Genomic DNA, 230,686 nt, shown 5'->3' on the forward strand with positions numbered 1-230,686 from the left:
TATTTTTGTTCAGATATTGAAACAGGCTGTCATCCACTATGACAGCGGGCAATCCCCCGCTTGTAAACGGAAAGGAGAGAAGAAATTCTTTCCTTAACCCTTTGTATTGTAGAGATGTCGTCTTATGCTTGCTTTTCACTTTCATGCTGCCTGAATCTTTTAATACCATGATTTTTTGCAGAAGATCGTTATATCCGGATAAAAAGGCTTCCCCTTCTGGCACATCGACCTGTTCCACCTCTTTGTCACTCACAACCGCAAGCTGCATGTTATGGGGATCACCCTGCATTTCCTTCGGGTCTCCATCCATAATATTTGCAATGTCCACATTCGCTTGCAGGAAAGGGGTTTCTTTCTTCACATATGAAATGTTGCGTTCATTCAAACTGCTTTCAAATGTTTTGGCATCTTTCTCATTCATGAATGAAAAATCAGCGGCCACATTTTGTTCAGCGGTCTTTTCAGCTGAGTAATACGAAATATAAGCAAGTGAGAGCAGCCCAATGGCAAGCGCTGAAACGGTCGTAATAATGGTCAATAGCAGCGCGTTTGATTTCATTCTGAACATGATCGATGACAGTGACAGAACTTCAGAGATACGTAAGTAGCCGCCCTTGCTTTTTCGGATGATATTCGAGATAAAGGTCACCGAGCCTTTATAGAAGAGAAACGTTCCGACAATGACGGCCCCCAGAATAAAGCTCATCGCGCCGAACAGTTCATTCATGGTCTTAAATTTACCGCCAAACAGCTCAGAAGACACATAGTATCCCGTCAAAATCAGCACGATGCCTAAAGCGCCGATCAGCATCTGGAAAAATGATATTCTCTTCACTTGATCTTCAGTCGAAGAGGTCACTTTAAACAAAGATAAAATACTTTGTTTTTTGATAAACGTATAATTCATGATCATAATCAAAAGATAAATGCCGCAGAACACAATGATCGTTTGGATCAAGGCTTGCCCGGAAAAATGGAGTTTCGCATCAGCTTTGACATCGACAATTTTAAACAGAATCATCAGGACTAGCTTTGATATCGAAAATCCGGCCAATACCCCGATCGCTAAGGAACCGAAATACAGCATGATATTTTCCGCACTTAAGAGACGAAAGATTTTATGTTTGGTCATTCCAATTAATTGAAACAGCCCGATTTCTTTACTCCGTCTCTTAATAAAAATCGTATTGGCATATAAAATGAAAATCGCCACCACGAACACAAGCAAAATCGAAGCGGTTTTAATGGCCGCGGCTCCCTTGATGGAAGCCTTTACTTCATTAATCGCAGGGTCATACTGGAGTGTGACAAAGGCGAAATAAAGCGCCACGCTAAAGATCAGCGCAAACACATACAAATAGTAATTACGGAGATTCTTTTTCAAATTTCTTAGGATGAGCTGATTAATGTTCATGCTGCACCCCGCCTAACACGCCTTGCGTTTTCATGATGTCCTGGAAAAACGCTTGTCTGTCTTGGCCTCCTTTATTTAACTGTGTATACATTTGCCCGTCCTTCATAAAAATCACTCTTCCGCAGTAGCTGGCGGCGACAGGATCATGGGTGACCATGATAATCGTAGCGTTGCGTTTCTGATTGAGCTGGCTTAGCTTATTTAATAGATCAGAGGCTGATTTTGAATCAAGCGCGCCCGTCGGCTCATCTGCGAAAATAATGCTCGGTTCATGAATAAACGCTCTCGCGGCAGATGTGCGCTGCTTCTGGCCGCCGGAAATTTCATTTGGGTACTTATCACGGAGTTCATAAATACCCAGCTCTTTCGCCACCTCTTCGAACTTGCGAACGGCTTCGCTTTTTGGCATTTTTGTAATCGACAATGGCAGGAGGATATTCTCTTTTACTGTCAACGTATCCAGCAGATTGTAATCTTGAAAGATAAAGCCTAAATGCTGTTTTCTGAATTCAGCCAGCTGCTTTTCCTTCATTGACGTCATCTCATTTCCGTTAATATCAATGGTCCCGTCACTGACCTGATCAATGGAGGACAGAACATTGAGCAAGGTGGTTTTCCCAGAACCTGACGCCCCCATAATACTGACAAATTCACCTTTTTGGATATGAATATCAATGCCTTTGAGCACTTCTTGTTTATTCAGCTTGTTTCCATAGCTTTTTCGAATTTTATTCGCTTGTAAGATCATCATTCCTATAATCTCCTTTATATTGGATACTCTCATTATAAAAAGGATTGCCGGGCATTTCCTTCGATACGGCGAACAAAAAAGAAAAGCATGTGACATTTTCGTCACACGCCTATGACTCGTTCAAATTGATTCCGTTTGGGGAAAGTTAATGTAAAAACCGTTCCCGCACCGGACTCCGAACGCACATCAATATGGATCATTAACGGGGCCGCGGCTTTTTTCGCCAAGTACAGCCCCATGCCAGTGGACCCTTGATCATGGTGGTCCGTTGTGGATGTAAATCCTTTATCAAAAATGCGGGGCACATCTTTGAGATCAATGCCCCTGCCAAAGTCCTTCACTTCAAGCTGCGTCCGTTCCCCTTTTTGAACGCTTTTGATTTCAATGTCGGAGGCTTCGCTGTATTTCACTGCGTTTGTCAGCAGCTGCCTAATGATAAACGCCAGCCATTTTGCGTCGCTCAGCACTTCCTCAGCCTCCAGCTGAATGTCAAAGCCGACCCCTTTTTGGATACACCACGACTGTAAATCTTTGATTTCCTTAAAAATGATGGGCTGAAGCTGAATGCATTCTACAGACAGATCATTTTCAATAAATGACATGCGCTTTTGATGAAGCTGCTGGTCAAGAAGCAGGTGAATACGCAGCCATTCATATGACAGCTGGGATTTCAAATCATGGTCTTCCATTCTATCGATGAGTAAATGCATCGCTGTCAATGGAGTTTTGACCTCGTGAATCCATGCCATCAACTCATCTTTTTCATTTTCTAATGCCAAGCGATGCCGGGCAGCGGTTTGTTTCAAATGCTCCGTTTGTCCGGTAATGCTTCGTTCAACCACTGATTCAAACGGCGTTTCTGGTTCATTTATCGCCGTCACATCAAGATTGTTCTCCCACGTCTTCAAGCTTTTATAAAACGCCGTCTCTTTCCGATAGCGGAACCAAAGGAAGATGATAAAAAACAAGACACACAAATATACTATATAAAGAACATTTTGAAATGAAATGGAGGAATCCACAAAAGCAACGAACAATATCAAAACCTGCTGGAATAAAAACGCGGCAATCCAGCTTCGCCTTTCAGTGAGGAATGCTTTAATCATAGAAATGATCCTCTTCTTTCGCCAGGTAGCCTTGGCCGACTTTCGTCTCGATATATGTGCCAAGCTGCAGGGCGTCCAGTTTTTTTCGCAGGCGATTGACATTGACGGTCAGCGTATTATCACTGACAAAACGCTCATCGTTCCACAAGCTTCTGATCAGCTCTTCCCGGCTGACAATCTTGTTTTTTTGTTCTATTAATTGTTTCAGAATGAACATTTCGTTTTTCGTCAGTTCAACAGAGCCTTTGTCATTGCTGACGAGGTTCTGCTCTGCGTCTACGGCAGCTCCGCACCATGTTTTGACCGCGCTTGGCTCCGTATTATAATGATACACGCGCCGAAAAATCGCTTGGATTTTCGCAATCAGCACGTCAAAATGAAACGGCTTTTGAATAAAGTCATCGGCTCCGAGCGACATCGACATCACCATATCAGCAGGATGGTCACGAGAGGATAGAAAGAGAATCGGAACATTTGACCGGGAGCGGATCAGCCGGCACCAATGAAACCCGTCAAATTTAGGCAGCTGGACGTCAATAATGACACAATCAGGCTTAACCGCCGCAAATTCCTGAAGGACTTGACCGAAATCCTGAACGCCGTATACATCATAGGACCATCCCGTTAAACGATCCTTCATTTCATGAAACAGCGATTCATCATCTTCAATCAGCAAAAGTTTAAACAATCGACTCACCGCACTTTTCCTTTTTTATCAAGTGTATAGCAAAACACCGGCATACGCTATAGAGAAAGCCGGCTGTCTCAGCCGGCTCACATCTTATAATTCTCTTCTTAACGCTGTCAGCACGTTGGTTTTGGTCGCTTTTCTCGCCGGGTTCATCCCGGAAATCACCGCTACCCCTCCGCAAATCACAACTGCGATGATCACAAGGCTGGCCGGGATGTAGGAAAAGGTGTAATTCAAATCGCCCGCATCGCTTCCGCTTGTCGCCGCGAGAATCATTGGAACAGCCAGATTGACAAGGAAGCTTACGCCGTAAGAAATGATAATCCCAATCACACAGCCTAAAATTCCGATATACGCGCTTTCCATCAAGAACATTCGGCGAATGATGGACGGACTTGCCCCAATCGCTTTCATAATCCCGATCTCCTGCGTTCTTTCAGTAACTGCCATCGTCATCGTGTTAAAAATACCGATCGCTGAGATGATTACCGCAATACACCCGACAAAGATCAGGCCGATTTTGAAGACCATGAAGAAGGTGTTGGCTCCCTCAAGCTCGGTAGTCACTGAGGTTACATAGTATCCGTCATCTGTCAGATCATTGGTCAGTTGTTCCACGTTCTCAAATTTATCAGCAAAAACGCCAATGTTTGTTTCAACATTTCCGCCTTTGAAGTCTAAGAATTCCGAAAAATCTTTCTTGAATTGATCACTAATAAAAATGTTTGAGTCCTCCATCCAATCTTGAGATGGCTTTTTTGTAATACCGACAATTTTAAAGTCATATGTTTTTGTTTTTTCGACATCCCCTGTTTTAGGATCTGTTTTTGATACACTTAATTCAATCGTTTTGTTCAGAATATCTTTCGTATAGCCCTCTGGTTCTTTTATATCTTCCGGGTTTCCTTTTGCTTCCTCGATTTTTTTGTTATACTCTTCCGATTCTTTTTTCGTCAATAATCTCTTTGCAAAGTCGTATCCTACTACGATTTCATTTTCCGACTTTGCGACTCTTCCTTTTTCCAACTCCATATTGGCCTTTAATTCATCGTTCATATTGGTAAAGATGAGATTAGAGCTTTCATTTGTACGATTGCCTAAAGTTGCTTTGTTTGGTTCATACACTTGCGTTCTTTCTACAACTGACCTTACGTGGTCATAATTCTCTAAATCAGCTTTTTTAATAGGCTTATCCCCTTCCTTGCCCATTACACTGACTTTCGTTACAATCTGCTGGCTCATTGTCATATCAGTAATTGTCTTTTGAATCCCAAATCCAACCGACGACAGCACAACCAAAAACGCACACGCCATTGTTGTCGCAAGGATGGTCATAAAGACACGCAATCTGTTTTTCTTCATATTTCTTCTGATAAAATGAACCTGATCCTTAAACCTCAACAGTAATTCCCCCTTTTAACACACCGTCATGAAGCTGAAATTTTGAATGTCCGATAGAAGCAACTTCATCATCATGGGTGATGATCACAAATGTAATGCCCCGCTCGCGGTTCAGCTGCTGAATCAAATCCAATACTTCCTGCTCCGTTTCTGAATCGAGGCTTCCCGTCGGCTCATCGGCTAAAATGATAGATGGATTTAAAATCAATGCCCGTGCAATACTGACACGCTGCTGCTGGCCGCCTGAAAGTTCGTTTGGATAATGAAGAGCGTGGTTATCCAAGCCGACGCGTTTCAGCATGTCCTGCACCTTTTGCTTGCGCTCAGACGGTTTGATCCCTTTTAACGCCAGAGGCATTTCAACATTCTCATACGTCGTTAGCCCCGGAATAAGCTGAAAGCTTTGAAAAATGAACCCAAAATGTTCAAGGCGGAACTGAGCCCATTCCTTTTCATTAAAGCCCGTCACATCAGTGCCATTAATGACAATCCGCCCTTTTGTCGGCGATATGTAGCCGGAAATCAAATTCAAAAGCGTTGATTTTCCTGAACCGCTTCGCCCGACAATACAGGCGATTTCACCTTTGGCCACGCTTAATGACACATCCTTTAATACTGGAACTTCATTCTCACGGCCCTTTTTCCCGATCGTGAAAGAATGGTCGATATGCTGAACATCAATCATATTTTCTCTCTCCCTTACACATGTTTTGTTTTTTTATAAATCGCAAAATAACTGATGAAGAAACCGATCACAGCACCTGCAGCCATGCCAAATAGGTAGCCGGCAAAGCTTTCGCTTACTGCATATCCAAAACAGCCGAAGCCTAAAATGCCAATGATAATGACGATCACTTGCACCGGGCGATCCAATGCTTTCCACAAAAAGAAATATCCGTTACGCTCGTTAGACAGTTTGACGAAGCTGATGTACCCGATGATGTAGAGAATTATGCTCATAACAGCCGGAATCACTAAATAATATGGTGAATCATCAACCCAGTTTGGAACAACATACGTAATGGGAAATATATACTTTATCCATTCTGGTATAGGGAAGTCTAAAAATGCCGCATTCCTGCAAAAAAGGATATCGATATTCATCGCAGGCAAAGTAATGAATAAAAAAGGTAAAATAGTGGCGGTAAATGAAACCAAAAGCTGTGCAAAAACATGGCCTGTCAGCGCTCCGCCAGCCATAACCAAAGAATAAGCCAACATGCTGACAATGACCATTCCCAAGCTGTAGTGATGAAAATAAACAGCCTGTTCAGGCTTCAAAAGCACCAGCAGCAAAACAGATAAAAGATAACCTACGAGCTGCGGCATCACAATCACCATTCCGCCGGTGAGAAACTTCGCGTTAAATATCTGCCCGCGTGTATAGGGAAGGCTTAATGTAAAATCAAACAAGCTCTTGCTTCGTTCAATCCCAAGCTGGCTGACCGCCAAAACGACACCCCAAATCCAAAACAATGAGATAAATGTGCCGTTTAAATAGTTAATCGTAAATACACAGGATCCGCCCCAATCGTTCTGATGAGCAACGCAGCCTTGATATGAAATGTACGTCTCTAAAATAGTAAAAGGATTGCTAAGCATAAATACCAAAAAAATCATGAGTAGCAGCGCTTTATTTTGCTTCCACTCTTTATAAAACAACCCGGAATCCGGCACATCACTTCCCTCCAAACCGAAAGTATTTCTTAATGTTTTGTTTTCTTATAAATAGAGAAGTAGCTTACAAAGAATCCAACTACAGCTCCAATGATCATTCCAAAAATATAACCAATAATGGAATGTCCGGTAGAATATCCAAATAAACCAAATCCAAGGATGCCGAAAGCCATCACCAGAATTTGTACAGGACGGTCTAATCTGTTCCAAAGGAAAAAGTGTCCGTTTCGCTCACTTGGATGCTTTTTGAAGCTTATAAAACCAACCAAGTAAAACAGAATGCTCATGGCAGCCGGAATCAATAAAATATATCTGTTATCGGAAAGCCAGTCATTCCCAACAAAAACCATAGGCAATAGATACATAAGTTTGTTTTCCATCTCATAATATCCTTCTACGGAAGAGAAAAATTCGTATATATGGAAATTAAAAACGATCTCTAAATTGGCGAGGGGCAATGCAACAATTAAATACGGCAAGATAGCTGCAGAAAACGCTGTTAACATTTGGGCAAAAGCATTTCCAGTTATCGCTCCGGCGGCCATCACTAATGAGTAGGCCATAAAGCTAATCACGATCACTCCAACGCTGCTGTGCTCGAAAAAGTAGGCATGCTCAGGTTGATAAACTAGAATCAGCAGCCATGCCAGCAAAAAGCCAATCAATTGCGATAATACAATCACTAAACCGCCTAACCAAAATTTCGTCTGAAAAATTTGGCTTCTGTTATACGGAAGGCTTAGTAAAAAATCCATGGTGCCTTTCGAACGTTCCATTCCCAGAAAACAGACCGCCAAGATGACACCCGGCAACCAGTTGATATCTATCAGATTGCTTATTTCGTAATTGACAATAAAATCACAATATTGCGGGTCTTGATGCGCAAGACACCCTTGGTAAGACAAATACGTATTCACAATAGAGAGCGGATTTACCAGCACTAAAAACACAATACTTAGCAAAATCACCACTTGATTCTGTTTCCACTCTCGATAGAGGAGACCTCGGTCTACCATCTCCGCTTCCCTCCAAACTTTGCAATGAACACTTCTTCTAAGTTGACAGGAAGCTCATTCCATACTTTTGGCTTCAGCTCTCTCAAAAAGCTCTTTTTCTCCTCGTCGCTTTTCGGAATCAGCACCGTATAGAACACGCCGGCCTGATCGAGCAACGGAATGTTTTGTTCTCTGATCTCCAAGTTGACATCTGTATCAAACGCCATTTGAATTTTGATGTATTCTTCTTTTAGCTCATCAAGATCCATCACATTCGTCAGCCTGTTATCTTCGAGAAAACCAATTCGGTTGCACATCCGTTCTATGTCTTCAAGGCGGTGGGAAGTGATCAGGATGCTCGTATCACGCTCCGCCACTTCATCGACCATCAGCTGAAGTACATCATGTCTTGTCACCGCGTCTATTCCGTCCGTTGGTTCATCAAGGAGAATCAATGCCGGTCTCGCCGCAAACGACAGAACAAGCGACAGCTGTTTTTTCAAACCCGTCGACAGCTCGCGGTATTTTTTCGATTCCGGAATTTCGTATCGATTCATGAGCTCATTCGCATACGTAACATCAAATTTCGGATATATTCTTCTCAGGATGTCGACAAGCTGCTTATATGTATACTTGTCGTAAAAAGGATTTTGAACAGGCATGTAGATGATATTCTGTTTGACCTTCGGATGCTTTTTGATTTCTACGCCGTCAAAAAAAACTGTCCCGCTGTCTGCGAAAATGATTTGCTGGATTAAGCGAAGCATCGTCGTTTTGCCTGAACCATTGCGGCCGAGCAGCCCGAAAATTTCTCCTTTTTCAATCGTTAACGAAACATCTTTTAATACTTGATTGCCGTCAATCGTTTTTGACAACTTCCGTAATTCAATCATCCTCTCGGCCTCCTTTCACATCAGCGCTGATTTCCTTCATCCATTCCTGCAGTTTTTCCAGCTCAACCCCTGCATAATGGGCATCGATGATGAGCTGTTTCAGTTGCTCTTTAATCATCGTCATCTTCCCTTCAACCAAAGTCGTTTTTGCTTGCTCCGAAATATAGGTCCCTCTGCCACGCAGCGTTTCGATAATCCCCTCACGTTCAAGCTCTTTATACGCTTTGCTGACAGTGTTCGGATTCGCAATAATGATCGTCGCCAATTCTCTGACAGAAGGAAGCTTATCACCAGACTTCATGATCCCTTTCAAACAAAGCTCTTTCATTTGCTGAATGATTTGTTCGTAAATGGGTGTTGAGCTTCTTGGATCGATTTGAATCATTTACTTCCCTACTTTCTATACGATCTGAACCTTTATAGATAAAACGGATCGATTATGCTTTTTTGCCATTCAAAACCGATCATCACAAGGACTAGAAAAACAGAACAAGCGATCACAGATGCCGCGATCAGCATTGGCACGTCACGTTTGTTTCGTTTTTTATGCTTCATAACTGCCTCCCTTTATTTCCATATATAAATGACTTTTTCATCAGTGTTTGCAGTGTATTACTTCAATTAGTACACTTAATACAATAAGCACTTTGACATACAAAGTCAATCCTTTTTTACAAAAAAAACGGACCCTTATCAAAAGGGTCCGTTTCCTACACATCAAGAGGGTGCTGCAGGATCATATGATTTTGTAAAGCTTGAAGCTGAAGCCTCATTCTGTACAGCTGTTCTCTCTGCTGGTCATTTGACGACAGCCACAGCTTATTTAAGGCGTTTACCGCATTTTCAAGCTGCATTTGCGCCTCACTATATTCTTGATCGTTATAATGCTCTTGTTTAGAAGCGATTTTTATCTGTTCCTCAGCATAATCATACACCTGCATACATTGCTGGAGATGTTCATCTACTGATTGCCTTGTTGCCACAGTAATCCCTCCTCTTGGTAATGGAAATAATCCATCATTCATATTGTAGCCCCATCTCACTTCGTTCAATAAAGTAATTTATGGTCGATGATTCATTTGTTCTCTTGTGAAATGCGTGCTACAATTTTAGGATGCAATCGTACGCAAGGAGGCACATGAATTGTGATGCAGAACAATCCTTTCCCTTATTCAAATACGGAAAAACGCTATCATACATTGAATTATCATCTTAGAGAACATTTCGGCCATAAGGTATTTAAAGTTGCGCTAGACGGCGGCTTTGACTGTCCGAATCGGGACGGCACCGTTGCCCACGGCGGCTGTACATTTTGCAGTGCAGCAGGCTCAGGCGATTTTGCCGGAAACCGGGCCGATGATTTAATTACGCAATTTCACGACATCAAAAACCGCATGCACGAAAAATGGAAGGACGGCAAGTACATTGCTTATTTCCAGGCTTTCACAAACACGCACGCCCCGGTTGAGGTGCTTCGTGAGAAATTTGAATCCGTCCTCGCGCTTGATGATGTGGTCGGCATTTCGATCGCCACACGTCCAGACTGTCTGCCAGACGATGTCGTTGACTATTTGGCGGAACTGAACGAACGCACATATTTGTGGGTCGAACTCGGGCTTCAAACGGTTCATGAACGGACTGCTCTTCTCATCAACCGCGCACATGATTTTAACTGCTATGTGGAAGGCGTCAATAAGTTAAGAAAACATGGCATACGTGTTTGCTCGCATATTATTAACGGACTGCCGTTGGAAGATCGGGACATGATGATGGAAACCGCTAAGGCCGTCGCAGATTTGGACGTCCAAGGCATTAAAATCCATCTGCTGCACCTATTGAAAGGCACGCCGATGGTCAAGCAATATGAAAAGGGAAAACTCGAATTCCTTTCTCAAGATGAATATGTCCAGCTCGTCTGCGATCAGCTTGAAATCATTCCCCCGGAAATGATCGTGCACCGCATTACAGGTGACGGGCCGATTGAATTGATGGTCGGGCCAATGTGGAGCGTCAACAAATGGGAAGTGCTCGGCGCCATTCATAAAGAGCTTGAAAACCGCGGCAGCTATCAAGGAAAGTTGTTTCAACGAGTTGAGGAGGAATCAGCTTTATGATATTGAAAAAAATCCTTCCTTACAGCAAAGAACTACTGAAAATGGCTGCCGGAGAAGGAGATATCGTCGTAGATGCCACGATGGGCAACGGACATGATACGCAGTTCTTAGCGGAGCTCGTCGGCGAAAACGGCCATGTGTACGCATTCGACATCCAAGAATCAGCTGTGGCCCATACGAAGGAACGGCTTGGCGAGACTTATCAAGCGAGAACAACGTTATTTCACAAAAGCCATGACAAAATCGCTGAATCCCTCCCGCCGAAAACACACGGCAAAGTGGCGGCCGCTGTGTTTAACCTCGGCTATCTCCCGGGCGGTGACAAATCAGTTACGACGAACGGCCAGTCAACCATTAAAGCGATCGAACAGCTTCTCAGCGTGATGAAAGATGAGGGCTTGATGGTTCTGGTCGTCTATCATGGCCACCCTGAAGGCAAAGCTGAAAAAAACGATGTACTCGACTTTTGCCGAAGCTTGGATCAGCAAGCAGCCCGTGTGCTGACATATGGATTTATCAATCAGCAAAATGACCCGCCATTTATTATCGCCATCGAAAAAAAAGCTCAAATCAGCAAATGATTTGAGCTTTTTTCTTTGAGTTTTTCACCCAGGCCATTTTTTGAAATTTTCGGTAGGCTCTGCCGTTGATATAAAAGAAAAAGGAAGTTTTTCCGCTTGCTTTGATCAGCTTCTTCGCGAGCCGCCCCATTTCCTTTTGGCCCGCCACTTTATCATCTGACAAATAAACGCCCAAAAGGCCGCGATTGATTAAACGGTGGAAGTTTTCATGCGGAATGCCGTGCAAATGTTCATCGGCTTTTTGGATAAAGTGTTCAAGCCGCTTCATCATTTCTTCATGCGACTCATAATACGAGCAGAAATTCAAGTCCCCTTCCAGCAAGTCCTCCTCCTGATCAATCAAATAATCGAGCAGAATGTGAAGGCCTTGTATGTAAGGAAAATAACTATTGCGGATTTTTTTAGCGGTGTTTTCTGTAAAATCAGGCTGGAACGAATACGCAACAAGACAGAAAATGCCTAATGTAGAGCCTGCACAAGCCGAAAATTCATACCATTCCATCTCAGGCAGCCCTGATTCATATTGAGTAAACCACTTCTCAAGCCTCGGAACACGCTCGTGCTCAATGACGTGCTTATGCACCTGCAAATCGCAATAATAGCCGCACAGTTCAAGCAGATACGGTTTAATCATGTCATAGTGCTCAATGGAACCAAGAACACGCTGACACGTTTTGACCAGTTCATGTAAATATCCGCTGTCGTCCTGTTCTTCTCTGAATTGATAATAATTTTGCGGCTCCGCTCCCACTGTCAGCGCATCCTGCATTGAGGCGTGGAGCATCCGAAAATCCCTCGGATCAAGCGATGTGCTGCGGTCACACAGATTGTCCAGATAATCACTGATCGTTTGATACGCGATAATAAACTCGACACATTTCTGTTTTTGATTGCCTGACAGTAACGCCAGTATGCCGCCGCCTTCACAGTGAAACGTTTTGTCTCGAATACTTGCGGTTGCCTGTGCTTTTAATTCACTGTTATGAATTGATTCTGATTTTTGCTTCCATATGTCCAGCTCTTGATGAACGAGCGGAAAAATATCTCGATATACTTTTGCCATCAGTCCAAAAGGATGTTCCGGTACTGTCAACACATGCACCCCCAATTTATTCAAATATATTGATCAGTAAACGCTCTTGCTGCTTGAAAGACATCTTCTCTTTCGGGTTCATTAAATATTTCATGATAAAGCCCTTCCCACTCCCTATACGCTTTATTATGGGAAGCTACACCATTAAACCACTTGATGACCATCGTTTTGTCAACAAGCTTATCGTCACCGGCCTGCATCACAAGAAGCGGCACTCTCAAAAACGCTTCTGTCGGCACCATTGCTGCCTCAATCGTTTTTAAAAGCTCTCTGTACCATCTGACAGAAACTTTCCTGACATATAACGAGTCATTTTGATCGGCCTCGATGACATCCTCATTGCGCGTCGCCATATCAAGTGATAAACCTGCATCAACCCTAAGCGACGGGGCGATGACATTTAAACCTCTTGATGCAAAATCAAGCGCTTTATTGACTTTCATTTGCAGTCCGAGACACGGTGATGATAAAATAATTCCCGTAATGCGGGGATTTCTTTGCTGTTTAAACCATTCAATCGCAATCAGGCCGCCCATGCTGTGGCCGAGAAGAAAAACCGGCAGATCAAAGGTTCGTGCTTTATCTATCCAAGTATCTACTTCATCAATGTATTCTTGAAATGAGCGAATATGACCTCTGGCCCTTGTGGTTGTCCCCTGGCCCGGCAAGTCGCCCATGACAACGTGATAACCCGAAGATCTCCACATTTCAATCAGCCACTTATATCGTCCGTGATATTCACTTGCTCCGTGGATCATCACAATCACGGCAACAGGTCTGTCTGCTTTCCAGGTCCACATGCTCTTCACCTCATACGAAATTTAAATAGAGAAAGAAGGATGAATACTATGATCTACCCTTATAAGGAACACACGCCAGATATCCACCCAACAGCCTTTATAGCTGATAATGCAGCAATTACCGGTGATGTCATTATCGGAGAACAGTCCAGCATTTGGTTTTCTGTTGTCATAAGGGGAGATGTCGCGCCTACCAGAATCGGAAACAGAGTCAATATCCAAGATCTAAGCTGTCTCCATCAAAGCCCGAATCGGACGCTTCTCATTGAAGATGACGCCACTATAGGACATCAGGTTACACTTCATAGCGCTGTTATCCGCAAGAACGCCTTAATCGGCATGGGCTCAATCATATTAGACGGAGCCGAAATTGGCGAAGGCGCATTTATTGGTGCCGGCAGTCTTGTCCCGCCGGGAAAAACCATTCCGCCAGGCCATCTCGCCTTTGGCCGTCCTGCAAAAGTCATCCGCCCTTTGACGGAAGAAGACCGGCAAGATATGCAAAGAATACGGTCGGAATATGTAGCGAAGGGCCAATATTATAAATCACTTCAACAAACATAAGACCTGCTTCGTCTTACTTTACCATTTTTCAAATTATGTTTGAAAGCAATAACCATCGATTACCCGGATGTAATGAGAGTTCGGGTATTGATTTTTCCATAAAACATTCACATATGGGATCAAACGTATGACTTTTATCTTATCATAAAACAAGATTCGCAACTTTAGCCAACCTGTTAAAAACATATGCCTATTCTTTCCTGTTCTAGATTTTCTATGAACACACAAAAAAAGAGCTCATTGGGAGCTCTTTTGGTCAACTGATATTTCGCTCGCTGGCAGCAGCCGCATTTTTCTTGTGGAAACCTTTAGCATAATAAACGGCAAGTAAAATGAGAAACCAAATCGGTCCGACAATGACGGCTACACTCGTATCGGGACTATAAGCCATCAGAATAACGACAAATGCCAAACATGCCCCCACATTAAGGCAGTTTCTAAAGACATTAAAGGAATGTGCCTTTCTTCGAGTCAGCGGTGCAGCTTTGTTTTTGTCTGCTACCTTTCCCACTAGAAAAAAATGTCAATAAATTATTTTTCTGAATTCTTTGTGTGGATTGGGTAATCAATAATAATGAAAATACAGGAATAATAACAAGGCTTTCGACGAATCGAAAGCCTTGTCTGTTTATACAAAGATGACTTCTTTAGGCTGATGGTTCAGCTCTTCAGGCATATAGCGTTTTTCGATATTGATGCTGTGCCAGATCATAAAGATCAGTACAGTCCAAATTTTACGGCTGTTATCAGCCTTGTCCGCACAGTGGTCTTCAAGAAGCTGAAGGACATAATCCTTGTGGATATAAGCATCCGTTTGGCTTTCCTGAATGATGTTCCGCACCCATTCGTTCATTTCGTTTTTCAGCCAATGACGGATCGGTACAGGGAAACCAAGCTTTTTGCGGTTTAATACGTGTTCAGGCACAATTCCTTCAGCGGCTTTGCGAAGAAGATATTTCGTCGTGCCGTTCTTCGTTTTCAGCTCATCAGGAATTTTCGAAGCCACATCAAATACAACCTTATCCAAGAATGGCACACGGAGTTCCAAGGAATTTGCCATCGTCATTTTATCGGCTTTTAACAAAATGTCCCCACGCATCCATGTGTGGATATCGACATACTGCATTTTATTGATATCGCTGTATGAGCTGCTCTCTGTAAAATAAGTCTTCGTCACATCGCGATATGAAAGGTTCGGATTGTAATGCTTCAGCAGCTGTTTTTTGACAGACTCTTCAAAGATCTTCGCGTTACCGATATAACGATCTTGGAGCGGCGTGCAGCCGCGTTCAAGCAGGCTCTTTCCTCTCATACCCTCAGGCATCACAGCCGCAACGTGCAGAAGCATCTTTTTCAGGCCTGACGGAATGCGTTCAAACGGTTTAAGGGATAGCGGTTCACGGTAAATGTTATATCCGCCGAAGAGCTCGTCCGCACCTTCTCCTGATAAGGCAACCGTTACATGTTTTTTCGCTTCTTTTGCAACAAAATACAATGGAATCGCTGCCGGATCAGCAAGCGGATCATCAAAGTGCCATACGATCTTCGGAAGCTCGTTCATATATTCCTCAGGGGAAATGACTTTGCTGATATTTTCAATGCCTAATGCCGCGGCAGTTTCTTTCGCTACATCAACTTCACTGAAGCCCTGCTGCTCAAACCCGACAGAGAATGTTTTTAAGCTCGGATGCAATTCCTTCGCAACGGATACAATAAAGGAAGAATCAATTCCGCCAGACAGGAATGAACCGACAGGAACATCACTTCTCATATGAACTTTTACAGAGTCATAGATCGCGTCTCTGACTTCTTGCACTAGCTTGTCTTCTTCTGTCTGAACAGGCTTGAAGTTCGCTTTGAAATACGTTTTGAATGTGATATCGCCATCCGGGTGGATTGTAAACTGTGAACCTGGCTCTACTTTTTTCACATTGGCATCAAGCGTGCTTGGTTCAGGAACAAATTGGAAAGACATGTACTGCTGCAATGCCTCTTTGTCTATTTCAATCTCATTCTGAGCAACCATTAAACTTTTTCTCTCTGAGGCAAAATAAACCTGATCATTAATCGTTGTGTAGTACAACGGCTTAATGCCGAACGGATCTCTGGCTCCATATAGCACATGATCGTTTTTATTCCAAATCAGAAAGGCAAACATCCCGCGGAGTTTGGACGCCGCTTCTTCTTTGTAGTGGCGATACGTCGCAAGAAGAACTTCTGTGTCCGAATCTGTATTGAATGTATACCCCTTTGCTTCTAGTTCTTCTCTTAGTTCAATATAGTTATAGATTTCTCCGTTAAAGATAATCCAATATGTTTCATCTTCATATGATAAAGGCTGTCCGCCATTTTCTACGTCAATAATGCTGAGCCGTCTGAATCCGAATCCAACGTGCTCATCATGGAAATATCCATCACTGTCAGGACCGCGGTGAACGATCATTTGGTTCATTTGTTTGATTAGTTCTTCTTGATCAGCGGTTTGAGCTAACGGATGCTTGTTAAAAACCCCGACAAATCCACACATAGTATTGCCTCCATAATTAAAATTGTCATCATTGAACCCCTATTTATAGACGCTGTGAATAGTATTTGGTTTCACAGTTATGTAAAAAATAAATATGAATACAACAACAAAAAAGGAAAGCCGCTTAACCAGTAAGCGGCTATAAAATTATTCTCCTAAAGCTTCTTTGCGCAGCTGCTCCGCTTTGTCTGTACGCTCCCACGGAAGATCAACATCGTGACGTCCAAAGTGGCCATACGCAGCAGTTTGTTTGTAGATCGGACGGCGCAAATCAAGCATTTTGATAATGCCGGCAGGTCGTAAATCAAAGTTATTGCGAACAACTTCAATCAGTTTTTCTTCAGAAGCTTTTCCGGAACCGAATGTGTTGATTGAGATTGACACAGGCTGTGCAACACCGATCGCGTAAGCAAGCTGTACTTCGCAAGAATCAGCAAGCTCAGCCGCAACGATGTTTTTCGCAACGTATCTCGCTGCATAAGCAGCAGAACGGTCTACCTTCGTCGCATCCTTGCCTGAGAACGCGCCTCCGCCGTGGCGAGCATAGCCGCCGTACGTATCAACGATGATTTTGCGTCCTGTAAGTCCCGCATCCCCTTGAGGGCCTCCGATAACGAAACGTCCTGTAGGGTTGATGAAATATTTTGTTTCTTCATCAATCAGCTCTTCAGGAACAACCGGATTGATGACATGTTCTTTAATGTTGCGCTGGATTTGCTCAAGCGTAATTTCAGGGTGATGCTGAGTTGAAATAACAATCGCGTCAATACGGACAGGTTTGTTATTTTCATCGTACTCAACCGTTACCTGTGTTTTGCCGTCAGGGCGAAGGTACGGAAGAATATCTTCTTTACGGACTTCACTTAGGCGGCGGGCCAATTTATGGGCAAGTGAAATCGGAAGAGGCATAAGCTCTTTCGTTTCGTTGCACGCATAACCGAACATTAAACCTTGGTCACCGGCACCGATCGCTTCGATTTCTTCATCGCTCATTGTGCCTTCACGGGCTTCAAGCGCTTGGTCTACACCCATCGCGATATCTGCAGACTGTTCGTCAATTGATGTTAAAACCGCACAAGTTTCCGCATCAAATCCGTATTTCGCACGTGTGTATCCGATTTCTTTAATGGTTTGGCGAACCGTTTTTGGAATGTCAACATACGTAGATGTTGTGATCTCCCCACTGACAAGAACCAACCCGGTAGTCACTGACGTTTCACAAGCAACACGCGCGTTAGGGTCTTTCTTTAAAATTTCATCTAAGATGCTGTCAGAAATCTGGTCACAGATTTTATCCGGATGTCCCTCCGTAACAGATTCTGATGTAAATAAACGACGATTTTTACTCATGTTTTGCTTCCTCCTGCACAAGGCCTCCCGAAAGACCTTGTCTATATGATACGGAACTCGCTCCCTCTTATACAATGTAACGTTATATTAGAGAATGTTAATTGGCATATTTATGAAATAAAAAAACCTTTTCCATCGAGGAAAGGGTTTGGTCTTTGTGCCTTTCACTCTTATCGCTCAAGGAATCATACAACCTTGCAACAGGTTAGCACCTTGGTTGTCTCACATGGGTGAACATAATAATAACAGAGAAACCGGTTGCTGGGCTTCATAGGGCCTGTCCCTCCGCCAGCTCGGGATAAGAGTATCCGCTCAATGAAATATCTTATCGTAAAAGGGTTTGCAATGTCAATATGATTCAGAAGAAATAGGCACCTATATCAAGGGAAAACAATGGAAACGCACACACAAAAAACGATAAATAGTATAGACTGTTTGAAAATATATGTTATACTAATTCACAATTAGCAAAACACAAATAAACGATAAAGGAAGGTTTCATATGAACTCAGTTGATTTAACCGCTGATTTACAAGCTTTATTAACAAGTTCAAATGTGTGTCATAATTTATCAGCAGCACAGCTTACAGAAAAAGTACTGTCCCGAAACGAAGGCATTTTAACATCCACAGGTGCCGTTCGGGCGACAACAGGCGCTTACACAGGACGTTCACCGAAAGACAAATTCATCGTGGAGGAAGAAAACACGAAACATAAGATCGATTGGGGTACGGTGAATCAGCCGATTTCAGAAGAAGCGTTTGAGCGGCTGTACACGAAAGTTGTCAGCTATTTGAAACAGCGGGATGAGCTGTTTGTTTTTGAAGGATTCGCCGGAGCAGATGAAACATACAGACTGCCGATCACCGTCGTCAATGAGTTCGCATGGCATAATTTATTCGCCAGACAGCTGTTTATCCGCCCGGAAGGCAATGACAAGAAAACAGTTGAACAGCCGTTTACCATTCTTTCTGCCCCGCATTTCAAAGCGGACCCAAAAACAGACGGCACACATTCCGAAACGTTTATTATTGTCTCTTTCGAAAAGCGTATGATTTTAATCGGCGGAACAGAATATGCGGGAGAAATGAAAAAATCCATTTTCTCCATTATGAATTTCCTGCTTCCTGAAAGAGATATTCTATCCATGCACTGCTCCGCCAATGTCGGTGAAAAAGGCAATGTCGCCCTTTTCTTCGGATTGTCTGGAACAGGCAAGACCACCCTGTCGGCCGATGCTGACCGCAAACTGATCGGCGATGATGAACACGGCTGGTCTGACACAGGCGTCTTTAACATCGAAGGCGGATGCTACGCCAAATGCATTCATTTAAGCGCAGAAAAAGAGCCTCAAATCTTTAACGCAATCCGCTTCGGGTCTGTTCTTGAAAATGTTGTAGTGGATGAAGAGACACGTGAAGCCAATTATGATGATTCCTTCTATACCGAAAACACGCGGGCGGCTTACCCGATTCATATGATTGACAATATCGTCACACCAAGCATAGCGGGCCATCCTTCAGCCATTGTATTTTTGACGGCTGATGCATTCGGAGTCCTGCCGCCCATCAGCAAACTGACGAAGGAGCAGGCGATGTACCATTTCTTGAGCGGTTATACGAGCAAGCTTGCCGGAACCGAACGCGGTGTGACGTCTCCTGAAACGACGTTCTCCACATGCTTCGGCTCACCATTCCTGCCGCTTCCTGCTCATGTCTATGCTGAAATGCTCGGCAACAAAATCGATGAACATGGCGCAGACGTTTTCTTGGTCAATACCGGCTGGACCGGCGGCGGCTACGGGACAGGCGAACGTATGAAGCTTTCTTATACGAGATCGATGGTCAAGGCGGCGATTGAAGGCAAATTGGAGGATGCAGAAATGACGACTGACGATATTTTCGGCCTGCACATTCCGGTTCACGTTCCCGGCGTTCCTGATCATATCCTTCAGCCTGAAAACACTTGGAACAACAAGAAAGAATTCAGAGAAAAAGCGGTCAGCCTCGCACATGAATTCAAAGAGAACTTTAAAAAGTTCGGACATACAGATGCCATTGCACAGGCGGGCGGCCCTCTCGTTTAAAAAGCAAAAGCCAAGAGCAATTACGCTCTTGGCTTGTTTTAATTGACGGAATACAGAGACGTCAGCTTGTACGTAATGATAGTCCGGCCGTCTTCCCATTGAAGCTTCTGCACTTCTGCCGTGCCTGACTTTTCGCCGAACTTTGTTTTACGCACATCGATCGGAATCTCCATCGGATACACACGGTATCCGTCTTTCTCTAACGTGAATATATTTTCATCTATGCGAACTTCTTTTCCTTTTGTCACAATCAGTGTATTAAATTCAACAGGCATTCCCAAATTGAAATCCCCTTTCGTTCTCTTTTTTCTTCATCATACCATATTTCATCGTCAGCGGTTTTTCATCCATTGTGTCAGCTGCCGCACGATACGCCGGTTTTCTTTTGGCGGAAAATAATGTGTGAATGTACTGTAGTACCACGTCTCCACCGGCTTATGCAGCTGTTTGAGCTTCTCTTCAAATAAATAGGAATGCTGAATTGAAACATTTTGGTCTTTTTCTCCATGGATTAACAGCACGGGCGCTTGGATTTTGTTTATCTGGCCAAACGGCGTTCTCCATTTATATTCCTCAGGCACCTTTTTCGGTGTTCCCCCGATGACTCTTTTCATCATTCGCCGTAAATCTTTCCGCTCCTCATATGTAAGGATCATATCGCTGACGCCTCCCCAGGAAACAAATGAAGCTGCATGCCGCCCCATTTCAATTGCAGTGAGCATTCCCATAATGCCGCCGCGGGAAAAACCGAAAATATGGATTCTGTCCTTCTTGACATTCGGATGCTGCTGAAGCAGGTGAAAAGCAGAAAAAGCATCCTCTCTGTCTTCTCCGGCAAAATCTTCATTCCCCTCGCCTCCTTGATTTCCTCTGTAAAAAGGAGCAAACACAACGAACCCTTGGGACGCAAACTGGATGATCCGGCCCGGCCGAACCATGCCCACGTTTTTAATTCCGCCGCGCAAATATAAAAATCCGTCATATTGTCCCGGTGCTACCGGCTCAGCCAGAAGCCCCTTTACCCGTAAGCCATTCGAAAGATAGCAGATCGTATACAGACGCACATGCTGGCTTGGCGACGGAAATCTTCTTTTCTCAACAATCAAAGCAGCCGCCTCCTTTTTTCTATATGCTTTCCTTACTCCATATTTACATCCAGAGAACCTGATTAGGCATTCACACATTTTTATACCCATCATACGATATGTAAAGCAAAAAAGGCCATGAACTTGATGCTAAATAAGGAGGTTGTCTATGTGAATAAATGGTTAAGGCTGGGCTGCGCCTGTGTCGGCAGCATCTTTCTGATGATTGCTCTGGCAGCTTGCAAGCAGGAGGAAACACTCACCAAAGTCAAAGTAGCTGAAGTGACCCATTCAATTTTTTACGCGCCTCTGTATGTTGCAGAGTCAAAAGGATTTTTTAAGGAAGAAGGGCTTGATGTCAATGTCAGCACGACATGGGGCGGCGACAAAACGATGACATCGCTTCTATCAAACGGCTCCGACATCGCCCTTGTCGGATCAGAAACATCTATTTATGTCGAGGCGCAAGGAGCCAAAGACCCCGTCATTAATTTCGCCCAGCTGACTCAGACAGACGGAACGTTTCTTGTCGCGAAAGAAGATGCTGAACACTTCGACTGGGATCAGCTGAAAGGAAAAACGTTTCTCGGCCAGAGAAAAGGCGGCATGCCGCAAATGGTCGGCGAGTATGTACTGAACAAACATAAGATTGACCCTCATAAGGATATTGATCTCATCCAGAACATAGATTTCGCCAATATCGCCAATGCATTTGCTTCTGGAACAGGCGAGTATGTACAGCTCTTTGAACCGCAAGCTTCTCTCTTTGAAAAAAAAGGCATCGGCCATATTGTGGCTTCATTCGGAGAGGAATCAGGCCAGGTTCCGTATACGACTTTTATGGCGAAACAAAGCTACCTGAAGAAACATGAAGACACAGCCGTCAAGTTTACAAAAGCCATTTATAAGGCGCAGCAGTGGGTGGAAAATCACTCTGCGAAGGACATCACGGAAGCCATTAAGGATGAATTTGATGACACCGATCCAGAAGTCATCGAAACATCAATTGAACGCTATAAAAAGCAGGATTCGTATTCGCCGGACCCCCTGCTCAACGAAAAGGAATGGGAGCTGCTCCAAACCATTATGGATGAATCGGGAGAACTCCCGAAGCGCATTCCATACCATCAACTTGTAAATAAAAAAATTGCCGAAAAAGTCACCTCGGAAGAAAAATAGGAGGCCCATCTATGTCTTTCTTACATGTCGACCATGTAACCCATACTTATTTTTCTATTAAAGAAAAAACGACGGCCGTGCGTGATATTCATTTCGATGCCGAAAAAGGTGATTTTATCTCATTTCTCGGCCCAAGCGGCTGCGGAAAAACAACACTGCTTTCCATTATCGCCGGCTTGATAGAGCCATCGGAAGGCAGAGTTCTGATTGAAGGCCGGGAGCCAAATCAAAAAGAACATAACATCGGCTATATGCTTCAGCAGGATTACTTATTTCCCTGGAAATCCATCGAGGAAAATGTGCTTCTCGGTTTAAAAGTCGCCGACGCGTTGACAGAAGAAAGCAAGGCCGCTGCACTCGGTCTATTGTCTAAGTTCGGTCTCACAGATGTGGAGAAAAAATATCCGAAAGAGCTGTCGGGCGGGATGCGCCAGCGGGCCGCGCTTGCAAGGACTCTTGCCCCAAATCCAAGTCTGCTTTTGCTGGATGAGCCATTTTCCGCGCTTGATTTTCAGACAAAGCTGTCACTTGAAAACCTGGTTTTCCGCACATTAAAGGATTATCAAAAAACAGCAGTGCTTGTCACTCATGATATTGGAGAAGCGATAGCGATGAGCGATACGATCTTTTTATTTTCAAATCAGCCGGGCACCATCCATCAGATTTTTAACATTCCTAAAGAATTGGCCGCGATGATGCCCTTTGACGCCCGTCAAGAGCCATCTTTCCAAACGCTGTTTCAAACGATATGGAAGGAGCTGAATTCTCTTGAGAAACAGCAAAGAAACCATTGATCTCCTTCACGAGCAATATCAATTCAAGCAGAAAAAGGAAAAATGGAATGTCCATTCCTTTCAGCTTGCCATATTCATTCTCTTTTTCTCGGGGTGGGAAATCTCCAGCAGGCTCGGCTGGATCGATCCGCTGATCTTCAGCGCCCCGTCTTCTGTATGGAACTTATTGCTGGAGAAGCTCGGTGACGGGTCTTTATTGTCTCATATCGGTGTCACTTTATTTGAAACGGTGCTTGGCTTTTTGCTTGGAACGTTTATGGGCACGTGCCTTGCGGCTTTGTTATGGTGGTCCAACCGGCTTGCCAGGATTTTAGATCCGTATCTTGTTATTTTGAATGCAATGCCGAAAGTGGCGCTGGGCCCGATTCTGATTGTCGCACTCGGCCCCAGTTTGATCAGCATTATTGCGATGGGGGCCATCATCAGCGTGATTATCACAACCATCGTTGTATACACCGCCTTCCAGGAGATTGACGAAAACTATATAAAAGTCATGAAAACATTTGGCGCAAAGAAATGGACCATTTTTAAAGAAGTGATTCTGCCCGCATCCTCCCCTGCCATTATTTCAACACTGAAAGTAAACGTCGGTTTATCATGGGTTGGCGTCATCGTAGGGGAATTCCTTGTTTCCAAGATCGGATTAGGATATATGATTATTTACGGTTTTCAAGTGTTCAATTTTACGCTCGTCTTCTTAAGCCTGCTGATCATCGCCGTATTCGCCACTTTGATGTATCAGGGCGTAGAGCTGCTGGAAAAGAAATGGACGAAGGGCAGGACATAAAAAACCCGGCACAAGTGCCGGGTTTTCAGCGTGTCGACAAACCCTCGCATTCGTTGTCAGTACTGCGCGTTGGTGCTCACGAATTACTACATTCGCTGCGCTCCAATGCTCGTTCTTCCTAGACTTCAAAGGTTTTCAATCACGCTGAAAAGATGACAAAGTCATAAAACGAAAACCGTTTTATGACTTTGTCAACAATCTGAAACCCGGCACAAGTGCCGGGTTTTATTCAATCCATCCAGTTTCTTTCAGTTTTTTCAAACTGATCGGAAGAACGGAATCCTTCATGATAAAGCTGAATTTTTTATTGCGGGAAAGGTTTTCCGGAAGCTCATGAAACAAAACCGGGCCTTTCGTTTCAAAGTAATCAGCTTGCTTTTCAAGCTTTTCTATATCTGCAAAATATATATTTTTCACAATCACTTTTTCTTTACCGAGAACTTTATACTGTCCGAGGTACTTGAGGCTTTTCACTCTCGCACCCGTCTCTTCCTTCACTTCCCGGAGCGCCGCCTCTTCTGCGCACTCCATCGGCTCTACTTTCCCGCCTGGAAACTCATAGCCTCTGTCCTCATGTTCTGTTAAAAGCCATTTGCCGCCAAAACGGCAAATCACCCAGACGTGCTTCGGGCTGTCCGAGAAAGGCTGATCGTCAAAGGAAAGCTGAACAGTATTCTGATAATAATCTTTAAACTCGTACATGTTTATCCCTCAAATCCGTTCCTAGCTATCTTCCATACATCATACCACAGTTATGTTTCTTCGGAAGCCCTTTATCAAAAAATAAGGAAGCCCAGCACGCCATCAGGGTCTAAAAAACAGATAGACTAGCTCGTACAGGTTTTTGCCGTGTCTTTTGCCAGAATGTGCGACTGACGCTCTGGGCTTTATTATGGCCTGTGAATAGTTAAAAGTTACGGTTTGCGCTTGAATTTATTTTTTAACGTGTCTAAAAGATCGACAAGCATCTGAGGAACAGGTATGCCGAGAGAGCTGGCTGTCACTACAATTTGCACAGATTCATAAAGAATATAAAACATGATTGCCAAGTCACGTATTGACCCCTGTGCATTCAGCAGCTGATCAAAAAAGTGGCAAACAGAGATCAGAGCCAGCGTGACTAGTTTTTTGACAAGCCGGGCAAATACCTTTTTAAACACCAACTTGTGAATAATCGATTCCTTCAAGGTCGTACTGATAAATTCAATTGCCATAAGAGAGAGCAAAATCAGAAATGAATACTGAAAACCGCCAAAGAAAAAACCCGCTGCTGAAACGCTGACTGTTAAAAACGAAAAGATGCCAAAGTCTCTATCCATTTATACCAACATCCTTTCACAGAAACGGCCTTACCATATTCTATGGAAAACAAGCCGAACGGATTGGATTTTTCAGAAAAATGGACTGGTTGTCGCCTATTTTTTTCAGATACAATATCAAAAGCCGGACGTCTATATATAAGACATCCGGCCTTTCTTTATTGCATTTATCCCAGATAAGCTTTCAGCATCCAGTTGTGTTTTTCAATATTTTGATGGATCGCAAGCAGCATATCCCCTGTTGTTTCGTCACCGACTTCATCAGCTAAATCCATGCCGCTTTTCAGCTCTTCCGCGATGACAGTGAAATCATCATATACGCTCTGAACCATTTGTTCAGCTGTTTCATTTCCTTCCGCTTCTTTTACAGAAGCCGTTTCCAAGGATTCCTTCATCGTCGCAATCGGTTTTCCGTTCAGCGCCAAAAGACGCTCTGCCAAATCATCGATATAAGTGGCTGTTTCATTATACAACTCTTCAAACTTTTCATGAAGAGTGAAGAAATCTTTCCCTTTCACATACCAATGATAATTATGTAGTTTCACATACATGACGGTCCAGTTGGCGACTTGTTTGTTCACTGCTTGAATCAATTGTTCTGACATGATTATCTTCCTCCTTGTTTATATGAATATGTATACCCTCTATATCGTACGCTAAAACCTCTTTTTTACCCTTATCTGTCACGATTTGCTTTCCTATGCTACAATTGTTAAAAAACGGGAGGTGGAATGTCATGGCGCTTCTCATTACGGTAAGTATATTGATTGTGCTGGCTGTTTTGCTTGTAACCATTTGGACCACAGTAAAAGCCTACAATGTAAAGCACACCATCGATCCTCCGCAAGAACCAAACTCTGATTCAAACAGTCAATGATCGTGTGAATGCTCGTCTTCAGACTGATTGCCGGCAGCATCGGCGTCCCCGACTTGGACTTTTATGGTCGGCATGCTATGCTGTTTTTTTGCTGTGACATGGGATTGAACAGTGTATATCCCATCTTCCTTAAACGTTGTTTCCAATCGGTACACGCCTTTTTCTTGCTTTGCTTTAAACATGTGGCTGGCGTCTTTTTCTCCTTCTTTCCACACTTCAAACTCCACTTCATCGGCGTCCGTCACCGTTTCGTCACCATATGATACCGCTGCTTCATATGCGGCACTTTCTCCGGGATTTACTTTTTCAGGGCCGGTCAGCTTGACATCCAACACCTCAGGCGTCTCAGCTGCAGTGTTTGCTTTGGTTTCACCAGATCCGCAGCCACTAAGCAAAAAAGCAGAAAAAAGCAGAACAACTAACCTCTTTTTCATGCCATCACCCTTCTTTCATCGTTTACTTAAATAGTAGCAAACGCTTACAGTAAATGGTACATAAAAAATGATACGTCACAAAAAAGACCTTTTTGCATAAGCGCAAAAAGGTCTTTTTATCTTTATCCAAATACTTTCAGCAATTCTTCTTTATCCTGTGACAGCCAGAAACGCATGAAACGTTTAGCGCCTTCCAGATCATGAAGCTTCGCTTGGCCGCACTGCTTTTCATTCGCAGCCGGAATTTCGGTAATCTCTACCGCTTCCTTCATTGTGTCTTCAAGAAGATCAACAATTTCCTCTGGTGAAGGTTCTCCGCTCACAACAAGATAATAGCCGGTTTGGCAGCCCATTGGAGAAATATCAATGATATCAAAATGATCGTATTTCTCAGCGTGAGAACGAATCGTGAACGCGAGCAAATGCTCAAGTGTATGAATAGTGTCAGGCTTCATCGCCTGTTTATTCGGCTGGCAAAAACGAATATCAAATTTATTTACAACGCCGTCTGTTCCTACTTTATGCACGCCGCAATGTCTTACGTATGGAGCAACAACAGCATTATGATCTAGCTCAAAACTTTCTACTGAAGGCATAATGGCACTCTCCTCTTTTTAAAAATGTAATTTCATTATAACATAGCGTTCCGATAAGAATGATCGAATAACTTTTCAATTTGCGTTTTTTTTCTTATACTGGCATCAGAAAGGTTGCTGAAGACATATGAAAACCCTATTTATCACTCTGATTAGAGGATATCAAAAATTCATCTCGCCGCTAACACCGCCAACATGCCGCTTCTATCCGACTTGTTCCCAGTATGGAATTGAAGCATTGAAAACGCACGGCGCTTTAAAAGGCGGATGGCTGACCATCAAACGGATTATGAAATGCCACCCGCTCCATCCGGGAGGAGTCGATCCCGTTCCTGAAAAGAAACGAAAACATTAATCGTTATAGCCGTTTACAATAAGATCCAATTTCCCTGTTTCAGGATCAATAACTAGGCCATGGACTGGAACATTTTCTGGAAACAGCGGATGATGTTTAATAACGTGTACACTGTCTTTCACACTTGCTTCTACTGAATCAAAGCTTTTAAACCATTGATCAAAGTCAACACCGGAGTACTTTAATGTATTGATGCGTTCTTCGGAAATTCCTCTTTCTTTGATTCTTTTCAGCATGCTCTCACTGCTGATTTTGCTCATTCCGCAATCGTGATGCCCAATCACACATACCTCATCGGCGTTCAGCTCATACACTGCGACGAGCAAACTTCTCATAATGCTTCCGAATGGATGTGTCACAAGCGCACCGGCACTTTTAATGATTTTCACATCGCCGTTTTTCATATTCATTGAATGCGGAAGCAATTCGACCAAACGAGTATCCATGCAAGAAAGAATCGCCATTTTTTTATCTGGAAATTTTGAAGTTTGATATTTTTCATAATTTCTTTGTTCAGTAAATGTCTTGTTAAATTCGAGAATATCATTTAGTAGGCTCATCGCTTGTTGATCCTTTCTGGTCTTTTTACTCTTCAATATATCACAGGATTTGGCTTTTCGTCATCTTATCGAAATCAACCCGCGCATGAAAAAAGGCAAACCCTCAGGTCTGCCTCATTTCCCCATGTTATAGCGTTTTTTGAACTGCTCCACTCTTCCGCCTTTTTCATTAAATTTCTGACGGCCTGTATAAAACGGATGCGTGTCAGAGCTGACCTCTACTTTAATGACCGGATATGTGTTTCCGTCTTCCCACTCTGCCGTTTCATTAGAGGTTTTAGTAGAGGTGCTGAGAAAACGGTAGCCGCTGTTGACATCCTGAAAAATGACCTTGTGGTTCTTTGGATGAATTCCTTCTTTCATATCTATCTCCTTCTTTCAAATCGTAATAATTACGTTTTATTCTATATCTTCGCAAACATTTTGTCAATCTTCTTACATTCTTCCCTGTGTTTACATATCGTAAACCCCCTGGCATTGAAGAATAGGAAGAATAATCTAAACGAGGAAGCAAATAATAAACCCAAAATACATACAGAACGTCTTTTGAGAAAGGTGGTTTACGATTGTGGATGATTTAGTATTGGCCAGAAGCCTCTTTGGCACGACAATGGGCTTTCATATCATTTTTGCAACGCTAGGGGTCGGTCTGCCGCTCATGATATTAGTGGCTGAATTGGTCTATCAAAAAACGAAAGATGACCATTATGCGATCATGGCGAAAAGGTGGACAAAAGCACAAGCCGTTTTGCTTGGGGTCGCCATACCGACCGGGACCATTGCGGGCACCCAGCTCGCGCTGCTATGGCCGGGATTTATGGAAGTCATCGGCCGAGTCATGTCCCTGCCGTTTCAGATTGAGATTTATGCTTTTTTTGTGGAAGCCCTATTCATGTCGATCTATGTATACGCCGCAGACCGCTTGTCGCCGGCTATGAGGATTGTTGCCGTTTTCTTTGTGTTAGTCGGAGCCGCAGCGTCAGCTGTTCTCATCACGAATGTTCACGCCTTTGAAGGCACGCCTGCTGGTTTCAAAATGGAAAATGGAAACATTACTGATGTTGATCCGTGGGCCGCGTTTTTCAACCCGAGTTTTTTTGTCACCGCCGGCCATGTCGTCGTGTCCGCGTTTATGACGGGGGCCTTTATCGTCGCTTCTGTCGCCGCATACAAAATGATCCGGTCGCGAAAAAAGGAAAACATCTATCGCTTTCACCGGAAAGCGCTTTTGCTTTCATTGACAATTGGCGGTATTTTTTCATTGGTGACAGCATTGAACGGCCACGAATCAGCTCAGATGCTGCACGAATACCAGCCCGAAAAATTAGCCGCGGCCGAAGGTTTGTTTGAAACAACGTCTCACGCCCCGCTTGCGATCGGCGGTTTTACCGATCCGAATGAAGAAAAAGTAAAATGGGCCATCGAAATTCCATGGGCGTTAAGCTTTTTGGCAGCCGACCGTTTTGACACTGTTGTAAAAGGATTAAATGCGTTTCCAAAAGACGAATGGCCGCCGCTGTTCGTTCACACGCTGTTTAATGCGATGGTCGGGGTTGGTATGCTGCTTATTCTCTATTCCATTATCGGTATCGTATGGAAAAAGGTGCTCAAGAAAGACCGTTTCCCAACGTGGCTTTTGGTCATTTTTATGACGGCAGGCCCTTTTAGCATCATCGGCATTGAATTCGGCTGGATTTTCGCCTGTACGGGAAGGCAGCCATGGGTCATCTATCACCTCCAGAAAACATCGGATGTCGTGACGACGACCGGCTCGATCGGAATTCTTTTCTTATTTTTCACATTCGTTTACGCCGTGTTGGGCGCTGCAGTCGTTTATGTGCTGCTGTACTATTTCCGCAAACACCCGGTCGACGAAGATTTAAATGCAACGGAGTCGTAACGATTCCGGACACAGGAAACCAAATGGAAGGAAGATCAACAAATGGACATTACAACTGACGCTCTGATCGCCATTTCAATTATCTGGGGCTTTGTGTTTATCTACGCCGTTATGGCGACAATGGATTTCGGAGCGGGATTTTGGTCTATGATCTATTTAAACAAGGAGCACATGAAGGCGACCGATATTGCGAACCGATTTCTGTCTCCTACTTGGGAAGTCACAAACGTTTTTATTGTGGCCATCGTTGTGGCGCTTTTCAGCTTTTTTCCCGGCGCGACATTTGTGCTCGGAACCGTTTTATTAATTCCCGGCAGCATGATTTTACTGCTTTTAGCGATCCGAAGCGGCTTTCTCGTTTTTTCAAACACAGCGAAAGAACGAAAAACACTGCGATATATTTCCGGTATCTCGGGTTTTCTCATACCAGCTATTTTAATTTTGGTCCTTCCTGTGACACACGGAGGGTTTATAGAAAAAACGGACGGAATTTACAACTTGAATATGTCTAAAATCTTTTCAAGCCCGAACGCCTATTCATTCATCGGGTTTGCGATTTTAACCACTCTGTTCTTGTCCTCGCTGCTGCTTGCTGATTTTTCAAATGTGGCGGAGGAACAGGATGCGTACCGCGCTTACAGAAAAAGCGCCTTAATTACCGGCCCGATTTCACTCCTGTTTGCAATATGCATTATGCTGACATTGCGAAATGAAGCAAACTGGCTGTATAGCGGAATGATGAATGATCTCACTTGGATTATCGCCTCCTTTATTACATTTGTCATTGCGGGAGTCGCTCTTTTTCTGCCTAATAAAAGCTTTAGCCAAAACATCGGAAAGCCGCGGCTTGCACTTATCGCGATTGCGGTACAGTATTTTCTCGCCAGCTATGCGTACGGGCGGGCGCATCTTCCGTACATGATTTACCCTGATGTGACAATCATGTCGGGATTTACAGAGCCGGCAACGTTCAGAGCGCTATTTGCGACATATATCGTTGCATTTATCATCCTCTTTCCCGGTTTCTTTTTCTTCTGGAAAATGTTTATGAAGGATAAGCGTTATATCCGCCAAGAGGAATAGAGGACAAGTACGCCGGTCATACTAAGCCAGAACCTTTAATAAGGAGGGGATGGCATGGAGCAGAAAATTCTGTGCGAAGTCAACAACTGTACTTATTGGGGCAAAGGAAACAAATGCACTGCTGATGCCATTTATGTGGTCAGCCATACGGGTGAAACGGCTGATAACAGCCGGGAAACGGACTGCAAAACGTTTAAACCGCATGATTTGTAATCACAAGAAAGAGCTGCGTCAGCCAGCTCTTTCTTTTCGCATGTTCAGTGTTCTTATCTTTTTTGTCATGACCCCGTTTGCAGGTGAGAACAATAAGGCGCCTGCATACCATACACCTGTCATGGCTGCCATCGCTCCGGAAATCGAAACATTCAGCCATGTTGCAAAGAAGTAGCCCATAACTGCCGACAGCCCTCCAATCACGGCGCTGAGGATCAGCATATATAGAAGCCGGTCTGTCAGCAAATGAGCCGCAGCTGGCGGGACAATCAGCATGGCCACAACCAATACAGCCCCCACTGAATCAAAGGAAGCCACGGTCGTGAGGGAGAGCATGCCCATTTGCACATAATGAATCAGCAACACAGGTATACCGAGCGCTAAAGCCATTTGCGGATCAAACGAAGCGATTTTGAACTCCTTATAGCACACACTGATCAACACTACATTTATCACCAAAACAGATGCCAGCATCCAAAACGCTTTCGGCCCGATGTCAGCTCCGAATACCGTGATTGTATTCCACGGCACAAAAGCGATTTCCCCCATTAACGAGTGCTCAATATCGAGATGGACATTCGCTCCATACATAGAAAGCAAAATCACGCCCACCGCAAATAAAGATGTAAAAACAACGCCTATAGCGGCATCAGATTGAACCCCCTTGCTGTGGAGTAGCTGAACCAAAAATGCCGTTAACAGTCCAGATACGGCCGCGCCAATTAACATGGGTATCCCGTCAAGACTTCCTGTCACAAGAAAAGCACCGACAATGCCCAGCAACACTGTATGGCTGATCGCGTCGGCCAGCATCGCCATTCTTCTCAACACGAGAAAGGTGCCGATCAGCGCGCAGCTTACACCGACTAATATACCAGTAGCTATAATCCACGCTTCAAAACTCATTTGCGATCTGTCCCTTCTCTGATTCAGGAGACGCCTTTTGAAGCTCAGGCATCCGTCCATACAGCTTTAAAAGTGAAAAAAGCCGCTCTCTCGTTTCCTCAGGCAAACGATCCGGATCAAAATGCTCCTCATCAATTTCTATATTCGCAAGCTCCATTTCATGCATGAGGTACACCTCATACATTCGATGCTTTAAAGCGATGTGATAGCCTTTTTCTATTCCGGCCCGTGTCATTTGCCAAAGTCCCTTTTCAATACGCACAATGCATCGCTCTTTTTCCAAGTCATTCAATACCTTATGGCATATTGAAGGGGATAGCCGTCTTTTCTTTCTTACACCTTCAGCCGTTACATCAAGACCGTTCTGTTCATACTGCTCATAAATTGTCAGCAGCACCTGATCCCGGCATGTTTTGCGCCGCAGCCTGATCAGCCTTATTGTTTTTGCTGCCAATCCCCGCTTCGGTGCGCAAATCATTGAAAATAGAAAAATCGCTGTTGCTGATATGATCATTAATGGCCCTGTCGCCATACCCTTCATCGTCGTGCTAAGCAAGGTTCCGGCTGCGCCGCTTACACCGCCTATGACACCGGCAATGACTATCATTCCTGTTAATCGCTCGGTCCAATATCTTGCGGCTATGGCAGGCGTAATCAGCATAGCCGCCATTAATATCACGCCGACGGTCTGAAGCCCGATAACAACAGCACAGACGATCAGGCAAGCCAGAAGCCCGTTTAAAAAACGCACCGGCATTCCTAATCCCTTTGCAAACGCAAGATCAAAAGTAATGAATGTAAACTCCTTAAAGAAAACAATACAAAGGAGCAACAAAACTGCCGATACCCCCGCAATCAGCATGATATCCTGCCTGACCAATGAAGCCGCCTGGCCGAATAAAAAAGAATCAAGCCCGCTTTGGCTCCCCGCTCCCTGCTGCTGAATATATGTCAGCAATATGATTCCGACGCCAAAAAACACAGAGAGAACGATCCCGATCGCCGAGTCCTCTTTTGTTTTTGAAAGCCGCGGAATCAGCTGAATGCACCACATTCCAAGGAGCCCGGCAAGTGCTGCCCCAAGCAAAAAGAACGGCAATGATTTTTGCCCGGTAAACAGAAAAGCGAGACACACTCCCGGCAGAGCTGAATGGGCCATCGCATCGCCAATTAAACTTTGCTTTCTCAACAGCACAAAGCTGCCTAAAACCCCGCTTGCCGCCCCGAGTAAAAGCGTACCCGCCAGCACCCACTGTGTATTCGGATGCTGGAGCTGCAGCCACAAACTTTCAAACAATACGCTCACCCCTTCTGCTCTTCTGCCAGCACTTTATCTTTTAAAAACGCCAGCTTTCCTCCATACGTTTTTTGCAGGTTTTCGATCGTAAATACGTTTTCCGCCGGTCCGAAAGCGATCTTTCTTAGATGAAGCAGGAGGATCCAATCGAAATAATCCTCGGCAGTCTGCAGATCATGGTGGACGACAAGCACTGTTTTTCCTTTTTCTTTAAGTTCTGCCAAAAGCGTCATAATTGCCCGCTCCGTCGCTGCATCAACGCCGGCAAACGGTTCATCCATAAAATAAATGTCAGCGTCCTGGCATAGCGCCCGGGCAAGAAACACCCGCTGCTGCTGGCCTCCTGAGAGCTGGCTGATCTGCCTTTTCGCATAATCAAGCATCCCAACTTTTTCTAAAGCGGCTTGTGCTAATTCAACATCGGCTTTTTTTGGCCTTTTCAATAAACCAATCCGCCCGTATCGTCCCATCAGTACGACATCAAGCGCGTTTGTGGGAAAATCCCAGTCAACCGATCCGCGCTGCGGAACATATCCGATTCTTGTCCGCTGATTCTGATAAGCTTTGCCGTAAATAGAGATGTCTCCTGAAGCCCGGGGCACAAGACCAAGAATGGTTTTAATCAAGGTTGATTTTCCCGCGCCGTTTGGACCGATAATGCCAATTAGCTTTCCTTCAGGCACTTGCAGTGAAATGTCCTGCAGAACCGGCTTTTTATGATATGCGACCGTTACATTCTCGAGCTCAACAGGGAACATATTCTTCACCTCTTTTCTTTATTTAAGCGCTTTGGTAATGGTATTGATATTGTGGCGGAACATCCCTTCATATGTGCCTTCTTTTGTCCCCTTTTCACCCATGGCATCCGAGTAGAGCTGGCCGCCGATCGTGACTGTATGGCCTTTTTCTTTAGCGCCTTCCACCACTGCATTTATTGATTTTTCAGATACGCTGCTTTCGATAAAAACCGCTTTTATATGTTTTTCTGTCAGGAGATCGACCAGCTCCTGCACGTCCTTCAATCCGTAATCAGAATCTGTGCTTAGCCCCTGGAGGCCTTTCACTTGAAATCCATACTCTTTCCCAAAGTACGCAAAAGCATCGTGAGCGGTGACCAGCACACGGCTTTTCTCCGGAATGTTTGCAATCTCCTGACGTGACCACTTATCTAAATATTCCAAATCCTTTTTGTACTCTTTTGCATTTTTCTTAAAATCTTCCGTGTGCTCAGGCATCGCTTTGCTGAATTGCGCTTCGATTTCATCCACCGCATAGATCCATAACGGAATGCTGAACCAAACGTGCGGATCAAACGTTTTGCCTTCTCCCGCAGAAATAAGCTTGTTTTTCGGTATTGCCTCAGTAACTGCTGCTGCTTGTTTTTGTTCGCCGATCTTTTTGAGAATGTCCTCCATTTTTCCTTCCAAATGCAATCCGCTGTACAAGACAACATCGGCTGACATTAATTTTTTCGTGTCACCTTGTGACGCTTTATAAAGATGCGGATCGACTCCCGGTCCCATTAAAGCATTAACTTTCACATGTTTTCCTCCGATGTTTTCGGCTGCATCGGCAATTTGGGATGTTGTTGCCGTCACCTGCAGGCGCTGGTCGGCGCTTTTTCCCGCTGAATCAACCCCGCATCCCGTTAAAGCAAAGCAGGCCAAAAGCACTGCTGCCATCAGTCCCTGTTTCATATTTTCCCTCCTCTTTGCCATCAATGTCCGGTGGTATTATTTTATGTTTTGATTTCTTAGACATGTGACATTAAATTAGACAAAAGCATATTTTATTTAGATAGGACAAAAAGTTTCCTCAGTGCAAAATTATCGCGTTTGTCCATTTTTGTCAAGTGCAATTTTGCATATAAAAAAAACCGGCTGGGTTAGCAGCCGGTCCAAACGAGAAGGGATGTATTCAACGAACGCTTTTACTATAACAGCACATTGACATTCTCTCAAAATGCCAAAATGCTTTTTTTCTCATCCATGCTGCGTGAAAACATCCATTTTGGTCACATATTTCCGCATGATTTCCTGGTTCACCTCAACCCCTAAACCCGGCTGTTTGGACACAGAAATAAATCCATTATCAATACGGATATCAGGGGTTACAATATCCTCATCCCAATAGCGCGATGACGATGAAATATCACCAGGTATTGTGAATTGCGGCAGTGAAGCAAGCGCCACGTTCTGGGCTCTGGAAATGCCTGTTTCCAGCATTCCGCCGCACCAAACCTGCATATGATGATCTCTGCATAAATCATGAATTTTTAAGGCTTCTGTTAAGCCGCCGACACGGGAAGGCTTAATATTAATGATTTTGCAGCTTCCGAGCTCAATCGCCCGTCTCGCATCATCAGCTGAACAAATGCTTTCATCAAGGCAAATGGCTGTTTTCAAATGTTTCTGCAAGTGGCGGTGGTCAACGATGTCATCAGCTTGAAGCGGCTGCTCAATCATCATTAAATGATAGTCATCAAGCTCCTTTAAGCGGCTGATATCCTTCAGCTCATAGGAGGAATTGGCATCGGCCATAAGCGGGATGTTTGGGAACCTGGTCCGGATTGCCTTGACCAATTCCACATCCTGTCCCGGCTGAATTTTGATTTTTATTCGTTGATAACCCTCTTTTTGATAGCTCTCAATTTCCTTCAGCATATCATCAAGAGGCGCCAAGCCGACAACCACCCCGGCAGGGACTTTTTCTCTCGTCCCGCCCAATGCCTCGGCGAGAGATATGCCCTTCTTTTTCGTATAGATATCCCACACAGCCGACTCAAGTCCCGCTTTTGCCATCCGGTTGCCTTTATAGCGCGCCAGGCTGTCCGGCACGTCGGAAGGGTGATTGAATTCACGCCCGACAACATTGGGAATAAAAAAATCCTTCAGCATGTGCAAACATGTTCCAATGGTTTCCTCGGTGTACCAAGGCGAAGAGAATGCAGACACTTCTCCCCAGCCTGTGACACCGGATATATCAATGGCTTCCACGATCAGAAATTTACGCTCTTGAAGCGTTTCAATACTGTTTTTAAACGGTTTTTTTAATTTCATGCTCAAATGGTAAAGCGTAATTTTCTCTATTTCGATCATAGCAGTTCTCCTTTACGCGCATCCTTCAGCTGATTTCGCAAAAGCTTATTAGACGCATTGCGCGGCAGGCGATCAAGTCGGAAAAATTTCACAGGAATTTTATACTTCGCCAAACGTTCTTTGCAGTAGGCGGTCAAGTCTTCTGCGCTTACAGGCTTGTGCAGGACTAAAAAGGCGTGAGGCACTTTCCCCCATTTTTTGTCCTCAGCCCCAGAAACACCAGCTTCGGCCACAGCGGGGTGTGAGAGCAGCACAGATTCCACTTCAGCCGGATAAATATTTTCTCCGCCTGATATGATCAGATCTGAACGCCTGTCTAATACATATAGAAAGCCTTCACTGTCCAAATACCCCAGATCACCTGTTTTCAGCCAGCCATTTTGAAAGGATGATTCATTAGCGCTCTCCCGGTTAAAATAGCTTTTCATAACGTTCGGGCCTTTGACCATGATTTCACCGTGTTCAAACGGTTTACATGCCTGTCCGTCCCGCTCTATTTTAATTTCGCATGAAAACAGCGGTTTACCCGCAGATCCGAGCTTTTGCATACTAAATTCCGGTGACAGGGTCACAATTTGTGAACATGTCTCTGTCATCCCATATGATTGAAAGACAGGGAATCCTTTCTCACGGCATTCCTCAAGCAATGGCAGCGGCGCAGGGCCTCCGCCGAGCAGAATGCATCTGATGGATTCAGGGCAGCGGCTTGTTTCGGCCAAAAGACTGGCCAGCATCGTCTGCACGGCAGATAACATGGTCACTTGATGCCTGTTGATAGAATCCAGCACATCGCTTACTGAAAAACGCTGGTGAAGCACGACAGTCATTCCGTAGATCACAGATTTAAATAACGCGGACAATCCGCTAATGTGAAAGAGCGGCAATGCGATAAGCCAGCGGTCTTGTTCTGTTATACCCAAATTAAGCGCGGATGACACCGCACTGAAATAATGGTTTCCGAAAGTCTGCTGAACCCCCTTGGGCTTGCCGGTCGTACCCGACGTATACATCAGGGTTGCTGTTTGATCCAATTGCATATAAGCTTGGATCTCAATTTCCACTGCGGCCCCTTTCATCAATTCATCCACATCAATGGTTTGAACGATGTGCCCATAATGATGCTTGTCAAAGCTTGAATCTGTCACTAAAACGCGAGCCCTGGAATCCTCCAGCTGAAACAGCCTTTCATGTGTTGAAAGCTTCGTGTTCAAAAGTACCGCCTTCACACCAAGCAAAAAACAAGCGTGAATGGCGTATACCATCTCGGCACGGTTTTGGAGCAAAATGGCCGCGGTGTCTCCTTTCCGAACCGAATGAGCAGCAAACTGCGCCGCCATCCGCTTAGACGCCGCAAACAATTCTGCAAATGTTACGGTTTGGTTTCCATAGATGAGAGCGATTCTCTCAGGTGTCAGCTGTGCCCGCTGCATGAGCCAGTTGGGCTGTTCTGTCAGCATGTCATCATCTCCGAGGTAAAATGTCTGTATTGAAAAGAAAACAGCTTGGACCGCAAAGTCTCAAGCTGTTTGTTGACTCCGTATTGCTGATCACGGGAAACGAGGGAACTGTCCGAAATCAGGTTTGCGTTTTTCCTTAAAGGAATCACGGCCTTCTTTTGCTTCATCAGTTGTGTAGTAAAGAAGGGTCGCATCCCCTGCAAACTGCTGAATTCCAGCAAGTCCGTCTGTATCCGCATTAAATGCAGCTTTAAGAAAGCGCAGTGCGGTCGGGCTTTTCTCAAGCATTTCTTCACACCATTTAATCGTTTCTTCTTCAAGCTGTTCCAAAGGAACAACTGTGTTGACAAGACCCATGTCCAGCGCTTCCTGTGCGTTGTACTGACGGCACAGATACCAAATTTCACGGGCTTTTTTATGGCCTACGATTCGAGCTAGGTAGCCAGAACCATAACCAGCGTCAAAGCTTCCCACTTTAGGGCCTGTTTGTCCGAAAATCGCGTTATCGGCAGCGATTGTCAAGTCACATACGATGTGGAGCACATGGCCTCCGCCGATCGCATATCCGGACACCATCGCGACAACCGGTTTCGGAATGACACGGATTAAACGCTGAAGATCCAGTACGTTTAAACGCGGAATTTGGTCGTCTCCTACATAACCGCCGTGACCGCGCACTTTCTGGTCTCCGCCAGAACAAAAGGCTTTGTCTCCGGCACCGGCAAGCACGATAACGCCGACATTTTGATCGTCTCTCGCGCGAGCAAACGCATCAATCATTTCAGCAACCGTTTTAGGGGTAAACGCGTTATGTACCTCAGGGCGGTTGATTGTTATTTTTGCAATACCATTATACGTTTCATACAATATTTCATCGTATGTCCGTTCAGTTTTCCATTCTACAGCCATGATATGACCTCCTCTATTTTTCCATATGAACGAGTTAGAAACTTGTCAAAAACCCACTCACTATTTTACCAAACAAACGCGGCTGTTCCACATGTACCGTATGGCCGGCGTTTGGAACAATCTCTATTTTACTAGATGGAAGCTTCTTATGCACCTCTTGATTGATTGCGCAAAACTTTTCGTCCCACTCCCCGCAGATTAGAAGCACAGGCATGGTTAGGTCTTCTACACGGCTCCACCAGGAAGGCTGGGAACCTGTGCCCATACCGATTAAACTGTTTGCAAGTCCAATCTCATTGTTTCGCAAACGGCCAGCCCGTATCCTGTGCCGAACATCTTCGGCCAGCCGCCGCTGGGATGAAAACAAAGGGATGCCCTCCCAATACTGCACGAATGCCTTAATCCCGTCACGCAAAATAAAATCAGCTAGTTTCCGGTCCCGCATGATCCTGTCCCGCCGTTCCTCAAGCGTTTTGAGCCCCGGCGTTGTGCTTTCAAGCACAAGTACCGATACCCGTTCGGGATACGTCATCGCAAAAGAATAAGCGAGCCTTCCTCCCATAGAATACCCAATCAATTTCACTTTGTGAAGTTTCAATTCATCAAATATCTCGGCAAGGTCAGAAACCTGCCGGCTTGTGCTGTATCTTTTCCCATTCAGCGGAGCATCTGTGTCACCATGCCCTAAACAATCCATCTTGATCAAACGGGATTCAGGCAGCAACCCATCAAGAAAAGTCCATGATTGTTTGCTGCCGGTAAACCCGTGCAGACAGACGACGGCTTCGGAAGCATTGGGCCGCTCGTCTGTCACAGCATATCGGACACCGTCTGAAACGGTTATGTTTACAGTTCCCATTGTTTTTTCACTTCCCGCACAGCCTCATTCAGCATATCGCGATGGAGCTGAACTCTCGATTGGCGATCCGTTTTGATTTCTATCAAATGGAGTCCGGTTTTGTCTGCCTGCGGCGTGTAAGCTGCTTTGAATTCATCCCATGAGGCCGGACATGAATATGTTCCGCCGTATAATGCAGCCGCATGCTTGAAATCAAGCCCTGTCGGCGTACCGAACAAATCTTCAAAATGTGCTTTCTCAGAAGCCTGTGGCAGAAATGAGAAAATCCCTCCGCCATTATTATTCACGAGAATCACAGTAAGAGGAATGCCCAGCTTTTTGGCCGCCAGCAGTCCGTTCAAATCGTGATAAAAAGATAAATCACCAATCACGAGTGTAACAGGCGCTTTTGTTCCTTCACATACCCCCATGGCAGAGGAGACAACACCGTCTATTCCATTTGCGCCCCGGTTTGATAGAATCCGGAAAGAGCGTTCCTGCTTTTCAAAAAACGTATCAACATCTCTGATCGGCATGCTGTTTCCGACAAACAGCGAGCTGTTTTCAGGGACGAGATGCTGCAGGATTCGATAGAGATTGCCTTCAAACGAAACCTCTTCACTGCTGATTGTTTGCAGATGCTCACGGAACCGCCCATTGACAAACTGCCATTTCTCCAGCCATTCTGATGATCTGGCGGTGTCGGCATAAGCCATGATTGCTTCGGAAAAAACAGACGCATTGCAGTGAATCATATGCGCGCTAGCCTGGGTTGGGTCTCTCCACCCTCCATCCTCATCAATCACAATCTGCTCGATCGCCGAATCCTCCTTCAGCCATATGAAAACCGGTTTTGAAACAGGCATCGGTCCAAAACGGATGACAACATCAGGACGCAATTTCGATTTCAGTTCATCATCTTTTAAAAATGAATCATACGCATCAATGACAGTGCTTTTATCATGAGCACCGTTCCGCAGATTAGACAGCGGGTCGGCTAAAATCGGATACTGAAGCGCCTTTGACAGTGCAATAATAGTGTCTTTATCCGTATCACTGTGGAGCTCACCGCAGACGATTATTCCTTTTTCAGCCCCAGCCAGCATCGCAGCCACATCAGACAGAGATTCGCGGTCAACAGATTGTATACCCGTTTTCACAGACACGTGACGGTCTGTTTTCATTCTTCCAAACGGCTCATCCGAAAGATCGGGCATAAGCGGTTCGCGCAACGGCACATTCACATGCACAGGCCCCATCGGGCGCTTTTGTGATTCTCCGGCGGCGCGGCCGGCCAGCGTTCGAATATATCTCAGCATATGCGGAGACGCTTCTGGAAGAGCTGAGTCTGTGAAAAACTTAACAAAGTTACCGAATAAGAAGTGCTGATTTATAGCCTGCGGCGCGCCTACTTCACGCAGCTCGTGAGGCCGATCAGCAGTTAACACAATAATAGGCACTCTTGAATAATGGGCTTCAATCACAGCCGGATAAAAGTTGGCCGCGGCTGTTCCTGATGTGCAAATCAAAAGCACAGGGCGCTGCTTTGCTTTTGCCAGCCCAAGAGCAAAAAACCCGGCAGATCTTTCATCTATTTGGACATGGACGCTGATATCGGGATGCGCGGCTGCAAGAATAGCCAGCGGTGTGGATCTTGAGCCCGGGCAAACGACGGCGTCTGTAATTCCGGAAAGGGCGAATTCATCAATAAAACTTCCAATGTAATGAGTTATCGGGTTGGCTGTCAACGCCTCTCACCTCCTAATGCAGAGATCATCGGCTTCAGTTTAATCTGCGTTTCTTCATATTCAGACTGCGGTTCCGAGTCTTCCACAATACCGCAGCCGGCAAACAGCCTTGCTCTTCTGCCCTCGATCAGCCCTGAACGTATAGCCACTGCGAATTCTCCGTTATCCTGGCTGTCAATCCAGCCGATAGGAGCCGCATACCATCCTCGGGATAACGGTTCGATCTCTCTGATCACTTCAACAGCTTTCTTCTGAGGCGCTCCCCCAAGAGCCGGTGTCGGATGCAGTTTCTCAATAAGGTCAAAGAGCGAAGCCGACTCACGAAGCTGTCCAACAATCGGCGTAAATAAGTGCTGAACGCTTTTCGTTTTGTACAATACAGGTCCGTCAGGCTTTTCGATCTCGGAGCAGCTTGATTCAAAAGCGTTTTGGATCATGCCTACCACAATATCATGCTCCAGCAGATTTTTTTCATCGTTTAATAATGTAAGGCCTATCCGGCGGTCTTCTTCTTCATCCGTGCCGCGTTTAATGGAACCGGCCAGACAAGAAGACATGACAGTGCCGCCGTCTCGTTTGATCAGTCTTTCCGGAGACGCGCCGACAAAGGTTTTCCCTTCCTGTTCGATTGCAAAAACATAGCTTGTCTGCTGATCGTTCAGAAGGGTTTTAAGCACCGGTTCAATTTGGACCGTGCCGTCAAACGTGAGTAACAGCTCTCGGGCTAGAACCACCTTATCATATTGTTTTTCTTTAATTTGGCTTGTTGCCGTTTCGATTGCTTTCAGCCAATCGTCCTTATCCAGCTCTTCTGATGCTGCTATCACAGCCTGATCTTCTACGTTTGAATCAGGAACCATAAATTCGCCGGAAAAAGCTTGTAAGCCTTCCAAAACTGCCTCTGCGTTTTCCTTTCCGCTTACCCATCTGTTGACTGTTAAGAACGAGCCTTCGGCAGTCATCGTCAGCATAAGCGCCGGCACAAAGAAATCCCCTTCCGAGAAATGGTCCCATTGTGTACCTCGTTCTTCGCAAGGGTCAAAAGAAAATCCTCCGAATAACACAGGTCCCACTGCAGAATGCTGCAGCTTTTCTTCTTCACAAATATGAAAAGCCGTCTTTTTAAAGCGCTCCCATTGTTCAAAAACCTCGCGATACCGCTTGCTGTTTTTTTGATTTGTCTGGAAAACCGCTTCTTTGCCAAGACCGACTATTGTCAATTCACTTTCAGGATCTGACCAAAAAAATCGATTGCCTGTATATTTTTTTGCTCCGTAGTTGAAAAATGATAGAGGGTCAAGAGACTCGATTTGTCTCGAATAGCTTATTAAGACAGCATGGTTGACTTCTTTGGCTTTATGTAATGCATGTAGAACTTCCTTTCGGAACGTACGCTGCACCGTTGTCACCATGAGACATTCCTCCATAATCCTTAAAATGCTTTTAATACCATACACCTGTGTCTCCTTTGTGTCAAACACAGATCATGCAGTCCAAATGGCCTGCCTTACCTATTATAAACCTAATTAGAGAAATGAAAAAGAAACAAACCTTAAATTTCTTTCTCCGCCGCTAGCAAAGGTTGTATCCGCTTACCATATAAGGGGAATTTCCTATATTCCTCCATCCGTCATTTATGAAAGTTCTCAGGCGATCTGTTCATACTAAAGGTATGCATCACAGAGAAACGAGGCGATTACAATGCTTACAAAAGACCAGCTTCAGCATTTGAAACATGAACTGGAACAAACAAAAGAAAATATCTTAAACCGCTTTAAAGACAATGACCATTTTCAGCTCAATTCAGCCTTTCCGTATGATTCAATGGGTGAACTTTCAGCTTATGACAACCACCCAGGAGATCATGCAACAGAACTTTATGAACGTGAAAAGGACATCGCTCTCGACTTGCATGAGCGAGAGCACCTCCGGGACATTGAGCATTCATTGAAGGCGATAGAAAACGGTACGTACGGTATTTGTGAAGTCAGCGGAAAGGAAATCCCATACGAACGTCTTGAAGCGCTTCCGACCGCCACGACGCTCGCAGAGTATTCGTCACAGGATGTCATTTCCAGAGATAGGCCGATCGAAGAAGAAACACCTTTCGGGCAATTTGAATTTGACGATGATGAAGAAATCAGGGCGCCATATGACAGTGAAGATTCCTACCAGGACGTCGAAAAATACGGAAACTCACAAACACCGCAGGATATGGAAAACCCGCCTCTCAGCTACGATGATATGACGATGAATGCCGAAGAAAATATCGGCAATACGGAATCATACGAAAATTTTATCGCGACAGATATCACAGGCAAAGAAATTACCGTCTATCAAAGCAGAGCCCATGAGCGTTATGAGGAAGAACTCGACGAAGAGGGAATCATGACAACATTCGGCGATCTTCACGCTGATTGAACCCCCTGTCATTGGGGGTTCTTTAACGTCTTCAGAAGAAACGATCCCGTTTATTGGTTGAAGGATCATTTTAGTATTATGATCTACGCACATACGAATTAAGAGCCCCATTCACTGCCGAACAAAGACAAGTATATGGACAAAATTTAAGCAGCTAATTTATTTCCCCCGTACATCGGGGGTTTGATCCTTATAAAATGATGGGTACGTATAAATGTAAAATAAATACATACGGAGGTTGCAAACATGAAGAAAATAATCGGCGCCATAGCGGTTTTTGTGATTACTTACGCGCTGTTTTCAGCCGCAGACTACCTGTTTCCGATTGACCAAGAATGGTACAATTCACTGAAAAAACCGGACTGGACGCCACCCGGGTCTGCGATCGGCATCATTTGGGCGATCCTGTTTGCCCTGATCTCCCTTTCAGCTGCCATTGTGTACGCCGCATTTTCATTTCTAGATGCGAAGCGCTTTTGGCTTATGCTTTTGATTAATTATGTGTTTAATCAGGCATTCAGCTATTTTCAATTTACCCAAAAGAATTTGCTGGCTGCGTCGATTGACAGCCTGCTCGTCGCGCTAACAGCATTCATATTAATGATTATAGTAAAAAAATACAGCAGAGCCGCAAGCTATCTTCTTTTGCCCTATGTTTTATGGAGTGCGTTTGCGACATTCTTATCCTTTACAATCTATTCGATGAATCTGTAAACCAAAAAAGCCGCTCCTACAGCGGCTTTTTCACATCATCGGGCGGATTCTCCAAATGTCTTTCGCATATTCGCGGATCGTGCGGTCGCTTGAGAAATATCCAGAATGGGCAATGTTTACAATCGAACGCCCAGACCATGTCCTCCGATCGCGATAATCAGCTTGAATACGCTCCTGCGCATCTGCATATGAGCTGAAATCCTTCAGCACAAAATACTCATCATTATGCGGAAGCAGCGAGTCATAAATCGATTCAAATTCATCTGCTTCCCCTTCAAAAAAACCGTTGATCAGCTGATCCGCCACCTGTCTGATTCTGCGGTCATGCTGATAATATTCCCTCGATCTATAGCCGCCGTTTTCCTGGTACGATAGAACGTCATCCGCCTTTAAACCGAATGTGTAAATACAATCAGGCCCCACCCGCTCAAGAATCTCAATATTTGCGCCGTCATGAGTGCCGATTGTCAAAGCCCCGTTCATCATAAACTTCATATTTCCTGTGCCTGACGCTTCCTTGCTCGCCGTTGAAATTTGTTCACTTATATCTGAAGCCGGAAAAATCCGCTCAGCCATAGACACTCTGTAATTTTCCAAAAAAACAATCTTGATCAGCTGTTTGACTTCCGGGTCATAGTTGACCTTTTCAGCGACAGAATGGATGAGCTTAATGATTTTCTTGGCATAATAATAGCTTGGTGAAGCCTTTGCTCCAAAAATAAAGGTTTGCGGGTAAATGGAAAATCCCGAGTCCTCTTTGAGCCGATTATACAAATACATAATATGAAGAACATTCAGCAGCTGCCGTTTATATGCATGAAGCCGTTTTACCTGAACGTCAAATATGCTGTCAGGGTCCACAACCACCCCCGCCGTACAAAAAATCAAATCAGCAAGCTCTTGTTTTTTCCTGCTTTTGTTGTTTTGAAACTGTTCAATAAAAGCTGGATCAAAAGCATACGGTTCTAATTGAAGCAGTGATTCCGGATCTTTGATCCATTGATTGCCGATCGCCTCCGTGATGATCGCAGACAAGCCGGGATTTGCTTTTAGCAGCCAGCGCCTGTGGGCAATTCCATTCGTCTTATTGTTAAAACGATTTGGAAACAGCAAATGAAAGTTGTGCATCTCCCTTTTCTTTAAAATATCGGAATGAATTTTGGCAACGCCGTTTACACTGTAGCTGCCCACTATGGCCAGGTGGGCCATTTTGACAACACCATGCGCCGTAATCGCCATGTCCTCTATTCTTTTCCAGTCCCCGGGATACTTTTCCCAGACCGCATGGCAAAACCTTTCATTGATCTCTTCGATAATCAGATACATTCGCGGAAGCAGCGGCTTAAACAAATGAATCGGCCATTTCTCCAGCGCTTCTGACAATGTCGTATGATTTGTATATGAAATCGTATGTACGGTGATATGCCAGGCCTCATCCCAGCTCATGTTCTCTTCATCGAGCAGAATCCGCATCAGCTCAGGCACTGCCAGCGCAGGATGCGTGTCATTAATATGAATGCTGATTTTTTTATGCAGCCCGGATAAAGATTTATTTGTTTTTCGGTAATTATTCACAATGCTTTTTAAGCTTGCGCAAACTAAAAAATACTGCTGCTTCAGCCGTAAAATTTTCCCCTCGTCATGAGTGTCGTCAGGATATAAAAATTCAGAAACAGCTTCTGTTTCCCGCTTATAAGACAAGATATTGCCGCCATGATAATGCGCATAGGGCTCGGCATTCCATAACCTCAACGTATTGACTGTCCCCGTTTCATAGCCAATAATCGGTATATCGTAAGGAACAGCGGTGACGATTGTAGCTTGCTCGTGACGAAAATGCAGACGCCCGTTTTGTTGTGTCACATGCACCTCGCCCCAAAATGGCACGTCAACAGCCTGATCCGCATTTCTCACTTCCCATACATTCCCATTTTTCAGCCATTGCTCAGGCAGCTCCACTTGATGGCCGTCAACAATTTTTTGCTCAAACAAGCCGTGCTTATAACGAATACCCATTCCATGTCCAGGCAGATTTAATGAAGCGAGAGAATCTAAAAAGCAAGCAGCCAAGCGCCCAAGCCCGCCATTGCCAAGACCTGCATCGCTCTCTATCTGAAGGATCTCCTCTAATTCGATGCCAATATCCTTTAAGCCTGCTTCCACAACATCACGAACGCCAAGATTCATTACATTTTGTTCAAGGAGCTGACCGAGCAGAAATTCGATTGACAAATAATATGTCTGTTTCCCGGAGTTGGACCTGCTTTTTTCATTCGTCTGGATCCAATTAGCGCTGATATACTCTCTGACCATATTGCCTAACGTTTTGTATTGATCCAGCTTGGCAGAGTCTTTAAAGCTTTTTCCACACGTCATTTCCAGACGCTTTAAAAATAAGGCTGCAAAACGTTCTTTACTCGAGAACATCCCGTCCACTCCTTGTCACATACTCGAAAATACGCTGATACTCTTTTGCTGAATGCTTCCAGCTGTAATCTGCATTCATTCCGGTCTTCATGATGCTCTTCCATACATCTTTTTGCGGATAAAACGACAGTGCCCTCTTGATTGTGAATTTGAGATCATGCGCATTGAAAGCGGAAAACGTAAAGCCATTGCCCGTTCTCTCTTCCTCCTGATAGGCACGGACTGTATCGTAAAGACCGCCCGTCTCCCTGACGATCGGAATGGCGCCATATTGGAGAGCAATGAGCTGCCCCAAGCCGCACGGCTCAAATTTCGACGGCATTAAAAATAAATCAGAGCCCGCGTAAATTTGATGGGCAAGCGCCTCATCAAATCCAATATACGCTCTGCACTTCTCATGAAAAGCAAATTCTGCATACCGGAAATAATCTTCAAATTCAAGCTCCCCCGTGCCCAGCACAATCAGCTGTATGTCATGTTCTTCAAGAAGTTCGTGCATAATCCTGCGGACAAGATCAAGTCCCTTTTGTTTCGTGAGCCTTGTCACCATGCTGATCAGCGGAATATCATTTCGCTCAGGTAGCCCCATCCGCCGCTGCAGCTGCGTTTTATTTTCTTCCTTGCATGTTAGGTGGTCTGCATCATAGTGCGCCTCTATATAGGGATCGTTTTTAGGATGATAAAACGTATCATCAATGCCGTTTAATATGCCGGTTATGTCATTTTCCCTATATTGCAAAACCCGCTCCAGCTGTTCACCGTAATACGGCGTCAATATTTCATTTCTGTAAGTGGGGCTTACAGTTGTCACATGATCAGCTGCAATGATGCCTGCCTTCATAAAATTAACGAATCCGTTGCATTCTAACCTTTCAAAATGAAAATGATCCATATCAAGCCCCAGCAAGTCATGTGTGACATCAGGTGGAAATATGCCTTGAAACTGGAGGTTGTGGATCGTGAGCACGCTTTTCATCTGTTCATAAAAAGGATGCGCTCTGTATTCCTCTTTTAGCAAATAATTGACCATCGCTGTATGCCAATCATGAGTATGAACAATATCGGCCTGAACATTCACGGCTTCAGCAGCTTCCAGCACAGCTCTTGAAAAAAAAGCAAACCGTTCACCATCATCATAATGCCCGTACAGCGAATCCCTCTTAAAATAATATTCATTGTCGATGAAGTAATAATTCACATCATCATCGGCCATATGTTCAATTCCGCAATATTGCTGGCGCCAGCCGACGGCCACTGTACATTCAGCTATTTTTCTCATGCGCTTCTTCCATCGTTCAGGTATTTGGCTGTATTTCGGCAGCATCACAGTTACTTCATTGCCTAATCGCGCAAGTGCCTTTGGCAGAGCACCTGCTACATCGGCAAGGCCTCCTGATTTAACAAACGGCGTACATTCTGATACAGCAAACAATATCTTCAAGAATTCATCAGCTCTCCTTGGACAAACCCTTTTCTTAATACCAGCGGCTGTTCGGCTGTTCCCGCAGCCTCAGTCGAATTGCCAATTTTAACGTCCTTATCAGAAATCACCTGCTCTAACAGACAATCCTCGCCAATCTGTGTTTTTTGCATAATAATGCAGTTTTTCAGCTTCGTTCCCTTTCCGACATGAATCCCCCTGAACAAAATGCAGTTTTCAACCTCTCCTTCAAGCACACAGCCGTTTGCCACCAAGGAATGTTTGACACTGCTGTGCTTTCCGTATTTCGTCGGCGGCTCATCCTTTACTTTTGTATAAATCGGCTGCTGCGGCAAAAACACCTGCTGCCAAAACCGAGGCTGAATGAGCTCCATACTGTGGGTATAATACTTTTCTACCGAATCAATGACAGCGGAATAACCTGAATATTCATACGGGCAAATGCTCAATGAGGAGGATTCTTTTTCGACAGCTTCATGAATGGTTTTATAGCCTTTTTCACTATGTCCGTAAATCAGATCCTGTAAAAGCGTTGTAGACATGATATAGATTTGCAGCGATTGGCCGTCCTGAAATACCTCGGTGACGTCGCAGCCAATCTCCATATGGCGTTTCAGCACATATTGAAATTGAATGTTGCATACGGTATGACTGTTGGAGATGACAGCATACTGTTGTGTGCTTCTGCGGAAGTAATCAAGATGGTCGGAAAACTGTCGAAAGGAACCGAATTCATCATATTCTTGGTGAAGGTGGGGCGACGGGAAAAAAAAGAGGCCATCCTTTTTCCGATGCAAATCCCATTCCTTGCCTGCTCCAAGATGATCCATAAGCGAACGATAGCGATACTTCGGAAAAATTGCGACACTCCTAATATCCGCATTCACCATGTTGGATAGCATAAAATCGATCAGGCGGTACCTTCCGGCAAAAGGAATCGCCCCCAGCGACCGCTGTGCCGTTAAATCCTGAAGAGAATGCTTATATGTGGTTTCATCTATAACACCTAACATTTGGTTATTGAACAATGGCTCTGCCTCCTCTTCAGTATTAGATCAATTCTTTTTCTACAAATTCCTCTGAAACGAGCAGCACCTCCTGAATGTCTTTTTCGGACCGAATCACTGCGCCATCTGGAAGCACCATGCCATTAGGAACAATGGCATTTTCAATCACTACATGCTCGCCGATCGTCACATCCGGCATAATAACCGACGATGCGACAGTCGCATGCTTACCGACAGTAACACCTTGAAAAAGAACGGAATGAGACACATTTCCATACACAACACAGCCTTCGTTCACAAGCGAATCATGAACCTGCGCGTCAGATGAAATAAATTGCGGAGGCTGATTCGGATTAACGGAGTAAATTTTCCATTTCCGTTCAAACAGCTTTAACTCCGAGTCTTCTTTTAACAGATCCATATTGGCTTCCCACAAACTCTGCACTGTTCCGACATCCTTCCAATATCCTTTGAACGGATAAGCAGATAGCTTCTTTTTCTCCTCTAAAAGCAAAGGAATAATGTCTTTGCCGAAGTCGTGGCTTGAATACGGGTTCCGGTCATCCATCTCGAGGTACTGTTTCAAAAGCGGCCAATTGAATATATAAATTCCCATTGAGGCGAGATTGCTCTTTGGGAATTGGGGCTTTTCATCGAAATGTGTAATCGTCCCATCTGCATTGGTCTTCATAATGCCGAACCGGCTTGCTTCCTCCCAGCTCACTTCAATAACAGAAATCGTTACATCCGCATTCTTTTCAATATGAAAATCAAGCATTTTGCCGTAGTCCATTTTGTAGATGTGATCTCCAGATAAAATCAGCACATACTCAGGATCATACTGTTTTAAATAATTGAGATTCTCATAAATGGCGCTTGCCGTCCCTTTATACCATTTGACCTCAGATGACTTGGCATAGGGAGGTAAAACCGTCACGCCGCCATTATATCTGTCAAGGTCCCATGCGCTGCCGATGCCAATATAGGAATTCAACTCGAGCGGCTGATATTGTGTTAAAATTCCCACTGTGTCAATACCAGAATTGGAACAGTTGCTGAGCGTAAAATCAATAATCCTGTATTTCCCCCCAAAAGATACAGCCGGTTTCGCCATATGTTTTGTTAAACCGTTGAGACGGCTGCCCTTCCCGCCGGCAAGGAGCATGGCCACACATTGTTTTTTCATGATTTCATCTCTCCTCTTTTTTAACCGCCCGTAAAATCGAAATGCCGTAAGGGGGGATGGTCATTGTGATATAACCCGGTTTATGATGTAAAGCTCCCTTTTTGGCCGCTAACGGCTTTTTGTTGATTTGCCCTGAGCCTCCATATGCTTCTCTGTCGCTGTTCAGGACCTCGATATATTGGGTAAGAAAAGGAACACCAACATCATATTGCTGATAGACCGCGGGTGTAAAATTACAAATGATGACAAGCGCCTCACCGTGCTTTTTGCCATAACGAATAAAAGAAAAGATCGATTGTTTGTCATTATGGACATCAATCCATTCAAACGACTGTGCACGATGGTCATGTTCATAAAGGATTTTGCTTTTTTGATAAAAGCGGAGAAGATCTTGCGTAAAAACGCTGGCTTTCCGATGCATGGGGAAGGAGTCCAAAAACCAATCAAGCTGCTCTGTGTCTTTCCATTCATCAAATTGTGCAAATTCTGAACCCATAAAAATCAATTTCTTACCGGGGTGAGCCGTCATATAACCGAGCAAAAGCCGATACTGGGCAAATTTCTGCCAATAGTCGCCAGGCATTTTATTAAGAATTGATTTTTTGCCGTAAACGACTTCATCATGTGAAAACGGCAATACAAAATGTTCACTAAACGCATACAATAATGAAAAAGAAATAAGCTGATGACAATACCGCCTTTCTTCTGGGGGCGTTTCCATGTATGTCAGAACGTCATTCATCCAGCCCATATTCCATTTAAAATGAAAACCGAGCCCTCCTTCCTCAGCGGCACTTGTCACGTGAGGCCATTCCGTCGAATCTTCCGCAATCATCATGACATGCGGATATGCCTCTCTCATTGTTTGATTAAGTTTTTGTAGAAATTCAACAGCATATGGATTCGGATGGCGTTCATCCTGATTTGGCCAATACAGGATGTTAGCCACTGCATCAACCCTAAGTCCATCTATATGATAGAGTTCCGCCCAGTACAACGCATTAGAAATTAAAAAACTATGAACTTCCGGTTTTCCCAGATCAAAGTTAGCTGTGCCCCATAGCCCGTTCTCCCGATCACGTTCATCTTGATATTCATAAAGAGGCTCTCCATCAAACATATAAAGGCCATGTGCATCTTTACAAAAATGTCCCGGAACCCAATCCAGAATGACTCCGATGTTCTCTTGATGGCATTCATCCACAAACTTCATCAGATCATGCGGCGTGCCAAACCTGCTTGTCGGGCTGTAATAACCCGTTCCTTGATATCCCCATGAACGATCATAAGGATGCTCATACACCGGAAGCAGTTCGATATGGGTAAACCCATGCTTTTTGATATAAGGAATAAGCGACTGGCTTAAATCTTTATAGGTATAATGCCTGCCATCAGAATGTTTCTTCCAAGACCCAAGATGCAGTTCATAAATAAAAATAGGTTTCTCATACAGCGTCATATCCTGTTGTTTCTTTTGCCATTTTTGGTCTTTCCATTTATATCCCGTCAGATTGTACGTAAGTGATGCTGTGTGAGGCCGGACTTCTGAATAAAAGGCGTATGGATCTGCTTTCAGCCTAATCTCACCGCTATGAGTCACGATTTCATATTTATATCGTTCCTGTTGCTCTAGACCTGGAATAAATAACGTCCAAATGCCGTTATCATTCACTCTATGCATCACATGCTGTTCTCCTGACCAGCTGTTAAAATCCCCAGCCACTCGAACTACTGACGCATGAGGCGCCCACACACAGAATTCATATCCGCTTTGGCTATTCAGCTCGCGATAATGCGAGCCAAATAGTTGATAGCTTCTATACAGACTGCCTTCGTGAAAAAGATAAACATCATGTGCTGACGGGCTGGCGGCGGCCATGTAATCATCCTTTCTGACATCATAGTTTTCATTTATAATATTTATTCGCAGAAATAAAAAAAAGCCCTTTCATGAAAGCGCTTATACTTATTGACATTTAACTTCTTTTTCCGAAGAAAAACAAAAGATATGGAGATTTTTGTTGGCTGTTTATAGAATAAGAACGAAATCTAAGGCATAACATGATGATAAAATAAAAAACCTTGCAGGATATGCAAGGTTTTTGGGATGACCCGTACGGGATTCGAACCCGTGTTACCGCCGTGAAAGGGCGGTGTCTTAACCGCTTGACCAACGGGCCGATGAGTGAAGACTTCCATTTTTCATTATATGGCGGAGAAGGAGGGATTTGAACCCTCGCGCCGCTTACACGACCTACACCCTTAGCAGGGGCGCCTCTTCAGCCACTTGAGTACTTCTCCATTTGGCTCCACAGGCAGGATTCGAACCTGCGACCGATCGGTTAACAGCCGATAGCTCTACCACTGAGCTACTGTGGAATATAAAAGTCATGGTGGGCCTGAATGGACTCGAACCATCGACCTCACGCTTATCAGGCGTGCGCTCTAACCAGCTGAGCTACAGGCCCATGACAATATAGAAATGGAGCGGGTGATGGGAATCGAACCCACGACATCAGCTTGGAAGGCTGAGGTTTTACCACTAAACTACACCCGCAATTTTTATTTGGGGCGATTGATGGGAATCGAACCCACGAATGCCAGAGCCACAATCTGGTGCGTTAACCACTTCGCCACAACCGCCAAAATATATATTGATAAATGGTGGCTCGGGACGGAATCGAACCGCCGACACACGGATTTTCAGTCCGTTGCTCTACCAACTGAGCTACCGAGCCTAAGTATTATTTAAATGGCGGTCCGGACGGGACTCGAACCCGCGACCTCCTGCGTGACAGGCAGGCATTCTAACCAACTGAACTACCGGACCATTTTAATAGTATGTGAATCTTTTTTATTGAGCCCTTCGGGCACTTTATTTTTCATTCGCATATTTTGGTTGCGGGGGCAGGATTTGAACCTGCGACCTTCGGGTTATGAGCCCGACGAGCTACCGAACTGCTCCACCCCGCGATGATTAAGAATAGATATGGCGGAGGAAGAGGGATTCGAACCCCCGCGGGCTTTGACACCCCTGTCGGTTTTCAAGACCGATCCCTTCAGCCAGACTTGGGTATTCCTCCGTATAGTGGTGGACCTTGTAGGACTCGAACCTACGACCGGACGGTTATGAGCCGTCTGCTCTAACCAACTGAGCTAAAGGTCCATTGGTAGCGGCGGAGGGGATCGAACCCCCGACCTCACGGGTATGAACCGTACGCTCTAGCCAGCTGAGCTACACCGCCAAATATTTATTGAAACCAAGTGGAGCCTAGCGGGATCGAACCGCTGACCTCCTGCGTGCAAAGCAGGCGCTCTCCCAGCTGAGCTAAGGCCCCAAGAATGGTCGGGAAGACAGGATTCGAACCTGCGACCCCATGGTCCCAAACCATGTGCTCTACCAAGCTGAGCTACTTCCCGATTTCATGTAGATCATGGCGCGCCCGAGAGGAGTCGAACCCCTAACCTTTTGATCCGTAGTCAAACGCTCTATCCAATTGAGCTACGGGCGCAAAACTTAATGCCGAGGGCCGGACTTGAACCGGCACGGTAGTCACCTACCGCAGGATTTTAAGTCCTGTGTGTCTGCCAATTCCACCACCCCGGCGTGGATGGTATAGTTGGAGCGGAAGACGGGATTCGAACCCGCGACCCCCACCTTGGCAAGGTGGTGTTCTACCACTGAACTACTTCCGCAGAAATGGTGCGGATGAAGGGACTTGAACCCCCACGTCTGTAAAGACACTAGAGCCTGATTCTAGCGCGTCTGCCAATTCCGCCACATCCGCAACATGTAAATGGTGAGCCATGAAGGACTCGAACCTTCGACCCTCTGATTAAAAGTCAGATGCTCTACCAACTGAGCTAATGGCTCTTCTTACAAGAGACTTGAATATTATATCATATAAAAGTGGTGCCGGCAAGAGGACTTGAACCCCCAACCTACTGATTACAAGTCAGTTGCTCTACCAATTGAGCTACACCGGCGTATATGTAAAACCGATATGTACAATAAAGAATGGTGGAGGATGACGGGCTCGAACCGCCGACCCTCTGCTTGTAAGGCAGATGCTCTCCCAGCTGAGCTAATCCTCCATTATTGCACTAGCGTGCAACTGCTTGGCGGCGTCCTACTCTCACAGGGGGAAACCCCCGACTACCATCGGCGCTGAAGAGCTTAACTTCCGTGTTCGGCATGGGAACGGGTGTGACCTCTTCGCTATCGCCACCAAACAAATGCCTTCATGATGAAGGTACTGGGCGTTTCTCACAGGATGTGAGAGCCCTTAGCGGAGTTTCTTTCCGCCTTTTAGAGAGTGTTCTCTCAAAACTAGATAACAGATGTGACATCAATCAAAATGTGGTTAAGTCCTCGATCGATTAGTATCTGTCAGCTCCATGTGTCGCCACACTTCCACCTCAGACCTATCAACCTGATCATCTTTCAGGGATCTTACTTCCTTGCGGAATGGGAAATCTCATCTTGAGGGGGGCTTCATGCTTAGATGCTTTCAGCACTTATCCCGTCCGCACATAGCTACCCAGCGATGCCCTTGGCAGAACAACTGGTACACCAGCGGTGCGTCCATCCCGGTCCTCTCGTACTAAGGACAGCTCCTCTCAAATTTCCTGCGCCCGCGACGGATAGGGACCGAACTGTCTCACGACGTTCTGAACCCAGCTCGCGTACCGCTTTAATGGGCGAACAGCCCAACCCTTGGGACCGACTACAGCCCCAGGATGCGATGAGCCGACATCGAGGTGCCAAACCTCCCCGTCGATGTGGACTCTTGGGGGAGATAAGCCTGTTATCCCCGGGGTAGCTTTTATCCGTTGAGCGATGGCCCTTCCATGCGGAACCACCGGATCACTAAGCCCGACTTTCGTCCCTGCTCGACTTGTAGGTCTCGCAGTCAAGCTCCCTTGTGCCTTTACACTCTGCGAATGATTTCCAACCATTCTGAGGGAACCTTTGGGCGCCTCCGTTACCTTTTAGGAGGCGACCGCCCCAGTCAAACTGCCCACCTGACACTGTCTCCCCGCCCGATAAGGGCGGCGGGTTAGAAGGTCAATACAGCCAGGGTAGTATCCCACCGATGCCTCCACCGAAGCTGGCGCTCCGGTTTCCAAGGCTCCTACCTATCCTGTACAAGCTGTACCAACATTCAATATCAGGCTGCAGTAAAGCTCCACGGGGTCTTTCCGTCCTGTCGCGGGTAACCTGCATCTTCACAGGTACTATAATTTCACCGAGTCTCTCGTTGAGACAGTGCCCAGATCGTTGCGCCTTTCGTGCGGGTCGGAACTTACCCGACAAGGAATTTCGCTACCTTAGGACCGTTATAGTTACGGCCGCCGTTTACTGGGGCTTCAATTCGCACCTTCGCTTACGCTAAGCGCTCCTCTTAACCTTCCAGCACCGGGCAGGCGTCAGCCCCTATACTTCGCCTTACGGCTTCGCAGAGACCTGTGTTTTTGCTAAACAGTCGCCTGGGCCTATTCACTGCGGCTCTCTCGGGCTTGCACCCTAACAGAGCACCCCTTCTCCCGAAGTTACGGGGTCATTTTGCCGAGTTCCTTAACGAGAGTTCTCTCGATCACCTTAGGATTCTCTCCTCGCCTACCTGTGTCGGTTTGCGGTACGGGCACCTCTCACCTCGCTAGAGGCTTTTCTTGGCAGTGTGGAATCAGGAACTTCGCTACTATATTTCGCTCGCCATCACAGCTCAGCCTTATGGGAAACGGATTTGCCTATTTCCCAGCCTAACTGCTTGGACGCGGATATCCAATACCGCGCTTACCCTATCCTCCTGCGTCCCCCCATTGCTCAAATGGTGAGGAGGTGGTACAGGAATATCAACCTGTTGTCCATCGCCTACGCCTTTCGGCCTCGGCTTAGGTCCCGACTAACCCTGAGCGGACGAGCCTTCCTCAGGAAACCTTAGGCATTCGGTGGAGGGGATTCTCACCCCTCTTTCGCTACTCATACCGGCATTCTCACTTCTAAGCGCTCCACCAGTCCTTCCGGTCTGGCTTCACAGCCCTTAGAACGCTCTCCTACCACTGTTCGAAGAACAGTCCGCAGCTTCGGTGATACGTTTAGCCCCGGTACATTTTCGGCGCAGAGTCACTCGACCAGTGAGCTATTACGCACTCTTTAAATGGTGGCTGCTTCTAAGCCAACATCCTGGTTGTCTAAGCAACTCCACATCCTTTTCCACTTAACGTATACTTTGGGACCTTAGCTGGCGGTCTGGGCTGTTTCCCTTTCGACTACGGATCTTATCACTCGCAGTCTGACTCCCAAGGATAAGTCATTGGCATTCGGAGTTTGACTGAATTCGGTAACCCGGTAGGGGCCCCTAGTCCAATCAGTGCTCTACCTCCAAGACTCTTACCTTGAGGCTAGCCCTAAAGCTATTTCGGAGAGAACCAGCTATCTCCAGGTTCGATTGGCATTTCACCCCTACCCACACCTCATCCCCGCACTTTTCAACGTGCGTGGGTTCGGGCCTCCATTCAGTGTTACCTGAACTTCACCCTGGACATGGGTAGATCACCTGGTTTCGGGTCTACGACCACGTACTCATGCGCCCTATTCAGACTCGCTTTCGCTGCGGCTCCGCATCTTCTGCTTAACCTTGCACGGGATCGTAACTCGCCGGTTCATTCTACAAAAGGCACGCCATCACCCGTTAACGGGCTCTGACTACTTGTAGGCACACGGTTTCAGGATCTCTTTCACTCCCCTTCCGGGGTGCTTTTCACCTTTCCCTCACGGTACTGGTTCACTATCGGTCACTAGGGAGTATTTAGCCTTGGGAGATGGTCCTCCCGGATTCCGACGGAATTTCACGTGTTCCGCCGTACTCAGGATCCACTCAGGAGAGAACGAAGTTTTGACTACAGGGCTGTTACCTCCTATGGCGGGCCTTTCCAGACCTCTTCATCTACCTCGTTCCTTTGTAACTCCGTACAGAGTGTCCTACAACCCCAAGAGGCAAGCCTCTTGGTTTGGGCTAATCCCGTTTCGCTCGCCGCTACTCAGGGAATCGCATTTGCTTTCTCTTCCTCCGGGTACTTAGATGTTTCAGTTCCCCGGGTCTGCCTTCTCATATCCTATGAATTCAGATATGGATACCACTCCATTACGAGTGGTGGGTTTCCCCATTCGGAAATCTCCGGATCAAAGCTTGCTTACAGCTCCCCGAAGCATATCGGTGTTCGTCCCGTCCTTCATCGGCTCCTAGTGCCAAGGCATCCACCGTGCGCCCTTTCTAACTTAACCGTTAAAAAGAATCACCATGTGATATCTTGTCTTACTAATTGAATGTGATGTCTACTGTTATCTAGTTTTCAAAGAACAACGCATAGGACATGCTAACACATGCGTTGCCACACGATGTGGCGCATTTAGCAGGTGCCCCTATGTCTGAAGGAATGATCCTTCAAAACTAAACAAGACAGGGAACGTTCTGTTTATAAGACCCAAGGTCTTATATTCCGTAATATATCCTTAGAAAGGAGGTGATCCAGCCGCACCTTCCGATACGGCTACCTTGTTACGACTTCACCCCAATCATCTGTCCCACCTTCGGCGGCTGGCTCCTAAAAGGTTACCTCACCGACTTCGGGTGTTACAAACTCTCGTGGTGTGACGGGCGGTGTGTACAAGGCCCGGGAACGTATTCACCGCGGCATGCTGATCCGCGATTACTAGCGATTCCAGCTTCACGCAGTCGAGTTGCAGACTGCGATCCGAACTGAGAACAGATTTGTGGGATTGGCTTAACCTCGCGGTTTCGCTGCCCTTTGTTCTGTCCATTGTAGCACGTGTGTAGCCCAGGTCATAAGGGGCATGATGATTTGACGTCATCCCCACCTTCCTCCGGTTTGTCACCGGCAGTCACCTTAGAGTGCCCAACTGAATGCTGGCAACTAAGATCAAGGGTTGCGCTCGTTGCGGGACTTAACCCAACATCTCACGACACGAGCTGACGACAACCATGCACCACCTGTCACTCTGCCCCCGAAGGGGACGTCCTATCTCTAGGATTGTCAGAGGATGTCAAGACCTGGTAAGGTTCTTCGCGTTGCTTCGAATTAAACCACATGCTCCACCGCTTGTGCGGGCCCCCGTCAATTCCTTTGAGTTTCAGTCTTGCGACCGTACTCCCCAGGCGGAGTGCTTAATGCGTTAGCTGCAGCACTAAGGGGCGGAAACCCCCTAACACTTAGCACTCATCGTTTACGGCGTGGACTACCAGGGTATCTAATCCTGTTCGCTCCCCACGCTTTCGCTCCTCAGCGTCAGTTACAGACCAGAGAGTCGCCTTCGCCACTGGTGTTCCTCCACATCTCTACGCATTTCACCGCTACACGTGGAATTCCACTCTCCTCTTCTGCACTCAAGTTCCCCAGTTTCCAATGACCCTCCCCGGTTGAGCCGGGGGCTTTCACATCAGACTTAAGAAACCGCCTGCGAGCCCTTTACGCCCAATAATTCCGGACAACGCTTGCCACCTACGTATTACCGCGGCTGCTGGCACGTAGTTAGCCGTGGCTTTCTGGTTAGGTACCGTCAAGGTGCCGCCCTATTTGAACGGCACTTGTTCTTCCCTAACAACAGAGCTTTACGATCCGAAAACCTTCATCACTCACGCGGCGTTGCTCCGTCAGACTTTCGTCCATTGCGGAAGATTCCCTACTGCTGCCTCCCGTAGGAGTCTGGGCCGTGTCTCAGTCCCAGTGTGGCCGATCACCCTCTCAGGTCGGCTACGCATCGTTGCCTTGGTGAGCCATTACCTCACCAACTAGCTAATGCGCCGCGGGTCCATCTGTAAGTGGTAGCCGAAGCCACCTTTTATGTTTGAACCATGCGGTTCAAACAAGCATCCGGTATTAGCCCCGGTTTCCCGGAGTTATCCCAGTCTTACAGGCAGGTTACCCACGTGTTACTCACCCGTCCGCCGCTAACATCAGGGAGCAAGCTCCCATCTGTCCGCTCGACTTGCATGTATTAGGCACGCCGCCAGCGTTCGTCCTGAGCCAGGATCAAACTCTCCATAAAGTAATGGAGCGCAGATTAAGCTCGTCACATCCTGTGACAACATCTGCATGACCTGCATCGCGCAGGCCCCTGACTACGCACATCGCTGTGCGATTTATAAAAATGAATTAACAGGTACGTTTTGTCTTGTTTAGTTTTCAAAGATCATTTCGTTGCCTCTTAATGAAGCAGCTTTACTAATATAACATTTCGCTTCCATTTCGTCAACAACTTTTTTCAAATTGTTTTGAAGCTTCTTGTTTTGTCCGCTGTGCATCAGCGACGTTTAATAATATAACACCTGCATTTATTTATTGCAATAGTTTTTCTAAAAAAATCTATAAAATAAATAAACTATAATCCTCGGCATATCGTCCCTTCATGTCTTTAGCATATAACTATGTTAAAAGAACATATACATTCAGTAGTGTGACCTTGTTGTTTTTTTCTCTTTTTAGTATAGTAGAAACGAATTAAATATTGATAACCACAAGGGGAGCATTAAAGCTGAGAGTGAGCGGTTACGTTCTGACCCTTTGAACCTGTTAGTTAACGCTGGCGTAGGGATGTGGCAAAGTCAAATGAATTGCAGATTGTAAAGCAGTGCGTGGAACTTTTCTCATCCTTCCGCGTGCTGCTTTTTTGTTGTCCTTTTGGATTGTCTATCAATGGAAGGGGATTTTTATGAATCAATCTAAGCAACTGGTTCGCCTTATTGAAATTGCAATTATGACTGCGGCTGCTGTTATTTTAGACATCGTCTCAGGAATGTTTCTCCGAATGCCTCAAGGAGGCTCGGTCTCCATCATGATGATTCCGATCTTTTTGATTTCGTTTCGGTGGGGTGTAAAAGCAGGCCTTACTACCGGCCTGCTGACAGGACTAGTTCAAATAGCAATCGGAAACTTATTCGCACAGCATCCTGTACAGCTATTTCTGGATTATATGATCGCATTCACAGCAATTGGGATAAGCGGCTATTTCGCTTACACTGTCCGCAAAGCAGCGGCAGCAAAAAATAAAGGGAAACTGATTGTTTCAGTGGTCAGCGCAGTTTTTATCGGCAGTTTCCTGCGTTATGCGGCACACGTCATTTCAGGAGCTGTGTTTTTCGGCAGCTATGCTCCAAAGGGAACGCCGGTATGGATTTATTCATTAACTTATAATGCTACTTATATGGTTCCTTCATTCATCATCTGTGCAATTGTCCTTTGTTTATTATTTATGACAGCACCGCGTTTGCTTAAAATAGACAAAGCCTAACGTGACAACCCCCAGCGCAATCCGCTGGGGGTTGTTTTTTTGTTATCTGTTAAGAGATGTTTTCAAAGCAGAAAGATCCGGCCAGCCAAACCCTATTTCTTTCAGCCTTTCTCCTGCAATTTCAAAGCTGTCCTCCGCTTTTCTTTCAGGAGAATAGGCTTGATAAAATGAAATCGAGGGGTTTTGCTCAATTACCCAAACAAACATGCTTGAAAAGCCATGATGAAGCAAAAACTCTGCTCCTTTTGCTAAGAGCGCTCTGCCTGCACCTTGCCGCTGATGCTCCTCTAAAAGGTAAATCGCGTATAGCTCGCTGTCATAGCCTTCTTGTTCAGACCGAATAGGGCCAAATGAAGCAAAGCCGAATATTGAATCTTTTTCATCTTGAGCGACAAATACACCCTTTAACGAGCGGCTTTTCCATTTGTCTTCAAATTCCTTGTAGTCCAGACCATTTAAGTAGTCAGCCGGGATGATGCCGCGATATGTTGTTCTCCAGCTGTCGACATGCACTTTTGCAATGTCTTTTATATCCTCTAACTTTGCCTCTCTCACAGTTGCCATTTGGTTCTATCCTTTCATTAGTCATTCTTCTCTTGTTTGGACCCGTTTGCTTCTTTTATTTCATTTGTTAATTCGTGAAGGCTTTGTTTTACGTTTCCTTTTCCTGAAAAGTTCTCAATCATTTCTTTTACATCAATTCCCGATGAGGCTTTTAAGCTTTCTTGAAGGCTTGACATTAAGTTTGTCGCATAGCTGGTTACTTTGTTGGCGCCGCTTGAATCACCGCTTCCCCCTGTATCAACAACAGTGATTTTATCAATATTTGAAAGAGGTGATGCCACTTGTTTTGCGTATTCCGGAAGCATTTTTACGATCATATCGAAAATCGCAGCCTGTCCGTACTGTTCAAAAGCAGCGGCGATTTTCTCTTTTGCTTCCGCTTCCGCCAAACCTTTTAGACGAATAACCTCAGCTTCTGTTTCCCCTTTCGCTTTTTCAGCTTCTGCTTTTGCAAGTCCGTCAATTCTGACTTTCTCGGCCTCTGCCTTCGCCATTGCTTCTATACTGTACTTCTTGGCATCAGCTTCCGCGAGCTGTTTGGCTTTCTCAGCTGCGGCGGACTGCTCGACTGAATAACGGTCTGCATCGGCTTTTTTCTTTACCTCTGAGTCGTATTGGCGCTCCCGGCGAAGAATTTCTTTTTCTTCTAGTTCTATTTGTTTTTGGCGTTCAATAATTTTAACCTGCATTTCCTGTTCGGTGACTTGCTGGCGGGCTCTGGCAGTCTCTAAATCATATGCCTGGTCGGCATTCGCTTTTGCCGTATCTTGTTCTCTGCGGTATTCGGCTATTTTGAGCTGATTGGTTTTTTCAGCTTCAGCGATTTCCGTCGCCCGTTCAAGTTCTGATTTTTTTGCATCTTTATCGGCTTCTGCCCGCTTAATCCGGGTTTCTTTATCAGCCTCTGCTGTTGCGATATCAGCATCGCGTTTTACTTGAGCGATTCTCGGTTTCCCTAATGATTCAAGATAACCGTTTTTATCACGTACATCCTTAATGGTAAAGGAAACAATCACAAGCCCCATTTTTGCGAGATCCTGTGAGGCCACACGCTGCACCTCTTGAGAAAATTTTTCTCTGTTTTTATAGATTTCTTCAACCGTCATCGAGCCGAGAATGGAACGAAGATGGCCTTCTAAAACCTCACGCGCTTCCTGCTCACGGTCATCTTTTGATTTTCCTAAAAATTGTTCAGCCGCTGTAGCGATTTCTCCTATAGAACCACCGATTTTAATAATCGCAGTTCCATCAGCCATTACTGGAACTCCTTGTTCGGTATAGACTTCAGGTGTCGAAACGTCGAGTTTGCTTGATAATAGGCTTAGCGGCTCTGCCTGCTGGAAGACGGGAAGGACAAAGGTTCCTCCGCCGCGGACGATTTTAAGACGGTTGCCGCCTTCATCGACATGAACATTTTTATTTCCTAGATAGCTCCCCGTTACGATTAACGCTTCATCTGGTCCTGCCGTACGATACTTTGTGATAAAAACGGCTACCAGTGCAATGAATAAAAAGAATACAACTCCGATGACAATTATAATCGGCATTGTCATTTTACATTCCTCCTTGTTTTAAATAGGTTCATGCGGAGTAACTAAAAGAACTCCGTTGTTGATATCTACGACCAAAACCGTTGTCCCGTAACTGATCTGCTGATTCTCAAAGCTGACCGCTGATTTCGAGATGGTGCCGCCTATTCCTTCAATGACCACTTCACCAAACCCGTCTATAGGAACAGCGGTAATCACTTTGCCGACCCTTCCTCTTAGATCATCTTCTTTATAAACCAGTGATTCTTCTGCGGATGATAATGGGACCAGAACAAAAAAGTGAAGCAATATCACAAGGATAATCGAAAGGATGCAAGAGAAAAGCGCGATCAACAGGTGGGATAGGGGCAATATGTGTTCGCCTATATATCCGCCTGCTGAAAAACATGTAAAAAATGCGAGCGCCAAAGTCGGATTAAGAAAGGGAATGCCTTCTGACAGCCCTGCAAACACATCTCCGAAAAATAGAAATAATAGCGTAAGACTGCCCGCAATCATAAGCGTATAAAGATAAATCGTTTGTATAGGGACGCCAAACAACTCCAAATTCCTCATCCTTTCTGCATCAATGCATTGATGAACGGCTGCCGTTACCATTTATACGAGACATAACGAAAAAGGTTTCGAAATTTTTAGATAAAGTGTGCCATTTTGAAGTGCTTTATAAATGATAATTGCTTATATATATGGTAATGTCACTTTAGGAGGAGATATGATGAGTATCTTTAATGAAGCCAGATTAGAAACGTGGAACGAAGTCAAAGGGCTTTCTGACGAAAAGCTGAATCAAAAGCCTTCTGCTGAAGAATGGAGTATACGGGAAGTTCTTGATCATTTGAAAAAAATCGATATGGCCGCACAAATCATGCTGAAGGAGCGTGTAAAGGAAGCTCCTGTTAAAAAAGTTGAAGCGAAACCGCTTGAAGCTGCACAAGACAGAAACAATAAGCGAAAAGCCCCGAGTCACCTTGAGCCTGAGCATGGATTTATGTCAGGCAGCCAAATGAAACGCGAGCTTGATGTGGTGAGAGAACAGCTGACGGCGGCAATTGCCTCTCTAAAAGAAGAAGATTTTGAGAGAGTGCTTCCGCATCCTGTGTTTCAAGAGTTGACTATCCGCCAGTGGATCGATTTTATCGGCCACCATGAAAAGCGGCATCTTAGCCAGATTAAAGAAATTAAAGAAAAGGTGGAAAGGGCCTGATTATTCAGACCCTTTCTGCTTTTCGTTTGGCTTTCCTATGATAGGAATGGACCTCTATTTCATCTCCAGCATAAACAGCGCCTGGCCTCTCAACAATACAGACAATCCCTCTTATGCCCAGTGCGTGGCGGACGAAAGCAGGCGCCAGCTTCGGCTTGTCCGGATAATAAGACTGAATGACTTCTCCCGGCTGGATACACGGATCATTTTCTCCCTCACACAGCAAAGCGGCGCCGCTCGGAAAAATGAGGCGGCTCCCTTCTTTTAATGAGGTAAAATCGTGGATTCCACTGACTGCGATATTCGCTCCGAGCCATTCCGGCAAAATACTCGGAACTTCCATTTTTAAAGCCAGCTCGTCACATTCCTCTATCGAAACAATTGAAATTTGTCTGCGATTAAAAATTTCAGTTCCCCTTGAAAACATTGGTTCTCTGGCTCCCGCTTTTTTGGTCAGTCCAAAATGCAAGTCACCGGGGATGCCGCCATAATCAATATCGAACTTGTCCTTCCGCTTGGTTACGAAGCTTTCTGTATCTGCAATATACAAGCCTTCTGTTTTTGCAGCCATACGCTTCCACATCATTCGGCACCTACCTTCTTCCTTAGCATTTCCATTTATGTTTCATTATCCAAAAAAATCCCGCTCTGTAAAGGAGCGGGACATCGTGTTATACCGTTTTAGGCGTAAGGTTAAAGCAGCGCTTGTAGATCCAATTGTATGCTTTTTCATTTAAGTCTCTAGGGTTTCCAAAGGTTTGCGGATCTTTCATCGCTTCTTTAGACAAGCGTTCGATCATATCAGGTGATACTCCCTGCTCTTCTAAAGTCGGCACTTCTAAATCTTCGACCAGATCATACATCCAGTTGACAGATGCTCTCGCTGCTTCTTCTGTTGTCATATTGCTAGTGTCAATACCGAACGCTTTCGCAATACGTGCAAATTTCTCAGGGTAGCCCTTCCAGTTGTATTCCATGACAGGTCCCATCATCGTGGCGACACATTGACCGTGAGCGACCGGGATAATACCGCCAAGCGTCTGGCTCATCGCATGAGCCGCTCCCGCTGATTCACTGCCGTAAGAAAGTCCCGCTAGCATCGCAGCCTGCGCCATTCCGTATCTTGCTTCCAAATCCTCTCCGTCAGCAAATGCTCTTTTAATGTAATGAGCGGCATATTCAATTGCCATTAAAGCAACTGCATCCGTGATTGGCTGTGCAAATTTCATTGTATAGCACTCAATGGCATGTGCAAGCGCATCAATTCCTGTCATGGCTGTTACATGCGGAGGCATTGAAACATGGAGCTCAGGATCAATGATGGTCAGGTGCGCTGCGATCAGCGGACCGCCTGTATTAAATTTGAATTCTCTTTCTTCATCTGTGATAACCGCCCATTGGGTTACTTCTGATCCTGTGCCAGCTGTTGTCGGAATTGTCGTCAGCGGAGGAATACGGTTTTCCAGCGGTTTTTTTCCATCTGCCGCTTCATAATCAAGCACGCTTCCTTCGTGAGTAGCTTCTACTCCGATTGCTTTTGCAGTATCCATGGAGCTTCCGCCTCCGACTGCCACCAATCCATTACAGTTCTCTTTTTTGTAAAGCTCAGATCCTTCATTCACCAGACGGACAGGCGGATTTGGCTCTACTTTATGAAAGAGCACCACTTCAATGCCCGCTTCTTTAAGTGATTCGATAACAGGATCAACGACGCCGGCTTTATAAATCCCAGGGTCTGTGACAAGGAGTGCTTTCGAAACGCCCAGCGCAGCTATTTCTTCACCCGTTTGCTTGACGGCTCCGATTCCGTGCTTAATCACAGTCGGAATTTCAAATGTGTGGAATTTGTGCATGCTTTCTACTTTCATATTTAATGTCATTATTCATCTCTCCCTCTTATGAATTGAACCAATTAACCGCTGCCGGTTTTGTATTGCGATATACATGTTTGACTTCTGTGTATTCTTCGAGGCCTATTTTTCCAAGCTCGCGTCCGAATCCGGACTGCTTATAGCCGCCCCATGGCGCCTGCGCAAAGTATGGATGGAAATCGTTAATCCAAACGGTTCCCATTCTCAAGCGGGCTGCAACGCGTTCGCACTTTTCAATATCTTTTGACCATACCGCTCCGGCCAAACCATAGATCGTATCATTCGCAAGCGCAATGACCTCTTCTTCCGAGCTGAAGGTTTCGACTGTCAATACAGGACCGAAAACCTCTTCCTGAACAATTCTCATATCAGATTCACAGTTTGAGAAAATAGTAGGCTCATAGAAAAAGCCGTTTTGAAGCGCAGGGTCTTCCGGCCGTTTGCCTCCTGTCTCGAGCTTCGCGCCTTCTTTTATTCCAACCTCTACATATTTTTCTACCTTCGCCCTATGCTCTGCCGAAATAAGCGGACCGCTTTCTGTGTCTGCGTCAAAACCATTTCCGAGTTTTATGCGTTTTGTCCGTTTGACGAGCTCTGCTAAAAATTGATCGTGAATGGCATCTTCAACAAGCAACCGGGAACCGGCGGAGCATACTTGGCCGGCATGGAAAAATACAGCGTTTAATGCCTGATCGACAGCAACTTCTAAATCTGCGTCTTTGAAAACGATATTGGGATTTTTCCCACCCAGTTCAAGTGCGATTTTTTTGACGTTACCGCTGGCTGCCCGCATGATTTTTTTGCCTGTTTCGATTCCCCCTGTAAATGAAACCAAATCGACGTCTTTATTTGCTGCGAGCTCGTCACCCACTGTGGCTCCAGGTCCAAGGACAAGATTTGCGACACCTTTTGGAACGCCCGCTTCTTCCATTAGCTTGAACACTTTGATTGTTGTTAGCGGCGTGATCTCACTCGGCTTCATGACGATCGTATTGCCCGCAGCCAGTGCAGGCGCGATTTTCCAGCTCGCTTGCAGAAGCGGATAATTCCAGGGCGTAATCTGGCCGCAAACCCCGATTGGCTCTCTAATGATTTTGCTTTCTGAATCAGGGATCGGAGATGAAATGATCTCTCCGCCATCTTTGTCTGCCAATCCGGCATAATATTGAAAAACATTGGCGATATCGTCCATATCAGCCTTACTTTCTTCGAGTGTTTTTCCCGTATCAAGGGATTCAAGCTCAGCCAGCTCATCAAGGTCACGCCTGATTAATTCCGCAATTTTCAGAACAATCTTTCCGCGTTCAAGCCCGGATAGAGATGACCATTCTCCTTTGTCAAAAGCTCTTCGCGCGGCTGCGATTGCCTTGATGGCGTCCTCTCGCTCTCCCTCGCTTACGGTTGCAATTTCTTCTTGATTAAATGGATTGATAATGTTGCGGATCTGCTCTTTTTCAGCACTGATCCATTCACCGTCAATGTATAATGTTTGACTCATATAAGCCTCCTTGACGAAAATAAAGTTTGTTAAATAAAAATTTAACGTTTTTAACAACATTAATCTAACATATGGTTTTTAAACTGTCAAAGCCTCATTTTGATTTTTCTTTTTGACTTTTCTTTATGTTTCGTTAAGATAAAGATCATAAAGAAGTAACTTAACGAATTTAACTTTCTAAAGGAAAAGAGGGTCAGTATGGATGAAAATCCAGAATTTGCAGCTATAGAACAGGCTCGGGATCTTGTTATCGACTCCATTGCTGAAACGATGGATCTTTACGGAATTACCCGCAGTGTCGGCATTTTATATGGGACGATGTATATGCGTGATGAGATGACGCTTGACGAAATGCGTGAAGAGTTGCAAATGAGCAAACCAAGCATGAGCACAGGTGTCAAAAAGCTTCAGGATTTAAATGTGGTGAAAAAAACATTTCACCGGGGCATCCGCAAGCATACATTTGTGGCTGAAAAAGATTTCTTCAAGTTTTTTACAAATTTCTTCCCGCCTAAATGGGAACGGGAAGTTGAGGTAAATGTAGCGGCAATTGAAGAAGCTCAGGCTGATTTACAAGAGGTTTTAAACAAGGAAGGCCTCAATGAGGACATCAAAAATGAAGCCCTGCAGTTACACGAGCAGCTGGAAAGCTCCAGAGCCTACTATGATTGGCTGAAACGGCTTGCTGAATCGGTGCAGAGCGGAGAAATTTTTAAGTTTATACCAATCGAAGAAAAGTAAAGAAGAAAACGCCCGGTTGCTCGGGCGTTTTTCTGTTCATTTACATGTAATTACTACAAATTTGAAAAATACGGGAAAAACACCCCATTTACTTCCAAAAAGTTTGATGGTAATTTTATGTAGGTAAAATTTGTATTTGGCCGTTCAGAGGAGGTGAACAGCGAGCTGGCCTGTATATTTCATAACTTTTTAGGGGGAATTTTATTATGAAACGCAAATTATTATCTTCTTTGGCCATTAGCGCATTAAGTCTCGGTTTACTCGTTTCTGCACCTACAGCTTCTTTCGCGGCTGAATCTAAATCAACTTCCGCTCATACTGAGTCTACTATGAAAACACAGTCAACAGCTTCATTGTTTGCAACAATCACAGGAACCAGCAAAACGGAATGGTCTTTCTCAGATATTGAATTGACGTACCGCCCAAATACGCTTCTCAGCCTTGGCGTTATGGAATTTACTTTGCCAAGCGGTTTTACTGCAAATACAAAAGACACAATGAACGGGCGTGCGTTGCGTGAAACACAGATCCTTAATAACGGAAAAACAGTAAGAATCCCTCTGGCGCTTGATTTGTTAGGAGCTGGCGAATTCAAATTAAAACTGAATAACAAAACTCTTCCTGCCGCTGGTACATATACTTTCCGTGCGGAGAATAAATCATTGAGCATCGGAAATAAATTTTATGCAGAAGCCAGCATTGACGTTGCTAAACGCAGCACTCCTCCAACTCAGCCATGCGGCTGCAACTAAACATTGAAGACCGGTTAACGCCGGTCTTTTTTTGCGTTTTGCCCTCCCCTTTCCCCTCTATTTCCAATTATCTTTTTTCTTAATAAAAATTTAAATTGACAAACTCTAGAAACAGGAGTAAATTCTTGAGTGTTCAATTTCATATTAGTCTCTTTTACCGCTTAATCAAACACGAACGGGGGAACCAACGATTGGCTGTTTTATTCACAGCCTAGGGGTGAATCTTACTTAGTAAGAGGGGGTACTCTGAATCCCTAATCCGACAGCTAACCTCGTAGGCGTATCCAGAGAGGAGGTCTATTAACGGCCATTCTTCGAGATGGTCTTTTTTGCTTCAAAAACGTTACTTTTACTAAGGGAGTTATGAACATTGGGAAAAATAAAAAATAAGCAATTTGCCGTGATCGGGCTCGGCCGATTTGGCGGAAGCATTTGCAAAGAGCTGCACAGAATGGGGCATGAGGTCCTTGCAATTGATATCAGCGAAGAAAAGGTAAATGCTTACACTTCTTACGCAACTCATGCGGTGATTGCCAACGCTACCGAAGAAAACGAATTGCTATCATTAGGAATACGCAATTTTGAATATGTGATTGTTGCGATCGGAGCGAATATTCAAGCAAGTACCCTGACGACTTTATTATTAAAGGAATTTGACATCCCGAATATTTGGGTAAAGGCTCAAAACCATTATCACCATAAGGTGCTTGAAAAAATCGGCGCTGACCGTATTATTCACCCTGAAAAGGACATGGGCGTCAAGATCGCACAAAGCCTTTCTGATGAGAATGTATTGAATTACCTTGATTTATCTGATGAGTACAGTATTGTCGAGCTCCAGGCAACAAACAAGCTTGACTCAAAATCAATTTTCGATCTGAATGTAAGAGCCAAGTACGGCTGTACCATTCTGGCCATAAAACATCATGGAGATATCCGTCTATCTCCCGCATCTGAAGATATCATTCACGAACAGGATTGCCTGGTGATCATGGGGCACAAAAAAGATATTAGACGTTTTGAAAACGAAGGGATGTAGACATAGGTGACACTTCAAAAGGATAAAGTGATCAAATGGGTTCGTTTTACACCGCCTCAAGTGCTTGCAATTGGGTTTCTTCTGACCATTATCATCGGGGCTGGATTGTTAATGCTTCCGATTTCTGCAGTGAAGCCATTGTCATGCATAGATGCCCTTTTTACCGCAGCTTCCGCTACCACTGTAACAGGGCTTGCAGTTGTCGATACCGGTACAGAATTTACGGTTTTCGGGCAAACTGTCATCATGGCTCTGATTCAGATCGGCGGGCTTGGATTTATGACTTTTGCTGTTTTGATTGTCATGATATTAGGGAAGAAAATCGGATTAAAAGAACGAATGCTCGTTCGTGAAGCCTTAAACCAGCCGACAATCGGCGGCGTCGTAGGTCTAGTCAAAGTCCTGTTTCTGTTTTCCATCAGTATTGAGTTAATAGCGGCACTCATCTTATCCATTCGGCTTGTGCCCCAGTACGGCTGGGCATCCGGCTTGTTTGCCAGCCTGTTTCACGCAATTTCGGCTTTTAACAATGCCGGGTTTTCATTATGGCCGGATAATTTGATGAGCTTCGTTGGTGATCCTACAATTAATATCGTGATTACGTTTTTATTTATCACAGGAGGTATCGGATTTACAGTTCTGTTTGACATCATGAAGAATCGGCGATTTAAAGCCTTTTCTCTTCATACGAAAATCATGCTTACAGGCACCTTGATTCTGAATGCGGCTGCTATGTTTGTGATCTTTATTTTGGAGTATAGCAACCCCGGCACGCTCGGTCACCTGCATATAGGAGATAAACTGTGGGCTTCCTATTTTCAAGCTGTGACGCCGAGAACCGCCGGCTTCAATTCTCTTGATATCGGAAGCATGAGAGAAGGAACGATTGTATTTACGTTATTATTGATGTTTGTCGGAGCAGGCAGCGCTTCAACGGCGAGCGGCATTAAGCTGACTACGTTCATCGTGATTTTGATGTCTGTGATCGCTTATTTGCGAGGAAAAAAAGAAACGGTTATTTTCCGCCGCTCCATTAAATACCCGATTATCATTAAAGCTCTAGCTGTGAGTGTCACCAGCTTGTTCATTGTGTTTTTAGGGATTTTCGCCCTGACGATCACAGAGCAAGCGCCATTTATCCAAATTGTGTTTGAAACCTTTTCTGCTTTCGGAACTGTCGGTCTATCAATGGGATTGACTCCCGAACTTACAGAAGCGGGAAAATGTATCATTATTCTCATCATGTTTATCGGAAGAATCGGCCCTCTGACGTTCGTATTTTCATTCGCGAAAACAGAGAAATCAAATATTCGTTACCCTGACGGCGAGGTGTTTACAGGGTGATAGCAAAAAATCCGGCGTTCAGGCGCCGGATTTTTTATGATTCGATATGAGATTGAGTTTGTCTTTTTTCCTGCTCCGCGATGATTTCATTATCTTCTGCGTTATCACGGGTCACTTTTTGTGTAAGAATCGCACCGACCGCTACAAGTATCATAACGGCAATATAATAGCCTTTTTCATTGAGTTCCAGATTATCAGCATTATAGAGCCCGACACTAAACAAAAATACTCCCGCAAAAAAAGTGAAATAAGCTAATACTGTAAAAGCAACCGTGTTTCTCCGTCTATATTTCTGCATCTTTGTTCCCTCCTGAAAACATAGTCAATAAGTGATAACTTCCGTGGAATATTATACCTCAAATTCCCCTGAATGGAACATAGAAATAAAAATACCAGTATAAACAGCTTAGGTTGCTTCCTTTATTTCAACAGCTGAATCGTCAATCCAGCCGATGAGTTTATCATCGATTTGAAATTGGTACCATACGGACTGGCCTTTCTGCTTTTTAGATACAACCTTTATGTCCTTTCCGATGTAAGATTGGGCAGAGGTAAGTCTTATGGACCGCTCATCAGTAGAAGGCTTGGACCATACGTCTTGAACGGCGCTGTCTTTTATGGAGCCGATTAAATCCACAGATTTCAAGGATGGATTGACCTCATCGTAGGCATCTAAATCATATTTTTCCACAATAGTGCTGAGTTTGTCAGCGTAATCAGGATCAGTCGCATATCCTGCTGTTTGCAAGGCGGTTGCCGCTTCCTTATAATCCCCAGCATCAAGTACCGGTTTATATTTCTTTTTATTCCATGATGTGCCGCGGACAAACAATTGGGCATGGTCATCCATAGATTCAAAAAACGTGCTGTATTTGCGAAACTTTGCGCGAATGGTTTTCCTTTCTCCTTTTTCAAATTCATCCGTTTCCATCGTGACGTGATGGCCTTTATAATTTCCTTTTACGCCAAAAAGGTTGTTGGCCTGAGCAGCAAGCTCGCTGTTCCCCCAGTCAGATTCGAGAATGGCCTGAGCGATCGTGATGCTGGGGAGAACATGATATTTCTCATACAGAATTTGTGCATGCCCGGACAGGCTGTCAATAAATACTTGCTGTTCATCAATCTCTTCGGGTTCTTTGGCTGTTTCAATCGGCTTTGATAAAGTTGTGGCTAAAACAAAAAAGGCTAACGGAATCGATACAATGAAAAATAGTGTAATCAAGAGTCTGCGTTTTTTCAGTTTTTTACGGGCCATGAATACCTTCCTTCGAGTTAAAAGATTACGAATGTAAAAGAATCTACCTTTTAGAATTTTACTTTGACTTCTAATATTTTTCAATTCTTTAGGGAGAAAGTTGGGAAAAGAATGCAAACAAAAAACCTTTTCACTAGAAAAGGTTCTATTTTTGTAAATTTTTAAGTATAGCTCGATATTCTGTATCATGTATCACTTTATGTGATTTAGCAGCAACATTTGACACTCGATGATCTGAAACGGCCGGTTTTTCCGGAGCCGTCTTCGCGTTATCATGCGGTTTATGAGCCAGCTTGTGGCCCATACCTGTGGCGTTCATACAGAATGACAGGCAAACGAGCAGCACGCTCAGGACAAAAGAAATGAAAAAGAGATCATGATAAGCAGTCATCATAGAATCCTGCATTGAACCGCTTTGTCTGGCAGCATCTTTTTTCGTAAAAGAGCCGATGAGGATTGGAACTCCCATATAAACAAACAATCTTAAAAACTGAACAGCTGTCATTCTCTTGACCAAATCAGGCAGCGGACCGCCCATCGCAGCTCCCATCAGCCCTGCAGCGACCGTCAGCCCCGTTCCGGCGGCAAGCATGATAAACAGAACAGCATACATATAGAGAGACGATTGACCTTGCATATGCAGCCATTGAAAATTCACCAACACGAGAAGGAGAGCGCCTATAATACCGAGCATCCCAGGTCCGACTTTATCATAAAACAGAGTGCTTAAAATGGCGGCGATCGCCACTCCGATTAAAAGAGTCAAGTTTAAAAGAATGAGTTGCCCCTGAGAAATATCATACATTTGACGGAGCAAGCCTTGAAAAGCAGAAAGGCTTACAGCTACCGTTATCGTCCCTGCAGCTATGATCAATAAGCCGAGCACCGGTTTTGGCAGCAGCATCAGTTTAATAGAAATGAAGGGGTTTTTCACTTTATATTCCACAATCAATAGAACAAGGAGCAAGCATAGCGCAACTCCAAAACCAATCCATACATAACCTGATGAAAGCCCCCATTTTTGCAGAAATATAAATGTAATCGCTGAGGCAGCGGCAAGACCCACAGATAAAATGATCCCTGCACCATCGATCGGCTGTTCTTGTTCTGCCGATCCATGATGTTCATCGTGAAGAAAGAAATAGCTCACCGCGACACCGATCAGTGACAGCGCGCCAAAGATGTAAAACAGCCATCTCCAGTGTTCGAAACTTGTTGCAATCGTTCCCAGGATCGTGCCGGTAATAACAGAGCCATAAAATCCCCCGATCAAAACCAGCAGTGCATAGTTTCTGCGGTCGATCGGAAATGATAGAACAAGCATTGGAATCATAATCATCAGCATGACACCTGTAGCCGCTCCTTGTAAAAAGCGCCCTGCCGCCATCCATGCAATATCGCTTGAAAGCGCGAAGAGCAAAGAGCCAAGTATAAAAACGGGTAATGAAGCGAGATAGATCGGACGGGCGCCGAATTTTTTCCTCAGCAGCGGACCCGCCGGCACAAATAATGCAAAGGCCATATTGCCGATCAATATTGGATTCACCGCTGTGAAATCACTTGTCCCGACCGTCTTCTGAACAAGGGCTTGAACTGACGACAATGCCGTGTTAGACATTAAACCCGGGCCGACCGCTAAAACAGCGAGCAAAGAAATCACCCAATATCGTTTTGTCTTCATGTTGTCATTCCTTCCTATCAATCCATATGTAACATTTTATTTTAAAAACAAAAGAAGCTAATAGATGTTCAAGGCCATTAGCTTCCTATCAGAGGAAATGATATTCCGTTCTTATGTGAATAAATGAGCATATAATCAAACATTATTCCAAAACAACTATGTTTTGTCAATGGCGCAATTTTAGTATAAAACAAAAGACTGAACAGCTTTTGACTGATATCATGATTTATAGTCAAGAGAGCTTGACTTTCACTTATGAGTATCCGCTTCCTTTCTCAAGCGAATTAAACACCACTTTACAAGCTGCTCAGAAAATACTTTCTTGACATGTTCTACAAAAGTTCAGCGAACGAACCTTTTCCTGGCAAACAAAAAAACCCCTTATAGAATAAGGGTGTAAAGGTATGGAGCCAAGGGGGCTCGAACCCCTGACCTCTACGCTGCCAGCGTAGCGCTCTCCCAGCTGAGCTATGGCCCCGTATGTAACGTCATGTTTATTATAGATGATTTTTTTTTGAAAAACAAGCGGTTTCTCTTGAATTGACAGAAAAAATAAGGCTCCGGAAAGAGCCTTATTTTTGGAGTTACATCATGATTAATAGTAAAATCACACCGAGGATGATTCGGTAGATTGCAAATGGAACGAGTTTGACTTTATTAATCAGTTTTAAGAAGAAACGGACGACGAATAGCGCGACAACAAAGGCGAAGATGAAGCCAACGATGAAAAACGGCATCAAATCAGAGCTTAAGCTGTCCCAATGCTTCACAAGGCTTAAAAAGCTTGCGCCCATCATGATTGGCATTGCCATAATAAACGTAAAGTCGGCTGCCGCTCGGTGATTCAATCCAAGAATAACACCTCCGGAAATGGTCGAGCCGGAACGCGAGAAACCCGGCCAAAGGGCAAGACATTGGAATAAGCCGACTCCTATCGCCTGCTTATAGGAAATGCGGTCAAGGGTGTCTGTCGCTGTTTTCCGTTTATTTACCCAATCAGCAAAAAGCATGAGGACTGCCCCAGCGATTAAACCGATGGCAACGGTTTTAACGGAAAATAAATATTCATCAATGTAATCCTCAAACAAAAAGCCGAGAACAGCTGCAGGCACAAGTCCGACAGCAATTTGCGCAATGCTTAATTTATGCCCCTGCTTCTGGTCGCTGGTAATATTCTTTTTCAATCCGAGCAAATTCAAAATCCGGTCTTTAAACACGATCACCACTGCTAAAATAGAGCCAAGCTGAATCACCACTTTGAATGAGTTGGCAGCTTCTTCTGACATCAGATTGCTTGATTTAAGCCAGATATCGTCTACTATGATCATATGTCCTGTCGAAGAAACCGGCGCGTACTCTGTTAATCCTTCTACGATCCCTAAAATGGCAGCTACAAACAATTCCCATAGAGTCATGATTTTGATTCTCCCCATTAGACATTTATTTTTTACATAACGGGAGCTTTCCATAAATGGAAAGCCCGTCTTATATAACTATAAACGAAAATCACACTTTATGACCTGACGAATTTTCATTTTTCTCTTCGTCGTATAAATGTGACCGCATTTTAAACCAGTCAAATAAATGTGTCGTAATGACTTTTGCAACTGCATAGCCCGGAATGGCAAGAATGATTCCAACCACACCAAACAGCTTGCCGGCTGTTAACAGCAGAAAAATAATCGTAATCGGGTGGATGTGGAGGTTTTTCCCCATAATTTGCGGAGAGATCAGCTTCCCTTCGATCAGCTGAACAATGGTCCATACGATCACCAGCTTAAGCAGCATGAGCGGCGATGTCACTATGGCGATGATAATCGCTGGCGTAATGGCAATCGTCGGCCCTAAATATGGAACGATGCTCGTACAAGCCGCAATGATGGCAAGCAGCGAAGCATAATCCAGCCCGATAATCAAATATCCGATAAACAGCAAAAAACCGATACAGAAGCTGACAATGATCTGGCCTCTGATATAAGAGCTTAACCGATGGTTCATTTCGCTTAAGACTGTGTATGTCTGTTCTTTTAATCGTGTCGGCACAAACTTCAGTATATAGACCGGCAATTTCTTTCCATCTTTTAATAAATAGAAAAGAATAAACGGAACCGTAATGATCGAAATAATAACCTCAGTCAGAGCACCGATAAAATTCCCAACGCCGGTGAAAGTACTGTTTACAATCGTAGCTGCCTGGTCTGAAATCTTTGTTGCAAGATCAGATATATTGATGTTCATCGTTTGCTGGGCCTGATTGACGAAGTTGCTGCCGATCAGCTGTTTCGTCTGACTTTCAACGACATCCACATACCTCGGGATGTTATCAATCAAACTCATAATTTGTTCTTTTAAAAAGGGGATAATGGATACAATTGTGATCGTGATCAGTCCGATAATCAATAGGTATAACAGGAAAATCGTATAGATTCTTCTTACTCTTCTTCTCTCAAGGAAATCGACGACTGGGTTTAACAGATAAAAAACGATGCCTGTTAAAATAATCGGAAGTGAAATTGTCTTGAGAAGAACAATAATCGGGGTAAAAATAAATGATGTTTTTGTAAAAACGAGAATATTTAAACCAATTAACAACAGCACAAGCAAAAATAAAACAAACTTATTGTCCAAGAAGAATTGCTTGAATCTGCCGCTCCATGTTTGCAACGTCTCCACTATCGTTCCTCCGTCATACATAGTTTAATTAAATTGTACACTATCGTCCCTATAATGAAAAATAAAAACCGTTCGTTGCTGGAAAAACCTTCTTGTTTACAACTGTAGTCAGTTCTATCATGTGCTTTTCTCCATTTTGAGCTATAATTTATCTATATGATACAAAAGGAGCGATAAGAGTGATACGTTTTGGAATAATAGGAACCAACTGGATTACAGACCGCTTTCTTGAGTCGGCAGCGGAAATAAAGGATGTTCAGCTGACAGCTGTTTATTCAAGGTCGGCTGAACGAGCTGCCGAGTTTGCCGCTAAACACGGTGCTGAGCACACCTTCTCAAACCTTCAGGAAATGGCGGCAAGCGATTGCTTTGACGCTGTATACATAGCCAGTCCCAATGCTCTTCACAAGGAGCAGGCCGTTCTCTTTATGAACCATGGCAAGCATGTGCTTTGCGAAAAGCCGTTTGCTTCCAATACAAAAGAAACGGAAGAGATGATTTCAGCGGCTCAGAAAAACGGTGTTGTCCTTATGGAAGCAATGAAGACCACTTTCCTGCCAAACTTCAAAGAGCTGAAAAACCACTTGCATAAAATCGGCACCGTCCGCAGATTTACCGCAAGCTACTGCCAGTATTCCTCACGGTATGACGCATTCAGAAACGGAACCGTCTTGAACGCATTTCAGCCTGAGCTTTCCAACGGGTCCTTAATGGATATCGGCATTTATTGTATTTATCCTGCTGTCGTGCTGTTTGGCGAGCCGCAGGATGTGAAGGCGAACGGATATGCTTTATCTACCGGAGTGGATGGAGAAGGAACGGTCATTCTGTCTTACGACGGGTTCGAAGCCGTTCTAATGCATTCTAAAATATCCACTTCCTATGCCCCGGCGGAAATCCAGGGTGAAGACGGGACGATTGTGATCGATACGATTCACCGGCCAGAACGGGTAGAAATCCGCTATCGCGACGGCCGCCTGGAAAACATTTCGATTCACGATCCTAAACCGGCGATGTTCTACGAAGCGGAAGAATTTGTCACGCTCATAAAAGAGAACAAGCAGGAATCTGAAGAAAATACATTTGAACGGTCCATGATCACTGCGAAAATCATGGAAGAAGCAAGAAAGCAAATGGGAATTGTGTACCCTGCTGATCAAGCCTAAAAAAATCCGCCCGCGTGCCAATGCCGCGGCGGATTTTTTTATTAGACAATCGGAGATGATGCCTTCCTTTTTAAAAGCACTTGTTGTTCATAATCTTTTATATCCTCGAGCCATTCCTCTTTTACCGGTACGCCCATTTGTTCACAGTAGGAATCCCAGACGGCACCGAAAGGATAGGTTTTAAATTCCTCCATCAGCGCCAGCCTTTCTGTAAAGCGGCCCTCTTCCTGCAATTGCTTTAAATAATCGTTCGGGAGAAGCAATGCATACAATAGAGCTTTGAGCATATTTCTCGTTCCGATGGTCCAGGCGGCAACACGGTTAATGCTGGCATCGAAAAAGTCCAAGCCGATAGCGACCTTCTCGAGAGCCTGATTACGTACAATTTCAAGCGCGATTTCCCTCAATTCATCATCTAAAATCACAACATGGTCGCTATCCCAACGAACGGGCCGGGACACGTGCAAGGCTAGTTTGTCTGTGTAAAGCAGCATGGACGAAATCTTGTTTGATACTGTTTCAGTCGGGTGATAATGGCCTGTATCCAGCAAACAAAGCTTTTGATTCGTTAAAGCGTAGGCCATATAAAATTCATGAGAGCCGACAACATATGACTCGGAACCAAGACCGAACAGTTTGCTTTCGACTGAATCAAGATTGTGTTGTTCACTGACCTCCACTGCAAAGATCCGATCCAATGATTCTTTTAACCTTATACGCGGTGTCAGCCTGTCACTCGGGATATCCTTATAGCCGTCGGGAATCCAAATATTCGTCAAGCAAGGTGTGCCTAGTTCTTTCCCGAAGTATTCCCCAATGCGCCGGCATGCAATGCAGTGCCTGATCCAAAATTCCCTGACATTCGGATCGGGGTGTGAAAGGGTGAGTCCGTCAGCCGCTTTCTCATGCGAAAACAAGGTCGGATTAAAATCTAAACCGAGACCGAGATCTTTCGCCCATTTCACCCAGTTTTCAAAATGATGCGGCTTCAATTCGTCCCGTTCTATCGCTTCTCCATTTGTTTCTGCGTATATCGCATGCAGGTTTACGCGGTGCTTCCCAGGAATGAGAGAAAGCGCCTTCTCCATATCTCTTCTTAATTCTTCAGGGGTTTGCGCTTTTCCGGGATAATTGCCGGTCACGTCAATCCCGCCTGAAAGCTCGCCCTTATTTATTTCAAAGCCCTCTATGTCATCCCCCTGCCAGCAGTGGATTGAAATGGACACGTGCTCTAATTGCCGAAGCGCCTCTTCAACATCAATTCCCCATTTTTCATATGCCTGTTTTGCACTATCATAATTGGCTTTTATGGTCATGCGGCTCTCTCCCTTTTTCCGTTTTTAATCCAAATAAAAAACTTCCTTAAGATCTATCGAAACAGGACTGAAATCTGGATTTGTTTTCATGAACGGCAACATCGATTTCCACCATCTCCGGCAAACTTCTGTGTCCGCCATCTTTCTCCATTTCTCTTCATCTTCGATTTCTAGATAAGCAAATAACCGGCCTGTTTCCTCGTCTAAAAAAATGGAATAATGGTGCGCTCCGTGGGCTTTGAGTGCTTCTGCCATTTCCGGCCAAATGTCATCATGCCGCTGTTTGTATTCCTCGTACTTGTCTTTGTGGACAAACATGATACTGGCTTTTCTTTTCAAATCTGATCACCTCTTCACCTTTCAGATAGCGCTTTCATTACATTTTTGCGAAATGACTGAATGATTGTGCCTCTGTCAATGTCGTTAGGTGTAAATACTTTGATCGGATAGGAATGTCTGACGGCTTGCCGGGCCTCTTTTATGTCTTTGACTTCTTTGGCAGCAATCATTTGCATCAGCAGGTTTCCGATGGCGGTTGCCTCTATAGGCCCTGCGTATACCGCTTTTCCGCTCATGTCTGCTGTTAATTGATTTAAGAAATCGTTTCGGGCTCCGCCGCCGATGATATGAAGCTGCTCAATCGGTTTTTCTGTGACCGTTTCCAGCTCTTTGATGGCTATCGCATAGATGATGGCTAAATTGCTGTAGATGCAGCAGGCAAGTTCGCCTGCAGTGCGGGGAATCTTTTGGCGGGTTTCTCTGCAATAATGTTCTATTTCCTCTATCATGCTGTCTGGATTCAAAAAACGTTCATCATTTAAGTTGACAAACTGCTGAAATGGTTCTGTTTTTCGGGCTTCTTCTGCAAGCTGCTGAAAAGAATAATCTGCTTGTAATTGCTGTCTGACTTGTTGTATCACCCACATGCCGATAATGTTTTTGAGAAAGCGAATGGTGCTGTTTGCCCCGCGTTCATTTGTATAGTTGTATTTTAAAGCCAGATCGGTTAATATCGGCGTTTGGTTTTCAACCCCAATTAGCGACCATGTTCCGCTGCTGATATACGCCCAGCTATCGTTTATGCCCGGCGCCGCGATGACCGCCGAGGCCGTATCATGCGTTGCGACTGTCATCACCTTGCAAACCGGCAGGTCATAATCCGGGAACCAATCATTTCTCAGCATTCCGAGCTCACACCCCGGTTCAGTCAGCGGCGCAAATTGCTGTTCGTGAACAGACACAGCTTCAAGCAACTCAGGGTCAAACTTTCCGGTTGAGACGTTTAAAAGCTGTGTTGTCGACGCATTTGTGATTTCTGTTACAGCTTTTCCGGTTAAACAATAGCCTAAATAATCTGGAACCATCATGATTTTATCTGTTGCTTTCAACAGCTCACGGTCTTCCTCATACAACTGATACATCGTGTTAAACGCCTGAAATTGTATTCCTGTTTTTTGATAGATGATGTCTCTTGATAGGGTTCGTTCCAGTTTGCCTATTGTGTGATCTGTTCTTCCATCCCGGTAGGATATCACTTCCCGCAAACGATTTCCTTTTTCGTCCAACAAGACATAATCGACAGCCCATGTATCAATGCCGACGGTGCATCGTTCATGCCCAAGCGCTTTCACTTTTTGCAGCCCTTGCAGAATTTGTTTTAGCAAATGATCTATATCCCAAAAACAATGTCCTTCTCTTTGAATGAAACCGTTAGCGAATCTGTGAACCTCTTGTATGTCAAGCTTCCCTTCCTTCAGCTCTCCTACCATGACTCTCCCGCTTGACGCGCCTACATCAATGGCAGTATAAATCATTCTTTCACCCTCTCTTCGGAAGGGGAACAGCTGTCACTATCACCTTTTTTTCCTCTAGCGCTTTTACCGATAATGGATCAAGTCCGGCATCAGTAATTAGGCGGCTGATATCCTCGAGCGAGGCGATATGTGAAAACTCGCGGTTCCCCCATTTGCTTGAATCGGCCATTAAAATGGTTTGGTCAGACCTTTCGATCATCCGTTTTTTTAGCAATGCCTGCCACTCATTTGAGTCACTCATTCCGTTATTTATGTCAAACCCTTTACATGAGAGAAAGGTTTTGTTGACATGATAGGTCTCAAGCGAACGCTCTGCTAACGGTCCTGCAAACGATAATGATTTTGCCAGCAAAATGCCGCCTGTTGAAATAACTGAGATGTTTTCTTTATTGCTAAGTTCAATAGCAGCCTTCATTGAGTTTGTAATAACGGTGAGCTCAATATCAGGAAGTATTTTCGCCATGTGCCAGGCGGTGGTGCTTGCATCAAGAATGATTCGGTCTCCGCTCTTTACGTATTTGGCGGCTTCGTGAGCGATGGCTTTTTTTTCTGTGACATTTGTGATTTCCCGTTCAGAAAAATGAATTTCTGATTCTTGCTGCTGAATACTGACCGCTCCTCCGTGGCTCCGGCTCAGTTTATGTTCTTTCTCAAGCTTCTCAAGGTCGCGCCGAATGGTTTCTTCTGTGACAGAAAACATGTCACTTAATTCGGATACGCGGATGCTTGAACGCATATTGACTATTTCCACTATTTTTTGCTGCCGTTCTGCTACTAGCATCGATAACGCCCTTCCTCATATCGTAATCCGCCTTATTGTTTTTCTATCATAGCATACGTCTAACGTGTGAAAGCAGCAGGAACACCGCCGTCTACCGTGATCATGCAGCCCGTGGTTTTTTCGGTTTTAGAAGAAGCGAAGAATGCGATGGCTTCGGCAATATCCCGCGGGTAAATATTGACGAGCAGAGCGGTGCGTTTCCGATAATGTTCCTCAAGCTCTTCTGGTTCAATTCCGTACGCCGCGGCCCGTTCCTCCCGCCAGCTTGATCCCCAGATTGCCGAACCTTGAAGAACCGCATCAGGCAAAACAGAATTCACCCGAATGCCATATTCTCCGCCTTCTGCTGCGATACATCTCGCCAAATGGGTTTCAAGCGCTTTTACCGAGCTGTAGGCAGCGGCGTTTTTCCCCGCATAAACCGAATTTTTCGATCCGACAAATACCATGCTTCCGCCTCTGTTTTGCTGTTTCATTTGTTTAAACGCTTCACGCGCCACAAGAAAATAGCCTGTTCCTAATACATTCATATTAAGATTCCATTCTTTTAGACTTGTTTCGTCAAACGGGCTTGAAGTGGCCAGTCCGGCATTATTGACGACAATATCAATCCCGCCGTAAGCAAGTGCCGCTTGTTCAAAAGCTGACTTTACTTCCTCTTCCTTTGTCACGTCCATTTTGACAGCCATTGCCCTTCCTTCTCCGTATGCCTCGTTTATTTCCCCGGCAATTTTCTTCGCACCTTCTATATTAAGGTCAGCGGCAATCACGTGTCCTCCTTCAGCTGCAAAGCGCCGGCACGCTGCACTTCCGATGCCGCCGGCTCCTCCTGTTACCAACGCTACTTTACGGGAAAATTCCGCTTCCGGCGGAGCGAGCGTGAGCTTATATAATTCGAGCGGCCAATATTCGACATGATAAGATTCATTTTCATTTAAAGAAACAAATTGCCCCAGAGCTGTTGATCCTTTCATAACAGCGATAGCCCTTCGGTATAAAGCGCCGCTCACTTTCGACATGGCGTAACTTTTCCCCGTGTTCACCATTCCGATGCCGGGAATCAAGATCACCCGCGGAGCTGATTCGAAGATTTGATCTCCTTCCTGCTGATTGCGGGTAAAGTAAGCATAATAATCTGATGAAAAACGCTCGACCCCTGACTTGATCAGATCCGCCAGCTTATGCACATCGTGGGTTTCGGGATTCCACTCAATGTACAGCGGAACCCGCTTTGTATGAACAAGGTGATCCGGGCATGCCGCACCGATTTGCGAGAGTGCCGATGCTTGAACACTATTTACAAATTCCAAGACATTGTCATGATCATTATAGGAAAGGATCATTTTCTTCTCTTCACTTACAGCGCCTCTGATTACAGGCATGATGTCTGCCAAGATTTGTTTTCTTTGATCTTCCGGCAACGGCTGATACCTTTTGCCTCCAAATATCTCATTTGGATTGATACGGTCGTTAATATACTGCTCGGCTTCTTGAATGATAGATATCGTTTTTTCATAACATGCTTCAGACGTCTCTCCCCAGGTGACTAAGCCGTGTTTCTCCATTAACACAAGCTCGGCGTTGGGATTGTTCGCTACGCCTTCAGCGATCATTTTAGATAATGTAAATCCGGGGCGTACGTATGGCACCCATACAAACCGGTTACCGTATATGTCTTTGGCGATTTGTTTTCCATTATCAGCGCAGCATATGCTGATAATCGCATCGGGATGGGTATGGTCAACATGATTGAATGGCAGAAAAGCGTGTAACAGCGTTTCAATTGAAGGGCGGGGATGTTTGCTGTCTATCATACAATGAGACAAGTAGTCTACCATTTCTTCATCTGACATTTGTTCCCTTTCAATCAGCGGGCGGATGTCATCTAATGATAAACCGGTAAAGTTATGCGCTTTCATTATTGCCAAATCCGAACCGCTTCCTTTCACCCACATGACTTCTGTTTCATGGCCTCTGAAATCCTTTTCCGTTGTTTTCATAGATGTATTCCCTCCGCCCCAGTTGCAGACAGTCCGATCTGACCCGATCAGATTGGATCTGTACACTAATTCCTCTACACCTTTTGGCAGCTGTGCAGCATGCTTTGAATCCCATACATGTTTCACCATCTTGATATTCCTCCATCCCCTTTTATTTGAATCCGCTTTCATTATATATGATATTGGTTTGTTTTTGAATTGTTTTGTTTATTTTTGTTTTAACAAAAAAAGAAAGCAGCAGATATGCCGCTTTCTTTTCCTATTAGGATTCAATTTTAAATTTCTTTGTAATGTCCTGCAGTTCTTCCGCCATGTTTGCCAACGTTTCAGCTGATGAGCTGATTTCTTCCATGGACGCAAGCTGTTCTTCCGCCGAAGCTGCAATGTCTTGAATGCCTGCCGAGCTTTCTTTCGACACTGCAGAAATGTCTTCAACCGCACTTGACACTTCCTGTGATCCAGCTGACAGCTGTTCAACCGTCGCGTTTAGGTTTTGCAATTCGCCAGAAATTTGGGTTGTCATCTCGTAAATTTGTTTAAAGCTTTCCGCTGTTTGGTCAGTTATCTGCAAACCTTCCTTCACTTCATGATTCACAGATTGGAACATTGAAAGTGAAGTGCTGATTTCTCTGACAATCTCTTGAATTAATCCTTCAATTTCCTTAGCAGAGTCTGCTGATTGCACGGCAAGTTTTCTGACCTCTTCCGCTACTACTGAGAAGCCTCTTCCGTACTCCCCTGCTCTTGCCGCTTCAATCGCAGCATTTAGCGCCAGCAGATTTGTTTGATCAGCAATGCCGTTAATCACATTCAAGATGCTTGTGATGTCCTTCGATTTTGTTTCAAGACCCTTCACAACCGATTCCGCTTTTTGAACGGATTGGTCGATTGTTTTCATTTGGCCGACTGTATGCTCGACCAGTTTTTCTCCGCTGCCAGCCGCCTCAGAGGACTGTATCGAAGACTTCGTGATAGTTGAAGAGGCTTGAGCCACTTTTGAAATCCCGTGGTTCATTTGAGAAAGATGGTCTGAGCTTGTTTCCAGCTTCTCGCTTTGCGCCTCGTTGCCATCTGAGAACTGTTCGATGGCAAGTGTAATATGTTCAGTTGCTTTGCTCGTTTGGGCCGCGCTTGCCGTCAGCTCTTCAGAAGAGGATGCCACGTTTTCTACAGACGTTTGAATGACACCAATCACAGAACGCAGTGAGGCAGACATTTCGTTAAAGCTTTCACCAAGCTGGCCAAACTCGTTTTTCGAGTGAATGTCAATGACTTCTGTCAGATCTCCGCTGCTGATTTTCGCAGATGTAGAAACCAATTTTCTTAATGGCTTGGTGATGGCGCTGATAATAAAGAGAATCAGTATACCGCCGATCACAAGTGATACGCATAGGACGATGATCGCTGTGTTCAGAACCGGGCTTGAAGCATCTTCCAATTCACTGATAAAATATGTGCCCGCGATTTTCCAGCCTGTCAGCTTATTTGTCGTAAAGGCCATTTTCTTTTCTTTGCCTTCGAAGGTATATTCAAACGAGCCTTCTTCTTTCGAGAAAACTTGATTTGTCCAATCGCCTGATCCGGTTGTCCCAGGTTTAATCGTCGGATGAGCGATATATTTTTTGTTGCCTGTTGTAATAAATGCGAAGCCATTTGTCCCAATTTTGATTCTCTTTGAAGCGGATAACACTTCATCCAGATTTAAATCAAGCGCGATGACTCCTGAACCATCTTTTGTTTGCTTTGAGATGGTAATAACGGTATCCCCTGTCGCTTCGTCAGTGTACGGCTCAGAGAAAACAGCCTGTCCTTTTTTCGCAACAGCTTGTTTGTACCAGTCACGTTCTGTCGGATCAAAGCCCTTTGGCACACCGCCTTCAGGATATTTGTAGAGCTTTTTATTTTCTGAAGCCGCGTAGATGGCCCCTACATCCGCATTCAATGTTGTATACTGCTTAAATTTTTCATTCAGTGAGGCTTTGTTTTTGTCTTGTAATAAATCTTTATTGATCGTCTCACTGTAATAATCAATTGCTTTTACTTTAGTATTCAACTTGTTCTGCAGGGTGCTGTTGAGTTCTTCAACGTTTCCCATTGCACTATTCGCCAGTTCCTTGTCCAGTGCGTTCCAAGCTGATTGATAACTGAAATATGCTAATACCCCAACCGGCAAAATAAGCACTGCCAGAAACGCAGCGATAAGCGGTTTGCTGATTGATGGCTGTTTGATCCATTTTGTAAGTTTCCCCATTCTTTCGACTCCTCCTTTAAGCTAAATCTAATATCGTCAAACTAGGATAAAAGGTTTAATAAAAAAACTAAAAAAAACACCCAAGCGTACAACCTGGGTGTTTTGGCTTACTATTCAATTTTGAAACGTTTGGTCATGTCGCGAAGCTCTTCCGCCATAGACGAAAGGGTTTCTGCTGACGAGCTGATTTCTTCCATGGAGGCAAGCTGCTCTTCGGCTGACGCCGCGATATCTTGGATATGAGCAGAGCTTTCTTTTGAAATCGATGCAATGTGTTCGGACGCTCCCGAAACTTCCTCGGAGCTGGCGGAAAGCTGTTGCACCGTCGCACTCATGTTTTGCAGTTCTCCGGCGATTTGGTTCGTCATTTCAGAAATGCGAGTAAAGCTCATTTCTGTTTTATCTGTAATATCCAGGCCTGTCTGCACCTCTTGATTGACAGATTGGAACATGCCGAGAGATGTATTGATTTCCTTAACAATTTCGATGATTAATCCTTCAATCTCTTTTGCTGAATCTGCTGACTGAACTGCCAGTTTTCTCACTTCTTCCGCTACAACGGAGAAGCCGCGGCCGTACTCGCCTGCGCGCGCCGCTTCAATGGCTGCGTTTAATGCCAGCAGGTTCGTCTGGTCAGCGATGCCGTTAATCACACGCAAAATATTGGTGATGTCTTTCGATTTCGTTTCCAATCCGCGTACGACTTGTTCTGCTTCTTTAACGGACTTATCAATAACGTTCATTTGGCCGACGGTTTGATGAACGAGCTTGCCGCCTTCGCTTGCGATTTCTGTCGATTGAACAGATGAATCTGTGATGACCTCGGAAGCTTGAGCCATATTTGCCAAACCGTCATTCATTTGATAAATGTGCTCTGCTGCCGTTTCAATGTTTTCGTTTTGTTTTTCATTGCCGTTAGAAAATTGTTCAATCGCCAATGTAATATGCTCTGTTGCCTTGCTCGTTTGTCCGGCTGATGCAGTCAGCTCCTCAGAGGAAGCGGCAACGTTTTCTACTGAATCCTGGATGGCGTGTATGAGAGAACGCAGTGACGATGCCATATTGTTAAAGCTTTTGCCGAGTTCGCCCAATTCATCTTTTGAACGGATATCAATGGTTTCCGTCAAATCTCCCTCGCTGATCCGCTTAGAGGAGCCCACAAGCTGTTTCAGCGGCGTTGTAATCGATCGAATGACAAATGTCATAACGATAATCCCTATGATAATAGCCGCGGCTAAGACAATTAACGCCAGGTGAAGGACAGGCTGGGCCGCCTCATGAATTTCATCCAAATACATGGTGCCGGCGATTTTCCATCCCGTTAACTTATTTGTATCAAAGGCCATTTTTTTCTTATCGCCATCCATGCTGTATTGAAAATCGCCTTTATCCGCATTTAACACCTGATCAATCCAGTCGCCTTTTAATTCAGTTCCTGAGGTTTCATCAGGATGGGCGACAACCGTTTTGTCCTTTGTCATGATAAATGCGTAGCCTTGTGTGCCGATGTTGACTTTTTTGGTTGTTTTCAACAGATGCTCAATCGTCATGTTGATTGCAATAACGCCTGAACCATCTTTTGTCTGCTGGGCGATTGTCACAACCATTGTGTTCGTAGACGCTGTTTTATAAGGATCAGTCACAACGACTTTCCCTTTATTCGCAACCGCTTTTTTGTACCAGTCACGTTCAACCGGATTATAATCGCTCGGCATCTGCAGGTCTGGATAACGGGTAAAGTGACCGTCTATGTCACTAGTATAAATAGATTCTACATCTTTATTGATTTTGATATACTGTGAGAATTTCTCTTTAATGTTTGCATTGCTTTTTGCATCGTATTTCTTTTTTGTCAGCCATTCGCTGAAGTAAGCGGCGCTGTCTTCTTTTTCTCCGATACTGGTGTTAATAATTTCGTTTAATTGCTGTACATTTTCTAATGCGCTCCCCATCATCTGTTTGTCGAGTGAGCTGCTTGCCGATTGATATGCAAAAGCTGCCAATATCACAACTGGTATGATAAGGATCGACAGGAAGGAAACGAGAAGCTTCCGTGTAATTGATCTTTGTTTTATGAGTTGGAGTATTTTTTTCATCATTCATTTCTCCTTTTTTATGCTACCCTTCATATCGGCAGAAATGGGTAAATATATACAGTAAAAAAGAAGAAATTTAACAAAGGTAACTAATATCCCATTATTATATAGTTATTTAGACTCATTTTCATCCACCTTAAATCGTTTTGTCAGGTCACGGAGTTCCTCAGACATCCTTTCAAGCGTCTGTGCTGATGAACTGATCTCCTCCATGGATGCCATCTGTTCCTCAGCTGAAGCGGCGATATCTTGGATGCCGTCAGAGCTTTCTTTAGAAATAGCAGTGATATCATTTGAAGCAGCAGAAATTTCTTGAGCTCCCGCTGACAGCTCTTCAACCGTCGCATTCATGTTTTGCAGAGTTGAAGCAATATCTTTGGTCATGTGAGAAATATCTTTGAAGCTTTGTTGTGTTTCATCCGTCATGACAAGCCCTGTTTCAACTTCTTTATTTACAGACTGGAGTACGTTCAATGATGTATGAATTTCTTTCACAATATCGATGATCAGTGTTTCAATTTCTTTTGCCGAGTCAGCTGACTGTACCGCAAGTTTCCTCACTTCTTCAGCAACGACCGAGAAGCCTCGCCCGTATTCCCCCGCTCTTGCGGCTTCAATGGCGGCATTTAAAGCCAAAAGGTTGGTTTGATCCGCAATGCCGTTAATGACACGCAAAATATTCGTGATATCCTTTGATTTGATTTCCAGCCCCTTCACCACTTGTTCCGCTTCTTTCACAGAGTGGTCAATCGTATTCATTTGGCCGGCCGTTTTCCGGACGAGTGTCTCACCCTTGTTTGATAGTTCTGTGGAGTCTGCGGATGTTTCTGTAATCACCACGGCAGCCTGCGCCAGTTCAGCTAATCCATCGTTCATTTCATTAATTTGTTCGGTTGTCGTCTCAATTCTTTCGCTTTGGCTCTCGCTGCCGTTTGAAAATTGCTCAATGGCCATGGTAATATTCTCAGTTGCCTTGCTTGTCTGGTCGGCGGATGCAGTCAGTTCCTCTGATGCTGAAGCAACATGATCTACTGAGTCTTTGATTCCTTGAATGAGAGAGCGGAGCGAGTGTGCCATATGATTGAAGCTCTGGCTCAGAACGCCAAGTTCATCTTTTGATTTGATTTCTATTGTTTCGGTTAGATCGCCTTTGCTGATTTTTTCAGCTGATGCGACAATGTGTCTCAAAGGCTTTGTGATGGACCGAATCACAAAGTAAATCGCCGTCATTCCGGCTGCGATGGCAATGGCCAAAACGATTGATGCCACGGTCAAAACTTTGCTCGCAGCATCGTGGATCTCGTCCGCATACATCGTGCCGCTGATTTTCCAGCCTGTTGTTTCGCTTGTGGCAAACGTCATTTTCTTCTCTTCGCCTTTGTACGTATAGTCAAAGTCGCCGCTTTTATTTTTGTAGAGTTTATCAACCCAGTCCCCTTTTAACACTGTTCCCGCTTTTTCTCCGGAGAAGGCGATGACTTTCTTGTTTTGGCTGAGGATAAAAGCATAGCCTTCTTTTCCGATATTGATTTCTTTCGCTGTTGTGACCAGGTCGTCAATTTTCATATCAACGGCGACAACGCCTGACCCATCCTCCGTCTGGCGGGCGATGGTGACGACCATTTTTCCTGACGAAATCGATTCATAAGGTTCAGTAATGATTGTTTTGCCTTTATTGGCTATCGCTTCTTTGTACCAGTCTCGTTCCAAAGCATGAAAGTCACTCGGCATATCTGCGTATGGATAACGTGTGAAATCCCCGTCTTTGCTGCTGGAAAACACCGCAGCGACATTGTCATTCATTTGGATAAATTGTTTAAATTCCTTTTTTAGCTCTGTTTTCTTTTTATCTTTAAATTTATCTGCTGTCGCCCAATCGCTGAAAAACACGAGGCTTTTTTCAGTCGTCCTGATTTTATCATCAATGATATGATCCAATATTTGAACATTTTCCTTTGCGCTTTGCGTCATCTGGAGATCAAGAGAGGCAATTGCTGATTGATAAGCGCTTACCGAAAGGACGGCAATAGGGACAATTAAGATCAGCAGAAAAGAAATAATAAGCCTCCTGGCTATTGATGACCTTCGAATCGTAGTAAGTGTTTTTTTCATATCCTTCCGAACCTTCTTTCAATTATTTACAAATTATATCGGTTGAAATTCCTTTATATTACATTGAAAATGAAGGAAAAAGTGAAAAATAGTTCTAAATTCACCTAGTGAAGCATGACATTTTTATTATTTACTATACAAAAAAACAGCGCCTTAAGGAGCGCTGTTTTTTGCCTTTATTCGATTTTAAATTGTTTTGTCAGATCACGAAGCTCTTCTGCCATCTGCGAGAGAGTGGTTGCTGATGAACTGATTTCTTCCATTGAGGCAAGCTGCTCCTCAGCTGATGCGGCAATGTCTTGAATGCTCGCCGAGCTTTCTTTCGACACATCGGCAATGCCGCCGACTGCTGCTGAAACATGCTGTGAACGGTCCGACAGCTGTTCGACGGTGGAATTCATCGTCTGCAATTTGCCCGCGATTTCATTTGTCATGCTGAAAATGCTCTGGAAGCTTTCTTTTGTATTGTCTGTGACGACAAGCCCGGACTGCACTTCCTGATTAACCTCTTTAAACATATGAAGAGAGGTTTCGATTTCTCCTACGATTTCTTGGATCAGCTTTTCGATTTCTTTTGCTGAATCGGCTGATTGAACAGCCAGTTTGCGTACTTCTTCCGCTACGACAGAGAAGCCGCGGCCCGATTCTCCGGCACGCGCCGCTTCAATGGCTGCGTTTAAGGCCAACAGGTTTGTTTGGTCAGCGATGCCGTTGATGACTCTCAAAATGCTTGTGATGTCTTTTGATTTTCCTTCTAACCCTTTGACTACAGCCTCAGCCTGCTGAACCGATTGATTAATCGAGTTCATTTGTCCGACTGTCTGCTGGACAAACTTTTCACCCGTTCCGGCGATTTCCGTTGATTGGATAGATGCCTTTGTAATGTCTTTTGATGTTTCTGAGACATGCTGAAGGTCTCCATTCATTAAGTTCAGCTGATGAGAGCTGGATTCAACCTTTTCGCTTTGCTCCTCGTTACCGTTTGAGAACTGCTCAATCGCCATCGTGATATGCTCGGTGGCTTTGCTTGTCTGTCCAGCAGATGCGGTAAGCTGTTCAGACGATGCGGCCACATTGTTCACCGAGTCTTGAATCGCACTGATCAGTGAGCGGAGAGATTGTCCCATTTCATTGAAACTTTCCCCGAGCTCTCCAAGCTCATCCTTCGAACGGATGTCGATCGTTTCTGTCAGATCCCCGCTGCTGATCGTTTTCGATGATTGCACAAGGCGTTTTAATGGTTTTGTAATCGATCGAACGATAAACAGAATTAAAAACCCGCCTATCGCAATGGAAGCAATCAGCACGATCATGCCTGTGATCAGCACAGATTTAGAGGCATCCTTGATTTCATCCATATACATTGTGCCGGCTATTTTCCACCCAGTCAGTTCATTTGTTGTATATGACATCTTTTTACCTTCGTTATCCAGAGTGTACTTGAAATCACCGCTGTTATCGGCGTACATTTTGGCAACCCAATCGCCTGAGAGCTTTTCCCCCGCCTTATGGTTCTGATGGGCGACATAGGTTTTGTTTTTCGTGGCAATGAACACATAGCCTTCTTTGCCGACCTTGATTTGTTTCATCTGTTCTAACAATTTGTCAATGGTGATATCCATGGCGACAACGCCGGATCCGTCCTTCAACTCCTGGGCAATGGTAATAACCATGCTTCCGTCACTCGCTGCCACGTAAGGGTCTGTCACGACAATTTCACCGCCGGCCTTCATCGCATCTTGGTACCAAGGGCGTTGTCTTGGATCGTATCCTTCCGGCAATTTTTCATTGGGCGCTTGTATGTAGGTGCCGTTTTCCGCACCTCCATAAATTCTGGCTACCCCTTCATTGATAGACACATATTGTGAAAATTTCGCTTTGAGCTCTTCTTGATTAGTCTTTCCTTTAAATACGGAGCTTTTAAGAGATTCACTGAAAAAAGTGACTCCTTTCGCTTTAGCTCCCAGGTCATTTGTAACAGTGGTATTAAATGTATCGACACTGGTTTTCGCACTTCCCATAATTTGCTGTTCCAGCTTACTGCTGGCGCTTCGGTAAGAACTGAATTCCAATATCAGAATAGGGATAATAAGAATCGCAATAAATGACACGATTAATTTTCTTGAGATAGACGGTTTTTTCAGCCAGTTGATAAAAGTCTTCATGTCGAGTTTCTCCTTCGGGTTTGATACAGTATATATCGGCTGCTTAAAAAAGTTTTAAAATAAAAAATGGAAGACGTTCTTTTTCATCTATCTTCAGTTTACAGCTTTCATTGCCCAAGCCCTGTGCATATCTTATTAAAAACAAGGGGGGCTAAAGATGATTATTATATCCGGACAATTGCTCCGTCCCCAAGATATTGAAAACTGGCAGATAGATGAGAAGTTGAATCCGCTGTTAAAAGAGATGCTTGAGACGCCTGTCCAGTTTGATTATCATTCCATTGCCGAACTGATGTTTGAGCTGAACCTGCGGATGAATATCGTAGCAGCGGCAAAAACGTTGCACAAAAGCGGAGCGAAATTCGCCACTTTTCTCAAAACATACGGGAATACAGCGTATTGGAGGGTTTCACCGGAAGGCGCCTTGGAGCTGAAATACAGAATGCCGCCCTCAAAAGCGATTCGGGATATTGCAGAAAACGGCCCGTTTTACGCGTTTGAATGCGCCACCGCCATTGTTGTCATTTTTTATTTGGCCTTGATCGATACAATCGGGGAGGAAGCATTTGACGCCAGCTTTGACAGCATTATTTTATATGACTGGCACTATGAGAAATTGCCGATATACACGGAAACAGGGCATCACTATTTCCTTGGAGATTGCCTGTATTTTAAAAACCCTGAGTTTGATCCGCAAAAAGCGCAATGGAGAGGCGAAAATGTGATTATGCTGGAAGAAGATAAATTTTTTGCCCACGGCCTGGGAATCTTAAGCGGGCAGCAAATTATCGAGAAGCTAAATTCTTTTCGAAAAAAAGGAGCCGTACAGCCAGCTTATCTTCTGCCTCAGGCGACCAGACTGGATGTTCCGTCTCTTTACCGCATCGTCCGCTAAAAAAGCCCCAACGCCTATTTCGGAGGCGATGGGGTTTCAAACGCTTTTCGTTTTCGATAAAAAGGGGCTGTGCCGAAATACTGGTTCGCAGCCCATTCCATTTTTTCAAGGTCACTTCTTGTCACGATTGGATCAAGGCTGCTCCATTTGATAAAGCGGACAAAATAATAGCCATTGATAGGAACCATTGTAACTTTTGAGTGAGGCCAGCCTTCAAATACAAACTCAATTTTCCCTCTTTTTTTATAAGAATATTGAAGAATGTTCATCATCTGCCACCCCTGTTTCACAAGTTACTTGCTGCAAAGCTCGGCTAACAGTGACTTCACATTAGCGGGCCGGTTCAGCATGCCGACAGATTGCCCGGCCCACAGAGACATGTACCCGGAATCTTTTTCTCTGGCTGCGTGTTTTCTCATCGGCTTTGTTAACGTGTTTTGCAATGGATAAGGAAGTGCGTTTGCCTCCTCAGCTTGCTGCTCTTTCATCCATTGATTGACTATACCCCTTGCAGGCTTACCTGAAAACAATGAGGTGAGGCGCGTGTCTGTTCCCCGCGCTCTTTTTAATTCGCGCCGGTACGTTTCTGATACGTCGCATTCCTCACACATGAGAAATGGCGTCCCGACCTGTACGCCCTGGGCTCCAAGACAATGAGCGGCTTGGACGCCGCGGCGGTCGGCAATTCCGCCTGCCGCGATTACCGGAATGGTCACTGCATCTGCCGCCTGGGGAATCAGCGACATAAGGCCAAGTGCGGATTCCCCGCTCACCGGCAGAAAGGAACCGCGATGGCCGCCCGCTTCGCTTCCTTGCAGTACAATGATGTCCATTCCTCGTTCTTCAAGCATGATGGCTTCCTGCGGAACCGTAGCCGTACCAATGAGACAACAGCCATTTTTCTTTAAAGCTTGAATGGCTTCATCCGGCGGAATGCCGAACGTAAACGAACAGGCTTTGACATTGTATTTCATAATGATGCTTATTTTTTTATGGAAGTCCTCCCATTCCTCTTCTTCTGAAGAAAATGGAGGGGCCTGTTCGGCAAATGGAATTCTGTTTTTCCAAGTTTCAACGCTGTCTTCGTCCGGTTCTTTTCTGCTTTCCGGAACAAACACATTCACCTGAAATGCTCGATCAGTCAGCTGCTGCATGTCAACGACTTGCTTTTCGAGCATGTCGGGACTAAGATATCCGGACGCTAAGCTGCCAAGCGCGCCTTCATTCGATACTGTGGCTGCCAAGTCAGGCGTGACCAGCCCGCCGGCCATCGGCGCCTGGATGACAGGTATGGTCAGCGATAATGTTTTCAGCCAATCCGTCATAAAAATCCTCCTATTCCCCCATGATTTTGATATAACATGTCCGGGTGCGGGGGCCGTCGAATTCGCAGAAATAGATGCCCTGCCACGTTCCAAGAATCAATCGGCCATTTTCAATAATGACGTGTTGGGAAGCTCCCACCGTACTCGACTTCATGTGCGCAGCTGTATTGCCTTCCATATGGCGGTCCAACTCGTGCTCCCACGGATACACTTCATCAAATCTTCTGAGCATATCTTTTTTGACGTCCGGATCGGCGTTTTCGTTAAATGTAATGCCCGCGGTCGTATGCGGACAGTAAATCAGCGCAGCGCCGCTCGTCACCCCTGTTTCTTGAAGAAAGGCTTCCGCCTCTCGTGTGATCTCAATCATTTCATCTCGCTTACTCGTTTTGATTTGCAGTGTTTTCAGCATTTGGATCTCCTTTCTGTCCGTTCTATTTGCTAATTCGTTCTGTGTTCTCTTTTTCCTGTTAACCTGCTCACATAAACGTGATCAAAACAAAAAACTCCAGTCTATGGCTGGAGTTTAGCGCCATACATATACTCTTGCTTCATACGGCTGCAACAGGACTGATGTCATGTGCTTGTGAGGCTTTATTTCGACATTTGACAATACGAGTGCGTCTGATGACAATGGCAATCCGGCGCGCTTGAAAAAGGCCGGTGTTGCTGACAGATTGGCCGCAATCAGCGCAGTATGGTTCTCGTTTTTCCGAAGATACGCAAAGATTTGCTGATCTTCGGGCAAAATGAGCTCGTATATTCCGTTGATAAAAACATCGTATGTTTGGCGCAGCTTGATCAAGCTCTTGTAAAAGTGGTATACGGATGTTGGGTCGTTTTTTTGCGCCTCGGCATTTAGCCATTTGTAATTTTCATTAATTCCGATCCACGGTTTAGCATCAGAAAATCCGGCGTATGGATCAGCATTCCATTGCATCGGCGTTCGCGAATTGTCCCGCCCTTTTTTCCAGACAATCTTCATCACGTCCTCATGTGAAGCGCCTTTCGCCCTTTCTATTTCATACAGGCGTTTCATGGCGACATCATCATAATCAGCAATAGACGGAAAAGCCACGTTCGTCATGCCAAGTTCCTGTCCCTGATAAATAAAGGGCGTGCCCTTCATGAGAAAATAAACAGCAGCAAGCGCTTTTGCGCTTTCTTTCAAGTACACTCCGTCGTCTCCCCATACAGAAACTGAACGGGGCTGGTCATGATTCTCCATAAACAACGCATTCCAGCCGATCCCTTCAAGACTGTCCTGCCAGTCTGTTAAAATTCGTTTAAAGGAAACGATATCAATGCTCTCATTGACTTCAACATCCCACAGGCCGAGATGCTCAAATTGAAAAATCATGCTGAAGATGCCGTTTTTTTCTCCAGCCCAATCAGCCGCTTCCTTTGCAGAAACCCCGTTAGCCTCACCCACTGTCATTATTGGATAACGGGAAAATGTGTTTTCTTTGAGCTCTGTTAAAAAATCCATTATGCCGTCGACATTCATGTGATAGGGGAAGGAGGAAACGACATCCACCCCTTTTGGATTCGGCATATCGGGAAGCCCTTCTTTTTTCTTAATATGCGTAATCGCATCCACCCGAAATCCATCAATGCCTTTGTCAAGCCACCAATTCACCATGTCATATACCGCATTTCTCACCTTTTCATTTTCCCAATTCAAATCAGGCTGTTTTTGATCAAAAAGGTGAAGATAATACTGGCTAGTCTTTTGATCATACTGCCAAGCCGATCCGCCGAAAATACTTTCCCAGTTATTTGGCGCTTTGCCATTTTGGCCGTCCTTCCAAATATACCAGTCGCGTTTCTCCGAGTGTACAGAGGAACGGGATTCAATGAACCATGGGTGTTCATCGCTTGTATGGTTCACGACAAGATCCATTATCAGCTTCATGTCCAGTTCATGCATATCTCCAAGCAGCTGGTCGAAATCAGCCATGGTGCCGAAATCGCTTAATATGTTTTTGTAATCCTTGATATCATAGCCGTTATCCGCATTAGGCGAATCGTACAAAGGACAAATCCAAATGACGTCGGCACCCAGCTCCTTTATGTAGGGAAGCTTGGATCTGATTCCTTGAATATCCCCGATTCCGTCGCCATTGGAATCTTTAAAACTGCGAGGATAAATGTGATAGACAACAGCTTCCTTCCACCAAGCCTTTTTCATACAGCCACTCCCTTCCTCAGTATCACAGTCTATATATCTTATGTAGAAAAAAGGATGTACAGCATTGCTTTTTCAGGAAACTGCCTGCTGCATCAAAAAACAGCCGCTCAATAGCTTCGGCTGCTCTTTTATAAAAAGTCAGTTTTTTTTATTTCTACAAAACGGATGTGATGATCTTCAGCATCGAGGATTTTAAATTCACAGCCCTCCGCGTGTATCACATCTCCTGCTTTCAGCTCCATTTTTTGTGTCAGAAGCCAGCCCGCGATCGTATCAATTTCTTCATTTTCAATGGCAGTGTCGAGCAGATCGTTCACTTCATCTATTAGCGCTTTTCCATCCATCACATAATGGTGCTCGCCTTTTCTCAAAATGTGCGGTGTTTCATCCTGGTCATATTCATCGCGGATGTCCCCGACAATTTCCTCAATAATATCTTCGACAGTGACAAGCCCCGCCGTTCCACCATATTCATCTACGAGAATGGCCATGTGAATCCGCTCCTTCTGCATGCGGATCAAAAGCTGCTGAACAGGGATGCTTTCAATGACCCTGATGACGGGCCTCATGATCTGTTTTAACTTTATCGGCTGGCCGAGAAAATAAGCTTTAAACATGTCTTTGCTGTTGATGATCCCTAAAATATGATCCTTGTCTTCTTTGATGACAGGGTAGCGTGTATACCGTTCATTAATAATGTGATGAATCGCTTCTTCAAGCGACTGCTCCAACGAGATGACCGCAATTTCTGTCCGCGGGATCATGATCTCTCTCGCTACCCGGTTGTCGAATTCAAAAATCTTATTCACATAGCGGAATTCAGAATGATTGATTTCTCCTTTTTCATAGCTTTCTGAAAGGATCAGCCTCAGTTCCTCCTCGCTGACGACAACCTCATGCTCCTTCACAGAATGAAAGCCAAATAATTTCACAAAAAAACTTGCGGAGCCGTTCAATGCTTTAATAAACGGAAACATGATTTTATAAAACCAAATCAAAGGCTTTGCAACCCATAAGCTGACAGCCTCAGCCTTTTGAATGGAAACCGTTTTCGGGGCAAGCTCCCCCAGCACCACATGCAAAAAAGTGACGATGATAAATGCAATGATAAATGTGACAATGTGGTTCATCGGTTCCGGGATGCCTGTCATCTCAAACAAAGGATGAAGAATGCGTTCAAATGTCGGTTCACCAAGCCATCCAAGGCCGAGAGCTGTAATGGTAATCCCGAGCTGGCAGGCTGATAAATACTCGTCCAGATTGGAGATGATTTTGTGTGCGGCAAGCGCCCGGCTATCACCGCTTTCGATCAACTGATTGATTTTTGACCCTCTGATTTTGACGATTGCAAATTCTGCTGCGACGAAAAAAGCCGTAATGCCAACCAATACAAAAATGGCGACCAATTGTAAAATAAGCAAAAAAAGCCCTTACCATAAATGGTAAGGGGCCACCTCCTTAACGTTAATTCTCATTACGACCGTTTAAGAAGATCATCACAAAGCGAAGAAGCTCAAACAGGGAAACCAGGGCGGCGGCCACATATGTTAAGGCGGCGGCGCTCAGCACTTTATTTACCCCATTCTCTTCAGTGTTTCGGATGAATCCTTCTGACACAATAATTTGCTTCGCGCGTGAACTTGCATTAAATTCGACAGGCAGTGTAATCAGCTGGAAAAAGACAGCGGCTGAAAACAGAATGATGCCAAGCCCGATCAGATTCAGGCTGCCGAGAAGCATGCCTCCTAAGAAAAGAAAAGGAGCTACACCGGATGCAAAATTCACGACTGGGAAGATTTTATGTCTCAGCACAAGCGCACCATATGCTTCCTGATGCTGCAAGGCGTGTCCGACTTCATGGGAAGCTACGGAGATGGCGGAAATTGAGCGGCCATAATAGACCGGCTCAGATAACCGCACCACCCGTCTTGTCGGGTCGTAATGGTCTGTTAAAGTGCCTCTTACCGGTTCGACCGGCACGTCGTAAAGACCGTTTATATCTAAAATCCGTCTTGCCGTTTCTGCCCCTGTACGTCCGCTTGAGGCTTCCACTTTTGAATATTTTTCAAAATTGCTCTTCACTTTAAATTGTGCCCAAAACGATAATCCCAATGCGGCTATTGTCAAAAATATAAACAGCATTTTTCATCATCCTTTATCTGTGATCAAATCTTTCTTTATTACGATTATTTTAATGAGTTTTCTTTCTCGTGTACAGAAATGCGCTTCTTCTTCCGGCTCGGAGCACACATTCCGATCAGCAGAAAGAACAGTCCTCCTAAAAATAAATAAAAGGCAAAGCCGCCGACATTCTTTTTCAGAAAGTGAAGCCAGGAGAAGCCGCCGGAAAAGTGATTATATGAATTCAACTCAAAAATAAACAAAATCACCGCGGATGCCGCCAGCTGGGTTCCGATCAAAACCACGATCGTTCTTTGAATGATCGTCATCTTTTTCATCCTTTTTGCTTTAGTTTATGGAGTAATCCGTTTTTATATGTTTTGTTCATTTTTTGAAAAACATCACCGGAAGTGGGACATACTGTTAGAAAAAAGCGCGGGTGTGATGGAAGCCATGAAAGTGACGAGTGAGGAAAAGGAACAGCTGAGCACAGCAATCGACCGAATGAATGAAGGGCTGGACGCATTTATCCAGCTTTATAATGACTCGGAAATCGATGAGCCGCTTATTCAGCTTGAAGATGATACAGCCGATTTAATGAAGCAGGCCCGAGATATGTACGGCCAAGAGAAGCTAAACGAGAAATTAAATACGATTATTAAACAGATTTTATCCATCTCATTATCTGAAGAAGGAGAAACAGAATGAAATCAAATCGGATATTTATTTCTTGGCTGAGGTGGCCGTTATTTATCCGAATCGCGGTCATTATTTTATTTCTGATTCTTTTGTTCGGCCAAATCATTTATATACTTGAGCCGAAACAATTCACATCGGTATTTGAAGGGATCTGGTGGGCGGTTGTTACCGTTTCGACAGTCGGTTATGGAGACTATGTGCCCCACACGCCGATGGGACAGGCAGCCGGAATACTGCTGATTTTGACCGGAGCAAGCTTTGTCACCGCCTATTTCGCCACATTATCAGCGGCCGCATTCAGCAGGCAGCACCGCTACATTGAAGGGAAAGTTGCTTACAAAGGGCGGGGCCATATTATTTTGATTGGGTGGAATGAAAAAACAAACCGGCTGCTGAAGCAGCTTCAGCTTGCGGCCCCATCCAAGACGGTTGTGCTGATCGATGAGACTTTGAATGAAGGCCCGCTTATCGAAAACGTTCATTTTATACGAGGCCACGCTGCCGATGATGAAACACTGAAACGTGCCAATATTACGGAAGCGGAATCAGTGATGGTGACAGCCGATCAGTATAAAAGTGAAACTGAAGCAGATATGCTGTCAGTGTTGATTCTTTTATCTGTTAAAGGGCTTAACCCTCTTGCTTACTGTATCGTCGAGATTTTGACTGACCGTTTTGTCACAAATGCGGAGCGGGCTGGCGCTAATCAAATCATCGGTACTTCAAAATTCATCAGCCAAGCGATGCTGCAGCATTACCAAGCCAATTTACAGCCGTCTAAGAGCGGCATCAATCTGAAATTTGATCAGCAAGTGAAGCTTCTGCCTGTTCCTGATGATTTAAAGGGAGCCGCTTACAAAACGTGTGTCCACTATTTCCTTGATCACAACACGACAATTATCGGTGTGCAAAAAGAGGAGGGGCCGGTGATCTCCCCTCCTCTTACGTATAAGATGCTTGAGACAGACAAATTTCTGGCGATCTAATGCAGCAAAACATCCTCTAATTCTTTCACTAGGGAGGCGCCAATGTCCAAATACGCAGGATCAATTTCCGCGTCTCGCCTCTCCGGCTCGGAAAATTGATTAAACAGTGATTGGAACGGGCCTCCCTCAGCATAGTCGTCAAGATCCGCCTGAAACACCTGCCTCAGCATAAATGGCGTTCCGATCCGGACGGTCGCTCCTCGTTGATCGAGACTGCCTCGCACTGCGTGGACAGGAATCCTTAAAAACAAATAGCCGTCTTGATCGTCAATTTTATAATCAAAATAGCCGTGGTCGTATTCCCAGCCGCCGTTTATCACATAACCAAGCGGCTTCATGACTTGTTCCAGTTCTTGAAGCAGAAAAGACTGCCCATCTATCACGGAAGGTATTGTAATCATCGAAATGCCCCTTTTTTTACTTATCCTGTCCTGCCGAACAAGACCTCATTCAGAGGCTTACTACATGGAAATCGTTGTTTCTTTCGTGCGGCCAACAGAAAAGAAAGCGCATTCAATTAAAAGGTAAACAGCCATTGCCGTTGCAAGCCCTGCAGCTGATTCCCATGAAAGATAAACAACTGCAGCATAGAGCCCTAATTTAGTGAAAAGAGTATGGGATCGCTTTAAATGCAGCAGCCGGTGAACCGCATCGGTAAAAAGAGCAAGCGGTAAACCAATAAGAAGAAAGGCATGGATGAAAAAGTGGAATAACGTACCGCCATAACTTGAAGAAAACACAGTATTCACCGTATTGAAAGAGATAAGGATACTTAGAACAGCTGCAGAACAACCGGCAATAATGAGATGTTTAACCATTTGTTTCATGAACATCAGCCCCTTTCTGATTTCATAAAAAGCCGACCGGCAAATGCCAGTCAGCTTTCTCACATTAATCTTCCAGACGTTTTTCTAGCTCTGCTTTTTTCTCTTCAAAGCCAGGTTTGCCCAGCAAAGCAAACATATTGACTTTATACGCTTCTACTCCAGGCTGGTCAAATGGATTGACGCCGAGGAGATATCCGCTCATGGCGCAGGCTTTTTCGAAGAAATATACAAGGTATCCAAAAGTATATGCGTTCAGCTCAGGAATGTTCACGATTAAGTTCGGCACATTTCCGTCTGTATGGGCAAGCATTGTGCCCTGGAACGCTTTCTTGTTAACGAAATCGATCGTTTTTCCAGCTAAATAGTTTAAGCCGTCAAGATCGTTATCCGCTTCTTCGATTGTCAGCTCATGTTTCGGTTTCTCTACATTCAGCACCGTTTCGAATAAATCTCTGCGGCCTTCCTGCACATACTGGCCTAATGAATGAAGGTCTGTTGAATAGTTAGCTGAAGAAGGATAAATGCCCTTCTCATCTTTCCCTTCACTTTCTCCGAACAGCTGCTTCCACCATTCCGCAAAATACTGGAGCGCCGGTTCGTAGTTGATGAGCATTTCGATTGTTTTGCCTTTATTATAAAGCACATTGCGAACAACCGCATATTGGTATGCAGGGTTTTCTTCTAGTTCAGATGTTGCAAAATCTTTGCTCGCATCCAGTGCGCCTTTCATCATGTCGTCAATGTTGACACCGCTGACAGCAATCGGCAAAAGGCCAACAGCTGTTAATACAGAATAACGGCCGCCGACATCATCAGGAATGACAAACGACTCGAAGCCTTCTTCGTTAGAAAGCGTTTTTAATGCACCGCGTTCTTTATCAGTTGTCGCGTAAATCCGCGCTTTCGCTTCTTCTTTGCCATATTTCTCTTCAAGAAGCTTGCGGAAAATACGGAAAGCGATTGCAGGTTCAGTTGTCGTACCTGATTTAGAAATCACATTAATAGAGAAATCCGCATCTTCAAGAAGATCCATGACATCTCTCATATAGGAAGAACTGATGTTGTTTCCGATGAAAATAACTTGCGGATTGCCGCGCTTTGCTTTTGGCAATGTATTATAAAACGCGTGATTAAGCGCTTCAATCGCTGCCCGCGCGCCTAGGTAAGAACCGCCGATGCCGACAACAAGCAATACATCAGAGTCAGATTTGATTTTTTCCGCGCTTTTTTTGATGCGCGCAAATTCTTCTTTATCATAATGCTCAGGGAGGTCCACCCAGCCTAGAAAATCACTGCCAGCGCCTGTTTTTTCATGAATATTATGGTGTGCTGTTTTTACAAAGTCCCGCAGATATGTAAGTTCATGTTCGTTGAAGAAAGTCAACGCTTTTGAGTAGTCAAAGCGTACATGCGTCATTGCTTGTCCCTCCATAACGGTATAATGTTTTCATCTTTCACTTTATATGAACTCATCTGTGAAATCAAGTCAAGAAGAAAGGGCGGAATGACTGGATTCCGCCCTCTGGGTTTATAGAGACGCGCGAAGGATGGCGAGCACGTCATCTTTGTTCAGTTTTTGGAAGTTGCCGAAGCCGCCGTGTTCCATTTCTTTGGCTGCGATATCAGCAATCAGCTCAAGCTTTTCTTCTCCGATATTGTAATCGGCAAGTCGGGAAGGCGCACCGAGGCTTCTCCAGAATGCAGACAGCTTGTCGATGCCTTCAAGCGCAATTTCTTTATCTGTTTTGCCTTCAGCATCGATGTCAAACATGTTGAGCATGAGGTTTTTAAAACGGCCGACATTTGTATCAAGCGTGTATCTCATCCAGTTTGGGAACAGAATCGCAAGTCCGCCCGCATGCGGAATATCATACACAGCTGAAACAGCGTGTTCCATTGTATGAGAAGCCCAGTCGCCGAAGTAGCCCATTTGAAGCGTGCCGTTTAGAGCGATTGTGCCTGCATACAAAATCGTTTCGCGAAGCTCATAGTTTTCCAGATCTTCTAGAAGCTTAGGGGCTGTTTCGATGACTGTCTGCAGAACCGCAAAACACATTCTGTCTTGAAGCGGTGTGTTTTCGACATTATGAAAGTATTGCTCAAATACGTGGCTCATCATATCAACCATACCGTACACAGTTTGATTTTCCGGGACAGTGAATGTATTTTCCGGATCTAAAATAGAGAAACGCGGATGAGTCACATTGCTGCCCCATACATATTTCTCGTTTGTTTCCCAGTTTGTAATCACGGAATCCGGGTTCATTTCAGAGCCTGTCGCAGCAAGAGTTAAAACAGTGCCGAACGGCAGCGCATCCTTTGCTGTGACCTTTTTGCTGAAAATATCCCAGGCGTCGCCGTCATATTTGACACCTGCAGCAATCGCTTTTGTGCAGTCGATAACGCTTCCTCCGCCGACAGCGAGCAGAAAATCAATGTCATGTTCTCTGCATAGAGCAATGCCTTTTTCCACAGTCGCAAGACGCGGGTTCGGCTCTACACCTGACAGCTCATGAACAACAGCACATTCTTCTTTTAGAATACCTGCGACTTGATCGTACAGGCCGTTGCGTTTAATGCTTCCGCCTCCATAGACAAGCAGCACATTCTTGCCGTATTGTTTTAATTCTTTTTTTAATTGTTCAATCTGACCTTTACCGAAGATCAGTTTTGTCGGATTGTAATAAGTGAAATTTTCCATGGTAAAACCTCCAAAAGACGCTGATTAAAAAAACAGATTTTCCATTGTAGCATAAATTTACATAAAGAAAAAGAGAAGCAGCCAAACAGCTGCTTCCCCCCTTGTTTTATAGAGATGCCTTTAAAATGGCCAGAACATCTTCTTTGTTGAGTGATTTAAACTGGCCGAAAGTTCCGTTAGCCATCGCCTTATCAGCAATTGTGTCAATCTGCTCATCATTGATATCATAATCAGCAAGACGGTTTGGAGCGCCTAGGCTAGTCCAGAACACAGACAGCTTATCGATACCTTCAAGCGCGATTTCCTCATCTGATTTACCAGCTTCTTCAACACCAAACACGCGCACTGCAAGCTGTTTCATGCGGGCAGGGTTTTCTGACAATGTATGTCTCATCCAGTTCGGGAACAGAATCGCAAGTCCACCGGCATGCGGAATATCATAAACGGCTGAAACTGCATGTTCAATATTATGAGTTGCCCAATCGCCTCGTGCCCCCATAGAAAGCATGCCGTTTAATGCAATTGTCCCTGTGTACAGAATCGTCTCACGCAATTCGTAATTTTCGAGATCGTTGATCAGTTTAGGCGCTGTTTCAATGACGGTGCGCAGAAGCGATTCACACATACGATCCTGATACGGCGTGTTTGATACATGATGGAAATATTGTTCGAATACGTGGCTCATCATGTCAACCATACCGTAGATCGTGTGATCTTTAGGAACGGTGAACGTATTCACCGGATCGAGAATCGAGAATTTAGGGAATACGAGCGGGCTGCCCCAGCCGTATTTTTCTTTTGTTTCCCAGTTTGTAATAACCGAGCCTGAGTTCATTTCAGAACCAGTCGCTGCGAGAGTCAATACGGTTCCGAATGGCAAAGCATCCTTTGGCTGATGTTTTTTCGTGACGATATCCCACGCATCACCATCATACTTCGCTCCTGCGGCAATCGCTTTTGTACAGTCGATGACACTTCCTCCGCCGACAGCCAGCAAGAAATCGATGTTGTGTTCTTTACAGAGGTCAACACCCTTATTAACAGTCGACACACGCGGATTCGGTTCTACACCTGCTAATTCATGCACGGTCACTCCGGCTTTATTCAGCTGTTCCATCACTTGATCATACAGGCCGCTGCGTTTGATGCTTCCGCCTCCGTAAACCAGCAATACGTTTTTCCCGTAAGGTTTGAGTTCCTCCGGAAGTTTTTCCACTTCCCCGCGCCCGAAAATTAATTTGGTCGGATTCCAGTATGTAAAGTTTTGCATGACATCTCCTCCTTAGATTTTTATTATGCAGAATGTCCTCATGACCTGTAAAGCAATCAGCTCTCACCGGGCGGCATATCGTATGGTTTGGTATGGCAAGACGCTGGGAAAGAAACTGATATAGGCGAGGGCAGAACAGTTTCCCTCAATATGGAGAATGCATGTATAGATTCTCCAATATGTCACAATCTATAACTGTTTTAATAATTCATGGAGGAGGTTGCAAAACATGAGTACGATCCAGAGAATTTGTCTAGTTTTAACTATCATTGGCGCCATTAACTGGGGACTGATCGGATTTTTCCAATTTGACTTAGTAGCGGCCATCTTCGGCGGCCAAGGGTCGGCCCTTTCTCGTATCATTTACGGACTTGTCGGAATCGCCGGCTTAATCAACCTAGGTCTGCTGTTTAAGCCAAACGAGCAAACATCTCGTGAAGAGGCAGCAAATCCTGAGATGCGATAAATAAAAAAGCACCGGGCCTTTCTGTCCGGCGCTTCAGCGGGGTGACAAACCCTCGCTTTTGCTGTCAGATCTGCGTATCTGCACTTACAAAAGACAAAATCCCCAAACAAAGTGTTTTGGGATTTTGCATGACATGAAAAGCACCGGACATTCCCGTCCGGTGCCTTTTTTTCATGCTTATTTTTTGATAAGGTCTTTGCGGTTGGACATTTCGATCCATTCTTCAAGCTTATCTTTTAATGTGTTGAAACCTTGTGGTGTAGAAGCTTCTTCGCTTACTTGCGCAGCTTTAGGTTTTCTTGGTTTGCTCTCTTTTTTCTCAGGCGCAGCTTGTGTCGCACGAATTGAAAGGCTGATTTTTCCTTTTTCTTCGTCAACAGCAAGTACTTTTACTTGTACTTCGTCGCCAACTGAAAGGTGCTCGTTGATATCTTTTACGAAACCGTGAGTCACTTCAGAAATGTGTACTAAACCTTGAGTTTCTTCATCTAATGCAACAAACGCACCATACGCTTGTAATCCTGTAACTTTACCAGTGTAAACACTGCCCACTTCAAATTTTGCTGCCATTCATAACAACTCCTAAGTTAAATTAAATATCTGTTTATACGCAATTTAAAATTATATCACAGATGTTTTATTTCCGCAAAGAAAACTTTTTTTATAAAAATCAGGTTTAAGCATAGCGAAAAGGGGTAAACTGAAAATACCAAAGGCTTTCTAGTATTCCCCCCTTTTATTGGATGCGAACAAAAGGTTCGTATCTTTTTTTATGTCGTTTTGTTCAGGAAGCGTTTCATTCTGACTAATGCTTCTTGTAGCTGCTCGATCGAGGTTGCGTATGAACAGCGGATATAGCCTTCACCGCTCGGGCCAAACACACTTCCCGGGACAACAGCCACTTTTTCCTGTGTCAGAAGCTCTTCTGCAAACTGCTCTGAGCTCATTCCCGTGCTTTTGATGGATGGAAAAGCATAGAAAGCGCCGCCCGGATGATGACAGTTGAGGCCGATTTCATTGAGCGTTTCCACAAATAAATTCCGTCTTCTCCGATAGCTTTTTTTCATTTTTTCTACATCTTCCATTCCGTTCTTCAAGCCCTCCAAGGCGGCAAACTGTGCCATGGCCGGCGCGCACATCATGGCATACTGGTGAATTTTCAGCATTGCATCCCGGAGCACAGGCGGCGCTGCGGCAAAACCGAGTCTCCAGCCCGTCATCGCAAACGCTTTTGAAAAGCCCGAGATGACAACCGTCCGTTCCTTCATTTCCGGCAATGCCGCTATGCTTGTAAATTCCTCATCATATGTCAGCTCTGCGTAGATCTCATCTGCTAAAACAATGATGTCGTGTTTTTTGGCAAACTCCGCAATTTCATTCAGCTCTTCCTTCGAATAAACCGAACCTGTCGGATTCGATGGCGAGCAGATGAGAATCGCTTTTGTTTTTTCAGTGACAGCCGCTTCAAAATCGGCAGCCGTCGCTTTAAACCCTTTGTCTGCCGTTGTATGGACATGAACCGGAATGCCGCCTGCCAAAGAAACGAGCGCATCGTACGCCACAAAACACGGTTCAGGAATGATGACTTCCTCACCTGGATTCACAATAGCGCGGATCGCAATATCCAAGGCCTGACTCGCCCCTACGGTCACAATCAGCTCATTGTCTGGCGAATAGCGAAGGCCAAACCTGCTGCTCAAGTAACGGCTGATTTCCTCACGCAATGAGTATAAACCGGCATTTGCAGTGTATGATGTATATCCTTGTTCAAGGGAGAGAATGCTTGCTTCGCGTACATTCCATGCAGTAACAAAATCAGGTTCGCCGACGCCTAAAGAAATCACGCCTTCCATCGTTGCCGCCAAATCAAAGAATTTGCGGATGCCGGACGGTTTTATTTGTTGTACATAGTCAGATAAATACGAAGTCATTTACGGTGACACCACGATTCTTTTGTCGTCGTCTCCTGTTTCAAACACTTTGCCGTCATGCTTGTATTTTTTCAGGATGAAATGGGTCGTCGTCGATACAACTGAATCAAGGGTGGACAGTTTATCTGAAACAAAACGCGCTATGTCAGACATTGAATTGCCGCGAATCACGACCGACAAATCGTACACGCCTGACATCAAGTAAACTGATTCAACCTCTTGGAATCGATAAATGCGTTCCGCCACTTCATCAAAACCGACTCCCCGCTTCGGCGTTACTTTGACGTCAATCATGGCTGTGACCCCTTCGTGTCCGTCGACTTTTCGCCAGTCAATCATAGCGGAATAATCGATGATAACCTTTTCTTTTTCCAGTTTGTCTATAATTGCTTTTACTTCATTTACAGGAATGCCCGCCATCTTCGCGATTGTTTCTAAATCGGCGCGGCTGTTTTCGTCTAAAATTTCTAATATTTCTGTTTCTTTTTCTGTCAATTTCATTCAATTCACACCTTTGCAATGTCAAGAAATCTTCATGACATTATATCACGTTTTTTGACGAATGCTAAGAAAAAAACAAAGAGAAACTTCCGCTAGAATTGACATTTTCTGGACACAATACAGACATCACATGAAAGGGAGTGACACAAAATGGAGGCGGTTTCACCAATAAGGCGGCTTACAGTAGATGGGGTAAATGTGTATTATGAACATTATCAAAATCCAGGCAGGCACACTCTTGTCTGCGTGCACGGTTTTTTATCGTCTGCTTTTAGCTTCCGAAAAGTCATTCCTCTTCTTCGGGACAAGTACGACATCATCGCACTTGATTTGCCTCCTTTCGGCCAATCTGAAAAATCAAGAACATTTGTCTATACGTATCACAACCTTGCTAAGCTTGTCATTGGGATTTTGGAACACTTGCAAGTGAAAGAGGCCGCGCTTGTCGGACATTCTATGGGCGGGCAAATATCGCTGGCTGCTGCACTGCAAAAGCCTGAGCTTTTTTCGAAGATTGTGCTGCTTTGCAGTTCAGGGTATTTGAAACGTTCACACCCGACGATCATTTTTGGGACCCACCTTCCGTATTTTCATCTTTATATTAAGCGCTGGCTTTCGAAAGAAGGCGTGGTGAAAAATTTATTGAATGTTGTGCATGACAAGTCGCTGATTGATGAGGAGATGATTGACGGCTATGGCAAGCCGTTTCAAGATGAGGAGATTTTCAGGGCCATGACAAAGTTTATCCGCCATAGAGAAGGCGATTTAGAACCCGAGCAATTAAAGAAAATGAACAAGCCCGCTCTATTGATTTGGGGCGAGGAAGACCGGATTGTCCCTGTGGAGATCGGTAAACGGCTGCACCGGGATTTGCCTGATTCCGTCCTATACTCACTTGGCCAGACCGGACATCTGGTGCCAGAGGAACGGCCAGAATTCGTTTCCGAGCACATCGCAAAATTTATCACATAACAAAAAAACCGGACGATACCGGTTTTTTAAGGCGTGCAAGAGCTGCTGTCTTTTATGTATAAAAGCTGGCCAGCCACTTCCCGGCAGCTGTCGATCGGCAGCTTTTGTTCAAAAGAAGCTTCAAATATATCCTGAATGCTTTTCGCCAGAACGTCGGGATCGTCTTCATCATAGACCGCCTGCACGACATCAACAGCCTCTGTTTCGTAAAATTCTTCTCCATATTGAAACGGGTCCCATTTGGCAATGATCTTGATCATTTCCCTGACCGCTTGACTTTCTTCCATATTGATCACCGCTTATCATAAAATTTGCACTATTATTTTATCATAGTTACGCTAAGAAGAATAAACATTCCTAAGGGGGTAACAGAATGAACTTTGATATACGAGAAGAACGCCTTGGCACCCAATCGGTCAAATGGGACAAAGCAGGCGAATTATTCGGCGTGGAAGACGCACTGCCGATGTGGGTGGCGGATATGGATTTCCGCGCGCCGGAAGCGATAGCTGAAGCATTAAAAGAGCGACTCAGCCATGGGATTTTCGGTTATACGGCGCCAGACCAAAAAACGAAGGATGCTGTGTGCGGATGGATGCGCAAAAGGCACGGCTGGAAGGTGAACCCGGAAAGCATCACATTCAGCCCGGGGGTTGTCACCGCTTTGAGCATGGCGGTACAAGCTTTCACGGAACCTGAAGATCAAGTGGTTGTCCAGCCTCCTGTTTATACGCCCTTTTACCATATGATTGAGAAAAACGGCCGGCATATTTTACATAATCCGCTGCTGGAAAAAGACGGCGTTTATGAAGTGGATTTTGAAGATTTGGAGACGAAGCTCAGTAATCCAAGCGTCAAATTGTTTATTTTATGCAACCCTCATAACCCTTCAGGACGTTCATGGGGACGGGAAGATTTACAGAAGCTCGGAGAATTGTGTTTAGAACATGGCGTCACAATTGTATCAGATGAAATCCATTCCGATTTAATGCTGTACGGACACAAACACACGCCGTTCGCTTCTCTCTCTGACGATTTCGCTGAGATTTCCGTGACATGTGCTGCGCCAAGCAAAACATTTAATATCGCCGGATTGCAGGCATCGGCCATCATTATTCCGGATCGGCTGAAGCGCGCCAAGTTTTCCGCAAGCCTCCAGCGCAACGGTTTAGGCGGGCTTAACGCGTTTGCCGTCACTGCGATCGAAGCCGCTTATTCAAAAGGCGGGCCATGGCTCGATGAATTGATCTCATACCTTGAGCAAAACATGCGCGAAGCTGAAGCCTTTTTCAGCACCGAGCTCCCAAAAGTAAAAATGATGAGGCCGGACGCATCTTACCTGATATGGCTCGATTTCAAAGCTTACGGCTTATCCGACGCGGAGCTTCAGCAAAGGATGCTGAAAAAGGGGAAAATCATTTTGGAGCCAGGGACGAAATACGGGCCTGGCGGAGAAGGATTTATGCGTCTGAACGCGGGATGCACTCTCGCAACCTTGCAGGACGGCCTGGGCCGCATCAAAGCCGCATTAGCGTAAATATAACTGTTAAACGCCTTTACGTCTTCATTTGTAAAGGCGTTCTTAATAAAGGAATTTTATATTTCCCTTCTAATGTTTAGTGTTATAATAGATTCATATTTTATATGAAAGGATTTCACACGAATGGAAGTTCTAAAAGACTATCTCCTGCATATCTGTTTTATTTTGTTTCCTATTCTTCTTTACCAATTGTTTTGGCTCGGAAAGCCGGCGATCCTCGTTCCCAAAATAAACAGTTTATTGGTCACATTATTCGCCTGCGGCGCCTCTGTTTTATGCATTCTCTTTCCTATTCATGAAATGGACTACATACAATACGGCCTTCAGATGATTCCCGTTATCATTTGTTTATTTTACATTAGTACTGCTTCAGGGCTTACAGTCGCCGCATCTGTCTTATGTTTTGAACTGCTGTTTTACGAACCTTCCGCAATGTTTGTTTTCACTTTGCAGCCTTTTCTCATTATCATTCCAATTTTATTTCAAAAAAAATGGCCATTCATGTCCAAAAGAAGAAAACTGTTGCTGACTTTATTGATCGGCGGCTTGGAGATCTTCTTGTTTTTCGCCTCCAGCTTGGTTTTTTCTGCCTTTAATATTTTAAATTTTCAAAATTCAGTAATTTTTCTTTATGAAGCGGCTGTTTCAGGGCTGTTCCGTTCCATTGTTCTTCTTTTAAGCATCTATATTATCGAAAGCATCGCCGAGAATATCGCCCTGCGTTCACAGCTGATCCATTCAGAAAAAATGACGATTGTGAGTGAACTGGCAGCGAGCGTCGCTCATGAAGTCAGAAATCCGCTGACAGTTGTCCGCGGTTTTGTCCAGCTGCTTTTTAATGACGAAACCCTTCAGAACAAATCAAGTGCCGATTACAAAAAGCTTGTACTGTCAGAGCTTGACCGGGCGCAAGGCATTATAACAAACTATCTCGATATGGCCAAACAGCAATTATATGAAAAAGAGATTTTTGATTTATCTGCTCTTATCAAAGAAACTAGCTCCCTTATGGTATCGTATGCCAATTTCAAGTCTGTAACTGTCGAGGCTGAAGCAGAGCCGGGCCTTTTTATATATGGAGACACAACGAAGCTGAAGCAGGCAGTCATCAACCTGATGAAAAACAGTATTGAAGCGGTTCACCATGGGGAGGGGATGATCCGCATATCAGCCAAAAGAAGCGGCCATACGATTATGGTCAACATATCGGATAACGGGATCGGCATGACAGACCATCAAATGCAAAAGCTCGGCGAACCTTATTATTCATTAAAATCAAACGGAACGGGACTCGGGCTCTCCGTCACCTTTTCAATTATTGAACATCATCACGGGACCATTTCGTTTAACAGCAGTTTCCAAAGGGGCACCACCGTTACAATTACACTGCCCGCCGACCTTCCCCACTAGCAAATTGAGTGGAACTTTAATAGAATAAATGCGAGGTGATGACAAATGAGCACGTTTGAGACAGGCTCTATCGTTAAAGGATTTTACAAAACAGGTGTATACATAGGAGAAATCACCGCTTGCAGGCCGCAGCATTACTTAGTAAAAATCAAAGCGGTTCTCACCCATCCCGCTCAAGGAGACCTTCATCATCCAAAACAGGCGGATGTGCCGTTCTTTCATGAGAGAAAAGCGCTCGCATATGGTGAACAGACCAACATCCCCCATCACATGGTGAAGCCTTATGACGGTGAAGTGCCGGAATATGCCGAGTCTCTGCGAGAGGCGGCAGCACAGCTGAGAGCCAAATTAAATGAGGATGGTTCGGAGTGGGCAAAGCGCTCCTTGAATAATCTGGACATTTTGGAAAAAGAATATTTCAACCGCCCTTAACCCAGTCTGACAAAAGATTGGGTTTTTTACGTTGCGCGCTTGAACAGTTCGGATAAATCGATTCTTTCGCCGATTGTCGGCGGTTTTGGCTTCTCTAGATACTGTTTATCCTGCTCAACAAGCTTAAAAAGCTTATGTGCTGTGAGAGCGTCATCAAGCGCTTTATGATGGGTTCCCGTTCCGGCATCTCCATATTCCTCGGCAGCTTTCCACAAACCCGTCAGTGTCCGGTCTCCAAAAAAGTTTTTGTATTCAAGCGATAAATCTCTCATTTCCCCCTTAAAAGGGAATGGAATATGGTTAAACATACAGTTTTGCTTTAGCACCTTCATATCCATGTTTCCCCACGTAACAATCGTGCTGTTTTTCTCAGGGTCCAGCTCGTTTAGTTTACGGATGAAATCCTCGAACCGCATCCCCTCGTCTACCTGCTTTTGCGTGATCTTTAAAAATGATTTGCAGCGTTTCGTCAGTTTAGGAAATTTTTTCGGCCTGACATAGCTAGAAAACGTCTCAACTACTTCATCATCAACCGACTTTACAATTCCCGCTTCAATGATTTCCGGGAAGAAGTTTTGCGGGCTGTACTTTCCTTCGGGCATCGTAAATTCGAAATCAATAATGAGTAAGCTGTTTGTCGCCACCTTTTTTACACCTGCCTTTCCTCCGATCAGAAAATGCTATCTTTATAGTATATCAATTCATCTTCTCGACCTTTCTTCATTTTCTAAAAATAATGAAATTCCCCAGCCGCTTTGTTTCTTTTAAATCGTGAATCGTTTCTTTATAATTGTAAGGAACCCGAAATAATAAGAAGGTGATGTTATTTCTATCCGTAAGAAGAACTTCGTTATTGTGTGGCTGGCGAACTTTTTTGTCTCAGCCAGCACAACGATGATTGTTCCTTTTCTCTCCTTATACATTGAGACGCTCAGCACTTTTTCAAACGGCTTTGTGCAAAGGTGGAGCGGCTATGTGTTCGGCATTACCTTTCTCATGGCGTTTTTCGTGTCCCCGTTTTGGGGGCGGTTCGGAGACAAACGCGGATACAAGGTCATTCTTATGGCAACCGGAACAGGCATTGCCCTCAGCATTTTATTCATGGGCTTTGTTACATCGGTGTACCAATTGTTTTTTCTGCGTATGGCAATGGGGCTTGTAACCGGATTTATCCCGACCTCTCTAGCGATGATTTCAGCACAGACGCCAAAGGGCTCAGCCGGCAAAACACTTGGCACGCTGCAAATGGGGCAAGTGTCCGGAAGCTTGTTCGGCCCGCTATTGGGTGGCATGCTTGCTGATCGTTTCGGTTTTACGTATACCTTTTTTATCACATCCTTTGTGATTTTCTCATCTGTTCTTCTCGTGTTATTCGGTGTTAAAGAACAGCCTCTTGCAGAGAAGACAGCCAAACGTACGCCTTACACGAGGAAAGAAGTGCTCTCCTTTATTTTTCACCAGCCGGCGCTTTGGGTTATGATGCTCTTAACCATGCTGGTTCAAACAGGCAACTTCAGTATCCAGCCGCTGCTCGCTCTATATGTAAATGAGCTGCACGGACCTGTCAATCTGGCCTTTTTCTCCGGCATGGCATTTTCAGCAACGGGACTCGGAAGTTTGCTGCTGGCTAGAAAATGGGGAGATCTGGGCGACCGCTACGGCCACCGCCGCATTTTAATCGGGCTTTTACTCGCCGCCTCTATCTTTTTTATCCCGCAGGCGCTCGCGTCCTCACTCAGCGTGCTCCTTGTGTTCAGATTTTTATTTGGAATGGCGATGGGCGGTTTGCTGCCGTGCATTACCGCAGCGATCCGCGTTCAAGCCCCAGGCAGCATTCAAGGAGAAATTCTCGGCTACAATGTCAGCTTTCGCTTTTTAGGAAACGTGCTCGGGCCTCTTATCGGCGGGATCATCTCGAGCCATTTCACAATTTCGGCCGCCTTTTATGTCACAGCGTTTCTCTTTTTCGCCGGCGCTTGCATGCTTTGGATCATGCAGAAATTCCGGAAAGATTCTTATGCCAAAGCAAGCTGATTCTCAGAAAAAACTGATGAATCTTCTAAATTTAACCTTCTCGTAAACTCAAAAGAGTGGTACGATATGGCTAGAATTTAGGAGAAAAGAGAGTGACCATGTTACGAAAAATAATCGGATGGATTTTGCTCCTTTGCATAATCCCATTGTTTGCATTTACAGTTATCGCTTCCGGAAAAGAAGTAAAACAAATGAAGTCTCTGGATCAAGTGCTTGATAAAAATATTAATCTGCAAGATATCAGCCTTGTTCAGAACAGCTACATGTATGACAGGGACGGCTCACTTGTCTCGGAAATCGTCAGCGATCATGAAAACCGCGTGCTCGTTCCATTTGACAAGATTCCCGAGGAAGTCAAACAGATTTTCTTAACATCTGAGGACCGGCATTTTTATGAGCATAAAGGGTTTGACTTTATGGGAATGGTCCGGGCAACTGCTTCCAACGTAAAAGATAAGAAAATTGACCAAGGTGCCAGCACCATCACACAGCAGCTTTCAAGAAACTTGTATTTGAGCCACGAACGCTCCTTCAGCCGTAAGCTGACTGAGCTCGCGTATTCCTACCAGCTGGAGAAAAAGTATACGAAAGATGAAATACTCGAAGCTTATTTAAATACCATTTATTTCAACAACGGGGTTTACGGCGTCGGTTCTGCGGCTGAATTCTATTTCAGCAAACCGCTGAAATCCCTCACAGTGGGTGAAATGGCTTTTGTCTGCTCTATACCTAATAACCCTACATTATATGATCCTCTCAAGCATTTTGACTACACGAAAAACCGTCAAGAGCGTTTGCTTAAAGGATTAAAAGAGGCCGGGGTCATTACGGATACAGAGCTGAAAAAAGCCGTCAAACAAAAAATCAAACTGGATGTTGAAAAGAGAGAAGACAAATATCCGGACTATGTTTCCTACGTCAGTGATGAATTTACGCAGCTGGTGTCTGAATCAGAAGGCTTTGATAAACGGCTTCAAAAAGCGTCAGGAAAACAAAAAGAAAAGATAGAAAACGAGCTCTCCGCAAGAGTCAGCACTCTGATGAAAGACGGCGTGAAAATTTATACCGCACTTGATCCATACATGCAAAATCAAGTGGTGGCACAGATGAATTCCAAACTTGCGTATGCAAACGTTCAGGGCGGAGCGGCTGTAATTAATCACCAGACGCATCAAATCATCGCTTTATCCGGCGGGAAAAACTATCAAAAATATGATTTTAACCGCGCCTACCAGGCATACAGGCAGCCGGGTTCATCCATTAAGCCGCTGCTTGATTACGGCCCTTATATTGAACAGACCGGCGCGACAGCAAGCAGCACCATTGATGCCAGCAAGTTTTGCAGCAAAGATTATTGTCCGCAAAACTACAATAACCGCACGTACGGCACAGTGACGATCGATACTGCGTTTAAGAATTCGTATAATACACCGGCCATCAGAATGCTGGATCGTGTCGGCATCCAAAAAGCATTCAGTTATATTGAGCCTTATCATTTTGCCAAACTTGTCGACAGCGACTACCTTCTCCCGGCGGCGCTTGGCGGATTTACAAACGGCATGACGCCTCTTGAGATGACAAAGGCATATACGACATTCGGCAACAGCGGAAGCTATACGCCGAGCCATGCGATTACAAAGGTGACAGACCTTAAAGGAAAAACGCTTTATAAATGGAATGATAAACCGACTCAAATATTCAGTGTCCGCACAAACATGCAGCTGAAAAGCTTAATGTCTTCCGTTGTGAAAAGCGGGACAGGGAAAAAAGCATATTTTAAAGCGCCTTACATCGGCGGTAAAACAGGAACATCAAATGATTATCACGATATGTGGTTTGTCGGCCTGACAGATACGTATACAATGGGCGTTTGGGTCGGAAAAGACACACCGAGCAGCGTTGAATATCTTCACAGCATCAGCCCTCAGCTTTCCATCTTTAAAGGAACGCTGCAAGCGGCTTATTAAAAGATCGGAGGGGATCAGGCGTGACATCAGAACAAATTCCAAATCGCGTTTTGCTGTTTGACGGCGTGTGTAATCTATGCAATGGCGCCGTGCAATTTATCATTAAACGTGATCCAGACGGATTGATTTCTTTTACATCGCTACAGTCGGAAACAGGACAGAGCCTGCTGAAAAAAAGCGGGCTCCCGACTGATCAGTTTGACAGCTTTGTCTTTATTGAAGACGGCCAAGTGTACACAAAGTCAACTGCAGCCATTAAGGTTTTCAAGCATCTGCGGGGCCCATGGCGGCTCTTCGTCTTGTTTTTCGCAGTGCCGAAGCCTGTCAGAGATACGATCTATTCTATTATTGCCAAAAACCGCTATAAGTGGTTTGGCAAAAAAAATGAATGCATGCTCCCCTCCCCTTCTATTAGAAAACGATTTTTACCATAAACGAAAAAATGGCTAGCTTACACAGGTAAGCTAGCCATTATGCTATTATAAAGCTTGATAAATACGAACAGAATACCGATAACAAAGGTAAACCAAAACAACAGTTCCAATAGAATGAATCCGACCAATGACATGAGAGAAAGCGTTGGATAAATCCGGTATACGATAAACACAAAGTAAGCGAGCGTAACGACCGCAAACCAAATCACAATCCAGATGACATTTTGCAAGAGCACAAAGGATAAAATCCCGCCGCCTAGATACACCATGGAACCCATTCTGATTTTTTTCAGGTTGTTCCCTTCCGGATCATTGGCAAAAAACAGCAATGACAGCTCAGTCACGGTATTCGCAATTAATTTCAGAGCGGACAGAACCATAAAATATAAAAGTGCAAAGGCAGCAAATAACGCAAGCCTGATCCCTTTCTCTGAAAAATAATCGAGCATTCCATCATACATTCCAAATGAAGACAGCAGCTTCAACGCGTAAAGTGAAGTGGAAATCGATAGAGACGAACTAAAAAGCAGGATCGCAATCAGCGGAAAGTATCCTGTCAAATAAGTATTTTTCATATAAAAAAGTCCCTTTCTATAATCTACCTCATTTATTATGGAGGACTTAAAACACATTGACAAGATAAATTATTCCATTTTTTTCTCCTTTTTGCGAAATACGATCCCAAATCTTCACAAAGCAGCATTTTGAGAGTAAAGTAGTACGCAGGAATCATAAAACGTTAGGAAGTTTTTTATGAAAAAAACATTAAAACTGCAAACCAGACTTACTATATTTGTTTGTATCGTTGTGTTAATCGCACTGCTCATTACATTTTTTACAGTCGGTGCCCAAACCACCCAACGGATTAGAGATGAGGAGAAAACCATAGCGCTGCAGACTGCTGAAATGGTGGCCGAAGCGCCGATTACAGCAGAATCTTTGGAGAGCGGAGAAAACCAGAAGGAACTGCAAAGCTACACAAAACGTGTTCAGAAAATCACGAACACGGAATTTGTTGTCGTCATGAACATGAACGGCATTCGCAAAACCCATCCCGACCCGAGCAAAATCGGAAAAAAATTCAAGGGCGGTGATGAATCCGAAGCATTAAAAGGTCATATTCACATCAGCACTGCCTCTGGCACGCTCGGGAAATCACAGCGGGCATTCGTTCCTGTCTACGCCGAGAATGGGAAACAAGTTGGTGCAGTCGCGGTTGGCATCACCGTAAATGAAATTGATGAAGTGATCAGCAACAGCTTACGGCCGCTCTACTTTATTATCTGCGTCAGCATATTCGTCGGTGTGATCGGAGCTGTTATCGTTGCCCGCACGGTGAAAAATATCATGTACGGTCTTGAACCTTATGAAATTGCGACGCTGCTCGAAGAACGTAGCGCGATGCTGGAATCGACGAAGGAAGGAATACTTGCTGTCGATGAACACGGCAATATTAAACTGGCCAACGCGGAAGCGAAGCGACTATTCGTGAAAATGGGCATCAACACAAATCCTGTCGATCAGGATGTCAATGACATTCTGCCAAAAAGCCGCCTGAAAAAGGTCATCGAGACAAAAAAAACTCTTCAAGACAGAGACGTCCGCATTAACGGATTAGAGCTTGTGTTTAACGAAGTTCCCATCCAGCTGAAAGGACAAACCGTCGGAGCAATTGCGACATTCCGGGACAAAACCGAGGTAAAACATTTAGCTGAACAGCTATCCGGTGTTAAAATGTATGCAAACGCACTGAGAGCGCAGTCTCATGAATTTATGAACAAACTGCATGTCATACTAGGTCTCGTCCAGCTGAAAGAGTATGACGATCTTGAAGATTATATAAAAGACATTGCCATTCAGCAAAAGTCAGAAACAAGCGAAATTATAAATGATATCAAAAGCTCCGTGCTGGCCGGTTTTCTGCTCGGAAAACAGAGCTTCATACGGGAGCAGGGCGCAAATCTTGATATTGAATGCAACGGTGTCATCCCGAACGCGGCAGACCCTTCAGTTATTCATGAACTCATTACAATCATCGGAAACCTGATCAACAATGGACTGGACGCCGTTGCCGATATGCCGAAAAAACAAATTACCGTGTCCATGCGTTTTCATAACAGCATACTGGACATTGAAATTACCGATACAGGAGCAGGCATGTCTGAAGAAGACCAAGCCAAAGTTTTTGAACAAGGCTACTCAACAAAGGGCAAGAACCGGGGATTCGGCCTTTATTTTACACAGCAAAGCATTGAAAATTTAAAAGGCCAAATGATCCTCACAAGCGAAAAGAATGAAGGAACGACATTCAGTCTTCGCGTCCCGTACGAACCGAAGGAGGAAAATCATGATTAATGTATTAATAGTTGAAGATGACCCTATGGTGGGTGAATTAAATAAACGCTACTTAAGCCAAATAGATGGCTTTCAGCTGAAGGGCATCGCCTCTTCCTTTCAAAGCGCTCTGCATATTTTAGGAGAGCATCATATCGACCTCATTTTGCTCGATATTTATATGCCCGGTAAAAACGGGCTTGAACTGCTAACAGAACTGAGAGCCCAAAATGAAGCGGTAGACGTGATTGTGATCTCGGCGGCCAGCGAGCTTGACGTGATCAAGAAAACACTTCGCTACGGCGCTGTCGATTATTTAATCAAACCGTTTGAATTTGAACGTTTCCAAACTGCCCTGTCTGATTACAGACGCAAACAAAAGGTTTATTCAACCCATCGCAACATGAGCCAAAAAGAACTGGACGCCGAGTTATTTCAAAAGAAAGAAGCAACAGAAAAAGTTCAGCTTCCTAAAGGACTGACAAAAAGCACGCTGAAGCTGATTTGGTCCAGTATCCAATCATTTGAAAATGAATCTTTTACGACCGAAGACTTGGCAAAACATACCGAAATCTCTCAAGTATCCATACGGAAATACTTGAAATTTCTTGAAGATATACAGGTTCTCCATGTAGAAATGGCATACGGAACAATCGGAAGACCCGTATTTCAGTACAACGTCAACACAGGAAACCTTAATGGAATTAAGCAATATCTATAGAAATCCGCACTGTTCACCCTGGAGTGCCAGTGATAAAAGCAGCGGTTCACTTTAAGAACATATTTCTTCACCCTTTACGATTCTCGCTTGGCTAATGCTGGGCATGCCTTATATAAAAGAAAAACGATAAAACATTCTCCCTGGGAAGGCGCTTCTCAGGGATTTTTATTTTTTATAATCCAAACGTCCCTGTTAATTTAATTTTTTATTAATTTTTTAACTTAAAAAAATATGATGTGTTAACGCTTTCTTGTAGACTGTAAAACAAACAATACATGGGGGTGTATGACAATGGGAGCAATTCCAAAAACGGGGACAAATCCATCTGGGCAAAAAGACACACAGGAGAATAACCTGTTTAAAAAAATCTGGAACTTGGAAATCGGTGTGATTCCTCTGCCATTATACATAGTGTTAGCTATTATTATTATTCTTGCAGCCTATTACAATGAGCTGCCTGCAAATATGCTTGGCGGGTTTGCCATCATCATGATTCTGGGTGTATTTCTTGGAGATATCGGCCAGCGCATTCCGATATTGAAAGATATTGGCGGCCCTGCCATTTTATCTTTGTTTGTCCCGTCATTTTTAGTTTTTTACAATGTGTTAAATTCAACATCTTTAGACGCTGTAACGAATTTGATGAAGACGTCTAACTTCCTTTATTTTTATATCGCTTGTCTTGTCGTGGGAAGTATCCTTGGAATGAACAGAACTGTATTAATTCAAGGTTTTATAAGAATGTTCGTTCCACTAGTTGCAGGAACGATCGCAGCGGTTACAGCCGGCATACTTGTCGGGTTTATTTTTGGCTACAGCGCCTATGATTCCTTTTTCTTTGTCGTTGTACCGATTATTGCCGGGGGAATAGGAGAAGGAATTTTGCCGCTTTCGATCGCTTATTCACAAATACTCGGTTCATCAGCTGATGTATATGTGTCTCAGCTGGTCCCTGCCGCTATTATCGGAAACGTTTTTGCGATCATCTGCGCAGCTTTAATGAAAAAGCTTGGCGAAAAACGTCCAGATCTAAATGGAAACGGACGGCTCGTCAAATCTAAAAAAGCAAACGACATTTTCAATCAAAAAGAAGCCGAGGCAAAAATTGATTTTAAACTGATGGGAGCCGGCGTTCTGCTCGCGTGTACATTCTTTATTTTTGGCGGGTTATTAGAGAAATTTATCTTCATCCCGGGCGCGATCTTAATGATTATAGCAGCGGCGGCTGTCAAGTATGCGAATATTCTTCCGAAAAAAATGGAGGATGGCGCATACCAGCTTTATAAATTTGTTTCGTCCAGCTTTACATGGCCGCTGATGGTCGGTCTGGGGATCCTCTTTATCCCGTTAGATGACGTGGCGGCTGTGATTTCTATTCCGTTTGTCATCATATGTATTTCAGTTGTTGTCGCAATGATTGCTTCTGGATATTTTGTGGGCAAGCTGATGAACATGTACCCGGTTGAATCCGCTATCGTGACCTGCTGCCACAGCGGTCTTGGCGGAACGGGCGATGTTGCGATTTTATCAGCGTCAGGAAGAATGGGCCTTATGCCGTTCGCCCAAATTTCCACCCGCCTCGGCGGTGCAGGCACAGTCATTTGCGCGACAGTTCTGCTTCGTTTTTTCACATCATAAACAGAGAAAGAGTTCCGTTCTATGCGGAACTCTTTTTTTATCTGTTCACAATCCGAATATACTCTCGGGGGCCAAACGGCAGATCCTTTGATTCTGTCTCACTCATTCTGGCTGACAGGTGATGCTCCAGTAAATACAGCTCCCACTCATCACTAGCAGCCGCACCGCTGCGCCCATTATATTGATTCAACATGAATGCCCCTGCAAATACTGAGCAGAATAAACCCGAACATATCAAAACCTTTCTCTTCAACATGACCAGCTCCTTACCTTCAGGTTGATCAGGAATGATTTTAAATATACAAATCGGTTTATTTTTGTTAGACTTATTTTTAAGGTCACAAGACCTTATAAAAAGTCCATTGTGCAGTTCGAAGCATGGCGGCTTGCAGAAAAGTGCGATATAATTTGGACTAGGTCGTTTGACCGTATATTGATACATAGCGCATTTTTCAATGATAATGAGAAAAAGGAGGTCTTATCTTTGCAGCTCTTACATTTTGCTATTTTATCGCCTTTTTTATTTGCTCTATTTATTCCCATCTTGGCAAAATACGCAAAAAGAGTGCATACGGGCTGGTTTGTATTGATCTTGCCCGTCTTGCTGTTTATATACTTTCTCCCAATGATCAGGATGACACAATCGGGAGAAACATTGCGGTCGGTATTGGAGTGGATTCCTTCACTTGGCATTAATTTCACCGTTTATATCGACGGGCTCGGATTGTTATTCGCCTTGCTGATCACTGGCATCGGCTCTTTAGTCACTCTTTACAGCATTTTTTATTTATCGAAAGAAACAGAACAGCTTGGGCCCTTTTATGTCTATTTATTGATGTTCATGGGCGCGATGCTTGGGGTTGTTCTTGTAGACAATGTGATGGTTCTCTATATGTTTTGGGAGCTTACCAGCCTTTCATCCTTTTTGCTGATCGGCTATTGGTATAAGCGTGAAAAATCGCGATACGGCGCCGCCAAATCACTTTTGATTACGGTCAGCGGCGGGCTGTGCATGCTCGGGGGATTTATTCTCCTTTATATCATTACTGATTCCTTCAGTATTAGAGAGATGATCCATCAAGTTCAATTAATTGCCGGCCACGACTTATTTATCCCGGCGATGATTTTGATTTTATTAGGGGCATTTACGAAATCCGCGCAATTCCCTTTTTACATCTGGCTGCCTGACGCAATGGAAGCTCCGACGCCTGTCAGCGCTTATCTCCATTCCGCTACGATGGTGAAAGCCGGCATTTATATCATTGCGAGGTTCAGTCCTATTTTCGCCTTTTCAGCCCAATGGTTTTGGATCGTTTCCCTCGTCGGGCTTATTACGATGGTTTGGAGTTCTTTCCAAGCCGTGAAACAAACCGATTTAAAATCGATTTTGGCGTTTTCAACCGTCAGCCAGCTTGGCATGATCATCTCTATGCTCGGTGCCAGTGCGGCGGCTCTTCATTACGGCCATACAGAATATTATACAGTTGCCGCCATGGCTGCCATTTTCCATTTAATTAACCACGCTACCTTTAAAGGAAGCTTGTTTATGGCAGTCGGGATTATTGATCACGAAACAGGCACACGGGATATCCGGAAGCTCGGCGGGTTGATGGCGATTATGCCGATTACGTTTACCATTTCCTTAATCGGCACATTTTCAATGGCCGGACTTCCTCCATTTAACGGATTTTTGAGTAAAGAAATGTTTTTTACAAGCATGCTTCGCGTGGCACATTTCGATCTGTTCAACGTGCAGACATGGGGCATTCTATTCCCTGTTCTCGCCTGGGTCGGAAGCGTCTTTACATTTATCTACAGCATGAAATTGGTGTTTAAAACGTTCAGAGGAAATTACCAGCCTGAGCAGCTAAAAAAACAGGCCCACGAAGCGCCGGCGGGCATGCTCGTAGCACCTGTCATTCTTGCCGCTTTGGTTGTCAGTCTCTTCTTTTTCCCGAATATATTGTCGTACAGCTTGATTGAGCCGGCGATGAACTCTATCTATCCGACGCTGCTGGACGGCCACGAGAAATTTCATGTTCACATTTCACAATGGCATGGGCCGACGACAGAATTGAAGATGACAGCGGGTATCATTGTTATCGGCACTCTTGGATATTTGGCTATGAATAAATGGAAGGGAATCTATAAACTGTTTCCTTCGAAATTGGCACTCAATCGGTTCTACGATAAGCTTCTGGCTCTCATGGAAAAAGGCTCTTATCGAGTCACAAAACAATATATGACCGGGTTCTTAAGGGATTATTTGCTGTATATCTTCGCTGGTTTCATCATACTAATGGGCGGAGTTATGATGATCAAAGGCGGATTTTCCTTTACAACAGAAGGCATGGCTGATATCGGCGGATACGAAATGATTCTGACACTTGTCATGATCAGCGCCACAGCGGCGACTGTTTTTGCCAGATCAAGGTTGACGGCGATTATCTCACTCGGTGTTGTCGGTTATACGCTCGCATTGTTTTTTGTGATTTTCAGAGCGCCGGACTTGGCATTGACTCAGCTTGTCATTGAAACCATTTCTGTGGCATTGTTCCTGCTTTGTTTCTATCATCTGCCGAAGTTGAGGATGAAAACGAAAACGAGAACGTTCCGATTGACGAACTTTATCATTGCTTTAGGAGTCGGCATTATTGTCACCCTGCTTGGCATTGCATCGTCAAGCCAGCGGACAAAAGACAGTATTTCATCCTTCTTCTTAAAAAACAGCCACGATCTTGGCGGAGGGGATAATGTTGTCAATGTCATCCTCGTTGATTTCAGGGGCTTTGATACAATGTTTGAAATAACGGTGCTGGCCGTTGCCGCTCTTGGCATATACAGCATGATTAAAACAAAAGTAAAAGAGGAGGAGAGAAGCGGTGAATGAACAAAAAACAAATGACTTAATTCTTCAAACCGTGACAAAGCTTGTATCCTTTATCATTTTGCTTTTCTCTTTCTATTTATTTTTCTCAGGGCATAACGCGCCTGGAGGCGGCTTTGTCGGCGGGCTGATCACGTCCGCTTCCATCGTTCTGCTGCTATTGGCGTATGATTTAAAAACCGTCCGTGCGATTTTGCCGGTTAATTTCATTTACGTGGCGGGAGCCGGGCTTCTGCTCGCTGTATTAACCGGCGCTGGTTCCTTTGTATTCGGGGCTCCATTTTTAAGCCATACATTCGGGCACTTTCATCTGCCGATATTCGGAGATACGGAGCTCGCCACGGCGACAATATTTGATTTAGGCGTTTATCTTGTTGTCGTAGGCATTACGATGACCATTATTCAAACGATTGGAGAGGAAGAATAATGGAAATCTTGATGTCTGTTTTAGCCGGTATTATCTTTATGGCTGCCACGTATTTACTGCTTTCGAAAAGCCTGCTTCGCGTGATTATCGGAACAGCACTTTTGAGCCATGGCGTTCATTTGATGCTTTTGACTATGGGAGGATTAAAGGAAGGCGCCGCTCCGATTTTAAGCAAGCATGTCAAATCATTTGTCGATCCGCTTCCGCAAGCCCTGATTTTGACAGCTATTGTCATTTCATTTGGCGTTACATCATTCCTTCTCGTCATGGCCTTCCGCGCTTATCAGGAATTGAAAACGGACGATATGGATCAAATGAGGGGAAATGATCAACATGAATAATTTTGTTATTTTGCCAATCCTGATCCCGCTCCTGTCAGCCATTCTGCTGATTTTCATGACGAAGAATCTTATGCTCATGCGGATCTTCAGCACTGCGGCATCGGCAATCGGGATTGTGATCAGTGGCATACTCGTACAGACTGTCTTTACAAATGGCATCCAGACACTCAGTTTGGGCGGCTGGAAAGCGCCGTACGGCATTGTGCTGGCCGCAGACCAGTTCGCGAGCCTGCTCGTTCTCACAACAGCGGTCGTCGGTTTATTGGTTGTCCTTTATTCCTTCCGTTCTGTCGGTGAAAAACGGGAGCGTTCCTTTTACTACTCCGGCGTTCAGTTTTTGCTCGCTGGTGTGAGCGGAGCGTTTTTAACAGGCGATTTATTTAACATGTACGTATTTTTTGAGCTTCTGCTTATTGCCTCCTATATGCTGATCGTATTGGGCGGCACAAAAATCCAGCTGCGGGAGTCCCTTAAATATATTGTGTTTAATATCGTATCGTCTGCCCTGTTCGTCATTGGTGTCGGTTATTTATACGCTGTCACCGGTACGTTGAACATGGCGGATTTAAGTGTAAAAATCAGCGAATCAGGACAAACCGGGCTGATGACTGTCATTGGTGTCCTGCTGCTGTTGGTATTTGGCATGAAGGGCGGAATCTTCCCCCTCTACTTTTGGCTTCCGGGCTCTTATTACGCGCCTCCGGCGGCAATCTCCGCGTTGTTCGGCGCTTTGCTGACAAAAGTCGGTTTATATGCCATTACTAGAGTGTTCACATTGATTTTTATTCACGATGCAGCCTTTACCCATCAGCTGATGATTTGGCTGGCGGCGCTGACTGTGATATTCGGTGTCATCGGTTCACTCGCATATGCGGACGTCATGAAAATTGTGATCTACAACATTATTACAGCTGTCGGCGTCATTTTGTTCGGTGTGGCAGTCCATACCCCCGCATCCATTCAAGGCGCGATTTATTATCTGATTCACGATATGCTGATTAAAGGCGCTTTATTTATGCTGGCGGGCACGCTGATTGCGTTGACTGGAACAGCCAGCCTTCACAAAATGGGCGGGCTGATCAAACGGTATCCGCTTCTTGGATGGATGTTTTTCATTTCAGCGATTTCTCTCGCGGGCATCCCGCCCCTCAGCGGATTTGTCGGCAAGTTAAAGATTGTGGAGGGCGGCTTCGCGGAAGGTGAATTTGCGATTTCCATGCTGATCCTGCTTTCAAGCCTGCTTGTACTGTACTCTGTGCTGAGGATCTTTATGCATGCGTTTTGGGGTGAAGAAAAAGAAACACCAAAACAACAAAACCCTAGAACAGCTAAAGGACTTCTTTATCCGGCAGCTATTTTTCTCTTACTGTCTCTTCTCATCGGGTTGGGTACAGAGTGGCTGTCACCTTACGTTGATCAAGCGGCCGAGACGCTGCTGAATCCGGAAAAATATATTGAAGCTGTTTTGAAGGAGTAGATCGCATGGCATTTCAAATTTTATTAAATGTGTTTCTCGCTTTTTGCTGGATGTTCTTGAGCAATAGTTCAAGCGCCGCAGGATTTATCACAGGCTATATTCTCGGAATGGCCTCTCTCTTTTTCTTCCGGCGCTTTTTTACCCGCCAGTTTTATCTATGGAAAATGTTTTCTATCGTCAGACTCTTTTTGGTTTTTTTAAAGGAACTGTATCTTGCCAATGTCAGTGTGATGAAATCCGTTTTATCTCCAAAACTGAATATTAAACCGGGCATTTTCGCTTTTAAAACTGAACTGACGAAGGATTGGGAAATCACCTTACTTTCCCTGCTCATTACATTAACGCCAGGAACTTTGGTGATGGATATTTCGGATGACAAGACGATCCTTTATATTCACGCGTTAGATATTGAGGATGCGGAAAAAGCCATTTTTGATATCCGCGAGTCATTTGAAAAAGCCATACAGGAGGTGAGCCGCTGATGTTTACGCTGATCCTGCAACTTGCGCTCGGCATTATGGCAGTGTCTACCTTTTTGTATGTCATTCGTGTCATTAAAGGGCCGACTGTGACTGACCGGGTAGTGGCTCTGGATGCAATCGGCATCAACCTGATTGCGATCACGGCTCTCGTCTCCATTTTGCTGAATACAAACGCGTTTCTGGATATTATTTTGCTGCTCGGCATTTTAGCATTTATCGGAACAATTGCGTTTTCAAAATTCCTTGAGAAAGGAGAGATAATCGAAAATGATCGAAATCGCTAAGGTCGTTGTGGCGGTATTCATTTTGTTAGGCGCTCTTATATGCCTTGTGGCGTCACTTGGGATATTGCGCCTTCCCGATGTGTTTACTCGCTCTCATGCTGCTTCTAAAGGCTCCACATTAGGCGTCAATATGATTCTGCTCGGTGTCTTCTTCTATTTGTGGTTTGTGACGGGGAACATTTCCGCTAAAATCCTGCTCGGGATTCTGTTTATCTTTATTACGTCTCCTGTCGGGGGGCACTTGATCTGCCGTGCAGCGTACAACTCCGGCGTCAAGCTTGATAAGAGAAGTGTGCAGGATGACTATAACGGGATCAGAAACTTTGTGATTAAACGAAAAGAGGATTCTTACCTATAAAAAATAAGCAGCCGGACAGGCAGAGTTCCGGCTGTTTTTTTATTTCTTGATGACAGCCAGCGTGCATCTGGATATACAGATCAGCCTCTCTTGCTCGTCATAAATGTGAATGTGATAGACAATCGTCGTTCTGCCTATATGAACGGGTTCGGCTACAGCCTTTACCATTCCTTCCTTTACGGATTTTAAATGGTTAGCGTTGATCTCCAAGCCGACACACGCTTGTGCAGTGTGATCAATCAGGTTCTGCGCACCCACGCTCGCCGCGGTTTCAGCAAGCGCCACTGAAGCGCCTCCATGCAAATAGCCGAACGGCTGCACCGTCCGATGATCCACCGGCATGACCGCAACGCATCGCTCCGCTGAGTTTTCAACGATCTCAATTCCAAGCGCTTCAAGCAATGTGTGTTTCGTGTCCATCCTATCCAACTCCCTTATTTAAAGTACACCGTCTGATTTCGCAATCAAAACCGCTTCCGTCCGGGAACCGACATTCAGCTTATTGAAAATCGATGTCAAGCTGTATTCAATGGACCGCTTGCTCAAATGAAGCGCATCTGCGATTTCTTGGTTTGTAAATCCTTTTTCAACTTCTTGAAGAATCAGGCATTCTCTAGGTGTGAGCACATCTTGTTCTTTTTGAGAGGAAGGAGCCGGCTTTGTTTTTTGCTGAGTCATCAGCTGTTTAAAGTAAGCAAAATCGACTAAAATTTCTCCGTTGAGTACGTGGTATATGTATTGGGTGATCTTTTCTTTAGATTCCGTTTTGCTGATGGCACCGTGCAGACCCGCACGAATCGCTTCCTCAAAATAATCCTCGACCTCATAACCGGTATACACAATAATCTTACAACGAGGACTCTCTTGTAAAATTTGTTTAGAAAGCTCCATCCCATTGATCTCGCCGCCTAAATTCAAATCCATTAAGATGAGATCATATGACGAGAAATCATGCTGCTTAATAAACTTGTCGCTCGGTTCAGGACTGAGACAATCAACAGACAGATTCGAATCCGTTTCCAAAATTGTCTTGGTGCCTTCCATGACAGCCGGATGGTCATCAATCACTAGTATCTTTTTCATGTTTTCCTCCCTTTTACTCACTCATTTCCATTTTATAAAAAAGACTTGGCTTGTGCCAAGTCGTTTACGTTATAAAACCATTACAATTCGATTTCAATATCAGCCTTAAAGCCCTTTCCTTCACATGTTTCAATCCGAAGGCGTCCATCTAAAGCCCTGACTCTCTCTTTAATTCCAGAAAGCCCCATACTCATGGAATGCTCATGATGTTTTTTCTGATCAAATCCTACGCCATTGTCCTCGTAATGAAGAACGATCTTGTTTTGAATACTGATGAGCATAATCAGCACATCCGTCGCTTGTGAGTGTTTAACCGCATTAGACAGAAACTCTTGAATGATCCGGTACAAATTCAGCTGCGAATCCAAATCAAGCGATGCCGTAAATCTGCCGGTATTTAAACGGATATGAAACGGAACCCGTTCCTGCTGCTGCGCCACCAGCTTCGACAGCGCCTTCACCAGCCCAAGATCATACAATAGCTGCGGCCGCAATTCATGACACGTCTCCCGCGTCATCGAAATCACATCAGACATCTGCTCATTCATCTGTACAAGCTTGTCCTGCACCTCTTCCTGGCACGGATTATCGTCCTTCTTAAAATCAGCCAAAAACAGCTCGCACTGGCGCTTTAATGAAATCAAATCCTGAAGAACGGAATCGTGGAGATCACGGGCGAGTTCAGAGCGTTGTTTTTCTTCGATGGTGTACATGAGTTTTTTTAGCCAAACGGGGTTTGCATCCTCCCTTTTTAAAGCTTGTAAGTGATCCATAAGTTCTTCAATTTGCACAACATTTTCCATGGATACACTAGTATAAAACGATAATGTTTTCAGCCATGAAATTTCATCTCTTGTCAATCTTGGTGTATTGATACTAGATAAACAAAGCAATACATAAGAACTTGTACCTTTTTCCCCTACTTTAATCAAAAAGCCTTGATTAACCTCAATAATCTTTCCTGTTTCTTTAGTAACCTTTTCAAATTCGGTTTTATACAGCCTCCAGTTGGGTTCAACACTCTGTTTGTCAAAGTAAATGATTTCTCTATCTGCACCAACTTCAAAGATGTAGGCTTTACTTACGGGTAGAACTTCTAGTATTGTTGTCTTTAAATTCTTAAATACTTGATCCAAAGCTGATACGCCTTTAATTAATTGCGTATATTTAAAAATACTGTCTTGATAATTATATTTTTCTGAAAATCGTTTTAAACGAAATTTATAATCTAATAACTCTTTAATATAAAAGACCGACAGAAAAATAATGAACGTACATAACGTAATTAAAATGATATTAAAATCAGCTCTTTTGCTATCAAATATAATTGATAACCAGACTATGCCTATTGTTGGAATGATGGACAATAAACTATAATATCTAATTCTGCCTAGAATAAAGTCTATATCATAAATTTTATTTACAACGAATTGATAAACCAATGCTAATGGGATAATTATTAAGAACGGCGCAGTTACTATTGCTGAATAAATATATTGCCCAAATAAAACTTCCGGCATGATATATAAGACCGTAAAAGGAAAGAAGGCTACCGTATTTGAAATCAATAATACTTTCAACAAATAGTAATGATCCCTTTTTCTATAAATGATCCCATAATAAATAATGCAAAAATAAACAACCGAAATCTCTACTAAGAATGTTACTAAATTTATATTGCTTATATTCGTCATAATTCCTGAGGGGAGATATTTCTGAGTGAACACTAATAATACATTGATAATCGGCAACATGTATAACATATTCACGATATAACGTGATGAAAACTTGATTCTTAATTCTTTAAAATATTGATACAGAAAATGCAAATACAAGACAGGTACATTTAAAAAGGTAAAAAGATTAATATATCTATTTACTTCATATCCTCTAGTTACGCCTCCAGCACTTAAATAGGCTATTGATATAAACAGCAAAAAATTAATCAAAATATAAGCTGAGTATGTATTTTTCACTCGATTGACCCTATAAATATAAAATGCACATAACAGACTCAATGCAAAAAATATACAAGGGATAATATAAATGAAAAAGCTATAGGAATTATTTAAAGAGATATACTCCATATTATGTAATTGAATTTCATGGTTATCCCTTTTTACTTTTAAATGCTCAGCTTTCGCTAAGTAATTTCTTTTTATATTTTCGTTTGTAGGTTTCTTCCCACTTATCTCGAGTATTAAGTCTCCTTCTTTCAAGCCCATATATTTTCCATATGTGGATTTAGTCAGCTTTTCAACTTTCAGCTCATGATTGGCTGTTTCAGAAACATAAGTACCAACTAAAATCCCATTCTGAGTGAAATAAACGATATAAGCAAAATATAAGAAACTAAATAATATTAGCACTATAGAAAAATTTCTTTTAAAGTTTTTCAATAGACCACTTCTCTCTGAATTATTGCTCCCAGAAAATCCCTTTTTGTTTCTTTGAGAGAGTCATTTCTCTGTTGAAAATACCCAAAAGTGAAGGAATAAGTTTATCTGGTATCCCTATTAAACTTGCCTCTCCATTTTCTAATTTAGTTAAAACTTGTGGATTTTTCATTAAGTAATTAATCATGTCTTGTTTCATCGGTATACCCCTCTTTATAATTTTATATTTATGTTTAATTGATTCATACTTGCTTTGATTTCTTCCTCATAAAGCTTAATCAACATAGATACATATTGATTAAGCCCGGCTTCATATAATAAATCATCAAATTTAGAGCGATCAGTAATAAGTCTATGATAACTTGTTTGGGAATTCATTTGCCTTAATATCTTTACAGAAGCCTCATTAAATTTGCGGTTTAAAAATAAATAAATTAACGTCTTTCTTTTCTTTCTAATATCGCTACGTTGATCATTAACTAAACCAAAATAGTCATTTTCCAATTGCTTTATTATTCCTATTTTATAAGCATAATCCTCAATAATTTGATTAAACTGTCCATTTGCAAGCATAGCAGCTAAAACGGCAGACATAGCTGTAAGAGAACCTGACTTTTGTTTCATCATTTGAATGCATTCTTCTTCCGTCTCAGGAGAGTTCCTTAAATCATCATGTTGCCCCTGCATAGCATTTAAAGCATATTTTAAGGTGAGTTGATGAAATTCAGAACTATCACTAATAGAACAAATGGTTTCTAACCCTAAAGTATAAATGGTAGTTGCAGCATTCAGAGATAGAGAAGGATCTATTGCCATCCATTCTTTTTCAATGTTGTCCTCATCCTCTAAATCATCAAAAATATCGAAAGCTAAGATTAAAAGCTCAATTCCTCCAGCTAACATTAAAATATGTGAATACTGATTACCGCTTAATGCTACGTAATGCTTAAAAGCAAGAGAACCAAAAGAAAAATGATTTTTTTCATCGATAAAGTTGATTAAATACTTTTTCAAATCCGAATTTCGAATTTTTTCGTGTACAATCTCCTGCATCTTTTTTTTAATCGAATTTTCATCTAAACACATTTCCTTACTAATGTTCTTCACCCTCCCATTCTATTTTACTAAATAGGCCATTTAAAGGACAGCAGGTTTTTCGTTTTTTAACAATCATATAATACTTTATCCTTTTATTGTATATGAAGAACGAAAAAAAAGACTTGTCTCCAAGTCTTTTTCACGAAATTTTCATAGCATAATTGTATTTATCGAGCTGATCGATGCTTTTGTTAATGTTTCGTAATGAATCTGTCGTTTCTTTAATGTCAAGTTCGAGTCGGAATAACAATTGTTTTACTTCTTCAAGTTTCTGTTCCATCGTTTCCACACTCCTTTTTTTGAAAGATCAATGAATTGTGTATGGTGAACGAGTCCTAGGTATTTGATCTGTTACTAATAGTGTATCTGCTTTCAGGTTATTTTTCACCGAAAAGTATGCAAAAAAGTCCTGCGTGACACCGCAAATATCAATAGGCCCTTATACTCAAAGGAATCACAATGAGAACGGGACTATCTTTCTATGTATCAAAGCGTTTATTTCTGCTGAAATTGAGAAAGATTCTTACTTTCCTTGATTTGAACGTGTTTCGCCTTTTTACTAACCAAGACTATAGTCCTTTGCACCGCATTTTCAAAATTGAATATGCGATTCTTGGCGTATCCTGACCGACAAACACCGAAAAGACCGCAACGCTAAAGTTGTGGCCTTTTCGCTTTGTCATATTCGGCAGTCAGAGATCTATACATATAGAAACATCCTTTTTTGTGAGGTGCTCCCATGAGATATCGTTGCCCTTGGTTTTACGCCTATCCGTATGAGATGCGCCGCCCTCCCGCTCCTGCCGGCAATACAGATACCTTTGTTCGGTCAGCGAAGCAGGCCGCGGGAATGTTTGCGGATGCCCAGCTCGTTCTCAGCCGCATTGCGGGCTCGCAGGAGCTCTCGCGCCGCATCATGACCGCAGCCGAGCAGTCAGATAAACAATCCGTAAAGCGCCTGATTAAACAAATGGGCGTCCGGCATGATGTGGATGCGGTCTTTAATCCCGACGGCATTTACATCAGCCTGATCGGGACGCAAAGCCGAATGATCCTTGCTTTGCGGTGGTCAGAAGACCGCAATCATTTTGCGTCCATCAGATGATGGCACCACTCCAGCGCCTCTAAATAACACTCATATGCTTCTTCTTTATCCAGCTCTTTGCCTAATTCTGAACGAGTGTCCCAGTTGTTGCCTTCAATACATTTCACAAGCTCGAGCATGTGGTAGTAGTCGTTTTGTTCGCCTAATAATGCTTGCCCGACTTCATCTTTTAAAGGCAATTCTTGAATAATCTCCTCTATTTCTCTATGCAGCAGGGTGTCTATAAGAGAAAACATTCCGATCAGCATATAAGAAGCGGGCTGCGGCCGGGCAGTTTTTCTCGCCAGCAGTTCACAAAGCTTTGCTCTCATTAAAGAAATCTTAATGATTTCGTGCTTGCTGGAATGTCCTTTTCTGCTTAAATCCTTAAAGGAAAGAATGTATATCCACCGTTTGATTTCATTAAACCCCAGCAGCATGATGGCCTGTTGAATGCTTTCAATCTTCTGGCTCAAACGGCTGTGTGATGAGTTTAAAAACTTTAGAATTTGATAGGACAGTGATAAATCCCGCTCTATGTATTCTGTCACACGCTTGATGTTTGGCTGCTCTTTGCTCAATTCATTCAGCAGTTCATAGTAAGAATAGAAATGCGTCGACAGATCATGCCCGCTGATGATGCGAGGTTCGCTGAAAAAGTACCCCTGGAATAATTGAAAGCCGTCTTGGGCCGCCTGTTTATATTCTTTTCTGGTCTCTACTTTTTCCGCTAAAAAAATCAAACCTCTGCAGCCGTAGGTTTGCAAAATTTTTCTTCGTTCCATTCGCGTTGTTTTGAGAAAATCAATTTTCAATATATCAATATAGCTCATGAGCTCTTCCAGTAAGTCTTCACTTAGCGAATTTATTGCGTAAAAATCATCAAGCGCCAGCATATACCCCATGTTTTTCAGCTCTTTGCATCTTGAGATGAGGGCCGGCGTGATCGGTATATCTTCAAGGATTTCAATGACAAGCTGCTTCGGATTAAAGGAGGTGGGAAGATTCGAAAACATCAGGCTTTCCGTAAAATTAACAAAGCAGCGTTTTCCTTCCGTCAGCTTCTCAATTCCGATGTTTAAAAAGCTGTTGATTACCAAATCAGCTGTTGCCTGATCGCCGTCTTTAGCGTTATATACATTCTCTTCGCTATCTCTATACAGCAATTCATAAGCAACAACCTGTTCTTTTCTATTAAAAATAGGCTGTCTTGCAACAAACACCCTCATTGATTTATCCTCCTTACAATACGCGCGGCATTCACTCTAAGTATATCAAATAATTTGACGAAAATTGTCTAATCATGAAAATAATATTCATAAAGAAAACTGGCCTCCTCGCGAACGAAAGGCCAGTTTTCTTTATTCTTCCTCAAACTTTTCATCAAGTTGGCTTTTGACTTCGTGAATCCGCTGCATTTTATTGCTCCAGCAGTCCTCACTTAAATCAACCGGATATTCTTCCGGCTTGCTGATTCTCTTATATTCCTCCCAGAGCAGGCTGAGGTTATCCTGTACATACTGCTGGATGTCTGATATCTCAGGGTTTTGGTAGCAAAGAATACCCTTTTCAAAAATCAGCTCATGAAGATCTTTCGCATAAAAATTCGTGACAAATTTGCTGATGAATGTATGAACCGGGTGGAACATTCTGAGCCGCTTCTGATCATTCACTTGCTCATCATAAAGGGCAATATAGTCGCCTTCTGAATGATGATTGGACTGATTGATAATGCGGTACACTTTCTTTCTGCCCGGCGTCGTCACTTTTTCAGGATTGGACGAAATTTTGATTGTGTCGACCATTTTCCCGTCTTCTTCAATGGCTACAAGCTTGTAAACTGCGCCGAGAGCCGGCTGGTCATAGGCAGTGATCAGCTTCGTGCCGACACCCCAGACATCAATGCGCGCTCCTTGAGCCTTTAAATTCATAATGGTATGTTCATCCAAGTCACTTGACGCAATGACTTTCGCGTCTGTAAACCCTGCTTCATCAAGCATTTTCCGGGCTTTTTTTGACAGGTACGCCAAATCGCCGCTGTCCAGGCGGATGCCAATGAAGTTGATGCGGTCACCGAATTCCTTGGCAACCTTAATCGCATTCGGCATGCCTGAACGAAGCGTATCATACGTGTCAACTAAGAAGACGCAATCCTTATGCGTTTCCGCGTATTTTTTGAAAGCTGTATATTCATCGCGATAGGCCTGAACAAGCGCATGCGCATGAGTGCCGGAGACCGGGATATTAAAGCGCTTTCCGGCTCTTACATTGCTCGTCGCGCTGAAGCCGCCGATTAAGGCTGCTCTCGCTCCCCACATGGCCGCATCCATTTCATGCGCCCGTCTTGTTCCAAATTCAAGCGCGACTTCATCGCCGATGACGCCTTTAATCCGGGCAGCCTTTGTTGCAATTAATGTTTGGTAGTTCACAATGTTGAGCAAAGCCGTTTCAATCAGCTGCGCTTCTACAAGGGGGGCTTCCACCCTCATAATCGGCTCATTGTTGAATACGAGCTCTCCTTCTTTCATGGAATAAAGTGAACCTGTAAACGTTAAACCGCGCAAATATTCAATAAAATCTTCACGATACCCGAGTTCTTCCTGTAAATAATTCAGGTCGCTATCCGTAAACTTGAAATTTTCCAGGTATTCGATAGCTTTTTCTAAGCCCGCAAATACCGCATAGCCATTTTCAAACGGAAGCCTTCTGAAAAAAAGCTCAAAAATCGCTTTCTTTTCATGAATGCCGTCCCTCCAGTAGGTTTCGGCCATATTGATTTGATAAAGGTCTGTATGTAATGACAGGCTGTCATCTTTAAATCCATACTCTAACACTGTTTTTCCCCTTCCTTACTCTGCCACTTGCGCTCCGATGCTGTTTGCAAAATGGGAGAGAGCCCACGTGTGCCCCTCCTGATTAAAGCTGGCAACAGCCTGTTTATGCACAACAATCCGAAACCCTTTGTTGTATGCGTCAACCGCTGTATGCAACACACAAATATCTGTGCAGACGCCGGCAAGATGCAGTTCGCCAATCTGCCGCTCTCTGAGTTTGAGCTCTAAATCAGTACCCGCAAAAGCAGAATATCTCGTTTTTTCCATGTAGTATACATTTGGTTCCTGTTCATGTTTCTGATACAGAGGCAAAAGCTTTCCGTACAGATCTTTTCCTTTCGTGCCTTTGATATTATGCGGAGGAAAAAGACGGGTTTCAGGGTGATATTGATCCCCTTCATCATGAGAATCTACTGCAAATACGACGTAATTACCGTTTGTGATGAAGTCTTCAGTCAAATTGACGATCGCCTCTTCAATCATTCTGCCGGGCTCTCCGCAGGTCAATTTTCCGTCACTTGCGACAAAATCATTTGTATAATCAATGCAAATAAGTGCTTTTTTCATAGCCGGCCTCCCCGCCATCAGTATGAGAACATTATATCTTATCTCCAGTTGTAAGTGAATTGCCATGAATAAAAAGACAAACGGTTCGTTTGTCTTTTAAGATTTCAGCACTGACCGGTTGAAAATGTCGTCCTGAATATATATCGATTCACGATTCACAGCGGTATCAGCCGCAATGACAAGCCCTAGAGGCGTACGAAACTGAAGATCAGATACGATCTTGAAAGGCACTCCGTTCCGGTTCGCCATTTGGATATAAGGAGAATAAGACTGATACTGAAGCTTTCCATTAATCAAAAGAGTGATATTTTTGCTGTTTTTGAGCGTTCGCTCCGCTTCTTCATACGGTTTGCTTCTGAGGACTTGTCCTTTCGTCAGTGCCAAGAGCACTCTTTCCCTTAATGAGCCTAAAAACAAGTGGCGTTCGTCAGGCTTTGTTTCTAAGGGGCCATACATTCCTTGCTGCAAATAAAGATCCATTTTATCATGACTCAAAAGCTCGTCCTCCCGTCTTGTTTGTCTTTATTATCACCTGATCAGGCAGGAGCTAAACTTTCAAGGCCGTTTACATTTCTGTTACCCAATGAATGATTTTTTTGGCCAGCTCACCTGCCGTATCTTCTTCCTCCGTATGCCGGCGCAAAGAGGTTTCCAGGCGTTCAGGCAGAGCCGCTTTATCTTCTGCATAAGAAATAATCGTGCTCCACTCCAGCTGCGGAACCGCTACAAGGGTGCGCAGTTCTTTTCTGTTTTCGTGCAAATACACGTCTGTGATCATTCCGGTTTGCGTATTGATATTCGCTTTTCTGATTTTCATCAAACATGACCTCTCTATTCAAAGACTACCCATATTATACAATAAAAAAGCAACAGCCTCTCCTGAAAAGGCTGTTACCCGTTAAACGAAACTGTTTCATCAATGATATCGGCATCTTTGAAGAGAGTTTTACTCGTTTGGTTATTGATGTTCACAAAATCACCGAGCGAAAACGCACCCGAGCCCGCGCCTGAGTGATCGACGCTTTTCGGCGAAATCGCAAACACATCCCCAAAGCTTGCCGCCGCATCACCTGATATTGACATAATATAAATCGGACCTACAATCGCAGGCATTTCCCCACCTCCGCATTGATTTACAGTATCATATGCAAAGAGGCGCAAATGGTGCCCGCCTATTCAGCGGGCTTCGCGTTTTCTTCAAGGCGTGAGCGCGAACGCAGTTTGATGAGGCGGACAATATTTAGAAAGATTTCCTTCATTACCGCGTACACCGGCACCGCTAAAATCATGCCGAGAATGCCGCCGAAGCTTCCCGCTCCGATCAACAGCAAAATAATCGTAAGCGGATGCGTATTGAGCCGCTTCCCGATCACGAGAGGAGACAGCAGATTCCCGTCGAGCTGCTGAACGACGACAATCACAATAATCGCGAACAGCGCTTTGGCAGGCGAGTCCATAAAACCGACAATGACAGCCGGCGCAGCACCGAGAAAAGGCCCGACATAAGGAATGATATTGGTAATCGCCATCACAATCCCAAGAATCAGGGCGTATGGCACACCTGCGATTAAATACCCGATAAAACACGCTGTTCCGACAAAAAGACAGATTAACAGCTGTCCCTGAAAATAAGCCGCAAGCGTATCGGATAAATCTTTAAAAATCTTCAAGCCTTCCGTCCGATAAGAAGCCGGGAGAATTTTTACTGCTAAGTGCGGAAAGCGGTGTCCGTCTTTCAGCATATAAAAAAGGATAAATGGAACAGTGATAATGACAAGCGTGATGTTTGTCACGACGCCAAACACCGCAGATAAACTGGACGTGATATTTTGCGGCAGGTTTTGGAGAAAACTTGTCAACGACTGTTCGATTTTTGATATTGATATATAATCCTGATTCATCATCCACGTAAACCATTGAGAATGGGACAAGTCGTTTGTCAGCGACTGAATCTGTTTTATATAATCAGGAAGATTGTTAAACAGCCCGGTCACTTGCGATGTAACGACAGGTCCAACTGACGCTGAAACGAAAGCAAGCAAACCGATGAATAGTAAATAGATCAATAGAATGGATAATGTCCGCGGGATTTTTTTCTCAAGCAGGCGGACGACCGGATTAAAAATGAAATACAAAATTCCCGCAATCAGCATCGGGAAAAACAGTGTCGAGATAAAAACAATGAACGGCTGAAACACAAATGAAACCTTTGTTGCGACATAAATAATCAGCAACACAAATAAAATCTGCAATGTCCAAAAATGGACTTTTGATTTCAACAAGCTTTGTTCCTCCTAGTTTTTCTTTGTCTGTCAGTTAAAAGGGCTTATCCCCCATCATTGTAACAAAAATAAACTCATATCAGAACTCTTAATGTGATGAAAGGGGTGTTGGTGATGAAGGCCGTGACATATGATAAAGAGTCAGAACTGGCTAATATTCATCTTCTTCCTCCGAATAAGCGCTGGAATATACAGTCAGAGGAGCTTAAAGTCCATGATTATATCCCGCTGGATATTGGCCCTAGACGGCAAAGTTGCCGGATTTCGAATGTTTTTGTGAGGCACTTTGCTCTGTACCCCGTATGCTGGGACATCCCGGATATATGTAAAAGATTCAGGCGGCTATCATTTTCGTGTCCGTCAACATGCTTCAGTACGTTCCAGTTATACAGTGAACGGTGTCACTTTTTGTTTTTCAGATGCCCGCTATCAGGGATTTGATCTTGATGAAACGATGTACCACAGTGCGTTTTTGCAGCGCTTAACTGAAAAATAGGACGTCACGGTGTACGCCTATTTTTCATGCGCAAGCACTGTTAAACCCGCTCACTGTAATCTGGCGTGACGGAAATCATGTGCTGGATCCTGATCAAACAAACGGAATTTCTGGCTCCTTCAATTGTGATATGGTCAGGGTTTACATCGATCAGTCTGCCTCTGACCGTATCTCGTACTGTCTGTATCACGAACCTTGAGCCGATGAGCTTTTTAATGGTCTGATAGACATAAGGATCGACTAAAGAGACCAGTTGCGGACTACCTTGGTTGACCATACTTTAATCCCCTTTTTATGTTTTATCTCAGCTTATGCCATTATGATGGATAATGACACAGGCTTTCCTGATAAAACCAAGGGGTGCGGATCCTATAGGAGAAGAGGTTTGGAAGCGGGAGTAAAGGAAATGGCGGTGAAGCGGAGACAGCGAAGAAAACTGGCGCTGTTCCGTGTGTAACAAGCGAGACTTATACAGACTTCATCGTTGATGCCTGGGCTTGGTCGATGAGTTGGTCCAGCTTTTCTATTTTTTCACGTGCCGTTGAAGAATCAATCTGGCGGTAATGATGGTGGCCGCCTGGCTCTTCATCAAGTTCGTCCGCTTTTTTGACAATCTGCTGCAGCGTGTTTTTCTCTAATTCGCCTTCAGGCAAATAGGAATCGGTATGAAGCAAAATGGCAAGGGCAATCTCTTTTGCGGCTTTCGGTTCCTCGCCAAGCCGAATTAAAAGCTTATGCGCCCGTTCCGCTCCTTTGATGGCATGAATGTCATTTCTTTTATATTTCTCATAATCCCACTTGCCGTCTGTATACCATTCATAATGGCCGATATCATGCAGCAGCGCCGCTTTTGCAGCTAAATCAGGGTTGATGTCAGCCTTTATAGACAGCCTGTACGCATGGTAAGCGCAGGCAATCGCATGTGCCACACCGGAACGTTGGAGATACTTTTGTGCAATTGGATGGGTGAAAACATCCATTAATCTAACCTTTCTCATGGAAACCCCTCCTTTAGATATTTTTAGCATCCTAACATAATCTGCAGAGAAACTCAATTCTTATGTCACATCATTTTGTCTTCTTGTCATCATTGTTATACCCTAAAAGCAGCGTTTCAGTCAGTATATGCGGCTGTTCAACAGAGTGCGCGGGCGATTGCCTGTTTCATAAAAAAAAGAGCAGAAAATATCTGCTCTACAAAAACTCTTTTATATCGTAAACGCGGCCATTCTCCGTGCCTTTTTCTAATAAAGAAAGCAGGGTGCCTGCAATAAAGGCCGGACTGCGAAGGCTTCCTGTTTCCTTTAATGTCCGGAACCGTTCGATGTCGTGGAAATCCTTTTTCGTTGAAGAACGGATGACGGCTTGCATCTCAGTATCCATAACACCTGGCGAGAAGGAAATCATGTTCACCGGCAGTTCTTCATCCTCTTGTTCAAATCCGAATGTCCTCGTAAACATGTCGAGCCCGGCTTTTGAGCTGCAATATGCGCTCCAGCCCTTGTATGGATTTTTGGCGGCGCCCGACGTAATGTTGACAACTGTCTTTTTGCCGCTGTATAAAGCAAACCGTTTTGTAAACAGCTGGCTCAAGAGCACGGGCGCTGTCAGGTTTAGCTGATAATGGCGCTGCAGCTCGTCAAGTGACGCTTCGCCGGCGCGTTTGATTGGCGTTACCATTCCGGCGTTATTGATCAGGGCAATACCTGAATAACAATCTGGATTGATGGATGAAAGCAACGTTTCAAATTGCTGTTCAGCTTCTTCGAGATTGATAAGGTCTATTTGATGCTGCGTCAGTTTTTCATGAGAGAGATCAGTTTTTGTTCTGGACAAGGCATGGACTTCATGGCCCTTCTCTAAAGCCTGTATGGCAATGGCTTCTCCCAGTCCTTTTGACGCTCCGGTAATGATATAAAGTTCCATTGGACCTCCTCCTTCCGTTCCTATTGTACGGTACCGCTTTTGCACAATACAAGCACACGGCCTACGCCTTTTTGTTCTCCTGCGCTGTGACTTTCGGGATGAGGAACACAATCCCTGCAAGGCCGAGCAGAATCAGCACGACATACAAAATCGGAAGCAGCAGTGAAGATGTTGCTTCTTCTTCCTTTGTTTCCGTGGATGACGTCTTTGTGATTGGTTTTTCAGCAAACGTAATCCCGAGCTGTTTCGACTGGGCCGCAATCGTGTTGGATTCCTCGGCATCTGTTGATGTAAACAAACCTTTTATCAGCTCGGCGTCCTTGTCCTCCGGTTGATCAAAGGTGATATCCTTCTGTTCCTCTGGCAGTTCTGTTTTCTCTTCATAGTAGGAATCTTCATGCAAATAATTCGTGTCGATTTCGATGTCTTTTTTCTTATATTGGTTTGGCGCGACATCTGTGTTTTCTTCGGTTTCGGCAGCGGCGGCAGAGGGTATGAAAAGGGAAAAGGAGAGCATACAAATCATGATCCCCTTTTCCATGATGCGATTACGCTTCATACGTTTCATCGCTTTCTGCTGTTTTTTCGGCCATCAGCCGGATCACAAGCGGCAGAGCCGCGGCAATCACCGTAATGACTAGCAGAACCGTTATTCCCATTGTAAACAAGTGCCCTGTGCCATACTGGATGTCGATAAACACTTTCGACACAGGGTCTTCAAATGTAAAGTTCGGCATAATCAAATCAATAAGCGGTGCGACGTAGAATAGAATCATTGCCGCTGAAGCAACCCATCCAGGAATTGAACCGAATCTGAACGCCGCCCGGATGAAGGCTGAGCTTGCCACGAGCAGAAGAATTGTAAATACAGACCACTTAATCGTCTGATCGTCCGGCAGCGAATAAATATTCAAACCGAACAAGCTGATCATGAGTCCGACAAGGATATTCAGAATTCCGAATAGCGCTCCTTTGACGAGAAGCGGCGCGTTTTGGTAATACGAGCTGAAATAGCCGATTAACAAGCTGCTGATCAATACAATGACTAGAATGACAACCGGTGGCACCGTCTGCGTTTTTTCCTCTGGAACCTCTCCGCTGATTTTAAGCGGATTCGCCAAGTAATCATATACATAGCCGTTGTTTTGCCCGTCTACTAATGTATTTCCCAATATGCCGTATACGTCGCTGCGTACAAGCTTTGTGGAGGCGACATTTTTCCCCCAGTTATTGTTTAATGTGTCGGCTTTCGCCTGAACATCATTGACGCTTTGCTGCATGTTGGTTGTGTAGTCAATAATGCCTGACTGGCGATCAGACAATGACCCCATCATGTCTGACATTTGCAGCACTTCCTGGCCGACCGTATCTTGGACACTCAGTGCCATTGTGCCAGACAGCCCGTCGTTACTGAACGTCGCAGCTTCTTGCGTTGCCCCTGTTACCAGCTGTTCCGACGCTTTTGCGGCGCTTTCAGAGATGTTCGTCAGTTCGTCAAGAACACCTGCTTGAGAGTCACGGATGAAGCCACTGTAGTCTTCCGTGAATTTGGTCATGCCGTCGATGAAGCTGTTAATGTCTTCATCCGTTAGCATCATGTTGTTTTTGAGATCTTCCCAGCTGGCTGATTCTTCCGGTGTGAGAGCCAGAATTGATTTGACGTTGCCCTGCTGGCCGTCAATAGCGCCGGTTTTTGCTGCACTGTCTATCGTACCGGATAATACAGAGTCATATACAGATAGATATTTATAATATCTCATTAAAGCATTGATATTTTCTGTCTTGATTTCTTCGGAGAATTGAAGCTGATCTTTACTTTCCAGATCGCGAATTGCTCTGTAAATCCCTTCAAACTCCCGCTTCCGTTTCGCTTTAAGGTTTCCGAGTTTCGTTTCGAGCTGTTTCACTTTAAATTTCAAGTCATCAATTTCATCATTGAGACCATCCATTTGCTCTTTAAGTTCTTCTAATTTCTTTTTCAGCTCTTCATTATGGGCAGTTTCTTTTTCTTTGAGTTCTTCTTCAATTTGCTTCATTCGCTCAGACGCTTTGCTGAGCTGTTCTTTTGCTTTTGCGATATCAGAAATCTCATCGTTTCCGGTTTGTTCTTCGTCCTCAGGCTGAGTCGTGCCACCGTCGCTTCCTGTATCTCCAGTATCTCCGGTTCCATCTTCATTTGCCAGCTGGATCATTTGAAGGGTTGCGTCAGATGATGCAGTTTGTTCGGCAGATGTTTCCGTTTCGGTTTGTCCGCTGTCTGACTCGCCGTTAGTGGCATCGCCGTTCTGATCCTGGCCGTCTGTTCCCGGCTGCTGGTCCTGATCCTGAGTGTTGCCGTCCGTTTGTCCGTCCGTTCCAGTATCACTGCTGTTGTCACCGTTTCCGGTGTCTCCCTGTGGTGTATCGGGATTTGTGTTGGTTCCGTCATCAGGGTTTGCCGGGGCGTCAGTGGACGGTTCATCTGTTACCGGGTCCTCTGGTGCCGGCTTCTCTTTTTCAGCCTCCTTCAGATTGTCTGAAATGTCCTGAATGTCAGCGGCGATGCTTTTCAGTTCTTCCCGCTGTTTTTCAAGATCGATTTTCAGGTCTTCGGGATTCTCTTCCTTCGGTTCTTTATCTTTATCTTGATCATCATTGTCAGAGCCGTCGTCTACGACTGGGTCATTCCCTTTCGCAACTGTCAGCGCCTGACGCGCTGGTACAAGCAGATCATAAACCTGATTTAATGCCGTTTGTCTTGAAGCGGCCTGATATTGTTCAATTAAATTACTTTGGATTTTTGCCATGCCAAGTTCCTGCTGGGGCACTTGTCCCTCTCTCAGTTGCTGTGCTTTTGCCAACACTGTACTTGTTTGTGCAAGCTGTGTTTTCACTTGGCTGATTCCTGTTGCCAGTCCGCTCATGCGTTCGCTGAATTGGTTCGCCTTTTGCTGAGCTTGAATGGCATCCAGACCTGTCTGGATTTGCTGCTGAGTGGCATCTTGGGCTGTCAAAAGCAGTTTTTTCTGATTTTCTTGATATTCTTTATACCTTTCAACGGTATCAACGAATTCTTTCAGCGTGTTTTTGGCTTCTTCCGCTGTTGAAGCTTTTTCTTTTGTCGTGCCTTGCGCTTCATTCATTGATTTCTTCAGCTCATCGATTAAGTCTTTTTGCTGTTTGATTTCACCTGCTAAATCATTTGAGCTAGGTTTGTAAAAGTTGTACATGACATTTTGGAATTCAGATTCTTTATTGACGATATTGTCAAATTCTCCTCTGATGTTGTCTACTTTTTGTGACACAAAATTCCAATATAAGGCCGACATTTTTTTGTTCATATTCTTTTGCGCATCCTCGAGCTCACGCTGCACTTTTTCTTTGTTGACCGCATTCAGGTTATCCTGAATGCTGAATTCGAGCGTTGCTTTTTGAGGGCGGTCTTTATCATAGCTTAAAATGTTTTTTGAGAAGTCTGATGGAATGTAGACGATCGCATCGTATTTCTTTGATGCGAGACCGGTCTCGGCCGCGCTTCGGTTTACGACCGTCCACGAATAATCAGGGCGCGCCCCCAGAACGGCCGCTACTTCCTTGCCGAACTGGGCGGATTTGTCCTCTTCATCAGACTTCACTTCTTCGCTCAATACGCCTGTGTCTTCATTCACCACCGCGATTTGCCGCGTTGAATTCGCTACTTTTTTCGCCGGGTCTTCCCCGATAAAACGGAAAAACAAAATCGGCAGCAGTAAAATGATAATGACGGCGGATATTAACTTGATCAAGCTTTTACGTTGTTCTGTCATCTAGCACTCTCCCTTTCAGCAGAACATAAAGGAATTTGAACTTTTTGCTCCTTCCCGTTTTCCACAACATATCCGAAGCCCGGCTGAATTTCAGGCTCCTGTCTTTGGTATGGAAGAGGAATGACATTTTGTTCAGATTTTTTCATCAGCAGAATGGCGTGGCGGATTTGCTTCATCTCTGTCGTCAAGGAGTCATAGCCTTTTGAGAATTCACTGTGGTTTCCGCCCGGAATAAAGCTGAAGCCAAGATGCGCGTATGATTTCATGAAGTTTGCCAGACGATCTTGTATTCTCGTATCAATTGTTTGTTGGAATCTTGTAATTCCGTCAATCATCAGCACTACTTGTGAGAATCTCAGATTTTGCGCGTCCCCCTGACGGACGGCTTCTACATACATGGCTTCTCTTGTTTTGAAAATGTCTTCTGCTGTATCTACCCACTGCTCAATGTCTTCTTTCGTTTCCAAGTATGAGACATCCGATTCCTTCGCATAATGGGATAAGCCGCGGTCAATCGAGTCAAACAGGCCGATCATTTCGGTTTCATCATCAATCAGATGTTCAAGCATGACTTTTAAGACGTTTGTTTTCCCGCGCTGGGTCTGGCCTAAAATCAGGCAGTGCTTATGCTTGCCCACATCAAAATAGACTGGGCTGACTGTTTCTTCATGAAGCCCGATCGGTACAGATAACGGCTTGCGTTCCAGCTTGAAGCGAAGAGAAAATTCTCTCGTCGACAAACTCTCAGGCAGCATCGGAATCGGTGCCGGCTGCTCCAGTGAAGCAAAGCGCTCCTGAAGATTCTGAACGTCTGCTTTCAGCCCGTTGAACATGCTGATATCATCGTCCGCGTCAACAGGAAGGAACATTTGCGCGAAATAAAGTTCTTCCTTTTGTATGATGACGCGCCCTGGAATTGGTTCAAGATTGAACTTCGGCCGTCCATAAATCGAATATCCCTCAGATTGATCCATGAGATAGTGGACAACCTTGGTTTTCAGATTATTTAACAATGATTGGCGGACAGCATTCACCCGCGTTGCTGTCATCATGAAGTAGATGCCCAAGCTCTGCCCGTCTCTGGAAAGCTGGACAAACTCCGATTCAAGCTCATGCATTTCATCCTTGACGATGTCAAAGTTATCAATGGTGATGAAAATGAACGGAAGCTCTTCTTCGCTCAGCGCATTGTACATTTTAATGTGGCTGATTTCTTTTTCCCTGAACAGGCGTTTACGGCGGTCAATTTCTTCCTTGATCCGAATCATGAACTTTTCAATTTTTCGTGATTGGTCCATCAGGAAGTAGTCCGCGGTATGCGGCAGCTTCGCTAATGGCAGAAGCGTTCCGTTTCCGAAATCAAAGATATAGACATGAAGCTGTTCAGGTGTGTATACATCCGCAAAGCTCATCAGGAACGTAGCGGCGGCAATTGATTTTCCGTAGCCGGAAGAGCCAAATATGCCGATATTTCCGTCTTCCATCATCTTATAAGCAATTGGCGCCTGTTTTTGCAGATCAGGTTCATCGACATATGCGAAATGGAAATGATCTTTTTCGCCTGAAGGGAAAAGAGTCCGCGGAATCCGTTCCGCGAGCGGCGGCAGCCATGGGCTTGCCAGCTTCTCGATTCCCATTTCATCTTGGATGCGTTCAATTTCATCAACTATGGCTTCGATTTCGGTTTGAACGTCTTTTTTCGCGATATCTTCGGTATCCACTTCAGAAAGCGGGATCAGGCCCGTATCCGTGACGATCGCAATTTCGTCCTCTGTTCCGTAGACTTCCTCTAAGTAAGGCGCTCCGCTCCAAGCGGATTGGAACAGCTCATACACTTCATTGTTGCCTACCTGTAAATACCCGCGTCCTGTCACGGTAATGTTGGCGGCATCGCTGTTTTTCAAAATTTCTTTACTGTCGGTGGCATCCTGAACCTTCAGCGCCACTTTAAAGCGCGAGTTACTCCAAATCTGGTCGTCGATGATGCCGCCCGGCTTCTGTGTCGCCAAAATCAAATGAACACCCAGGCTTCGCCCGATACGCGCGGCACTGACAAGCTCCCTGATAAAATCAGGCTCCTCGCTCTTCAGCTCGGCGAACTCATCAGAAATTAAGAACAAGTGAGGCATTGCCACTTCTGTTTTTCCCTGCTTATACAGCTTTGTATAGTCATTGATGTGGTTGACTTGATACTGGTCAAACAGGCGCTGCCTTTTTTTTAGTTCGCTTTTAATGGAAGCGAGCGCACGCATACTGAAGTTTTTGCTTCCTTCAATATTTGTGATCGTGCCGAGCAGATGAGGAATATTGCGAAACGGCTGCGCCATTCCTCCGCCTTTATAGTCAATCAATAAGAAAGCCGCTTCATGCGGGTGAAAATGCACCGCAAGTGACAAAATATACGTCTGGAGAAATTCACTTTTCCCTGATCCCGTCGTCCCTGCAAGCAGCCCGTGCGGACCGTGGGCTTTTTCGTGAAGGTTCAAGTAGACAATGTCATCTTTCCCCTTGTAGCCGATCGGCACTGACAGCGACTTCGCTGATTCACTTGTCAGCCATTTTTGCTGAATGCCGATTTCCTTGACTTCCTTCGCGTGGAAAAGCTCCAGGAACGATACCGTTTCCGGAATGGAATTCGTAATGCCGACCTGGTGATTCAGCGTCCGCAGCGTGCGTGAGAACCGTTCGTTGTCCCCGCGCTGATGATGATCGAGGCGGAACGGAATTCTTACCGCTTTTTTCTTTTGTATTAAAATGTCCCCTTCGTGCTCATTGATGTAGCGGACAAGAGTCGTAATGTTTTCCGACAAGCTTTCCTTTGTTTCCGCAGCAACAATTGTAGAGATGCCCAGATGCTCATGCTGCCCTTCTAAATATTCGAGAATGACGTGCTCTGAGATCAGCTGCTGATTTGTGATGACAAATATAAAATGCGGTTTGAACTGCAGTTTTTCTTTATCATCTTCGAGATCGCGCTCTCTGATCAATTCATAAAGTGAGGACAGAAGCTGATCTCGGGTTTGCTCATTATAAATAAATCCTTTCGCATAAATATGGGGCATTTGAAATTGCGGCAGCCACTTCATCCACTCCCAGTCTTTATACTCTTCTTCATGAAAAATAAATACGAACCGCAAATCGTGATAGCTGTTGAAGAACGACAATTGTCCGATCAGCTGGTGAATCTCATTTTTCACAATTTGCGATTTACCGACAAGCCCCATCGGACCTTCCGCCAAATCGACCGTAACCGGCGCATTACGGATGTCCTTATAGATACGCTGCATCTGCTGCGATTTCTCCATGAGGTCGTCGATATCACGATTGGCCAAGTCTCCGCCACTCATATTGATTTCATAGCTTGAAGGGACTGTTCCCGTCCCAATCCGCAGCTGGAGATAATCCTTGCTTTCAAGCGATTTTTCCCAGATCCGGTCACTGATTTCACTAGTTAAGTATTTCATTTGCTCAAATGAAGGGAAGTGAAACTCTAGTACCTGCTTTTGCTTTTCAGCAAGCGCCTGAAGCTCTTTCCGCTTATTGTCTAAGTAAAGCTTGTACACACGCTCCCGTTTTTCCTCGCGTTTTTTCCGCTGGTTTTTATCGCGGAAATATTGCACCGTCGAGGTAATGAGAGTCATCATAAACATCGCCAGAGAAACGAGGATGAATATGCCGCGCGGCTGGATGATGGCGACAACGCCCATCACGATCAGCATCACAAGCGGAGGCAGGATGACAAGCCACAGCCCTCTATTGGTTTGATCGCTCTCTTGAGAGGGAAAACTGAAGGACACGCGGTCATCCGGCAGGTCGTATACCATTCGCGGCGTTCTTCTGTACTGCGGATATTTTTTCTGCATCTCTGTGCTCGGTTTGACCGTTTCTGTTAATGCTGTTTCAAACGGTGCAAAATGAACCACTTCTAAAAGATCTTGTTCCGTCACTCTCATTTGCGTAAAGTTCCAGAAGATTTCATCTCCCGGCTGGAGCGTTGTATCGGCGTTAATCTTCTCTCCGTTTAAAAAGACCGTCCCGCTTTCAGGTTGAACCGACCAGCTTGGGCCGACACGAAGCAAAGAGAACGTGCTTTGTTCCGCGAAAGCAATATCTTGCGGATTCAGGTAAATATCTGCATTCGTGTTTTCTGTTGAACAGATGATTTCATCACGATTCCCCGTAAAATAAACGGATTTCTCAGTCTCGCTGTCCGTCAAGATCAATCGTATATCTTGCTGATCCGTTTGGAGAGAAAATGATCCATCCGGCTCAATCATGCCGACACAATCATTTCCCAAGAAAACTTCGTATTGGCCGCCAGATTCCTTTCTTTGAAGAGAAATCACTCCGTGTTCAAACGAAATGGTGCCGATCGTAATGGAATCCTTCACATCAGGCCCAATGGTCGCCGGGTGGGACGACGGGAGGTCAGACAGCTTCAGTTTTTGAACGTTATTTTGGTAAAACACCCATAATAGACTCAAATGGCGAACCCCCTAACGGCCAAACGGCAGCATGCGATGACCTGCGCTTCATGTCTCACGTTATTTGTCATCTTTTTTCTCATCTTTCTTTTCTGTTTCTTTTTCTTTCTTCGCTTGTTCTTCTTTTTTCGCTTTTTCTTCGGCTGCGGCTTTTTCTTCTGCCGCTTTTTCTTCAGCTTGTTGTTTTTGTTCGTCTGTTTGTGTTTGTTCTTCGGTTGTATCAACTAAAGATGTGTCAGTATTAGACTGTTCTTGATTTTCGTCATGCTCCTTTTTTGCTTTTTCAAGTTCACTATTAACTGAATCGAGTTCTTTTTGTATGTCTTCATCATTTGTATCTTCAGATAAAAGCTGCTGTTTATATTTTGCAAGGCCAAAGTAAATATAATCATTGTATTCAAGTTTACGGCCAATACTGATAGCTTCTTTGTAATTCCCTCGGCCATAATCAATCCAATACAAGAAATGCTGAGGGTCTGATTGAAGTGTGACTAAATTATTTTCAATATTTTTAGTTTTTGCACTCCCTAGATTTTCAACCTCAACATAAGACGTCGCCAGCTGATACTGCACCGATTCCGGCAGGCTCTCCGGATCGTATTTTGACAGTGTGCTGATCACCTCACTGTACTGCTTGTTTAAGAAAGCGCGGTTGCTGTCCACTATCGCCTGATGCTTTGGCTGTGCGAAAAATAAGGCGTACATCGAATAAATAAGCGCCGGGACCAGCAAAACAATAAGCCCCAGGCCGATGTATCGCTGAATGTTCCACTTCTTTCTCGGAATATGTATGTATGTTTTCGCTTTGGCTTCAAGCTGATCGATATGGGTTTGAATCAGTTCGAGCAGGTCTTCATAGGACGCTGCATCCAATATCGCCTTAGCTTCTTCGGAGAACGTCAGCGTTTCATTGAATTTCAGGTAGTCTTCAAACGCAAAAGCGCCGTCAACTGCCAAAGCCGCTGCGGCTTTCAGCTCCCGCCACACTCTTTCCTCATCTTGCCCGTATGGAGGAATGCTTTCTTTTACGCCGTAATGAAGAAAATAAGGCGTCAGGCCTTTATCGAATACAATGTTTTCAGGAGCGACAATCACATTAAGCCTCGACAGATTGTGATGCTGTACAGCTTGAACAAGCTGATAGGCAAACTGCCATTTGCTTTTTTTATCTTTAGCTTTCATGAAGCGGAATGCTTTATAGGAGGGAGGAGGTTGGATTGTGATGATCACTTCATCATCCGTCACATCGATCTCTTTATGAAAAAAAGGATTTACATCTTTGATCACGTTGGCTTCGAGACCGTCCAGAAGCTTTATTTTTTCCCGCTGAAAGGTAAATGTATAGCCGGCATCTGTTGTCTCGGCAACGGCTTCTAATTGGTTTTCTACATATGATTTTTGTTTATCCGACATTCAACCAGATCCTTTCATAATATTTCAAGCCGGTCTCCGTTTGTAATGCCGCAATCTGACAGCTTGCATTCTCCGGAAAACACCGTATCCTTATTAACCACTCTGATCCAGTGCCCTTCGCGCGGAGGTATAGCTACGCTTTGAGCCTGCCAAGCAATATCAATTACTTTTTTCACCGGGTGGTAATCTGACAATCTGAGATCAAAGACACTGCCGTTATAATGTTTCAAATCTATCGTAATATCTATATACATTTTAGGATCACCCTTACATAGAAAGAGCGCCGTCTTCTCTTGAATCAGGCGCTCCTTCCCTTTCATACTGTTATCCGCGAATTTGATTTGCGATGTCTTGGTCAGTAGACTCAAGTGTATTTGCAGTTTGATCAAGCTGCTGATTCACATCTTGAAGCAAATCTGACATTTTGATAAATGAAGGTTTGAGCTGCTCGTATTGATCTGCGAACGCTTCGCTTGAAGCACCTTCCCACATGCTTTTCAAATCAGAGATCATACGGTTTAAACGATCAACCTGATTTAATACTTCCTGGCTCTCAACGCCGTATTGCTTCGCCATCGCTCTTAGCTCTTCGGGTGTGACACGAATTAATCCTGCCATATTCCTCATTACCTCCTGTGCCATCAGCCTAAATATGGGCTAATTCACTTATTTTTAGAACGTCATTATTATAAAAACAGTTTTTCGGCACAGTCAAACAAATATGTTTTAATTTTACAAAATGAGTCCAATGGTTTATCCCGCATCACTTAAAAATGACATATATTGTTAAACAAGTAGGTTCATTTTCTTAATCTTCTCTTCATCCTTCGAATAATCCAAAAGACCCAAATGATTCTCCAACTCCCAAAAAAAACCTTTCAGAAAATTTGATGCTACAGCACCATTTCTGAAAGGTTCAGTTTTTTCTTTTACTCTCGTCGTTTGATGACCTTCTTGAAATTATAATAAGGTAAGCTTTCATAATATATAAAGCATCGTACGTTTCTTTAGTATACCGTTTACTCGGTTATTTTGCTTCCGTTCTTTGTTGTTGATTTTCACAAACAACAACAATCATAATAAAAGGTAGAGGATGAGATGTCAAAGAGAAATCAAGCATGAAAAAGTAGGGAGATTTATGACCATGCCGAATGATCCGTTTCAATACAGTTTTGACCGACTTGAAGATGTGGCTGATCATATCAGCGACGTGCTGCGTTGCCCCGTCACTATAGAGGATGTCAACCACAAACTGCTTGCCTACAGTACACACAGCGACTGCACAGACCCTGCCCGAACCGCTACAATCATTGGCAGAAGAGTGCCGGAGAAGGTCATTAACAAGTTGTGGAAAGACGGGACGATCCCAACTCTTTTAAAAACGGAACAGCCGATCAGAGTACAGCAGATAGATGAGGTCGGGCTCAGTAACCGTGTTGCCATTTCGATTTGGAAAAACAACCAAGTGCTTGGCTTCATATGGGCGCTTGAGATCCAAAAGACATTGTCTGACGATGATCTGATGACACTGCAAATGGCGGCAAAAGCAGTGAGAAACAAGCTTCTCAAGCTCCAAATCAGAAAAACGAAAAATGAAGAACGAAGCCAAGAGTTTTTCTGGAAAATGCTTACTGGTCATATTCACCAGGAGCGCGACATGGCCGATGGGTTCCACAAGCTTGGAATGGTTGCACCTTCTGAGTTTTCCGTGATGATCATCCGGATAAACGGTGAGCTGACGGAAAAAATTGAACAGCAGCTGCAATATTTGCAGGAAACAACCCAGCAGGTTCACGTGCTGCTGACGACCGTGGATTCCAATGAACTCGTTATTTTGACCGCGCCCAAAACAGACCACCCTTTTCAAGATTTAAAACAGTTTGCTTTCAGTACGCAACGACAGCTGAAGGAACGGTATAAAATAGAAGGCGCTTCAATCGCTTTTGGCGGAATATACAACTCTATTTCTTTTGTCTCCCGCTCCTATCAGGAAGCATTGTCCGTTTTAAAAGCGAAGGAACGGTTCGCAGAAGAGACCCAGCATCTTTTCAGCTTTTCTGAGCTAGGCATTTATCAATACTTAGATGTCTTAGATGAAAAACGGAAGCAGACGGGATATTTTAATTATTCGCTTTCCAAACTGGAACAGTATGACCGGGACCACCAGTCAAATATGGTAGAAACACTAGAACGTTTTATAGAAGCTGACAGCAACGTGAATAACGCTGCCAAGGTGTTAAATATACATGTTAATACGTTGAATTACCGCCTCAAACGTATCAGCCAGATCGCTGAAATCGATTTAAAAAATGTAAATCAAAAATTCACCATTTATTTAGATATCAAGCTTCGGCACATGGATTTGTGAAATTTCACAAATCCATGTTTTTTTATTTTCTTATTCAAACAAAGAATTTTCTAAAGAATCAAGCTACACTAAAAACATCACATGTACAGGAGGAGACAGATATGATCATAGGGGTTCCTAAAGAGATCAAAAACAATGAAAACCGCGTGGCACTAACACCTGGAGGCGTTTCTCAACTCATTTCAAACGGCCACCGGGTGCTCGTTGAAACAGGCGCGGGCCTTGGAAGCGGATTTGAAAATGAAGCCTATGAATCAGCAGGAGCGGAAATCATCGCTGATCCGAAACAGGTATGGGACGCTGAAATGGTCATGAAGGTCAAAGAACCGCTGCCAGAAGAATACGTCTACTTCCGTGAAGGACTTGTGCTGTTTACGTACCTTCATTTGGCAGCTGAGCCTAAGCTTGCACAGGCCTTGAAAGAAAAAGGCGTTACGGCGATCGCATACGAAACGGTTAGTGACGGCCGGTCATTGCCGCTTCTGACGCCAATGTCAGAGGTTGCAGGCAGAATGGCAGCGCAAATCGGAGCTCAATTTTTGGAGAAACCTAAGGGCGGAAAAGGCATTTTGCTTGCCGGAGTGCCAGGCGTTTCCCGCGGCAAAGTAACGATTATCGGAGGAGGCGCCGTCGGCACAAACGCTGCGAAAATGGCTGTCGGACTCGGTGCAGACGTGACTATCATCGACTTAAACGCAGACCGCCTGCGCCAGCTTGATGACATTTTCGGCCATCAGATGAAAACGTTAATGTCAAATCCGGTCAATATCGCAGATGCTGTGGCGGAAGCGGATCTTCTCATTTGCGCGGTATTAATTCCGGGTGCTAAAGCTCCGACTCTTGTCACCGAGGAAATGGTAAAACAAATGAACCCTGGTTCAGTGATTGTCGATGTTGCGATTGACCAAGGCGGCATCGTCGAAACTGTCGACCATATTACCACACATGATCAGCCGACATATGAAAAACACGGCGTTGTCCACTACGCTGTGGCAAACATGCCGGGCGCTGTCCCTCGGACATCAACAATCGCGCTGACAAACGTTACTGTTCCATACGCGCTGCAAATCGCGAACAAAGGAGCAGCAAAAGCGCTCGCAGACAATGCGGCACTGAGAGCCGGTTTAAACACAGCGAACGGACACGTGACCTATGAGGCTGTGGCAAAGGATTTAGGATACGAGTATGTACCTGCAGAGAAGGCTTTAGAGGATGAGTCATCTGTAGCGGGTGCTTAACATGAAGCCTGCAGAAAGATTTTCTGCAGGCTTTTTTTATCTTTTAAAAGGAAAAGAGGAACCATTTCACGAACTAAGACGATGAACTCGATCATAAAGGGGGATTCATATGGCTGTTCAGCAATATGGCGTTTTAAAAGGCATTGTCTTAGACATGAAGCGGGAAACAGATGATGACAGTCCTCATTTCCAAGTCAAAGTGCTTGGTGAGGAGAATACGTATTACAGGTGCGCCATCAATGTGATGTCCAGCTCTGAGGAATCTGAAGTATTGTATGTGGCAGATGATCAGTTTGATTCAAGCATGATCACCACCCTTCCGAACATGCCGTATGGATACGCAAGGATTACTGAGGCAAACCGTGAAATCGCACTGGATTACGTGCGGGGCCATTTGTTTGACTCGCGGGAAATGAAGCCTTTGCGGCATGAAATTACGGGGCCTGATAATGATTTAAATGATTTCATTGAAACGTACATGAAAAAAGCGTTAGTAGAGAAAGCGCCGGTTTATCTTTTTGGCTCAAAATTCGGGCCGGAACAGGCTGCAGATAAAATATTCGGATTTACTCCGACTAACGGCATGCACAATATCCATATGAATCAAGGAAATGCAATGGATAGCCGCTGGAAAAAAGACAACGGTTCATGGCATGACGGAGGCATTCTGATTCAATTTGCCGATCAGTGGGCCGCTGTGTTTTTAGCATTTTTATCCCAATCTTGGTGTACGGATGAAAACGGAAACCCCGTCAGAGATTGTGATCATACCCAAACGCCTGCGTAAATAGAAGAAAGAGACTGCGGCGAGCAGTCTCTTCAGATTGTTGACAAAGTCATAAAACGGTTTTCGTTTTATGACTTTGTCATCTTTTCAGCGTGATTGAAAACCCTTGAAGTCTAGGAAGGGCGAGCATCGGAGCAGACTTTCACAGGATGTGATGACGGCGGTGTTTAGGCAGGACGCCTAAGCATTTAGTCGCCGTTCCTTTCGTAATTCGTGAGCACCGACGCGCAGGCCTGACAACGAATGCGAGGGTTTGTCGACACGCTGAAGAGACTGCGGCGAGCAGTCTCTTTTTTGCTATTACACATTTTCAACCGTTTTTAGGCTATTTGGCCTCATATCGCTCCAATGCGATTGGATATAGTCCAGACAAGCTTCACGCCCTTTTTGCTCATGAACGACTGTCCAGCCGCTCGGCACATCGATAAAACCGGGCCACAGAGAATATTGGCCCTCCTCATTAATCAGCACTAAATACGTCCCATTCGCATCTTCAAAAGGATTTGCCATCTCTTTCTTCCCCCTTTATTTATTCATTTCTTCCAGTTTGACAGCGAGAACCTTGCCGATTTGAGCGAGCGGTTCGGGCTGGCAAAGATCTTTATGGCGGCAGTCGATGTCGATTTGTTCAATTTGTCCGTTAATATAAGGCTTCCACGAATCTGGTTCAATCGGATCAAACCATTCAGGAATGATTGTAGATCTGAAAAACAAGACATTTCCACGGAAGGTTTTCGGCTTATATGAGCCTAAAATGCCGACAGAATTGACATAGGTGTTCTTCAGATTTAAAATGACTGATTCATCCAGGCTCGCAAGCGCGCTGCCGTCACGGCGGAGAATCTCAATCGCCGTTTCAAAATCAAGCGGTTTATCCCCTAAGCTGTCTGGATCGTACCCGCCTAACGCCAGAAGGGCAATAAGCGCTTCCTCATCATCCGGCGCCTCTTTTATAGGAAGGAAGTGGTTCGGGTAGGCATCCAGCATCACCAGGAGAGATATTTCATCTCCTTGATTTTGCAGCTGGGTTGCCATTGCTTGAATAACATTCCCGCCAAGGGACCAGCCCAGCAGATGGTACGGGCCTTTCGGCTGAACCGTTCTGATTTGTTCAATATAATCAGCAGCCATGTCATCAAGTGTTTCCGGAAGCTCCTCGCGCTGCCCGATACCCCGTGCCTGCAATCCGTAGATCGGATAATCGGTTCCTACATTCGTCATCAAACCGGCATAGCACCAGCTGAGACCGCCTGCCGGATGCACACAGAATAAAGGAGGCTTGTCTCCGCTTGTTCGGAGAGGCAGCAGAACGTCAAGTGCGCTTTGGCTTGATCCCATTTCAAGTCTTTCAGCAAGCCCGGCAACAGTCGGCGCTTCGAATAGGATGCCGATGCTGAGTTCAACGCCGAGCGCTTCACGGATGCGGCTCATCAGCTGAACAGCAAGCAAGGAATGGCCGCCTACATCAAAGAAACGGTCATCAATACCGACACGCGGCAAGTGAAGCACCTCCATAAACAGGTCACAGAGGATTTCTTCCTGCGGTGTTCTTGGTCCGCGCCCTGTCACTGTTGCTGTGAAATCCGGAGCGGGCAGCGCTTTACGGTCAAGCTTTCCATTCGGTGTCAACGGCAATTCTTCCATCGCTACAAAGGCAGAAGGCACCATGTAATCCGGGAGCCTCTCAGCAGCATATTTGCGCAGTTCCGCCGGATCAAACGTTTCTTCCGAAGAAGGTATGACATAAGCTGCCAACCGTTTATCTCCCGGCTGATCCTCACGCACGATTACTGCCGCATCTTCAAGCTGCGAATGCTGAACGAGCGCAGCTTCAATCTCTCCCAGTTCAATCCGGAAGCCCCGAATTTTCACTTGGTGATCGGCACGGCCGACGTAGTCGAGAGAGCCGTCAGCGCGGAGGCGGGCCACATCTCCAGTTCGATACATCCGAGTGCCCGGAGGACCGAACGGATCGGCTATGAAGCGTTCCGCTGTTAGGCCAGACCGCCCTAGATAGCCTCTTGCCAATCCCGCTCCTGATACATACATCTCTCCGGCAACACCCGGCGGCACCGGCTGCAAGCGCTCATCCAGCACATATACGCCAAGATCGGGAATGCCGCAGCCGATCAAGCTGTTTGCCCGTAAAGCCGCAATTTCTCGGTCTAATTCAATATAGCTGACATGCACCGTCGTTTCTGTAATCCCATACATATTGACCAGCTGCGGTCTATTTTCAGGGTGGCGGTTATACCAATCCTCTAGACGGCTGAGTTCAAGCGCTTCTCCGCCAAAAATGACATAGCGCAGACTGAGTGCCTGACAGAGATCCGGCTGCTCCCTTTCCGCTTGCATCAACTGATAGAAAGCGGACGGTGTCTGATTCAGAACGGTCACCCCCTCTTTGACAAGCAGGCGGAGAAACGATTCTGGCGATCTGCTGACGTGATGAGGCACGATCACAAGACGTCCGCCATGCAGCAGAGGACCCCAAATCTCCCACACCGAAAAGTCAAACGCATAGGAATGGAACATGGTCCAGATATCGTCTGAGCTGAAATGGAACCAGTGATCAGTGGCTGCAAATAAACGCGTAACGTTTTGGTGAGGAATCATCACACCTTTTGGAACACCCGTTGAGCCTGATGTATATATGACATACGCCGTATTCAAAGGAGAAAGCGGCTGAATTCTATCTGTATTATTTGGATTCTCAGCAGGGTATCTGTTTAGTTTCTCTGCAAGTTCGGGATCATCCAGTATGATTCTCGGCACATTTTCCGCTGGCGGAATGTGCGCTGCAGCTTTTATGTTCGTCATGATAAACGCCGGCTGCGCATCCTTCAGCATAAAAGCGATTCGGTCTGCCGGATAGTCAGGATCGAGAGGCAAATAAGCCGCGCCGGCTTTCAGCACCGCCAATAGCCCGACAGCCATTTCCAATGACCGAGGCAGTGCCAAAGCGACAAATTGCTCCGGCCCGACGCCTTCACTGATCAGCATTCGGGCAAGCCGATTTGCTCGTTCATTCAGCTCAGCATACCTCAGCGCCTGATCTTCATACACAACGGCAATGGCATCCGGGCTTAAAGCAGCCTGCTTCTCAAACTGCTCCGGCAAACATGCGTGCGGAAGCTTGTCAGAAACACTTTGCCAATCTGTCACCATGTTGCTGCGCTCCTCTGGTGCAAGGATGTCCAGATTTCCGATGTGCTGGTTGGGATCAGATTCGGTAGCCTCAAGCAGGCGCATCAGACGGTCAGCAAGAGCTTGTGCAGTTTCCTGCTTGAAAAGATCCGTGCTGTACTCGAGCAGCCCTTCCAATCCGTTTGGAGTCCCGTCAGCAAGACGGTTTTCACTGATTTCAAGCGTCAAATCAAACTTGGCAGAACCCACACTATGGATCTGCAGGCTGCTGTCCATGTCAGGAAGATGCAGTTCAGCATCCGGTGTGTTTTGGAACGCAAGCATGATTTGGAATAAAGGATGCGTCGCACGCGATCGAGCCGGATTGAGCACCTCAACGAGTCTCTCAAACGGCAGATCCTGATTTTCATAGGCTGCCAGATTCACTTCCCTCACTCTGTCAAGAAGCTCACGGAAGCTTGGATCACCGGACGTATCGGTTCTGAGCACCAATGTATTGATAAACAGCCCCACCAAATCGCCCAGCGCATCATCATTCCGCCCCGCGATCGGACTGCCGACCGGAATATCAGTGCCCGCCCCAAGCCTTGTCAATAAAGCGGCGAGACCGGATTGAAGCACCATAAACAGACTCACCCTATTTGCGCAGGCCAGCTCCTGTAATCGCTTGTGCAACTCGGGCTCAATGCGGAAATGAATCGTATCCCCATCATGACTCGGCTCAGCCGGACGTGAATAATCTGTTGGCAGTTCAAGCTGATCAGGCAAATTCCTGAGGGTTTCTTTCCAGAAAGCAAGCTGTCCGGCAATCAAACTATTTGGATCATCGCCGCTTCCAAGCAGTTCTTGCTGCCAAAGCGCATAGTCTGCATATTGCACAGCAAGGGGCGCCCATTCAGGAGCTTTTCCGTGGCAGCGAGCCGCATATGCCGCCCCAAGATCTCGGGTCAGAGGCGTTAAGGACCAGCCATCTCCGACAATATGATGCACGAGGAGGAGCAGCACGCACTCGCCAGGACCGATGACAAAAAGCTCGGCACGAAAAGCAGGTTCAGCTGCAAGATCAAAACTGTAGCGCACAGCTTCGGCAAGCCGCTCAGAAAGTTCCTTCTCAGCCATTTCTGTAACATGTAAAACAGGCCGGGCTTGATCAGCGTCTAAAATATGCTGATAGGATGTCCCCTGTGATTCGGGGAAGATCGTCCGAAGGCTTTCATGGCGGCAGACGAGATCATAAAGTGCCGCTTGCAGCACACTTTGATCCAGCTCACCCGACAAACGGATAGCAACCGGAATATTATAAGTGGGGCTCGGCCCTTCCAGACAATGGAGGAACCACAGCCGGCGCTGGGCAAAAGATAGCGGGATCTTTTCGGGCCGCTCAGCTCTTTGCAACGCGGGACGCACACTCTGCGCCTGGTCAAGATGGGCAGCTAGTCCGGCTACTGTCGGTTCGTCAAAGAGCTTGGCGATACCGAGTTCGGCGCCCATTACCTCACGAATGCGGCTCATCAAACGGGCTGCAAGAAGAGAATGACCGCCAAGCTCGAAGAAACTGTCATCAATGCCGACGCGTGCCAAACCAAGAACCTCGGCAAACAAATCACACAATATCTCTTCTTGTGGCGTCCTCGGTCCCCGATCGCTGACAGATGTACTAAAATCAGGCGCTGGCAGCGCTTTTCGATTAAGCTTGCCATTAGGTGTTAATGGCAGTTCGTCCATCTCCACAAATGCCGCCGGCACCATATAATCTGGAATACTGGCGCCCACATAACGGCGAAGCTCGGCAGTATCAATAGCTGCTGCAGCAACCATATATGCAACCAATCGTTTGTCTCCCGGCTGATCTTCCCGAACGACAACCGCGGCCTGTTCAATGTCCGGATGCTTGGCAATCACAGCATCAATTTCTCCAAGTTCAATTCGGAATCCGCGGATTTTAATTTGATGATCCGCCCGTCCGATATAGTCCAAAGAGCCATCAGCGCGCCAGCGGGCCTGGTCTCCGGTTCGATACATCCGAGTCCCCGGCGGTCCGTATGGATCTGCAATAAAGCGCTCAGCCGTTAAATCAGGGCGGCGGAAATAACCTCTGGCCAAGCCGGTTCCTGCAATATAAAGCTCTCCGACAACGCCCGGCGGCACCGGCTGCAAACCGTGATCAAGCACATATACCTGCGTGTTCCAAATCGGTTTGCCAATCGCCGGAACGCCCTTCACCCCTTTTTCAAGAAAAGCTGCTGCAGACCAAATCGTTGTTTCAGTCGGGCCGTATAAGTTCGTGACTGGACACTGGAGCTCGTGTAGCGCCTGCAAAAGGCCGCTCGGCAGCGCCTCGCCTCCAACAAGCACTCTGAGCCCCCGAAGTGTCTCAGGTTCATTCGCCACCAGAGCATGCCATAGTGTCGGTGTCGCCTGCATAATATTGATATCGAAATATTCAATCATTTGAGCTAATGTCTGTGGCTCACGGATCGTTTCTTTCTTAGCGATCACGATTTGCGCCCCGCTGATAAGCGGAAGAAATAACTCCAATGCCGAAATATCAAAAGCGACAGTCGTCACAGCCAACAGCCTGTCTTCTTCTCCTAGAGAAAATGCCTCCTGCATGGACAGCAGAAAATTACTCAAGCTTTTCAGCGTAACAACGACACCCTTCGGCCTTCCTGTTGAGCCTGAGGTATAGATGATATACGCAGGATGGGCAAGAGAAACCGATACATTGGGATTGCCAGGCGAATAACGTTTTACAATCTCCTGCGTCACAGTCTGATCAAGCACAAGCTGCGGAACAGACAGGTCATCAGGCAGACGGGCTGCTATTTCCTCAGTCGTTAAGATGCATGAAGGTTTCGCGTCCTTGAGCATGTAAGAAATTCGATCGGCCGGAAACTCGGGATCGAGCGGAAGATACGCCGCACCAGTCTTTAGTACAGCAAGCATCGAAGCTACCATCTCTGGGGAACGCGGCAGCGCCAAAGCGACATATTGCTCCGGTCCAAGCCCTTTTTCGATCAACAGATGCGCGAGACGGTTTGCCTTTTCATTTAACTCTTGATAGTTTACTTGAACGCCATCACATATGAGAGCGATACGTTCAGGTGTAAGGATTGCCTGCCTTTCAAACATATCCCGAAGGCTGAGCAGCTTCTCAGATTTTGCCGTCTCATTCCATTCACGAATGACTTGTTTTTTCTCCTCTGCCAATAGAAGCTCCATTTGCCCTATCAGCATGTCTTCCCCGGCTGAAGCCGTTTGCAGCAACTGCAAAATACGCTGCTGATGAAGCTGAATATCAAACTCGCTGTAAACCTCAGGATTCGCGTCTATATCAATCCGCAGCCCTCTGCCGTCCGTTCTGTCATAGACATTGATTGATAGATCATCGACAGGACCGGCTGAGAGATTATGCGTTGTTCCCCGGGCCCCGGCAAAATCGAGCCCGTAATCAAATGGCATGAGGTTCATTTGCGGTCCAAATAACCTATGGTTTTCTCCTATCAATTTCAGATCGCGCCGAAGCTCTTCATGGCGATACTTATGATGTCGCCGTAAACTGCGGATTTCCCGGGAAATTTGCTGAATAAGTTCAGAAAAGCTCATCGAAGAGCTGACGGAAAGCCGGAGAGGGAGAAGATTCATCACCATAGCCGGCACTTTCAGTGATGCGGACCCTATCCGTCCCATCATAGGAAGACCGAGCACAACATCCTCAGAGCCAGTCATGCGGTGCACATAAACAGCTGTCACCGCAATCATGACTTCATGCCAGGTTCCTGAGAAATAGCGCGCCGCTTCTTTTAACGTGTTTACATCAGATAGAGGCAGATGCGCCGTATGACGAAGAAAACGGTTAGATGTTCTTGGCGCCCGATCAGCCAAACTCACAACCTCAGGTTCATCAGCAAAACGATTCAGCCAGAATTGGCGATCCTTCTCGTACTGCTCTGATGCGCGATAATCTGCATCCTCCTCCAAAATGGCCCGGAGAGAACCAAAGGAACGACCATCAGTTGATTGTCCTTTCATAAGCGCGGCATACGTACTTGCCACACGCTGGGCAATGAGGGAAAAACCGAAGCCGTCAATCGCAATATGGTGAATGCGCTGATACCAAAAGAAACGATCAGGTCCGGCTAAAAACAGAGCTTCATTGAACAAAGGGTCATGTCTTAAATCGACTGGCTTTGCCAAATCGGCCTTCATCCAGTGTAATGCTGTTTTTTCCGGATCAGGCTCAGAGCTGACATCAATGACATGCAGCTGTACATCTGGAGACAGGTTCATCATCTGCCAAGGCCCGTCCATGTTTTCACCGAAGCGGACATGCAGCGATTCCGCTTCCTTTATCACACGCCGCAAAGCTTCTTCAAAAAGAGCAATATTGAGTGTTCCATTGATTTCTATATATTCCGCCGTATTGTAGATTGGATTGTCCGGATCAAGCTGCTGTGCAAACCATATGCCGGTTTGCGCTCCGGTCAAAGAATATTGAAGGTCTTTTGTATCAGGCATCCGTTTGTTTACCCTCCCTTTATAAATAATCCGCGTTTGGCAGCACTTGCTGGCTGCGGGTTGTGAGCAATTTCTGCCAGTCTTCGATCGTCGGGCGTTCAGCCAGTTCAACGAATGTCACCTCAGCTCCTTCACGGCGCCATTGTTCTACCAATGTCATGATCCTTACCGAATCAAGCCCGCGTTCGAGCAAATCCTCTTGATCTGTAATTTCCTCAGGTATTTCTTGAAGAAGTTCAGCAATTTGTTTACGGATGTTCTCACATGTAAACACTTCTTTGCCAGTCGTTACGGACGTTTTCTGAGCAGGTGCAGGCGCATTCTTCAGCTGATCGAGAAGACTGTCAGTCATCACGGTAAATGCGCAGCGCCCCGCCGCATAATCAAGCGCCATTTGATGTTTTTCTAATGAAAAATCAGCAACCGCGTCTCCCACGAAAAAGGCTTCAATGTCCTCCATAAATGCTTCACATGCTGTAACGAGACAGCCAATATGGGCGTAAATCCCCGAAATGATCAGCTGATCGCGCCCCTCTTTGCGCATGATCTCAAGCAGATTCGTTCTCTTAAACGCGCTGTATCTCCATTTTGTCAGCACGAGATCAGCATCTTCCGGTGCCAGTTCGGTGATGATTTTCTCCTCATAAGGGCCGCTGTTTAACCCCGGACCCCAAAAGTCTGTCAGCAGCGCCCGATCAGCCGGGTTTTGGCTTCCAGGCTGCGCGGTATAGACAACAGGAATTCCAAGCTGGGCACATTGATCCTTCAGCTTCCGTATATTTGCTGAAAGCTCTGTTACTGGTGACGATCCCGCCGTGAAAGCATCGACAAAATAGTTTTGCATATCGTGTATTAACAGAACTGCCCGATTGGGATTAGGCACCCATGAAACTTTGTTTTTCGGCATATCAGACGCTTTCGGCATTTGATACGGCTGAATGGCAGGTATAGCCATTTGAACACTCCCTCTCAAATTGTTTGTTTTAGTTTTTTGAACCTGCAAGAAGCTTCTCGGCAATGGCTTCTCGAAGCGCTTTTTTGCTGACTTTTCCCACCCCTGTCTGCGGGAAGGAGCCAACAAATTCAATGCGGTCGGGGATCTTGTATGCAGCCAGTCCGCGTTCTCTCAAAAACGCTTTGAGCGCTGCGGCTTTCGGGGCTTCATCCCGGGGAATAATGAACACACAAGATCTTTCGCCAAGAAATTGGTCAGGCATGGAGACCATTGCCGCATCATGGACATCCGGATGCGCCAGCAGATGATTTTCTACCTCTTCAGCCGCCACTTTTTCTCCCCCGCGGTTAATTTGGTCCTTCGCACGGCCTTCAACGACAATGTAGCCGCCTGGTGTCATCCTGACGATGTCACCTGTGCGGTAAAAACCGTCCTTCGTAAATGAAGCGGCGTTATGCTCTTCTGCCTTATAGTAACCCCGAATCGTGTACGGCCCACGCGTCAGCAGATGCCCTGTTTCACCGGGTTTTACGTCACGATCCTGATCATCCCAAACACGCACTTCATCAAATGGGGACATCGGTTTTCCTTGGGTGTTGACAATGACTTCCTCAGAGTCATCCAGTCTCGTATAATTGACCAGACCCTCTGCCATTCCGAAAACCTGCTGCAGCGTACAGCCGAATACAGCTTTTACCTTTCGCGCAGCTTCAGCGCTAAACTTGGCGCCGCCGACCTGCAGCACTTGAAGGCTGGATAGGTCGTCATCGCGTGTGGATGCCGCCTCCATCCATACCATCGCAAGAGGCGGAACGAGAGCGGTAATCGTGACTTGTTCCCGTTCAATCAAAGGAAATGCGTCATCCGGACTTGGAGAAGGAGATAATACCACTCTTCCACCAGCGTATAATACGCCGAGAACCCCGGGAGAGCTCAGCGGATAATTGTGCGCCATCGGCAATGCCGCCAAATACACCGTGCTGTGGTCGAGCCAGCAGACCTCTACACTCCGCTTCAGACTGTAAATATAATCATCGTGGGTCCTCGGAATCAGTTTCGAGAGGCCGGTGCTTCCGCCAGAAAGCTGAAGGAAAGCCACGTCAGAAGCTTTGACCTCAGGAAAGGTTTCAGGTTCTGTATGCAAATCCTCCAGCGGCAAAAATTCCTCTGCCTCACCTGCGACAATGACATGTTTTAAAGATGGCCATTTGCTTTGAACCTGTCTGGCAAGTGAACGGTAGTCAAAGCCGGAATAAGAGTCGGGAATGATATAAGCAGCCGCTTCAGCAAACTCGCAAAAATATGTAATTTCACTGCTTCGATGTGAAGGCAGTGCGAAGACCGGGAGAGCCCCCAGACGGAAGAGCGCGAAAATGACTTCAAAAAACTCTGCGATATTCGGCAGCTGCACCACAACACGATCCATCTGTTGAATGCCGAGCTTCTGAAAACCGGCAGCCAGGCGATCAACCCTCGTGTCAAGCTCCTGATAACTCCAATGGGCATTTCCGCAAGTAATTGCGATGCGGTCTCCATGTTTGGCAGCCCGGTCCCTTAACAAATCCCCAAACGTCTCACCGGCCCAGCAGCCATTCTTCCGATATGCCTCAGCTATCTCATCAGGCCAAGGCGTACATCCATTCAACATGTTGCATCCCTCCAGCAATTCATTCTGATCATATATGATTCACGCCCATCGCCCGCAGCATTGTCCGAAACTTCGCGGATGTTTCCTGAAGCTCGTCCTCGGGTTTTGATCCGGCAACAACACCGGCTCCTGCATACAGGCGAAGCGAGCGTTCTTCTGCCTCTGCACAGCGGATCGTCACGATCCATTCTCCGTCCCCCGCATCATCGCACCAGCCAAGCATGCCCGTGAAGAAACCGCGGTCAAAAGGTTCAATGCTGAGAATTGCTTCTCTTGCAAGATCAGTCGGTGTCCCGCAGACGGCCGGTGTCGGATGGAGCGCGGCAGCCAATTCCAGTGCGGTTACAGACGGATCGGAAAGTTCTCCCTTAATCACACTGGACAGATGCCACATCGTCTCCGTTTGGATCAGTGAAGGCTTATCCGGGACATCCAGCGTCCGGCAGAAAGGCCGCAGCGCTGCCGCAACCGCGTCAGCCACAACCGCATGCTCATGGAGATCCTTTGCGGAAGAAAGCAATTCAGCAGCCCGGCCCTGGTCTTCCACAGGATCATCACTGCGAGGCCTTGAGCCGGCTAATGGATTGGAAACGACATGGGTTCCCATTCTTGAAACGAGAAGCTCTGGACTTGCACCGAGCAATGTTCGGCGGGAAGACGGTTCCGCTTGGCTGGACAAGTCTGCGGCAAATGTGTAGCCGTGCGAGTTATGCCGCGCCAGATGGCGAAGCAGTTCATCCGTCTGAATCGGTTCTGACGATGTCAAATGCAGCGATCTGGACATGACGATCTTGCTGAGCGTGCCATTGCCAATGCGTGCCAGTCCTTGCTCGACGCCATTTTTGTATTCTTCCGGTGCAGGAACAGGCTCTATGTGGTATGTATTTTCCGGCTGCTGTTCATTCTCCGCGTAATCAAATTGAAGCGGTCCTGATGAGCGCACCTCTTCAGGAACAATAAGCCGAGCTTCTTTTACATGGTCAAAAGGAACGGCTCCGACAACAAGCGGGCGGCTTTGTCCCGATTGCTTCGCTTGACGCAGCGTTTCTGTAATACGTCTGGAAAGGGTTTCAATTTGGTTTTGCCCTTCTGCCTTCGGTACAATTTCCTTTACGCCTTTCGCTAACAGTACGCGATGAGGGGATGCGATGAAAAAATCACCCGGCTGATACTCGTGAAGCACACGCTCCGCTTTTGTTTCTGATATAACGTTTTGTTTCAGCATTCTCATAAACCTCCTTTAAATGAGTTACACGCCTAAGGTCGCGCCGCCATCTACGCATAAATTATGCATGGTAATGTGCCCAGCCTGGCCAGAAACCAGAAAAAGCACGGCACCCGCAATATCCGAAGGTTGAGCCAGTTTTTTGAGCGGGATTCCAGTCTTATATGTCTCAAGTGATCCTTTTATGACTTGCTCTGCTCCATTTTCATCGGTCCATAATGACCACTGCATGTCTGTTTCTGTTGAACCGGGGGATACAATATTGCAGCGGATATGATATTCTGCAAGCTCAAGGCCAAGACATTTCGTAAACATCACAGCCGCAGCCTTTGAAGAAGCATATGCCGCCATTGATGTCCTCGGCACACCGGCAGCATTCGATCCGACCGTTACAATCGAACCTGATCTCCGGTCCATCATATATTTGCTGACTGAACGCGAGACGTTAAACACGCCGGTCGAATTCACTGCGAACGTGGCCTCCCATTCTTCATCACTGAGTGTATGGATCAGCCCCGGGCAAAGGACACCCGCTACATTCACCAACATATCGATCGGCCCCATTTCACGTTCGATGCGCGCCGTGGTCTCGTCAATCGCCGCGCTGTCTCTCACATCCGCAGGAAAGGCTTCCGCATGGCAGCCTTCGTCTTTGAGGCTATTCACAACCTTTTGAAGCTTTTCAGGATGATAATCGACTGCCGCAATGTGCGCGCCTTGATCGGCAAGCGTCCGCGCAACAGCTTCACCTATTCCTTGGGCAGCTCCTGTTATCAAAGCAATTTTGCCCTTTATACCCATAGCATCCATATCATCAATTCCTTTCTTTGCTTCAGATGCCGAACGGGCATCCAGTGAAAAAGACTATGGCGCCTCAAAAAGAAAAGCGCAACTTATTGATAATGATTATCATTATCAATTATAAAAATAATCATATCCAAATGTCATGTGACAGTCAAATATAATTTCAGTGATGACTATTTATTTTTAGAAGCAAGGCTGAGAATGTCTCAGCCCATTGACATATGCGGGCCGTCAGGGTGAAGCGCAAAACGCAGCGCCCGGCTGACCAAAACAGGAAGAACAGAAATATGCCCTTCTCCTGAAAACTCGCAAAATTCTGCCCGTATGCCTTGTTCAGATAAAACGGCCAGCCGCTCGTAAAGCTCCCTCGCATTATCGTTCATCCGGCTTTTATGATGCTGCTCCAATTCTCCTGCGGCAAGCAGGAGATTGATAGCCTGATTGTTTTTCTTTAAGCGGGAGACGAAATGGTCCGTTTTATCGAGAATAAATGGTTTATTCCAATGAATAGAAGGACTTCCCGCGACATACGTTTGAAACGCATCCGGCTTTGTTAACAGCACCTGCAGCACGAACAGCCCGCCAAGTGAGTGGCCAAAGATTGTTTGCCTGTTTCTGTCAATCTGGTAATCTCGTTCTATCTCTGGTTTCAGATCCTCCTCAATAAAACTGAAGAACCCCTCTGCTCCGCCATGTTCCGGCCAATCTTTTCCGTCGGGCCTTTTCGGCAGCTTTGATTCAGCCGTCGGCATTGTAAAATCCCGGTGACGCGCTGAGGAAAACGGTTCTGCTGTCTCATAGCCAATGCCGACAATTACAGCAGAGATCACCCCGGTTTTTTCAGGACGGCGCCCCTGTATTCGAACGGCTTCCGCCATCGTTCCGAAGACAGAATTCGCATCCAGCAGATAAATCACAGGATAACCAGCGCGCGGAGGCGGCGTACTCGGTTTCGAAATGAAAATTTGATAGGTACGGTTGTGATTGCGTGAAGACATGATACGCACTTCCGTACCAGGAATGGTATATGCGTTTTGTGTCCCGCCTTTCGCCCGGTCGATTTTCTCTTTCATGCAGTACGACATTCCTCTCCTTAAACTAAAACCACAATTTGTGATAATGATTTTCACTATCAACTAGACAACTCAAATAATAGGTTTTCTTCCAAAGAAAGTCAACTTTTTCCCGAATAAAAAAGGCACCTTCATCAAATAAGGTACCTGAAGACTAATGATATGGAAATAAAAACCTGATGAGGATGCAAATTGTCCTGCATGAAATAGAACCTTAATCCCAAGTAAATCTTTGATTTTGCCAAGGATCGCCTCTCATGTGATAACCGTTCTGCTCCCAAAAGCCAGGATGGTTCTCTTTCGTAAATTGGATGCCGCGCAGCCACTTGGCGCTTTTCCAAAAATACAGATGCGGAAACACCCCCCGCAGCGGAAAGCCGTGTTCAGGCGTTAAGGGTTCGCCATTATGCGCATAGGCCAGAAGGGAGGTTTCCGCTAAAAAATCATTGAGCGGCAGATTGGTCGTCCACCCCTCTTCCGCATGTAAAATGACGTAGCCCGCTTCTTCTTTGACACCCGCTTTTTCCGCTAGATCACGAGTCCGCACACCCTGCCACACATTATCAAGCCGTGACCACCCCGTGACGCAATGGATGTCATTTTTCGATTCGTACTGAGGAAAGGCTTTGACATCTTCAAAGCTTAGCAGCATCGGATGGTCAACCAATCCGTATATTTGAAGATTCCATTTGGCCATATCCTCGTAATATGGGACATTTCCCGTATGAAGCACAGGAAATGAGGTTGTGACGTTTTGATTTGGCGGTACTCTCCCCGATTGATCGGATTGTTTTGTTTTTCCGAAATACATACAAAACCTCCTCTTTGTTAACCTTGTTTCAAATAATGTTGACAATCTTTCTGTTGTTTATTACGCTATGATTGTGAATGTAAACCTAAGGGGGAACAACAATGAAACAACATAGACTTCGTGCGGGAGATATGGCGCTGATTGGGATGTTCGCCGCACTTATGGCCGTCGGCGCCAATCTTACTTCAGTGGCGCCCTTTTTACAAGTAGCCGGCATTCCGCTGTCGATGCAGCCGTTCTTCTGTCTCTTGGCAGCCTTGCTTCTCGGCAGCAAACGAGCAGGTATTGCCATGATTGTATATGCGCTTGTCGGATTAGCCGGAGCGCCTGTGTTTGCTCAATTTTCAGCGGGCTTCGCACCATTTGTAGGAAAAAGCGGCGGGTTTATTCTCTCATACATCCCGGCAGCATTTGCAGCTGGATGGTTTTTAGAGCGCAAGGCGCAGCCGGGCAACACCCGATTTCTAATGGCTTCTCTTATTGGGACGGCCATCATGTATATCATCGGGACTACCTATATGTATCTTGCACTGAACCTATGGATTCATACGCCAGTGAGCTACGTCACGGCTTGGGGCTTTATGACTTGGTTTATGGTAAAAGACACGGCGCTGGCTGTGGTGCTGGCGTTTATTGCACCTGCGATCTACCGCTCTATTCAAAAAGCAACCGGCTTTAACAGAAATCACATATCGTCCACGTGAAAAATCATTCTACGGTACGGCTTTTTTATCATAACGAGAAAAGGCTCCTCAGTAAAGGGGAGCCTTTTTCCTATAAAACAATCGCCGCAATCCAGCCGAAAATGATAAGCGGGATATTATAAAATAAAAAGGTCGGCACACAAGTATCCCAAATGTGGTGATGCTGGCCGTCCGCACTCAAACCTGAAGTCGGTCCAAGTGTACTGTCGCTGGCAGGTGAACCGGCATCGCCAAGCGCAGCTGCCGTTCCGATAATCGCAACCGTGGCCATCGGGCTGAATCCGAGCTGCATGCAAAGAGGCACAAAGATCGTTGTGATAACCGGAATCGTCGCAAAAGAAGAACCGATTCCCATTGTAATGAACAAGCCGACAATAAGCATCAGCAGTGCGCCCACTAATTGACTGTGCCCCATAATGCCGGCCGCTGTTTTAACCAATGACTCGACATCTCCGGTTTTCGTCAATACATTTGAAAACCCGGCTGCAACGAGCATGACAAAACCGATAAAGGCCATAAGAACCATTCCATCAGTAATCAGCGAATCCGCTTCATCACGCTTCATTACGCCGCTGACAAACAGAATGATCAGACCCGCCAGCGCACCCATAATCATCCCTTCTACTCCCAGCGACTGTGATAAATAGAGCTGGACGCCGAGTGACACTGCGATGGCAAGAACCGCGATCGCCAGGCTTTTTTTCGTATATGGAGAAGCGGCCGCACCAGATATTTCTTTTGTTTCGTATGTTTTCGGTTTACGGAATACGATGATTGATAGGATCAGACCTACAACCATACCCGCAACCGGGATCATTAAAGCGTAAGGAATATCACCGAGGGATACGTTTAATCCGGCAGCTGCCGCATTATCCTTGAGCATGCCCTGGAAGATTTGGCCGAAACCGACCGGCACTAAAATATAAGGCGCCGTTAAACCGAATGTAATCACACACGCAATCAGACGGCGGTCTATTTCAAGTTCATTAAAGATTTTCAAAAGCGGCGGAATCAGCACCGGGATAAATGCGATGTGAACCGGAACCACGTTTTGCGAAAAACAAGATATGATTAAAATAATCAGCACAATCAGCACTTTGGACAGCGCTTTTTTGCGGGTGTCTTCTTTGTTTCCGATCAATTTAACGGAGGCTTCCACCATTGCGTCCGGAAGACCCGTTTTCGTTAAAGCCGCAGCAAACGCGCCAAGCATGGCGTAGCTCACTGCAACGGTGGCATTTCCGCCGAGCCCGTCTGTAAAAGCTTTAACCGTTTCTCCAAGTCCGAGCCCGCCTGTTAATCCTCCGGCCAGAGCCCCTATGATTAATGCGATAACAATATTGACACGCAGCAGGCTTAAGACAAGCATAAGCAGTACTGCGATGACGACTGCGTTCATAATAACCCTCCAAAAATCCTTTAGTTTGCTAATGTAGTAGATAAATAAAGTATGAACGTATCGTATCATAACCGATACACTTTAGTCAACTAAAGATTTTGGAAGAAAAAATCCCCGCCGCACTTCTCAGCAGGGATTTAATATTATTCGCTTTTCTCCTCTTCCGATGTAAATCGCTCCGCCAGTGTGGCAAGTGTTCTGGCCATAACGCCGGTCGCGCCAGATGGCCCGAAGCAGCTTGCTTTATTTGATGTCGCCGTACCCGCAATATCAAGATGCACCCAAGGCGTTGCTTCGGCAAATTCACCAAGAAACGTCCCTGCCATAATCGCATGTCCTTCGCGTCCCGGCGAATTGCTGAGATCGGCCATTTGGCTGCTCTTCACTCGCTTTTTATCCTTCTCTGTTATCGGCAGCTGCCAGATCGCCTCGCCGCATTCTTCCGCAGCATCAGCTACCTGCCGATAAAAGCTTTGATCATTTGTCATAGCGCCGGTCGTTTCTGTCCCTAATGCCACAACAACGCCGCCGGTCAGCGTAGCTACATCAACAAGAACTGACGCCCCATGCTGTTTCGCGTATGTAATGCCATCTGCAAGCACAAGCCTTCCTTCAGCATCCGTATTGAGGATTTCAATTGTTTTTCCGCTTAATGATACGATCACATCATCAGGCTTCATCGCGCTGCCTGAGACCATATTATCGGTTGAAGGAATGACAGCCAACACGTTTTGCTCGGGACGAAGCTCTCCGATCGTTTCCATTGCGCCAAGAACCGCAGCTGCTCCTCCCATATCAGATTTCATGCCGACAATTCCAGATTTCGTTTTAATGGAGTAGCCGCCTGTGTCAAAGGTAATTCCTTTTCCGACAAGTCCGACGACATTCTCCCATTCCGTTTTGCCCTGATACTTCAAAACAATCATCTTCGGCGGTTCGGCCGAGCCTTGGTTTACCGCAAGTATTCCGCCCATGCCGAGCTCTTCCATCTCTGATTTCTCCAATATCTCACACTCAAAATCATATTTCGCCGCAAGCTCTTCCGCATATGAAGCAAGGTCAGTCGCTGTCAGCATGTTTCCGGGCATATTCACTAGGGTTCTAGCCGAATTTGCCCCTTGGCCGTATGCCTGGCCGACGCGAAGCCCCGCCTGCACTTCCTGTGTATCTTCATCTGTGACGGCGTACACGGCTTCCATTTGTTTGTCCGGCTCATTTGATTTGTGCTTATAATCCTGCACCTCATAGGAAGCAAGCAGGCAGCTCTCAGCTAAAGCATGAGCGGCATCCGCGGCAGGCACGTCTTCCGAAATAAAAGTGTCAAGCAGGACAGAAGCTTCTTGTTTTCGGTCTTTATGAATCGCTTGAAAAACATGGGCAAAACATTCCTTCGCCTGTTCAAATGAATAATTGGCTTCTCTTCCCAAACCAACGAAATAAATCCGTTTCATACCCGCAGAAGATGGAGGGTATACTTTTGATACTTGATTTGGTTTAGAAGAGACATCACCATCTTTCAAAAGCTGTGTCAGATGGCCCTCCAGCATTTCATCAATTTCCAGCGCTTTTCCTGACAGCTGGCTTTTTTGAAAAAGCCCAACCACAAGGGTATCCGTATGCTCTAATGGCTGAATCGCATAAAACATATGCTTACACTCCTAACGTAATGGGTATTTGTTATGAACAATGGTATAATAGGAAAAACATTCTTTCCATTACACTTATTTTATCAAACAACAGTCTAAGACTTGTTTTTTTCTTTTGAAATACGAAGGATTTTTTCAAATAGAAAGGATGTCGCCAATGGAACTTTTAACAAACTTCCCTTTATTATCAAGTCTGGCCGCGATTATTTTTGCTCAGGTCATCAAAGTGCCCATACAGTTTATCGCATCCAGAAAACTAGACTGGTCGCTGGTCACAAGCACAGGCGGCATGCCGAGCTCACACTCGGCAGCGGTCACTGCGCTTTCTACAGGCGTAGCCTTGGAGCATGGATTAGACTCCTCCCTCTTTGCGGTTTCTGCCATTTTCGCCGTCATTACCATGTTTGACGCAACTGGCGTCAGACGCCACGCCGGTGAACAGGCAACAGTCATCAATAAGCTTGTCATTGATTTTAACCGCTTCGTAAATGAAGCAAAGGACTTCCCGAAGGCTGAAGAAAAAGAAAAGCAAAAAAAGCTGAAGGAACTTCTCGGACACCAGCCGATCGAGGTCTTTTTCGGAGGCTTAACAGGTATCTTACTTACATTGATACTCGCTTACTTGTTCATATGAAAAACGCTCCAGCGGCAGCTGGAGCGTTTTATTCTTTCACAGTTTTATATTGATTCCTGAACACTTGCAAAGATTTTGTTTCATTAAGCTTCTCGAGCTCATCCTCGGTGACCTTTCCCGTTCCCTTTTTAATCACATATACATCAAGGGTTTTTTTGCCCCATTCATTGTACACATCTTTGACGGTTTCAAAGTACAGATCAAGGCGGTTTCCCTTAATAGCAGATCCTGTGTCTGCCACAACTCCAAGACCGTAATTCGGAATGAATAAAATCGTGCCGATCGGGAAAACGGACGGATCAGCGGCAACCGTGGAGTATAAATCCCGTTTCACTTTTACACCTGAATATGTAAGCCCATATAATGGATCGCCGGGTTTTTTTCCCGTCGATTCAGCTCCTGCTGTGTAGCCTGTTGCTGTTACTTTTTGAACCGGATACTCGTCCCAATCAAAAGCTTCTTCTAACGGTTTTGTTTGATCCTTGGCCGCGGATATCGTTTGTGTTTTTTTCTGCTGCAATGCTTTTAATGTCAGTCCAGCATGCTTCAAGTGCTTTTTTTGATGTTCCTGCACCCATTTTGACAAGTCCTTCGCTTCGATTCCTGACACTGATAAATATGTCGTGCCAAATGCAAGCAGAAATAAACAGGTCATCAGCAAACGTCTGATCATATTCAACATCATTCACCTCTCCTCCGAATCATTATTCCCAATTGGAGAGAGCAGTATTCAACATGATGAATGAGCAGAAAGCACAAAAAAAGCTTTCTTTAGAAGAAAGCGGCATTTAAAACATTTGATATCCTCTTTTTCTGAGCATATTGATCGCGATACCAGATACGACAGCGCCAGCCAAACCGCTTGCTAAAATCAGCACATCGGCAGCCGCTAATGATACGATACGATGAAATAGGCCGGCAAAAGATTCTCCCGGAGACTGTATATAGCTGATCAGCCTATCCTTGCTAATAATAAAAAGGCATACAATTGGATAGATTACAGCCATAATCCAAGACATTCTCAGCAGCATATTTAATAAGAAACCGATTCCAAAAAACAAAACAAAAAACAGAACAATTGAGATGATGACGACTGGCAGACTAATCAACTATTCCACCCCCTGCGTTGTTTTTAGTGTAACGCGGGGGGCGAAAAAAAGTCAACGGCTGGAAAAAGAATGACTGTCTTTTCCTGTCCCCTGGCAAGATGGACAAGTCTCTGAACCGCCGAGGATCAATTGAAAATACCCTTTCCCTGAGCAAAATGGGCATGCATGTGAAGCGGTTGTCGTCGCAGTTTTCATCTGATCATCACCCTTTTTCTTAATTTTCTGATAATATATCATATCAAGCTGTCAATCATAAAGTCAGATCATGTGACAAATCTTTTGATGTAAGCGGAAACATACTTGTTTTTCTCTCGTTATCTTTTTGTTTTGGCTTTTTTTAATAAAGAAAACCCGCGGAAGCGGGTTTTTAGAAAAACTTAAACTTGCCTTTTTTCAGCGTCAGTCCGAGGCCGCCAATCATAAACAGTGAGCGGTTATCGATGACTTTTTTCATAAACGAAGCCGGCGTGCCTTTCAGCTTTCTGCCATACACGACTCCAACCGCGTTATGCTCGCCGAGGGAAGCGACGGTTCCTTTAATGTCCGGCTTGAATTGTTCAAGCTCTCCGCCTTTAATAAGCCTCCCAAGGTTTTTAGCAACCGTTATCCCCTGCTGCATCGCAATTTGCGCAGTCGGCGGATACGGGCGCTCTGTATCTTCATTCATAAACAGCGAGCTGTCGCCGAGAATAAAGACGTTGTCATGTCCGGGTGCGCGAAGATCAGGATTGACTTTGACACGGCCGCGCATATTTTCAAAACCGGCTTCTTCCACAATCGGATGGCCGCGGACGCCTGCCGCCCATACCACGGTTTGCGATTTGATTTGCTCTGGTTCTTCATCTTTTTTGCCGACTCTGACTCCTTCCGGTGTACATTCTTGCACAGCCGTGCCGATCTTAAACTCAACTCCGTTTTCCTCAAGATAATGAACGGCATAATCAACAAGCTCAGGATCAAAGCCGGGCAATACGGTCGGCGCGGCTTCCACACATACGATTCGCACGAGGCTTCTGTCAATGTCATACTCCTTGCAGAGCTCCGGTACGCGTGCTGCCAGCTCGCCAAGAAATTCAATCCCCGTAAATCCGGCTCCGCCTACAACGATCGTTAACCTGTCCGGCCGTTTTTCCGCTTCCGTATGGTAAGTCGCAAACTGCAGCTCGATATGTTCCCGCAGCAGGCGCGAGGTGTTGATGTTGGCAATCGGAAACGCATATTCCTTCAACCCTTTAATGCCGAACGTTTCAGGTACTGCGCCGAGTCCAATGACTACATAATCGTACTGCAGCTCTCCATTTGCAAGCACCACTTTTTTCTCTTCAATTTTGATTGCCTTTACAGTATCCTGTACAAAATTGACCCGCGACTGGTTGATTACATCTTTTATCTGATAACGGCAGCGGTCATGGTGGAGCGTACCTGCGCTCGCTTCATGCATCCATGTCGTTTCGTAATGATAATTGTGTTTATTCACAAGCGTAATATCAGCATCATTCGGTCCCACAAACTTTGTCAGCCTAGTTACCGTCATCAATCCGCCATATCCTGCACCTAAAATCACGATTTTGGGCTTATTCAATGCCATCACATCCACCTTCTCTTTTTTTGCTTTTGTTAGACGCATAATAAAATCATCATTTGTGTTAGCTTCAGCTTATTGGCGGGATTTTATGAAATATATTGAAAAAGTTTTTTGTGGAAGTCCTTCCCCATAGCACTATTATCATATTTATCCGTCTGGCCCAAGAAACATTCAGAAAAAGATCAATTTATTTGGTTATCATCGTATCTGCCTGCGGAAATTTTTTCAAGGACGGATGCGCATAACATACACTTGCGATTTTTTCTGCTGACTCGTCAATTTTAACGGCAATATGGTATAATTAATAACAATTTTCATTTAGGAGGCCATTTTCGTATGCGAGAGGATACAAAGGTTTATGATATTACCATTATAGGCGGGGGACCGGTCGGCTTATTCACCGCTTTTTACGGAGGCATGAGACAGGCAAGCGTCAAAATTATCGAAAGCCTGCCTCAGCTCGGCGGACAGCTTAGCGCCCTATACCCTGAGAAATATATTTATGATGTAGCGGGATTCCCGAAAATCCGCGCCCAAGAGCTTATCAACAACCTAAAAGAGCAAATGGCGAAATTCGACCAAACCATCTGCCTGGAGCAAGCGGTTGAATCTGTTGAAAAACAAGCGGACGGTGTGTTTAAGCTTGTGACAAATGAAGAAATCCACTACTCCAAAACAGTGATTATCACTGCAGGAAACGGCGCATTCAAACCGAGAAAGCTGGAACTTGAAAATGCCGAGCAGTATGAAGGCAAAAACCTTCACTACTTCGTTGACGATTTGCAAAAATTCGCCGGCAGACGCGTTGCGATCCTTGGAGGCGGAGATTCAGCGGTTGACTGGGCGCTTATGCTTGAGCCAATCGCAAAAGAAGTATCCATCATTCACCGCCGCGATAAGTTCCGCGCGCACGAGCACAGTGTGGAAAACCTTCATGCGTCGAAGGTTAATGTCCTGACGCCATTCGTCCCTGCGGAGCTGATTGGTGAAGACAAAATTGAACAGCTAGTGCTTGAAGAAGTGAAAGGCGATCGCAAAGAGATTTTAGAAATCGATGACTTAATCGTCAACTACGGTTTCGTGTCATCTCTTGGACCGATCAAAAACTGGGGTCTGGACATCGAAAAAAATTCCATTGTCGTCAAATCAACGATGGAAACAAACATCGAAGGCTTCTTTGCAGCAGGTGACATTTGTACATACGAAGGAAAAGTCAACCTGATCGCAAGCGGCTTCGGCGAGGCACCGACAGCAGTGAACAACGCCAAGGCTTACATGGATCCGAAAGCCCGTGTACAGCCTCTTCACTCAACAAGTCTTTTTGAAAATAAATAAGAAAAAAAGGAGTTTGTGTCAGCGACACAACTCCTTTTTTTATTTGAAGATATTGATATAATTCAATGCAGTTCCAAGAACCAGCGCAATCACAAGGGCTGCGACGATCCAGATCATTGCCATGATAATGCGATCTTGGATCTTTTGCGACTTCGGTGTTTTTTCTTCGTTTTGCGTCATCTCATTCGCTCCTTTCGCACGCTCATGTCATAAAGAAAGCTTGGTGCTGAACGACCAAGCTTTGCTGAACGTATATAATTCGCGTTTTTCATCCGCTCTCTAGGACCATTCGTTAAAACTATCATACCCAAACTCACTGTGCATGACAAGCTTAGGCACTTGCACACCCCTGCAAGCAAATAAAACGTTTGACATCCTAAATAAAACAGAGTACATTATACAAGGCGAACGATTTATATATTATTCTTTTAAATATTCGTTTTTAGGAGTGAAAATGATGGAAAACGTATTTGATTACGAAGATATTCAGTTAATTCCTGCAAAATGTATTGTAAACAGCCGTTCAGAATGTGATACATCCGTACGTTTAGGTGGACGTACGTTTACATTGCCTGTCGTTCCTGCCAATATGCAGACGATTATAGATGAAAAGCTGGCCATTCAATTAGCCGAAAATGGCTACTTTTATGTGATGCACCGCTTTGAACCTGAAACACGAATAGATTTTATGAAAGATATGAACGCACGCGGATTATTCTCTTCTATCAGCGTGGGTGTCAAAGAAGAGGAGTACGAATTTGTCCGCCAGCTGGCAGAAGAAAACCTGACTCCCGATTACGTGACAATCGACATTGCTCACGGTCATTCAAATGCCGTTATTGAAATGATCCAGCACCTCAAAAAACATTTGCCTGACACCTTTGTCATTGCCGGCAATGTCGGAACGCCGGAAGCAGTCAGAGAGCTTGAAAATGCTGGAGCGGATGCCACTAAAGTCGGCATCGGACCGGGAAAAGTATGCATTACGAAAATCAAAACAGGCTTCGGCACAGGCGGCTGGCAATTAGCTGCACTGCGCTGGTGTGCCAAAGCTGCCAGCAAACCAATTATCGCGGATGGCGGCATCCGCACACATGGAGATATCGCAAAATCAATCCGCTTCGGCGCCACAATGGTCATGATCGGTTCACTATTTGCCGGCCACGAAGAATCACCAGGCCAAACGATCGAAAAAGACGGAAAGCTCTACAAAGAATACTTCGGCTCAGCCTCTGAATTCCAAAAAGGCGAAAAGAAAAATGTAGAAGGCAAGAAAATGCACGTGGCACATAAAGGCTCAATCAAGGATACGCTGATTGAAATGGAGCAGGATCTGCAGTCTGCTATTTCTTATGCAGGCGGGAACAAACTCGATGCTATTCGAAATGTCGATTACGTTATCGTGAAAAACTCTATTTTTAATGGTGACAAGTTTTAAACAAAAAGACCAAAGTGGACTTTCAAATAAAGATAAAAAAATGACATTCATAAACTGAATGTCATTTTTTTGCTAAACTTTCAAATAGAGAGCAACACTCGATAAAAGATTAATCAGAAAAACAAATAAAAAAAAGTAACGAATGAGTTTATTATGTATTGGAGCAAATATAAATAGATATAATCCAGCTACTCCAAATGTAAGAACAGGAAATAACCACTCAAAGGATAAAGAAATGATATAACCGATAATCATAACAATCGGCACACCTATCAATGATAACTTGCTTCTCATATGATTTCTGCCCCTTTTACTTAAATATTGGTGTGATATAAGCTTCTACAATTGCAGCGGCGATTAGTAAACACATAATAACCAGTATCAAAATTCCGATATGCGTAAAGGTAGAGGTCATTACCTTTTTTTCCTTAGAAAAGCATAGCCTAATGACCAATTCAATCCCCTTAAAACCAATGGCGCCACTTAATAATAACGCAGGAACTTCAAATATACCATGAGGAATTAGCAGTAAAATAATCTGATATAAAGGGACCCCATTATGCAGATTTTCTATAATTGAGCCGCTTAAAATATATCCATTGGTGAATAAATAAAAGATCGAGGTTAAGCCAAAAGTAAAAAAACCTGCCGCTAAAAACAGACAAGCCATTGCATTATTCTTTAACAATTCAACTGCGCCTGACGAACCATTATAGGGCGCTGTTGAAAAAAACTGATCAGAAAATATGGCAGCGATAACACCGCCTAAAAAAAACAGCAATGATGCGGTTAACGGAATGAACGACATCTTGATTGACGATGAGATTCGATTCATCATGTATAAATACTCTCAGCCAGTTCTTCAATTTCTTCTAATGAATATTTTGATGATTGATACTCAGCCGCAAAAGTCCCTTCATGAATAATACCAATCGTATCACACAAAGAATGGGCCAGTTCCAGCAAGTGAGTCGATAACAAAACCGTATTTCCTTTTTTGACGTACTCCCTTAACAACATGCGTATCGTCTTGCCACTGATTAAATCAATGCCGGTCAGGGGTTCGTCAAGAATTAAGATTTTAGGCTGATGAATGAGTGCTGCTGCTATTGATAATTTTTGTTTCATTCCATGTGAATATGTTTTAATAAGCTGATTTCCATCTTGAGCAAGCTTCAGCTTCTCTAACATTTTGTCAATATAATCATTTGCCTGCTGAGACGGAACTTGAAACATTTCGGCAGTAAAACGCAAGTATTCGACTCCCGTTAAATAATCATATAAAAAGGCATGATCAGGTACAAAACCAATATCAGCTGACAGTTGTCCTCCCTGCTCTGAATCCAATTCCTTACCATCAATCATGACGCGCCCTGAAGTCGGATTAAGTAAGCCAGAAATAATTTTTAAAGTCGTTGTTTTCCCGACCCCATTTGTCCCCAGCAAAGCATAGATTGACCCTTTTTTCACTTCAAAAGAAATATCTCTTAACACCGGTTTTTCACTATAGTTTTTTTGTATATTTTCTAATCTAATCATTGTTCGCAAACCTTTCCGCCATATTGATTCTTCGAAGAAAAAGAAACATGACTCCATAGTTTAATAGAGTAAACAGGATAAAAATACTTGAAGAAGAATGAATGATTAGTGTTTCAAGTTCTGGTTTTTTATAAATAAAATACGACGTGATTGCTGCGATTTGCAGTGACACAATGAAAATCAAAGCACTGTATAAGTTGTTATAGGTCTTTGCCTTCCCCGCTTCTCCAATTTCGTATAAATGTTCCCAGTTTTTCTTGGGATACAGGGCAGTGCTTGAAATTTGGACAAGGCTGTATAAAAAACCTGAACATAAAAATACAATAAACAAGTATATCGCAAGCGCAGCAGAAGACGGAAAAAACACTGTTATCAAAATGGAAATGATAAATGAATATATAAAAGCTGCAAGATTATAAATACATACTTTTGGAAGTACCAATTGCCAAGCATTTTTGATATTCCAATGAAACAGGTGCTGATTTTTTATTTCTCCATCAATTGACAATACAGTTTTTAGTGCATCTCCAACAAGCTGATAAGAAAAGTTAGCAATAATGACCGAAGCTGTTACAATTGCCGCTGTCGAATAGCCAGTAAAATGATGAGAGAGGAGCGGAATACAAAAACCTAGAAATAACATGAACAGATAAAGCATGCTACCAAAGTTTCGAATAAAAAACCCGTCAATTCTCGATAGAAATAATAGATCCTTTTGGAAAACAGCATGAAATATTTTATTTTTACTATGCAATTTCAGCTTTGGTGCATAATCAGCTTTTGTTAAATGCATATAAGGGATAAGATCCATTTTTTTCAGGGTAGCGGACCACAACTTAAACAGCCCCACCGCCAAAAGGACTGCACCAGCAAACACCCCAGCGAAGACCAAAACAGAGTGGGAACGCATTGCTAAAAATACATACGGCGTGTTCATTAATATGTTTCTAAAAGCAGGTGATTCCATAAACCCTGAAATATCCTTTATTGTATAGCCCCCAAATACGAGAAGATAAACAGCATATCCAACTGCAAGTGGAACCAACAAACTGAGGCTAAATAAAATCCCCTTCATGATCTTAAAGTAAAACAACTTACTCCAAATATTTGTAAGAACATAACCAATATACGAAAACAGCATTGATAAAAATAAACTAAAGAAAAAATAAACTAGGCCTAAGAGAAATACGATAGCTGTTTTAGATTTAGACAACCCAGCAGTGCTTAAAAACAAAAAAACAGGAAAAACAAAAAGATACCATATGATAATGGTTTTTTTGAGTGCCTGACTGACAAAAACAGAAAACAGTTGTAAAAAACGAACCTTTTTTAATTGATGAATGACTTTACGTGTATCCAGAAGAAATGCATGATGATTTTCTTTAAAGAAACCGGCTGCCCAAAATAATTGCTCCAGTGAAACTGCTATTAAAACAAATTGACCCCAGGCGCTGACAGGCAGATTAATCAGTTTCGTTCCGAATACAACACCGCATCCTAACAAAATGAAATAAAAACATAATAAAGAAATAATAATAGTAGACAGTAGCTTATTGCTTAGTTGAGGAATTCCCCAATCTTCCTTTCTTTTACGAAACGATGACAGAGTATTATACTTGATAAGAGCTGCAATTTGTTTTCCTATCATACTTTCAATCCTTACATATGTATTTGGGAGAGAGGCTCTTTTTGCAGCTTGTACAAAAAGAGCAATTATTTATTGATTGATTTTACCAAGCGGCTGCATATTTTTTGCCGTATTTCTTAATCATTGATTTTGCTGTTGCAACAATTGCATAAGAAATAGCACCTGCACCTGTAACAATACCGATTAGAGAAATGATAGACGCAACTGTTGATGCTGCATCAATGATATCAATTGCTTTTTTAGCCGCTGCTGTAGAGATTCCAAGAGTCGATGCTAATTCAGCGTTGGCTGAGAATGCATGAGCCGCCGCCACATTTAATTCTGTACCAGTTAATAAAAGTGCATAAACCAATGTTGCTGCAGCAAGAGCAGCACCAAATAAAACGAAAGATTTTTTATTAGATTTTACTAAGTTCATCATAACATCTCCTATTCTTCTTTTTAATATATAATAAAATTTAGCTAAAATGACTCTCTCCCGAGCTAAATTTTATCCACCATAAAGTAATTAAAGAAAATATTAAAGAGCTTTATTAAAACAAAACAACCCGTCAAAATGATTCTCTTGCTCTTGTCGAGATCAGTAAGTTTCCCTGCAGCAACATATAGAGCCGCAATGGATATAAGCAGAAATGGGTCCAGCAGCTGCAAACTTAATTCAGAACCGCTGGCTGAATATATAAGTGAGGAATCGGCAGTCAAATAGTTAACAACTGAAAGAATTAACATTTTGAACGCCGAAATTAAAGAAGTTAATGTATAAAGAAGCAAATATATTTTTTTTGGTTTCTTTGAACCAAGAATAAAAGCAACAATAAATAATATAAATCCGCCAATTAAAATCTCTATGAAAGTTGTGAAGATCATAAAGCCTTGCAGAAACATGACAATTGTACGCACACTTTTCTCCCCGATATCGTAGGTATTTTCACCGACAGAAGAGTAATATATGTGCATAACCTTATCTGAAATACTAAATTGGAAGAGTAATGAACAGATCAAAATTATGAAAAAAGAACTTAAAAATATTTTTTTATTACTCAATTGACCTATCATATTATCATCCTTTTCTTACAAAATAGATTAAACATTCTATACTTTTACAATTTAGTATAATCCTATGAAAAAATCAACTAAGTTTTATAAGATGTGACTTAAGAACTATTCCTTAAAAAGAATTTTTCTGTGATTTTAGTCCTGATTACTCTTTCTTTTTTATCCGGTATATAAATACGCCTATATATTCTTTATTCAGTCTTTTATCTATAGAGTTCAATAGGTGATTGCCAATCTATTTGTTACTTTTCATAATAAAATTGATGGATATTTAAAATTCAATGCCCATGATGCTGCCTCTAAAGACCGATTCTCAAAAACACGAGCTTCTCCGTTGTTGATTTCATTCAAATAAAAAAGCCTTTCTTAACGATGGTTTGAGTTTCATCGTTAAGAAAGGCTTTAAAAATTATGTTTTTATTCGAATGATAAAGGATTAAGCACAGATTTTCTAATAAAATCCGCCCCTTCCAAGACTGTTTCCGGCATCAAACGGTGCCTAACTCAGAAACATTTACGGGGAACAAACCCCGATAAATCAAGCTCAGCGCCTAGCATTCTTCAGGCGTACCTGTATTCGTCGCTGTTCTAAACGAAGAACCGCAGCCGCATGAAGCAATGGCGTTTGGATTGTCAATGGTGAAGCCGCCGCCGAGCATGGATTGTTTATAATCAATCACGGTGCCGTTCATGATGTCTAGGCTTTCTTTGTCAACAAGAACAGTGATGCCGTGCTCATCAAACATACTGTCTTTTTCGCCCGTTTCATGCTCAAAACCCATGCCGTAAGAAAGTCCGCTGCAGCCGCCGCCTTTGACGCCGACACGCAGAAACGCGTTTTCTTCCTCATGCTCTTTCATCATATCTTTTATATGCAAAGCTGCTGCTTCTGTAATCGTTACCGGGTTGCTCATCTTTGTGAACCTCCTTTTTAAAACTGGATGTTGTCTTTTATTATAAACATGATTGGCCTAATTCTCAAACAACGTGTTTTACAAGAAATAGACGCCCTCACAAACGGTTTCAGCCGGCCCTGTCATCATCACGTGGCCGTCGTCTTTCCAGTTAATCACCAAATCTCCGCCTGCTAAATGCACCGTGATGTCCTGATTTCGTTTTGATACACCGTTTAATACAGATGCGACGGCCGCTGCGCACGCTCCTGTCCCGCATGCCTGGGTAATGCCTGATCCCCGTTCCCAGACGCGGAAATGCAGTTCTTGTTCATTCACGGTTTCGACGAACTCCACATTGACGCCTTCCGGAAATCTCGGATCTTTCTCAATCACCGGACCCAGTGTCGTCAGGGGTGCCTGTTCAATGTCAGCGATCGGAAAAACGATATGGGGATTTCCCATTGAAACAGCAGTGCCTGTTAGTTCTACTTCACCAAATGTCATGGTTTCATTAATCGTGTGCTCTTCCCCGCCTTCAAGCATCGGAAGCTCGGCTTTTGTCAGGCGCGGTTCGCCCATATCGACAGTGACCACATTCACTTTTCCGTTTTCAACTTGAACCTCCGCTTTCACAAGCCCGGAGAGGGTTTCAATCAGAAAAGATGTTTCCTCCACCAGCTTATGCTCATACGCGTATTTTGCGACGCAGCGCAGGCCGTTGCCGCAGTTTTTCCCTTCAGACCCGTCATTATTAAAAATCCGCATCTTAACAGGCGCTTGATCCGAAGGGCATATTAGGATCATTCCATCGGAACCGATCCCTGTATAAACAGAAGAAACCTGAACGGCAATCTCAGACAGTTTTTCTTCCGGAAGCTGTTCTTCAAATTGATTCACATAGATATAGCTGTTTCCAAGTCCATGCATTTTGGTAAATCGAAATGAGTTCATAGGTGCCTCCAACTTTTTTCTTTCCCTTAGTATAAAAGCTATTATAAACGGACACAATACAATTATCCCCCGTTTTTCATACATAAAAGCTCCTTGCATATCGCAAGGAGCTTTTATCGTTTAAATAAACATGCCGGCAATCGCTGCGCTGAGGAGATTGGCTAGTGTTCCAGCAAGAACAGCCTTCAAGCCGAGGCGCGCGATATCCGAACGGCGGCTCGGCGCTAAACCGCCAAGCGTACCGAGCATAATGGCAATAGATGAGAAATTGGCGAATCCGCATAACGCGAAGCTGATAATGGTAGCGGTTTTCTTAGAGAACTCGCCGATGTGCGGACCGAAATTAGAATAAGCGACAAACTCATTCAGCACCAATTTCTGCCCGATATAGCTTCCCGCCTGCAACGCTTCATGCCAAGGCACGCCAATTAAAAAGGCGATTGGAGAAAACACATAGCCGAGAATGGATTCTAATGTGACGCCTTGTAAGCCGAACAAGCCGAACACCCCGCCGAGAACACCGTTTACTACGGCGATTAATGCTACGAATGCAAGCAGCATTGCTCCGACGTTTAAGGCGATTTGCAATCCGGTTGACGCTCCCTTTGCAGCTGCGTCGATGACATTGGCTGCGCCTTCACCTTCATCCATTTTGAAATCGTTTTTTACGGTTTGCGTCTTTTCTGTTTCAGGAATAATCAATTTACCAAAGACAAGACCCGCAGGAGCAGCCATAAAGCTGGCCGCAAGCAAGTATTCAATCGGAATGCCGAGAAGCGCGTATCCAAACAAGGTTGAACCCGCAACAGCCGAGAGACCGCTTGTCATAATCGTGAATAACTCAGAACGCGTCAGCCCGGCAATCAGGGGCCTGATCACTAATGGGGATTCTGATTGTCCCACAAAAATATTAGCAGCAGCCGCAAGAGATTCCGTTTGGCTTGTCCCTAGAAGCTTCGACAATCCGCCGCCAATAACACGGAAAATGAGCTGCATGATTTTCAAATGATATAAAACGGCAATCAATGCCGAGAAAAAAATGATAACGGGCAGTACACTTAAAGCGAATGCCGGACTATCGCCGACTTTTAGAAGCGGACCAAAAATAAAACTGATCCCTTCATTCGCATAATCAATCAGAAGCTGTACACGGCTTGAAAACCATAAAAAAACAGCGCGTCCCGCTTCCCATTTTAACACGATGTATCCAAACGCCACCTGTGTGCATAAACCAACGATGACGGTTCTTATTTTAATATTGCTTTTCTTTTCCGAAAATAAAAACGCGATAGCCATGATCGCAACTGCGCCCAGCAGTCCCCACAGAACACTCATGAATACACCTACACCTCTTAACATTATTTAAAACAAATCTTTTATACGATAACAATAATCGTTTTTGATGTCTACACATTTTTTAGTTCTTTTGTACGGCAAAATAAAAAAGGGCCTGTCCTAGGCCCTTTTCTTCAAAACATTGGGTTTTCTTCAATAAAGGTATATATATTCTCCACGAGCTCAGCAGGCGTTTCACCCATGACAACTTCCCCATTTACAAGAGCGAAAAGCGACTCCATGCATGTCCCGCAGTAGCTTAAACAGCCGTATTCAAGGACATCCAGATTTGGATCTTTCTCTAGAATCGCCCGGGCTTCCTGAGAGCCGTGAGCCAGATTGCTAACACAAAATTCAATCATTGGATTCATGTGGTTTCACCTCACATATGTCCATTATCGCGAATTTTTCACGATTCGTCAAAGACAATGGATTCTTCAAAATTTATTATCGTAACATATCATTAATCAAATAACGTTTTACTAATTTGTGATTTCAGGCTAATTTGTAGGTTATTTTCAAACTATTATTGTGATTTTACATCAAATTCGATATAATTCTAGATGTTATTTTACATAGTTCGTATTTTCTTCAATGTGTCTATCATACTCTTCGGATTAAAGGGGAATTCAAATGAAAAAATTGGTCTTGATCGGCGGAGGTTACGGGAACATGCGTGTTCTTCATCGCTTATTGCCAAACCAGCTGCCTGATGATGTTTCTATCACGTTAATTGACAGAAATCCTTATCACTGCCTGAAAACAGAATATTATGCCCTTGCCGCAGGCACAATTTCTGACCATCATATCAGAGTGTCATTCCCAGAGCACCCTCGCCTGGATGTCCAATATGGTGATATCTCATCAATTGATATTGCACAAAAACAAGTGCTGTTCCAAGATCGTGAACCGATTTCTTATGATGACGCCGTGATCGGGCTCGGCTGTGAAGATAAATATCACAACGTGCCGGGAGCGCCTGAATTCACCTACAGCATTCAAACGATCGACCAGTCCCGCGAAACGTATCAAAAGCTGAATAACCTGAGCGCTAATGCCACTGTCGCCATTGTCGGCGCGGGCTTAAGCGGTGTTGAGCTTGCAAGTGAATTGAGAGAAAGCCGTGATGACCTGAACATTATTCTGTTTGACCGCGGCAATCTTATTTTATCAAGCTTTCCCGAGCGTTTGAGCAAATATGTGCAAAAATGGTTCGAAGAGCACGGTGTCCGCATTATTAACAGGGCAAATATCACCAAAGTAGAAGAAGGTGTTGTGTATAACCACGAGGATCCGATTTCTGCGGACGCCATCGTATGGACCGCCGGCATACAGCCGAACAAAGTCGTCAGGGATTTAGATGTGGAGAAAGACGCACAAGGGCGTATCGTGTTAACGCCGCATCACAATCTTCCCGATGATGAGCATCTGTATGTTGTCGGCGATTGCGCCAGCCTCCCGCATGCACCGAGCGCCCAGCTGGCCGAGGCTCAAGCAGAGCAGATTGTCCAAATCTTGCAAAAACGCTGGAATGGAGAAGCCCTTCCAGAATCAATGCCGCAGTTCAAGCTGAAAGGCGTTCTTGGCTCACTCGGAAAAAAAGCCGGCTTCGGCCTTGTTGCTGACCGCCCGCTGATCGGCCGTGTTCCGCGCATGCTGAAATCCGGATTGCTTTGGATGTACAAACACCATAACGGTTAATGATAGAGAAGAACCGCTGATCTTGTCAGCGGTTTTCTGTATACCCATACTTCTCCATTTCCTCATAAACGTCTTTTAATGTCGGATTGCCTTCACCGACAATTTTGTCTTCTACGAGCACAAGCGGATAAAAATACTCATCATTTTTGATTTTTTCTGCAAGCTCTTTCGCATGTTCATTGTCAGGCGGCTCATAAATATCAATGTATTGCATCACAAAAGGCTGATTTGGATATTTTCTTTTCAGCGCAGCCTCAAGCCACTCGTATGTATCTTTGGCTGTCGGCATATTGACACAGCTTGCGCAAATGGTTTCTGCGCCGTACACGCTAAGCATGACTGGTTTTGTCACTGGCAACGCCCCCTTCTGCCTGTAAGTTCTTTCTTTTCAGTATACAGAGCGAAGAGATGTTTTGATAGAAAAAAACCGTTTTTGTGTTCAAGTCTGAATGTGCTATAATAGGGAAAGCAACTTTTCAAACCAAACAATAGATTTTTATTGTTACACTGAATATAATGGTTTTATGATGACGAAAGGAGCGAATGTCATGACTGAAGTTGAAATGAAAGAACAGGTGCAGGAAGTACTGGACAAACTTCGTCCGTTTTTACTTCGTGACGGCGGTGACTGTGAGCTTGTAGACATAGATGAAGGCATCGTTAAGCTTCGCCTTCTAGGCGCATGCGGCAGCTGCCCAAGTTCAACAATTACGCTGAAAGCCGGAATTGAACGCGCTCTTCTTGAAGAAGTGCCGGGTGTCGTTGAAGTAGAACAAGTCTTTTAATAAAGCAGCCAGGCTGATATTTGATCAGCCTGGCTTTTTTATTAGAGATATTGATCAAACCATGAGCTGATATAATTCAAGCGCTTGATCCGCTGTCCCGGGTGTCCGCTGCGAGACAAATTGTGCGATGCTTTCGGAAAACGGACGAGCATGGTGTCCTTGTCCATTTTTTTCAATGCGATAAATAGCTGCTCCGCCTGCTCGATCGGACACCGGTCATCTCGCTCGCCATGCAGAATCAAAAGCGGTGTTTCCACGTTTGCTGCGTACTTTAAAGGAGACCGGTCCCAAAGCTTTTCCGTGTCTGCAAACATGTCATGCTCTAGCTGCCAGTCTGTGAAGAAATAGCCGATATCACTGACGCCGTGAAAGCTGACCCAATTAGAAATCGAGCGCTGAGTGACAGCGGCTTTAAAGCGATTCGTCTGCCCCACGATCCAGTTGGTCATAAAACCTCCATAGCTCCCGCCCGTGACACCGAGCCGTTTAGGATCAATCTGCGGATCTCTTTTGATAGCTTCATCCACAGCCTGCAGCACATCCTCATAATCCTTTCCGCCATAATCTCCTCTGACGGCATTCACAAATGCCTGCCCGTAGCCATGGCTTCCTCTCGGATTAACATAAACCACCGCGTATCCTTTCGCCGCCAGCACTTGAAATTCATGAAAATATGTATGCCCGTACATCATGTGCGGACCGCCGTGTATGTTAAGAACAAGTGGATATAATGTCTCCTCTTCCATCTGTGCAGGCTTCATCAGCCAGCCATTCACCGTCACCCCGTCCTCTGTGACATATTGAATATCTTCAGGGACTGAAATCGCATGCTCCTCGACAAACTTGTCATTCGCGCCAGTCAGCCGTGTTTCTTCCTGCCCAAGTGGGATGCTGTAAAGCTCGCTCGGTCTGTCCGGCTTCGTCACACTGGCAATGAAGTGTTGTTCCTTAGGTGAAAGGGAAATACCATTGATGTACTCTTTTTCGAGACGAATCGGATACACAAGGCCTTCAATGGAAATATAGTAGATTCCCGTGCTGCCTTGGTCTGTGCCGATGACATAAAACCCTTGGCTGTCCTTCATCCAAATGGGGCGCTGCTCGCCTCCCCCAATCAGTGAATCTCCAATGAGCGCATCCGCTAAGTGAACGTCAAGCATTTCAGTCAGGCATGTGAGGCGGTCTTGTTCTAAATCATAGAGCCACGCTTTTTCCAGCGTTGCATTCAGATATTCCTGTTCATGTCCAAGCAAAGCGAGATACCTTCCGTCCGGTGAAAATGAACTTTGCCCAAATGAGCCGCGTTGGGATGTAACATCCTTAAGCTCTCCAGTCTCCAGCGACAACATGCAGACATCGTGCGGCTTGCTGGCATCATCCGTTTCCGTCATATTCGCTGAGAAAACAAGCCATTTGCCATCAGGAGAAAAAGCAGGATCACCATGATCAGCTTTGCGGTTTGTCAGCTGCTTTACCTCGCCAGTCCTTACGTTGACAAGCACAAGCTGGGCATACGCACCTCTTGTCAGCCCTTTACCGTCCCGTTTATATGCCAAGCCTTGCACTTCAACAGGTTCAAAGCTGTCCGGCTCTTTTTTCTCTTGATCATCAATCCTGTCTCCCTCTCCCAAACTGACAGTGACAAGAACCGACTCGCCATCCGGGGACCATACCGGCTTTGACACGCCATACGGGATATCTGTCAGTTTTTTTGCTTCCCCGCCTTCAGAGCCCATGAGATACAGCTGTGCGGCATCGTCTTTTCGATCAGATATGAAGGCAAGCGTACGCCCGTCCGGAGACCATCTTGGGTCCGTACTCCGCTTTTCTCCGTACGTCCAAGGAACAGATCGGCCGCTTTTTGTATCATAGATCCATATATTTGATGTATACGAATCTTTCTCTTGATTCACTTGCGACTGCACGTATGCGGCACGGCTGCCGTCTGGAGCATATTGCGGATCGGTCACAGAGACAATCGCAGTGATGCCTTCTGCGGTTATCGGCTTTTTCATATTTATCTCCTCCTTTGTACATCTATTTCGTTTTTCTAAATAAAAACTCCTTTATCTCCAGCAGAAAAAAGCGCCCTCCGCTGACGCAGAGGAACGCTTGACACATCTATACACTTTTCACTTGATATAAAGGATTTCGCTCTATTATACTTCCCTCTTTCGGTACGGTCAAAGCGTCAACTTCGCAATGAGGGAAGTGAAGCGCGAGCTGCTTTTTCAGCTCTTCTCCCTTGCCTTTTTCAGTCATCACGAGAATCGTCGGGCCTGCACCGCTGAGAGCTGTTCCATATGCCCCCTTCATCTCGGCGACGTGTTCTACTTTTGATAGCTCAGGGACAAGCATTGCCCGGTACGGCTGATGGAACATATCCTTCTTCATGATTTTCCCGACAAGCGGCCAATCCTTGGACATGATCGCCGCAATAAGGATATTGCTGACGGCACTTGCTTTTACAGCGTCCGCATATGGAAACTCCTGCGGAAGCACGTCTCTTGCGTCTCTTGTCAGCACCTCGTAAAAAGGAATGACAACGACAACGTCAATGTCGGCAACCGGAACACGGATCATTTGTGTCTCATCATCTTCATGCAGGCCGATGACAAGCCCGCCAACGAGTGAAGCGCCAGCATTATCTGGGTGTCCTTCTTCAAGGCTGGCTATATGCAGCTTGTCCGCTTCAGACAGCTTTAATCCGCATAATTCATCAGCCAATTCAATGGCCGCTACAATCGCTGCGGCGCTGCTGCCAAGGCCGCGTGCGAGCGGGATGTCGCTCCACACCTTCACATGGACTGGCGGCATTTCTTTGCCGTACAAATCTGCTGTCCGTTTTGCCACTTGATAGATCAGATTATCTGTACCCGCCGGAATTCCGGCGACTGTTTCTGTTTCAGCTTCAAAAGACCATTTGCCGCTTTCAAAGACGGTAAGCTTTAAATACCTGCTGAGTGCCATCCCAACTGAATCAAAGCCGGGGCCTAGGTTAGCCGTGCTTCCGGGAACAGTGACGGTGAACAGCATGTCGGCTTCGTTCATACACGCGCCGCTCCTTTTACATATTCAAGAATGCTGTCTTCATCAGTCGGCAGTGTGACCGGCTTGATTTCTGAAATATCGACCGCTGTGTTCGGATCTTTCAGTCCGTTTCCTGTTAATACAGCGACGACCTTGCTGCCTTTCGGAATCTCTCCGGACTTCACCTGTTTCAGCACTCCTGCGATCGACGCGCAAGAACCCGGTTCTGCAAACACACCTTCTTCACGGGCGATGAGCTGATACGCGTGAAGGATTTCATTATCAGTGACTTCGTCAATTTTTCCGTTGGATTCCTCAGCTGCCTTTACAGCTTTGTCCCAGCTTGCAGGGTTTCCGATACGAATGGCTGTCGCTATTGTTTCCGGATTTTTAATCACTTCATTGCGCACGATTGCCGCCGCGCCTTCCGCTTCAAATCCGCGCATTTTCGGAAGGCCAGTGCCGTTTTTCTCATGATACTCCTTGAAGCCCTTCCAGTACGCTGTAATGTTTCCAGCGTTTCCGACCGGGATCGCCAACACATCCGGTGCTTCTCCCAACTGTTCGCACACTTCGAAGGCAGCTGTTTTTTGGCCTTCAATGCGGTAAGGGTTGACTGAGTTGACAAGAGCAATCGGTGATTTCTCACAGATAGAACGGACAATTTTAAGCGCATCATCAAAGTTTCCATCGATCGCAATAATTTCGGCTCCATACATGACAGCCTGAGCGAGTTTCCCAAACGCGATTTTGCCGTTCGGGATAATGACGATGCATTTCATGTTGGCGCGGGCTGCATAAGCAGCCGCAGCAGCGGAAGTGTTTCCTGTAGACGCGCACATAATCGTGTCGTTGCCTTCCTCTTTTGCTTTCGCCACCGCCATGACCATTCCGCGGTCTTTAAATGATCCCGTAGGATTGACGCCTTCCGTTTTGACATGAAGCTCAATTCCGAGCTGCTCTGACAGCTTGGGAAGGTGAATGAGAGGCGTGTTTCCTTCATGTAAAGTAAGCGCCGGTGTTTGATCTGTTACAGGCAAAAATTCTTTATATTGATGGATAAGTCCTTTCCACATTAGCTCCAACCGTTCCCTTCTACACGATATGTGCTTTTGACTTCTTGAACGACTTCCAAATCATTTAGGTTTTGCAGGATATCACTGAAATCTGCTTCTGATGTATGGTGCGTGACAATTACGATTTCCGCCAGCTCATCATGGCCTTTAATCGGCAGCTGAAGGATCTTTTCAAAGCTCACGCCCCGCTCTGAGAATACAGACGTAATTTTCGAGAATGAACCGACCTGATCTTTAACGTGAATTCTTAAAAATTGCTGTGCGTAAATATCAGACGGCGACTTCATGTTTTTCTCGTATTGTGGCGCAACAAAGCTGTTGCCGGTTACGCCGAGGCGCATGTTTTTCATGACAGCGACAAGGTCAGAAACAACGGATGTCGCGGTCGGCATGCTTCCGGCTCCCGGCCCGTAAAACATCGTCTCACCGACAGCCTCGCCGTAAACATAAACAGCGTTATACTCATTATGCACGGCAGAAAGCGGATGATGGTCAGGAAGCAGTGTCGGCTGTACGCTAACTTCAATTTTGCTGCCGTCACGCTGTGCAATCCCGATCAGCTTCATCGTATAGCCAAGGCGTTTACTGAAGCTGATGTCCTCATCTGTAATTTGCGAGATTCCCTTTACCTTTACGTCTTCCAGATCAACGTTCATCGAGAAGCCGAGGCGCGCCAATATCGCCATTTTTCGTGCAGCGTCCAGCCCTTCCACGTCTGAAGTCGGATCAGCTTCTGCAAATCCGAGATCCTGCGCTTCTTTCAGCACTTCCTCGTAAGGGCTTTTTTCTTTGATCATTTTAGTTAAGATAAAGTTCGTTGTACCGTTCACGATTCCCATCATTTTTGTAATTCGGTCTGATGAGAGTCCCTCCTCTAGCGTTCGCAAAATCGGGATTCCGCCGGCAACACTAGCTTCAAAGTAGATGTCACAGCCATTTTCCTTCGCTTCCGCAAGCAGCTCGGAGCCGTACACAGCCATTAAATCCTTGTTTGCTGTGACAACATGCTTTTTCGATCTGAGCGCGTCGACCAAATATTGTTTTGTCTGCTCAACTCCGCCAATTACCTCGATAACGACATCAACATCTGGATCATCAATGACATCATACACTTCTGTCGTGAGCACTTCCTTCGGCAAATCTACTTCTCTCTTTTTCTCTACATCTTTTACGAGCACTTTTTTTATTGTAACCGGACAGCCGACTTGATGCATCAGCTTATCCTGATGGTCTTGAATAATTTTAACGACACCGCTTCCGACGGTGCCTAAACCTAAAAGCCCTACACGAATCGCTTTCAAAACAACTCCACCTTTCATATAATTGTCCTCTCTAAAAAGACAATTGTTAACTCAACACAGACATATAAGTTACAAACATTATATAAGCCCGCTCCTGTTTTGACAAGATAGCAATCGGCTGAATTTTACGAATGTAAACGCTTAACGTACTGATATGACAAGATTCTTTATTTTCTAATTATTTTTGTCAGATTTTCTCCTCTTCTCAGGTTCCCTTTGCCGAGCCAGCTCACGCGGGGAACAAATGGCTTCTGCGTCCGCATATTCATGAATTCCTGTGCTGTATTGAGAAATTGCTCATAGCGTCCGCAATCGTTCAGAATGAAGTCAAACTGTTCTTCATAATAATGCTTTTCTGATTCTGATGACATGTAGTAACTCTCTACGATTTCAAAATAATGAAGCGGAAAGAGCAAACGGCTGTACAGGAGACGTTTTGAAAACGAAGACAGCGGCGTGACTTTCTCATATTCCTGTAAAAAGAAAAAGCCCTGCTGATGAAAATCTTGTCTGTGATGCAAAAACGTATGCCTCATATACTCAGCCAAATCGCGTGAAGCGTGGTCAAATACCCAATCAGCCGGAATCCTGATTAAAGATTCGGATGACCACGTATGCCTTTCCATCCGCTGATGGCATATCGTTCCTGAGTCAGCGGCTTGGGGTTTGTCATCCAGCTCAGTGTCCACTAAATATTGGATCGCGTTTTCTGACAGCCCTAGATAATATGGAAATGATTCGATCATTTTTTTATCAAATGGCTCGTGCGGAGGGGTCTGAACCTTTCGTTTCCAAAACACTTCCAGCTGATCAATGCGTTTTCCCCACAGATCTTTCCACTGGCCGATTCTTCCGGCTGCCTTTACTTCATACGGGTACCCTCTGCCTTTTCGGTGGAATTCCGCAAGTTCCGCCCCAATGGAAAGCGCCCGATTTGAATAAGGCGGCGCCGCCTTCAGCAGAGCGTACGTTTTCCCCTCATATTCAAACGTCAGCTCACCTTCTTTTGTAAAGATAAAAATCGAAACGTATGGGTCAGTTTGTTCTTGTAAATACTGACTCATGTAATAAAGCTCCGTCAGCTCTGTCTCTGAGAATTGGGAAACGGGGACGATCAAAAAGAATGAATTCGGTGTCTGAAAGCATTGATAGGTGCGCTGGTACGTGGAAAGCTGCCTGATGTGAATACCGTATTTTTCTTTTATTGTGCCTTTCACCATGATCACCTGCCTGTTGAATTAGGGCTCATCACATCGTAGTCATACACGGCCGGAATTATGAATACATATTTTCATCAGACGAAGGCGCAAGAAAAAGTCGTAAACATCTTAACTATTTTGTATAAACTAGTAAAAAAGATTGGGTGAAGCTGATGTCAGAAAACGAACAAATCAGTCAGATGGAAGCAAAAGCAAGAGCACGGATGAAGGAGCGCGGTGTTGAGGTGTCAGACATTGCCGAGCTAGTCTTTTTCCTGCAAAAAAAATATCATCCGGATTTACACATTGATGAATGCACGTTGAACGTCAATCGCGTTCTCGCAAAACGCGAGGTGCAAAACGCCATTTTAACGGGCATTGAATTGGATGTGCTTGCTGAGCAGAAAAAACTGTCTGAACCGCTGCAAACGATGCTGGAAACAGATGAAAGCTTATATGGAGTAGATGAAGTTTTGGCTTTTTCCATTGTGAATATTTACGGATCGATTGGGTTTACGAACTACGGTTATATCGATAAAGAAAAACCCGGAATCCTCAAACATTTGAATGATAAATCAACCGGCGAATGCCATACCTTTCTAGATGACATCGTCGGCGCGATTTCCGCCGCAGCCTCAAGCAGGCTCGCACACCGCGCGCGGCATACAGAATAAGGGCACCCTTTTGGGGCGCCCTTTTTTTAAATGTATGGAATCCATTCAGTCAGAGAGTCGATGGTGTGAGTCGGTTTTTCCATATCATCTGTCATGTGCTCTCTTTTCGTTACGCCTGTGTGCACAAGCAGTGTATCCATACCGGCGTTCATGCCGGCCATAATATCCGTCGCGTAGTTGTCGCCGACCATGAGTGTGTCGGACACATCCGTGCCGAGAACGCGCATCGCCTGCTCCATGATGATTGACTCGGGCTTGCCGATAAATATCGGCTGTACGCCTGTGGAGACGGTTAGTACCGATGTCAGTGAACCGTTTCCAGGCAGGAGGCCTCTTTCAGTCGGAATTGCAATATCTCCGTTAGTGGAAATAAAGCGGGCGCCATTTCTGATAGCCAGGCAGCCGACAGCAAATTTTTCGTATGTAATGGAACGGTCAATCCCGACAACGACAAAATCCGCGTTTTCTTCGCCAAATGTCAGGCCGTTTTCTTCAATCGCCTGACGGATGCCTTCTTCCCCGATCACATACACAGACGCGCCTTTTTTCTGCTGGGCGATATGCTGGGCAGTCGCCATGCTGGTTGTGAAGACCTGCTCTTCCGTTGCCGGAATATCAAAAGATACGAGCTTGTCCGCCACCTGCTTCGGTGTGCGCGAAGAATTGTTTGTCACGAAAAGATAGGGAACTCCACGATCTTTCAGCGTTCTGACAAATTCACACGCTTCCTCGATTTTTTCCGTGCCATTGTACATCGTTCCGTCTAAATCAATTAAATATCCTTTATATGTTTTCATGTCCAACACTCCTGTGGCTTTCCAGTTGTTATTTAAACGCGGAAACAGGGCCAAGCTCTGTTTCCAAGTAGCTTCTGATCCGTTTCGGGAAGGCTTGAAGAGCTGTCTGATGAGCCGCGATCAGCCTGTAAAGCTCGGCGCTGTCAGCGAGCAGGTACTGCTGAACCAGTGTTTTGCGGTAGGCGATCAATTTCTTGAGCACAGCTCCCTCTTGTTCCGAGACGACTTTTTCATCAACAAGTATATCCATAATGTCATCATAGCTGCCCGGGTCCCGCATAATAAAACCATCAATCATGTCATTGCCAGTATCCAGAATGCACTCGATTAACAGGTGGCCTATACGCTGGAGCGCCATTCTCTCGATTTCAGACTGCCAGTCTCTTTGTGAGTTGAAAAGCGCCAGCTGGTGCTCAAAGAACCCGAGTGTTTGCTCGATCTTATTTCTGTCAACAAAATACATGACAGCATCCCCTTTGTGTATGTTTATTTTCTGATTCGTTTCAAGACAAAATACGCACAGCCGAAATTGCAGTATTCGTAAATGTATTCATCTAGTGTGCTGATTTTCGTTTCGAAGGTTGCCTTTTGATTCTGGTCGTCAAAGAAGCCCTTGAGCCTGAGCTGGCCGTATCCCCAGTCTCCCACAATATAATCGTATTTATTTAAAATATCAGAGTAGCGGGCTTTGAAAGCCTCTTCGTTGAAGCCGTCTTTGACATTATGCACCAGGTCAAATTCGGCATTTTGAATAAGAATCATGATCTCACCTCTTTTTCACTCATTCCTATCATAATTCATTGCCCCGTCCCCATCAATTGCTAAAGAATAAATCATGCGATTTGGCTACCCTACACATGAGGAGGGATTTAACAATGAAACGAACTGCAATCAGCCTGTGCCTGTTGACCGGGCTTTTATCCGGGTGCGGAGGCAAAGGGTTTGATAATGCCGGGCAAACTGCCCAAAATCAGACGCAGAACCAAACCAGGCCCATTCATGTGTCCGACCGCAACGAGGCTTTTAACCGGCATGATGAGAACGAACAATTTGGCTATGTCCGCTATCAAAAAGAACAATTCGACGGCGAGCAACAGGAGGTCCCCGTAATGAAACGGGAAGAAACCGCTCACATCATCTCAAGTTTAACGGTTCAGCTTCCCCATATTCAAGAGGCTGCAACGCTGGTGACTGATCAAGAAGCGCTTGTCGTATACAAAACCGATACCAAAAACCGGGAGCTGACGGCCGATCAGGTGAAGAAAACAGCCGCTTCAGTGATTCCTCGTTACTATCATGTGTATATTTCCGATCATCCAAACCATATGCAGTCGATTGAAAATTTCAGAAATCTCGGCTCCGGTTCAAGGGATATCAGAGAAATCATGTCGGGGACGATTCAAGAAATGAAAACCTCCCCGCAAGGAAGCCCCGTCTCAGAGAATGAAAATGCCAACGGAGAAACCCGCCAGGACATGAAAACCGATAGGAATGACAAAAACGCCAGATGATCTGGCGTTTTGGCATTACGCTTGTGCTTGGCGCTTTTTAGATGCTTCGTTCACTTGTTCATCCGCATGATAAGAAGAACGGACAAGCGGACCGGCTTCGCAGTGGCTAAAGCCTTTTTGCATCGCGATTTCCTTTAATTCTGCAAATTCATCAGGGTGATAGTATTTTTGGACTTTCAAGTGTTTCTTCGTCGGCTGGAGATATTGGCCAATTGCCATAATATCCACGTTGTTTGCCAAGAGGTCGTCCATCACTTCAATAATTTCTTCCTTCGTTTCGCCAAGTCCGATCATGATGCTTGATTTTGTCGGAATATCAGGCTGCATTTCCTTCGCGCGGCGCAAAAACTCCAGCGAACGGTCGTACGTTGCGCGCGCGCGGATTCTTGGCGTCAGGCGGCGAACCGTTTCGATATTGTGATTCAGGATATCTGGGCGTGTATCCATCAACGTTTTCAGGTTATCGTAGTTCCCGCCCATATCAGACGGGAGCACCTCAATTGTCGTGAACGGGCTTTTTCTGCGGATCGCACGAACGGTTTCCGCGAAAACGCCAGCCCCGCCGTCTTTCTGATCGTCACGCGCTACAGCGGTAATTACCGCGTGTTTCAGGTTCATAAGGGCGACAGAATCCGCTACGCGTTCAGGCTCTTGCAGATCAAGCTCAGTTGGAAGGCCCGTTTTGACCGCACAGAAACGGCATGCTCTAGTACAAACAGAACCTAAAATCATAAATGTCGCTGTACGTCTGACCGCCCAGCATTCATGAATATTCGGGCACTTAGCTTCTTCACATACGGTATGCAGATTGTTTTCCCGCATAAGTTTTTTGAGCCCTGTATAGTTTTCATTTGTATTTAATTTGATTTTGAGCCATTCGGGCTTTCTGAGGTGTTCGTCTTTCTTTGCCAATTCCCATCATCTCCAATATCCAATATACTCAAATTTCTGGCACGAAACATTCTGAAAACGAGAAAGGTGCAGATTTCTTTTCCGCAACATAAGTCATAGTTATCTAACTAAAGAAAGTCTTTTCTTTAGACACTTTACCATAGGAAAAATTTCTCGACAAGGGAAGATGATTACTGACATTTTTAAGCCGGCTTGCCGCAAACTATGTGTATTCAATATGAAAGGAGATTATGTTGTGAAAGTTTTCTTATCCGCTCTTCTTCTCCTTTTGTTTGCGTTTGATCCTACTGCATCTGGAAAAGAGCTTTCAGATCGAGTACTGTCGAAACGGATGGAATTATATCATAAAATCGAGGCTGTAACGCAGATTCCTTGGTATGCGCTCGCCGCAGTAGATCAATACGAGGAAAATGTGCGGAGCAACCGAAAAGACCTGCCTGACAAAGCTGGCATCATCAGCATCTATATACCCGATGAAATCTGGAGCGGCCCTGAAAACCCGAATCCAAAAGATGACGCGCCGTTAAGCATTAAGGTGTTTGACGGGATCGGAATGGATGGTGACGGTGACGGAAAAGCCGAGGTCAGCAATGATGATGATATTTTGTATACATTCAGCCAATACTTGCTGTCGTATGGCACAGATGAGGACAACATCCGCATCGGGCTTTGGAATTATTACAGGCGTGATCAAACAGTCGGGATCATATCTGAATTCATGAAGTTATTTAAAGCTTACGGACATATTGATCTGGGCGAGCATGCGTTTCCGCTTCCAATCAGAACCGATTACAGCTATCGGAGCACGTGGGGAGATGCCCGCGGGTTTGGAGGGAGACGGATTCATGAAGGCACGGATATCTTTGCCCATTACGGCCTTCCTGTCAGGTCCACCTGTTACGGCGTAGTTGAAATGAAGGGCTGGAACCGCTTCGGAGGATGGAGAATCGGCATCAGAGACATTAAAAATAACTATCATTATTTTGCCCATCTTAATGGGTTTGCCAAAGGGATAAAAACAGGACAAATCGTTGAGCCCGGCCAAGTGATCGGGTCAGTCGGCAGCTCAGGATACGGCCCGCCGGGAACCGCCGGAAAATTCCCGCCGCATCTTCACTACGGCATGTACAAAGATAATGGAAAAACCGAATGGTCATTTGATCCATACCCGCATTTGAGAGCGTGGGAGCGTTATGAATACAAAAAAAAGAAATAATGAAAAAGCCGCCTCTTGGACAGGCGGCTTATTTGTTGCTTTTTTCATTTTTCACATCGGCACTGTCCTCTTCTTTGCTGCTTGGAAGCTGGACAGAAGGGGTGACACCTGAGCCGCCGCTTCCGTTGTAAAACTGCGGCACTTCGCCCTGTACTGCTTTAATCGACACAGGCACATTATTTGTGATGACAGCGGTTTTGCTTGCGAACGGAATGATGACCTTCACTTTAATTTCGACAAAGATGCTGATATCAATAAGTGCATTATTAATGCCATACGGCTTGATTTTGGTTTTGACATCTGTAAACGCGTCACCGATTAAATTGAACCGGACCGGGATTTTCGGCCCGAGGTTTCCGAGCAGACTGTTGCCGGTTACCTGTCCGAGCGGAATGTTAATCATAATATTTTCACTGGCGCCGCTGTGCCCGGTGTGGGTTTCCATCTCTTTCAGATGCGCCTGAAGCTGCTTTGTCACTTTTGTTTTCACGCTGTTTACAACCTGTGTATTAAAATCAATTGTCGTTAATTTTCCGTTTTCATCAGAGCTCATTTGAAACATATCTTTCATATTTTCACTGTCAGACATATAATCCTCAATCGAATCCTGGATTACCTCTGTTGCCACACGCTTCGTTTCCATCTCGCCGATGCTCATTAAAACAGGTTTAATTGAGCTATTGATCATCCAAAGGCTGACTGTTGTCGAAAGAATAAAAAAGGCAACTGACAAGAGCAGCACGTACCGGAAAGGCAAAGGTCCTCTCTTGCGAAAAGGGCCGCGGTATCTTGGCAAGAAAATCCCCCCTTACATATCACAATGTATGCTTGTAAGAGGGGACATAGTAATAGCTGGGCCAAATTATTTTATTTCACCATTTTCAAAAGCGCTTCTCTGCCGCTCATGCCGGCATGGATGCCGAGATCTTCCGCAGCATATGTGACGGATTCTAAAGGTGCGTCTAACAGCTGGTCAATGGTGCGCACCCCAACTGCGCGCCCCGCCACTATGCCCCGCTCCTTTAATTTTTCATTCAGCAGCGCCACATCAAGCGCCCCGCACATAATGTATCCATGATCATTAGTGACGGCCATAAAATTTGTTTTTGGAAGCTTTACTGTCACAGCTGTAAAAGGCTGTTCTTCTATCATGATTGGTGTCAGATTTACCACGTCAACCTCTCCCTTCATTCATCACTTTATGATGAAGGGCAGAGCTTGTTGTGGGCTGACCGCCTTATTGCGCGAGCTTCCAAGCGAGCAGATCCCGCAAAAATTCCGGCATGAAATATTCTTTGTCTGCGGCGTCGCGGATGATCGGGAACAGTCTGCCGAGCGTAAACATGTCTAGCACGGCAACAGAGTATTGTTTATGTTTATCAATCTCTTCACCGTTCAGTGTGACGCGTGTGACATGAGTTATCCCGTCATCCAGCCGTATTGTTTCTACATCAACACCCGCGTACACCATTTTCCCCATTACTTCTCCGCGGAAGCCGAGCCCTTTAATCCGGAGCTGCTCCATTTGTTCGGAAGCGGCGTGGACAATGGTCTCTTTCAGTTCTTCTCCCGTCAGGCGGACAGCCACCGGGTTGATCGGATGAGGACAGATGCGGTGCAGATCCAGCTTTGTCACAGGACCCGCTTTCAGCGGACCGAGAATGACACCGGAATTCACCATGCTGATGTCCGTCCCGCACCATTCCTTTAGCGCGAATGCCAACAGCAAAGGCAGCTCTGATTCTTCAAACCACTTCACCTCAGCGTCTTGCGCAAGCTCCGCAACGGCTTCGGACAGCTTATCTTCGGCTTCACGTGCTTGTTCACGAAGAAACACTTTTGTTTCTGCGGATTCTCCCGTCCATTCCGCCATGTTCTGCACAGACGCTGTTTTGCTGATAATGCTTCGCTCTACGCTGTCGATTGTCATTTCCACACAGCCGACATAATGCCCGTATTTCTCTGCGCTGGCAAGCAAAACACCGTTAACCACTTGTCCATCTTCAAGCAAATGATGGGTGTGTGATTCAAGGATCACGTCAATCTCTGGCACCGCCTCAGCCACTTCCTGATCATCAAGAATGCCTAAATGCGATAGGAGCACGATGATATCAGCCTGGCCTTTCACTTCCTGAATGGCTCCCTTTACGCTTTCAAGGGCATCGGTTACTGTCCATCCCAGCTTGTCATAGACGGGATAATACGGCACTGTTACGCCTAAAAAGGCGATGGACATGCCGTTTCTCAATGATTTGATATGGTAAGGAACCGCCCAGGACGGCCGGTTCCCGTTTTTGTCATACAGATTGGAGACGATAACGGGAAATTCAGCATGATCATATAAGGCAGCGAGCTCTTCATGCGGAAGCGTGATCCCTTCATTATTGCCAATTGCCGCTCCATCAATATGAAGACGGTTTAACAGATCGACATTCGCTTTTCCGGAAGTCGCCTCTGTTACGAAATGAAAACGATCAAGATGATCGCCAATATCAAAAACGAGCGTCTCTTCGCTGTCTGATTGATGCTCTTTTCTTTTCTGCTCGATATAATCTACAATTTTCGGCCAGTTTTCAAAATGGCTGTGCAAATCATTGGTATGATATAAGCGGAGCTTCTCCTTCATATTATCTCTCCCTAATCGTTCAGCTGAAAATGCCTTCATAAATGAGCTGGCATCCGATCAAAATCAATACGATCCGCATGATCATGACGATCGTTTTCGTCTGCATTTTTCTGTTGATGGCGGCGCCAAGCTTTCCGCCGAACCAAGCGCCTGGCACAAGCGCGAGGGCGTACAGCCAATTGACGTGCCCGGACATAATATGTGAAACAGACCCTGTCATTGAGGACAGGAATATAATAAACATGGACGTTGCCACCGCAACCTTCGGTGGGAACAGAAATAACAGCATCATCGCCGGAACCATCAGCGATCCGCCGCCTATTCCGAACAGCCCGCCTAAAAAGCCGACAACAAAGGCGATCGCAATGCCGACAGGGGCCTGATAGGAGTACGTATACGGCTCACCGTCCTCATCCTGGAATGTCCGAATTATTCCTTTATGGGCTTTGTTGATCGGCCGGGCTTTCGCTTTCAGCATTAGGCTCAATGAAATCAAAATCATAAAAATGCCAAACCAAATGGAAAACGAGTTTGAATTAAACAGCTTTGACACATAAGCCCCGATCAAGCTCCCGGGACCTGAACCAATAAAGAATATGAGTCCGCTTTTATAATCAACGGTTTTATATTTAATATAAGCCAAAGTTGAAGAAAGACCCGTAAAAATAATGACCAAAAGCGAAGTCCCAATCGCGATCTGCGGTGTCACATCTTGAAACAGCGGCGTCACTGTGCTCAAAAACATCAGAGACGGCACGATGACAATTCCGCCGCCAAGTCCAATCAGGCTTCCTACCGTACCTGCAACTAACCCCAATACGGCCAAAATCACAAACGACATCAGTAAAAACCTCTTTTCTAAAATAAATCGAGCTGTCTCGGCGCAAGTCCGCCATACTCGATCTCAAGCAGTTCAAGCATCTGCTTGCCGTTATCCGCGGCGTCTCCGCCGGAATTGTTGTTGAATAGGACAAAAACATCCTTACATTGCCGCTGCAATTCATTCAGGTGCTGTTTCCAATCCGTCAGTTCCTGTTGGTTGTAGCGGTATAAGTACCTGACCTCCCGCCAGTTTTTCCCGCCATCGGGCTTCATCCAACCCTGCTTGTTGCGCCCGTGAAACCTGACGAGTGTTTTGTTTTCATCGGTCGCGCGCAGCACAGTCGGCACACTGCCTTCTCCGATTTGCGGTTCATCACAGACACTGTGAATCCAGCCTTCCTCTTTCATAAATGAAAGTGTCTGCTCATAAAATGGCGGCGAAAACCAGGAGCGATTCCTGAATTCAAGCGCACATGGGATATCGCCCATTTGGCGCTTGCACCATCTCAAATAAGCGACATTCTCCTTCTTGCAGTCAAACCACGGCGGAAATTGAAACAGCACCATGGCGAGTTTATTGCTATGTACATATGGCGTTAACGACACCTTAAACGCGTCAAACATCTCCTCTTTTGAGTCAAAGGGAATGCCGCCGCGCTGATGCCCCGTCATGCCCTGATACGCTTTCACGATAAATTGGAAGGTTTCCGGCGTTTCCTTCACCCATTTTTCATTATTTCGCGCTGGCTGAATGGCATAAAAACTCGCGTCTAATTCAACGATCGGAAAATGGGAGGAATAGGCCTGCAATTTTTTCTGGCTGGGCGTTTTCGGCGGGTAAATGCTGTCATGATCCCCCCATCCCGTCAGTCCGATATAAATCACATTCATTCACCTCTCTCCCAGTTTATCACACGTGTTTTCAGGTTTCCTCGGAAATGCTGTTCATATGGAGAGAAAACGCTGAACGAAGATGCAGGTATTGTTCCTCATTCGTATCTAGAAACGCTTCTTCTCTTGAGGAAGGGATATGCTGATAGTCAATCGGCGCTTGAAACTGTTCACTCGTAAAGTCATACACCACGCCGTTGATGCAGTTATAAAAATGCCAGCTCTCACCGACTTTTGTTTTAAAAATGGCGCCGCCGAATTGATCCTGAATCACCAACGCCGTCACACCGCGTTGGCCGCATGCCGGGCATTCTTCGGTCCATTTGGAGCTCGTATGGCGCGACCAAGATTGTTTGAGTATGTATGTGACATGTTCCAATTCCTTCGCCTCCTTTAAAAAAAGATACCACGTTGATTCCATTTTAAAAACTGATAGGTGCTTATGTGTGATAAATTAGTGGTAATGAATGACATTCTGGAGGCGAATGATGAAAATTAACCTGCTGACGATCGGTACGAGGGGCGATGTACAGCCTTTTATCGCATTAGGAAAAGAATTATCAAGACGCGGACATCATGTGCAGATTTGCACCGAAGGCTCGTTCAAAGATCTAGCCGAGAAAAACAGGCTCTCCTTTTCAGCAATCAGAGCCGATTACGCAGATTTGACGCAATCAGAAGAAGGAAAAAACATGCTGAAAGGAAATCCGCTATCCATTGTCAGCCAGATGAAAACCGTCATTTATCCGATGATGGAACAAATGTTAGACGATATATGGGCCGCCTCTATAGATGCAGAGGCAATCATTTATCATCCAAAAGTATTTGGCGGATATGATCTCGCCGAAGCCCTGCCCATTCCTGCCTTTATCGCTCATCCGGTTCCTGTTATAGCTCCCACCCGCCAGTTTACTAATCCTGTCTTGCCATTCGCCATGCGAAGCGGAACGCTTAACAGGGCCAGTTTTCAAATCAATCGATTAATGACCGCAGCGTTTTTTTCGCTGATTAACAAGTGGAGACATGAGACGCTCGGCCTGCCCGATAAACGTTCTGTTTTTCAAGATGATTCCGTACTGAATGGAAAGCACATCCCTATTCTGTATGGGTGCAGTCCTTCCATCATTCCCTTTGACCAACAATGGAAAGGCCGTGTTTCGATGCAAGGATTCTGGTTTTTAGCTGAAGATGACTGGACCCCTCCACCTGAGCTCTCGCGCTTTTTAGAACCGGGACCGCCTCCTTTTACCGTTAGCTTTAGCAGTATGCCATTACGAAACCCTGATCACATTGTGAACATGCTTCAGCTAGCATTCAAAGAAACCGGGCAGCGTGCCATTTTGCTGACGGGGTGGAGCGGGATTAAACAGATGACAGCTTCGACCCATATTTTTACATCCAACTCCATTCCTCACAGTTGGATTTTTCCTCGATCACGAGCTGTCATTCATCACGGAGGGGCTGGGACTACGGCCGCGGCATTGAAGGCCGGCAAACCTATGGTGATCTGCCCATTCTCTGGTGATCAGCCTTTTTGGGCTAGAAAGATGCGAGACATTGGAGCAGCTGCCGCCCCTCTGAAAGAAAAAGAGATGTCAGTTGAAGCCTTCATTTCCAGAATCAACGAACTGGTCTCCAACCATACGTATTCTCAACGTGCATCTGAAGCTGCCGCTCTTATTGAAAAAGAAGATGGAATCAGACTTACTGTGGACTTTATCGAAGAAAAACTAGAGGAAAAAACCCCGGCAACATAAATCTGCCGGGTTTATTTACAATGGGACGACCAGCGCTCCGTCAATTCCGCTGACTATCTCCCCATCACTGTAGACACACCGGCCTTTACTGTATGTGGCCGAAATGCGGCAGGGAAATGTATGTCCTTCGTAAAGGCTTAGCTTATGCTTTGCAAACATCGATTCTCTTGTGACAGTGTACGGCTCCATAGTGACGAGCACAAAATCCGCATCACACCCCGCTTCAAGCCGCCCTTTTTGCTGAAGGCCGAAACGTTTCGCAGGTGCCGCCGCTGTCCATTCAGCGATGGTTTCAAACGATATCTGATGCTCAAGCGCAAGTTCCAGCATCCCTAACAAAGTGAACTGCCCGCCGCTGATTCCGCCCCATGATAAAAACAAATTATCCTCCCGCTTTAAGGACGGACGGCAAGGAGAGTGGTCTGAGGAGACCATGTCAATATGCCCCGCAATGAGCGCCTCGATCAGCGCCTCCTTTGATTGCTGTGAACGGAGCGGCGGCGCGCATTTCGCGACAGAGCCCTTTTCCCGTAAAGCGTCATGGCTGAACAAGACATAATGCGGGCATGTTTCGAGCGAAACATCAAGCCCTTCCTGTTTCGCCTCCCTGATCAGCCGAACCGCTTTCGCCGTGCTGATATGGACGAAATGAACCGGACAGCCTGTCACCTTCGCATACTGAATCGTGCGATACACCGCTTCAGCTTCAGCTTCCTCCGAGCGGGAGGCAACATACGCATCCGCATCCACCTTTCCTTGATTAGCCAAAACCATCTGCAAATAGCTTGTGATTGCGTCGCTCTCCGCGTGAAGAGCGAGGATTTTTCCTGCAGCCGCGATTTCTGTCATGCCTTTGAGCAAGGTTCGTTCATCAACAGAGCGGAACTCGTCTGTGCCTGATCTTGATAAAAACGCTTTAAATCCGATCGCACCTGCTTCAGCCATTGGGCGGATGTCATCAATATGGCCGGGCACGAGGCCTCCCCATAGCGCAAAATCCACGGCTGATTTTCGCCTGCCCAGTTCAGCTTTTGCGAGAAGATGTTCTGCCGTCACGGTTGATGGGATGCAATTGAGCGGCATATCAAAATAAGTGGTGCAGCCGCCTGCTGCCATCATTCTCGAACCTGTTTCAAACCCCTCCCAGTCCTCTCTGCCCGGTTCATTGAAATGAACATGGCAGTCTATCGCACCCGGAAACACATATTGTCCATTTGCCTGGATCGTTTCTGCCCCGTTTGCTTCAATGGCAATTCCAATCTCGGCAATGACACCATTTTGAACCGCAATATCAGCTTCTTTCACGCCGTCTGGCGTAACTGCCTTCGCACCTTTTATCACCATATCGTAAGCCATTATCATACCCCCATGTCAGGTTGACGATTTTTTATGTCAGTTTATGTAACACAATCCATTCTATTTTCAACAGTTTACTGCTACTATGATCGTATTACATCAGCAGAACCGCTAGAATTCCTCTTGAAAATTATTCATCTTAACCAATGTTTTGATAGAAAAGGAGAATGCCAAATGAATATTTTTGATGTGATGAAAATACCGGCTTATGAAAACGCCCATTTAATCGCTGGAAAAGCAGGAGGAGAAAGAGAGGTTCAGCATGTCAATATGATGGACGCTCCGGATATCGCAGACTTTCTGCATAAGAATGAATTGCTCGTCACCACCGCATATCACTTGAAGGATCATCCGCACCAGTTATCTGAACTGATTCAGCAAATGGCAAAACGCGGCTGCGCGGGCCTCGGCATTAAAACAAAACGCTACCTGGAGGATATCCCAAAAGAAATTATCGAGCTGGCCGATTCATACGCGTTTCCGATCATTGAGCTACCAGAACACATCCGCCTCGGCGATATTGTGAATGCAACACTCAGCCACATCCTTGATATGCGTTCTAACGAGCTGCAGCAAGCCATTTACGCGCACAAAAAATTCACAAACCACATTATGAGCGGCAAGGGGCTGCAATCTCTCCTCAAAAAGGTATCAGACCTCCTTCAGCTTCCTGTGCTGCTACTTGACCAGCATGCCAACATGCTGTCTGCGTCCCATCAGATTTCATTTGAAACCGAAAAGCTGAAAGGAACCCTACATACGATATCAGGGCCGTTTTTCACTTGTTTCTCTATGCTCTCGAATCAAAAAACCTATTCTGTTCTTCCTATTTATAATCACGAAAAAAACTGCGGCTACCTGCTGATACCGGATATGGTGCAGGCTGGCGACAAAGGGTTGATTCTCACCATAGAACAAGCGGCCAACGTGATTTCATTTGAACTGCTGAAGGAAAATGCGCTGAAGCAATACGGCCGGCGGGCGCGCAATGAGTTTTTCAGCAATTTTATTGAGCGGTCATTTTCTTCAGACGATGAAATCAAAAGCCGGGCGAAGGAATTTAGGCTGCGCTGGGATCAAAAATACATGTGCATTGCGGGAAAACTTGACCGGAATGATGAATCAATCAGCTTTACAGAAAATCAGCTCGCCTCCGATGGCGTATTCGAGTTTCTTGAAGGCGAATTATCAGCCTTCCCGTTTCCGCCCCACTTTTTTATGAAAGGAAATGTCGGCATTATTCTGATTGAGGCGACAGACAGCTGGAGTGAAATGCACGCCTCGGTGATCAGCTTTTTAGAGCAGTTCCAAGCACAAGTCAACGCTCAATGTAAACGGACTGTGTCCTTTGGCATCAGCAATATATGCCAAAGGCTCATTGATGTTCCCGACGCGTTCACCGAAGCTTCAGACGCTCTGCAATCAGGGCATTTGTCAAGAAGCACGTCGTTTATTCAGGTGTATCACGCAAAAGATGTGCCTGAGCTTCTCCGCCTGCTCCCGGTTGAGGATTTGAAGAAATTTTACAACTCTACGCTTCAAAGCCTCGCTGAAAAACAGCAGGAGGATCAAAGCCTGCTTCATACGCTGTCTGTCTATCTAGAGACACACTGCCAAATTTCCGAGACGGCAAAACGCCTTTACGTCCATCGCAATACGGTCATCTACCGCCTTGAAAAATGCGAGGAGCTTCTGGGCAAAAGCTTAAAAGATCCTGAAACGACAATGCGTTTGCGGCTTGCCTTACGGATGCAGCGGCTGATCAGCTAATGTTTGTCATATTCTCTTACAAACTGAATCGTTTTTCGTCACTTTCAGCAATAACACCTGTCTTTTTCGGCTACTGTATCCATTTTCCCCTATTATCACCGTCCGTTTTCAGCTTGCAGATCCAGATGCGAATTATCATATCCCGCTTTTGCTGTCGCCGTCAGGTGTATAGGGGGAGTTAAGAAGAAGGAAGCCCGCCGGTGAGGCGGGCTTCCTTTTTCCAAGTTGGGTTACGCCCAGACCGACATGTACGCCTTTTCTAACATCCCTTTTCACTTGACAACACACAGCTAAATCGAAAGAGATGTACGCGCTGCGCTATGAGCATGGATGAAAGCCGTATCAAATAATGGCACTTCAGAATCCTCTGCTTTTACCAATAATCCAATTTCAGTGCATCCGAGAATAATCCCTTTTGCACCTCTATCCACCAAATGATTGATAATCTTCTTATACATATTTTTGGACGATTGTTTGATTTCACCTAAACACAGTTCTTGATAAATAATATCATTGATTACATCTCTTTCCTCATCAGTAGGCACAATGACATTGATATTGTGAGACTCAATACGTGATTTATAAAAATCTTGTTCCATCGTATATTTAGTACCAAGTAATCCTACTGAACGAATCCCTTGCCTAGTGATTTGATCGGCAGTTGCATCTGCAATATGTAAAATAGGGATAGTGATCATTTCTTGGATATAGGCAATTACTTTATGCATCGTATTTGTACAGATTACTATAAAGTCTGCACCGGCTTTTTCTATTGATCTCGCTGCTTCCCCTAAGGCTGCACCTGCTTTATCCCAAGCCCCTTCGGACTGATAGTGTTCAATCTCATTAAAATTAACACTGTATAAAATGCACTTTGCCGAATGCAGCCCCCCTAATTTCTTTTTTATCTCCTCATTGATCATTCGATAATACTCAGCTGAAGATTCCCAACTCATTCCGCCAATAAGACCGATCGTTTTCATAAGTCCACCCCTGATTAAATTTTCAGAATATAATTAGTCATTCTAAAGTATAGGGTCACCCAATACAATCATTAATTTTTCAGAATAATAGCCTGTAAGAAGGATCTGACATTTTTCCATTTAGAAATCCCGCTTTCCACAGTCGGATTTCCTTTTCCCGCTCCACTTTTCTCATCCTGCAAAATTCCGCCATTCCAGCATAAACTCCCTTCTTCCTTTTTCTATGTCTACGTCAGACCGAGTGCAGATTTTTCTGACCAACAAGCCATTGCTGCGTGTTCAAGCGGGATTAATTGCATTCTGTGTACACATTTAGACACAATATTCATTTTTTCTTTTTTAGACCTAACTCTATGTCGAAAATGATCGTCTGGCATTTCTTTCACTATCCTCACGATAGGAGGTGGCAATATGGGTTACTCAAATGGATATGGCAGCTCCTTCGCTTTGATCGTAGTGCTATTCATTTTGTTCATCATTGTCGGAGCTTCTTTCTTCGGTAACTTTGCCTAACTCCTCCGTGTGTGAGCACCTCCTGTTCGACAGACGCCATAAGAAGTTTTTATGGCGTTTTGCTATGTGATTACAACTCATACCTGGGAACGTTTCTGTACTGGGCAAATATGTTTCAAATTCAATTGTGTTTAGACATAAAAAAGACCCTCCGTTTTAGAAGGAATTATAGGACTCATCGTTTTTTCAGGTTTGAAGACGATCTGAAGCAATATGAAATATGTTTTGAGTTTGGTTCTTTGTAAAGTCTGTACCGAAACCACATACTAAAACAAATGACAAACCTAGGATAATGCTTAACCTCTTTTTAAAAGTCATACAGGCATTCTCCCCTTTGAATTTGTGTTTGAGTTTCAACCATTTTCTGATGATAAACATAGGATGTTTCAAATTCTTTTGAGTTTGCATAAGCAGCTGCGGTCTCACAGGCAATGTCTTCAACATACGAATAGTTTTTATTCTTTTCTAAGTATTCTATGGTTTGATTCACTCCATGTTGATCCACCGCATCGACGTAAAGAGCTTTTAAATAACTCTGTAACTTTGCGAAAAGCTCATCACCTTGATAAAGAGCTGCTGACAACCCTTTCTTACTTATTTGGACAGCTTCATTCATTTTTCCTTGTTTAAAAAGGATTTTTGCATAAGAAAATAAAGAATGTGGCAAGTTTGTAAGCTTTTCTTTTTCTGTTATCTCCACAGCCTGCTTCATGAATACTTCCGCTTGCTCGTAATCGCCACTGTCCGCAAAAAAACGCAAATTGTTTTACACTGCTCCTTTTATCAAACTCTTTGTAACAACGTCATAATCTATATTTGAAAAAACATAATTTGTTTATCGATTACTCTAGAGGAAGCTTAAAAGAAAGGTTGATGGGTTTGAATTTATATTTAGTAACAGCACTTGTCATATCAGTATTGTTAAATGTAATGTTATGTACTCAGCTAGGAAAGTTCAGAACAAGCCGAACTTCCAAATGGAAAGAAGGCATGGGAATGAACACTCCTTTCGCTGCGTTAGTCTGGGGTTTCCTTGCTATAACTATTGTTTTGAGTCTTATAGGTTTATTGGCTGGTGTTAATAATTGATAAGAGGAGGAACCAAAGGAAGTACTTAGGATCCTTCAAAAATAACGCTGGCAGCTAGATACGGTTTCAGGCGTCAAGCTTCGTAACGGCTGTGACAGTTTTGCCTGAATGAAGGCAGTCACTCACTCTAGCAAAGTACTGCCTTTTTTCCTGAGTGATTCGCTCCGCATGAATATGAATCATGCCGTTGCATCCAGCTCCCATGCCCCAGACATATCGTCCTCCGGCTAAAAAAGCTTGCGGCGTTCCCGCAAGCTTTTCTTTATACCGCTGTCTGGCGGCCGGCGTTTTCATACACATCAAGCGCCGCTTGGAGCGCTTTTCCCGCTTCGATCCCTGCGCCATGTCTCAGCAGCATAGCCTCTAACCCGGCAAGCACGAACAGCACGTTTTCTTTTCTGCAGCTGTAACCCATCGTTCCGATTCTCCAGATTTTCCCCGCCAGCGGGCCGAATGAGCTGGCGATTTCGATGCCGAATTGCGCCAACAGCATGTGGCGGACAGACTCGCCGTCAATGCCGCCGGGGATTTCTACACAGGTGACAACAGGCATTTTGCAGCTGTCATCTCCAAATAGCTTCAGCCCCATGGCCCTAATCCCTGCTGCTAATGCGGCCTCATGGCGGCGATGCCGCTCAAAACGGGCTTCAAGACCTTCTTCAAGCGTAAGCCTGACACCCTCACGCAAGGCGTACAGCATCGTCGTTGCTTCAGTATGATGATTGAGCCGTCTTTCGCTCCAATAATCCTCAAGCTGGCTTAAATCAAAATAATTGCTTGTGATCGGCCGGTTTCCCGAAAGCGCCGCCCTGTCCGCTTGTGTCGCAATCCCACGCTCTACCTTTTTACGCGCCGCAATCACATCCGCCACCCGCTCATTATATGTAATCGGCGCCATTCCCGATGGAACAGACAAACATTTTTGCGTGCCGCCGATGGCTGCGTCAATGTTCCAATCATCGACTTTGACCTCGCAGCCGCCAATCGTCGCAACTGCATCGACAATAAACAATGCATCCTGGGCTCGGCAGGCTTCGCCGATTGCTTTCAGCGGGTGAATCCGCCCTGTCGATGTTTCCCCATGCACCATTGCCACAATTTTTGGCTTTACTTTTTTCATTTCCCGTATGATATCATCCGGATCAAAAACCGTTCCCCATTCACACTCAAGCGTGTGAACATTTGCCCCATACCGCTCAGCAATTTCAGTCAGCAAATAACCGAAGCGCCCATAAATGGGAATGAGCACGTCATCTTCCGGCTCGATCACACTCGCAAGAACCGCTTCGATTCCCGCCCGTGAAGTGCCGTCAATTGGGTATGCCCAGCGGTTTTTCGTTTGAAACAGCTCCCGGAGCATTTCCATTGTTTCATTCATGATACCCGTAAACGCCGGATCAAATTGGCCGACAACCGGGGTGCTCATCACTCTTAAGACACGCGGATCTACCTCCACAGGCCCCGGCGTCATAATCGTTCTTAACGGGGTACATAGTTCTTTTCTGCCTGACACAGCCATTCCTCCCTTTATCAGTAAGCCAGTTTGTATAATAAATCAGCCAATGCGCGGACACCGATCTCAAGCTGACTGGCTGAGGTGTACTCCTTCGGTGAGTGGCTGATGCCGCCGCGGCTTGGCACGAACAGCATACAAGCCGGATAGCGTCTTCCGATCATTTGCGCGTCATGCCCTGCTCCGCTCACCATTTCCTCGCAGCTGATGCCGTTTTCTGCCGCTGTTTCAAGAGCCGCAGCCTTCAGCCTTTCGTCCATCGGCACAGGCTCTATCTGCATATATTCATCAATATCGGCGCGAATCCCTTTTTGATGGCAAATGCTGTTGATCACAGCAGCCATGTTGTCATGAAATTGCTCGAGCACGTGCTGATGCTGATGGCGAATATCGATTGAAAACTGTACGCGGCCCGGTATAACATTGGCCACATTGGGCTCTGCCGTTATCTTTCCGCATGTCAGGCGGAGCTCATCCGGCTGCTCCTCCGACCGCAGCAGCAGCTCATGAATGATGCGGCTGCTGGCTGCAAGCGGGTCCTTGCGCCATTTCATAGAAGTGGTTCCCGCGTGGTTACATTCCCCCTCAAGCGTGACGAGATATCGCCTCTGCCCCGCAATACTTGTTACGATGCCAAGATCCCGGACTGACATTTCCAACGTCTGCCCCTGTTCAATATGAAGCTCGACAAAGGCGCTGATATCTGTTCTGCGGGGAGCCTGATACACCCCTTTACCAAAACCGCACTCATACATCGCTGTTTGCAGAGAAACACCTGATTCGTCTCTCGGCTCTTCTGCATCCTGTCCAGAAAAAACACCCGTCATATTCCCCGATCCCCAATAGGTCATTGGAAAACGGCTGCCCTCCTCCTCGCATAAGGAGACCGCTTCGAGTGTTTTTCTCGGTGCTCCGTACGTTTCTTTGAGCTGCTTGATCGCCAGCATGGCCGCAAGAACGCCGTAAGCGCCGTCATACTTTCCGCCATTGATGACGGTATCGATATGTGACCCGGTTAAAATGACCTCATCCGGGGACTCGGTGCCTGAAAGCCTTCCAAACACATTGCCGACATCATCGAATCTTGTTTCAAACCCGAATGAAGACATTTCCGTTTTGACTGCGAGCTGCGCGTCCATCCACTCTTTTGTGTACAAAAGCCTCGTTACGCCGCCGTCCGCAGATGCGCCGTATTGGGCGAGCCATTCAATATAATCTGTGATGCTGTTTTTGACTGAAAGCTTCTGCTTTTCCATGTACTCCCCCCTCTGGCCGTTATGGTGACTTCATTATAGAAGGAGGAACTCGATAGTTCATTGGCATATTAACCAAAAAAACGTTTATTTTTTAGGCACAGTATCCACCCCCAAGTCATCATGAATGTGGGGATGCTTTACAATTTTGCGGAATTGAAGAAGAAACAGACACCTTGCCAAATCCCAGCTGAAGCAAAAACTAGGCCTTAAGATATTGGCACAGTGGATATCCACCTCCTCCAAAGGGACTCATTTACAATGTTAATGAAAAATATACAAAATAACACTTCTATCCTTTATTTGAATTTTAGATAATAGACATGATCTCATGATCTGATAAAAGGAGGGCAAGTGATGACAAAAATGGCAAGGTTTCTGCCGCTCGTCTTGGTGTTACTGATTTCCGGATGGTTTGCGCCCGCCGCTTCAGCAAACACGCAAACCGTATTAAGCCTGAATGACCGATTGGCCGCTTCCCCATCAGGAAACGGGGGCCTTCTTTCGTTAGCCGCTCCGGCTGCACCCTATGCTGACACAGATACCTATTATAAAGGGACAGAAGGAAAGACAGGTGAATCGCTAAAAAGCGCTCTGCATCACATCATCAGCGGACACAAGACGCTGTCCTACAGCGAAGTATGGAACGCGCTGAAAGAAACTGATGAAGACCCGAGAAACCCAAATAACGTCATCTTGCTCTACACGAATGAATCGCGGTCGAAAAACTTGAATGGCGGCAATGTCGGCGATTGGAACCGCGAGCACGTTTGGGCGAAATCCCATGGCAATTTTGGCACAAGCAAGGGGCCTGGCACAGATATTCATCATTTACGCCCAGCTGATGTCCAAGTCAACAGTGCCAGAGGAAATAAGGATTTTGACAACGGCGGCACAGAACATGCGAAAGCGCCTGGGAATTATGATGATGGAGATTCATGGGAGCCCCGCGATGATGTGAAAGGCGATGTCGCCCGCATGCTGTTTTACATGGCTGTCCGTTACGAAGGTGATGACGGATACCCTGATCTTGAACTGAATGATAAAACTGGCAACGGCTCAGCCCCTTATCACGGAAAGAAATCTGTCCTGCTCGAATGGAATAGGCAGGACCCGGTTGACGACCGCGAGCGGAAAAGAAACGAAATCATTTATGAGAAATATCAGCACAACCGCAATCCATTTATCGACCACCCTGAATGGGCAGACGACATTTGGCCGTAAGAAAAAGGTGCTCCTGCTAGGGAGCACCTTTCCTAATACACAGCCTCTTCCGTCTCCGCATCGAAAAAAACGACGTGATCCATTTTCACTGCCAGCTGGATCGAATCGCCTGCGGCGATTCGCGTGTTTCCATCTAGACGGACCGTAAGCCGCTCATCTCCTGCCGTGACATGTACAATCAGCTCTGATCCCAAATTCTCATTCACTTCCACCTTCGCTTTCAGCACTGCATCAAACAGCTGATCATGTCCTGTTAATTGTGTGATATGCTCCGGCCTAACGCCGGCAATCATCTGTTCTCCGGCATATCCCTTTTCCTTCAGCCGCTTCGCTTTTTCTTCAGGAATATGAAGCCGGATCGAAGGGTTTGTGAAAAACAGCTCGCCATGCTGCTCTTCTATCACGCCTTTCAAAACATTCATTCCCGGGGAGCCGATAAAACCCGCAACAAACAGATTTGCCGGGTAATGATAGATGTCATGCGGTTTCGCCACTTGCTGGATTTCCCCTTCGTTCATCACGACAATCCGATCGCCCATTGTCATCGCTTCGGTCTGGTCATGCGTGACATATATGATAGTTGCCTCTAAACGCTGGTGCAGCTTGCTGATTTCTGTCCGCATCGTCACTCTCAGCTTCGCGTCCAGATTGGAAAGCGGCTCGTCCATTAAAAAGACCTTCGGCTCCCTCACAATCGATCTGCCAAGCGCCACCCTTTGCCGCTGTCCGCCGGAGAGCGCCTTCGGTTTTCTCTTCAGCAAATGCTCAATCTCTAAAATTTTCGCTGCCGCATGAACCCGCTCGGCGATTTCCTGTTTCGGCATCTTTCTAAGCTTTAATCCAAACGCCATATTATCAAAAACCGTCATATGCGGATAAAGCGCGTAGTTTTGGAATACCATCGCAATATCACGTTCTTTCGGCGAAAGATCATTGACCCGTTCCCCATCAATGAGGAGGCTGCCTTCAGAGATGCTTTCCAGCCCCGCCACCATTCGCAGCGTGGTCGATTTTCCGCATCCTGACGGTCCCACCAGCACCAAAAGCTCCTTATCCTTTACATCTAAATCAAAGTCCTTCACCGTGAATTGGGAATGGTATGATTTTTTGACATGCTCAAATGTTAATGAAGCCATCAGACATTTCCCCCAATCTTTTCGTCTGTTATTTCGTCACTGGAAACAACCAGGTCTTTCTGTTATTTTTAGAGTAATCGATTCCCATTTTTGCTATATTTCTAAAATAAAAAATGTAAATTTGTATTATAACATCATAATACATTATAATATGAATAATTGGTTAAAAGGAGGCTACCTTTTGTTAAACAACGGAAGTTCTACACCTTTATACATTCAGCTAAAACAAATCATCACCGATGACATCAAGAAGGGCGTATATTCCCCCACCGCCAAGCTGCCTACCGAGAGCGAACTTTGCAGCAAGTATAATGTCAGCCGCATTACCGTCAGGAAAGCCATTCTCGATTTGGTCGAAGAAGGCTACTTAATCAGGCAGCAAGGAAAGGGAACGTTCGTGAAAAGCCCTAAATTAAAACGGGAGCTGATCGCAGTAAACGGCTACTCGGAATTTATGGAATCAACCGGCAAAAAACCGAAGCATCAAGTGCTGTCCCATGCGATCATTTCAGCGGCGAAACCCATTGCCGAAAAGCTGAAAATCAATCCTGAGCGCCCTGTCGTTGAATTAAAACGGATTTTATATAACGATGACCAGCCGCTCACCTTTGAAGTGACACATTATCCGCTGGATTTGTTTCCCGGCATTGATGCCTTTATTGCGGACGGCGTGTCCATGCATGATATGTTAAAGCAGCGGTATCAAGTCGTGCCTACTCACAATACGAAACTATTAAACGTTGTATATGCCCAACAAGAGGAAAGCAAATACTTAGACTGCGATATCGGGGATGCGCTGTTTGAAATCGATAAAACAGCTTTTACATCAAACGACCAGCCAATCTATTGTTCACTGTTTTTGATGCACACAAACCGCGTCACTTTTACGATCAACAGCCCCTACACATAACCGGCATAAAAAACGAGACACTGCTTACAGTACTCTCGTTTTTTCACTGCTTCCTCCGTCCTCTAAGCGAAAAGGATGGCCATAGCCGAAAGCTCCGTACACACCGCATGTTTTCGCAGCCGTTTCGGCGGCCTGGCGCAAAGCGTACGTTATATCCTGCTTCACGCAAAAAGCAGTCAAAAAGCCCGCTATAAAAGAATCTCCCGCTCCAAGTGTATCTATTATATCAGTTTCCACAATCGGCTGATGATAGATTCGGTCTCCCTCAGACAGGACCGCTCCTTGTCCCCCGCGGGTCATACAAACGATTTTCGCTCCGTAGTCATGTGCCTGTTTGGCAAGCTCGCCGCATTCCGACTCACTCAGGTCACTTCCTGAAAAAAACGCATACGTCACATATGGACAAACCTTCCTCAAATAATCCTCCTTGCGATTGGTTGAAAAGTCAAAGGAGACCGGAATCAGCCCGCACAGCTGCGGAAGATCGTTCTCAAGCCGGCTGTACACACTCGTATGGAGCAGATCATGCCCGCTGATAAAGGTTATATCTTTCTCCTGAAACATAAGACGGAGCCGGGACTGAATGCCCCCTTTATTTGATCTGACAAAAATACGGTCCCCCTGTTCATCAAGGGTGACAATCGCCATTCCATTTTCACCGTGCGCCTGGCGGATATAATCCGCGTTAACCTGCTCCAATTTCAATACGTTCAACAAATGTGCCGCTGCTTCGTCATTGCCGACGATCCCAATATAGGAAGCCTCATGCCCGAGCCGCTTGGCAAGCACAGCGACGTTTAAGGCATTTCCTCCCGGGTAGAACGTTTCTTGATCCTGATAGTAATCAACAACGTTATCTCCAACCGTAATCAATTTCATATGGTGCAGCCCCCTTTATCCTTTTACACTTCCGCTTGCAATCCCGCGGACAAAATATTTCTGCATCAATAAAAATAGAATAATAATCGGCGCGGCTGAAATCGTTAATCCCGCCAGCAGCACGCCCCAATCTGTCTGCAGCGCGTCTCTGAACTGCATCAGCCCGGCTGGAATGGTCCGCAAATTCTCATCATCTATGAAAATAATCGCAAACATAAATTCATTCCACGTATGGTAAGCCGTCAAAATGCCGGATGTCACCAAAATCGGCACACTCATCGGTAAGAAAATTCTGAAAAATACTCCAAAACTCGTACACCCATCTAAATAAGCCGCCTCCTCCAATTCTTTGGAAATAGAAAGAAAATAAGAGCGGATCAAAATGATGGTGAACGGGATCCGGTAAGCCGCATACGGCAGGATTAACGCCCAATACGTATTGTAAAGGCCCAGCGACTGAATCATAGAATAAAGCGGCACGAGACTGACCTGCGGCGTCAGCATCAAACCGCCAAGACAAAGCACCAAAAAGAACCTTTTTCCTGTAAACTCAAACCGGGAAAGGCCGTACGCCGCCCATGCACTGATAAAAACAGTGATCACACACGTCAGCGCCGTCACGATGACACTGTTCATAAAATAAGAAGAAATGCCTTGATTCCAAGCGGACACAAAATTTTCCGGATGCCACGAAGACGGCACCGACCAGCTGTGCTCAAAAATATCGTCCGAGCTTTTAAAGGCGCTCATGACCATCCATAGCAGCGGATAGGCGATCGCAATCAGATAAAGAAACAGAAAAACCCATACAGACGTTTCTCCGATGTACCATTTTCGTCTAGGCTTTCTTTTCACCTCCATGTGCCGGTCAGGCACAGGCTCCAATCTGAACGAATCTGTCTTCTTCTGAGGCAGCATCTGTTAGTCCTCCTTTCCGGTTTTAAAGAACTTCATTTGCATGAGCGACAATGCGAGCGTAATGAGTAATACAACGGTGGCAATCGCTGAAGCATAGCCCATCATATCCTTTGTAAAGGCGCTTTTATATAAAAACGTGCTCAAGACTTCTGAAGCGTTGCCCGGCCCTCCGCCTGTCAATATGTACGGTTCATTAAATACCGTAAAGGCGCCGGTCAGCGTCATCACTACCGCGACAAAAGACATCTCTTTCGTCTGGGGAACGGTAATATGAAAAAACTGCTGAATTTTCCCCGCACCGTCAAGACGGGCCGCTTCGTACAGTTCATCCGGTATTTTTTGAATCGACACAATGTACAGCATCGCAATATAACCGACAGACTGCCATTGAGAGACAAAAATGACAGAAAGCATAGCCGTGCTGTCCTCCCCGAGCCAAGCTCTCGTCAGCTGATCAAGACCAACCGCCTGAAGCAGCTGATTCAAAAGCCCCGTCTCAGGGTTATAAATAAAATCAAACAAAAGCGCGATCACCGTCATCGAGATGACAACCGGCAAAAAGAAAACAGTGCGAAAAAACGGCGACCATTTTCTGACCAGCTTATCCTCAAGCACCGCCGCCAAAATCAAACCACCAAATACCTGGCATGCAATTGAGATCACTGCGTAAAGCACATTATTGGCTAGTGCCTGATAAAAGACAGGATCATGAAATAAGTCAACATAGTTTTTCAAGCCGATAAACGTTTTTTCCGGAGAAAAAGAGCTCCACTGAAACAGGCTGAGGAAGACATTCTCAACAATCGGGATATAAACGAAAAGTAAAAAAACGAGTGCGGGCACCAAAAACAAATAGGGAATTGTTTTATTCTGATTGACCAAGGATATCTCATCTCCTTTATAAAAAGAAAAGGTGCGAAGCTTCACCTTTTCTTTGATTTATTCAGCTGACGCCCTTACTTGCTTCGCTGCTTTTTGAACAGCTTTCATGACCTGCTCCGGTGTCATGTCGCCGCCAAGCATTTGCTGGACGTTTGTTAAGTACGCATCGGCGATTTCAACATCGACATCCATATCAAACCATGGCACCATTGATTTGGCATCAACAATTTGCTGAATGGCTTCACGCTGAATGGCTGTAGAATTTTCTTCAGTAGCCGCTCCTTGCACAGCACTGTATTTCCCGACATCTTTGACGAGCTTTTCACCCATTTTTTTCGACGTCAGAAACTGCAAAAATGCCATCGCTTCCTTCGGATGTTTTGTTTTTGAGGCAATCATGAACCCTTCCGGCGCTCCCGTTAGCGCTTCTGAAGATCCTTTTTGCCCGCTGATTTCAGGGAATGGGAACATCCCGAGATCCACCGGTTCAACCAGTTTGATTTCCGCTGTTTCCGCATATATCATCGCCGACTTTCCGCTCTTAAACTGCTGTCTCACATATTCGTGGTTGACGGAGTTTACATGTTTATTGAAGTAAGGCATCAGCTCCTGAAGCTTTTCAAGTGCTTTCACATAACCTTCATCAGTAAATTCACCCGTTTTGGCGTTATAGTCCTTTTCCCGCGTTTTTTCATCGACCATCCGTTGATTGAGCGTGCCGATATAGTGTGAGATGGTCCAAGTCGCCTTTGTTCCGAAGCTGATCGGCGTATAGCCGTTTTCTTTCAGGTTCTTTGACACATCGATGAATTCATCCCATGTCTTCGGGGGATCAAGATTCAGCTTTTGGAAAATGTCTTTATGATAGAAGAATGATTTAGCGTCCATTTGCCACGGCACGCCATATTGCTTGTTTTCATAAGTAAATGGTGTGACTTGCGATTGAACGAGCTGTGATGACCAATCTGTATCATTTTTGTAGTAGGACGAGAGATCAAGCGCCTTATGGCCTCTGATAAATTTAAAAGCAAACTCGTCACTCCATGAGAAGTAAATGTCAGGAGGGCTGGTGGTTCCCAGCATGACCTTGATTTTGTCTTTATAGGAGTCATTCAAAACCGCTTCAATTTGAATGTCGATATCCGGGTGCTCTTTTTCAAATGCCTTCACAACCTCTTCAAAATAACTTTTTTCCGGCTCCTTTGGCCATCTGTGGAAAAATTTCAATGTCACCTTTCCGTCCGCTGAACTGCTCTGGCTCGAACAGCCCGCAATGGTGAACATACTGACAGCGGCAATGATCAAAAACAACAACATTTTCTTCAAAGGGTTGGCCTCCTCTGGACATTAGACTATAATGTTATATAACATTATAGTCTAATGCATAATGATTCCTCAGTTTCAGATCAATACTCAACTTTCCACATGTATCTTCTATGAGATAAAGGATGATGTCTCGCCTCTGCCAGCGCGTCCGCATAGCTTCTCAGCACACGGTTGAGAACGAGCGGCGCTAGATAGCCTTTAACTGAATCGTCTATTGCAGTGAAGTCGTAAGATGCAGCATCAAGCACAGTGAGCTTTTTGCCATATTTTTTCGAGAAGGTAAGCGCCCGCTCTTCAAGAGGCCTTGTTTCATCTAAACCGAGCAGGATGATAAACGGCACGGATTCATCAATAATTTCAAACGGTCCGTGAAAATATTCTCCGGCATGAATGGCGTGGGAATGAATCCATTGCATTTCCATGAGAATGCAGATGCTGTAGGAGTAAGCGACACCGTAGTTCGCACCGCTTGCCATGGTATAAATAATGTTTTCTTTTTCATGGGCTTTTGCGAATTGCTGTGCGTTGTCAGCTTCCTTCTTAAGGGCTCCTTCATACACAGCCTGCAATTGATCTAATCCTTCAATTGCTTGTTCAAATGTCGTATTGTTTTCTAATACTTGCAGAGTGCCGAAAACGATTTGATACAGAACGCCATAGTTCGTATTGATCGCAAGCGCCTCATCACCCCAATCGTACTGGGCAACATATTGCGCTTTTTGCGCTAAAGGAGACTCCGGCTCATGCGTCATCGCAATCGTAAGTGCGCCCTTGCCCCTCGCAAACGAAGCGGCTTTGACCGTTTCCGGGGTATTTCCCGAATGCGAGCACAAAATGACAAGAGACGTTTCACCAAGCTGGACAGGATTGCGCTGGATAAATTCGTTCGAGCTATAAAGATCGGAGTTGATTGATTTTGACTCTCTGTCAAACACATATTTACTCGGATACATGATGGCCGAAGACCCTCCGCATGCGACAAAAAATACATGGTCAATGGTTTTCCCATTCAAATCCTGCAAGAAAGCTTGAACCTCACGATTTACTTTTGCTGTGGATGGACTCAAATCCTTCACTCCTTCTTTTTATTATATAACGTTATATAACATTATATATTGTTATATTAAAGTCCGCTGGGAAAATTGTCAATATTGTTTTCTGAAATTTCTCAATAATCGAATCAGATGACAATACGGAAAAAGGCGCAACAAAAGCCAGAACTTCACATGAGCTCTGGCTTCGCTGTGCCTCCGCAGACTGATGTCTTACTTAAAAAATACCTTGTCTACATTGTACTTCGAGTGCTGTGTATTGATGATATACGTTTCGTAAATGTCTCTTTCCATTGGGTCATCGACGACACATACTTCAATTTTATATACTTCGTCTCTGTGATGTTTGATCGGTGAGACATTGTCTTCAAAATGCTTCTTAATTCTCTGTCTTAACTTTCTCGCTTTGCCGACAAACAGCAGCTCGTCATGAATGTTGTAAAACATGAAGATGCCCCCTTTGTCTCTTGGGATCTGGTGAAAGTCGATGAAGCCGTAAATCGCCTTTATTTTCGGTTCGTTTTCATTCGCTGCCTGTTGCCGTTCGGTGATGGTGACATTCGGTGCGGGTATATCAATTTTTATCAAATCAGTCACGTCCTCTTTTTCATTAAAGATAAATGCTAACATAGACAGAAAAGAAAAGCCAGAACAGCTTTATATTATTTGTTTGTTAAGCTTTTACTTATTATGCAAGCGCTCCGGCTGGATCATACGGACTAAGGTCTATTTCCGTCTGCTTTCCGAGAACTAGCTTTGCGAGCTCTGAACCTAAGAACGGTCCCATCGTTAATCCCGAGGCGCCTAAACCGTTAGCGGCGTAAAGCCCTTGAACATCCGGCACAGCGCCAATAACCGGGAGAAATCCCGGCGTAAACGGCCTAAAGCCCACTCTTGTTTCAATGGCAGCGCCATCAGCTAGACCCGGCGCAACAGCTAATGCTTTGCTCAATACTTCGTGCTGCCCTCCGGCTGTCACACGAAGATCATCTAGCCCGGCATCGTTTTCATGCGTGGCGCCTGCTACAATTCTGCCGTTATCAAACGAAAGAATATACTGGTCGTTCGGCGGCATCACAACCGGCCACGATCCTGTATCTGTTTCCGTCATTTCAAAATGCATAATTTGCGCTTTCTGAAAGGACACTTGAAAATGAATGCCAAGAGGCTTCATGACCTCATTAGCCCATGCCCCCGCCGCCACAATGACTGCGTCAGCCGTAAACTGCTGTGCGTCTGTTTGCACGCCGGTGACCGTTCCGTTTTCAACAAGCAAGGACGCATTTCCTTTGATGATCTCTGCGCCGCGTTTCTTAGCAGCGTTTAAAAGAGACCGGCACAGCGCCCTCCCATTCACACGGGCGGCCCCGCTGATATGAACCGATTCATAGCCATCAGCTAAAATCGGAAACAGCTTTTTCGTTTCACTTGCGGACAAGCGGGTAATGTCGCCGATTTCCGGCGCATCCTCCCGTCTCTTATACGCCCGCTCCTCCATCTTATCAAGCTTGGACGCATCAGTATGAATACTGATGGCACCGACACGCTTATATCCTGTGTCCGTTTCTCCGTCTTCCTCCAATTGATGGATTAAATCCGTATAGTAGCGTGCTCCGCCCTTCGCGAGCTGATACCACTTCTGATTGCGGCGCTGCGATAGCCAGGGACAGACGATCCCGGCCGCCGCATCAGTCGCTTGTCCAGGTTCCTTCCGGTCAACCACCGTAACCCTGGCACCCCATTTGACAAGATGGTAAGCAGCCGAAGCGCCAAGTATCCCCGCTCCGACGATGATGTACGATTTCATATGAAAACACCTTTTCTATTATAATGTCTATTCATTTTACCAAATCGAGTGCTTTCCTTCGACCTTTTGACCCAATGTGGAAAAATCGCGAAGTTCGTCCAATCTCTTCACTCTTCTATCGAATATCCTGTCACTATCAATAGAGAAAGGATGATACCATGAGCGAAAATCGTCATGAAAATGAGGAAAACAGACGCGATGCAGCTGTCGCAAACGTCCAAAACAGCGGTAATGCAAAAGTGGTGGTCAACGTGAACACAGATCAGGATCAGGAACAGGCGCAGGCACAAGACGGGGATGAGTAATGAACGAAAACATCATTCCAATCAACAGACATACTCAAGAGATACCCGCTACCGAATCCGTGATCAAAAACAGTGGCAACTCCGAGGTTCATATCGACATTCACATTGATACAATGCCGATCGCCTTTGCTGTTTTGTGTTCTGCATTAGCCGCAAAACAGATGTCAAAAGAGGAATTTGACACGGCTTATAGACAATTGTTAGAAATGAAAAACATTCATAGCCCCCAAGCGGCATCTGTTATCAATATTCAACCCAATGATATCCCCGAACGTTAGAGAAGCAGCCGCAGGCTTAAATGACGCCTGCGGTTTCTACCTTTTAAATAGAACTTATCATTCGGTAAATAACCATTTGTTAACATTTTATACATATTTAGTTACAGGAAGCAGAGTTTCTTTATCAAAATTGTATAGTGTAAGAAAAAATAAAAAAGGAGTGTTACAAATGAAAGGTAAAAAAGTTATTATTTCTGCACTGTCAGTTTCTGCTTTAGCTCTCAGCTTAGGTGGTGTGGCATCCGCTGAAGAAATGTCAGCTGCACCGGCATCTTCCATTCAAAATGCCTCACACAGCCCGATAAAAGTCATGGATGCCTTTTATCAGATGAAAGTAAACAGTTACTTAAATATTGCCAGAGATGGAGCTACTAGCTACGTAGTAACCTCCGGCCGCGATTATATCTCTGTCAGTCAAAGCGGAATGGTATACAGCAAGTCAAAAGCTGGATCAGCGGAAGTTACGATCTACAAAGGATCGAGCGTACTAGGCGTTGTAACGATCAGCGTACGCGAGAAATAGACAAAACCCGGCGGGATCATCCGCCGGGTTTCATTTTTATATTAACCGATTGAACCTTCCATTTCGAACTTAATCAAACGGTTCATTTCAACTGCGTATTCCATCGGAAGCTCTTTTGTGAATGGCTCGATGAAGCCCATGACGATCATTTCAGTCGCTTCTTCTTCGGAAATGCCGCGGCTCATCAAGTAGAAGAGCTGCTCTTCAGATACTTTAGACACTTTCGCTTCGTGCTCCAATGAAATGTTATCATTTAAGATTTCATTGTAAGGAATAGTGTCAGACGTTGATTTGTTATCCATAATGAGCGTATCGCACTCGATGTTAGAACGGGCGCCTTCCGCTTTGCGTCCGAAGTGGACGATTCCGCGGTACGTTACTTTTCCGCCTTGTTTTGAAATCGATTTTGATACGATTGTGGATGATGTGTTTGGTGCAAGGTGAATCATTTTCGCACCCGCATCCTGATGCTGGCCTTTACCCGCAAGAGCGATAGAAAGCGTCATACCGCGCGCGCCTTCACCTTTTAGGATACAAGCCGGATATTTCATTGTCAGTTTAGACCCGATGTTGCCGTCGATCCATTCCATTGTTGCATTTTCTTCACAGATCGTACGCTTCGTTACAAGGTTGTAAACGTTATTCGCCCAGTTTTGGATCGTTGTATAACGGCAGTAGCCGCCTTTTTTCACGATGATCTCAACAACCGCACTGTGTAGTGAGTTTGTTGTGTAAACAGGCGCCGTACAGCCTTCAACATAATGAACGCTTGCTTCTTCGTCAACGATGATCAGCGTACGTTCGAACTGACCCATGTTTTCGGAGTTGATGCGGAAGTAAGCTTGAAGCGGTGTTTCAACCTTCACGCCTTTAGGCACGTAGATGAAAGATCCGCCGGACCAAACAGCTGAGTTAAGCGCCGCAAACTTGTTATCAGTCGGCGGGATCACTTTCGCCCAGTGCTCACGGAAAATATCTTCATTTTCTTTCAGCGCGCTGTCAGTGTCTTTAAAGACGATGCCTTGCGCTTCAAGATCTTCTTTCATGTTGTGGTATACAACCTCAGATTCGTACTGAGCAGAAACACCCGCTAGGTATTTTTGTTCAGCTTCAGGGATACCGAGCTTGTCGAATGTTTGCTTAATTTCGTCAGGAACTTCATCCCAAGAACGCTCTGAACGCTCAGACGGTTTTACGTAATACGTAATTTCGTCAAAGTTCAGTGAGTTTAAATCTCCGCCCCATTGCGGCATTGGCATGTTGTAGAAATGCTCAAGAGATTTCAAGCGGAAATCAAGCATCCATTGAGGCTCTTCTTTCATGCGAGAAATTTCTTCTACGATTTCTTTTGTCAATCCGCGCTCTGAACGGAAAATGGAAACGTCCTTGTCGTGAAAACCATACTTGTATTCACCAATATCAGGCATTTTTTTAGCCATCCATTTTCACTCCAATCCTTTTAATTGCCGCCTTCTTCTTTCGCGACTCCTTTTTCAAGTGCTTTCCATGACAGGGTGGCACATTTGATACGGGCGGGGAATTTTGAAACGCCTTGAAGAGCTTCAATATCCCCGAGATCTATAGAATCATCATACTCGTTCCCTTGCATCATATCCGAGAAAATCTTAGACATGGAAAGGGCTGTTTCGATATCTTTCCCTTTAATCGCCTGCGTCATCATCGAAGCAGATGCCATTGAAATGGAACAGCCTTCCCCTTCAAATTTCGCATCTTCCACGGTGTCTCCGTCAAGCTTCATTGTCAGTCTGATTCGGTCGCCGCATGTCGGATTGTTCATATCCACGACGATGCTGTCATTCAAAACCCCTTTGTTGCGCGGGTTTTTGTAATGATCCATAATCACCTGTCTGTACAATGTATCTAAGTTTGCATTAAAAGACATTTGTAAAATACTCCTTTGTCTTTTGAAGAGCTTCCGCAAGCTTATCAATCTCTTCCTCTGTATTATACAGATAAAAGCTTGCTCTTGCAGTAGCAGTTACATCCAGCCATTTCATCAGCGGCTGCGCGCAATGATGGCCGGCTCTGACTGCGATTCCCTCCGCATCAAGCACAGTCGCCACATCGTGAGGATGAACGTCATCAAGATTAAAAGTGACAAGCCCGGCACGCTCTTCCGGCCCATAAACCGTTACGCCGTCAAGCTGGCGGAAGCGTTCAAGCGCATAAGCCGCAAGCTTGTGCTCGTGGCAGGAGATTTCATCAAGACCGATTTCTTCGAGAAAATCAATGGCGGCACCGAGACCGATTGCTCCCGCAATAATCGGCGTACCCGCTTCGAATTTCCACGGAAGCTCTTTCCAAGTTGATTCATAAAGCCCGACAAAGTCGATCATTTCACCGCCGAATTCGGCAGGCTCCATGTTTTCCAGCAGGGCTTTCTTCCCGTACAGCACACCAATACCGGTAGGGCCGCACATTTTATGGGAAGAAATCGCAAAGAAGTCGCAATCGAGATCCTGCACGTCAATCTTCATGTGAGGCGTGCTTTGTGCACCGTCCACCACAATAACAGCCCCGTTGTCATGGGCGATTTTCGCCATTTCTTTAATCGGGTTGATCGTGCCGAGGACGTTAGATACATGAGACACTGCAACAATTTTCGTGTTGCTTGTGACCGTTTCTCTTACGTCTTCTAAAGAAATCGTTCCGTCTTCCTGCAACGGAATATATTTTAATGTGGCGCCAGTCGCTTTGACAGCCTGCTGCCACGGAATGATATTCGCATGATGCTCCATGTAGGTGATGACCACTTCATCACCCGGTTTCAGGTTGGCGCGCGCATAGCTTAACGCCACCATATTCAGTGATGTGGTCGTGCCTTTTGTGAAAATAATCTCAGC

Annotated in this window: 221 protein-coding genes, 22 tRNA genes, 3 rRNA genes, 5 pseudogenes and 3 riboswitches (2 of these 254 running past the window's edge); of the genes and pseudogenes, 65 read left to right on the plus strand and 186 right to left on the minus strand. The window is 45.0% G+C overall.

Going from position 1 to position 230,686, the window contains the following annotated elements:
* The 12 genes from M1D98_RS14370 to M1D98_RS14425 all read right to left on the minus strand — a co-directional run.
* Window positions 1–1,414, minus strand: partial view of an ABC transporter permease gene (locus M1D98_RS14370; RefSeq protein WP_268559660.1) — the 5' portion only. The gene continues 527 nt to the left of window position 1, outside the view; only the first 1,414 of its 1,941 coding nucleotides appear in the window; its start codon is at window positions 1,412–1,414; its stop codon lies off the left edge, out of view.
* Entirely contained in the window at window positions 1,404–2,165 is a 762-nt protein-coding gene (bceA, locus tag M1D98_RS14375) for a bacitracin ABC transporter ATP-binding protein BceA (protein ID WP_010329532.1), read from the minus strand. The genes M1D98_RS14370 and bceA overlap by 11 nt, the downstream gene beginning before the upstream one ends.
* A 101-nt stretch (window positions 2,166–2,266) precedes the next feature.
* On the minus strand, window positions 2,267–3,271 hold the full coding sequence (locus tag M1D98_RS14380) for a HAMP domain-containing histidine kinase (RefSeq protein ID WP_268538826.1): 1,005 nt from the start codon (window positions 3,269–3,271) through the stop codon (window positions 2,267–2,269).
* Window positions 3,264–3,959, minus strand: coding sequence for a two-component response regulator BceR (gene bceR, locus M1D98_RS14385; RefSeq protein WP_010329530.1), 696 nt, complete (start codon window positions 3,957–3,959; stop codon window positions 3,264–3,266). The genes M1D98_RS14380 and bceR overlap by 8 nt, the downstream gene beginning before the upstream one ends.
* Before the next feature lie 93 nt (window positions 3,960–4,052).
* On the minus strand, window positions 4,053–5,363 hold the full coding sequence (gene ytrF, locus M1D98_RS14390; protein ID WP_010329529.1) for an ABC transporter permease YtrF: 1,311 nt from the start codon (window positions 5,361–5,363) through the stop codon (window positions 4,053–4,055).
* Entirely contained in the window at window positions 5,353–6,048 is a 696-nt protein-coding gene (gene ytrE / locus M1D98_RS14395; protein WP_010329528.1) for an ABC transporter ATP-binding protein YtrE, read from the minus strand. Before ytrE ends, ytrF begins: the two co-directional genes overlap by 11 nt.
* A gap of 14 nt (window positions 6,049–6,062) precedes the next feature.
* The gene (locus tag M1D98_RS14400; RefSeq protein WP_268558864.1) at window positions 6,063–7,040 is read right to left on the minus strand and encodes an ABC transporter permease; all 978 of its coding nucleotides are present in this window, start codon (window positions 7,038–7,040) and stop codon (window positions 6,063–6,065) included.
* Between the two features lie 29 nt (window positions 7,041–7,069).
* The gene (ytrC, locus tag M1D98_RS14405; protein ID WP_121643124.1) at window positions 7,070–8,056 is read right to left on the minus strand and encodes an ABC transporter permease YtrC; all 987 of its coding nucleotides are present in this window, start codon (window positions 8,054–8,056) and stop codon (window positions 7,070–7,072) included.
* Window positions 8,050–8,928, minus strand: coding sequence for an ABC transporter ATP-binding protein YtrB (ytrB, locus tag M1D98_RS14410; protein WP_010329525.1), 879 nt, complete (start codon window positions 8,926–8,928; stop codon window positions 8,050–8,052). The genes ytrC and ytrB overlap by 7 nt, the downstream gene beginning before the upstream one ends.
* Window positions 8,921–9,313 (minus strand): GntR family transcriptional regulator YtrA, encoded by a 393-nt coding sequence (gene ytrA, locus M1D98_RS14415; RefSeq protein WP_010329524.1) that lies wholly within the window; start codon window positions 9,311–9,313, stop codon window positions 8,921–8,923. The genes ytrB and ytrA overlap by 8 nt, the downstream gene beginning before the upstream one ends.
* A gap of 32 nt (window positions 9,314–9,345) precedes the next feature.
* On the minus strand, window positions 9,346–9,483 hold the full coding sequence (locus M1D98_RS14420; RefSeq protein ID WP_010329523.1) for a hypothetical protein: 138 nt from the start codon (window positions 9,481–9,483) through the stop codon (window positions 9,346–9,348).
* 155 nt (window positions 9,484–9,638) lie between these two features.
* Window positions 9,639–9,911 (minus strand): YtzC family protein, encoded by a 273-nt coding sequence (locus M1D98_RS14425; RefSeq protein WP_010329522.1) that lies wholly within the window; start codon window positions 9,909–9,911, stop codon window positions 9,639–9,641.
* A 162-nt stretch (window positions 9,912–10,073) separates the two neighbouring features.
* Between M1D98_RS14425 and M1D98_RS14430 the strand changes: the two genes are divergently transcribed.
* The gene (locus M1D98_RS14430) at window positions 10,074–11,042 is read left to right on the plus strand and encodes a TIGR01212 family radical SAM protein (protein ID WP_121643126.1); all 969 of its coding nucleotides are present in this window, start codon (window positions 10,074–10,076) and stop codon (window positions 11,040–11,042) included.
* The gene (locus tag M1D98_RS14435) at window positions 11,039–11,623 is read left to right on the plus strand and encodes a tRNA (mnm(5)s(2)U34)-methyltransferase (RefSeq protein WP_268558863.1); all 585 of its coding nucleotides are present in this window, start codon (window positions 11,039–11,041) and stop codon (window positions 11,621–11,623) included. The genes M1D98_RS14430 and M1D98_RS14435 overlap by 4 nt, the downstream gene beginning before the upstream one ends.
* On the opposite strand, the gene tbcS is transcribed toward M1D98_RS14435, so the two are convergent.
* Both tbcS and ytpA read right to left on the minus strand, forming a co-directional pair.
* Window positions 11,613–12,716: a tetraprenyl-beta-curcumene synthase gene (gene tbcS, locus M1D98_RS14440; RefSeq protein ID WP_010329517.1), complete on the minus strand. Its 1,104-nt coding sequence runs from the start codon at window positions 12,714–12,716 to the stop codon at window positions 11,613–11,615. The two genes, M1D98_RS14435 and tbcS, sit on opposite strands and share 11 nt — an antisense overlap.
* Before the next feature lie 20 nt (window positions 12,717–12,736).
* On the minus strand, window positions 12,737–13,516 hold the full coding sequence (gene ytpA / locus M1D98_RS14445) for a phospholipase YtpA (protein WP_010329516.1): 780 nt from the start codon (window positions 13,514–13,516) through the stop codon (window positions 12,737–12,739).
* Between the two features lie 48 nt (window positions 13,517–13,564).
* Here ytpA and M1D98_RS14450 point away from each other — a divergent pair, with 48 nt between their 5' ends.
* Window positions 13,565–14,080 carry a gamma carbonic anhydrase gene (locus M1D98_RS14450; RefSeq protein ID WP_039074830.1) on the plus strand — a complete coding sequence of 172 codons (516 nt, stop codon included), beginning with the start codon at window positions 13,565–13,567 and terminating at the stop codon, window positions 14,078–14,080.
* Window positions 14,081–14,336: 256 nt separating this feature from the next.
* On the opposite strand, the pseudogene M1D98_RS14455 reads toward M1D98_RS14450, so the two are convergent.
* From M1D98_RS14455 to metK, 3 genes and pseudogenes are all read right to left on the minus strand, one after another.
* Window positions 14,337–14,498, minus strand: a pseudogene (locus M1D98_RS14455) (amino acid permease); the annotation flags it as partial.
* A 210-nt stretch (window positions 14,499–14,708) separates the two neighbouring features.
* Complete coding sequence (asnB, locus tag M1D98_RS14460) at window positions 14,709–16,607, minus strand: asparagine synthase (glutamine-hydrolyzing) (protein ID WP_456279671.1); 1,899 nt, start codon at window positions 16,605–16,607, stop codon at window positions 14,709–14,711.
* Window positions 16,608–16,754: 147 nt separating this feature from the next.
* Window positions 16,755–17,957: a methionine adenosyltransferase gene (metK, locus tag M1D98_RS14465; RefSeq protein ID WP_003229102.1), complete on the minus strand. Its 1,203-nt coding sequence runs from the start codon at window positions 17,955–17,957 to the stop codon at window positions 16,755–16,757.
* A 167-nt stretch (window positions 17,958–18,124) separates the two neighbouring features.
* Window positions 18,125–18,262, minus strand: a riboswitch (SAM riboswitch).
* A gap of 197 nt (window positions 18,263–18,459) precedes the next feature.
* Between metK and pckA the strand changes: the two genes are divergently transcribed.
* Window positions 18,460–20,043 carry a phosphoenolpyruvate carboxykinase (ATP) gene (pckA, locus tag M1D98_RS14470; protein WP_456279672.1) on the plus strand — a complete coding sequence of 528 codons (1,584 nt, stop codon included), beginning with the start codon at window positions 18,460–18,462 and terminating at the stop codon, window positions 20,041–20,043.
* A 38-nt stretch (window positions 20,044–20,081) separates the two neighbouring features.
* Here the strand turns inward: pckA and M1D98_RS14475 are convergent, their stop codons facing one another.
* Window positions 20,082–20,324, minus strand: coding sequence for a DUF2584 domain-containing protein (locus M1D98_RS14475; RefSeq protein WP_268558859.1), 243 nt, complete (start codon window positions 20,322–20,324; stop codon window positions 20,082–20,084).
* 51 nt (window positions 20,325–20,375) lie between these two features.
* Entirely contained in the window at window positions 20,376–21,149 is a 774-nt protein-coding gene (locus tag M1D98_RS14480) for an alpha/beta hydrolase family protein (protein ID WP_010329510.1), read from the minus strand.
* Between the two features lie 150 nt (window positions 21,150–21,299).
* On the opposite strand from M1D98_RS14480, the gene M1D98_RS14485 reads away from it, so the two are divergent.
* Genes M1D98_RS14485 through M1D98_RS14495 form a run of 3 tightly spaced genes read left to right on the plus strand, consistent with a single transcriptional unit; the run spans window position 21,300 to window position 23,888 of the window.
* Window positions 21,300–22,307, plus strand: coding sequence for an ABC transporter substrate-binding protein (locus M1D98_RS14485; protein WP_010329509.1), 1,008 nt, complete (start codon window positions 21,300–21,302; stop codon window positions 22,305–22,307).
* 11 nt (window positions 22,308–22,318) lie between these two features.
* On the plus strand, window positions 22,319–23,101 hold the full coding sequence (locus M1D98_RS14490) for an ABC transporter ATP-binding protein (protein ID WP_010329508.1): 783 nt from the start codon (window positions 22,319–22,321) through the stop codon (window positions 23,099–23,101).
* Complete coding sequence (locus tag M1D98_RS14495; RefSeq protein WP_010329507.1) at window positions 23,076–23,888, plus strand: ABC transporter permease; 813 nt, start codon at window positions 23,076–23,078, stop codon at window positions 23,886–23,888. The genes M1D98_RS14490 and M1D98_RS14495 overlap by 26 nt, the downstream gene beginning before the upstream one ends.
* A gap of 225 nt (window positions 23,889–24,113) precedes the next feature.
* Here M1D98_RS14495 and ytkD read toward each other — a convergent pair whose 3' ends face one another.
* From ytkD to M1D98_RS14510, 3 genes are all read right to left on the minus strand, one after another.
* Entirely contained in the window at window positions 24,114–24,590 is a 477-nt protein-coding gene (gene ytkD / locus M1D98_RS14500; RefSeq protein ID WP_010329506.1) for an RNA deprotection pyrophosphohydrolase, read from the minus strand.
* Between the two features lie 212 nt (window positions 24,591–24,802).
* Window positions 24,803–25,207, minus strand: coding sequence for a phage holin family protein (locus tag M1D98_RS14505; protein ID WP_010329505.1), 405 nt, complete (start codon window positions 25,205–25,207; stop codon window positions 24,803–24,805).
* A 167-nt stretch (window positions 25,208–25,374) separates the two neighbouring features.
* A complete protein-coding gene (locus tag M1D98_RS14510; RefSeq protein WP_010329504.1) occupies window positions 25,375–25,812 on the minus strand; it encodes a Dps family protein in 438 nt (145 codons plus the stop codon).
* A 131-nt stretch (window positions 25,813–25,943) separates the two neighbouring features.
* Here M1D98_RS14510 and ytzI point away from each other — a divergent pair, with 131 nt between their 5' ends.
* Complete coding sequence (gene ytzI, locus M1D98_RS14515; RefSeq protein WP_039074838.1) at window positions 25,944–26,084, plus strand: YtzI protein; 141 nt, start codon at window positions 25,944–25,946, stop codon at window positions 26,082–26,084.
* Here the strand turns inward: ytzI and M1D98_RS14520 are convergent.
* A complete protein-coding gene (locus M1D98_RS14520; protein WP_268524341.1) occupies window positions 26,078–26,518 on the minus strand; it encodes a FixH family protein in 441 nt (146 codons plus the stop codon). The genes ytzI and M1D98_RS14520 overlap by 7 nt on opposite strands.
* A gap of 122 nt (window positions 26,519–26,640) precedes the next feature.
* Window positions 26,641–27,114, minus strand: a complete 474-nt coding sequence (locus M1D98_RS14525) for an S-ribosylhomocysteine lyase (RefSeq protein WP_010329501.1) — start codon at window positions 27,112–27,114, stop codon at window positions 26,641–26,643.
* A gap of 127 nt (window positions 27,115–27,241) precedes the next feature.
* Between M1D98_RS14525 and yidD the strand changes: the two genes are divergently transcribed.
* Complete coding sequence (gene yidD / locus M1D98_RS14530; RefSeq protein WP_010329500.1) at window positions 27,242–27,469, plus strand: membrane protein insertion efficiency factor YidD; 228 nt, start codon at window positions 27,242–27,244, stop codon at window positions 27,467–27,469.
* Here the strand turns inward: yidD and M1D98_RS14535 are convergent.
* Together M1D98_RS14535 and M1D98_RS14540 are read right to left on the minus strand one after the other, a co-directional pair.
* Window positions 27,466–28,029 carry a carbonic anhydrase gene (locus M1D98_RS14535; RefSeq protein WP_435576214.1) on the minus strand — a complete coding sequence of 188 codons (564 nt, stop codon included), beginning with the start codon at window positions 28,027–28,029 and terminating at the stop codon, window positions 27,466–27,468. The two genes, yidD and M1D98_RS14535, sit on opposite strands and share 4 nt — an antisense overlap.
* 114 nt (window positions 28,030–28,143) lie before the next feature.
* Window positions 28,144–28,392, minus strand: a complete 249-nt coding sequence (locus M1D98_RS14540; protein WP_003219346.1) for a type B 50S ribosomal protein L31 — start codon at window positions 28,390–28,392, stop codon at window positions 28,144–28,146.
* Window positions 28,393–28,597: 205 nt separating this feature from the next.
* Here M1D98_RS14540 and M1D98_RS14545 point away from each other — a divergent pair, with 205 nt between their 5' ends.
* From M1D98_RS14545 to M1D98_RS14555, 3 genes are read left to right on the plus strand one after another with little or no spacing between them, the layout of a single operon-like run.
* Entirely contained in the window at window positions 28,598–29,929 is a 1,332-nt protein-coding gene (locus M1D98_RS14545) for a cytochrome ubiquinol oxidase subunit I (RefSeq protein ID WP_010329498.1), read from the plus strand.
* Between the two features lie 42 nt (window positions 29,930–29,971).
* The gene (locus M1D98_RS14550) at window positions 29,972–31,012 is read left to right on the plus strand and encodes a cytochrome d ubiquinol oxidase subunit II (RefSeq protein WP_010329497.1); all 1,041 of its coding nucleotides are present in this window, start codon (window positions 29,972–29,974) and stop codon (window positions 31,010–31,012) included.
* Window positions 31,013–31,066: 54 nt separating this feature from the next.
* Window positions 31,067–31,225, plus strand: a complete 159-nt coding sequence (locus tag M1D98_RS14555; RefSeq protein WP_010329496.1) for a DUF1540 domain-containing protein — start codon at window positions 31,067–31,069, stop codon at window positions 31,223–31,225.
* A gap of 18 nt (window positions 31,226–31,243) precedes the next feature.
* Here M1D98_RS14555 and M1D98_RS14560 read toward each other — a convergent pair whose 3' ends face one another.
* The 10 genes from M1D98_RS14560 to M1D98_RS14605 form a co-directional block, all read right to left on the minus strand.
* Window positions 31,244–32,131, minus strand: coding sequence for a metal ABC transporter permease (locus M1D98_RS14560; protein ID WP_010329495.1), 888 nt, complete (start codon window positions 32,129–32,131; stop codon window positions 31,244–31,246).
* Window positions 32,121–33,428: a metal ABC transporter permease gene (locus tag M1D98_RS14565; RefSeq protein WP_268558856.1), complete on the minus strand. Its 1,308-nt coding sequence runs from the start codon at window positions 33,426–33,428 to the stop codon at window positions 32,121–32,123. Before M1D98_RS14565 ends, M1D98_RS14560 begins: the two co-directional genes overlap by 11 nt.
* Window positions 33,429–33,433: 5 nt before the next feature.
* Complete coding sequence (locus M1D98_RS14570) at window positions 33,434–34,186, minus strand: metal ABC transporter ATP-binding protein (protein ID WP_121643138.1); 753 nt, start codon at window positions 34,184–34,186, stop codon at window positions 33,434–33,436.
* Window positions 34,187–34,204: 18 nt separating this feature from the next.
* Window positions 34,205–35,125: a metal ABC transporter solute-binding protein, Zn/Mn family gene (locus tag M1D98_RS14575; RefSeq protein WP_268558854.1), complete on the minus strand. Its 921-nt coding sequence runs from the start codon at window positions 35,123–35,125 to the stop codon at window positions 34,205–34,207.
* 285 nt (window positions 35,126–35,410) lie between these two features.
* The gene (gene menC / locus M1D98_RS14580) at window positions 35,411–36,526 is read right to left on the minus strand and encodes an o-succinylbenzoate synthase (RefSeq protein WP_121643140.1); all 1,116 of its coding nucleotides are present in this window, start codon (window positions 36,524–36,526) and stop codon (window positions 35,411–35,413) included.
* Entirely contained in the window at window positions 36,523–37,983 is a 1,461-nt protein-coding gene (locus tag M1D98_RS14585) for an o-succinylbenzoate--CoA ligase (protein ID WP_121643141.1), read from the minus strand. The genes menC and M1D98_RS14585 overlap by 4 nt, the downstream gene beginning before the upstream one ends.
* 90 nt (window positions 37,984–38,073) lie before the next feature.
* On the minus strand, window positions 38,074–38,892 hold the full coding sequence (menB, locus tag M1D98_RS14590; protein ID WP_010329489.1) for a 1,4-dihydroxy-2-naphthoyl-CoA synthase: 819 nt from the start codon (window positions 38,890–38,892) through the stop codon (window positions 38,074–38,076).
* Window positions 38,893–38,926: 34 nt separating this feature from the next.
* Window positions 38,927–39,751, minus strand: a complete 825-nt coding sequence (gene menH / locus M1D98_RS14595) for a 2-succinyl-6-hydroxy-2,4-cyclohexadiene-1-carboxylate synthase (protein ID WP_456279673.1) — start codon at window positions 39,749–39,751, stop codon at window positions 38,927–38,929.
* Complete coding sequence (gene menD / locus M1D98_RS14600) at window positions 39,739–41,478, minus strand: 2-succinyl-5-enolpyruvyl-6-hydroxy-3-cyclohexene-1-carboxylic-acid synthase (RefSeq protein WP_456279674.1); 1,740 nt, start codon at window positions 41,476–41,478, stop codon at window positions 39,739–39,741. Before menD ends, menH begins: the two co-directional genes overlap by 13 nt.
* Window positions 41,475–42,890 (minus strand): isochorismate synthase, encoded by a 1,416-nt coding sequence (locus M1D98_RS14605; RefSeq protein ID WP_456279675.1) that lies wholly within the window; start codon window positions 42,888–42,890, stop codon window positions 41,475–41,477. Before M1D98_RS14605 ends, menD begins: the two co-directional genes overlap by 4 nt.
* A 289-nt stretch (window positions 42,891–43,179) precedes the next feature.
* Between M1D98_RS14605 and M1D98_RS14610 the strand changes: the two genes are divergently transcribed.
* Both M1D98_RS14610 and M1D98_RS14615 read left to right on the plus strand, forming a co-directional pair.
* Entirely contained in the window at window positions 43,180–43,899 is a 720-nt protein-coding gene (locus M1D98_RS14610) for a yteA family sporulation protein (protein ID WP_010329486.1), read from the plus strand.
* A gap of 246 nt (window positions 43,900–44,145) precedes the next feature.
* Entirely contained in the window at window positions 44,146–44,613 is a 468-nt protein-coding gene (locus M1D98_RS14615; protein ID WP_121643145.1) for a TspO/MBR family protein, read from the plus strand.
* 30 nt (window positions 44,614–44,643) lie between these two features.
* On the opposite strand, the gene glgP is transcribed toward M1D98_RS14615, so the two are convergent.
* From glgP to M1D98_RS14760, 29 genes are all read right to left on the minus strand, one after another.
* Window positions 44,644–47,040, minus strand: a complete 2,397-nt coding sequence (glgP, locus tag M1D98_RS14620; RefSeq protein WP_456279676.1) for a glycogen phosphorylase GlgP — start codon at window positions 47,038–47,040, stop codon at window positions 44,644–44,646.
* Entirely contained in the window at window positions 47,027–48,481 is a 1,455-nt protein-coding gene (glgA, locus tag M1D98_RS14625; RefSeq protein ID WP_268559198.1) for a glycogen synthase GlgA, read from the minus strand. The genes glgP and glgA overlap by 14 nt, the downstream gene beginning before the upstream one ends.
* A complete protein-coding gene (gene glgD / locus M1D98_RS14630) occupies window positions 48,478–49,509 on the minus strand; it encodes a glucose-1-phosphate adenylyltransferase subunit GlgD (protein ID WP_010329482.1) in 1,032 nt (343 codons plus the stop codon). The genes glgA and glgD overlap by 4 nt, the downstream gene beginning before the upstream one ends.
* A 22-nt stretch (window positions 49,510–49,531) precedes the next feature.
* The gene (locus M1D98_RS14635) at window positions 49,532–50,674 is read right to left on the minus strand and encodes a glucose-1-phosphate adenylyltransferase (RefSeq protein WP_121643148.1); all 1,143 of its coding nucleotides are present in this window, start codon (window positions 50,672–50,674) and stop codon (window positions 49,532–49,534) included.
* A gap of 4 nt (window positions 50,675–50,678) precedes the next feature.
* Window positions 50,679–52,553, minus strand: coding sequence for a 1,4-alpha-glucan branching enzyme (gene glgB, locus M1D98_RS14640; RefSeq protein ID WP_435576223.1), 1,875 nt, complete (start codon window positions 52,551–52,553; stop codon window positions 50,679–50,681).
* A 229-nt stretch (window positions 52,554–52,782) separates the two neighbouring features.
* Window positions 52,783–52,854 (minus strand) — tRNA-Glu (locus tag M1D98_RS14645).
* A gap of 30 nt (window positions 52,855–52,884) precedes the next feature.
* Window positions 52,885–52,975: transfer RNA gene (locus M1D98_RS14650), tRNA-Ser, on the minus strand.
* A gap of 3 nt (window positions 52,976–52,978) precedes the next feature.
* Window positions 52,979–53,053 (minus strand) — tRNA-Asn (locus M1D98_RS14655).
* A gap of 12 nt (window positions 53,054–53,065) precedes the next feature.
* Window positions 53,066–53,142 (minus strand) — tRNA-Ile (locus tag M1D98_RS14660).
* Window positions 53,143–53,157: 15 nt separating this feature from the next.
* Window positions 53,158–53,231 (minus strand) — tRNA-Gly (locus M1D98_RS14665).
* A gap of 10 nt (window positions 53,232–53,241) precedes the next feature.
* Window positions 53,242–53,317 (minus strand) — tRNA-His (locus M1D98_RS14670).
* Window positions 53,318–53,336: 19 nt separating this feature from the next.
* Window positions 53,337–53,412, minus strand: a tRNA-Phe gene (locus tag M1D98_RS14675).
* 15 nt (window positions 53,413–53,427) lie between these two features.
* Window positions 53,428–53,504 (minus strand) — tRNA-Asp (locus M1D98_RS14680).
* Between the two features lie 66 nt (window positions 53,505–53,570).
* Window positions 53,571–53,647, minus strand: a tRNA-Met gene (locus M1D98_RS14685).
* Window positions 53,648–53,664: 17 nt separating this feature from the next.
* Window positions 53,665–53,757 (minus strand) — tRNA-Ser (locus tag M1D98_RS14690).
* Between the two features lie 6 nt (window positions 53,758–53,763).
* Window positions 53,764–53,840: transfer RNA gene (locus M1D98_RS14695), tRNA-Ile, on the minus strand.
* Window positions 53,841–53,842: 2 nt separating this feature from the next.
* Window positions 53,843–53,919, minus strand: a tRNA-Met gene (locus M1D98_RS14700).
* Window positions 53,920–53,939: 20 nt separating this feature from the next.
* Window positions 53,940–54,012, minus strand: a tRNA-Ala gene (locus M1D98_RS14705).
* Window positions 54,013–54,017: 5 nt separating this feature from the next.
* A tRNA-Pro gene (locus M1D98_RS14710) sits at window positions 54,018–54,094 on the minus strand.
* A gap of 15 nt (window positions 54,095–54,109) precedes the next feature.
* Window positions 54,110–54,186: transfer RNA gene (locus M1D98_RS14715), tRNA-Arg, on the minus strand.
* 9 nt (window positions 54,187–54,195) lie between these two features.
* A tRNA-Leu gene (locus tag M1D98_RS14720) sits at window positions 54,196–54,281 on the minus strand.
* A gap of 14 nt (window positions 54,282–54,295) precedes the next feature.
* Window positions 54,296–54,370, minus strand: a tRNA-Gly gene (locus M1D98_RS14725).
* Window positions 54,371–54,375: 5 nt separating this feature from the next.
* Window positions 54,376–54,462 (minus strand) — tRNA-Leu (locus M1D98_RS14730).
* A 10-nt stretch (window positions 54,463–54,472) separates the two neighbouring features.
* Window positions 54,473–54,548, minus strand: a tRNA-Lys gene (locus M1D98_RS14735).
* Window positions 54,549–54,585: 37 nt separating this feature from the next.
* A tRNA-Thr gene (locus M1D98_RS14740) sits at window positions 54,586–54,661 on the minus strand.
* Window positions 54,662–54,693: 32 nt separating this feature from the next.
* A tRNA-Val gene (locus tag M1D98_RS14745) sits at window positions 54,694–54,769 on the minus strand.
* Window positions 54,770–54,791: 22 nt separating this feature from the next.
* Window positions 54,792–54,907 (minus strand): 5S ribosomal RNA (rrf, locus tag M1D98_RS14750).
* Between the two features lie 127 nt (window positions 54,908–55,034).
* A 23S ribosomal RNA gene (locus tag M1D98_RS14755) occupies window positions 55,035–57,962 on the minus strand.
* A 232-nt stretch (window positions 57,963–58,194) separates the two neighbouring features.
* Window positions 58,195–59,744 (minus strand): 16S ribosomal RNA (locus M1D98_RS14760).
* Together the 16S, 23S and 5S rRNA genes with 21 tRNA genes alongside form the textbook arrangement of a ribosomal RNA operon.
* 461 nt (window positions 59,745–60,205) lie before the next feature.
* Window positions 60,206–60,307, plus strand: a riboswitch (TPP riboswitch).
* 100 nt (window positions 60,308–60,407) lie between these two features.
* Here M1D98_RS14760 and thiT point away from each other — a divergent pair.
* A complete protein-coding gene (thiT, locus tag M1D98_RS14765; protein WP_121643150.1) occupies window positions 60,408–60,986 on the plus strand; it encodes an energy-coupled thiamine transporter ThiT in 579 nt (192 codons plus the stop codon).
* Window positions 60,987–61,028: 42 nt separating this feature from the next.
* Here thiT and M1D98_RS14770 read toward each other — a convergent pair whose 3' ends face one another.
* Genes M1D98_RS14770 through M1D98_RS14780 form a run of 3 tightly spaced genes read right to left on the minus strand, consistent with a single transcriptional unit; the run spans window position 61,029 to window position 63,646 of the window.
* Window positions 61,029–61,550 (minus strand): GNAT family N-acetyltransferase, encoded by a 522-nt coding sequence (locus M1D98_RS14770; protein ID WP_435577097.1) that lies wholly within the window; start codon window positions 61,548–61,550, stop codon window positions 61,029–61,031.
* 17 nt (window positions 61,551–61,567) lie between these two features.
* Complete coding sequence (gene floT, locus M1D98_RS14775) at window positions 61,568–63,103, minus strand: flotillin lipid rafts scaffold protein FloT (protein WP_268521968.1); 1,536 nt, start codon at window positions 63,101–63,103, stop codon at window positions 61,568–61,570.
* 18 nt (window positions 63,104–63,121) lie between these two features.
* Window positions 63,122–63,646 (minus strand): NfeD family protein, encoded by a 525-nt coding sequence (locus tag M1D98_RS14780; RefSeq protein WP_435577098.1) that lies wholly within the window; start codon window positions 63,644–63,646, stop codon window positions 63,122–63,124.
* A gap of 169 nt (window positions 63,647–63,815) precedes the next feature.
* On the opposite strand from M1D98_RS14780, the gene M1D98_RS14785 reads away from it, so the two are divergent.
* Window positions 63,816–64,304 (plus strand): DinB family protein, encoded by a 489-nt coding sequence (locus M1D98_RS14785; protein WP_039075680.1) that lies wholly within the window; start codon window positions 63,816–63,818, stop codon window positions 64,302–64,304.
* 4 nt (window positions 64,305–64,308) lie between these two features.
* On the opposite strand, the gene M1D98_RS14790 is transcribed toward M1D98_RS14785, so the two are convergent.
* The 3 genes from M1D98_RS14790 to betB form a co-directional block, all read right to left on the minus strand.
* A complete protein-coding gene (locus tag M1D98_RS14790; protein WP_268521970.1) occupies window positions 64,309–64,887 on the minus strand; it encodes an MOSC domain-containing protein in 579 nt (192 codons plus the stop codon).
* A gap of 88 nt (window positions 64,888–64,975) precedes the next feature.
* Window positions 64,976–66,184: a choline dehydrogenase gene (gene gbsB / locus M1D98_RS14795; RefSeq protein ID WP_456279677.1), complete on the minus strand. Its 1,209-nt coding sequence runs from the start codon at window positions 66,182–66,184 to the stop codon at window positions 64,976–64,978.
* A gap of 16 nt (window positions 66,185–66,200) precedes the next feature.
* Complete coding sequence (betB, locus tag M1D98_RS14800) at window positions 66,201–67,673, minus strand: betaine-aldehyde dehydrogenase (RefSeq protein ID WP_456279678.1); 1,473 nt, start codon at window positions 67,671–67,673, stop codon at window positions 66,201–66,203.
* A 198-nt stretch (window positions 67,674–67,871) separates the two neighbouring features.
* Between betB and cudC the strand changes: the two genes are divergently transcribed.
* The 4 genes from cudC to M1D98_RS14820 all read left to right on the plus strand — a co-directional run bounded on the left by cudC (window position 67,872) and on the right by M1D98_RS14820 (window position 71,549).
* Window positions 67,872–68,414, plus strand: coding sequence for a choline uptake/conversion transcriptional regulator CudC (gene cudC, locus M1D98_RS14805; protein ID WP_121643154.1), 543 nt, complete (start codon window positions 67,872–67,874; stop codon window positions 68,412–68,414).
* A 206-nt stretch (window positions 68,415–68,620) separates the two neighbouring features.
* Window positions 68,621–69,166: a biofilm surface layer hydrophobin BslA gene (bslA, locus tag M1D98_RS14810; protein ID WP_010329773.1), complete on the plus strand. Its 546-nt coding sequence runs from the start codon at window positions 68,621–68,623 to the stop codon at window positions 69,164–69,166.
* 148 nt (window positions 69,167–69,314) lie between these two features.
* A riboswitch (cyclic di-AMP (ydaO/yuaA leader) is annotated at window positions 69,315–69,463 on the plus strand.
* Window positions 69,464–69,536: 73 nt separating this feature from the next.
* Entirely contained in the window at window positions 69,537–70,205 is a 669-nt protein-coding gene (locus tag M1D98_RS14815; protein ID WP_121643155.1) for a potassium channel family protein, read from the plus strand.
* A gap of 6 nt (window positions 70,206–70,211) precedes the next feature.
* Window positions 70,212–71,549, plus strand: coding sequence for a TrkH family potassium uptake protein (locus M1D98_RS14820; protein WP_435577100.1), 1,338 nt, complete (start codon window positions 70,212–70,214; stop codon window positions 71,547–71,549).
* Between the two features lie 34 nt (window positions 71,550–71,583).
* On the opposite strand, the gene M1D98_RS14825 is transcribed toward M1D98_RS14820, so the two are convergent.
* The 6 genes from M1D98_RS14825 to M1D98_RS14850 form a co-directional block, all read right to left on the minus strand.
* A complete protein-coding gene (locus M1D98_RS14825) occupies window positions 71,584–71,847 on the minus strand; it encodes a YiaA/YiaB family inner membrane protein (RefSeq protein WP_010329776.1) in 264 nt (87 codons plus the stop codon).
* Window positions 71,848–71,955: 108 nt separating this feature from the next.
* Window positions 71,956–72,804 carry a glucosaminidase domain-containing protein gene (locus M1D98_RS14830; RefSeq protein WP_010329777.1) on the minus strand — a complete coding sequence of 283 codons (849 nt, stop codon included), beginning with the start codon at window positions 72,802–72,804 and terminating at the stop codon, window positions 71,956–71,958.
* 145 nt (window positions 72,805–72,949) lie between these two features.
* Complete coding sequence (locus tag M1D98_RS14835; RefSeq protein WP_121643158.1) at window positions 72,950–74,485, minus strand: MFS transporter; 1,536 nt, start codon at window positions 74,483–74,485, stop codon at window positions 72,950–72,952.
* 405 nt (window positions 74,486–74,890) lie between these two features.
* Window positions 74,891–74,963, minus strand: a tRNA-Ala gene (locus M1D98_RS14840).
* Between the two features lie 106 nt (window positions 74,964–75,069).
* Entirely contained in the window at window positions 75,070–75,900 is an 831-nt protein-coding gene (locus M1D98_RS14845) for an undecaprenyl-diphosphate phosphatase (protein ID WP_010329854.1), read from the minus strand.
* Between the two features lie 91 nt (window positions 75,901–75,991).
* Window positions 75,992–77,158 (minus strand): AI-2E family transporter, encoded by a 1,167-nt coding sequence (locus M1D98_RS14850; protein ID WP_121643159.1) that lies wholly within the window; start codon window positions 77,156–77,158, stop codon window positions 75,992–75,994.
* A 179-nt stretch (window positions 77,159–77,337) separates the two neighbouring features.
* Here M1D98_RS14850 and M1D98_RS14855 point away from each other — a divergent pair, with 179 nt between their 5' ends.
* On the plus strand, window positions 77,338–78,324 hold the full coding sequence (locus M1D98_RS14855) for a Gfo/Idh/MocA family oxidoreductase (protein WP_435577101.1): 987 nt from the start codon (window positions 77,338–77,340) through the stop codon (window positions 78,322–78,324).
* A gap of 41 nt (window positions 78,325–78,365) precedes the next feature.
* On the opposite strand, the gene rhaA is transcribed toward M1D98_RS14855, so the two are convergent.
* The 9 genes from rhaA to tlpB (M1D98_RS14900) all read right to left on the minus strand — a co-directional run bounded on the left by rhaA (window position 78,366) and on the right by tlpB (M1D98_RS14900) (window position 92,859).
* Window positions 78,366–79,640, minus strand: a complete 1,275-nt coding sequence (gene rhaA / locus M1D98_RS14860; protein ID WP_456279679.1) for an L-rhamnose isomerase — start codon at window positions 79,638–79,640, stop codon at window positions 78,366–78,368.
* Window positions 79,641–79,664: 24 nt separating this feature from the next.
* On the minus strand, window positions 79,665–79,979 hold the full coding sequence (gene rhaM, locus M1D98_RS14865; RefSeq protein ID WP_456279680.1) for an L-rhamnose mutarotase: 315 nt from the start codon (window positions 79,977–79,979) through the stop codon (window positions 79,665–79,667).
* A 14-nt stretch (window positions 79,980–79,993) separates the two neighbouring features.
* On the minus strand, window positions 79,994–81,454 hold the full coding sequence (gene rhaB / locus M1D98_RS14870) for a rhamnulokinase (protein WP_456279681.1): 1,461 nt from the start codon (window positions 81,452–81,454) through the stop codon (window positions 79,994–79,996).
* Between the two features lie 4 nt (window positions 81,455–81,458).
* Entirely contained in the window at window positions 81,459–82,235 is a 777-nt protein-coding gene (gene rhaR, locus M1D98_RS14875) for a rhamnose catabolism operon transcriptional regulator RhaR (RefSeq protein WP_326221200.1), read from the minus strand.
* A gap of 59 nt (window positions 82,236–82,294) precedes the next feature.
* A complete protein-coding gene (locus tag M1D98_RS14880; protein WP_456279682.1) occupies window positions 82,295–84,364 on the minus strand; it encodes a bifunctional aldolase/short-chain dehydrogenase in 2,070 nt (689 codons plus the stop codon).
* A 133-nt stretch (window positions 84,365–84,497) separates the two neighbouring features.
* The gene (gene tlpB, locus M1D98_RS14885) at window positions 84,498–86,486 is read right to left on the minus strand and encodes a methyl-accepting chemotaxis protein TlpB (RefSeq protein WP_268521957.1); all 1,989 of its coding nucleotides are present in this window, start codon (window positions 86,484–86,486) and stop codon (window positions 84,498–84,500) included.
* Between the two features lie 110 nt (window positions 86,487–86,596).
* The gene (gene mcpA / locus M1D98_RS14890) at window positions 86,597–88,585 is read right to left on the minus strand and encodes a methyl-accepting chemotaxis protein (RefSeq protein WP_456279683.1); all 1,989 of its coding nucleotides are present in this window, start codon (window positions 88,583–88,585) and stop codon (window positions 86,597–86,599) included.
* A 108-nt stretch (window positions 88,586–88,693) separates the two neighbouring features.
* Window positions 88,694–90,694, minus strand: a complete 2,001-nt coding sequence (tlpB, locus tag M1D98_RS14895; RefSeq protein ID WP_121643167.1) for a methyl-accepting chemotaxis protein TlpB — start codon at window positions 90,692–90,694, stop codon at window positions 88,694–88,696.
* 176 nt (window positions 90,695–90,870) lie between these two features.
* Window positions 90,871–92,859 carry a methyl-accepting chemotaxis protein TlpB gene (gene tlpB / locus M1D98_RS14900; protein WP_121643168.1) on the minus strand — a complete coding sequence of 663 codons (1,989 nt, stop codon included), beginning with the start codon at window positions 92,857–92,859 and terminating at the stop codon, window positions 90,871–90,873.
* 157 nt (window positions 92,860–93,016) lie between these two features.
* Here tlpB (M1D98_RS14900) and M1D98_RS14905 point away from each other — a divergent pair, with 157 nt between their 5' ends.
* On the plus strand, window positions 93,017–93,754 hold the full coding sequence (locus tag M1D98_RS14905; protein WP_121643169.1) for a protein-glutamine gamma-glutamyltransferase: 738 nt from the start codon (window positions 93,017–93,019) through the stop codon (window positions 93,752–93,754).
* 14 nt (window positions 93,755–93,768) lie between these two features.
* Here the strand turns inward: M1D98_RS14905 and M1D98_RS14910 are convergent, their stop codons facing one another.
* From M1D98_RS14910 to M1D98_RS14940, 7 genes are all read right to left on the minus strand, one after another.
* The gene (locus tag M1D98_RS14910) at window positions 93,769–94,023 is read right to left on the minus strand and encodes a hypothetical protein (RefSeq protein ID WP_456279684.1); all 255 of its coding nucleotides are present in this window, start codon (window positions 94,021–94,023) and stop codon (window positions 93,769–93,771) included.
* Between the two features lie 24 nt (window positions 94,024–94,047).
* Complete coding sequence (locus M1D98_RS14915) at window positions 94,048–95,079, minus strand: nitronate monooxygenase (RefSeq protein WP_456279685.1); 1,032 nt, start codon at window positions 95,077–95,079, stop codon at window positions 94,048–94,050.
* Between the two features lie 10 nt (window positions 95,080–95,089).
* Window positions 95,090–95,491 carry a secondary thiamine-phosphate synthase enzyme YjbQ gene (locus M1D98_RS14920; protein ID WP_456279686.1) on the minus strand — a complete coding sequence of 134 codons (402 nt, stop codon included), beginning with the start codon at window positions 95,489–95,491 and terminating at the stop codon, window positions 95,090–95,092.
* A 114-nt stretch (window positions 95,492–95,605) separates the two neighbouring features.
* The gene (locus M1D98_RS14925; protein ID WP_268558970.1) at window positions 95,606–97,270 is read right to left on the minus strand and encodes a glycoside hydrolase family 13 protein; all 1,665 of its coding nucleotides are present in this window, start codon (window positions 97,268–97,270) and stop codon (window positions 95,606–95,608) included.
* A gap of 128 nt (window positions 97,271–97,398) precedes the next feature.
* On the minus strand, window positions 97,399–98,691 hold the full coding sequence (locus tag M1D98_RS14930; RefSeq protein ID WP_268558969.1) for a hemolysin family protein: 1,293 nt from the start codon (window positions 98,689–98,691) through the stop codon (window positions 97,399–97,401).
* A 43-nt stretch (window positions 98,692–98,734) separates the two neighbouring features.
* Entirely contained in the window at window positions 98,735–99,412 is a 678-nt protein-coding gene (locus tag M1D98_RS14935) for a zinc metallopeptidase (RefSeq protein ID WP_010329872.1), read from the minus strand.
* 44 nt (window positions 99,413–99,456) lie between these two features.
* The gene (locus M1D98_RS14940; protein WP_010329873.1) at window positions 99,457–99,720 is read right to left on the minus strand and encodes a hypothetical protein; all 264 of its coding nucleotides are present in this window, start codon (window positions 99,718–99,720) and stop codon (window positions 99,457–99,459) included.
* A 46-nt stretch (window positions 99,721–99,766) separates the two neighbouring features.
* On the opposite strand from M1D98_RS14940, the gene M1D98_RS14945 reads away from it, so the two are divergent.
* Both M1D98_RS14945 and M1D98_RS14950 read left to right on the plus strand, forming a co-directional pair.
* The gene (locus M1D98_RS14945) at window positions 99,767–100,099 is read left to right on the plus strand and encodes a protein mistic (RefSeq protein ID WP_010329874.1); all 333 of its coding nucleotides are present in this window, start codon (window positions 99,767–99,769) and stop codon (window positions 100,097–100,099) included.
* Complete coding sequence (locus M1D98_RS14950) at window positions 100,096–101,076, plus strand: potassium channel family protein (protein ID WP_268558966.1); 981 nt, start codon at window positions 100,096–100,098, stop codon at window positions 101,074–101,076. Before M1D98_RS14945 ends, M1D98_RS14950 begins: the two co-directional genes overlap by 4 nt.
* Here the strand turns inward: M1D98_RS14950 and M1D98_RS14955 are convergent.
* The 5 genes from M1D98_RS14955 to M1D98_RS14975 form a co-directional block, all read right to left on the minus strand.
* Entirely contained in the window at window positions 101,073–101,477 is a 405-nt protein-coding gene (locus M1D98_RS14955; protein WP_121643174.1) for a YugN-like family protein, read from the minus strand. The two genes, M1D98_RS14950 and M1D98_RS14955, sit on opposite strands and share 4 nt — an antisense overlap.
* A gap of 60 nt (window positions 101,478–101,537) precedes the next feature.
* Entirely contained in the window at window positions 101,538–101,909 is a 372-nt protein-coding gene (locus M1D98_RS14960; protein ID WP_121643767.1) for a hypothetical protein, read from the minus strand.
* Between the two features lie 58 nt (window positions 101,910–101,967).
* Entirely contained in the window at window positions 101,968–103,320 is a 1,353-nt protein-coding gene (locus M1D98_RS14965; protein ID WP_268535902.1) for a glucose-6-phosphate isomerase, read from the minus strand.
* 111 nt (window positions 103,321–103,431) lie between these two features.
* On the minus strand, window positions 103,432–104,604 hold the full coding sequence (locus M1D98_RS14970; RefSeq protein ID WP_010329879.1) for an iron-containing alcohol dehydrogenase: 1,173 nt from the start codon (window positions 104,602–104,604) through the stop codon (window positions 103,432–103,434).
* A 106-nt stretch (window positions 104,605–104,710) separates the two neighbouring features.
* Window positions 104,711–105,874, minus strand: coding sequence for an iron-containing alcohol dehydrogenase (locus M1D98_RS14975; protein ID WP_268559543.1), 1,164 nt, complete (start codon window positions 105,872–105,874; stop codon window positions 104,711–104,713).
* A gap of 229 nt (window positions 105,875–106,103) precedes the next feature.
* Between M1D98_RS14975 and M1D98_RS14980 the strand changes: the two genes are divergently transcribed.
* Window positions 106,104–106,340 (plus strand): DUF378 domain-containing protein, encoded by a 237-nt coding sequence (locus M1D98_RS14980; RefSeq protein ID WP_010329881.1) that lies wholly within the window; start codon window positions 106,104–106,106, stop codon window positions 106,338–106,340.
* Between the two features lie 177 nt (window positions 106,341–106,517).
* Here M1D98_RS14980 and yugI read toward each other — a convergent pair whose 3' ends face one another.
* The 3 genes from yugI to M1D98_RS14995 all read right to left on the minus strand — a co-directional run bounded on the left by yugI (window position 106,518) and on the right by M1D98_RS14995 (window position 108,772).
* Window positions 106,518–106,910, minus strand: coding sequence for a S1 domain-containing post-transcriptional regulator GSP13 (yugI, locus tag M1D98_RS14985; RefSeq protein ID WP_003228864.1), 393 nt, complete (start codon window positions 106,908–106,910; stop codon window positions 106,518–106,520).
* Window positions 106,911–107,110: 200 nt separating this feature from the next.
* The gene (locus M1D98_RS14990) at window positions 107,111–108,271 is read right to left on the minus strand and encodes an aminotransferase (RefSeq protein WP_010329882.1); all 1,161 of its coding nucleotides are present in this window, start codon (window positions 108,269–108,271) and stop codon (window positions 107,111–107,113) included.
* The gene (locus tag M1D98_RS14995) at window positions 108,272–108,772 is read right to left on the minus strand and encodes an Lrp/AsnC family transcriptional regulator (RefSeq protein WP_039075650.1); all 501 of its coding nucleotides are present in this window, start codon (window positions 108,770–108,772) and stop codon (window positions 108,272–108,274) included.
* Between the two features lie 150 nt (window positions 108,773–108,922).
* On the opposite strand from M1D98_RS14995, the gene M1D98_RS15000 reads away from it, so the two are divergent.
* Window positions 108,923–109,744: an alpha/beta fold hydrolase gene (locus M1D98_RS15000; protein ID WP_121643175.1), complete on the plus strand. Its 822-nt coding sequence runs from the start codon at window positions 108,923–108,925 to the stop codon at window positions 109,742–109,744.
* 26 nt (window positions 109,745–109,770) lie between these two features.
* On the opposite strand, the gene M1D98_RS15005 is transcribed toward M1D98_RS15000, so the two are convergent.
* On the minus strand, window positions 109,771–110,031 hold the full coding sequence (locus tag M1D98_RS15005) for a DUF1871 family protein (RefSeq protein ID WP_010329885.1): 261 nt from the start codon (window positions 110,029–110,031) through the stop codon (window positions 109,771–109,773).
* Between the two features lie 86 nt (window positions 110,032–110,117).
* Here M1D98_RS15005 and M1D98_RS15010 point away from each other — a divergent pair, with 86 nt between their 5' ends.
* From M1D98_RS15010 to kapB, 3 genes are all read left to right on the plus strand, one after another.
* On the plus strand, window positions 110,118–111,281 hold the full coding sequence (locus tag M1D98_RS15010) for a MalY/PatB family protein (protein ID WP_121643176.1): 1,164 nt from the start codon (window positions 110,118–110,120) through the stop codon (window positions 111,279–111,281).
* A gap of 126 nt (window positions 111,282–111,407) precedes the next feature.
* A complete protein-coding gene (locus tag M1D98_RS15015; RefSeq protein WP_121643177.1) occupies window positions 111,408–112,694 on the plus strand; it encodes a sensor histidine kinase in 1,287 nt (428 codons plus the stop codon).
* A gap of 45 nt (window positions 112,695–112,739) precedes the next feature.
* Window positions 112,740–113,126, plus strand: a complete 387-nt coding sequence (kapB, locus tag M1D98_RS15020) for a kinase-associated lipoprotein KapB (RefSeq protein WP_010329888.1) — start codon at window positions 112,740–112,742, stop codon at window positions 113,124–113,126.
* 26 nt (window positions 113,127–113,152) lie between these two features.
* Here the strand turns inward: kapB and kapD are convergent, their stop codons facing one another.
* Window positions 113,153–113,770 carry a 3'-5' exonuclease KapD gene (gene kapD / locus M1D98_RS15025; protein ID WP_010329889.1) on the minus strand — a complete coding sequence of 206 codons (618 nt, stop codon included), beginning with the start codon at window positions 113,768–113,770 and terminating at the stop codon, window positions 113,153–113,155.
* A gap of 76 nt (window positions 113,771–113,846) precedes the next feature.
* Window positions 113,847–114,049: pseudogene (locus M1D98_RS15030) on the minus strand (hypothetical protein).
* On the opposite strand from M1D98_RS15030, the gene M1D98_RS15035 reads away from it, so the two are divergent.
* The 3 genes from M1D98_RS15035 to M1D98_RS15045 all read left to right on the plus strand — a co-directional run bounded on the left by M1D98_RS15035 (window position 113,952) and on the right by M1D98_RS15045 (window position 117,561).
* Window positions 113,952–115,160 (plus strand): multidrug efflux MFS transporter, encoded by a 1,209-nt coding sequence (locus tag M1D98_RS15035; RefSeq protein ID WP_411813423.1) that lies wholly within the window; start codon window positions 113,952–113,954, stop codon window positions 115,158–115,160. The pseudogene M1D98_RS15030 and the gene M1D98_RS15035 overlap by 98 nt on opposite strands.
* 92 nt (window positions 115,161–115,252) lie before the next feature.
* Complete coding sequence (locus M1D98_RS15040) at window positions 115,253–117,127, plus strand: transglycosylase domain-containing protein (protein WP_435577109.1); 1,875 nt, start codon at window positions 115,253–115,255, stop codon at window positions 117,125–117,127.
* A 20-nt stretch (window positions 117,128–117,147) separates the two neighbouring features.
* Window positions 117,148–117,561 (plus strand): thiol-disulfide oxidoreductase DCC family protein, encoded by a 414-nt coding sequence (locus M1D98_RS15045; protein WP_121643180.1) that lies wholly within the window; start codon window positions 117,148–117,150, stop codon window positions 117,559–117,561.
* A 17-nt stretch (window positions 117,562–117,578) separates the two neighbouring features.
* Here M1D98_RS15045 and M1D98_RS15050 read toward each other — a convergent pair whose 3' ends face one another.
* The gene (locus M1D98_RS15050; RefSeq protein WP_010329893.1) at window positions 117,579–118,136 is read right to left on the minus strand and encodes a YufK family protein; all 558 of its coding nucleotides are present in this window, start codon (window positions 118,134–118,136) and stop codon (window positions 117,579–117,581) included.
* A gap of 178 nt (window positions 118,137–118,314) precedes the next feature.
* Between M1D98_RS15050 and maeL the strand changes: the two genes are divergently transcribed.
* From maeL to maeN, 3 genes are all read left to right on the plus strand, one after another.
* Window positions 118,315–119,916 carry a two-component system sensor histidine kinase MaeL gene (maeL, locus tag M1D98_RS15055; protein ID WP_456279687.1) on the plus strand — a complete coding sequence of 534 codons (1,602 nt, stop codon included), beginning with the start codon at window positions 118,315–118,317 and terminating at the stop codon, window positions 119,914–119,916.
* Window positions 119,909–120,616 carry a two-component system response regulator MaeM gene (gene maeM / locus M1D98_RS15060; protein ID WP_121643182.1) on the plus strand — a complete coding sequence of 236 codons (708 nt, stop codon included), beginning with the start codon at window positions 119,909–119,911 and terminating at the stop codon, window positions 120,614–120,616. The genes maeL and maeM overlap by 8 nt, the downstream gene beginning before the upstream one ends.
* Before the next feature lie 291 nt (window positions 120,617–120,907).
* Window positions 120,908–122,254: a sodium/malate symporter MaeN gene (gene maeN, locus M1D98_RS15065; RefSeq protein WP_121643183.1), complete on the plus strand. Its 1,347-nt coding sequence runs from the start codon at window positions 120,908–120,910 to the stop codon at window positions 122,252–122,254.
* Window positions 122,255–122,291: 37 nt separating this feature from the next.
* Here the strand turns inward: maeN and M1D98_RS15070 are convergent, their stop codons facing one another.
* The gene (locus M1D98_RS15070) at window positions 122,292–122,507 is read right to left on the minus strand and encodes a hypothetical protein (protein ID WP_010329897.1); all 216 of its coding nucleotides are present in this window, start codon (window positions 122,505–122,507) and stop codon (window positions 122,292–122,294) included.
* Between the two features lie 231 nt (window positions 122,508–122,738).
* Between M1D98_RS15070 and M1D98_RS15075 the strand changes: the two genes are divergently transcribed.
* From M1D98_RS15075 to mnhG, 7 genes are read left to right on the plus strand one after another with little or no spacing between them, the layout of a single operon-like run.
* Entirely contained in the window at window positions 122,739–125,144 is a 2,406-nt protein-coding gene (locus M1D98_RS15075; RefSeq protein ID WP_268558820.1) for a Na+/H+ antiporter subunit A, read from the plus strand.
* Window positions 125,137–125,568: a Na(+)/H(+) antiporter subunit B gene (locus M1D98_RS15080; protein WP_010329899.1), complete on the plus strand. Its 432-nt coding sequence runs from the start codon at window positions 125,137–125,139 to the stop codon at window positions 125,566–125,568. The genes M1D98_RS15075 and M1D98_RS15080 overlap by 8 nt, the downstream gene beginning before the upstream one ends.
* Complete coding sequence (locus M1D98_RS15085; RefSeq protein ID WP_010329900.1) at window positions 125,568–125,909, plus strand: Na(+)/H(+) antiporter subunit C; 342 nt, start codon at window positions 125,568–125,570, stop codon at window positions 125,907–125,909. Before M1D98_RS15080 ends, M1D98_RS15085 begins: the two co-directional genes overlap by 1 nt.
* Window positions 125,902–127,386 (plus strand): Na+/H+ antiporter subunit D, encoded by a 1,485-nt coding sequence (locus tag M1D98_RS15090; RefSeq protein ID WP_010329901.1) that lies wholly within the window; start codon window positions 125,902–125,904, stop codon window positions 127,384–127,386. Before M1D98_RS15085 ends, M1D98_RS15090 begins: the two co-directional genes overlap by 8 nt.
* 5 nt (window positions 127,387–127,391) lie before the next feature.
* Complete coding sequence (locus M1D98_RS15095; RefSeq protein WP_435577112.1) at window positions 127,392–127,868, plus strand: Na+/H+ antiporter subunit E; 477 nt, start codon at window positions 127,392–127,394, stop codon at window positions 127,866–127,868.
* Window positions 127,868–128,152, plus strand: a complete 285-nt coding sequence (locus M1D98_RS15100; RefSeq protein ID WP_010329903.1) for a Na(+)/H(+) antiporter subunit F1 — start codon at window positions 127,868–127,870, stop codon at window positions 128,150–128,152. Before M1D98_RS15095 ends, M1D98_RS15100 begins: the two co-directional genes overlap by 1 nt.
* Complete coding sequence (gene mnhG / locus M1D98_RS15105) at window positions 128,136–128,510, plus strand: monovalent cation/H(+) antiporter subunit G (protein ID WP_010329904.1); 375 nt, start codon at window positions 128,136–128,138, stop codon at window positions 128,508–128,510. The genes M1D98_RS15100 and mnhG overlap by 17 nt, the downstream gene beginning before the upstream one ends.
* 39 nt (window positions 128,511–128,549) lie before the next feature.
* Here the strand turns inward: mnhG and M1D98_RS15110 are convergent, their stop codons facing one another.
* The 6 genes from M1D98_RS15110 to degQ all read right to left on the minus strand — a co-directional run bounded on the left by M1D98_RS15110 (window position 128,550) and on the right by degQ (window position 133,367).
* The gene (locus M1D98_RS15110; protein ID WP_121643189.1) at window positions 128,550–128,930 is read right to left on the minus strand and encodes a hotdog fold thioesterase; all 381 of its coding nucleotides are present in this window, start codon (window positions 128,928–128,930) and stop codon (window positions 128,550–128,552) included.
* Between the two features lie 18 nt (window positions 128,931–128,948).
* On the minus strand, window positions 128,949–129,593 hold the full coding sequence (comA, locus tag M1D98_RS15115) for a two-component system response regulator ComA (RefSeq protein ID WP_010329906.1): 645 nt from the start codon (window positions 129,591–129,593) through the stop codon (window positions 128,949–128,951).
* An 80-nt stretch (window positions 129,594–129,673) separates the two neighbouring features.
* Window positions 129,674–131,992 carry a histidine kinase gene (locus tag M1D98_RS15120; protein ID WP_435577113.1) on the minus strand — a complete coding sequence of 773 codons (2,319 nt, stop codon included), beginning with the start codon at window positions 131,990–131,992 and terminating at the stop codon, window positions 129,674–129,676.
* A 19-nt stretch (window positions 131,993–132,011) separates the two neighbouring features.
* Window positions 132,012–132,188, minus strand: a complete 177-nt coding sequence (gene comX, locus M1D98_RS15125; RefSeq protein ID WP_010329908.1) for a competence pheromone ComX — start codon at window positions 132,186–132,188, stop codon at window positions 132,012–132,014.
* A gap of 14 nt (window positions 132,189–132,202) precedes the next feature.
* On the minus strand, window positions 132,203–133,096 hold the full coding sequence (locus M1D98_RS15130) for a polyprenyl synthetase family protein (protein ID WP_240467595.1): 894 nt from the start codon (window positions 133,094–133,096) through the stop codon (window positions 132,203–132,205).
* 130 nt (window positions 133,097–133,226) lie between these two features.
* Window positions 133,227–133,367, minus strand: coding sequence for a degradation enzyme regulation protein DegQ (degQ, locus tag M1D98_RS15135; RefSeq protein WP_010329910.1), 141 nt, complete (start codon window positions 133,365–133,367; stop codon window positions 133,227–133,229).
* 221 nt (window positions 133,368–133,588) lie between these two features.
* Here degQ and M1D98_RS15140 point away from each other — a divergent pair, with 221 nt between their 5' ends.
* Window positions 133,589–133,714 carry a hypothetical protein gene (locus M1D98_RS15140; RefSeq protein ID WP_121643768.1) on the plus strand — a complete coding sequence of 42 codons (126 nt, stop codon included), beginning with the start codon at window positions 133,589–133,591 and terminating at the stop codon, window positions 133,712–133,714.
* A gap of 112 nt (window positions 133,715–133,826) precedes the next feature.
* Window positions 133,827–134,192: a hypothetical protein gene (locus tag M1D98_RS15145; protein ID WP_121643191.1), complete on the plus strand. Its 366-nt coding sequence runs from the start codon at window positions 133,827–133,829 to the stop codon at window positions 134,190–134,192.
* Here M1D98_RS15145 and pdeH read toward each other — a convergent pair.
* The 16 genes from pdeH to M1D98_RS15225 form a co-directional block, all read right to left on the minus strand.
* The gene (gene pdeH, locus M1D98_RS15150; RefSeq protein WP_268521940.1) at window positions 134,171–135,400 is read right to left on the minus strand and encodes a cyclic di-GMP phosphodiesterase; all 1,230 of its coding nucleotides are present in this window, start codon (window positions 135,398–135,400) and stop codon (window positions 134,171–134,173) included. The two genes, M1D98_RS15145 and pdeH, sit on opposite strands and share 22 nt — an antisense overlap.
* A gap of 132 nt (window positions 135,401–135,532) precedes the next feature.
* Window positions 135,533–137,005 carry a nicotinate phosphoribosyltransferase gene (locus M1D98_RS15155; protein WP_010329913.1) on the minus strand — a complete coding sequence of 491 codons (1,473 nt, stop codon included), beginning with the start codon at window positions 137,003–137,005 and terminating at the stop codon, window positions 135,533–135,535.
* 15 nt (window positions 137,006–137,020) lie between these two features.
* A complete protein-coding gene (locus M1D98_RS15160; RefSeq protein ID WP_268521939.1) occupies window positions 137,021–137,572 on the minus strand; it encodes a cysteine hydrolase family protein in 552 nt (183 codons plus the stop codon).
* A gap of 96 nt (window positions 137,573–137,668) precedes the next feature.
* Window positions 137,669–138,067: a YueI family protein gene (locus tag M1D98_RS15165; RefSeq protein WP_268530042.1), complete on the minus strand. Its 399-nt coding sequence runs from the start codon at window positions 138,065–138,067 to the stop codon at window positions 137,669–137,671.
* Window positions 138,068–138,137: 70 nt separating this feature from the next.
* Entirely contained in the window at window positions 138,138–138,389 is a 252-nt protein-coding gene (locus tag M1D98_RS15170; protein ID WP_456279688.1) for a YueH family protein, read from the minus strand.
* Between the two features lie 74 nt (window positions 138,390–138,463).
* Window positions 138,464–138,685, minus strand: a complete 222-nt coding sequence (locus M1D98_RS15175; protein ID WP_456279689.1) for a spore germination protein — start codon at window positions 138,683–138,685, stop codon at window positions 138,464–138,466.
* Window positions 138,686–138,744: 59 nt separating this feature from the next.
* Complete coding sequence (locus M1D98_RS15180; protein WP_121643194.1) at window positions 138,745–139,854, minus strand: AI-2E family transporter; 1,110 nt, start codon at window positions 139,852–139,854, stop codon at window positions 138,745–138,747.
* Window positions 139,855–140,390: 536 nt separating this feature from the next.
* Window positions 140,391–140,627, minus strand: a complete 237-nt coding sequence (locus tag M1D98_RS15185; protein WP_010329921.1) for a YuzF family protein — start codon at window positions 140,625–140,627, stop codon at window positions 140,391–140,393.
* Between the two features lie 190 nt (window positions 140,628–140,817).
* On the minus strand, window positions 140,818–141,348 hold the full coding sequence (locus M1D98_RS15190; protein WP_121643195.1) for an HD domain-containing protein: 531 nt from the start codon (window positions 141,346–141,348) through the stop codon (window positions 140,818–140,820).
* 196 nt (window positions 141,349–141,544) lie between these two features.
* Window positions 141,545–142,276: a (S)-benzoin forming benzil reductase gene (locus M1D98_RS15195; RefSeq protein WP_456279690.1), complete on the minus strand. Its 732-nt coding sequence runs from the start codon at window positions 142,274–142,276 to the stop codon at window positions 141,545–141,547.
* A gap of 61 nt (window positions 142,277–142,337) precedes the next feature.
* Window positions 142,338–142,793 (minus strand): type VII secretion protein EssA, encoded by a 456-nt coding sequence (essA, locus tag M1D98_RS15200; protein ID WP_456280228.1) that lies wholly within the window; start codon window positions 142,791–142,793, stop codon window positions 142,338–142,340.
* 31 nt (window positions 142,794–142,824) lie between these two features.
* Complete coding sequence (gene esaA, locus M1D98_RS15205; RefSeq protein WP_456279691.1) at window positions 142,825–146,061, minus strand: type VII secretion protein EsaA; 3,237 nt, start codon at window positions 146,059–146,061, stop codon at window positions 142,825–142,827.
* Entirely contained in the window at window positions 146,058–150,545 is a 4,488-nt protein-coding gene (gene essC, locus M1D98_RS15210) for a type VII secretion protein EssC (RefSeq protein ID WP_456279692.1), read from the minus strand. Before essC ends, esaA begins: the two co-directional genes overlap by 4 nt.
* Window positions 150,546–150,605: 60 nt before the next feature.
* Window positions 150,606–151,958, minus strand: a complete 1,353-nt coding sequence (essB, locus tag M1D98_RS15215) for a type VII secretion protein EssB (RefSeq protein ID WP_010329927.1) — start codon at window positions 151,956–151,958, stop codon at window positions 150,606–150,608.
* Between the two features lie 14 nt (window positions 151,959–151,972).
* Window positions 151,973–152,212, minus strand: coding sequence for an ESX secretion system protein YukD (gene yukD, locus M1D98_RS15220; protein WP_010329928.1), 240 nt, complete (start codon window positions 152,210–152,212; stop codon window positions 151,973–151,975).
* Window positions 152,213–152,282: 70 nt separating this feature from the next.
* Complete coding sequence (locus tag M1D98_RS15225) at window positions 152,283–152,576, minus strand: WXG100 family type VII secretion target (RefSeq protein WP_003220661.1); 294 nt, start codon at window positions 152,574–152,576, stop codon at window positions 152,283–152,285.
* A gap of 480 nt (window positions 152,577–153,056) precedes the next feature.
* Between M1D98_RS15225 and M1D98_RS15230 the strand changes: the two are divergent.
* The 3 genes and pseudogenes from M1D98_RS15230 to M1D98_RS15240 all read left to right on the plus strand — a co-directional run bounded on the left by M1D98_RS15230 (window position 153,057) and on the right by M1D98_RS15240 (window position 156,351).
* Window positions 153,057–154,326: pseudogene (locus tag M1D98_RS15230) on the plus strand (PucR family transcriptional regulator).
* A gap of 101 nt (window positions 154,327–154,427) precedes the next feature.
* Window positions 154,428–155,564: an alanine dehydrogenase gene (gene ald, locus M1D98_RS15235; RefSeq protein ID WP_039075622.1), complete on the plus strand. Its 1,137-nt coding sequence runs from the start codon at window positions 154,428–154,430 to the stop codon at window positions 155,562–155,564.
* Between the two features lie 109 nt (window positions 155,565–155,673).
* On the plus strand, window positions 155,674–156,351 hold the full coding sequence (locus tag M1D98_RS15240; protein WP_121643202.1) for a YukJ family protein: 678 nt from the start codon (window positions 155,674–155,676) through the stop codon (window positions 156,349–156,351).
* Window positions 156,352–156,651: 300 nt separating this feature from the next.
* On the opposite strand, the gene M1D98_RS15245 is transcribed toward M1D98_RS15240, so the two are convergent.
* From M1D98_RS15245 to M1D98_RS15280, 8 genes are all read right to left on the minus strand, one after another.
* Complete coding sequence (locus M1D98_RS15245) at window positions 156,652–156,861, minus strand: MbtH family protein (RefSeq protein WP_039075620.1); 210 nt, start codon at window positions 156,859–156,861, stop codon at window positions 156,652–156,654.
* A gap of 15 nt (window positions 156,862–156,876) precedes the next feature.
* On the minus strand, window positions 156,877–164,016 hold the full coding sequence (locus M1D98_RS15250) for an amino acid adenylation domain-containing protein (RefSeq protein ID WP_456279693.1): 7,140 nt from the start codon (window positions 164,014–164,016) through the stop codon (window positions 156,877–156,879).
* 19 nt (window positions 164,017–164,035) lie between these two features.
* A complete protein-coding gene (locus tag M1D98_RS15255; protein ID WP_121643204.1) occupies window positions 164,036–164,971 on the minus strand; it encodes an isochorismatase in 936 nt (311 codons plus the stop codon).
* A 28-nt stretch (window positions 164,972–164,999) separates the two neighbouring features.
* Window positions 165,000–166,619: a (2,3-dihydroxybenzoyl)adenylate synthase gene (locus tag M1D98_RS15260; protein WP_010329935.1), complete on the minus strand. Its 1,620-nt coding sequence runs from the start codon at window positions 166,617–166,619 to the stop codon at window positions 165,000–165,002.
* A gap of 28 nt (window positions 166,620–166,647) precedes the next feature.
* Entirely contained in the window at window positions 166,648–167,844 is a 1,197-nt protein-coding gene (gene dhbC, locus M1D98_RS15265; protein ID WP_121643205.1) for an isochorismate synthase DhbC, read from the minus strand.
* Window positions 167,845–167,868: 24 nt separating this feature from the next.
* A complete protein-coding gene (locus M1D98_RS15270; protein ID WP_010329937.1) occupies window positions 167,869–168,654 on the minus strand; it encodes a 2,3-dihydro-2,3-dihydroxybenzoate dehydrogenase in 786 nt (261 codons plus the stop codon).
* Between the two features lie 200 nt (window positions 168,655–168,854).
* The gene (gene besA / locus M1D98_RS15275) at window positions 168,855–169,721 is read right to left on the minus strand and encodes a ferri-bacillibactin esterase BesA (protein ID WP_121643206.1); all 867 of its coding nucleotides are present in this window, start codon (window positions 169,719–169,721) and stop codon (window positions 168,855–168,857) included.
* Window positions 169,722–169,935: 214 nt separating this feature from the next.
* Window positions 169,936–170,532 (minus strand): sulfite oxidase-like oxidoreductase, encoded by a 597-nt coding sequence (locus tag M1D98_RS15280; RefSeq protein WP_121643207.1) that lies wholly within the window; start codon window positions 170,530–170,532, stop codon window positions 169,936–169,938.
* Window positions 170,533–170,633: 101 nt separating this feature from the next.
* Between M1D98_RS15280 and M1D98_RS15285 the strand changes: the two genes are divergently transcribed.
* Complete coding sequence (locus M1D98_RS15285) at window positions 170,634–171,236, plus strand: biotin transporter BioY (protein ID WP_010329940.1); 603 nt, start codon at window positions 170,634–170,636, stop codon at window positions 171,234–171,236.
* Window positions 171,237–171,306: 70 nt separating this feature from the next.
* Here M1D98_RS15285 and M1D98_RS15290 read toward each other — a convergent pair whose 3' ends face one another.
* Complete coding sequence (locus M1D98_RS15290; RefSeq protein WP_010329941.1) at window positions 171,307–172,635, minus strand: Na+/H+ antiporter family protein; 1,329 nt, start codon at window positions 172,633–172,635, stop codon at window positions 171,307–171,309.
* Between the two features lie 143 nt (window positions 172,636–172,778).
* The gene (locus M1D98_RS15295) at window positions 172,779–174,281 is read right to left on the minus strand and encodes a leucyl aminopeptidase (protein ID WP_121643208.1); all 1,503 of its coding nucleotides are present in this window, start codon (window positions 174,279–174,281) and stop codon (window positions 172,779–172,781) included.
* A 157-nt stretch (window positions 174,282–174,438) separates the two neighbouring features.
* On the opposite strand from M1D98_RS15295, the gene M1D98_RS15300 reads away from it, so the two are divergent.
* Window positions 174,439–174,915 (plus strand): divergent PAP2 family protein, encoded by a 477-nt coding sequence (locus M1D98_RS15300; protein ID WP_010329943.1) that lies wholly within the window; start codon window positions 174,439–174,441, stop codon window positions 174,913–174,915.
* Window positions 174,916–174,943: 28 nt separating this feature from the next.
* Here M1D98_RS15300 and spsC read toward each other — a convergent pair whose 3' ends face one another.
* The 4 genes from spsC to M1D98_RS15320 all read right to left on the minus strand — a co-directional run bounded on the left by spsC (window position 174,944) and on the right by M1D98_RS15320 (window position 177,612).
* Window positions 174,944–175,600, minus strand: coding sequence for a stationary phase survival protein SpsC (spsC, locus tag M1D98_RS15305; protein ID WP_082246354.1), 657 nt, complete (start codon window positions 175,598–175,600; stop codon window positions 174,944–174,946).
* A gap of 103 nt (window positions 175,601–175,703) precedes the next feature.
* Window positions 175,704–176,024 carry a YuiB family protein gene (locus M1D98_RS15310; protein ID WP_010329945.1) on the minus strand — a complete coding sequence of 107 codons (321 nt, stop codon included), beginning with the start codon at window positions 176,022–176,024 and terminating at the stop codon, window positions 175,704–175,706.
* A 51-nt stretch (window positions 176,025–176,075) separates the two neighbouring features.
* Complete coding sequence (locus M1D98_RS15315) at window positions 176,076–176,219, minus strand: YuiA family protein (protein ID WP_003243733.1); 144 nt, start codon at window positions 176,217–176,219, stop codon at window positions 176,076–176,078.
* Between the two features lie 172 nt (window positions 176,220–176,391).
* Window positions 176,392–177,612 (minus strand): NAD(P)/FAD-dependent oxidoreductase, encoded by a 1,221-nt coding sequence (locus M1D98_RS15320; protein WP_121643769.1) that lies wholly within the window; start codon window positions 177,610–177,612, stop codon window positions 176,392–176,394.
* Window positions 177,613–177,945: 333 nt separating this feature from the next.
* Here M1D98_RS15320 and yumC point away from each other — a divergent pair, with 333 nt between their 5' ends.
* Window positions 177,946–178,944 (plus strand): ferredoxin--NADP reductase 2, encoded by a 999-nt coding sequence (yumC, locus tag M1D98_RS15325; protein ID WP_010329948.1) that lies wholly within the window; start codon window positions 177,946–177,948, stop codon window positions 178,942–178,944.
* A gap of 39 nt (window positions 178,945–178,983) precedes the next feature.
* Here yumC and M1D98_RS15330 read toward each other — a convergent pair whose 3' ends face one another.
* Window positions 178,984–179,124, minus strand: a complete 141-nt coding sequence (locus M1D98_RS15330) for a hypothetical protein (RefSeq protein WP_010329949.1) — start codon at window positions 179,122–179,124, stop codon at window positions 178,984–178,986.
* A gap of 277 nt (window positions 179,125–179,401) precedes the next feature.
* Between M1D98_RS15330 and guaC the strand changes: the two genes are divergently transcribed.
* On the plus strand, window positions 179,402–180,382 hold the full coding sequence (gene guaC / locus M1D98_RS15335; RefSeq protein WP_010329950.1) for a GMP reductase: 981 nt from the start codon (window positions 179,402–179,404) through the stop codon (window positions 180,380–180,382).
* A 72-nt stretch (window positions 180,383–180,454) separates the two neighbouring features.
* Here guaC and M1D98_RS15340 read toward each other — a convergent pair whose 3' ends face one another.
* The 10 genes from M1D98_RS15340 to M1D98_RS15385 all read right to left on the minus strand — a co-directional run bounded on the left by M1D98_RS15340 (window position 180,455) and on the right by M1D98_RS15385 (window position 188,178).
* Window positions 180,455–180,676, minus strand: coding sequence for a DUF5970 family protein (locus M1D98_RS15340; protein ID WP_003222937.1), 222 nt, complete (start codon window positions 180,674–180,676; stop codon window positions 180,455–180,457).
* A gap of 16 nt (window positions 180,677–180,692) precedes the next feature.
* Complete coding sequence (locus M1D98_RS15345) at window positions 180,693–181,220, minus strand: stage II sporulation protein M (protein ID WP_456279694.1); 528 nt, start codon at window positions 181,218–181,220, stop codon at window positions 180,693–180,695.
* Complete coding sequence (locus tag M1D98_RS15350; RefSeq protein ID WP_010329953.1) at window positions 181,217–181,921, minus strand: ABC transporter ATP-binding protein; 705 nt, start codon at window positions 181,919–181,921, stop codon at window positions 181,217–181,219. The genes M1D98_RS15345 and M1D98_RS15350 overlap by 4 nt, the downstream gene beginning before the upstream one ends.
* Entirely contained in the window at window positions 181,914–183,569 is a 1,656-nt protein-coding gene (locus tag M1D98_RS15355; RefSeq protein ID WP_456279695.1) for a hypothetical protein, read from the minus strand. Before M1D98_RS15355 ends, M1D98_RS15350 begins: the two co-directional genes overlap by 8 nt.
* Before the next feature lie 82 nt (window positions 183,570–183,651).
* Window positions 183,652–183,987 carry an uberolysin/carnocyclin family circular bacteriocin gene (locus tag M1D98_RS15360; RefSeq protein ID WP_003222927.1) on the minus strand — a complete coding sequence of 112 codons (336 nt, stop codon included), beginning with the start codon at window positions 183,985–183,987 and terminating at the stop codon, window positions 183,652–183,654.
* Between the two features lie 65 nt (window positions 183,988–184,052).
* Window positions 184,053–184,625 carry a hypothetical protein gene (locus tag M1D98_RS15365; RefSeq protein ID WP_010329955.1) on the minus strand — a complete coding sequence of 191 codons (573 nt, stop codon included), beginning with the start codon at window positions 184,623–184,625 and terminating at the stop codon, window positions 184,053–184,055.
* 551 nt (window positions 184,626–185,176) lie between these two features.
* Window positions 185,177–185,539 (minus strand): HesB/IscA family protein, encoded by a 363-nt coding sequence (locus M1D98_RS15370; protein ID WP_100741117.1) that lies wholly within the window; start codon window positions 185,537–185,539, stop codon window positions 185,177–185,179.
* Window positions 185,540–185,617: 78 nt separating this feature from the next.
* Window positions 185,618–186,472 (minus strand): diaminopimelate epimerase, encoded by an 855-nt coding sequence (gene dapF / locus M1D98_RS15375; RefSeq protein WP_010329957.1) that lies wholly within the window; start codon window positions 186,470–186,472, stop codon window positions 185,618–185,620.
* 120 nt (window positions 186,473–186,592) lie between these two features.
* Window positions 186,593–187,807, minus strand: coding sequence for a NupC/NupG family nucleoside CNT transporter (locus M1D98_RS15380; protein WP_121643212.1), 1,215 nt, complete (start codon window positions 187,805–187,807; stop codon window positions 186,593–186,595).
* Window positions 187,808–187,941: 134 nt separating this feature from the next.
* Window positions 187,942–188,178, minus strand: coding sequence for a YuzB family protein (locus M1D98_RS15385; protein WP_003222913.1), 237 nt, complete (start codon window positions 188,176–188,178; stop codon window positions 187,942–187,944).
* A gap of 262 nt (window positions 188,179–188,440) precedes the next feature.
* Between M1D98_RS15385 and M1D98_RS15390 the strand changes: the two genes are divergently transcribed.
* Window positions 188,441–189,508, plus strand: coding sequence for an NAD(P)/FAD-dependent oxidoreductase (locus M1D98_RS15390; RefSeq protein WP_010329958.1), 1,068 nt, complete (start codon window positions 188,441–188,443; stop codon window positions 189,506–189,508).
* A 25-nt stretch (window positions 189,509–189,533) separates the two neighbouring features.
* On the opposite strand, the gene M1D98_RS15395 is transcribed toward M1D98_RS15390, so the two are convergent.
* Window positions 189,534–189,860 (minus strand): YuzD family protein, encoded by a 327-nt coding sequence (locus tag M1D98_RS15395; protein WP_268522287.1) that lies wholly within the window; start codon window positions 189,858–189,860, stop codon window positions 189,534–189,536.
* A 97-nt stretch (window positions 189,861–189,957) separates the two neighbouring features.
* Here M1D98_RS15395 and M1D98_RS15400 point away from each other — a divergent pair, with 97 nt between their 5' ends.
* A complete protein-coding gene (locus tag M1D98_RS15400) occupies window positions 189,958–190,293 on the plus strand; it encodes a NifU family protein (protein WP_180298684.1) in 336 nt (111 codons plus the stop codon).
* Between the two features lie 41 nt (window positions 190,294–190,334).
* Here M1D98_RS15400 and M1D98_RS15405 read toward each other — a convergent pair whose 3' ends face one another.
* From M1D98_RS15405 to cotNH, 5 genes are all read right to left on the minus strand, one after another.
* Complete coding sequence (locus M1D98_RS15405; RefSeq protein WP_456279696.1) at window positions 190,335–192,308, minus strand: S9 family peptidase; 1,974 nt, start codon at window positions 192,306–192,308, stop codon at window positions 190,335–190,337.
* 106 nt (window positions 192,309–192,414) lie between these two features.
* Window positions 192,415–193,344, minus strand: coding sequence for a homoserine kinase (gene thrB / locus M1D98_RS15410; protein WP_121643216.1), 930 nt, complete (start codon window positions 193,342–193,344; stop codon window positions 192,415–192,417).
* Window positions 193,341–194,399 (minus strand): threonine synthase, encoded by a 1,059-nt coding sequence (thrC, locus tag M1D98_RS15415; RefSeq protein ID WP_121643770.1) that lies wholly within the window; start codon window positions 194,397–194,399, stop codon window positions 193,341–193,343. Before thrC ends, thrB begins: the two co-directional genes overlap by 4 nt.
* Window positions 194,399–195,700 carry a homoserine dehydrogenase gene (locus M1D98_RS15420; RefSeq protein WP_121643771.1) on the minus strand — a complete coding sequence of 434 codons (1,302 nt, stop codon included), beginning with the start codon at window positions 195,698–195,700 and terminating at the stop codon, window positions 194,399–194,401. Before M1D98_RS15420 ends, thrC begins: the two co-directional genes overlap by 1 nt.
* A 167-nt stretch (window positions 195,701–195,867) precedes the next feature.
* Window positions 195,868–196,920 (minus strand): spore coat-associated protein CotNH, encoded by a 1,053-nt coding sequence (gene cotNH, locus M1D98_RS15425; protein WP_268453766.1) that lies wholly within the window; start codon window positions 196,918–196,920, stop codon window positions 195,868–195,870.
* 152 nt (window positions 196,921–197,072) lie between these two features.
* Between cotNH and M1D98_RS15430 the strand changes: the two genes are divergently transcribed.
* On the plus strand, window positions 197,073–197,573 hold the full coding sequence (locus M1D98_RS15430; RefSeq protein ID WP_010329966.1) for a phosphatidylglycerophosphatase A family protein: 501 nt from the start codon (window positions 197,073–197,075) through the stop codon (window positions 197,571–197,573).
* A 26-nt stretch (window positions 197,574–197,599) separates the two neighbouring features.
* On the opposite strand, the gene nucF is transcribed toward M1D98_RS15430, so the two are convergent.
* From nucF to M1D98_RS15445, 3 genes are read right to left on the minus strand one after another with little or no spacing between them, the layout of a single operon-like run.
* Window positions 197,600–198,370 (minus strand): 5' nucleotidase NucF, encoded by a 771-nt coding sequence (nucF, locus tag M1D98_RS15435; RefSeq protein WP_268559488.1) that lies wholly within the window; start codon window positions 198,368–198,370, stop codon window positions 197,600–197,602.
* Window positions 198,371–198,398: 28 nt separating this feature from the next.
* Window positions 198,399–198,833 carry a DUF86 domain-containing protein gene (locus tag M1D98_RS15440; protein ID WP_268559487.1) on the minus strand — a complete coding sequence of 145 codons (435 nt, stop codon included), beginning with the start codon at window positions 198,831–198,833 and terminating at the stop codon, window positions 198,399–198,401.
* Between the two features lie 23 nt (window positions 198,834–198,856).
* Window positions 198,857–199,132: a YutD family protein gene (locus M1D98_RS15445; RefSeq protein ID WP_010329969.1), complete on the minus strand. Its 276-nt coding sequence runs from the start codon at window positions 199,130–199,132 to the stop codon at window positions 198,857–198,859.
* 113 nt (window positions 199,133–199,245) lie between these two features.
* Here M1D98_RS15445 and M1D98_RS15450 point away from each other — a divergent pair, with 113 nt between their 5' ends.
* The gene (locus M1D98_RS15450; RefSeq protein WP_268559486.1) at window positions 199,246–199,881 is read left to right on the plus strand and encodes a YhcN/YlaJ family sporulation lipoprotein; all 636 of its coding nucleotides are present in this window, start codon (window positions 199,246–199,248) and stop codon (window positions 199,879–199,881) included.
* Between the two features lie 15 nt (window positions 199,882–199,896).
* Here M1D98_RS15450 and lipA read toward each other — a convergent pair whose 3' ends face one another.
* A complete protein-coding gene (lipA, locus tag M1D98_RS15455; protein WP_010329971.1) occupies window positions 199,897–200,793 on the minus strand; it encodes a lipoyl synthase in 897 nt (298 codons plus the stop codon).
* Between the two features lie 235 nt (window positions 200,794–201,028).
* Between lipA and lytH the strand changes: the two genes are divergently transcribed.
* Complete coding sequence (gene lytH / locus M1D98_RS15460; RefSeq protein ID WP_268559485.1) at window positions 201,029–202,009, plus strand: L-Ala--D-Glu endopeptidase; 981 nt, start codon at window positions 201,029–201,031, stop codon at window positions 202,007–202,009.
* 28 nt (window positions 202,010–202,037) lie between these two features.
* Here the strand turns inward: lytH and yunB are convergent, their stop codons facing one another.
* The 6 genes from yunB to M1D98_RS15490 form a co-directional block, all read right to left on the minus strand.
* On the minus strand, window positions 202,038–202,805 hold the full coding sequence (gene yunB / locus M1D98_RS15465; RefSeq protein ID WP_010329973.1) for a sporulation protein YunB: 768 nt from the start codon (window positions 202,803–202,805) through the stop codon (window positions 202,038–202,040).
* Between the two features lie 71 nt (window positions 202,806–202,876).
* Entirely contained in the window at window positions 202,877–203,182 is a 306-nt protein-coding gene (locus M1D98_RS15470; protein ID WP_010329974.1) for a YunC family protein, read from the minus strand.
* 64 nt (window positions 203,183–203,246) lie between these two features.
* A complete protein-coding gene (locus M1D98_RS15475) occupies window positions 203,247–204,635 on the minus strand; it encodes a bifunctional metallophosphatase/5'-nucleotidase (protein ID WP_268559484.1) in 1,389 nt (462 codons plus the stop codon).
* Between the two features lie 19 nt (window positions 204,636–204,654).
* A complete protein-coding gene (locus tag M1D98_RS15480) occupies window positions 204,655–205,476 on the minus strand; it encodes a sulfite exporter TauE/SafE family protein (protein ID WP_268535757.1) in 822 nt (273 codons plus the stop codon).
* A 17-nt stretch (window positions 205,477–205,493) separates the two neighbouring features.
* Window positions 205,494–206,342, minus strand: a complete 849-nt coding sequence (locus M1D98_RS15485) for a DUF72 domain-containing protein (RefSeq protein ID WP_268559492.1) — start codon at window positions 206,340–206,342, stop codon at window positions 205,494–205,496.
* Window positions 206,343–206,379: 37 nt separating this feature from the next.
* Window positions 206,380–206,727, minus strand: a complete 348-nt coding sequence (locus M1D98_RS15490; RefSeq protein ID WP_268559482.1) for a YunG family protein — start codon at window positions 206,725–206,727, stop codon at window positions 206,380–206,382.
* Window positions 206,728–206,836: 109 nt separating this feature from the next.
* Here M1D98_RS15490 and M1D98_RS15495 point away from each other — a divergent pair, with 109 nt between their 5' ends.
* A complete protein-coding gene (locus M1D98_RS15495; RefSeq protein WP_456279697.1) occupies window positions 206,837–208,105 on the plus strand; it encodes a glycosyltransferase in 1,269 nt (422 codons plus the stop codon).
* A 15-nt stretch (window positions 208,106–208,120) separates the two neighbouring features.
* Here M1D98_RS15495 and M1D98_RS15500 read toward each other — a convergent pair whose 3' ends face one another.
* Complete coding sequence (locus tag M1D98_RS15500; protein WP_456279698.1) at window positions 208,121–209,461, minus strand: allantoinase; 1,341 nt, start codon at window positions 209,459–209,461, stop codon at window positions 208,121–208,123.
* A 174-nt stretch (window positions 209,462–209,635) separates the two neighbouring features.
* On the opposite strand from M1D98_RS15500, the gene pucR reads away from it, so the two are divergent.
* Window positions 209,636–211,231 (plus strand): purine catabolism transcriptional regulator PucR, encoded by a 1,596-nt coding sequence (gene pucR, locus M1D98_RS15505; RefSeq protein ID WP_456279699.1) that lies wholly within the window; start codon window positions 209,636–209,638, stop codon window positions 211,229–211,231.
* A gap of 10 nt (window positions 211,232–211,241) precedes the next feature.
* A complete protein-coding gene (locus M1D98_RS15510) occupies window positions 211,242–211,403 on the plus strand; it encodes a hydroxyisourate hydrolase (RefSeq protein ID WP_162985576.1) in 162 nt (53 codons plus the stop codon).
* 118 nt (window positions 211,404–211,521) lie between these two features.
* Here M1D98_RS15510 and M1D98_RS15515 read toward each other — a convergent pair whose 3' ends face one another.
* Complete coding sequence (locus tag M1D98_RS15515) at window positions 211,522–212,214, minus strand: aspartate/glutamate racemase family protein (protein WP_121643227.1); 693 nt, start codon at window positions 212,212–212,214, stop codon at window positions 211,522–211,524.
* A gap of 411 nt (window positions 212,215–212,625) precedes the next feature.
* Here M1D98_RS15515 and M1D98_RS15520 point away from each other — a divergent pair, with 411 nt between their 5' ends.
* Window positions 212,626–212,727 carry a YjcZ family sporulation protein gene (locus M1D98_RS15520; protein WP_121643228.1) on the plus strand — a complete coding sequence of 34 codons (102 nt, stop codon included), beginning with the start codon at window positions 212,626–212,628 and terminating at the stop codon, window positions 212,725–212,727.
* A 307-nt stretch (window positions 212,728–213,034) separates the two neighbouring features.
* Here the strand turns inward: M1D98_RS15520 and M1D98_RS15525 are convergent.
* The 4 genes and pseudogenes from M1D98_RS15525 to allC all read right to left on the minus strand — a co-directional run.
* Window positions 213,035–213,478, minus strand: a pseudogene (locus M1D98_RS15525) (aspartate phosphatase); the annotation flags it as partial.
* A 413-nt stretch (window positions 213,479–213,891) separates the two neighbouring features.
* Window positions 213,892–214,026: pseudogene (locus tag M1D98_RS15530) on the minus strand (XdhC family protein); the annotation flags it as partial.
* Window positions 214,027–214,078: 52 nt separating this feature from the next.
* Window positions 214,079–215,329 (minus strand): (S)-ureidoglycine--glyoxylate transaminase, encoded by a 1,251-nt coding sequence (pucG, locus tag M1D98_RS15535; protein WP_121643230.1) that lies wholly within the window; start codon window positions 215,327–215,329, stop codon window positions 214,079–214,081.
* 17 nt (window positions 215,330–215,346) lie between these two features.
* On the minus strand, window positions 215,347–216,585 hold the full coding sequence (gene allC, locus M1D98_RS15540) for an allantoate deiminase (RefSeq protein WP_268539357.1): 1,239 nt from the start codon (window positions 216,583–216,585) through the stop codon (window positions 215,347–215,349).
* Window positions 216,586–216,939: 354 nt separating this feature from the next.
* Here allC and M1D98_RS15545 point away from each other — a divergent pair, with 354 nt between their 5' ends.
* Complete coding sequence (locus tag M1D98_RS15545) at window positions 216,940–217,806, plus strand: endonuclease I family protein (protein ID WP_010329985.1); 867 nt, start codon at window positions 216,940–216,942, stop codon at window positions 217,804–217,806.
* A gap of 32 nt (window positions 217,807–217,838) precedes the next feature.
* Here M1D98_RS15545 and M1D98_RS15550 read toward each other — a convergent pair whose 3' ends face one another.
* A complete protein-coding gene (locus M1D98_RS15550; RefSeq protein ID WP_456279700.1) occupies window positions 217,839–218,942 on the minus strand; it encodes an ABC transporter ATP-binding protein in 1,104 nt (367 codons plus the stop codon).
* A gap of 181 nt (window positions 218,943–219,123) precedes the next feature.
* Between M1D98_RS15550 and frlR the strand changes: the two genes are divergently transcribed.
* The gene (frlR, locus tag M1D98_RS15555) at window positions 219,124–219,852 is read left to right on the plus strand and encodes a transcriptional regulator FrlR (protein WP_268552391.1); all 729 of its coding nucleotides are present in this window, start codon (window positions 219,124–219,126) and stop codon (window positions 219,850–219,852) included.
* 24 nt (window positions 219,853–219,876) lie between these two features.
* Here frlR and M1D98_RS15560 read toward each other — a convergent pair whose 3' ends face one another.
* The 7 genes from M1D98_RS15560 to M1D98_RS15590 all read right to left on the minus strand — a co-directional run bounded on the left by M1D98_RS15560 (window position 219,877) and on the right by M1D98_RS15590 (window position 226,716).
* A complete protein-coding gene (locus M1D98_RS15560; RefSeq protein ID WP_456279701.1) occupies window positions 219,877–220,731 on the minus strand; it encodes a fructoselysine 6-kinase in 855 nt (284 codons plus the stop codon).
* Window positions 220,732–220,746: 15 nt separating this feature from the next.
* Window positions 220,747–221,649 carry a carbohydrate ABC transporter permease gene (locus M1D98_RS15565; RefSeq protein ID WP_010329989.1) on the minus strand — a complete coding sequence of 301 codons (903 nt, stop codon included), beginning with the start codon at window positions 221,647–221,649 and terminating at the stop codon, window positions 220,747–220,749.
* A gap of 3 nt (window positions 221,650–221,652) precedes the next feature.
* Window positions 221,653–222,531 (minus strand): carbohydrate ABC transporter permease, encoded by an 879-nt coding sequence (locus tag M1D98_RS15570; protein WP_010329990.1) that lies wholly within the window; start codon window positions 222,529–222,531, stop codon window positions 221,653–221,655.
* A 57-nt stretch (window positions 222,532–222,588) separates the two neighbouring features.
* On the minus strand, window positions 222,589–223,857 hold the full coding sequence (locus tag M1D98_RS15575) for an ABC transporter substrate-binding protein (protein ID WP_456279702.1): 1,269 nt from the start codon (window positions 223,855–223,857) through the stop codon (window positions 222,589–222,591).
* Between the two features lie 80 nt (window positions 223,858–223,937).
* Window positions 223,938–224,924 (minus strand): fructosamine deglycase FrlB, encoded by a 987-nt coding sequence (gene frlB, locus M1D98_RS15580; protein ID WP_456279703.1) that lies wholly within the window; start codon window positions 224,922–224,924, stop codon window positions 223,938–223,940.
* A 198-nt stretch (window positions 224,925–225,122) separates the two neighbouring features.
* Window positions 225,123–225,497, minus strand: coding sequence for a nucleotide excision repair endonuclease (locus M1D98_RS15585; RefSeq protein ID WP_010329993.1), 375 nt, complete (start codon window positions 225,495–225,497; stop codon window positions 225,123–225,125).
* Window positions 225,498–225,597: 100 nt separating this feature from the next.
* Entirely contained in the window at window positions 225,598–226,716 is a 1,119-nt protein-coding gene (locus M1D98_RS15590; protein WP_456279704.1) for an NAD(P)/FAD-dependent oxidoreductase, read from the minus strand.
* 158 nt (window positions 226,717–226,874) lie between these two features.
* On the opposite strand from M1D98_RS15590, the gene M1D98_RS15595 reads away from it, so the two are divergent.
* The 3 genes from M1D98_RS15595 (at window position 226,875) to M1D98_RS15605 (ending at window position 227,822) form a co-directional block, all read left to right on the plus strand.
* Window positions 226,875–227,021, plus strand: a complete 147-nt coding sequence (locus M1D98_RS15595; protein ID WP_010329995.1) for a hypothetical protein — start codon at window positions 226,875–226,877, stop codon at window positions 227,019–227,021.
* On the plus strand, window positions 227,021–227,299 hold the full coding sequence (locus M1D98_RS15600) for a hypothetical protein (RefSeq protein WP_010329996.1): 279 nt from the start codon (window positions 227,021–227,023) through the stop codon (window positions 227,297–227,299). The genes M1D98_RS15595 and M1D98_RS15600 overlap by 1 nt, the downstream gene beginning before the upstream one ends.
* Window positions 227,300–227,468: 169 nt before the next feature.
* Window positions 227,469–227,822, plus strand: coding sequence for an Ig-like domain-containing protein (locus M1D98_RS15605; RefSeq protein ID WP_456279705.1), 354 nt, complete (start codon window positions 227,469–227,471; stop codon window positions 227,820–227,822).
* Between the two features lie 41 nt (window positions 227,823–227,863).
* On the opposite strand, the gene sufB is transcribed toward M1D98_RS15605, so the two are convergent.
* The 3 genes in view from sufB to sufS are tightly spaced (at most 20 nt apart) and all read right to left on the minus strand, a layout consistent with a single transcriptional unit that may run on beyond the window.
* On the minus strand, window positions 227,864–229,261 hold the full coding sequence (gene sufB, locus M1D98_RS15610; RefSeq protein WP_003240854.1) for a Fe-S cluster assembly protein SufB: 1,398 nt from the start codon (window positions 229,259–229,261) through the stop codon (window positions 227,864–227,866).
* Window positions 229,262–229,281: 20 nt separating this feature from the next.
* A complete protein-coding gene (gene sufU, locus M1D98_RS15615) occupies window positions 229,282–229,725 on the minus strand; it encodes a Fe-S cluster assembly sulfur transfer protein SufU (protein WP_010329998.1) in 444 nt (147 codons plus the stop codon).
* Window positions 229,715–230,686, minus strand: the 3' portion of a protein-coding gene (sufS, locus tag M1D98_RS15620; protein WP_268559474.1) for a cysteine desulfurase SufS. It continues 249 nt past the right edge of the window; only the last 972 of its 1,221 coding nucleotides appear in the window; the start codon falls outside the window, past its right edge; the stop codon is at window positions 229,715–229,717. Before sufS ends, sufU begins: the two co-directional genes overlap by 11 nt.

It is taken from the genome of Bacillus sp. K7 (assembly GCF_053903245.1).

Coding starts and splice junctions, on each gene's coding strand:
- M1D98_RS14835 (WP_121643158.1), bottom strand. CDS start 74,485: ATGAAGACAAAACGATATTGGGTGATTTCTTTGCTCGCTGTTTTAGCG.
- M1D98_RS14960 (WP_121643767.1), bottom strand. CDS start 101,909: ATGTTCATGAAACAAATGGTTAAACATCTCATTATTGCCGGTTGTTCT.
- M1D98_RS14825 (WP_010329776.1), bottom strand. CDS start 71,847: ATGCAGAAATATAGACGGAGAAACACGGTTGCTTTTACAGTATTAGCT.
- M1D98_RS15365 (WP_010329955.1), bottom strand. CDS start 184,625: ATGATAGGTCAATTGAGTAATAAAAAAATATTTTTAAGTTCTTTTTTC.
- thiT (WP_121643150.1), top strand. CDS start 60,408: ATGAATCAATCTAAGCAACTGGTTCGCCTTATTGAAATTGCAATTATG.
- pucR (WP_456279699.1), top strand. CDS start 209,636: ATGAATATTTTTGATGTGATGAAAATACCGGCTTATGAAAACGCCCAT.
- M1D98_RS14575 (WP_268558854.1), bottom strand. CDS start 35,125: ATGAAACAGGGACTGATGGCAGCAGTGCTTTTGGCCTGCTTTGCTTTA.
- besA (WP_121643206.1), bottom strand. CDS start 169,721: ATGAAAGAGAAAATCGACCGGGCGAAAGGCGGGACACAAAACGCATAT.
- kapB (WP_010329888.1), top strand. CDS start 112,740: ATGAGCACGTTTGAGACAGGCTCTATCGTTAAAGGATTTTACAAAACA.
- yugI (WP_003228864.1), bottom strand. CDS start 106,910: ATGGCAGCAAAATTTGAAGTGGGCAGTGTTTACACTGGTAAAGTTACA.
- M1D98_RS15315 (WP_003243733.1), bottom strand. CDS start 176,219: ATGAAAACTGCGACGACAACCGCTTCACATGCATGCCCATTTTGCTCA.
- M1D98_RS15300 (WP_010329943.1), top strand. CDS start 174,439: ATGGAACTTTTAACAAACTTCCCTTTATTATCAAGTCTGGCCGCGATT.
- pdeH (WP_268521940.1), bottom strand. CDS start 135,400: ATGAGGGTGTTTGTTGCAAGACAGCCTATTTTTAATAGAAAAGAACAG.
- nucF (WP_268559488.1), bottom strand. CDS start 198,370: ATGAAAACATATAAAGGATATTTAATTGATTTAGACGGAACGATGTAC.
- M1D98_RS15520 (WP_121643228.1), top strand. CDS start 212,626: ATGGGTTACTCAAATGGATATGGCAGCTCCTTCGCTTTGATCGTAGTG.
- M1D98_RS14615 (WP_121643145.1), top strand. CDS start 44,146: ATGAAGAAAATAATCGGCGCCATAGCGGTTTTTGTGATTACTTACGCG.
- M1D98_RS14830 (WP_010329777.1), bottom strand. CDS start 72,804: ATGGCCCGTAAAAAACTGAAAAAACGCAGACTCTTGATTACACTATTT.
- M1D98_RS15085 (WP_010329900.1), top strand. CDS start 125,568: ATGGAAATCTTGATGTCTGTTTTAGCCGGTATTATCTTTATGGCTGCC.
- M1D98_RS15280 (WP_121643207.1), bottom strand. CDS start 170,532: ATGTATTTCGGAAAAACAAAACAATCCGATCAATCGGGGAGAGTACCG.
- M1D98_RS14535 (WP_435576214.1), bottom strand. CDS start 28,029: ATGAGCCTACTAAATGATATTCTCGAATTTAACAAGACATTTACTGAA.
- guaC (WP_010329950.1), top strand. CDS start 179,402: ATGGAAAACGTATTTGATTACGAAGATATTCAGTTAATTCCTGCAAAA.
- M1D98_RS14770 (WP_435577097.1), bottom strand. CDS start 61,550: ATGGCAACTGTGAGAGAGGCAAAGTTAGAGGATATAAAAGACATTGCA.
- M1D98_RS14965 (WP_268535902.1), bottom strand. CDS start 103,320: ATGACGCATGTACGCTTTGACTACTCAAAAGCGTTGACTTTCTTCAAC.
- M1D98_RS15160 (WP_268521939.1), bottom strand. CDS start 137,572: ATGAAAAAAGCACTTATTTGCATTGATTATACAAATGATTTTGTCGCA.
- M1D98_RS14525 (WP_010329501.1), bottom strand. CDS start 27,114: ATGCCTTCAGTAGAAAGTTTTGAGCTAGATCATAATGCTGTTGTTGCT.
- M1D98_RS14785 (WP_039075680.1), top strand. CDS start 63,816: ATGAGTATCTTTAATGAAGCCAGATTAGAAACGTGGAACGAAGTCAAA.
- thrC (WP_121643770.1), bottom strand. CDS start 194,399: ATGTGGAAAGGACTTATCCATCAATATAAAGAATTTTTGCCTGTAACA.
- M1D98_RS14420 (WP_010329523.1), bottom strand. CDS start 9,483: ATGAAGCATAAAAAACGAAACAAACGTGACGTGCCAATGCTGATCGCG.
- M1D98_RS14555 (WP_010329496.1), top strand. CDS start 31,067: ATGGAGCAGAAAATTCTGTGCGAAGTCAACAACTGTACTTATTGGGGC.
- M1D98_RS14945 (WP_010329874.1), top strand. CDS start 99,767: ATGTTTTGTTCATTTTTTGAAAAACATCACCGGAAGTGGGACATACTG.
- comX (WP_010329908.1), bottom strand. CDS start 132,188: ATGAAACAAGACATGATTAATTACTTAATGAAAAATCCACAAGTTTTA.
- M1D98_RS14560 (WP_010329495.1), bottom strand. CDS start 32,131: ATGAGTTTTGAAGCGTGGATTATAGCTACTGGTATATTAGTCGGTGTA.
- M1D98_RS14910 (WP_456279684.1), bottom strand. CDS start 94,023: ATGAACATTCTTCAATATTCTTATAAAAAAAGAGGGAAAATTGAGTTT.
- asnB (WP_456279671.1), bottom strand. CDS start 16,607: ATGTGTGGATTTGTCGGGGTTTTTAACAAGCATCCGTTAGCTCAAACC.
- M1D98_RS14510 (WP_010329504.1), bottom strand. CDS start 25,812: ATGTCAGAACAATTGATTCAAGCAGTGAACAAACAAGTCGCCAACTGG.
- mnhG (WP_010329904.1), top strand. CDS start 128,136: ATGATCGAAATCGCTAAGGTCGTTGTGGCGGTATTCATTTTGTTAGGC.
- rhaB (WP_456279681.1), bottom strand. CDS start 81,454: ATGATTTATACTGCCATTGATGTAGGCGCGTCAAGCGGGAGAGTCATG.
- dhbC (WP_121643205.1), bottom strand. CDS start 167,844: ATGCTGAAACAAAACGTTATATCAGAAACAAAAGCGGAGCGTGTGCTT.
- comA (WP_010329906.1), bottom strand. CDS start 129,593: ATGAAAAAGATACTAGTGATTGATGACCATCCGGCTGTCATGGAAGGC.
- M1D98_RS15190 (WP_121643195.1), bottom strand. CDS start 141,348: ATGAGAAAGGTTAGATTAATGGATGTTTTCACCCATCCAATTGCACAA.
- M1D98_RS14995 (WP_039075650.1), bottom strand. CDS start 108,772: ATGAAATTGACAGAAAAAGAAACAGAAATATTAGAAATTTTAGACGAA.
- essA (WP_456280228.1), bottom strand. CDS start 142,793: ATGCTCTCCTTTTCCCTTTTCATACCCTCTGCCGCCGCTGCCGAAACC.
- spsC (WP_082246354.1), bottom strand. CDS start 175,600: ATGATGTTGAATATGATCAGACGTTTGCTGATGACCTGTTTATTTCTG.
- menH (WP_456279673.1), bottom strand. CDS start 39,751: ATGGGAACTGTAAACATAACCGTTTCAGACGGTGTCCGATATGCTGTG.
- M1D98_RS15370 (WP_100741117.1), bottom strand. CDS start 185,539: ATGAGCAACCCGGTAACGATTACAGAAGCAGCAGCTTTGCATATAAAA.
- M1D98_RS14610 (WP_010329486.1), top strand. CDS start 43,180: ATGCTTACAAAAGACCAGCTTCAGCATTTGAAACATGAACTGGAACAA.
- M1D98_RS14940 (WP_010329873.1), bottom strand. CDS start 99,720: ATGACGATCATTCAAAGAACGATCGTGGTTTTGATCGGAACCCAGCTG.
- rhaA (WP_456279679.1), bottom strand. CDS start 79,640: ATGACCATAAAAGCCAATTATGATAGTGCAAAACAGGCATATGAAAAA.
- M1D98_RS14635 (WP_121643148.1), bottom strand. CDS start 50,674: ATGAAAAAACAATGTGTGGCCATGCTCCTTGCCGGCGGGAAGGGCAGC.
- M1D98_RS15500 (WP_456279698.1), bottom strand. CDS start 209,461: ATGGCTTACGATATGGTGATAAAAGGTGCGAAGGCAGTTACGCCAGAC.
- M1D98_RS14520 (WP_268524341.1), bottom strand. CDS start 26,518: ATGAAAAAGAGGTTAGTTGTTCTGCTTTTTTCTGCTTTTTTGCTTAGT.
- M1D98_RS15590 (WP_456279704.1), bottom strand. CDS start 226,716: ATGAAATCGTACATCATCGTCGGAGCGGGGATACTTGGCGCTTCGGCT.
- M1D98_RS15245 (WP_039075620.1), bottom strand. CDS start 156,861: ATGGCAAATCCTTTTGAAGATGCGAATGGGACGTATTTAGTGCTGATT.
- ytrB (WP_010329525.1), bottom strand. CDS start 8,928: ATGATTGAATTACGGAAGTTGTCAAAAACGATTGACGGCAATCAAGTA.
- floT (WP_268521968.1), bottom strand. CDS start 63,103: ATGACAATGCCGATTATAATTGTCATCGGAGTTGTATTCTTTTTATTC.
- yumC (WP_010329948.1), top strand. CDS start 177,946: ATGCGAGAGGATACAAAGGTTTATGATATTACCATTATAGGCGGGGGA.
- gbsB (WP_456279677.1), bottom strand. CDS start 66,184: ATGACATTAAATATGAAAGTAGAAAGCATGCACAAATTCCACACATTT.
- esaA (WP_456279691.1), bottom strand. CDS start 146,061: ATGACAGAACAACGTAAAAGCTTGATCAAGTTAATATCCGCCGTCATT.
- M1D98_RS15255 (WP_121643204.1), bottom strand. CDS start 164,971: ATGGCTATACCTGCCATTCAGCCGTATCAAATGCCGAAAGCGTCTGAT.
- M1D98_RS15185 (WP_010329921.1), bottom strand. CDS start 140,627: ATGGTCAACCAAGGTAGTCCGCAACTGGTCTCTTTAGTCGATCCTTAT.
- M1D98_RS15445 (WP_010329969.1), bottom strand. CDS start 199,132: ATGATTCTTATTCAAAATGCCGAATTTGACCTGGTGCATAATGTCAAA.
- M1D98_RS14975 (WP_268559543.1), bottom strand. CDS start 105,874: ATGCAAAACTTTACATACTGGAATCCGACCAAATTAATTTTCGGGCGC.
- M1D98_RS15010 (WP_121643176.1), top strand. CDS start 110,118: ATGAACTTTGATATACGAGAAGAACGCCTTGGCACCCAATCGGTCAAA.
- M1D98_RS14880 (WP_456279682.1), bottom strand. CDS start 84,364: ATGGTGAAACATGTATGGGATTCAAAGCATGCTGCACAGCTGCCAAAA.
- M1D98_RS14450 (WP_039074830.1), top strand. CDS start 13,565: ATGATCTACCCTTATAAGGAACACACGCCAGATATCCACCCAACAGCC.
- tlpB (WP_268521957.1), bottom strand. CDS start 86,486: ATGGGGAAACTTACAAAATGGATCAAACAGCCATCAATCAGCAAACCG.
- M1D98_RS15225 (WP_003220661.1), bottom strand. CDS start 152,576: ATGGCAGGATTAATTCGTGTCACACCCGAAGAGCTAAGAGCGATGGCG.
- M1D98_RS15385 (WP_003222913.1), bottom strand. CDS start 188,178: ATGAATCCAATGATTGAATTTTGTGTTAGCAATCTGGCTCACGGCTCT.
- M1D98_RS15095 (WP_435577112.1), top strand. CDS start 127,392: ATGGCATTTCAAATTTTATTAAATGTGTTTCTCGCTTTTTGCTGGATG.
- yidD (WP_010329500.1), top strand. CDS start 27,242: ATGAAAACCCTATTTATCACTCTGATTAGAGGATATCAAAAATTCATC.
- M1D98_RS15050 (WP_010329893.1), bottom strand. CDS start 118,136: ATGAAAAATACTTATTTGACAGGATACTTTCCGCTGATTGCGATCCTG.
- M1D98_RS15240 (WP_121643202.1), top strand. CDS start 155,674: ATGGCTGTTCAGCAATATGGCGTTTTAAAAGGCATTGTCTTAGACATG.
- maeL (WP_456279687.1), top strand. CDS start 118,315: ATGAAAAAAACATTAAAACTGCAAACCAGACTTACTATATTTGTTTGT.
- M1D98_RS15110 (WP_121643189.1), bottom strand. CDS start 128,930: ATGGACACGAAACACACATTGCTTGAAGCGCTTGGAATTGAGATCGTT.
- M1D98_RS14920 (WP_456279686.1), bottom strand. CDS start 95,491: ATGCTGAAAACACTGCAAATCAAAACGAGTAAGCGAGATGAAATGATT.
- cotNH (WP_268453766.1), bottom strand. CDS start 196,920: ATGGTGAAAGGCACAATAAAAGAAAAATACGGTATTCACATCAGGCAG.
- glgB (WP_435576223.1), bottom strand. CDS start 52,553: ATGGCCGCCGCCAGCCCGTCAGCACATGATGTTTATCTTTTTCACGAA.
- M1D98_RS15565 (WP_010329989.1), bottom strand. CDS start 221,649: ATGCTGCCTCAGAAGAAGACAGATTCGTTCAGATTGGAGCCTGTGCCT.
- ytrC (WP_121643124.1), bottom strand. CDS start 8,056: ATGGTAGACCGAGGTCTCCTCTATCGAGAGTGGAAACAGAATCAAGTG.
- M1D98_RS15175 (WP_456279689.1), bottom strand. CDS start 138,685: ATGCCTGCGATTGTAGGTCCGATTTATATTATGTCAATATCAGGTGAT.
- menB (WP_010329489.1), bottom strand. CDS start 38,892: ATGGCTGTAGAATGGAAAACTGAACGGACATACGATGAAATATTGTAT.
- M1D98_RS15390 (WP_010329958.1), top strand. CDS start 188,441: ATGAAAAAATTGGTCTTGATCGGCGGAGGTTACGGGAACATGCGTGTT.
- pckA (WP_456279672.1), top strand. CDS start 18,460: ATGAACTCAGTTGATTTAACCGCTGATTTACAAGCTTTATTAACAAGT.
- M1D98_RS14915 (WP_456279685.1), bottom strand. CDS start 95,079: ATGACGGATTGGCTGAAAACATTATCGCTGACCATACCTGTCATCCAG.
- M1D98_RS15005 (WP_010329885.1), bottom strand. CDS start 110,031: ATGGAAGAAAGTCAAGCGGTCAGGGAAATGATCAAGATCATTGCCAAA.
- tlpB (WP_121643168.1), bottom strand. CDS start 92,859: ATGAAGACTTTTATCAACTGGCTGAAAAAACCGTCTATCTCAAGAAAA.
- M1D98_RS14845 (WP_010329854.1), bottom strand. CDS start 75,900: ATGACTCTATGGGAATTGTTTGTAGCTGCCATTTTAGGGATCGTAGAA.
- M1D98_RS15595 (WP_010329995.1), top strand. CDS start 226,875: ATGAGCGAAAATCGTCATGAAAATGAGGAAAACAGACGCGATGCAGCT.
- M1D98_RS15330 (WP_010329949.1), bottom strand. CDS start 179,124: ATGACGCAAAACGAAGAAAAAACACCGAAGTCGCAAAAGATCCAAGAT.
- M1D98_RS14540 (WP_003219346.1), bottom strand. CDS start 28,392: ATGAAAGAAGGAATTCATCCAAAGAACCACAAGGTCATTTTTCAGGAT.
- M1D98_RS15475 (WP_268559484.1), bottom strand. CDS start 204,635: ATGAAGGAGAAGCTCCGCTTATATCATACCAATGATTTGCACAGCCAT.
- M1D98_RS15090 (WP_010329901.1), top strand. CDS start 125,902: ATGAATAATTTTGTTATTTTGCCAATCCTGATCCCGCTCCTGTCAGCC.
- M1D98_RS15270 (WP_010329937.1), bottom strand. CDS start 168,654: ATGGATGCTATGGGTATAAAGGGCAAAATTGCTTTGATAACAGGAGCT.
- tlpB (WP_121643167.1), bottom strand. CDS start 90,694: ATGAAAAAAACACTTACTACGATTCGAAGGTCATCAATAGCCAGGAGG.
- M1D98_RS15440 (WP_268559487.1), bottom strand. CDS start 198,833: ATGTATTTTGTTGACAGAAATAAGATCGAGCAAACACTCGGGTTCTTT.
- dapF (WP_010329957.1), bottom strand. CDS start 186,472: ATGAACTCATTTCGATTTACCAAAATGCATGGACTTGGAAACAGCTAT.
- M1D98_RS14905 (WP_121643169.1), top strand. CDS start 93,017: ATGATTATTATATCCGGACAATTGCTCCGTCCCCAAGATATTGAAAAC.
- rhaR (WP_326221200.1), bottom strand. CDS start 82,235: ATGCTAGTAGCAGAACGGCAGCAAAAAATAGTGGAAATAGTCAATATG.
- M1D98_RS15340 (WP_003222937.1), bottom strand. CDS start 180,676: ATGAGAAGCAAGTTATCATTGATAGGTGTGCCGATTGTTATGATTATC.
- maeM (WP_121643182.1), top strand. CDS start 119,909: ATGATTAATGTATTAATAGTTGAAGATGACCCTATGGTGGGTGAATTA.
- M1D98_RS14490 (WP_010329508.1), top strand. CDS start 22,319: ATGTCTTTCTTACATGTCGACCATGTAACCCATACTTATTTTTCTATT.
- M1D98_RS14550 (WP_010329497.1), top strand. CDS start 29,972: ATGGACATTACAACTGACGCTCTGATCGCCATTTCAATTATCTGGGGC.
- essB (WP_010329927.1), bottom strand. CDS start 151,958: ATGTCGGATAAACAAAAATCATATGTAGAAAACCAATTAGAAGCCGTT.
- sufB (WP_003240854.1), bottom strand. CDS start 229,261: ATGGCTAAAAAAATGCCTGATATTGGTGAATACAAGTATGGTTTTCAC.
- sufU (WP_010329998.1), bottom strand. CDS start 229,725: ATGTCTTTTAATGCAAACTTAGATACATTGTACAGACAGGTGATTATG.
- bslA (WP_010329773.1), top strand. CDS start 68,621: ATGAAACGCAAATTATTATCTTCTTTGGCCATTAGCGCATTAAGTCTC.
- M1D98_RS15350 (WP_010329953.1), bottom strand. CDS start 181,921: ATGATTAGATTAGAAAATATACAAAAAAACTATAGTGAAAAACCGGTG.
- M1D98_RS15560 (WP_456279701.1), bottom strand. CDS start 220,731: ATGAAATTGATTACGGTTGGAGATAACGTTGTTGATTACTATCAGGAT.
- M1D98_RS14980 (WP_010329881.1), top strand. CDS start 106,104: ATGAGTACGATCCAGAGAATTTGTCTAGTTTTAACTATCATTGGCGCC.
- maeN (WP_121643183.1), top strand. CDS start 120,908: ATGGGAGCAATTCCAAAAACGGGGACAAATCCATCTGGGCAAAAAGAC.
- ytkD (WP_010329506.1), bottom strand. CDS start 24,590: ATGTACGAGTTTAAAGATTATTATCAGAATACTGTTCAGCTTTCCTTT.
- M1D98_RS15250 (WP_456279693.1), bottom strand. CDS start 164,016: ATGCCTGATACAAAAGACCTTCAATATTCTTTGACCGGAGCGCAAACC.
- M1D98_RS15295 (WP_121643208.1), bottom strand. CDS start 174,281: ATGTTTTATGCGATTCAGCCATTAGAGCATACGGATACCCTTGTGGTT.
- cudC (WP_121643154.1), top strand. CDS start 67,872: ATGGATGAAAATCCAGAATTTGCAGCTATAGAACAGGCTCGGGATCTT.
- M1D98_RS15450 (WP_268559486.1), top strand. CDS start 199,246: ATGAAACGAACTGCAATCAGCCTGTGCCTGTTGACCGGGCTTTTATCC.
- M1D98_RS15345 (WP_456279694.1), bottom strand. CDS start 181,220: ATGATGAATCGAATCTCATCGTCAATCAAGATGTCGTTCATTCCGTTA.
- M1D98_RS15405 (WP_456279696.1), bottom strand. CDS start 192,308: ATGAAAAAGCCGATAACCGCAGAAGGCATCACTGCGATTGTCTCTGTG.
- M1D98_RS14950 (WP_268558966.1), top strand. CDS start 100,096: ATGAAATCAAATCGGATATTTATTTCTTGGCTGAGGTGGCCGTTATTT.
- thrB (WP_121643216.1), bottom strand. CDS start 193,344: ATGAACGAAGCCGACATGCTGTTCACCGTCACTGTTCCCGGAAGCACG.
- M1D98_RS14970 (WP_010329879.1), bottom strand. CDS start 104,604: ATGGAAAATTTCACTTATTACAATCCGACAAAACTGATCTTCGGTAAA.
- M1D98_RS15145 (WP_121643191.1), top strand. CDS start 133,827: ATGAGATATCGTTGCCCTTGGTTTTACGCCTATCCGTATGAGATGCGC.
- M1D98_RS15000 (WP_121643175.1), top strand. CDS start 108,923: ATGGAGGCGGTTTCACCAATAAGGCGGCTTACAGTAGATGGGGTAAAT.
- M1D98_RS14790 (WP_268521970.1), bottom strand. CDS start 64,887: ATGTGGAAGCGTATGGCTGCAAAAACAGAAGGCTTGTATATTGCAGAT.
- M1D98_RS14935 (WP_010329872.1), bottom strand. CDS start 99,412: ATGCTGTTTATATTTTTGACAATAGCCGCATTGGGATTATCGTTTTGG.
- M1D98_RS14380 (WP_268538826.1), bottom strand. CDS start 3,271: ATGATTAAAGCATTCCTCACTGAAAGGCGAAGCTGGATTGCCGCGTTT.
- M1D98_RS15495 (WP_456279697.1), top strand. CDS start 206,837: ATGAAAATTAACCTGCTGACGATCGGTACGAGGGGCGATGTACAGCCT.
- ytrA (WP_010329524.1), bottom strand. CDS start 9,313: ATGATTCAAATCGATCCAAGAAGCTCAACACCCATTTACGAACAAATC.
- allC (WP_268539357.1), bottom strand. CDS start 216,585: ATGGAAAAGCAGAAGCTTTCAGTCAAAAACAGCATCACAGATTATATT.
- M1D98_RS15400 (WP_180298684.1), top strand. CDS start 189,958: ATGTGCTATAATAGGGAAAGCAACTTTTCAAACCAAACAATAGATTTT.
- M1D98_RS15515 (WP_121643227.1), bottom strand. CDS start 212,214: ATGAAAACGATCGGTCTTATTGGCGGAATGAGTTGGGAATCTTCAGCT.
- glgP (WP_456279676.1), bottom strand. CDS start 47,040: ATGTTCTCGAGTAAAGAACGTTTTGCAGCCTTATTTTTAAAGCGTCTG.
- ytzI (WP_039074838.1), top strand. CDS start 25,944: ATGGCGCTTCTCATTACGGTAAGTATATTGATTGTGCTGGCTGTTTTG.
- M1D98_RS15320 (WP_121643769.1), bottom strand. CDS start 177,612: ATGGCATTGAATAAGCCCAAAATCGTGATTTTAGGTGCAGGATATGGC.
- M1D98_RS14990 (WP_010329882.1), bottom strand. CDS start 108,271: ATGACTTCGTATTTATCTGACTATGTACAACAAATAAAACCGTCCGGC.
- M1D98_RS15285 (WP_010329940.1), top strand. CDS start 170,634: ATGAAACAACATAGACTTCGTGCGGGAGATATGGCGCTGATTGGGATG.
- menC (WP_121643140.1), bottom strand. CDS start 36,526: ATGATCGAAATAGAGAAAATTACGCTTTACCATTTGAGCATGAAATTA.
- M1D98_RS15550 (WP_456279700.1), bottom strand. CDS start 218,942: ATGGCTTCATTAACATTTGAGCATGTCAAAAAATCATACCATTCCCAA.
- M1D98_RS14925 (WP_268558970.1), bottom strand. CDS start 97,270: ATGAAAAAGGCTTGGTGGAAGGAAGCTGTTGTCTATCACATTTATCCT.
- M1D98_RS15430 (WP_010329966.1), top strand. CDS start 197,073: ATGTCAGAAAACGAACAAATCAGTCAGATGGAAGCAAAAGCAAGAGCA.
- M1D98_RS15260 (WP_010329935.1), bottom strand. CDS start 166,619: ATGTTGAATGGATGTACGCCTTGGCCTGATGAGATAGCTGAGGCATAT.
- M1D98_RS15360 (WP_003222927.1), bottom strand. CDS start 183,987: ATGAACTTAGTAAAATCTAATAAAAAATCTTTCGTTTTATTTGGTGCT.
- degQ (WP_010329910.1), bottom strand. CDS start 133,367: ATGGAACAGAAACTTGAAGAAGTAAAACAATTGTTATTCCGACTCGAA.
- M1D98_RS15480 (WP_268535757.1), bottom strand. CDS start 205,476: ATGTCGTTTGTGATTTTGGCCGTATTGGGGTTAGTTGCAGGTACGGTA.
- M1D98_RS15170 (WP_456279688.1), bottom strand. CDS start 138,389: ATGAAAATCAGAAAAGCGAATATCAATACGCAAACCGGAATGATCACA.
- M1D98_RS15380 (WP_121643212.1), bottom strand. CDS start 187,807: ATGAGTGTTCTGTGGGGACTGCTGGGCGCAGTTGCGATCATGGCTATC.
- M1D98_RS15545 (WP_010329985.1), top strand. CDS start 216,940: ATGACAAAAATGGCAAGGTTTCTGCCGCTCGTCTTGGTGTTACTGATT.
- metK (WP_003229102.1), bottom strand. CDS start 17,957: ATGAGTAAAAATCGTCGTTTATTTACATCAGAATCTGTTACGGAGGGA.
- M1D98_RS15290 (WP_010329941.1), bottom strand. CDS start 172,635: ATGAACGCAGTCGTCATCGCAGTACTGCTTATGCTTGTCTTAAGCCTG.
- yukD (WP_010329928.1), bottom strand. CDS start 152,212: ATGTATATAGATATTACGATAGATTTGAAACATTATAACGGCAGTGTC.
- M1D98_RS15195 (WP_456279690.1), bottom strand. CDS start 142,276: ATGGAACTTTATATCATTACCGGAGCGTCAAAAGGACTGGGAGAAGCC.
- M1D98_RS15015 (WP_121643177.1), top strand. CDS start 111,408: ATGGAAGTTCTAAAAGACTATCTCCTGCATATCTGTTTTATTTTGTTT.
- M1D98_RS14605 (WP_456279675.1), bottom strand. CDS start 42,890: ATGGTGACAACGGTGCAGCGTACGTTCCGAAAGGAAGTTCTACATGCA.
- M1D98_RS15100 (WP_010329903.1), top strand. CDS start 127,868: ATGTTTACGCTGATCCTGCAACTTGCGCTCGGCATTATGGCAGTGTCT.
- M1D98_RS14435 (WP_268558863.1), top strand. CDS start 11,039: ATGATATTGAAAAAAATCCTTCCTTACAGCAAAGAACTACTGAAAATG.
- ytrE (WP_010329528.1), bottom strand. CDS start 6,048: ATGATTGATGTTCAGCATATCGACCATTCTTTCACGATCGGGAAAAAG.
- ytpA (WP_010329516.1), bottom strand. CDS start 13,516: ATGTGGACCTGGAAAGCAGACAGACCTGTTGCCGTGATTGTGATGATC.
- M1D98_RS14955 (WP_121643174.1), bottom strand. CDS start 101,477: ATGATTACAATACCTTCCGTGATAGATGGGCAGTCTTTTCTGCTTCAA.
- mcpA (WP_456279683.1), bottom strand. CDS start 88,585: ATGATGAAAAAAATACTCCAACTCATAAAACAAAGATCAATTACACGG.
- ald (WP_039075622.1), top strand. CDS start 154,428: ATGATCATAGGGGTTCCTAAAGAGATCAAAAACAATGAAAACCGCGTG.
- M1D98_RS14585 (WP_121643141.1), bottom strand. CDS start 37,983: ATGCTGACAGAACAGCCCAACTGGCTCATGCAGCGGGCACAGCTGACA.
- M1D98_RS15600 (WP_010329996.1), top strand. CDS start 227,021: ATGAACGAAAACATCATTCCAATCAACAGACATACTCAAGAGATACCC.
- betB (WP_456279678.1), bottom strand. CDS start 67,673: ATGAGTCAAACATTATACATTGACGGTGAATGGATCAGTGCTGAAAAA.
- M1D98_RS14505 (WP_010329505.1), bottom strand. CDS start 25,207: ATGGATAGAGACTTTGGCATCTTTTCGTTTTTAACAGTCAGCGTTTCA.
- bceA (WP_010329532.1), bottom strand. CDS start 2,165: ATGATGATCTTACAAGCGAATAAAATTCGAAAAAGCTATGGAAACAAG.
- M1D98_RS15605 (WP_456279705.1), top strand. CDS start 227,469: ATGAAAGGTAAAAAAGTTATTATTTCTGCACTGTCAGTTTCTGCTTTA.
- M1D98_RS14570 (WP_121643138.1), bottom strand. CDS start 34,186: ATGTTCCCTGTTGAGCTCGAGAATGTAACGGTCGCATATCATAAAAAG.
- M1D98_RS15355 (WP_456279695.1), bottom strand. CDS start 183,569: ATGATAGGAAAACAAATTGCAGCTCTTATCAAGTATAATACTCTGTCA.